The organism is Paenibacillus sp. BK033 (assembly GCF_004345425.1).
Classification (GTDB): domain Bacteria; phylum Bacillota; class Bacilli; order Paenibacillales; family Paenibacillaceae; genus Pristimantibacillus.
Genome location: NZ_SLVP01000002.1, coordinates 690,651 through 855,651 on the forward strand (window position 1 = coordinate 690,651; position 165,001 = coordinate 855,651).

The following is a 165,001-nucleotide window of genomic DNA, read 5'->3' on the forward strand; positions in this document are numbered from 1 at the left end:
AAATGAATAATCACCAGAATGACCGTTGTTCGGTCATCGTGATGATTCATGCTTCGTAAGCATTAGCTTAATGAATAATCACCAGAATGACCGTTGACCGGTCATCGTGATGATTCATGCTTCGTAAGCATTAGCTTAATGAATAATCACCAGAATGACCGTTGTTCGGTCATCGTGATGATTCATGCTTCGTAAGCATTAGCTGAATTAAAAACCAAGCTTGTGAACAATACGTAAAGCCATGTAAATGGTTTCATGATTTCTTAATGGAATATAAAGGTAAAAAGAAACAGCCCGATTCATTTCAGCCGGGCTGTTTCTTTTCGCTGCCTATGGATCACCAATTATTTCCTGAACCCGTTGCGGTAAAGCTGCTTGACGTATTGGAAAACTTACCGGACGGCGCGCCGCTGACCGTATTATTGTTAAAGACGGAGCTGCCGGTTGCCGTTCCCCGGATATACACCCCGTAAGTCCCCGAATTGGTTATGGCGTTTGAAGCATACGTGACCGAAATGCTTGGAGCCGGCTCCTCAATAAAAATGCCGCTGTAGACGCTGTCCTGTATGGTATTGCCGGATACGGTAACCGTCAGGTTTTGGGCTTTGCCCGTGTTATTCAGCCAATATGCCCAGATCGCACCGATTTGATAGCCGTAATCCTTATGATAGGAACCCGTCCGAATGAGTACGTTATTCTGCACAGTCAACGTTCCCGTCATCGAAGGAGGATTAAAGTTGGTTCCAAACGATATGCCCGAACCGTTAACCACCGTATCGGTCAGCAGGTTGCCGATCACCTTGTTGTCCTTGCCGCCGTAAATGGCAATGTTATTCGCGAGAGTAGGAATTTGAACCGTATTGTAGCTAAACGTATTATTCGTATCCAAATACGTATCCGACCACATCGCCAGACCGTCGTCACCGCTGTTGCGGACCGAGTTATTGGTCACCGTTGTATTGGATGTTCCGTAATGAAGATTCAGTCCGTCCGCCCATACGTCACGGATTCTGGAATTCGAGATTGTTGCGTTATTCGTCTGGTTCGTCAGCCAGAAGCCTACCTTCGTATGCTCGATCCAGAGGTTCGTCAAAGTGGAATTCGTTCCGTTGCCTTCTACGCCGGATACGCCGTTATAATCGTCGCGAATGATATCGTTCGCGCTGATTTTAAAGTCGGAGATCGTGACGTTGCCGCCGCGAAGGTACAGCCCCGCATAGTTGCCGGACAAAGTCGAGTACCAGATACCCGCGCCTTTCATCGAGACGCCGCTGTCCAGGTAAAGCCTCGTACCGCTGCCGTTATACCCCGCGCCTTTATTCCCGTTATTCAAGGTAAAAGCACCAGCTGGAAGCCATACGCCTTTATAGGTTCCGCCGGAATTTTTCACCGCATTGATCGCATTGTTAATGGCTGTTGTATCATCCGCACCGTCATTGGCTACGGCGCCATAGCTGGTAATGGATACGTAATTGGACGGCATCGTAAGCGCGGCCGGAATGGCTTCCGTTTCGAACAGATCGATGGTGACATTGGCCGTCGAGGTGAAGTTCAGGTTTGTTGCATTCCGCTGCAGCTTGATAACCGTACCCGCAGGGTATTCCTGGTTCAGCACAACCGACACTTCGTCATACAAATGATGCGGAGTAGTTGGCGTGGCATTCGGGTTATTCGACCAGCGGATCTCCCCGCCCTCGGTTCCCCAAGCCCCATAGTTCCAGCTGTATCTGGACGTCAGATTGATATCTTTGAACAATGCGCCGCCAATGTACATGCTGATGGCCGAGTCAATGCCTGTTCCTGCCGCGTTATCCGGGATGGAGTAGCGGATCGTTACGCCTTTTGCCGCCTTCGCCAATGTGAACTGCACGTATTGACCGGCTGCCGTAAGCTGCACGGCTTTGCGGCCGGAAGCTTCCGATGCTAGGCTGCCAAAGGTCGTGTTTGGTCCTATGACCGTTCCCGTATACGATACGGATTCAGCCTCATACGCGTCATAAGGCATGGTTGCCCCATACGTTCCGGATGGCGGAGGAGTGACCGGAGGCGTCTCTACAATCGCAACGTCGATTTTGTCGATATTCACATTGCCCGTGTCGGTTGTATCGTATTTGTACATAATGGTGTTGGTGCCCGCATTTAAATTTACGGTATCGGCTTTTGTGCTCCAGGAATCCCAATTCGCCGTTGCCGGAAGGGAAGTCTGCGTCGCTTTGATTCCATTCGCGTAGAGGCTAAGCGTTTGCGCTGCCGTTGAACCGTTTGCATATTTTAAAGCAACCGTATAGCTGCCTGCTTTGGTAACGTTTACATGAAAGGTTGCCGAAGCATTGCCTTTATTGCTATCGATAAACCCGCCTGCAAAGCCGGTTCCGCTGTACCCCGCGTGATCCGTTGCAACGGATGCACCGCCGGACAATACGGCAGCCTCTGCTTCATAGGTCCCGGCCGGAGAATCGGGCGGAGTTACGGTTCCTCCGCTTCCATACACCTCAAGCTCAGAAATCTGCCCGCCGGCAGCGCCGGAATTCGCCGTAAAGTTGACTCTGACAGATCTGGCGGATGACGCTGCAAAAGAAACCGTAACCGTATTGCCGGAAGACGGATTAAACGTGTACGTTTCGGAAGCTGCAACGGTAGTAAAGGTATTGTTATCGGTGCTTGCCGCAACGGAAAAAGTCTGTGTTCTCGTACCCCACGAAGCCGGAAGCTTGAGGACAACGGAATTCACGCTTTGCGCGCTTCCGAGATCTACGGTAAGCGTGTTTGGATACGAATTCGCTGCGCCCTCGTAATAGGTGGATGCGTTACCGTCAACGGCATTGGCGGCCCCAAAGCCGGTATAGTTGTTGTTAGAGGAAATTGACTTGTTCAGAGCCAAGTTTGTTCCGGATGGCGCGGTGCCCGAGGTAGTATCGCTTAGGACGATGTTGTCCAGATTCACGTTGCCGGAATCCGTTGTCTCGAATTTATACGCAATCGTGTTGCTGCCCGAATTCAAAGACACCGTTTCGGACTGCGTAGACCAGCTGCTCCAGTCAGATGTTGCCGGCAGAGAGATTTGCTTCAGCTTCGTGCCGTTAACATACAAGCTTAAGGTTTTCGCCGAGCCTGTTCCGTTTGAATATCTTGCGGTAGTCGTATAGCTGCCTGCCGCGCTGGCATTTACCGTAAATGTCGTAGCCGCGTTGCCTTTATTGGCATCGGTATAACCGCCAACAAAGCCGGAACCTGTATACCCTGTATGGTCGGTTGCGATAACCACGCCTCCGGCACGGGCCGCCGATTCGGCTTCATAGGTGGCGGATGCAGCGGACACAAACGCGGAGAAAGGCAACTGACTGATCAATAATGCCAGAGTGAATACGTAAATGAACAACCTGCTGCTTCTTGTCTTTCCGGGCATGAGAATACCTCCAATAGTTTAGGGTCTGAACCGTTAACGAACGCCTCCTCCTTCCCTTGTAGGCTGACTCCATAAGCCATTGTAGAAATCTCCCCTTGTCCCGGACTACCACGCCAGTGACTTCTAAGGTAAAAATTGTGACCTGGAGAACCGAAAAATACCATCCATACGCCAATTCTGCGTGTAGATGGTATTTAGGTTTTCGCTATTTCCGAAAAGGGTTCTATTCCCGTCCGTTTAGATCCAGATAAACCTGGCTTTCGCCCGCGAATTATTTTCCATTTGTAATCAAGCTTACCGCATGTTATTTTCCATTATGGAACATTCGGGCATACGAGCCTCAGACAGAAAGGAAAATTAGCTCTTGTCAAAACCTATGCGTTATTGCTTCATCATTTTTATTATTCTAGTAGTCGTCGGTACTTTTTCTTATAATCATTTAAATAATAAATGGGAAGATAAGTACAACCATCTAAAAACGCTATATCAACAAAAAAATGACTCCGGTTACATCTACATCGTGACCCATGCATCATCTGCAATCCCGCTTGCCGAAACGTTAGAGAAAATAAGCGCTTCTAAGGAAGACGAGGATCCGGCTAAAATCCAGAACTTAATTTACCAGGCGCAAGACCAGGCTGAAGCTATTAACGAGCAGCTGCTTACCATCATTGAATTTAGCGACGGTTTTTCTAAGGATTCCGTACCCGAAATTTCCATTAATCAGACGGTTATGACGACGGAAACACAAAAAGACATGTTTATCCTAGCCTTTCAGGCGGATGTATGGATTCCCCTTCACAACATTAGCTATAATTATTGGAAAACAAAACCGAAATTAATTAATGACGAAACACGCAAGACTTTATCTGCATTAGCGACAGAGCTTCGCGCATTGGACCAGACCATAACTGCGTATAAAGACGTTGCAGCCGAGATGGCATTTCGAGAGCAGACGCCATATCCGAAAAGCCCGTTATTAAACCAATTAAAGCCCCACCTAGAGAAGTTGAAGTCCATTCAAAATAACATGTACAAGCAAAAATGAGGCAGGGGGTTACGACCCCTTGCCTCATTCTTTAAATAATCAAGCTGCTCACCGCAAAGCTTGTTCCTATAAATACGAAGCATAGAAGCGCTCCAATCGCGATATTCCCCTTTTGCAGATGCTCCGAGATTTTGAGCCCCGGCGTTACTAGCTCGAAGATCCAATAAGAAGCCACTAGAATGAAGTAACCCACCAGAAACCACAACATCATATTCCATATGGACGTATTCGTGTAAGCCGCAACGCCAATAATGAATGCCGTGGACAAAAACTTCCCGCCAAACGCGAGTCCAACGGCCATATTCCCTTTCTTTAATTCCTCCAGGTCATTAAACGGCGTCATTAAACTAAAGAACAGCATGCCGGCCAATTGCAAAACAATGATGACGACTACGCTTACAACGAGATTAATTACAACGGTCATTGCGCCCACCCCCGAAATTTCGAATATACCTGATCATAGTCATCATACAAATGAACCTGCTCGATATTTACTTTAACCTTGGATTTCGTTTTTAGAGCCGCATACTTCTCGTCACTGATCGGCTGCTTCACGACATTGCCGGACGGCAGCGTGATTACGGCGAACTCGCGCGTTTTACCGGCGTTCTCCGTCTTGTATACGCCAATCAAATCGACTTCCGTTTGAATCGATTCCTTTAAGCTGGCCAAGTCAGCAAGAGCGCTCTTCTCGTCCTTAAAAGATTTCAGCGTATCCCAGGAGGACAGCTTGATCTGGCTGCGTCTGTCATCGTCCGTCGTTAACATCGCGTCCATGTATTGCAGAATCCACACTTTATCTCCCGTTGCATAATTATTATCATTAGGAAGGAGCGTATTGTCCGGAATGATAGTCATGTCGCTCCCGACAAGATCGCCAACCTCCTCTTCAACGACCCGATAATCCCACGGCACATTTCTTACAGGATTAACCGGGGCCGAAGAAGCAACGGCCGTATTCTGCGAATTCGTAAAGGAACTGGTGCTATACACGTAATCCGGATTGTTCGTGCATGAGCCGAGAATAGAGCATAGCATGAGCGCGCTAGCGACGATCGTGAATTTCTTCATTGGTTTTCCAACACTCCAATCGGGATAAAATGACTTGAATTGCCGGTAATCGGCCCACCTGCGCGTCCGAGGAGTCCGGCTGTCTCTCCGTTGATCATAAACATGCCAACCAACAGGTGCAGCTCCCCGGCGGCGGTATGAATGCGGGACAGCCGTGTTCTTTTTTGATACACGACGGGAAATAACTCGCTAGTATCAAACGCCTCTTGGTCCTCCAGCTCCAGTTCGCCCGATTGATCAAACATCTTGACGGAACCGCCTTCGCGCCCAAACATCGATTTGGATACGAAATCCCCGTCGAATACGGGTTTATTGTAGGTCGGCAGCATATACCGCTCGATGGTTTCGCGTTCTTGACTATCAAATAATACGCCCAGTTCGTATAATCCCCATGCGGCTGCCTGCAGGCCTTTCGATTGAAGAAGGATGCTATGAACGGAATTGAACAGGTGCAGGTAACCTTTCTCTGCCGCGTAAGCCAACGCTTCTCCTCCGTCGTCATGCGCCATCCATTCCTTCGGATAAAGAGCGAACATTCTATGAATCGGTTTTCCTTGCCCGTTTTTCAAAATGCCGTCATCCACCCACAGGTTTAAGCAGTCCTCCAGCTGGAGTTCCAGCCCGCTATGCTTGGCTAATGCCTCTATTGTCCCTGAATCCTCCAAATGCGATCCGTACGCGACGCACGCAACCGTATCCGGCTGCTCAATCCCCCAAGCGGAAGCGACCAATTCCTTCATTCTCCCGTTAACGTTCGCGATCCCGGCCTGTTCGCACAACCACGGCGTTGCAATGGACGCTTCCACATAGCCGGTAGGCGTATCCGCGTTTAACTCCAGCATCTTTATGCTCCCGTCAGGCGAAACGGCATAATCAAATCTAGCGTATCGGCTGATTACCCCCTTATCGGGCATCGGCAGCAGATCGATTAAATCCCATAATATCGTCGGGATGCCGATCAGCTGATATAAATCATGTTTGCCGTGTATGTAGCGCGCGGTTTTGTCCAGAATCAGCCAAAGCTCCCTTGAAGCCCGATCAAGTTCTTCGTAAATTTCCCGGTCCATCCCCACTACCTGATCAATCCAGTAGGTTTCCGACTCCAGATCCGCCCAGGCAAATCCCATTTCCTTCAGGATCTCAACCTTGCGAGCCCGGTCAGCATCCGGTTCTCCGATAACCGTGAATACCTCCGTTGTTGTTGTCATCCTCCGAATCCTCCCGAAGAAATCGAGCTGGAGTGCGAGCTGGAGGAGCTTGAAGAGGAACTGAATCCGCTGGATTTGCCGCCAATGCCGCCAGGGGTGGACGAAGTCGAACGACGCGTTACCGAGCCCGTGGAATTGGAGGTCTTAGGCGGTGATACCGTTGAACCCACAACCGGTTTATTCTGGAATTTCCCGTTGGAATAGCTTTTGGGCTCATAAGGACGGGTGCTGCCATAATAATATGAACGATGGGAAGATGCCCAGGTTTGCGATGAATAAGAACTGCCGTTGTTGAACAGCAGGTGATACAGCATCAGGTCATCCCAGCCAAAGCCCGACGATTGATGAACAATCGTTGTAGTGCCGCCGGAACTTCCGCCGGCCGTCACTTGCGGACTCTCTTGCGCGGCTGCTTTGTCCAGCTCTTTATCCGACGGCAGCGGCAGATTCCAGTCAACGGCTGGGTCATAATAACGCTTCACGGCCTCGCTTGACCATTCCACCAGCTTGGGACCGGATGTTGCGCTGGTTACCGTTGGGCTTGGGGTTGGGGATTCAGCCGAGCTTGTTGTTCCGGCATGAGCCGGTACCGCGGCCAAATTCGCCAGCAAAGCGATACCAAGCGAAGTGGAGAGAACCTTCAGAGGAATCCCTTCTTTAATGGCTTTTAACGAATCCGTTTTTTTTCTTTCTTGCATATCAAATCCCCTCTTCCCTTCTATTTGTTATTCATCTTGACAACCAGGAGCTCCAGCTGGCCGGCGTCCAGGTTCAGCTTGCCTTCCAGTGTCTGGTACTCCTCGCCATGGACGGTCAAATAGTTGACATGTTCAAGCGTGGCAATCATGGCGGCATCCCACTCCCGCTCATCCATTTGCCTTAACCCCTGCTCCGAATCTTTTACAAACAGGACTACCCTCATCCGTTTTTGTGCCCCTTTCAGTTGGATGTTCAATGTATACGACGATCGCAAATGGACGTTTCAATTTTTTGGAAGCAAAATATTTACCTCTAAAACAAAAAAAGCACGATCACTTTAAACATGATCGTCCTCTACTAGCCGTGTCCGCTTAAAATAGGAATGACTTCCGCATTGTATCATGAAATATTTGGGAAAATAATAGTCCGATTTTACTATTTCCTCTATTTGGAATTGTTGTTTAGTTCTAAATCATCCTAAAAAATCCGAAACATCTCCAGATGAAAAAACGTTAATAGGGTATGAGAGATTGCTTAGAGACGGAGGGCGTTTAATGATGAAGGAACAAGCACAGGCCTGTTGTGATTTTACAATCGAGGTTACGGGAGAAGGAGCGGCAACAGCCGTACCCGACCAAACGATCGTAACTCTTGGGGTATCCGGTGAAAGCGATAGCCTGGGAACGCTTCAAACCGATCAGGCCAAGATCATTGATGCCGTTATTCAAGCCATGCTAGCTCTTGGCGTGCCGCGGGAGAGCATCTCCACCGCCCAATATTCGATTGAACCGCAATATGATTTCGTAGACGGAAAACAAATTTTTCGGGGCTATCGAGCGGTGCATCTGCTGCGGATTACCATAGACGGGGCGAAGGATGCGGGGCGTATCATTGACGCTGCGGTTGCTCAAGGAGCCAATATGGTATCCGATGTAACCTTCCAATCCACCCACGCAGACGAAGCCCGGCGTAAGGCATTAACGCAGGCCGTTCGCGATGCCGAGGCGAAGGCGCTTGCGATTGCCGCTACGCTTGGCGTCTCCCTCTCTTCCGTCCCTTGCAAGGTTACGGAGTCGCCCGTTAACCGATTCGAGCCGATTATGTTCAAAGCCGCTTCGGTTCCCGCCGGCGATGCCGGCACCACCATCGAACCCGGAACCTTAACGTTCAAAGCATCCGTAAGAGTCTGGTACGTGTACGGCTGAGAAAAAACGGCGGCGCGCACTTTGTACGCACCGCCGTGATTATCGTATTTAATAAATCTTCTTCATCCGCTCACACGCTTCATCTAGCGAAGGACTTTCCTACCCCTTCATTCCGCCCTGCATGCTGAACCCTTTGGACATAAAGCGCTGGGACAAAATATACAGAACGACCGACGGGATGGCATACATAACCGAGAAAGCGGCTAATTTACCGTAATCCGCCATGCCGTACTGCCCGAAGAACTGGTAGATCTTGAGCGAGGCCGGGAAATTCTCCGGCGATTGAAGCAGGATATACGGCACGAAGAAATTGCCCCAGCTGCCGGAAAAGGTAAAGATCGCAACCGTGCAGATGCCGGGAATCATCAGCGGGGCAACGACCCTCCTAATGCCGACAAACACGGAGGCTCCATCGATCCATGCCGCTTCTTCCAGCTCGGAGGGCACGGAATCCATGAAGTTTTTGAGCATCCATATGCCGTAAGGCATCGCCGAAGCAACAAAGAAAAGAATGACGCCAAAAATATTGTTGTACAGCTTCAAGGTTAGAAACAACTGATACACCGGTACCATTACGGCCGTAATCGGCAAGGAAGTCATAAACAGGATCGTCAGCATAAAAGGCTTCTTGTATCTAAGTTGATAACGCGACAACGGATAAGCCGCCAGAAGTCCGAGTATAACAACCAATACCGCTTGGCTGCCGGACATTAAGAGGCCGATCAGAAAGGCACGCTGATTTTCCTTGTTGGTGAGCACATCGATATAGTTATTCCCCGTCAGATGGGTAGGCGTCTTAAGAGACTGCAGCGCGTTTGTGTCCACGGAGGCTACAAGCACCCATAAGAGCGGAAGCAGAAAGCAAATCCCAATGACCGTCAATATGGTGTAGGGCAGCAGCTGATAGATCCATTTGCGTTGTTTTGCACTCATACAATTGTTCTCCTTGTCCGTTTACTCTTTCATTGAGCGGATATAGAACAAGCTTAGGATAATGCCGATGAACAGCAGCAATAAGGAAATAGCCGTGCCGTAACCAAGCTGGTAATTGACGAAAGCCTGATTATACATGAAGATCGGCAGCGTGGTTGTCGACGTACCCGGTCCCCCGCCCGTCATCGCGTAGATCAGACCAAATACGCCTAACGTCTGCAGCGTAACAAGCATCGCGTTTGTTGTGATCGAGTCCTTGATATACGGGATCGTGACTCTCGTCAGCACCTGCCATTTCGAAGCGCCGTCCACAATGGCAGCCTCTTCGATTTCGCTCGGCACATCATCGAGCGCAGCCTGGAATACGAGCATCGAGAAGGCTGTCCCATGCCAAATATTCGCCAGAATAATCGTAATCATAGGTACCGTGTACAGCCATGTGACTTCGGTGAAGCCGAATGAGGTTATAATCGCGTTAAGCGTTCCTTCATCGGCGAAAAAGCTGTACAAGCATAACGCGCACACGATTTCAGGCGTAACCCAGCCTGCCAATACGATGGTGCCAATAATTCTCCGAAACCATTTATTCTTGTTTTTCATCAGCAGCGCAATCAGGAACCCCAAGACCTGCTGGCCGATTACGGCCGAGCCAATCAGGAATACGAGCGTATTCCATATACTCGTCCGAACCGTAGGATCCTCGAACATGCGCGAATAGTTATCCAGGCCGACAAAATTCAGATTCTTGGCCGCCTCTCCGGTTAAAGCCAGGTTGGTGAAGGAATAGAATACGGTCAGCAGAATCGGATAAATAAAAAACACAAGCATAATGGCCACGGAGGGCAGCAAAAAATACAGCCACGTCCATGTCCGCTTTCGCTTAACCATGCCATTTAAGGCCATACTGCTCATTCTCGTCTACCTCCTCCGCCTTCAGAAAAGAAGACTTGCTCAAGCAGCTGCATCTTGTGGAAGTGCTTGAGCAAGCCGTTTTCTATTATTTTTCTAACGTCTTATCCGCGCCTACGATACGAGTCACATCCTGCGCGTATTTGCTTGCGGCATCCTGCGGCGATGTACCGGATGCAACGGATTCAACCATTGTCTGAATTTGCGTCGATACTTCCGGATACTTATCCTGCGCCGGGCGGAACTCGGCGTTTTTCAGATAATCGGTTGCGATTTGGTTAAACGGCATTTGGGTATATTCCGGATCCGAACCCACGTCCGCGCGAACGGTAATATTGCCCGATGCGATTACCAGCTTTTTCGAATTTTCTTTGTTAAGAGCGAATTTAATAACATCCCATGCCTCGTCTTTATGCTGCGCGTTCGCCGGGATCGATAAGGCCCAGCCGCCCGCAAGCGTGATGGAGCCTGGTGCCTGGCCTTTGCTGGTCGGCATTGGCGCGAAGCCGAGGACATCCTTGTATTCCGGCCACGGAGCGGCGCCGCCTTCCAGATAGTTGCCGGTAATCCAGGAGCCGTCGAGCGAGATCGCAAGCTTCCCTTGCGGCAAGTATTCACGGGTAGCCGTATTGCCCGCTTGACCGTTCAATACCTTCGAAAGCGGCGGTCCAAGCTTTTCTTTGTTTATCGTTTGGATAAACGTAAGCGCATCGTTAATGCCTTGGCTCTTCGTAATCCATTTGCCGGTGTCGTTATCGTAAAGTCTCTCGCCTGTGCCGTAGAGAAGCATTTCGTAAGTCTGCATGGACGTTGCTTCGCCGGTTGCTTTGCCCATGTTCATCCAGATTGGCACGACATCAGGCAGCTTGCTCTTAATGGTTCTGGCCGCGTCAAGAACTTCATCCCAGTTCTTAGGAGCCCATTCTTCCGGCAAGCCCGCTTTCTTGAAGAGCTCTTTGTTATACCAGAGACCCCTGGAATCCGTATTGTAAGGAACCCCGTACACCTTGCCGTCGCTCGCCGTTACGCCTTTTTTCAGCGCTTCGATGAAGGAGCCGTTCGTCCAGTCTTCCCATGCGCTTACCTTATCGTCCAGCGGCGTCAGATATCCCGCGCTGGCATCGGAATTCAGAATAAACGTATCCTCCGTTACGATATCCGGCGCGGTATCCTTCGACTTGAGCGCGAGAGCAATCTTGGCGAAATAGTCCCCTTCGGACGCCTGAATCGGAGTAGCCTTAATCTCTATGCTTTTGTCCGGAAAATTCGCCGCGAGCTCTTGAATCCATTTGTACATGACGCCTTGCTCGCCAATGCCGTCATCGCGATAAGTAATCGTAATGACCTTTTTCTCCGTATTTCCCGTTGTGCCCCCGTCGTTTGTTGAACCGGCATTCGTCTCTTTCGTGCCTGTGTCAGCCGAAGTGCTTGGACTGTTGCTTGGCGTGTTTGTGTTGTTCGCGTTATTCGAACAGGCAAACAGCAAGGTTGAACACAGAACAAGCGATGTGGAAATCGACCAGAATCTTTTACCGCGAGCCATCGTAATCCCTCCCTATTAGTCAACCACCCGGGTTAAGCGCTTCCATGCGGTTATAGTTCATAGATATTTATCTACCTCCTCCTTTATTCGATGAAAATCGGAAGATTTGACTATAAGATTGCGACAGAAAACTCTATTTAAATGACTTCTAAAAATCGCTTCAATTAATGGCGCGCCTTGGCACGAAAAAAAGAACTCCGGTACGTGTCGCCCGGAACTCTGGATTAATTATAGTATTTAAGAATATAGCTCAATAAATGCGGATCTCCGCTGCCTGATCGATTGCTGCCTGCCTTCGGACGCTCTCACCTCGTTATCCAAGCCAACAAGCAGGCCTGTAGCTTCCGATAACTGGGACTCGACTTCGCTAATGGAAGATTTGATTTGGCCTTGAACGATCCAGTCCGTAATGAAACTGTCAAAGAAAAAGTCAGCGAATTTGTCCATAGCGCCTACTCCGACGTATAGATCCGCCGTACGTTTCAGATCCTTCAGCTCCGTCTGAAGCTGGCGAAGATGGTACTGGGCTTCATGAATATAATCCTGCGCGTCGTCTATTCGTGAATGCTTGATGGAGGTGCTGATTAATCCTCCGCCAAACATGTCGTGCGTTCCCCAATCCTTGGCGGAATCCAGCTTCTCGCTTGCGCTGCTTAAGGCCTCAACCAATTTTCTGCAGGCAGATGCCGCTTCGCGCAGCTCCTTCGCTTCCGCCTGCTCCCGGAACAATTGCTCATCCAGCTTGGATAGCTCGGAAGAAGCCTCCGGCGCGGAGCTGCGCATATATTGCTCCTTTTGCAGAAGAGTCCGGTTATAAAGATCCGATGCATCCTGCACCGCAGCCAGCTTTGCCGTTACCTCATCCAACTCCCGCTCCAGCTTTTCGCTTGCCGTACAGGCCTCCTGCAGCTTAAGAGCAGCAGCAAGGGCTTCCTGCTTCTCCTTCTCGAGCCGTTCTTCCTTATTCCCCATTATACTGGTTATTAAATTCATCCAGGATTTTCGTTCGAGCTTGTTAACGTCCTCTTGTTCTCTTTTGAATTCGGCAGATAGATTCGTAATTTGATTGGCTGCGTTCCGAAGCAACCGCTGCAATTGTTCATGCCTGCGGTCCAAATACGCTTTCTCGGAAGCCTTTTCTCTTCGCTCCTCTAACTCTTCATTCCATTCCTTCATTGAACTCGGCACTCCGCTTCACCCTCTCTATCATCCTAATAACGGTTCATCCATTCCGCCTCTCACCCTACTCTACCATAAATTTCTAACAGGATAAAAAAACACCGTGCAGCATCCCTTAGGATGCTCACGGATTTCTATTAAGCGGCCAGTTTCACTGAATGTTTAGCAACGTACTTGCCGAACAGGAAACGCACCAGCGGTCCCATGACAATCAATTGAAGCGGGAAGGCCAGAATATAATTGTGAAAAACAATCGTCAAATAATGCACGATTAAGGATCCGTCTCCCAAGCTGCCGGACAAAGATGAGCTGATCAAGCCGTACAACGACATGCTCAGCACCATGCCCGTTACCATACAGAAAGCAAGCGCCAAAATCACGTACAATTTCTTCGATTTATCGTAAGGCATCGCGAATGCGGCTTTTTTGGCAAGAGGTCCTACAACAAACATCTCGACCGCAAACGCAACGATAAACCCTAAAACATATTGCAGGATCAATTCTCCCGGAGAAAGCGTTCCGAACAAGTGATTACGCATCAGATTATACGTAATCATGACCAGCGCCATCCCCGTCACCATCATTACTCCAAAATAAAACTCGTCTCTCTTATTCGTCGGCACCATCATCATCCTTTCTGTTCTCCTGTCATTATAGAGATTTGGATACCCTCTTCATAAGTGACAAGTTTGTGAACATTTACGGATGAAAAAAGCCCCCGCATAGCCCTACTTCCCTTTTCTATAATGCAGGGGAGGATGTCCGGTAACCGATTTAAACACTCGTCCGAAATGCGTCACGCTGCCGAATCCGACCCGCTTCGCAATCAGATTAACCTTCATGGAGGATTGCTCCAGCAGCTTTTTCGCTTCCTTGATTCTGACGCTGTTCAGGTATTCCACAAACGTAAAGCCCGTAGCTTCCTTGAAAAATCGGCTCAAATAATAAGGGCTTACGTAGAACCTCTCCGCCAGCATATGAAGCGACAGCTCATTCCTGTAATGGCTGTTTATGTACCGCGCAACCTCCGAAATACGCTCATGCATCGGGCTTGGCGATTCAAGGATCTCCACGCTGCTCGACTTCACATGCCGGCAGCAAATCATTAGCATCTGCAAGGTGAGCGTCAACGCGTACAACTCAAAGCCGGGCTTTTTCTCCGACATTTCCGCAATCATCGTTTGCAGAATAGTTTCAATGGCTAACCGGTCCTGGAGCGGGCATTTAACAATCAGATACTCCTTCTCGAATAACGGATGCAGGACATCCATATAGCTCCCCGCAGCCATATGCTTTTCGTGAATATTGACAATAAGCCGTTCATGCTCCGGCGTTTCCGTATTCGTTGTCCGATGCAGGATATTCGGCGAGATGATAACCATATCCCCTTCTTGAACAACCAGGGTCCGGTCTTTAATAAAAAACTCCCGCTTCCCGGACATGAGGCAGAAGATTTCATACGTGCTGTGGAAATGGCTGGCGGGCATATTATGGCTCCGGGCTTTGCGGTATGAAACCGAGATGGATCCCTCTCCGTTATCGTATTGGAAATCTCCCATCGTCCGCCTCCCCTCCAGCTTCCTTTTCTATCATTATACGCCTCGGTCAATTTACAGCAAGATATAAGAAGAATTCATTCATTTCTGCAAAAAATGTACATTTCCTCGTGCTAGCATAAACCTATGAACAAGAAGGAGGCTTATGCAAATGATCAAAACCGTACTTTCCCCCATCCAATGGGCAGAGAAAGCCTGCGAGGCATTAATGGCCAGATTCGAGCCGGAGCAGCTGCCGCCGGACCGGTTCCATTATCATCAGGGCGTCTTTTTATCGGGGATGGAGAAATGCTGGAAGGAAACGCAAAATCCGAAGTACTATGAGTATCTGAAACGCTGGGTCGACAGCCAGGTGCTGGAGGATGGCCGCATCAAGAAGCATAAGCCGGATGAGCTTGACGACATTCAGCCGGGCGTTCTCCTATACAATCTGTATGAGCAGACCGGAGACGAGCGGTACAAGAAAGCTTTGCAATATCTTGTGCCGCTGATCAAATCGTGGAAAACAAATCCTTCCGGCGGCTTCTGGCATAAGGAGCATTATCCGAATCAGATGTGGCTTGACGGATTGTACATGGCCGGGCCGATTGCCGTCCAGTACGGCAAGACGTTTGGGGACAGCGATTATTTTGATTTGATGACCTACCAGGCAATCCTGATGGAAAAGCATACAAAGGACCCGGTTACCGGACTCCTGTATCATGGCTGGGACGAGACCAAGGAAGCATCCTGGGCCGATCCGGAGACCGGTCTTGCTCCCGAATTCTGGGGACGCGCGATTGGCTGGTATCCGGTTGCCCTGCTTGAAATGTTCGAGCACCTGCCGGAGGATCACAAGGATAAAGAAGCGCTTGTCGCTATTCTGCAGGATCTGCTAATCTCGCTCATCAAATACCAGGATACGGCTACCGGCTTATGGTATCAGGTGGTGGATAAAGGCGATTTGCCGGACAACTGGCTTGAAAGTTCCTGCACGGCCCTTTACGTGCATGCCATTGCCAAAGCCGTGCGATTCGGCTATCTGGATCCTAAATATTTGGAATACGCATGGAAAGGCTACCAAGGAGTCATTGACACGCTGAAGCTTGACGACAACGGCCATGTCGTTATCGGCCAAATCTGCATCGGCACGGGTATTGGCGATTACGCCCACTACATCGCCCGGCCAACAAGCGAGAACGATCTGCACGGCGCAGGCGCTTTTATCCTGATGTGCGTAGAGATGAGCTTGGCTCGTCAAGCAAACGAGTAAAAAAAAAGCTGAAGCCCTCCAAAGAGGCTTCAGCTTTTTTTATTCACAGCCTAAGGTATCGTCTGCACTTCCGGCGTGGTCACTTCCGAGGAAGCGGCGGCTTCGCCTTGCGAGTGCCGGTACAGCTCCTCGTACACGCCTTGCTTCTCTATCAGCTCGGCATGAGTGCCCGACTCAACAATGGTTCCGCGACTGAGCACGATAATCCGGTCCGCGTGCATAATGGTGGACAAGCGATGGGCGATCACGATCGTCGTCCGTCCCTCGGACACAACCTGCAGCGCGCGTTGAATGAGCTGCTCGGTCTGGGAATCGAGGTTAGCCGTCGCTTCGTCGAGAATCAGAATCTTTGGACGGAACACGATAATCCGGGCAAAAGAGATCAGCTGCCGCTCGCCGGCGGATAATCCGCTGCCCCGTTCGGACAGCTTCGTCTCGTAGCCGCCCGGCATACGGTTAATCAGCTGATCCGCTCCGACAAATTCGCAGGCGCGGATGACGTCCTCCCGGGAGATCGACTCGTCGAACATCCGGACGTTGTCGATAATGCTTCCGGCGTACAGATAAGGCTCCTGCTGAACCAAGCCAACAATCCGGTGAAGCTCCGCCTGCGGGATATCCCGGACATCGTTCCCGTCAATCTGAACGCTGCCTTCGTTCACGTCATAGAACCGGCATAACAGGCTCATGAGCGAGCTTTTGCCCGCGCCGGTCGTCCCGACGATTCCGACCATTTCGCCGGGATGGATATGAAGATCAAGTCCGCGGAAGATCGGAGTGCCGTTCCCGTAGCTGAACGAGATGTTATTATAATCCACGCGTCCCTGCACGGCGTCATGGTTTATTTTGACCGGCTTGGCCGTGTCTTTAATATCGGGCTCGACGTCAAGAACGCCCCATATCCGGTTGACCGCTACCGTAGCGGACTGCAGCGTATTCCACTGCTGGGTGATGGCGTTGATCGGCTGGAAGAACTGCCGGATATACGTGATAAAAGCGTACAATACGCCAAATTCCATCGTATGCCCAAGCACGGCCTTCCCTCCGGTCCAGACCACAAAAGCAATGGTAAGGTTGCCGAGTAAATCAAAGGTCCGGTTAAAGGTAACCGCCGTGCGGATCTCGCGGACATTCGCCTTGAAATAATCCTCGTTCCGCTCCTTGTACAAGTCGCCTTGCGCCTTTTGCTGATGGAAGACTTGAATGAGGCTCATGCCCGCCAGATTCTCCGCAACAAACGCTACAAGGCGGGATAAGCGCGTCCTTGCCATCTGATACGTCGTGCGCATGAAGGACCGGAAACCAATGGCGATAAGCGCGATAATCGGCAGCAAAAGCAGACAGTACAGCCCTAGCGTCGTATCCAGATAAAACATCATCACCAGAATGGACACCAGCGTTAATCCATCTCTCAGCAGGGTCAGCAATACCTGGTTGAAAAACTGGTTAACCGCCTCGGTATCGCTCGAAACATGCGTAATGAGGCTGCCGCCGGACGTTTTATCGAAGTAGGACATCGACAGCTTGGTAATATGCTCAAACAGCTGTTTCCGGATGCGGGCTACGATGCTCTGGCCGGCATCCTGCAGCAGGTTATTTTGCAAATACGTAAACAACAAGCTTGACAGGGACAGGCCGAGATAAATCGCGCAAATCGCAATCAAGCTGCCGTAATCGTTCTTGCCCACCATCAGGTTATCGTCGATCGCGATTTTTACCAGGTAAGGCTGGAACAGCTCGGAGGCAATCGCGATAATCGTACAGATGGCCACCAGCGTAAACGTCTTCCGGTGCGGGCTGATATAAGACTTCAGTATGCGAAAAGCGGACTTGTACTGCGGCTTAGGCTGCTTGCCATTGCCGGCCTTCTGGTCCATCTGCCAGTTGTTAACGGCTGTCGGCATATTGGCTTCCCTCCTCTTGAATCGCATGGAGCTCGGCGTAAGGTCCAGGTTTCGCAAGCAGCTCCTCGTGCTTGCCCCGCTGAACAATCTTCCCTTCATCCAACACGATGATGAGATCCGCATGCTTCAAAGCGCTGAGCCGGTGCGCGATAATAATGGTTGTTTTTCCTTGACGCTCCTGCTGGATCGTGTGCACAATCTCGGATTCGGTTACCGCGTCAACGGCGCTGACGCTGTCATCTAGTATCATGAGAGGCGCCCGCATGATAAAGCCGCGCGCCAGGCTTGTTCGCTGGCGCTGCCCGCCGGATAACGTGACGCCCCTCTCTCCCAGCTTCGTCCCGAAGCCTTCGGGGAACTCGGCAATATTGTCGTAAATCCGCGCTTGCTTGGCAGCCGCATGAATCTCGCCCTGACCGGCCTGCCGCCGCGCAAAAGCAATATTCTCGCCAATCGTGGTGCTGAACAGGAAGCCGTCCTGCGGGACATAAGCAATCTGCGTGCGCAGGCTCTCAAGCGTGACCTCCCGTATATCCGCAGAACCGATGCGGATCGCATCCGCCGGCGGATCATACACCCGGAGCAGCTGCTTGACGAGCGTTGTTTTGCCGCTGCCCGTACGCCCTACAATGCCAAGCGTCATCCCGGGTTGAATAACAAGATCGATATGCTGCAGCGAAGGCTGTGAAGCTCCGGGATAAGTAAAGGTCAGATCCTGTATTCGAATCGGACTTGCCGAGAGATCAATCGTTGTCGCATGATCGGTCTCCACAATATCCGGCTGAACCGCGATTAATTCGTTAAGCCGCTGCAAGGATGCGCGCGACCGCTGAACCGTATTGATAACGTTGCCAATTTGCTGCAGCGGGTTCATCAGCATCCGTACGTACAGCGTCAGCGCAACGAAATTACCAATCGATATATCGCCTTTTATCGTTAAGTAACCGCCGTAGGCTAGGGATACAATGAGTGACAGATTGCCAAGAAAAGGGACCGTTGCCTGGAACAGCGAGCTGATCCGTACAAGCGACAGCTGGTTAGTCTTGATCCGATCGACCTTGGCGCCAAACCGCTCAACCATAATCGGCTCCACCGCGAACTTCTTCGTTACGCGAATGCCGCCAAACTGTTCCTCCGCCGACTCCGTCATTGTGCCAAGCGCCTCCTGCACTTTGCGGGAACGTTGACGGATAACCGGGCCAATCTTGATGACGATCCAAGGAATGAAGATAAGCGGCCCCACGGAAGCAGCGATGAGATAGAGCGGAATGTCGCTAAGAATCATCGCCCCGACGCAGGAGACGAGCAGCATGGAGGCCATAGCCGTCTGGTTGATGCCCATGGAGATGGATTCCCGGACGCCGGTTACGTCGTTCATGAAGTAGTTGAGCATTTTGCCGACGCCGTTCTTCGAATAGTAATGCTCGCTAAGACCGGAAAAATGAGTAAATAGACGACGACGGGTCATGTATTCGAACAACCGTCCGACATACATGACCAGGTATTGACCGTATCCTCCCAGCAGGGCGTATCCCGCTCCAATCAGAACAAGCAACAAGCTGAAATGCGCAACATCCTGGGTACCAAGCGCTCCCCCCTTCAGCTTATCCGTAAAGTCCCCAAGCACCTTCGGAAAATAAGCGAATACGATACTGGCTGCCGCATGAAGGGTGAACGATCCGAGATAAATGGGCCAGGTCTGCCTGAAATACGGTTTTAACACGCCTTCTGATTTCAAGACTCATCACTTCCATTAGTGGATTCGGAGCTGCTCTCTTCCCCAGCCGTTGCTTCTACGGAAGGAATGTCTTCCTCGGGCAGCTCGTGCAGCTGAAATACGTGAATAAACTCTTCCATAATGGCTTCCGTCGCCTTCAATTCGCCGCTGATCACCGGTTTAATCGCTTCGAAAGCCGGATCATCCAGCTGACGCTGCAGTGTTGCGCGGGTAATCGTAAGCTTCTCCAGAAAAGCAAGCGCTCTTCCCCGCCGGAACGTTTGCGCCTTGCCCCCGTCCCGATTCTTGCACTCCTCCTTGAAGGGATGCCTGCCTCGGTGACCTTGCCCGTTACGCATATGTCTATGCCTCCTTTATTTAATGTATACGTTCGTATACACATCTCTTTATGTATACAAATGTATACGCATCCCAAAAGACTGTCAAGTTATAATTTTCAAATAATTAACAATCGATTCGCTGCAAGCGCAAAAAAAGCGCCATCCAGGTTTGAAATCCCGGATGGCGCTTAGCCGTTTATTTCCTTAAGCGATTAACCGCAAGAACAGTATGCCGCCAAACGCGCATGCCATCCCGGTTATTTCAAGCCGCGTGAAGCTCTCTTTCACCACAAACCGGGTATAGAGAAGAACGATGAGCACATTCAAAGCGGTGACTGCGGACACAAGCCCTGCTTTGCCATGATCAAAGGCCGTTACAATCATCATCATGCCTGCCGCGTTGGTAGTGCCAACCAGCATCCCGGTCAAGAAGGTACGGCGTTCGCTCCACCTTATGCCCGGATCCCGGCCATCCTCGGCGGCAGCTGACACGGTTGCTTCGGCTGTTGCCGCAGCCAGGCTGTATCTCCTGCCGGCCAGCCGGTCCTTCAGCCACCAAATGCCGTAGCAAAGGGAGCCGGAGGCAAACATAAAGAACAGCGTAGGAAACAACGGCGCCTCAAGCTTGGTAGACCAGGAGCCGGACAGGTCATTGCAGGCGAACATGACGAGAGACAGAAGCCCCCACTGCGCGCCTTGAAGATTTTTCAGCGACAAATCATTCGAATAACGCACAAGCAATATCCCCGCCACAATAACAACAAAAGCAGCCAGCTGGGTATACTTCAGCGCCTCTCCCCACATCACGTACGCGCCTATCACAACCAGTACGGCCGGAAGTGCCGTAATGATCGCGACGAGCGAGGCTTTGCCGACGGCAAAGCCCTTGAACATGCTGGCATTCGCCACAAACGAGAACACGCCCATCTGAATGCCGACAAGAGCGGCGGACGTCCAAGGCTGACCGGACAACAGTGCCGTTACGCCGCAAATGATAGCCCCCATCGAGAACGCGCCGCATAGCAGCACGGTCCGGCTTAACGGAAGCTGGCTCGTATAGTGGTATAATATCCCCCTCAATCCGAAACATAGGGCAGCAAGCCCTGCAAATACAATCCACATGACGTAAACGATCCCCTTCCCATTCTTCTAATCTTAGTCAGGAATCCGCGGCGTGGCAATGCTCTCGCAGGATAAAATTTCGCAAGCAAAAAGCTGTTGCCAGACCTAACGTATCATGTTAATATGTGGAAAACGTTTTTCGGAAGGGCTTCTAGGGATCCGACTCCATCAGGATGGCGAACCAAGCGAAGCCGGCTTGCGCGGGTAGACGCCAAGCTACACCGTGAGGAATAAAAGACCTTCGGAAAGTTCCGCCTGCAAGACTAGGGCGAGACTTTGCGGAGGTCTTTCCTTTTTTTGCAGGAAACAAACAAAGGGGTGTGTAACGTGAGGTCGATTGAGGTTGAACAATTGGAGAAGACATTTCAAGTCAAGAAAAAGCAAGCCGGATTTGCGGGCAGTCTCAAGTCGTTGATTAAGCCGCATTATACGGATAAAGCCGCGGTTGAAGGCATTACGTTCTCCGCCGAGCAAGGAGAGACGGTCGCTTTCCTCGGGCCCAACGGAGCGGGCAAATCAACAACGATCAAAATGTTGACCGGCATTCTTCATCCAACCTCCGGAAAAGCGGAAGTGCTGGGCTGTTGTCCGTGGACGGAACGGGCAAAGCTGGCTTACCGCATCGGCTCCGTATTCGGACAGAAGTCGCAGCTGTGGTACCATCTCCCGCCGCTGGATACGTTCGAGCTGATGAGCCGGATTTACGAGCTCCGCCGGGAGGAATACAAGGCGCGTCGCGACGATCTGATCGAGCGCTTCGAGCTTGGCCCTTACTTGCATACGCCCGTTAGGAAGTTGTCCCTCGGTGAACGGATGCGCTGCGAGATAGCCGCTTCTCTCCTTCACCGTCCGCAAGCCTTGTTCCTCGACGAGCCGACGATTGGGCTGGACGCAGTCGTCAAGCAACGGATCCGGGAGCTGATTCTGGAGATGAACCGCGAAGAAGGCACGACGATCTTTCTTACTTCGCATGACGCCGGCGATGTCGAGAAGCTATGCGACCGCGCGATTGTGATTAATCATGGAGGACTCGTATTTGACGGACGGGTCGACTTCATGAAGCAGCAGTTCCTGACGCATAAGACGGTTCAGCTCCTGCTGGAGGACGATCCGGGGCCTATGGCGCTGGAAGGCGTTGAGGTGCTGAGCCGGGATGGATCGCGCTTGACGCTTAGCGTGGACACCGGACTTACAACGATCGAATCCGTTCTGTCCGCCTTGATGGCGGGCCACCGCATCGTCGATATGACCGTTCAGGATCCGCCGATGGAGGATATTATTACAAGGATGTACGGGACGTTTCAGGCAAAGGAGGCGGCGGGATGATCAGCTTAACGAAGCCGGCGAAATATGTGTTTATCGGTAAAATTACGCTGCGCAGCCAGCTGGCCTACGTGGTTGATTTTCTGATCCGATCCGTGTTTTTGCTGCTGATCTTATATATTTTCATGCAGTTATGGCAAACGACGTTTGCGGGAGAAGGAACCGCAACGATTAACGGCTATAGCTTTAAGCAGATGATGTGGTATCTCGTCTTTACCGAATCCATGGTGCTCGCAACTCCAAGCCTCAGCACACGGATCGAAGAGGAAGTGAAAAGCGGCGACGTTGCCTTTAAGCTCATCCGGCCGATCAGCTTCCTTGCTTTCCATTATGCCGAATATATGAGCGAGGTAGCTATCCGTTATGTCATCAATCTGATACTAGGCTCTGCGATTGGCTTGCTGCTTGTCGGTCCTTTGCCTGCAGGCATTGGCCTCGCCTGGCTTCCGATCATGGCGCTTGGCGGCTTCACCGTAAACTTTATGCTCGGCATGCTTGTTGCCCTTAGCGCTTTTTGGGTGGAGGAAACTCGCGGGCTCGAATTCGTGTATAACAAAATTTTGTTTACCATAGGCGGGATGCTGATGCCGTTAGAGCTGTTTCCGGAGAGCCTGCAGCGAATCGGTCACTGGCTGCCTTTTCAGACCGTCGTTTATTTTCCGGCCCGTACGGCGGTTGGCATGCATCTTGATCAGATCTCTCGAGCCCTTGCCGTGCAGTGGCTGTGGGTTGTCCTTATTGGAGTGATGGTATGGCTGTTATACCGGATGGGGGTGCGGAAGCTCAATGTTAATGGCGGATGACAAGTCGTATACGGGCATATCCGAACATGACCAGCCGGGCAGGCTTAAGCGCCTGCTTCGGTTCACGTCGGCAAGCTGGAGGCTTAACCTGGCAGGTGCCATGGAATTCCGGTTCAGCTTCCTTCTGACGGTTGGATCCATGATCGTAAATAATATCGTCTGGATTATATTCTGGGGCATGTACTTCAAACGCTTCCCGGTCCTCAATGGCTGGACGCTTCAGGATGTGATGATGATGTGGGCGGCAGCGTCGGGCGGATTCGGAATCATGTCCGTTTTCTTCGGCAACGCAACCCGGCTTGCCAATCTGATTGCTACCGGGCAGCTGGACGTCTACCTGGCTCAGCCTAAGCCGGTGCTTCTGAACGTCCTCATCAGCCGAATGTCGGTGAGCGCGATCGGCGATCTGCTATTTGCCGTATTCATCTTTATAGGGTTTGGCGACGTCTCGCCGGTTGGAATCGTTAAATTTACGGCAGCCCTGCTAATTTCCGGCATGATCTTTATTTTCTTCTGCGTGATTGCCGGCTGTCTTTCGTTCTGGCTTGGCAATACGGAAGGATTAAGCTTTCAGCTGTTTAACGCGCTGCTCGTCTTTGCCACTTACCCCACGGCTATATTCAAAGGATTCGGCCGGCTTGTCTTGTTCACCGTTATTCCTGCCGGCTTCATCAGCAGCATGCCGGTATCGTTCATTCGCGAGATGGACCTCCCCTTCTTGTACGGAGCATTAGGCATGACAGCCTTATTGACCGCCGGAGGGATCCTGCTCTTTTACCGAGGCTTACGAAGATATACATCCGGCAATATGATGGGGTTACGGCGGTAACCTAGTTAAAGCAAAAAGATCGAACCCCAGAACAAGCGGGGTTCGATCTTTTTGCTTTAAGCTGCCACGTCTCTTCGCGTGAACATCAGCCAGGATACCAGATTAAACGCCAGGAAGTAGACAACAAGCACGCCAATGGAGAAGGACAGCGTCATTCCGTCCTGAAACGGTCTTCCCTCCAAATACTGCGTCAGATCCGTATTGGCGAATAACAAGTATTTGCTCCACTGATAACGTTGCAGCACCTCTAGCAATATATTGCCCGCAAACAGAATTCCGATGGAAAATCCGATAGACATCGCGCTGCTGCGGAAAGCCGACGAGATCATAAACGCTATCGTGACGTACATAATTGTGGACACGCCATTGAGCATGTACGTTTCCCAGAGATGAAGAAACATATTTTTTTCGGCGGTATGTCCATCCTTTATGCTTACCAAGGGCAAATCCATATCGTGAAAGCCATACAGAATGCCGTTCAGCACGACGGATAGGACGAACAAAGTAAGCAGCAGGACCATGCTGAACAGCAGGATAGAGATATACTTGGAGACGAGGATTCTAATTCGGCTGGCCGGGCGTATGAGCAATAGCTTAATGGTTCCGGTTGCGAATTCGCTGGCTACGATATCTCCTGCAATGATGATGGTGAATAGAGTGATCAATATCCCTAGATTCGCCGACTCATTAATCCCATCCCAAATCGTTCCTTTTGTCGTCCGGATATTATGCTCAAGATGATAGTCGATGACGGCAATCCTATCCTCATAATAAGTACGGTTCCCTTCATTCAGGTCAGAGCTTTTTAAATGATCGCTCCACATTTGCTTCTCTTGCTTCAGCTCGGCTCTCCAGCCTTCGCCTTGCGCGTCCTTCCCGTCATGCCACATCATGATGTTGCCGAATAGGACAAAGGCAGCCATAAGCCCGATAAGGATCCAGGTTCGCGTCCTTCTGTAGATTTTCATATTTTCGTTAAGCACTAGGTTAAACAGCCTGCCCACCTCCCGTTAATTCCAGGAAACCATCCTCCAAGGAACGGCGAACCTTATTGACGCCATAAATGCGGATTTGATTCCGGACAAGCTCTTCCAAAATATCCGGTACGCGTTCCCGCTCCACCGTCAACTCGATAAGTCCTTCTTCCGTGACGGAGAGCTCCTGCACTCCGGAAACCCGCCTTATAACAGCCATAGCCTGATCCGGCAGATGCGCTTCAATCTGATAGGTTTGGAGCGGAGCGTTCCCTTGGGTAAAATAATCAATCGGCTTCACGTCAACCAGCTTGCCTCTCTGCAGGATAGCCACGCGGTCGCACATCAGCTCCATCTCCGAGAGCAGATGGCTGGAGACAACGACCGTAATGCCTTCCGTGCGTGTCAAATGCCGCAAATAATCGCGCAGCTCGCGAATGCCCTCAGGATCGAGACCGTTTGTAGGCTCATCCAGAATCAATAAAGCCGGTCTATGCAGCAAAGCTTGCGCTACGCCAAGCCGCTGACGCATGCCCAGCGAGTACTTTCGGACCTTTTCATGGATGCGGCTTTCCAGCTTTACAAGCGAGACAACCTCGTCGATCCTCTCCTTGGTCACGCCAGGGATCATGCGGGCATAATGGACAAGGTTGCGGTAGCCGCTCAAATACTTGTACATCTCCGGATTTTCCACGATGGCGCCGACATGACGGATGGCCTGTTCGAATTCGGTCTTTATATTTTTCCCCTTGATCAGAATTTGGCCCTTCGTAATCGACATCAAGCCCACGATCATGCGGATGGTCGTTGTCTTGCCGGCACCGTTTGGTCCAAGGAAACCGAATATTTCGCCTTCCGGCACGTCAAACGTAAGATCGTCGATAACGTTTTTTCTTCCGATCCGCTTTGTTACATTCTGCAGACGGATAACAGGTTCGCTGCTCATTGATTTAATAGCCTCCCAAACAATAAATATCGCATCGATAATCGTTTTGATAATATCACGGTATTTATCGTTTTGCAATAAATTATTATTTCATTTAAATACGTTTTTGTTGTTAGAAACAATTCATCCCTCTAAATGCGAAAAGCCCGGACTCTCTCCGACAAGCTTGGAAAGAACCCGGGCTTTTCTCACGCCATGCTAAGCATTAGCTTTTAATCTTCGTTCCAGAACAAACGGACCAAACGGCAAAAAGGCGGCCAGAACCGCTCCCGCAATGCGGATAATCTTCCACTTGAACAGAACCGCCATCACCGCAATCGCTACCAAATAAACAGAGAATAAGAACCCGTGAATACCGCCCGTTACCGCAACGGCCTCCGGACTATCGAACATGTATTTCAAAGGCATCGCTATTCCCAATAGGACTAGAAACGAGATTGCTTCCAAATAGCTGATCCAGCGAAACCATGTCCGGACGGATTGCTCCATTCGCACACTTCCTTTCTCCTTTTCGATAGAATCTATTACGTATCACGCCTACTCTTCGTTTCTCTCGTTTATCGCAAATTCGTGTCCATTCGATGACCAAAGAAAAAAGACGGCTCCCAAAGCGAAAGACTTTGAGAACCGCCTTCTCCTTACACGATGCCTGTCTGTCGTTCATTCACCCGTTTGATACCCTTTCTATCCGACCGTTTGATAAGGTTCGCCGATAACAGCATTCCTGCGATAACGATAACTCCGCCAACGATTTGGGAGACCAGCAGCTGCTGGCCCGTCAGTACGGAGAGGATAGCCGTAAAGATCGGCATCAAATTCATCGTAATGCTGGCTTTGCCGGCTCCAAGCTGTTTGACGCCTTGGTTCCAGAACAGGAACGAGCCGATGGAAGGGAAAAGCCCCAGATAAATAACTCCCGTTACGCCAAGGGCTGTAAGATGTTCGGTTTCCAACGGCTGGATAAACAACAGCGGAATCATGCAAATGACGCCTATTAAAGCCGTAAAGGCCACAAACGTTATCGGAGGAAGATGCTGCGCGCGTTTGCTGATAATGGAGTAAATGGCCCACAAGAACACCGCGATCAGCAAAATGCCGTCTCCTTCATTATAAGTGGTGCGGAATGCGCCAAGCAGATGCCCCTTCGTTAATACCGTCAGCACGCCGAGGAAGGATAATACCAATCCCGATCCTTGCCACACCGTTATTTTTTCCTTCAGGAACAGCAGCGACAACACGATCATCACAGCCGGAGTCAAGCTATTAATCAGGCTGCCGTTTGTTGACGAGGTATGCTGCAAAGCCGTATAGGTAAGCAGCGTGTAGAATACGACGCCTACCAGAGACAGGAATAACAAGATCCCCCAGTTCGCATTCCACACCTTCCTCCAGTTTGGTTTTTCAATAAGCTGAGCCATCGGGATCAAGGCCATAGCCGCAATTGCCCAACGTAAGAAGGCTGCCCAGATCGGCGGAAAATCGGCCGTAACCGACTTGCCGAAAATCAAATTGCCCGCCCAAAACAGATTCGCTAATACTAGAAAAAGCCATGCTTTTGTTTTCATGCTCAAACACTCCTCTCCCTGGTTAACTCCAGGTCTCTCTTTCTCTTGGTCTATAATCATGTTACAATAAACCTGATCATAAATAAAATGAATATAAGTAATGAAGGAGATACCAAATCTGTTATGAACAAATCACTTCTTCAATTGATTGTTGCGATTTCGGAGACCCGCAGCTTTACGACCGCCGGGGAGAAAATGAATATGACGCAGCCGGCCGTCAGCCGTGCCGTCACGACCTTGGAACGCGAGCTTGGGGTTACGCTGCTGATCAGGGACCGGCGTCAAGGAGTTGCCCTCACTCCCGTGGGGGAGCGGATTGTCCGGACGTTCAGGGAAATTCTTCAGGGGTACGATAAGATCGACCAGGAAATCGCGAGCGAAAAAGGAATGGAGACCGGCAGCGTCCGTATCGGAGCATTCCCGGTTGCCGCTACTTATTTCGTGCCCCAACTGATCCGTCATATGAAGCAGCAATATCCCAACCTGGAATTCAGCATCGTTGAAGGCACGATCGCCGATGTGCAGGAATGGCTGGATAATCGCGAAATTGACGTCGGCCTTCTTATCCCCTCCGACAAAACGGCTTTTTCTTATCCGCTTTACCGCGAGGGAATTTATGCGGTTATGCGCGAAGATCATCCGCTGAACGAAAGGGAGATCATTAGCCCGGAAGATTTGCGGAATGAGCCCATGCTCATCTGCAAAGCCGGCTATGAGCCCCCGGTCTTGAAGTGGTTTGAAAGCGCCGGAGAATCGCCAACCATTAAATACATTCTCTACAACTACAGAACCGCGCTTCAGATGATTCTGGCGGGTGAAGGAGTAGCCGTCATGTCCGAGCTGTCCCTTCTGGATCTTCCCCCCGGAATCGTCTTGAAGCAGATCTCTCCGGCGGCTTACCGCGATATTCACATCGCTTCGGGCCCACTGGAGGACTGCACCATCGCGGTAAAAGCTTTTATGGAGGCGGCACAGAAGCTTTTCCCTTTTGCAGCGGAACCTAAAAAGGCATGAATCGTCCGGGTTCAAGCCTTTTATCTCTTGCTATGCTCCTATCGTCCGACGGTCGGGAGCTCGAGCAAGTGAGATATTTTGCAATCTTTACGAAAGATTCGGGCAAACTTGAAGAGAAATAAATTTAATCGCATCCGCTGTTGACATCAAGTCAACTTTACGTTGTAACCTTGATTTCGCGAGGTGAGAATCACTTGTATCAAATTTCAGAGGTATCCAAGCTGATTGGCCTGCCGATTCCAACCATTCGGTATTACGAGCAATTGGGATTAATTGAAGAGCCGGCAAAAAATGCCCGGGGATATAAAATCTACGATCAATTGACGATTGATTATCTGCAATTTATCGTCAATTTGAAGGACACGGATATGTCCTTGGAGCAGATCAAAAGCTATGTTGACGCTTATCGGGCCAAGGACTATACGCGGTGCCACGAGATTCTGCGGGAGCACGCCGTCAAGATGGAGCTTGAGCTTGAGAAACGCCAAAGGATCCTGGAGAAGGTGCAATACAAGGTGACTCACTTCAGTAAACTTCGAGGTGGCGGTATTTAATGCAACAACCTATTCCATCCGGTTATTCGGCTAGAACAACGGCTAACCATATCGTGAAAGACGCTGATTTGACGGGTAAAATCATCATCGTTACCGGAGGTTCCGCCGGTCTAGGCTTGGAATCGGCCAGAACGCTCGCGGCGGCGGGCGCCAAGGTGGTCGTGCCTGCCAGAAACGTCAACAAAGCAAGCCAAGCTCTCACCGGCCTATCCAACGTGGAATTGTATCCGGAAGAGATGGATCTGAGCAAACGGGAAACGGTTGAAGCCTTCGGCAGATGGTTCCAGTCGCGGTACGACAAGCTGGACATCCTGATTAACAGCGCCGGAATAATGGCTATTCCGCTCTCCAGGGATGAACGGGGGAATGAAATGCAAATCTCGGCCAATTATTTGGGGCATTATCATTTAATCCATCATCTTCTGCCTCAGCTGAAGAAGGCGAACGGGGCCAGGGTTGTCACCTTATCCTCCCGAGCCCATTGGTATTCGGCCTTTAACTTCGAGGATCCTAACTTTAATCATTCGTCATACGACAAATGGATCGCTTACGGTCAAGCGAAGACGGCCGCTGCCTTGCTCAGCGTAGCGGTAGACGAGCTTTTCAAAGAAGATAATATCCGCGCTTTTACCGTTCATCCGGGCAGCATCGTGACCGGTCTCTCCGATGCGCTGTCGGAGGAAGAGCTTACGGCGTTTGGGGCGATCAAAGCAAACGGTGAACGCGGCTACGAACAATACGACAACGAGAGAAAAACGATTTCCGAAGGGGCGGCAACCATCGTATGGTGTGCGGTCAGCCCTCAATTAGACGGACATGGAGGTGTCTATTGCGAGAATTGCGATATTGCGCCTCTCCATACGGACGATGGTATGACCGTGGGTGTTAAAGCATGGGCGATCGATAAAGCAATTGCACTCCGATTATGGGAGGAAACTCCGCGATTGTTTAACTAATATTCCCGAAAATAAAAACAAGCGGTCCTATGTATTGTTTTAAATTTTGCACACAAAAAGCCCCAGCTAGGGGCTTTTTGTATAATAATCGTTTAAAATGTTAACTGAATGAAATGAGAGGTTAACTCGTCTGGATGTGAAAAAAATGGCGAGTGGTCTGAATCCAATGTAATAATCCGATTATTCGGATACTCGTTATACATATCTCTTTGTAAAGCAATGGAAATAGCTTTATCTCTCAAAGTTTCTATATAAACGCGAGGAATCCTTCCGAATCTAGCGTCCGTGAGCTGCACGGGTGTAAAAAATGGGGCCAGCGGCTCTAGACAAAGTTTTTCCTTTGCTTTAATTATGTCATCTTCCACGCAATCGCCGTAAAATGAATCCTTTATCCGTTCGTCCCTTAGATTCATGCACGTTTCATCCTCGCTTATGATAACAATAGAAGGAGATTTTTTTTCTTTTTTCTCGTTTTGAGCAATCTGAATCAACGTCTGATTATTTTTTGGAAGATAAGCGCATAAATAAACAAGCTTCTCAATTTTTTCAGGCAGGTACTCGGCTGTCTGGCTGATGACAAGCCCCGCCATACTGTGACCTACCAAAATGACCTTCCCTGACTCCTTTTCCAGAATAGCGCTTAATTTGTCCGTATAACTTTTTAAATTCACCTGTGATACGGGCGTATGATCTTGACCATGCCCAGGCAGGTCCAAAGCGATTACCCGGTGCCCCGCTTCTTCTAATCCGGGAATTATTTTCTCCCAGCACCAGGCTCCATGCCACGATCCATGTACTAGCACGAACGTACTCATCATCATCACTCCAATATGCATGTATTAAATCATTACCCTAATGAGCGTTGGTTGTTTAGCTTTATGTCATGTTCAACGATGTACTGTAATTAGCCGATGTCTTTCACAAACTCGGGATCGTTGTAAGGAGAAGCTACCCATCCTTCCGTCTCGATGAAGAGGCGAACTGCTACAATTTTTCGGTTGTCCATCAGCGTAAAGAAATGGGGCTTCGACTCCGGAACGGAGATGACGTCGCCAGCCTCGAGTTCAACGTCAAAATAGCCGATATCATCCGTGCCTTTAATGATAAAAATTCCTTTACCCGCCGTAATGGCCCGGATTTCATCTTCGGAATGCGTGTGTACTGCTTCGAATTTTTGCAGCAGCTCCTCCAAGTTTGGCGTGGCCTCGGACAAGGTAATAACGTCCCAGATCCTGTAGCCGCGTCGAGCTGCCAGATCTTTAATCTCGGAATCGTAGATCGCGAGAATTTGCTGCTTCTCTTCGTCGTTCAGTAAGAATTTCTCCTTAAGCTCTTCCGGGAGTTTAGCAGAATCCCAATGCTCATACAAGATTTCCTGCTTGTCTAGAAAGTCAAGCACTTGATCTTCAGCTTCAATGCGCTCGTCCGTATTGCGAATTCGAATTTGTGCCATAAGTATTCCTTCCTTCTTCTACAGATTTCTGGTACTGCATAAGGCGAATGCTTTCTGGACGTGCTTGACTCATTTGCAACATCCTCTTCAAGTGCTTCAACTGCCTCGGAGTCCACTATAGCAGTTCTTTATTTTTTTCATAAGGAGGCTATTTTTTTAAATATACTTTAGAAAATTAAAGTCACGTTACATAGTAAGGCGCCATCGAGGGAAGTACTCCGGCCCCGATGGCGTCTATACTCATGCTTACGATTCCGATCAAATCTTGGCCAAATACTCGATCGAGGTCACTTGATCGTTCTCGATGACGAACCGTAATTGGGACTTGCCTTGGTCATAGACGTACAAATTCAAGTTGTTGGTGAACTTGTCGCCATAGGCTTTGATCACGTCGCTTTTCTTGTTGAACAAGGTGACGCCTTCCTTGGTGGCCACCGTATCGTCGAACAGAATGACGGACGCGATATAATCGACCCCGTCCTTCTCGTAGGCATACACGTCGAAGCTGCTGTATTGGTAAATTTTATTGAGTCCCGGGAAAGCGCAGGCTTGCGATTCGAAATAACTTTGCGGTTTTCCCAGTTGCTTCAAGATCGGCGCCGCTTCGGCATGCATCGGAATCGGGATTCCATTCGCCTCAAACACGTAGCCTTCGCTGCTTGCTTGTTCAGGCGTCCCGGAAGCCTGGGTCGAAGCTGGCGAAGCAGCGGCTCCTTCCGTCTGCGTCAACGCGCTAGGCGACGCGGATCCCTCCTCCGTCATTTTGTTCCCGCAACCGGATAGTACCATTAGGAGGGCGATCAGCCCTATACTTGCTTTTTTCAACGTAAACACTCCTTCATCCATTCTTATCACGTTTCGACTTTATAGCGTTTCAGGTATCCGTATTTGGCGAGCTCGTCCAATTGATCCTGCTTCATCCGATCGTAAAAGTCGATTTTCTTTTGCCAGATCCCGCTCCACGTCTTGTCAGTACGATGATCTTGCAGACGGTAAGTATCCGCCAGGAATGCTCCGAAGTACGCAGCTAGCTTTTCCGCTCCGTATACGTTCAGATGCAGGCCCGCGTCATAGGTATCCGTCTGCAGGTCGATTCCGGCATCGTCCATGTGCTTCAGAAAATTGATGTAGGTTAAATCGTGGGCCGCAGCGTACTGCTCCATCTGGGTATCCCACTCGTCGTGCCAATGCGGGTAGATCGTCGGCGCTTTGACCAATACGAGTTGGATACCATTTTCTTTGCACAATTCCGTCAATCGATCCAAGTAGCTATAGGCGTTGGAACCGAATCGGTAATCGGGAAGCCTCGGAGCTCTCGGAACTCTTCCCGCCGGCTTCACGTCTACTCTCATATAATACCCATTGTGGAATAACTTCTCCTTGCCGAACAAATTCGTGAAGTCGTCTTTGCTTAATTGATCCCATCTGGAATGAAAACGCAATAAGGGCGCTAGGTAATCGACGAGATGCTCGCTGTTCATCATGGACGCTTGAATGCTCTTCAGCTTGGTTGCCGAGAGTTGCATCCCATCGAGCGTCATGCGGTTATATTCTTCTTTTTGCGGTTCGTTGTACTGCATGGCGAGAACGTTAAAGACGACGACTTTCGGCTTCTCGTATTTCAGCGTCTCTTCCAGCAAATAGTACGACTGCCAGATCAACTGTTGCGCGCTGCCGCGGATATAGCTCGTAATCCCGTATTTCTCCCACAGCGTTACCGGCGAGAAATTCTCGTACACTTCGCAGTCCCCGAGGAATATAACGTCGAAATCCTTGCGTTTCTCTTTGTAATATTCGCCGATAAGCGAACCCTCGACGATGCCGGATACGTATTTGGGCATAAGCAGGCGTTGCAGCACATACAACGAGCCGAGCAGCAGAACGATCGCGACGGCTCCGATTATAAGCTTCTTCCGTACCAATGTCCCCTCATCCCTCCTTTGAAATCAGAACTGATTATAGATAAATTGCTTCGCGTCATAACCGACGCCGTAAGCCCCGAAGACCAGAATCGAGAGGATCAGCATGCCGTAAAGCGAATACCTTACGCCAATCGGCTGCGCCTCTATCTTCTCCCTCACGCTCCCGCTTCTTTGAAGCAAGCTGACGATTCCGACAACCGCTAGGCTCAACAGGATTAAGACATAGTGACTAAAAGAGATGCCCAGATGAAGCAGCGAACCGTCGAATAAGACTCGATAATTGAAGGTCGTGAACATGGACCCGAACATCTTGAACGTCAGCGGCACGTCCATGTAACAGTCGAACAGCCGGATCGAGCTCATCAGCAGCAGCGTCCGCACGACTTGGAAAGAGCGGAATCCGAACGTATGCTTCACATTAAACTTTCCATGGAACCAATCGTAGAACGGTTCCAGTTCTTGCGAGATAAGAATGATGATACCGTTCGCCAGTCCCCATGCGATGAAGTTCCAGCTGGAACCGTGCCAAATGCCGGTGGCGAACCAGGTCGTTAAAGTCGCTAGATACACGGGAGCGCGTTTGCCGATCGCGTTGCCGAACCGCCGGCGGGAGAACTTCGACAGGGCAAGCATCGGCTTCGAGACGGACATCGGGAAGAAGACGTAATCCCGGAACCAAGCGCCCATCGAAATATGCCATCTGCGCCAGTAATCCGTGATCGACTTGGCGAAATACGGTCTCAGGAAATTTTCCTGAACCTTGACGCCGAGCACCTGGGCAATCCCGATCGTAATATCGATACCGCCTGAAAAGTCGGCCAACAGCTGATACGCGTATAACAACATGCCAACCAGCACGAACGCACCGTTATAGTGATCGGGATCGTCGAAAATCGTCCGAACGCCCACCGTGAGTTGATCGGCGATGACCAGCTTTTTGAAAAATCCCCATGCGATTCGCTGCAAGCCGAACTTTACGTTGCGGCCGTCGAAGTCGTGCGGGCCGTACAACGTCTTGCCCAATTGATCGAATCGGCTAATCGGTCCTTGTATGACTTCGGGGAAAAAGGAAACGAACAGCGCGAACTTGAACAGATTGCGCTCCGGCGGAAATTTCCCCCTGTAAATATCGATCAGGTAAGCCGCGCTCTTGAACGTATAGAAGGAAATGCCGAGCGGAACGGCGATTGTCCAGAAGGAAATGCCGCCTTCGCTTCCGAAAGCCCGGGCGATGAGATTGATGTTCGCGATCGCGAAATCGGTATATTTGACGAAAGCAAGAATGCCTAAGGCCACGAACAAGGCCAGCAGCATCGGGATCCGTTTTCTTCCTTTCATCTTGGATTTATATTCATTGATCTCGGGCTTGGTTAATTCTTGCTTATATTCCCGCAAATACGCGGATTCGGTCTGCACCAAGTCGCCGATTCGGCGTCCGGCATAATAAACGCAAACCGTCGTCGCCGCGATATAAGCAAGAAATTGAAGCCCGGATAACGCATAGAACAAATAGCTCGCGATGAGAAGCAATACCCACTGGTATTTTCTCGGAATGAGGTAATAGAAGACGAACAAGACAACGAGAAAGAGAATGAAACCGTATGAGGTGAAAAGCATGATCTCCCCCTATAAATCGTCGGATAGTCTGATGATTAACGCGTACAGCGCCTGAGCGGAATTGAAGTTATCGGGCGTGATTTCCTCCACGGGAATCGTCACGCCGAATTCGCCGTCGATTTCCGCAAGCAGCGTGACGATGTCGAAAGAATCCAACACTTTATCCTTGATTAGCGTATCGCATTGACGAAAATCGACGTCAGGGTGCATATCTTCCAATATTTTCAATAATTCATCCATGTGCTTAACTCCCCTTCTTCATGCAAGCTTCTTTGAGGTAAACGCGATCGATTTTTCCGTTCGTCGTGAGCGGCATTGCGTCTAATGGCTCAATCCGATTGGGAATCATATACTTCGGCAGCTGCAGCTTCAGTTCTTTGACGATCGATCTGGCGTCCGTTTCGCCTACGAAGAATAAGACGATCTTCTCCGTGGTTTTGTCGTAAACGCAGCAAGCGCTCCTGACGCCTTCCAGCCGACTGACGTTCGCCTCGATTTCTCCGAGCTCGATGCGATACCCCATATGCTTGATCTGGTAATCTTTGCGCGAGACGAACATCAGCTCGCCGCGCTCGTTGTATTTGCCCAAATCCCCCGTCCGGTAGATCAGTTCGGGATATAGAGCGTTTAACGGATTTTGTACGAAAACTTCGTTCGTCTTAGCGAAATCCCCATAATAACCCAGCGTCAGGCAAGTGCCTCGAATGCAAATTTCTCCGGTTTCCCCGGGAGCGGCTTCGCGATCGCCTGCACCAAGCAAGAGGATTTCGGTATTCCGAAACGGCCTGCCGATCGGTAAAATCTCGTGTTCCTCGAACGCCCGTTCCACCTTGTAGTAACAAGACATGCCTGTCGCTTCGGTAGGGCCGTATAAGTTAACGAATTTCGCGTTAGGCAACGCGCTTCTCCACAGATTGAATTGTTTCACCGGGAATGCTTCGCTGCCGAACGCGACGGTATGCAGAAATTGCGGAACCAGCTTGTCCAGCACTTTGAAGGAAGAGATCATCGTTAACGCCGATACGACCCAGCATACGGTGTTTATGCGATACTCGTTCAGGAACTCCACCAATTTGAGCGGGAACATAAACAGGCTTTTCGGGATGATATACGTCGTCGCTCCGAACTTCAGGGTCGGGAATAGCTCTTTAAAGCAAGCATCGAGATACAGCGGCGTCTGATTCCCGAATATCGTGTCTTCGCTCAGCGAAAGCACGTCGGATAAGTTTTCGATATAATCGATAACCGATCTATGGTTGGCGATGACGCCCTTCGGAACGCCCGTTGAGCCGGACGTGAAGACGACGTACACAGGATCCGTATCCAAGGCGGAAAGACGTATTCGGGTTAATGCCTCGTCGTCGACAGGACCTTGAATCAGGTCGTCGAACAGATGCACATTCCCTTGAAAGTCGATGGCATCGGCGCTTTCCTTCGTCGACTCGTCGCAGATGATCGCGCCGGGATTTATCTTCCTAACGATCGTCTCGATGCGGGTGCGTGGCATCTCGTCGTCTAGCGGTACGTAGAAATTGCCGCTGTAGATAACGCCGTAATAAGCCGCGATCGCTTTCGGACTCCTGTTCATAAATACGACGATCGGTTGCTTTTGCAAATTGTGCTTGTTCAGAAACGTGCCGATCGCTCTGGACTGCCCGTACACTGCTTGGAACGTAAGGCCGAATTCTTCGTTCGCGTAAGCTGTTTTGTCCGGCACTCTTCGTACCGTATGCTCTAAATACTCCATGACATTGAACTGCATAGGCAAACCTTGCCTTTCTTATTTTAGATACTTGCTTCTTTCTTTGAGCGGTTTGGTCGGCGTTGCCGGATGTTTAGTCTTATCGAATAGGTAGTAGTTCTTAAATTGCTTATTGAATAATGCCAGTTCTGCGTCCGTAAGCAGGAAAGTCGTATTCTTTTTGATCGTGGGAGTGGTATCGAAGTGATACCAGGCGCCATCGACTTTGACTAAGCTCCAGAAATGTTTCGTTTTTCTGCCCTTGTCCCGAATCACGGTTTGCGTTTCGAAGCCGCTTCTCTCCAACAGTATCTTTGCAGTGGCGTAATACACGAAGCAGTCACCCGTACCTTGTTTAAACCCTTGAAGGGCGCCTTTTCGCCAATCGGTGTGGCTGGAACTGTCGACATAGCCGATGTTGTACTTGGTCCATTTGAAGATTGCCCATAATTTGTCGACTTCCGTCATGTTTTCCGTCAAGATCTTGGCGAGTACGGTATCCGCCAGTTTATTCAATTCTTCTTCGTTGAGGGGGCTCGCAGGCTTTACCTTGACCGTTACGGTAGCTTCCGCTTGGGCAGCATTGCCTGCGGCGTCCTGGGCCCTATACGTAATGTTGTAAACGCCGGCTTTCTTTAGGTTGACGCCGCTCGTATCTACGGCCAAAGCGACGTTCGTATCGTGATTATCCTTAACGGTTACGCCGGTCTTGTAAGAAACGCGGTCTCCGATAAAAACGGTTAAATTTTGGACTCCCGTGATTGCGGGCGGCTCCGTATCAGCCTTGGTGTCCGGCGTGGCAGCAGACGCTGCGGCCGGTGTGGCAGTCGGCGTGGCTGAGGGCTTGTTATCCGCCGATATGCTGTCCATCGAAGTCCAAATAACCAACGCGGCAATAAGAACGAAGGCAACTCCTAAGATGACCTTGCTTCGTCTAGTGCGTCTAGTTCGTCTTGTGCGCATGCGGCAACTCCATTCCTGTCGAATCTTTACGAATAATTTCAATTCATTTCAATATACTATAGCCAAAACCGGATTACGGAATTCAAGAATTTTCATTTCATTGAAAAGCTTTAATAGCATTTCAGTCGAAATTTTACGAAAAAGATGATAATACAAAATAAGGTAGAGATGATGAAACGACCTCAATTAGGCGTAATAGGCGGGATGGGACCGAAGGCGACATCCGTCTTCTACGACAGAGTTATTGAATTCACCGAAGCGGACGCGGATCAAGACCATATCGACATGATTATTCTGAATCATGCGTCATTGCCGGACCGAACGAGCTCGATCCTTGAACGGAAAGATCGGCAATTCCTGCGGCTCATCCAAGCGGACATCGCGCTGCTTGAGCATGCGAAAGTGTCTAACATCGTGATGCCTTGCAATACGGCGCACCGTTTCTTCGACGACATTCAAGGCATGACGGCTATTCCGATCGTCAACATGGTAAAAGAAACGGTCGAGGAACTGCTCGCGAAGCATAAAGCGAATCGTAAAATCGGCATTCTCGCGACCGACGCCACCCTTCAAACCGATATCTATTCGAATGTCCTGCGGCAATACGGCCTTGAGCCGGTTATCCCGAGCCCGGGCATGCAACAAAGCATTATGAGCATCATCTATGAAGATATCAAAAAAACCGGACACTCGGATGCTCGTGTGCTCGAAGGTATCATGACGGAAATGCTCCAGCGGGAAAAATGCGACGGCCTCGTTCTCGCGTGCACGGAATTATCGTGCATCGAATTAGGCGAATCCGTGCGGCCTTACTTTATCGACGCCTTGGACGTGCTCGTGCATCGGTCCATTACGTTGTCCGGCGGTACGATCAAGTCAGCGTGCTCCGAACGGCTGTTCATAGAGAAATCATGAAGACGAATCGCACGCCTAATTCTTTGGTAATAAACTTGGACAATGCTCGATCACGCATCCAGCTGTCTTTCCGGTGTAACAGGCGGATAAGGTCGGCAGATTGCCGAAGGCTATCCAGTTAGATTTGTTATTCTAGAAATATGGGAATCACCTCATCATCTTGGAATTGTACGAAACTGTGGTGAAGCCGTATTGAAAGAAAAACCTTCATTCCTACACGAATGCTCGTGCTTGAATGAAGGTTTTTATGAAAACCGGCTCATTGAACAGCTACATCGTATTTTTTCAAGTACTGTATGAAGACAGAAATGTCCTTGTCTTGCTCTTGCTGCCAGTCGGAAATGATATGGCGGGGATGAAATCTAATTTAGCCACCTGATCTCTCCTTTCCCTTGATATAACCTGCAAAACCGCGCACATTAGATTTCATCTCTAAATGAAACTTTTGGGGTCCTAATACAGTTCTCAGCACCCATCATTCATTATCTAGTGTTACAGGAATAATTTTATAACCAATTCCGTTAATCGTTTGAATGAGCCCTTGCCATCTTCCAAGCTTCTTGCGGAGCCTTTGGATATGAATATCTACCGTTCTGGTTCCCCCGGCATAATTAATATCCCATACCTTCTTCAGCAGCACCTTTCTGGAATATACCCGATCAGGATTACATGCAAGCTCAACGAGAAGGTCAAACTCTTTTAGCGTCAAGTCTAGTTCATGACCATCCATCCTCACCGTCCGACTATATAACTGAATCGATAAACCACCCATCTCAATATTTACTTTCTCAAGCTCATTACTATTGTCATATGCAAAATTTCTCCTACGGTATAATGCCTTTACTCGGACCAGCACCTCCCGGATATCAAAAGGTTTGGTCATGTAATCATCCGCACCTAATTCCAGGCCAAGCACCTTGTCTACGATATCGTTTTTCACAGTCAGCAAAAGCACGCCTGGCCGTTCTTTCTGATTAAGCTTACGGAAAACCTCATATCCGTTCATTTTAGGCATCATAATGTCAAGAATAATTACGTCGGGTTTAAATGCTTCCGCTTTTTCTAGAGCTTCCTCCCCGTCAGCAGCGGTTCTGACCGTGTAGCCTTCTCGCTCAAGCGCATAAGTTATGGCACTAGAAATGCTGAAGTCGTCTTCTACAACAAGTACTTTCATCATAATAAACCCCTTTTGAACCAGCTCTTGACTCCATTAAATCATTGAAGAAGTTATATCTTTCCGTCATGCATGTATTATGTAAAATCAGAAGTTATAACTCTTTTACCTGAACGAAGAATTGATTGCTCTACGAGTACATCCATAGCATCAATACAATATCTTTTAATATTTTGCCGCAATGGTATACTTGATAATTCCGTGCAAGCAATTACGACGCAGTCACAACCGAAGTCGCTCAGTAGCTTCTCTATTATCTCCTCGATTTCTGCTGGCTTAACCTGTTGATTTTTCTTCAGTTTCTCATAAATGATACTCATGATACGTTTCTGTATTTCTTCATTCGGCTTGAATAGTTTAAGGTTCAAATTTTCACATTCTTTGCTATATACCCCGTTATGCAAGGTTCCATCAGTCGCTAAAATCCCTATTTTACTGCCTGATCCAAACTTATCCGTCACGAGCTTAAGTGTCTCGTTAACCATGTTTATAATGGGAATGGGGGTCATTTCCTGCATCTCATCATAAAAGCAATGTGCGGTGTTGCAGGGTATTGCAATATTGGACACACCGGCATTATGAAGGAGAGCCATGTCTTTAGATATTTTATTTAAAAATAGATCCCCTTCCTTCTTTCGAAGAACATCGGTCCGGTCAGGAAGACTTGTATGATTAAGAATAATGATATTAATGTGGTTCTGATCCAGATCCGCATTCGTTTTATTTATTATTTTTTCAAAAAAAACCGAGGTCGCTTTGGGACCCATTCCTCCAATAATACCTAAGCTCCCATGTTCCATCTTCGTTCACCTACTTAGCCTGCATATTAAAAATTCGAACCACTGGCTATTCCGTAATGTATTATCCATATCACCTTGTAAACTTTGGTTCAGTTAATAGCACTAAACTAATCATGCAAAAAACATATCTCAAAAATACATACAAGATGTAACTTCTTTGTAACATTTTAATTAATGGATGAATGAATCCGAATACTTCGAATTTATTCTTAGCTCCATCACGTGCAGCGTCATTAGAGGGAATAAAACGTTACGGGCCAACTATAACAGCTATTATCCCCATCCGTAAGAAGGCTGTTTTTTTATATATGCTTTATAAAAGTAAAGCCATGCTCCTAGCAACGCATAAGATCTCTATTCCAAAATCAACCAGATATTTGTCTAGTGAATAAGCGAAGCGAATCATTCCCGCAATGATCATAGAAACAGCCTGCTGAGCATTCAGCAGGCTGTTTCTTATATTTTGAAATATGAAATATATACGATGGCCTTAGTTTTCAAATTTTATGCCAATTAATTGCTCACTTAATTTCCATAGTCTTTCCGCTTCTTTGGGATCAACCGCCCACTCAAATACGCCGGGAGTGTAAGGCGTGTCCGTCATGCCTGCAATATCTCCGTTTTCGCAATAGACCCCGCCCTTTCCGTCCAGCTGAGGATGAACGGCGCACCAAATCAAAGTGGCCGCCCCTTCTTCAATCGTTTTGATTTCATCGTTATACTCGGTAAAAACACGCTCACCTTGTTCGTTTAAAGCGCCCATTGCACGCAATTCGTCATCCGTTAAATGACGGGCCAAATCTGTGGCGATCGTGCCTGGATGAACCGAAAATGCTCGCACTCCGTGAGGCTTTCCGCGCTTGTCCATTGCAACGGCAAACAAAGCGTTGGCTGTTTTGGATCTGGCGTAAGCAAGCCATTTGTCATATTCGCCCGAGTTAAAATTCGGATCCACAAAATCAAAAGCGCTGAGTTGTAAGGCACGCGATGAGACTGAAACAATTCTTGCGCCTTTTGCCTTCTCAAGCGCCGGCCATAACCTTAACGCCAGTTGAAAATGTCCCAAATGATTGGTTGCAAGCTGAGACTCAAACCCCCGGGAATCACGAACAAGCGGAGCTGCCATTATTCCCCCGGCATTAAGAAGAATGTGTAAAGGCCTGCCAGAAGCAAGAAAACGCGTTGCAAACGCATCAATCGAGGCTGGATCCATAAGATCTAAACGTTCGAGTTCCACACCGGACACTCCCTCAAGTGCTGTTTGTGCTTTTTCCAACGCGCGAGCGGGAACAATAACCCGTGCCCCGGCAGAAGCAAGGGCTTTGACGGCTTCGAGTCCGAGTCCGGAATAACCACCTGTCACGATAGCCATTTTTCCGCGAAGGTCCTGTTCCCCAATTATCGTCTGTGCAGTCGTTCTTGGACCAAACCCGGATGCTATGGGGGTTTGAAGGCCAAAGTCGTTTTGAATTGTCATAGGTGTAACCTCCATGCTTGTTTAAAGTGACGGGCTATGTCGTACCTCGAGGACAACTATAACAGGTATTGATTTATTTCATAAGGAGGCACTTTTTTTAAATATGCTTTATAAATCTAAAGTGCCTGCACTGTCTTAATCATTTATTACCGCTTTTTATGGGCTTGAATTTCGAATAAGGAAACAGACATGGACTCATAATACTAGGACAATTGGTCATGCATGTAATCATGTCCTTTTATAATTGGCATATTTCTTCCAGTGACATCGCATTTTTTTGCACTATACTTTAAATTAGATACTTTAAATATTAGGCTAACATTATAATTGATTGTGAGATGATAAAATTGGAGTCCTCGAAGTTTGATCTTGATTGCATTACATCAATTTCTGAGGTGTTGCAATTCCTTTCAGGAAAATGGACATTTCTTGTCATAACGGAGTTATTAAAAGAACCTCAGCGGTTCAACCATTTACGAAGAAGTTTAGGGAACATTAATACAAAGGGATTAACGGATACCTTGCGCAATTTAGAAGAACATCAAATGATAAAAAGAGAAGTATTTTCTACCGTACCGGTCACAGTGGAGTATTCCATTACTGAAAAGGGAAAAGCTTTTACAGACGTGTTTAATGAAATACATCGATGGAAAAACGAATGGGAAGCGCCGGTTTTAAAATAATATAACGTCAATGGTCTTCAAACGCCCACCGGTACTAAATCGGTGCGCGTTATTTTTGTTTGGCCGCTTAAAATGATGGTTCCAAAGAAGAAGGTTTCCTAAGGGCCAAAATGGTTGACCTTTAAGAAACCCCCTCATTATTTTTACGGTATTATACGAATTGAACGAGTTGCTGCATTGGGCGTCTTGTTTTGGCACGAACCGGCTCCTTTGATCTATAGCCGAAAGCCACCATAACACTCAAACCAAATTCGTTGTTGCCGAGCAGTCCTTTTTTCTCGAGTAATTCATTCACTGCATCTAAATCGAAACCTTCAATTGGACACGAATCGATGTTAATATGTGCAGCGGCAGTCATCATGTTACCCATAGCCAAGTAGGTTTGCTTCGATGACCAGTCTAGCAGCGCCCTTTCCGTATCGAGCTTAAGATCCCCGTAGAATTGCGCATATGCGTCCCGCATGCTGTTATACACATGAACAGGCATCTTTTTCACTTTCGTTTGCTGTTCCACGACGTATGGAGAATCGAAGGTAAGTCCCTTCCTCGCCAAGATGATCACAAAGTGACTAGCTGTAGGCAACGAACGGACAGCACCGGTAACGTGTGGGGCTAGCTCTTTTCTAAATTCCGGCGTCTGAACAACCAGGAATTTCCATGGCTCGTTACCTCCGGAGCTTGGTGAAAGCCGGCCAGCCTCTAAAATAAACTCAAAATCCTCATTCGTAATTTTTCTTGTCAAATCGAATTCTTTAGTCGCATGTCTGAAATGAAATGTAGACATTAATTCCGTTTTTTTTGCCTCGATATTCATTAATTAAAACATCCTCTCATTTTATGCTGTATTTTTAAGGCTACTGAAGCTTCTGCGCGATACCGGCAGATTAAATATGCATTTCTTGTGAAACGGAAACCGTATGCTTACTTTTTCCTCCGCTTATTAATGCGAGGATCACTGCAATGACAGCAAATGCACCACTTACGATTAGTGCCGTTCGAAAGCCCAACAATAACGCATCGCTCGCCATTTCATGATGCGCTGACGTGGTAACGGTAGTTGCAACTGTGGCAAGAATGGATAAACCCAGGCTTCCTCCTAATTGCAAGAAAGTATTTACAATCCCTCCGGCAATACCATGTTCCTCGGGTTTTACATCCTGTACGGATCCGACTATTACCGCCGTGTAGGATGCGCCCACCGACAAACCGAGAATGATGAAGGCCGGAAGAATAAATGTTGCATAGCCCTTAGTCATGTCCATATCACTTAACCAGAACATGCCAAGCGCGTTGATAAGCTGCGTAATAACCAGAACTTTTTTGGCACCAAATTTACGCATGAAGAACGGCGTGATTTGTGTGACTACGATAGCAGTCATTCCTAGTGGCAAGAAAGCTAAACCAACCTTTAAAGAGGAATAGCCAAGTTCATGAAAATATAAAGTCGAAAAGTAATTGAAACCACTAACGTATGAAAACATTAGAAAACCAATGAAATTTGATGTAAGAAGCGACCTGAATTTAAAGAGGCGAAGCGGCATAAGCGGATTTTTGGCATATTTCTCGATCGCTACGAACAACAGGAGTACGAATACCCCCACAATCAGCATGATGATTTTAGATATTGGCCAGCTTCCGTTCACATCAGGCATTGAAATGCTGTAGACGAGGATAAAAATCCCCGCCAATACAGATATTAATCCCATAAAATCAATGGATTGCTTTTCAGCTTTGACAGAAGGACTTACATTAACAAATATCAATCCAACGATAAGCAGCAATGCCAATGGAACATTTAGATAAAACAACGATCTCCAGCCTGCAGAATCAGTCAGCAAACCGCCGACGATCGATCCTGCCGCCGCTCCCCCGGAACCTAATGCGCCGAATATACCAAACGCTTTGTTACGTTGTGCTCCTGCGGGGAAATTATTACTAATGAGCGACATTGCCGCCGGAATAGACAGCGCCGCCCCTACTCCTTGTATGGCTCTGCTTGCGATTAACCAAACCGGATTCATTGACAGAGCGCCTGTCAAAGAGGCAAGCGCAAATATGCCCAGACCTACCAGCAAAACGCGTTTTCTGCCAAGTAAATCACTGGCGCGTCCTCCAATCATCAGAAAACACGCGAAGGTAAGCACATACGAAGTGACGATCCATTGTAAGTCATTTGCTTGCATATGAAGTGCCGTTTGAATGGACGGTAACGCGACGACGACCGTAGAACTGTTCATTACTTCGATGAATTGCGCAAAACATACTATTATAAGCAAAAGCATATTCGCTTTTGAAATACGATCACTCACTTTATTCACTCCTATTTTATCTATATTGAAATTTGTTAATAAAGACTTTCAAACATTCAATACCATCGGACTGTGATCCAATTAAGATACTTTCGCTACATGACTAACAACCTCTCTTCTTTTGCCTTCTAGTCAAGTTTTATTGCCTTGGCCACAACTATAACAGGGATTCTTAACTTTCATAAGGAGGTTATTTTTTTAAATATACTTTAGAAAAATAAAGCTATTCTCTTCCCTTGGACCACAATCTCAAGCTTGCGAGCGACTTTATTCAAATAAAGCATGTTTACAAAAATAGCCTTCTTATGGTGGAAAATAAGACCTGCTATAGTAGACCTCGAGGAAAACCGGAGGAAAACCGAATCCTTAATAAATTGGTGAGAAGAGGTTGTCTGCAATGTTGGTACAGAGTTTCAATCCATAGCTAACTTTAAAATGAATGAAAAAGAATTCGTTTGAAGAAAATACGTCTGATTAGGAAAACAAAACTGCCCTCGGGACTCCGAGGATCATGGCGAAGTTATTACCAATACACACAAAGGTAGTGATCATATGTTGAAAATGAACAAATCCTATTTACCCGTCATTCTAATACTGGGCACGATCATGCTAACTGCTGTACTATCAGGCTGCGCGAATCAAAAAGGCGTGGAAAAGCAAAGTACTCAATCAGAACAAGTTATAAAGGCGCAACAACAAACGGCAAATGTCAATGTACAGGCACAATTAGCTAAATTAGCCGAGCTTGATAGCAAATATCAACGATTGCAAGATATGGAACAAATTAAGCAATTAAAGGCCCGCTACTTCCGCTTTATTGATGAGAAAAAATGGAAGGAATTTGGAGAGTTATTTACGGCTGATGCAAAAATCATTTCAGATGGCGTGGATTATTCAAAGGGCGGCGGAACGGCTTACGGCAAAATGATCGGAGATCTAGTGGGTAAAGCGCCGACGGTTCATCACGGGTATATGCCTGAAATAGAGATCATCGATAAAAATCATGCTAAGGGTATTTGGGCAATGGAGGATTTATTAACCTTTCCCGATAAGAAAGGAGCATACCCAGGGCATCATGGGTACGGCCAATACAGAGAAACCTATAGAAAAGAAAATGGTGTCTGGAAAATCAGCAGTACGGAACTTAAGCGATTCCGTGTGGATCCTCTTAAGAACTGGAACCCGAATACAGATCCTGTAACAGGCAAACCTACAAAATAAAATCTAATATCCATTACCAATCGAAACTCCTTCAAACACTCGAGAAGAGCGTCTGCTGGGGTTTCTTTTTATTCATGATGCCTATGCACCACTTTATCTTTGTAAAGCATGTTTAAAAAAACTGCCTTCTTACGACAGCAATGGATACCTGTTATAGTTGATCTCGAGGCAATTGAATCTCAATTACCATCCTAAATGAGAGGTTGTTCCAATATGCGGTACAAAATAACATTCACTTTCTTGTAGTCGATTTTGACCCATTAACGACTCGTTTCGGAGTATCGTCACGAAAAGATGTAGATACCACAAATATAAATTAATCGATTAAGGACGTGATCATATGTCAGTAAATACAGATCAACAGCTATTAGATAAAATTACGGAACTTGAAGAGAAGTATCAGCGCCTAGAAGATATCGAGCAAATCAAACAGTTAAGAGCTCGTTATTTCCGGTTTGTTGATGAAAAAAAATGGACGGAGTTTGGGGAGCTATTTACGTCGGATGCTAAAATCATTGCCCAAGGGCAGGACTTCTCTGACATGGGCGGTATGGCTTACGGAAAAATGATTGGGGACCTTGTGGGCCGTGCACCTACGGTTCACCATGGGCATATGCCGGAAATCGAGATAATCGATAAGGATAACGCAAAGGGTATTTGGTCCATGGAGGATTTATTGACTTTCCCTGATGCGGAAAATGCATATCCCGGACATAATGGATATGGACAATATCGCGAAACCTATCGTCGTGTAGATGGTGTATGGAAAATAAGCAGCACAGTACTAACCCGTTTCCGCATGGATCCTCTGAACAATTGGAATCCTAACACGGACCCTGTAACAGGCAAGTAATTAAAACGTAAGGGCTGACTGTAGGAACGGCCTGCATACTAAATAAAAAGGTGATTCTTCACAAAAATAGCGTTGCAGAGGGCTATCCCTGCACCGCTATTTTTGTTTTTCCTTGCTGCAGGAACCGGCACAATCCCCGGCTATTCCTTATTTGGCCAAATCTCACTCTCGGGCTTATGCATTCTCCGAATTTGCAACATATGTCCATCATCTTCGCTCATTCATTGCTCCCCAGCTTGTCGTTTGAGGCGAAGATACTCCATTCTGTCCTTTATATCCTTCCATCCAAGAAATGTATTATCGAGCGGAACGCTTGGATTTACGTCATTTTCGTCAGTCTTACTTCGCAACCATCGGAGGACCGATAATCACTGTGTCATTATCTGCCGCGATTTGAACAATTTCCTCGAGAGAATGACGCCCAATCTCAGGGAAAAAATCGTCGATGCCGCCAGGTGTGAAAATGAACAAGATCCGCCCCAAGTCAGGACCTGCGTTGACCCATGCATGAGGTGTACCGCGGGGAACTAGGACGCTTGTTCCGGGAGTCGCATCAAACTCCTTATCGCCAACTTGGAAACGGAATGTTCCTTCCAAGATTTCGAACGTTTCTTCTCGTTCGTTATGGATATGTTTTGGCGGGCCCATCCGAGATGGTACACGCGCTTCCACTACAGATATTGCTCCGCCAACTTGATTGCTGTGAAGACGCACAGCCATTTGCTCACCTGGCATTGTATCGAACCATACGAGATCCTCTGCGAAATTTACGACTGGTTTACTCATGTTGTCATTCTCCTTTAATCACTTGGATTCATTTTTCAAACTACTTTTATGGATCCGATCCTTATCAATCGATTGCCATGGAGTCACTATATCAGATATGAATTACCTTCATAAGAAGGCACTTTTTTTAAATATGCTTTATAAATATAAAGCTTCGCGGAGAGGCTAATGTTTTCGAAACGTTTAACATTTTGTAAACGTAAATCTGATCAGCAACCTAGTCCCGTGACCACGTTCACTTCCTACTCTAAGGCTGTTAAGCAGATCACCGTATTATCTTGCTTAGCCTTGATTATTGTGCATAGCTCATAACCGTGTCCGTGGAAGCGGCGTCAAAACTTCTGAATCTCGATAACTGGAAATAAGGCCATGAGAAATAATCTCTCGGCCTTCTGATCGACTGTGACAACTACCATTTGCTTGTTTCTAAAAGATCCCGCATTACTTTCTAGCCGGTATCTGGCAATACCATTGGCGGTCGTTATTGTTGATATATCCTTTGAATTCGTACACAGGCTGGTAATACCCTTTCGTATCGTAGACATAGGTCAGAGCATATTCATTCACGACAAGCTTATCACCTTTTTGAAATGGCGAGTACATATAGAAATTACCTGCTTGAATTTGTTCAAACGCCTGTTTAGAGGAGATAAGCTCCAGCTTGCGGTCAAACTTGTTCCATATTGTTTGATTGAAGAGATCGCTCAGGGTCCCATCCTTAGCAAACTGCACCATGATTATACTGGAAACAAAATCATTATCCTGATGGGCCAGATCCTCAGGTTCTTTTGCATCCCATCGCAAAATATTGTTGTCCTGTATGCTGAATACAGCATTGTCAGGCAACAGGCCGCTTTGCGAAAGCCATTGCTCCATCTCTGCCCTCAATGTGGCTGCCTGGTGATCCGAGAGACTTCCCCCCGCATCCCCAGCGCTGAAGTGCCAGCTTCCATCCTTATATTGATAATACAAGTCGGCTTCATGACCATCCGGTGCCGCACCCATAAAAATGCGATTGTCATCGCCTTCCCGGCGAATGATATCGGAAAAATTCACTGCGTACTTCCGGGATAGCTGATCAGCAATATCTCTGCCTCGTTGCATATCCTTTGCATAGATATTTCGGTAAATCGAAGCCCTATCAGCGTCCTCGTGCAAGAGTAGTTTATTTTCAACCGTCACCTCATCCATATCCTGCTTCATTGCAGGAAGGATAGGCATATTCCCAAACTCCTTCGCTTGGTACGTAATCATTGCACTGCCAATCAACGCACCGAACAACGCTGGAATCATTACACCCCGTAGAACAAATTGGATCGCAAAGCGTTTTTGCCGAGCACACACCAGGATCGCCATAACGAAGAAGTATCCTGCCAGACCTCCGATCAAGTTATGAAAAATATCGTCCAGCTCAAAAATCCCTTTCCCTGTTACGAGCTGAATGATTTCTATAAAGCCCGTCGTTAACAATGTAACAAGGAAGGTTAGCCAAAAGGTTTCTGCTCTGCGCATGAGCAGTGGCAACAGAAAGCCCAATGGAACGAACATTAGCATGTTAAATAGGATCAACTGCAGCTCACTGAAGGACCATTTATTCCATGCATTCACATAACCGCTGAATAAATGGAGATTGATATCACCCGTAAAGTTTGCAACCCTGCTGATTGTAGTTAGTCCTAGTACAACTAAAAACCAGGCAACAAGCAGACTGAGCACAACCCATTGTTTTTTGGACATGTTTCTTTTTCCGCGAAAAATTTTTTTATATATAAGATAGCCGCCGCCCAGCAGCGTAATGACGCCAAGGCATCCGACCAGTGCGGCGAGCGCCCATTTGATCAGTGCAGTAGAAACAGTAATTAAATCCATATATCCATCCTTCTCCCCAGCCTTTTTCGCTTGCATCCAATCCATGTCATAACTGAAAACTATAAGTGGTGAGAGTGACTATCGTCATGAAGTTTCTGTACCTATCTCGTAATCGATAACCATACCCTGTGCGGCTTCCTTTTTCCAACGACGATCCTCGAAATCATCATGCAGCGGATGCGCCACATACGTTTGATAATCCTCTTCGCTGTCGAAAACCATAGAAATACCGTAATCCAAAAGGTTATTTGGTTTTAGCCGAAACGCGCGGAACTGCTTTACGACCGGTATCTTTGTCAATTGGCTCTCCGCATCGCGCATGAAGGCTTTAGCCTCCTCCGAACCCGTTGCATGCTTCAGACTAAAAATGACCATATGATGAATGCTTTTATGTCCCACTTTCACTCCTCCTTCCTGACTCATTTTTTTCAGCTCAGCACCTGGACAAAATGGCCATTAACAAATGCCGCCATCGCAAATGTCCGAATCTAATTGATTTTGGGAAGCTTTAGCTTCTTTCCAAGCAGAATCAAGCACTTGAGTCATTGTGCTGGCGGGTTGGGCGCCGGAGATGGCATGCCTGCCATCTATCAGGAAGTACGGAACGCCTTGAATGCCTAATCTGGCGGCCAGCAGCTGATCATTTCGAACAGCTTCCCCATTTTGCGTGCCATCGAGCATCGCTGATGCTTGCTGGCGATCCAGCCCAACTTGTTCGGCCAGCGACACAAGCGATTCGTGTTGTCCGATGGGCAGAGATTCCGTGAAATAAGCTTTATATAACAATTCGAGCAATTCTTGTTCCTTGCCGAATTCTCTTGCGAAATAAAGCAGACGGTGTGCGTCATGTGTATTCGCGTTTTTCACGGTATTGTAATTAAAAATCAAGCCTTCTTGTTTTGCCCGTTCCGTGACGGATCGGCTTTGCTTAGCCAAGGTTTCCGCCGAAATGCCGTACTTTGCGGCTGTATATTCGAAGTAATTTTTATCGGTTTGCAATGGAGAAGTAGGGTCCAGTTCAAAACTGCGATGAATGACCTCGACTTGATCGCGGTGTGCGAACTCCTGCAATGCCGCTTCGAAACGGCGCTTGCCGATGTAACAGAAAGGACACATAATATCCGACCATATTTCCACTTTCATAATTCCACTCCTTTATGCTGCGCTGTTATAAGAACCCTTACTGAAGTAATCCAGCTATGATTTGAAAATTGCGAAGCCGATCTTCTTGACGGTACATTTGAGTTGTTATAATGATCTCATCAGCGGAAGTGGACTTTGCTCATGTGACTGTCGTAGATTTAATTTACGTTAAAGCATTTATTTCGATCGCCTAGGTAAATATATCAGTTCTTCACATTATTCATAAGAAGGCATTTTTTTTATATATGCTTTATAAAAGTAAAGCTATGTTTTTGTCTATCATGATGTGTAGCGGTGACGATATTTCGATAAATTGCTTTCGCTTTTAGGTTTTCAACTCAGCATAACAACATAAGAAACTGACAAAATAATAGATATAAAAGCAGCAGCTCCTTTTTTAAAAGTAATCTAACATACAGACCTCTCCGAAAGTACGATGTATAATTCCTGATGTGCTACCAATAAAAATAACGGAAAAGAGGTTTTTAAATATGAATCAATCGAACCAGACTGTAATTATTGCACGTTTTCAATTGAAGCCAGATTCGGACAAGCAGGCTTTTTTTGATAATCTAAAGCCCTTGTTTGACACAATGTCAAAAGAGCCGACATTTGTAAACGGAATCGTTCATGAGAATGTCGATAATCCTGATGAGATTATTTTCTATGAAATTTGGAACTGTTCTAAAGAGACTTGGCTGGCAGAAGAAGAGTCCAAAGCTTACCGTCAAGGTCCCTACACCAGAGCTGCAGAGTTTTTACTGGGAAGAGAGCTTAGTTTCTATACACCGATAGGTGAATGGGGAACTACGATTACAGCAGGCAACCATTATTCTTAAATTGAACCAAGAAACCCGGCTGTCCTATTAAGGATAGCCGGGTTTCTTGAAAGTCCTACAACAGAGGCTATGATAATTTATAAAAAGAAACCCCAATGCAACCAGTGCATTGGGGCTGTGGAACAGTTTTAAAAAAACATAAAAGCTGGGCTTGTTTTCGTGCTGCCATTTTTGGGTCTGAGCTAAGAGTAATTTTCGGGGTAGCGTAACAAAAAAGCCAATCCCCCGTTTATGGGCATATGCAAGTTATCTGACGGAAAATAAAGAACATTCCAGCGTAAAACTCGCCTTACGTTTGCTGGGAGTTTAATAATTGATCGTTGAAAAACGCAGTCAGTTAATTTGGGAATGAACTTTTTTGGATAGAGTCCTTTATTAAGACTAACAGGAATGTTTAGGTTAATGAGGACCCAAATCTGCCTCCCAGGTTGTAGGGGGATTACTACGACGCTCCTCAATCCCCGCAATTACCTCTCGCATGGCTCGCACATGCCGAACTTGTTTAGAAACGGTAGCATCCGCTGAGTGCGCGTGAAGACTGCACATCGATACACCACTGAAGCGTTCATGGCCCTTCACATCCGAAGCCGAAATCACTTCGTTGTAATTGAATAATACTTCCCTCGTCAGGCGAATCACTCTTCATCCTCCTTCCATCGATTTGTGCGAGATGATTTCATTGAAATTCGCCACGTTCAATCGATATATCGGCAATATTTTACATAATTCTGGATGGTGCTGGTCAAGCTAGAGGATAGGTGATGGGGAATGATTATAAAAAAGGAAAATTCACAACGAAAACAGATCGTTGAGCAACTAGGGAATGCATTGGATTTCCATATTCAGCCTCTTCAAATATGCGGAATCCATCTGGAAATAATCGCGTTGTCCAGTCTTGTGGACGTTGCGGCAACCGCCCGGCGTCTGTCGGAAGCCGGGCGGGAGCCTGCAGAGAATTGGCAAGCGCTGCTCGGTGAGCTTGGCGCAGAGGAAGCGCGCGATGGTTTGGTTCGCGGCCTCCTTGACGGCCGGACCATCATTTTACAGCCTGGCGGAACCGGAGCGGCTTGGGTGCAGTCGGAGGATCGGCATCTTTACCGTCCGGTCGGCACGCCGAATAATCAGAACATCCTCGTCTCTTCGCAAGCGGGATTCATCGAAGATCTGTCAACCAATCTCGGACTGATCCGGAGTGAGCTTCGCTCTCAAGACCTGAAGTTTACGCATGTCGATATCGGCACCCGTGAGAAACGGCGGATTATAGTGCTTTCACTTGATCACGTAACGGATCCAGCTTTCGCGGCCGATATCGAGAAAGCGCTGAGCGCGCAGACGCACACTCCTTTCGTCTCTCTCCAGCAAGTTTCAAACTGGCTGTGCAGACGGCCCAAATGGAATCCGATTCCGTCCTTTTTCAAAACGGAGTCTCCGCACGAGGTCACCTACTTCCTGAAGAAAGGCCGGGTCGTTTTGTTAGTCGATGGTTATCCGGAAGCCATCGTCCTCCCTGTGGAGCTGCCCGACCTGTTCATTGCGGATACCGACCTGGAGTATACCCCCGTCATCGCGTTCATGATCGTCGCTTTCCGCATTCTTGGCGTCATTATCGCCATATCCGCTCCGGCGGCTTATGTCGCTTTGATATCGGTGAATCCGGACGTCATGAAGGTCGAGCTCATTTATTCCATTTCGTTGAGCCGAGTAGGCGTTCCTTATCCTTCACTGACCGAAGCGCTACTGCTCTTGTTCATTATCGAAATGCTGTTCGAAGCGCTTATTCGGCTGCCCAAGAGCGTCGGTCCGGCGATGACGATGGTCGGCGGCATCATTCTCGGACAAGCGGTCGTCGAGGCGAATCTGGTCAGCAGCTTGTTGATTATCATCCTCGCGGCTTCCACCATCGCCAATTTCACCGTCATCGGGTATAACTTTGCGCTCGTTATCCGGCTATGGCGGTATATAATGCTTCTCTTTGCCGCTATATTCGGGCCGCTCGGCATTGTGTGCGGGTTCTATATCCTCCTCTCGTTCATCAGCTCGGCTACGATTATGCGGCAGCCGATGATTCCATTCAGGCTAAGTATGAAAAAGGAGTGAACAGAATGAGCCGCGGAATCAGCGTTGGAGCCTTCTTTCTTGTACTACAATACGGACTATTTATGTTCGTGTACCCGCAGAGCATCATTCAGTCCCAGTCATCCGGCCATTGGCTTGTCATCGTCATCGGCTGGCTGATACAAGGAGCGCTGCTGCGTCTGCTGGTTGGAGGCTTGCGTGAGGACAAGACGGATCTGCTCGCCAAATTCCAGCATGCGGGAACATGGATACGTCTCTGTTTTGTTTGGCCGCTGATCATCTTCAACCTGATGGCCATCGGGGTCATGATCCGGGGGCATGCCCAAACGTTAAGCATGTTGTATCTGCCCTCCACGCCGCTTTGGGTTTTATTCGCGTTGCTGCTCGTCACCGCGCTGAGCACCGCTTATGCGGACAGCGATTCTCTGCTGCGGCTGGCGCTGGTGATTGGATGCTTCGGCATCCCCTTAATGCTGTTCTCCTTCCTTGCTGCCTTGAGGTACGGGAATTACCTTATGATTTTTCCGCTACGTCCGACGTTGGCTTTCCTGCATGAACCGAAAATCCTGCCTTCGATTATTGCCTTCGTCAACGTCTGCGGCTTGATTGGATTTTTCGGGCCGTATTCCGCATCCGCCAAACGCTGGCTTTGGGGAGCGTGGTTAGTTTCACTCTTTCTGTTCCTCGCAAACGTATATCTTCCCCTAAGCGTGCTCGGCCAGGAAGTTGTGGAAGATCTCCGGTTTCCTTTGATCGTGCTGCTAGACACGGTACGGGTAAAATGGTTTTTTTTCGACCGGATCTCATTATTCTATATCATGACGATCATGTTCAGCACGCTCATAAACCTAAGCGGCCTGCTATGGCTGACGAGACAGCTTGCCCTGAATTCGTCGTTCGTTCCAAGACTAATCACGAATCCGGCCGTCATGGCTTCGCTTGCAATCGTCGTCGCCTATTCCATTCCGACTTTGGAAGCGCTGGAACACCAATTGCGCTGGGGAGGACCCCTTCGTTTAGGGATGTTGCTGATCCTTGCGTTGATCGCGGGCTACTACCGCAATCGAACTAAGGTTGGGGGACTGCCGCGTGCCTAAACGATCGTTAAAATGGATTTGTTCCCTTTTCGTCTGGCTTTGTTGCGGCTTGCTGACCGGCGGCTGCTGGGACAGTCATGACATAAATCACCGCTCCATTCCGGTCATCATAGGCATATCCAAAGGGCAGGAAAAGGCTTATAAAGTTTCGCTGCAGATTCCCATCCCGGCAGAACGGAAGCTGACAGTCAAGGTCGTCTCGAGAGAAGCTTCCACGGTCAGCGCAGCGATTAACGCCATTCGAGTCGACGTCGAGAATTACATCGACCTGCTCAGCGTGCAACTCATTGTCTTCAGTCAAGAGCTCGCCCAAGCGGGACTTCATGAAGAACTGACCAACGTGATCCGGTCAAGGAATTTTTCCCCAAAAGCGCTGCTTGCCATCACGGACGGAGATATGGAAGAATTACTGACCAATTCCAATAATGCCATTTCGAACGATGTCACGACTTTCTATAAATTCTCGAACAAACGCGCCGGATGGACGCCTAGAACGACGAAAACCAGCTTGCTGGACGCATTCGCCGCGACAAGATCGTACACGCAGGACACCATGATCCCCATCATTAAGCCAGGCCGAAGAACGGTGCTCGAATTCGACGGCTCCGCCCTGCTGAAAAAAGGGAAGATGGTCGGCCGGCTGAACGAAGAAGAGATTGTGGCGATAAACGTGGTAAGTAATAACTATTACGGCGCCGATGTCGAAGTAATGCAAAATGCGAGCGTCACCATTCGATCAGCCCATATCGACTGGCAAAGTAAGATGACCGGTAGCGGCCCGGAACTGCTCGGAAAGCTCTCCATTCAGGCTTCGCTTACGGAGTCGGAGGCCGTAAAATCGGCAAGCGAGCATGAGAAAGAACTACAAGTAGAATTCACGAAGAAGCTGGAGAACGTCACGAACAAGCTGGTAAAGTCCGGCTGCGATCCGATGGGGCTCGGCAACCACTTCAGAAGCAAAATCCCGTTCAACAAGCTCACCAACTGGCGGACTGAGTATTACCCTAAGCTGAAGATCAAATACAGCGTCCATGTCGTGATCAACAATCTAGGCGAACTGGTTCAAGAGGATTAGCTTCCATTGGCAGGCGGGGCCCTTGGCAAAAAGCACTTCACGAGGAGCAGCGGGAACGCTTTGGCAATAAATTGCCGCTATCGAGGTAGCGTGTAGACACCTGCATGCGCATATCCGTTACAAAGCGATTAATGCGTTTTCTCAGCACCTCTCTTAACTGGCTCCCGTCTGCATGAACCAAAAGCATAATTTGTTTTTTAATAGAAGGTTTTAGACTTCTTTATTAAATAACAAGGGGCAAGAGCCGTTAGTCCAGTAACTTACCCACATGCTCGAAGACAGACTGTTGATTTTTCATGTGTGTTTGTCGATCCCATAAGGAGGCCACAATTTCATCTTGAATTGGCGCCACAGGTAAACTACTCCCGAACTAATATCGGTCAGATCGACATCGAGCCCTAGTATGCTAGTCTGTTGTACTATGGCACTTGGCCCGTCCGCTACTGCCGTTCCGTCTTCTGACCACCTACATATTGTGGCAACTAGGAGGTGCGTAAGTGCCAATACACAAGTTACGGAAGCCGAATAGGTGCTTGAGGAAGTGCGATTGTGTCGTACGAAGGAAGAGACGTTGCCGGAAGAGGATTAGTCAGAAACAGTTCGAGCGTCTAACGAATATATTGCAAGGAGTTCAAGAAACACTGTCCGCTTCGCTTCAGAGCGACGATCTGGTACAAAGCCGCCCGCTTCTTCTGCAATTGATGAGATTAGAACACTTTCTGTCTACTGCCCATTTATACCGTCAGTTCATTTTGCTTAAGCTGCTGCGCAAGACGATTCGGTTGCTGGCGAATTTCAATGTCGTGAAAATCGATAAAATTAACCTGCTATTACAGATCTTCAACCAGCTGTTCATTACCCTTTCACTTAACCTAAGTGTGGCCCAGATTGAGATCATCAACAACATCATTACCAACGTGACCATCTTACTTGAGGGTTCGGAAGGACCGACAGGGGCAGCAGGGCCAGCAGGGCCAGTAGGCCCGCAAGGACCAATTGGACCGACTGGACCAGAAGGTCCGCAAGGACCAATTGGATTGGCTGGACCAGAAGGGCCGCAAGGACCAATTGGATCGACTGGACCGGAAGGGCCACAAGGACCAATTGGATCGACTGGACCGGAAGGGCCGCAAGGACCCACCGGACCTTTAGCTACCCAAACAAATGGTTTTATCGTTAACTTTACGACGACCGGACTTATTCCTCAAGGAACGGGAATTCCTTTAGATACCAATTTTTTATTGTCTCCGGGCATTACCCATACACCGGGTTCATCTGTCATTAATCTTGAAAGCGGTATTTACTGGATTGAGTACACCACTAAATCCTCAGCTCCCACAGCAGTTTTTGTATCGACGAGAGCGGTTCTTAACGGTACTTCGATCCCTGGGGCTACTGTCGTAAGCCCCACAACGACTTCCGGCAACTTCCAAACTTTAAGCTCGGGCTTTATTGTTGATGCACCTAATCCTACCAACACATTGGAGATTGCTGCAGATTCCTTGGGAGGGAATATTTATAATTCCCAGTTCCCTAACATCCCGAACATATCTGTGAGAATTGTGAGAGTCGCTTAGCTTCAAAAGATTAGTATAACGAAGATCTTCTGGGTAATCCGTAACATTGAATATCTAGGCAGTGCGGTCTAATCAATGTAGACAAACATTACAATACAAGTGCCTAACAGAGGCCTTGTAAATAGCACTTTCTGTCGTAGTGTGACTAAGTCGGAATCTCAATAAAACAAATCGGTTGAGAAATCCAAGGGGAACTACCTACTTTTGGATTTCTCATCCGATATTATACAGCGTCAGCTTGCACAATTGAGTATGAGCTTCGAATCATTCTTGCGCGTATTCCATATGCACTTGAAATGGCATTCATGTAACAAATCTAGCTGGAGTTGTCCTGCAAATCTACATCATCCGTCATATCGATCAGCCATTGATACGTGGCGCATGCTTTCTCTTCAGCGGCGATATCTTTATAGAGGTCCGCGATAACGGATTAAAGATCCGTTCTATTTTCATTGGTTTTGTTAAAGGTTTTTATATATCAATACTTATTATTATCTTTAGGTTTTAAACGAGACCTAATAGACCAACTAAAATATTTTCAGAAAACGCCGTGTACAATCCAAGTGCTAAAAAACCGATCAAACGAATTGCCTCGATAATTTTTTTATATTTGAGCATGTTGTCTCTCCATTTTTCATTTGAATTATTACTAATTATAACAATTTTTTCAACTTATTCCTAAAAACAAATTTAATTTAAAAAGACTGAAGTAAAGGACATGCTCGCCATGTCGATGACAGGAAGCATGTCCTTTTTTCACATCAAGCTCCGCATGTTTAGGTTACAACTCTCGGGTCATAAAAGTGCTGTAAGGATCGAGTGAATAATCTGCAAATGGGCCGCACTCCTCAAATCCGAAGGCCGTGTACAGCCGTCTGGCCGGCTCGAACGACGCCATCGAGCCCGTCTCCAGGCTCAGTCGCCGGTATCCCCGCCGCCGGGCCTCCTCAATGATGTGGGACAAGATGGATCGGGCCACGCCTTTACGCAAGTGGGCGGATGCGGTCCGCATCGATTTGATCTCGCCGTGGCCAGGATCGAGCTCCTTCAATGCCCCACAGCCAAGCAGCTCTCCCTGCTCCCATGCGCTCCAGAACGTCACATCCAACCGCCGCAGCCCGTCCAAGTCTAGGGCGTGCACGCTCTCCGCCGGCGATTCCTCCGCCATGCCTTGAAGATGCTCGTGGATCAATGCGGCTATTTCCGGCCCGCTTAAATCGTCCAGCCTAATTTCCATACCCTTCACCTTCACTCCGTTGTAAGTTTCATCTCTTGTGCTGTGATCATTGTACAGCCGGACGAGCTTGAGAAAAAGGTAATCTTCTCGGGAAACATTTCCCCTTTCGTCAGATGTCATGTTTTCTCGTTCCGCAATCGCGATGGATCAGCCGCTGTTAACCTCCGTGCGATGTATAAAAATCACATCGTCTTCAGGTTCGAAAATTGTATGATAAATGGCACTCACGCGACGAAGACTTTCGTTCCGATACGCCTCTTCCGTCAAGCTTTCGAGTCCTAATTCAAAACGGATATAAGGACCTTGAGCTTTAATTTCTTTTACAATATTCATTGAAGTTTTCCCTTTGCTTTTAATCACCATTTTACCATGTCGCATTGACCAATATCCTTAATGTTTGGATTTGGCTCTCCAGCCCATTATTTTAACAAAAATGGCAACTGATCAGCTAGTCAGTCACCATTACGTTGTTCTCAGCTAACGTCTCCCGTCCCTCGGTTTTAAGGGTTTATCTCACATATACTCACTCATTCGCAGGATTTCTACATCTTGATTCAGGTTTATCTTAAGTATGAATTGGTATAGTACTGTTTGGGCTTTCGGTCGGGCATGCTGAAACAGAGGAACCATTAGGAAATATCCCCCAATTAGTTACTACTGCATGCATACTCCACTTCTCCCCTGGAGGTTCACCCTCCCAAATCTCAACGGGTCACTGCCCTTACATTCCTTCGTTATACCTGTCCAAGGTGTGGAGACCGATAGCGTTTAGCGGATGGGTCTGGCCCTTATGGGAAACGAACTCGGTCCTCCGTGCTTTCTTTGTGAAATCCTGCGAATGAGTCAATATACGTGAATACTAATAAAACTTAAGCTGCTTCTCCCCAGGCTAGGATGGTTTTCTCGGGCGTAAACTTTTCTCCTCGCTGAACCATACCAACTAAAATGCGTGCTAACTTCCCGATTAATTTAAAGATGGATTGCTGCTTCTTCATCTTCTTTACTTGCAAATTATGCTCATGCAGGTAACGGAAAACGGGATTATTCCAAACGAGCCGAACCGTTGCAAGGTAGAGATATTTCCGTAAAGCAGAGTCACCTCGTTTTGAAAGAACAGTCCTATTATACAAAAAAGCCCGAATCCACAAGGGATTCGGGCTTTGACATCATAATCAATTTTAGTGACATTTTATATTACAAGATGTGACATATGATATTACAGCGGACATTCATTCATCGTGTTGTATTCCACAAATAATTAGAAAATGGATCCTGCAAACCTGCGTAGCACCGTCATTATTATTTCAAAATTGATTAGAATTTTGAACGCACCTAGGCTTTAGATTATCGATTTGTTGCAAAAATCGTTAGAAAAAAATTTTTAACCTTTTTACTGAATATGCATAATTATTCATTCTAATTCAAGATCTCGAAAAGCCCTTGTTTTGGAACACAGTCTCACCTCACAAAATGATCAGTGGTAAAGAAGAAAATTTCTAGCAACTTAAATAAGCCACTCATTTGAGTGGCTTTCAGATTTCCTGTTACGTTAATTCTTTTTCAATAAAACTAATCAACTTATGAAACTCCTCTATAGTCCCGCCTGCATTTGAAATAGCAGCAAGTTCATCGTCTCCATTGTAGGGATCCTTAAAATACTTCGTGATAAAGTCATTAAACACGAGCCATGCTTTATCAATTGTTTCTATTTCAGTATCATCGAAATACTCAGCTAATTGTTCATTTGTTAATCCGTGCCCCCGCGGAGCTTTGCGTATTTCTACAATGCTATTCGATGTTCCATCAATTCTAACCGAGTAAGCTTGCAATAATCCAAAGTGACAAGATCTAGCATTATTTAAAACAATGCGTAAATAACGTCTCCTTAATGCTTCCCAGCTTCGTTGCTCCTTTTTGATCTGCCTTTCAAACATTTGTTTACTAAGCTCATATGTAAGTTTTGCGGACTCGGCACTGTCTCTAGCTGCAGCTGCGTTTTGTTCATTAATTCTTGATCCTTTTGAAGTTAAGACAATAATGATAATTGTCAAAACCGTGCTCATAAAAATATTAATTGCCGTCAACCAATCAGAACTACTCATAATCAATCCTCCTGTTAGCTAACCAAAAAATGTTTTTATGTAGAATTCTGTTACCTATAAGGTTTTCCTTCCGAATGAGATAATTAATTTCAAATGCGTAATTGAAACAAACCACCTTAAAGAACATATCTTTAGAAGGTTTATAAAATATTTTGAACAAGAACGAATGTTCCTGTATAATTGGATTAAAATGTATGATGATTGGAGTCTTAAAAATGGATATCAATCAATACCCAAATTTTATTGAGGCAGCATTCGAATTGGACGAGCTTTCACTAGAAGGTTTATTTGGAGACAGTACAAAAAGGCTAGTTGAGCACCGCAATTTAATGGATCAGGCCGAATACTTTATAAAAATCCTCGATGATTGGCTTTTAGATCATGATCAATATGGTAAGCCAAATGTCAAAGCTCTTATGATGTTGTTCATAAAACTATACCTTGATGCAATACAGTCCAATCCTAAAATCGCTGTTGAAATTCTGGCCGCATACTGGAGAGGAACTCGGGAGAATCCGGAGCTTGAAGGAATTTCTGGTTATACTGAGACGATTCGATTTATCCAAGAAGCCAAAAGGAAAATGTACGAAATTCAAATTAAATCTGCTTCTGAAAGAAAAATGAGCGATCTAAAGAGCGTGATGGGGGCTTTTATTACTGCTTATTCTAAGTCCGTAGAATACATAGGACAAATACTTGTACCGTGTATTCAACTAGTTAAGTTAGTTAATGGTCAAGAAATTGAGACAGTTAAAGTAATGAAGCATACACTTTATGAGAAAGTAGACATATTCAATAAAGAATCCAACAATAAATACAGAGCTCTTACTGAGGTATTAAACCGTGATATTCGAAATGCTGATTCTCACCTTAGTATCAGGTACATTGCAAATAAGCAAATTATTGAGTATAAGAAACGAGTCGGAGCAAAAATTAATACTCATAACGTCACTCCTACGGAATGGTTTCTTAGCATTTATCCTAAAGTTGGTTGGGTAATTCAAGCCTTTATTTATTCCGGTGTGCTAATGTGTATTGGCTTTTCGGATAAGCCCAACTTTATTCAGAAGTACAATCAAATATTCAAAAATGAGTAATCGTGTTGAGACTTTATTTACGCGTGATAAATTCCATTTCAGTATAATACCTACAGATACTATACTCTTCTTCACAGTTAGAACAAGTAATAGTCCACTGCTTAATCATCTCTTTAATAATTTTATCATTGAGTACAATAGGTTGGTCACAATGCTCGCAAGACAAACACGGCGCAATTTGACTCCCACTAATAATACTTAGTATTTCGTCCTGATAATTTTTCAGTTCATCAACAACCGTTAAATGAGGAAGGATTTGACCGTACTTGGCCATTCGAATTGTTCGATTTAAAGCTAATTCAACCTCATTTACACTAGTCATTTTTATAAAAAGCGCCTCACATATCTCTAATGCATATGCCAATAGTTGTGGCATAACAATGTAATAGTAATCCCAGTATTCATTCCATATCTCTTTATCAGCAAAAACAAAATTTAAATTACCTTTATCTGTAGGATAGTTGGGAGAAGTCGTGACCAGGTGCATTGATTGGTTCCAAATTCGTTGTAATCCAATTTCTTCTTTGTTATCAAATCTGAGTGTATAAATAAAGTTATTATAATTAAGGTGTTCCCCCATATAAGAATTCTGCCCCGCATCCCGAACTATTCCCTGAATTCTGGATTTTGTAAACACTTTGAAATTAGCTACGTCGCATTGATCCACTGTTCCCTGCATAAAGATATGATAAAATTCTTCACTATTGCTTAATAGCCATTCTAAATATAATAAATTATCTCGAATTGGCTTTCTCAATAGACTATATGCAACCGTTACTTTTCCCCTTTCAGCACAACTTAACGATTCATATATGTAATAACAAAAATCTGAAAGAAGACTAAAAAATACGTGACTTTGAAACATTTGCTTTGAGGTATCATGATACCCGTTATTATCCATCCATTCAAACATATCTTCCGCACTCTCAAACGAATCTGCGATTTCTTCATTTTTAAAGTTTAGTGTAAAACTAGACAAATTCCTTCTATCTGCCTGCCTCGCCATATCAGCGATAACATCGTATACATAAAGTAAATAATCATGTTTCAACCAATGTTTTTTCGGTAAGTATAGATATTGCATACTTATCCCTCCGATATATTTTAAGTAAGCTGTGATAGTAATAATTTGCATATTAGGTCTAATATTTTGGACGACATCTTAACAGATTTGCAAGTAATTCATGAACTGCTGTTATCTCTATAGCTTGGCAGTACATAAGTAGGGCAACTCTTAAAGAACTTATATTTTTTGTATTCTTCTCTATATTGATCCTGCATTTAAGTAATCCCCCTTCAAAGAAGTATGTTATAATCCACTACTAGTTCCACTTATCTTTTAGTCAAGTCAAGCTCATTCTGCTATGAGTAAATTATCCTTGAATAAGTTACTAAGGAACATGGTAAAAGTATGGCGATTGTTAAAAAATAACTAATCATTTTTATATGCTCTATTTAACGACTCGAAAGCTCCTAAGTGTTTCATACCACAAAAAATGCCATTTGTCAGTTCAAACAGGAAAAATGGCGTCAGAAACGAGTTTTATGAACTTTCTGTATCTCTCGGCCTTACTTTAACAGAGGTATTGCAATGTCCCCGCCCCACCGCATCGCACAAATCTACTTTTCTTAACTGATTAATCCTCTCTTTCTCAAAAAAGTATCTCTTCCTTCCATCCTTCATAATTAACACAAAACTCGGTTCCATAACTTTAGTGTCCATTAATTTTCTCATAGTCTTTTCCCCTACAGCCAAGAGCTTCATGACATCTTTCATATAGTAGCCCCGCTGCTCCTTAGATTTTTGTCTGTAGACCATCATGCAACTTTCAAGTTCAGTTTCGTCAAGATAAAGATCAGCGAGTGTGTGTTTTTCTATCTTTCTTATTGGTCTAATTTCGCCAGATCTTATTAATTCAATTAATTTAACGATTGTTAGGCCAGTAGTATTGTACTTAGTTAAAGCATTATAAAATTTCACTCCTGAAGTTTCATCAATAATTAATTCGCCCCTGCATGCATGAAGCAATTCTTCAATCTCTGATAGACTATAATTTGCATATTTCTTTAAATGGGATTGCTTTATAGTCAATAGCTTTGCCGAAACTAATTTATCAATTGAATTATAATGAATACCCAGTACAATGCTTGCTTGTCTTTTAGTTACAAGCTTTTCCCTTGAGAGTTTATTCAATGATTTTTTCTCAACTAAGTATTTACCACTGCTAAACTCTACATTTAGACGATTATTATTAGCTAAACTTTCTACTTTGTCTTTACTCATCTTTGTATTTCTAATTACTTCCTCCTTGCGCACATACTTACGTCTATCAAGTAAATTCGGATTTTGTTTGAAAACTGAACAATCTTTTCTGATTAACCCTTTATCAACCTTGAACAAGCAATAACTTTCATATGTTTTTCTAATCTCACTGAAGCATTCATATTTAAACAGGTCCTCAAATCTTGATTTCCTCTCATACCATTTTGCCTCCTTTTTCATTGTAAAAAATTGTTCCATTACAATATGAAAATTCTTGGTGCAGCTGTACATCCAGTGGATATTGGCGAAAGTATGAGTGAGTTCACAATCAGAGAGATTTTCATTTTTTTGAGGAAAAGCTTTTATGATTCTTCCAACATTCAGAAAACTAGGTTGTTCTTCAAGAAGAAAGAAAGTTTGATAAGCCAACCTCAAATATTGATTTAAATTTAAATCCCTGATTTGGTTTTGATCGGTGTAAAATAATTTATACAGCTCTTGTTGAGACAAATAATAAACATCTTCTCGACTCCACTTTTGCGTTATCCCTTGCGAATATGGGAAGCTACACTGGCTGCAATGGCCTTTCATCAAATAAAATATTGTAATTGAAGCGTTGCATTTGCTGCAATTACTTAGCAACTCAATCCCATGCTCCATACAAAGATTTAATGGTCTCATACCCCAGGTGTACTTATATACTTGTTTTTCTTGATAACATGCTGGACAATATTTCACATTGTTTTTCTTAACAAATTTATAAAGCAGTTGCTCGTCTACACTTTTGTTAATCAAAGCAGTTCTGTTTTCGATCTCCCTTACACACTTATTCAATAACTCGCTAATTCTTATTAATTCATCACTATCAAATCTATTGTTGTTCATATCCCTAATACTAATTCCTAAATGATTGCTTAATGTCAAAATACTAGGATAGTAATTTAAGCTTGTTAGACGATACAGATAGCTAATCAAACTCTCCTCTTTCTCAAAAGAAGGTCTTATTAGAATGCTCATAATTAGTACTTTTTCCTGGCATCAATTTTCCACTTTGGTTTGCCAGTTCTCTGCTTTCTTCTTTGATACTTTAGCTTTTTATATTCAATCTTTAATTTTTCCATCTCTAAAAAATAAAGCTCTTTCTCTTCTTGCGTTATTTCAACTGGAGAAATTACAAGAAGTTTAGTGAAATTAGAATTTAGTTTTATATAGATGAAATCAGCTCTAAACTCAGTGTATGTAACTTCAACATACCACCCTCCGGAAACTGAGCCAGCCTCAAACCACTTTTCACGAATTAATAAAGAATTTGTGTAGAAATGATTATTAAAAAAAACTCCATTAACAGTTACTTTAGCAATCGAAGTCTCCCAATATTTTTTTTCCATCACTGATCTCTCCCTTAGAAACTATTAGTCAGACATGTAATCTATCAAAAGTATCCCCTTATGCACCAAAAATAATACATATATCTCTCATTTTATATTTTGAGATATACATACAGATGTTTATTTGAATTATCCTTGTCTACACTCGTTTTAGAGGTGTAGCTATGACTGAAATTTTAAAATTAGTCGGTGCCAGGTTACGTGACTTAAGGAAACTTAGAGGATTGTCGCAGGAGCAACTTGGGGAGTTGGCGGGGTTCCATTTTTCGTATATTGGAACAGTGGAGCGTGGTCAAGCAAACATTACTTTGTTGAATCTTGAAAAACTTGCAAAAGCACTGGACGTAGATGAGTATCAATTCTTTTCATACACCGAATCATTGCCTAATTTTGAGTTAGAAGGTAGAGAACCTATAGTTGGTGAGTTAATTGATTTGATATTCAGCTTGCGCCAAGATGAATTAGTTAAAGCTAAAGTAATACTCAAAAGCTTGTTTGACTAAAAAGACCGGTCCTATTTTGCCGGTCTTTTTTTTCTAATTCTTTTTGCAATTCTGCTAAAGCAGCTGATAAGATTAATGCTTTTCCGTTAAAAGGATTTTTCATTGGCCGAGTATTAATGATTATTTTCTCAAAACCATGCTGTAAATGACTTTCATCAATAGTATCCTTCCCTTCTCTTAACGCAAGTATAATGGAGTGATATAAGAGATGATTTAATATGCGTGGAGAACCACCTGTAACATAAAATATCTTCTCTGCCATATACGGATCGTATATGTTTGTACTCTCTGGTAATGGTAATTGGCGATCTATATTTTTCAAAAAAGCTCTAAACTCCCTAATTTCATCTTCACTATTATACGAAAACGGTAGAAATTTAATTTTATCCGGAAATCGACTATCCAATTGCTCATTCGCTTTAAAGATCCTGTCTGCTTTATCAATAATACCACCGAACACGATAGGCAAATTTATATCATTTAACAACTGTTTTAACCAATCCGCAGCCTTGCTGATTACATTACGTGTATCAGTATCTATAAGATGTTGCAATTCATCAATGATTACAAGTTCAACTTCACATTCTATAATGTAATTTTTGAGTCTGCCCGTAAGTACCTTCTCAGTTCCACTCCAATAAAGGGGATCTCCCAACATTTCAAGCATCTTTGAGGCTACATTCAGAGGTTTAGAATTTGAAGCTAATTCCACTCTTAGAATTGGAATTTTTTTATACTCGCAGAAATGGTTTTGAATGTACTTTTCCCCACTTGTTCTCGGGTAAGATGCCTCATATATTTTAAAAATAGTTGATTTACCAACCCCTGTTTCACCTAAAATACAAAATCCTTTCTTGTTTGGGCTTTTCTGTTGCAATAGATGACAATCCTTTATAGATCCTAAAATATCATTAAAGCGCTTGTGATGAATTACAATCGCCTCTAGAGAAGCAATACGATTAGTTAATTCATTATCGTCAATTGGATCTCCATTCAATCTCTTCAGATTCTCTTTGTTCATCATATTTTTTCACCCTAAAAATGAAACATCATAGTCCGGCAAATCGTCATCTGGTACCACGATGTCTCGAATGTTTACTTCTATTGCTGGTAATTCATCCACTTTATCTAATCTATTCTTTTTATTCTTTGACTTTTTTAAATCATTTGCAGAAATCTCTCCTATGTATTTAAATGTATCAGGAGCCTCTAAAGATATAACATCATCATCCAAACCTGCACTACTAAGTGCTAGACCATCAAGAATGGCAATTTCCTCAGCAAGATTTTCTTGGTAGTTATTTTTTTTATCTTTCTCATCCTTATTCTGTAATTCAGCAATTCTCTTCTTTGCTTTAGCAATGTGAGAATCATCAAAATTTCTTGCTTCTCTTCCTTGTTGTAAACATATTGCTTTTATTTGTTGGAAAGGTAATGGGATGGAAGGTTCAACAGAAAAATGCTTCTCAAAATCGTTAATCTGATTGGGATCCATCTCTGCTTCAATAAAGCTATAATCATATGGATTTTCCACATATACTTTTCTGATATCTGCATAATCAAAACGAACAATGATCTCCATATCTTCTTGATTATCTGATCGTAACTTACTACGTAATTCTAATAATTCAGAACTATAATATTGCACTCCCTCTAAAACGACACCTCGATTTGTAATTTTCCTCTTTTCCCTGCCTCCACATAAAGCAATGGTTATATCACGTTTTGAGAATGGAAGCTCGTATTGTAACTGGGGATGTTCCGCTAATCCTGCTTCCCAAATCTCATGTGGTGTACCACCTCGACTACGGCTATAATTATGGCTAATTATATCTACCATTATTTTATGAGCAATATAATAAAAAGTCTGAAGTGTAATGCATGCTTCGCCTTCGGAATCGTACTGTTTTCTTTTATACATATTGGAAAAAGTAGTTCCTTTTAAGGTGTGAACAATATCGTTAAATGTTCTAAAACCCCTCTCAACAGTACCTTTCTTATGGCCAGCAGCAACTTCCGGATACAGTGGATCTATACCAAAAAAATTGAATATTTCTTCAAGTTCATATGAATTATTAACGGAAGCATTATCCATTACGATTTCTCGTGGTATACCGTAAGCATTCCATTCTTTCTCAACATCCGGATATAACTTTTTCAAATACACCTTTGGCAAAAAACAATGAAGCAAACACTGTTTAATAGCGAATGTATCGGGATAATCAAATGTAATGTAGAAGCCAAGGGGATTCCCAGAAAAAACATCAAGCATATAAACTAACCAAGGCTTTATCCGTTTTAAAGTTTTAGGATCGACTAAGTATATATCAACTGGTGTCCAATCTAACTCAGCTCGTTGTAAGGGGCGCGTCGGTCTCTCCGTAAAACTTCTAGCACCATACTTATCTAAGTTCGCAGCAACATGTCCTTCCCTGGCAGCTTGTTGTTTATACAAGTCTCGTTTTTCTTTAACTATTCTCCAAATTGTTTGGAATGAGCGTAACACGACTTTATCGTTAACTTCACGCAATTCATTAACTTTTAAAATACTTTCTTTATACTCCCCATAAATCTCCCTGTAAGTAGTATCTCTGCCAGTATATAATTTTTCGTCCATAATTTTTTGCAAGTAATCTAAAACTTCTTTATCTGTACGCCTATTTTTAGGGCCAGGTCGTAGATTCTGTAATAATCTTGCATCTCCGTACTGATCCCATATCTTTTTCCAATTATAGAAAGTTGCTTTGCTTATAGATATTCCTCTTTCCTTACGTAATCCATTTAAGTATTCTTCCAGATTTATTCTATGGAAATAACCTTTAATTACTGGTTCTAAAACTAATAATTTTTTATGGATTTTCTCTTTTTCTGCAGGTAATAGTTGATCAATTGACTGCTTAACTTGTGATATGCGCTGATTGGGATCTTCAAAAACAAGACGTTGTTCATCATATGCAATCAAAAGATCGTTTAATGAAAATTGCTTTTTTTGCTTATATTTTATAAGCTCAACTACCACTTCATTTTTCTCACTTCGTAAAACTATATGTTCCAATCCATCCATCAGAAATTTTGTACCAAACGAAAAACTAAAGCGACTCATGGTTATCCTCCCTAAGAGTAAGAATAGACTCGTTAGTTACCTTTGTCTTTATTAGATCCGTGACAATACAACCAGAATAAATCAATTTATATAGATTTATTAATAATAGTGAGGGATTTATAGATCTACTTAATTCAAACAAATCTCCTACTTTCATTCGCCCCTTTTGTTTTATAATAGTAAGAAGAAATTGAGTTACAAGCGGTACTTCTTTATGAACTTTAACTTCCAATAGCATTTTTAAATTATATTGCAGATAACCTGGGCGAATCTGGTCCTCTGTTACAACATTGAATTTCCACCCTTTAGTTTTGCAAAACTCTGCGGCTGCTAAGAATTTTGCTTTATTTTTATCCTTACCAGCAAATTCTTTAAGCTTTACTTCCACCAGAACAAAGGTATCATCTATTGTTTTCAATAAATAATCTGGAAAATATTTGCGTTCTCGTCCTTGATAAAAGAATCTAATCCCAACTGGTTGGAAGTATATGTTTGTAATAGCTTTATCAAAATTACACAGCCTTACAAAATCACGCTCCAATAAGCTCTCTGCATGAACAATTTGGAGATTTTTTGAGCGGCTAATTTTACTTCTGTAGTTTCTTCCTTTTGTTGGCCTTATCTTTCTTATAGGAATCACTATATTTGTTCTCCCCCTATCAAAGAATATTAATCAGTTTTACCATTCAAAGTTAAGTACAAACATATATCAACTGTGAACTGATACTTAGATTACTTACTCTAAATGGAAATTAACATAGAAAAAGAATATCGTTGGCTCAGATTTCAGAGGAGATTTATTAGATATATAGAATATCAGTCAACGTAAACCATATTAAATATTGAAAATATTTTTAATACACTATTTAGTAAAATCTGCAATTCAAAAAGTGTAATAGTTCTTCTAAATTTATTAAGGTATTCCCTTATTTGAACAACTGTAGCTAGGTTCATCATATCGTCACAATCAATTAAAGTGATCTTCCCGTTTCAACAAAAAGCCATCATTCAAAATTGAATGATGGCTTTTTGTTTTTGAGGTTTAATGCACAACCTTATATTGAATTACTTCCTGAGCAGATGCAACTGCAGCCTCGCGATTATTGGCAGCTAGTAAATTCAGATAAATTGCAAAGAATGTGTCAACATCCTGGAATTCTCGACTAAAACAAAGTCTTCAAAATAGCATTATTAATTTCTTCTGCAGATGTTTTTTCAGGATCTAACTCTCGCATATATATGTGGATTTGCTTAGCTGCAAGCTGGCTTGTTTTGCTCAGATACCATTCATTTTTAACGTATTTTTTTAGCGGTGGACACACCACGTCATACGTGGCTGACGAAATACGCATTGATGAAGAATTTTCTCATAGTCGACACAACTGCTTGAAGCTACCGAAACACAGTAGTCACAACCTAATTTAAGTTCTATGTTCGGTTAATGCAGCTTTTAGAAATGCGATTTCTCGCCTTATGTCTTTCGGCTTAATCACGCTGAGAACTCTGTGTCCGACCTCTGGTGTCCAGTAAATTTTGAGCTTTTCTCGAGCTCGAGTAATGGCTGTGTAAAAAATATTATGAGTTATGTGGTCTTCGATTTCATCCGTGATAATAATTTTCACAGAATTGAATTCCAATCCCTGTGCTTTATGAATTGATACCGCATAAGCAACTTGAAATGGCACAACGGCTGTTATAGGAACTTCACGGTTTTCATCAACTTTTCTGTGATCATCAACTGTAAAGCGGATCACTGACCGTCCCGACGCTGAATTCGGTAGAAGTTCAAAATCACAGTTCCGAGCCTCCAGTCCGTTAATCGACTTGTCCACTTCGATGTCAAACTGGATTTTGTCTTCAACAAGTTTGATGCCCGCTATCCAACCTTTTATATTGTTATAAATCACGGGCGTGAAACGATCAGTTTCGTTGAACAGTATCGGATCTCCGATTTTGTACAGTTGAAGTCCCCACGGTACAGCAGGGTTAGGGTTAGCTTGCTGAAGGAAACGATTAATGTTATTTATCCCATAGAGACCGTCATAGTTCAGACATAAAATAATCTCATCCGGTTCTGCGGGTATAAATATCGAAGCATCAAGCGATGCTGAATACTGATTTCTAGCTATTGTTTCGACTATTCTGTCATCCATACCGCGAACTCTATCCCATAACATTTGCAACTCCTCATTGTGGCTTCGATATGGTTTTGTAAGCTCATTGATTGATGATGTCGGCAAAAAGCCTCTTGCCGCACTAAACCAGTTTCCAAACTGGATAGCTTCAATTTGATAAATATCACCTACTAAAACAAGCAGCTCAAACTCAGCTTTTACTAAGATATTTTTCATATCACTGTTGTTGACCGTACTGCATTCGTCGATGATCACGATATCATACTTCGTGCGAATGCTCTTTTTCTTAATAAATTTTGTGACAGTCATGAAATCCGTATTGTCTGTTTGAACTGTAACTCTGCGTTTCATGTTATCAACGGCAGGATTTGTATTTGCTAAATATAGCTTACTCTGATTCATAAATAGATTTGAAATATGATTGATAAGTGTGGATTTCCCTGTACCAGCTGAACCGTAGATTAATGCAACAGATGACTCAGTAAACATCTGGCGTAAAGAGACACTTTTCTCTTCACAGTCCACCGGGTGAACCGCCGAAGCAAGCCAATCGTCCACATAGTTAATATAGTTCTGAACGCCACTAGATGACAGTTCGATGAGTCTCTGAATAATTCCTACCGTGTCATTTTCATAACCAACTATGTAAAAATGACCGTTACGTTCTTTTAAGCGGCGAGCCTGATGTCGCTGATTTTTATATAGTTTTCTGTTGAAGGTGCTTACAAGCGTATCTATATCGCCAAACCGTTCAAGATCTGCTCGTGGAGTGTAAAGCTGGCCGTTCCGCTCTGTATTTTTGAGTACATATCGGGCAAGCATCTCGTGCATCCTATTCGTCGTATCAAGACAGTCAAACAAATCAACGAGCCTCGGATTGTGATGCAAAAGCGAAGTACTAAACGGCATCTGATCAAAGGGAATACAGCCATAAGCCAAACAGAGCTGTGACAGATATGTGTTGGTATTACCAAGCTGATCCTCAATCACCTTGTTATTCATATGGTAAAGTAAATACCGCAGAACATTGCAACCGGGGCGATTGCTTCTGATAATCTCGCGGCTACGGTCGAACAAGTCAAAAAGATGGCTGACCTTCGCATTGAAGGCCGCTAGAACACTAGAACGGATTTGCCGATAATACGCATCTTCAAAACAAAGCAGTTCCACAAGGTTAAACCCAGTCTGTGTCAAGAACTGCATCAATCCTCGCCCCTCGGCAGAGCCCGCATAACCTGGCAAATTCTCTCCGAGAATATTAGAGAACTTCTCTATTTCAATCGGCCGAATTGCCACTTCCCAACTCACAATGATGAAAATGGGCATCGTCTTTCCGAGAATAGAGATATTGTCTGCGACAGTCCCTAGCTTTACGGCGTAGTATTTCGAGATGTCCCATTTAGTGAAAGCTATTATGCGGTCAAATTTGCTCGCTTTTCCGATTGCAGGGATGAAGGTGACTTCGTAGTAAATTTGTTGATTCACAAAGAACGGCTTAACCTTGTGGATATAATATCGCACATTAGTGGATGCGGCCTTATCCGCTTTATGATTTCTGCTGTTTAACCTCTCAGCTATTCTCTCGTAATACTCCTGTAAGTTTCTATCTGTATTCAGTGGAAATTTATCCAGATTCGCAAGCACATCAAGCCCATGCTGAGTTCTCAGGAGGACTTTGATTTTCAGCATAAATTCATAGTATTTCAGCATCACACGCTCTGAATCTTCGGGGTCAAGTGTATAGTGAGAAGCAACAATTTGCAAATAGGCGTGAAACCTCCAAAGGAATTTTAGCTGTCCTTTTGTCTTCACAAAGCTGATAGCCTGCTCTATGTGCTGATAATTGTATGTAGTAACATTGGCATGGGCATAGATTTTAAACATCGCATGCTCGACAAACGTCCGTAGATTGGACAGGATGTCCTGCGAAACCGCTCCTCTACCCAAGGCGTCGAGGTTCTCAATATGACGGCATATTGCGGCATCGCTTCTGAGAATTTGCTCATCAATTCTACGAATTGTTTCGGGATTGGTCATCATTTGCTTCCCCCATTTCTTTAGATTCGCTTTTCTCTACCGGAGATTTGTTCGCCCGTTATGAGCGGAAGCACAAAATCACGGAGCGCTGTACATTCTTGGTTCTATGTTCGATATCTCCAAGAACTCTATGAATATTGTACTAGAAGTTATAGTTCAGTAGTTCGACATATAATTACAATTTCCCTGAATTTACTTATACTTCCCATATATTACTTTTAGTGCTTTGTTGGATATAATAACAAATTAAAACTCTAAAAGAAATGGAGGGTTAATTTATTATTATGACGGAGAATAGTGGGCTCGATCCCATGACCTCTTCGCTGCAAGACATTGAACGCCTCCATCTATCTTTAATAGAATAGGCTTTCATATTTATAGGCTCATCATAATAATAAATTGATAAGATTAACAGGGTAAAAGTATTACGATGACTATTCTACTGCTCGCGACGTTGTCCTGTTAAAATAACTAACGCCGGTGTCATAACAGCATATGACTACTGGCATTTGGCATCTACAGAATATTTATATGGGTTCCGCTTCAATCGCCAAAATTCAACCAAGGGCTCAAAATGATGAACTGACGACCTAATATTCCTAAATTAATCATTTTTTCACTCCATTATTTTGCCAGGAAAGCCGATATCCACCGAGGAAACGTTTTGAAGGGCTTTTGATTATTTTCTTAACGGTGAAAATAACACTCAATTCAAAAACCTGCCAATGATATCATTTAAAAATGATTTGATTACAGATATATCTATGATATATGCCTTTCCAGCTTTCGGATCCCCGTTTGATGTAATCCCTAAAAATCGTACATTCCAAGCATTGAGTGTCTCATAAGAGTGGACGAAAGCGGGTCCCCCGCTCATCCCTTGTAAAGAATGAAAGAATGCACGAGTTTCTTCAGTTCCTTCACCGAATTGAGTTTGTTCAGGATCTATGAAGACGGCGTGAATATCATTTTCGACTCCACCGTATTGAGTAAAATAAGTTATGTGGTTGTACATAATTGTATGTACATTCTTAAAATAATCATTTCCAGGATAAAGATACTCTAGCCTATCTTCAGGAACCCCTACTAGGATAACTTGTGAATGCTCATCTATCCTCGTGAAACTACCTGGAAATAAATCTGTAAACGATCGTTTTGTATCTTTCAATGCATCACTTTCCACTCTAAAGGCAGCTAAATCATTGAATTTATCTGCATGCAAGAACTGAAGTTTTAATTGAACAGTCTCATTATCATTTTTAATATCAGTTTTTTTTGAGGGAACTAGTACTGTATAGTTCTCTTTATCAGTTTCTCTTACACAGTGTTCATTTGTCACCACAAAGCAAGCCCCTTTATACTTAATAAAGGAAACGGAACCTTTAGGCTCAGGATGATTATTATTTATGTAGAACAATCTCGCCTGTTTGGATAAGACTGTATTCCCAACGTTTTTTCGATATTCGCTGATATTTTTAGAATATTTAAATGCATAATTAAATTGAAATTCTTTGATCAATTTATCAAATAACTCATTGGCGTTTTTATCATTTAATTTCTTCAATTTGTCACCTACAATTTATTTGAAATGTGGAGAAAGAGTTATTTAAAGGAATTCCTGCAAATAAAGTGTTTTATGCAGACCGTAGAGATGTCTTCATTTGTATTTTAAATCTATGTTACTATTATCGGTTTTTATAATTGCAAATTATAGGTCTAAATACCCAACAAATAGAGCAACCGATTGTTTTTTCGGCTGCTTGGTGTCTTATTGAGTTATCGTTTCCCGTCAAAATTTCTTTTAAACGAATAATTTGGAGTTTGAACAAAAACGAGCCTCTCTGTACGATCTGGTTACGCACGAGGTCAAAAGCATCAAAAAGCCCAACAGGAGGTCGCTCTACTATGAAGTTTAAGGCACAAGACAAGCAAAGAAAAGCCGCAGGGATGCTTTCCCATACGGCTCTTCTTAATACTATCAATATTATCCTACGGGGTCAACAACTTACTCACATGCTATCCCATCTTCATTTTTTTACTATCAACACTGGCCTTTGCTTGTTTCACGATACTATCAATTGAGATTATTTTATCGGCTCAATCCTCACCGATTCAGCTGCAGTTAATCAAATTCATCATTAGTAGATATGTTTTACTCGCAGGTTTCTGAAATACTTACTTACAACAGTTCAATCACGGCACCAAGGCTCTTAACATAAATTTCATTTCACCCTTGAGTCGATCTAAGTTCGAGTATAATTACAGAGTCTCATAATTAGAACGGACAAAAGAGGGATACCTAAGCATCCCTCTTCCTGATTGTTGATCGTTGAAAATGAAACTACAAGTTAAACCTCGATTTCGTCACTGAAAACATGGACTTCTACATTGTTTTTCAACAGTATCTCGAACATTGCCTTGTATGGTTTTCTCTGCTTCCCAGCGCAAGACTTTAAATCTCATACCGTAGTACTCTTGTAGTCGCTGCCATACTAGAGCAAACGCGGATAATGATATCCCCTGTGAACATTTGCTTCGAATTTCTTCACAATAGTAACGAGTAACGCGACGTTACCAGTCACTTAATCCCCAATTTATCACGATATTCTAAATTAATATGCCAAAGTTCTTCGATTGGGACAATATTTCTTGCTCGATTGGATATTGAATCTCCCTTTGCCCACAAATAAGGATAAATTAAAATCCCCTTATCACTATTGAGCTTTTGTACATCTTCAACCCAATCATTCCAACGAAAAGTTTCATAAAATTGTGTTAAATCACCATAAAATGCCCAATTAATAAAATCAGAGTATTGCATTTCTAGCCCTTCCCATTCTAAAGTATCAGGGGCAAGATAAAAAATTTCTCCCTTTTCGCCTTGAAATGCTCCTCCATTCAATGCATAAAAACCACCCACTGCGTCGTCAGCTACTAAAATCGCTGAAGATAATCTACCTGTTTTACCACTTGAGTCAATTTTATTCCAATCAATCAAATCTCGAGAGAACAATTTACTTCCGGAGCCAATTATCCGTAGCCAACCATTCTCAACCAAAATACCTCCAGTGTGATAAGCAACTGTACCTAACAAGGATTTTGTTGTGATTTGTAATTTATGAATTACATTAGACGATAACTGTTTATTTACAGAAAGAATCTCAACTTTATTTGTTGATGTAGAAGCCCATTCATTCAATAATAACCAAGTAGAATCTGATTCAAGAATTAATTCATTTATAGATCTCATATATATCTCCTTTGTAAAATTTAACTGGATTCTCAGTAGCTTAATCTACAATTTTAATTTTTATTTTGGTTCCATTAGAATACTTTCTTAACTGATGTCCCATTGAAGAACCCGCTCCTCTATTATGAGGTTGAGAAATAGCTCTAATACTTGCACCATGCCCACCTTCCTTAAACATAGCAGGAGGATATTCATCTAAATCTTTACCTGGAACTTTTTTATGTCCTTTCAACGAAGCCTTCCTATTCTCTTTTGCCCCATTACGGTCAATTGTTAAAGTGTCAGGATGGCCTTTCTTGATAGCATCTTCAATATGTTTTGCCGCTTCAGGATGCTTACTCCTAGAAACAGTGCACACAGGACAATTGGCATTATTTTTAGTTAAAGGCCTAAGCATTGAACCGATATTATCACCGGCCATAGCTCTATCCATATACTTAGGTGTAGAGGCCTTCTTTGTAACTTTCTTTTTAACAGCCGATGCGACCTTTTTAATTACATTTGTTACTTTTTTAGTTGCACTAGCTGCTTTTTTAGTTGTTTTAACTGCCTTCACAACTTTACCAGCAGCTCTAGCTCCATGAATTGCAGCAGATGCTGCACCAGTAGGATCAGCGAAAGAAGCTACACTCAGAGCTACCATACCTGCATTCGCTAATGATGGTTTCTTAGCAAATGCTGCTATATCTGCCGCTAAGAAAATAGCATCCACAATCCAATGACCCGTAGGATCAGTATAACGGATTGGATTGTTATGTCCATACGTATACAGATTCAAACTTAGTGGATCGTTTTGTTCACCATCATACGTATCCTCAGACATAAAGCGAGCAATCTTTGGATCATAGTACCGTGCATTTAAGTAATACAAACCGCTCTCATCATCATACTGATATCCAGCGTAACGAATTGAGTTATTGACTGTACCAGTCTGGCTAGTTAAATTACCAAATACATCATAGGTATACGTTGCGGCGATAGTCCCATTATCCTGTACAAGTGCAGTTACATCAGCATGTCCATTATACAGGTAACTATAAATTATACCGTTTGTTTTTCGAGATATCAGGTTAATACCATAAAGATTACGAGCAGATTCCTGGCCTGTTTCATTTAACTCTAATACAACTTTATCATCATCATTGTATAAATACGAGGTCGTGATGCGATTAGCTGTTTTCACTACACGCTGACCATCACCATTATACGTATAAGTTGCACTACCGCTACCTGATGTTACTTTAACTAATTGGTTAAACACATCATATTCGTAATGTGCAATGCCATTTGCAATATCCGAGATATTAGGATTCTCATTTTCTTGACCGCTAATAACCATTCCAAACGATGGGTCTGGTGGGTTTAAAGGATCGATTAAATTACGAATCTCCGTAGTCTTCGTGAGCATATTGCCATTGTTATCATAGGTGTATTTATATTGTTGAGTTTCACCAGAGGTCTTAACCTCTGTCGTTGACAACAGACGGTTACGTTCATCGTACTTATAGCTAGTGACTTTTAAGTTGCCGCTTGCTGTTAATTTTTCCTGCGATCGATTACCTGCATGATCATAGGTATACTCTGTTTTCTTACCATCCGGCTCCTGTATGGTCCGTACACGGTTTAATTTATCATATTGGAATGTAGTTGTCCCTTTATTTGAATTGTTGACAACTTCATTCTTTGTTAGTTGATTATTACCGGCATCATAGGTATACGAGTAGGAGTCAATTAACGCGCTCGCTTTATAGTTATTTAAAATTTTCAGTTGCTTGTCAGCAAAATAAATATACTCTTCCTTAATACCATTTGGATAATAAATGTAATGCTGACTGCCATCCGCATAGTATTCATAAGTCGTCGGTTGGGCGCTTCCATCTTTAACTTGTACCAATCGATCTGTCTTATCAAGTACTTTTGTTGTGATGTTTCCCTTCGGGTCTGTAATGACGTCTGCAACAAATCCTGTTGAATAGCCAGTTGTAACATCATGCAAGAAAGTAGTTGTTCCTATTCCTGGAACTGTCTTAACGATGACCCTTCCCAATTCATCATACACTTGCCGTGTTACCCCTGTGCCATCAGTCATCGTAAGCTGACGACCAACATTATCATAGGTATATTTGATTTGGCGTTGATTTTCTGGGACATCTACCTCTGTTCCAGTTACTGTCTTAGTCAGCAAGTTATCATGAATATCATAAACGTATGTTGTAACATTTCCATTACGATCAGTGGACGTCATGAGCTGCCCATTTGGTAAATAGGTTTTAGACTCTACTCTTGCCGAGATGTAAGAATAATTACCTGGTTGACCAATTCGTCCACCATCATCTATTCTTTTTATCTCTTTGTCACTTACATTGTATTCATAAGTAAGCGTATGCCCATTTCCATCTTTTTGGGTTAACAAGTTTCCATTCAGATCATAAGTATACGATGTTACCTCACCAAGAGCGTTAGTTACTGAAGATATCTTACCAAGTTCATTATACGAATACCTAACAGTACTTCCATTGGCATCAGTCTTACTTGCAAGTTGACCAGCATTGTTATACGACTGGTAATCTGTATCCCCTTCTTGATTAGTGGTAGTAATCTGACGATTATTCTTATCAAAACTGAATTTGGTAATACGATTCAAAGCATCGTAGGATGCAATCTGTGAATCACTCGAATTATATTCTAACTTCTCCGTAATCACACCATTAGCATCTACCGTAGCAATTTTCCTGTTACGTTCATCGTATACGGTTGTACTGCGGTTCCCAATCCAGTCCTGTTCCCAAGTGCGATTTCCATTTAGATCATAGCCGTAAGTAGTCGATTGCGTTGTTTTCTTTCCATTAAGATCCGTTACTTCTGTCTTTGTTTCAACGAGTTGATTTAATTTATCGTATATCTTCTCTGTTGTACTGCCATTTGCATCCGTTACAAAACGGATATTTCCATTCTTATCATAGCTTGTGCTTTCGGTGTTAGCCTCTGATCCATCAATACGCTGTTCCGTTTTACTTCTTTGATTACCTAATTCATCATAAGTGTAAAGTTGTACAAGACCATCAGAGAATTGGCTCTCTACCAACCTGCCCATGACATCGTACTGATTGTTTTGAATATAAGTATCAATGGTTTCGTCGCCTGGTTCAACCTGCGTGCGGATCTGACCATATGCATTATAAGATTTGGTCGAGACATTACCATTTCCGTCGGTTTCACTTATCTCTCTACCACTTAAATCATATAAGAACGATTGAATGATTCGTTCTTGAGCTGACGCTGATGAACGAATTGTCTTTGCAATAATATGACCTTCATCATCATATTTGGTGCCATTAATAATTCCCTTAGCATCCGTAGTTTTAATCAGGTTGCCAATCGCATCATACTCAAACTTTTGTGTCCAAGAAAGTCCACGTTCTTTTCCAACGGCATCTAAACTTGTCACTGGCAGATTAGCTGCATTATAGGTCTTAATTGTACCGTATCCACTTTTTATTTTTGCATCGATGGTGTCCCCTGTACCAGCTAAGATCCCTTCTCCATCTAACTCTTTAATCACATTTCCGTTAGCATCATAGAGATATGCTTTAGTTACAACTTCTTTAGGAACATTGATCCATCCAAAAGTGGAAAGATTGATACGTTGCTCATTGAAGATTTCTTTAATAAACTTTATACGCCCCATTGAATCATAATTGTATTCGGTACGGCTAAGTTTATTAATTGGTTTGTTTGAATAGCTATTTGGTAATACCGCAGCAATTTTTCTACTCGCATAATCATATGCGAAAAATTCTGTTCCTCCCATTGCATCAATTTGCTTAATGAGATTCCCTCTGCCGTCATATTCAAACTTCGTGACGTTACCATTTCCATCTGTTGTTGTTAACGGTTTGTCATCCCAATCATAAGTAGTGGAGTTTATGATTACAGTTGGTTGTCCATAATCATCAATTCCTGTCTTGGTAACGGCTAAAACATTACCATCCTCATCGTATTTAGATTCTGTTGTCTTTCCATCTGGGGTCGTCAGTACGGTGTTACGGCCTTCCAGATCATACTCGTAGGTTGTAACTATATTTGTAATGCTGTTATCATCAAATGAATTTCCTGTCAAATCTCCACTACGAACCTGCTGTATCATTTTTACTGGCTTGCCAAGGTCATTGTTTTCAAACTGAGTTACAATCTCCTCTTCAAGACCAACAGCTACAGCCTTACGGGTTACGACCCCATCCTCATTGTATTCGAATGTAGTCTTCTCTCCTGAACTCGATTCTGTCTTTGCCACAGTTCCATCAGAATTATAGGATGTGCTATCCCATATCACTCTATCGTCGGAAGGAACTACCTCTGGTTCAACAGGATCTTTACCTGTCTTGGTTTTAAGTAACTTGCCATTACGATCATATTCGTAACCCGTATACTTATATTTATCTGACGAGAAAGGAGTCCACATTTTAGACAACAGATTTTGACCGTTATATGCATAGATTGTTTTATTACCTTTTGCATCAGCTTTAGACTTTACAAGATCATTCGGGTAATACTCAGTCGTAAGAATCGTACCATCTGGCTGTTTTTTTGATATTTCCTGTTCATTGTCGTCATATATCCAGGTTGTCACCGCGGTTTCTTTCGCATTTAGATAAACCGTTTGGACCTTCTGGGAACGACCACCAGTTAGTACTGAATAAGTATAAGATTCAATTGGAATCGCAACACTTCCAAGTTTCTCTTGGAATGTCTTCTTCTTAGGCCGATTCATTACATCATATTGATAGGTATATATACTACCATTAGGTTTTGTTTCCGTTAGCACATTTCCATAAAAATCATAAGTATAAGAGGTAACGTATCCTCTAGCATCCGTCACTGAGGAAACTAATCCATTGGACTCGTAAACTGTTCGGATACCAACATTATTATTTTTGTAAATGTACGTAGGTGTAGTATCTAATGTACCATCTTCAGATGATTTATAAAGATTTGGCGATACTTGTTGTACTGGTCGACCATTAATGTCGTATTCCGTGAATGTCGTTTCACCATTATCACCAATGGTTTTGATAAGTCTTCCGATATTGTCGTATACATAGGTTGTTACAAAACCTTCTGGTGATTTTTCCGACTTCTTCCAACCGATGTCATTGTATGTGTTTGTAGTCACATGGCCATATTCATTCTCGGTAAGACGGTTTCCAAACTTATCATAGGTGTAACTTTTTACTCCACCCTCTGGATCCGTTTCGGACTTTAATAAGCCTTTAGCTCGGTAACCTAACTTCGCTGCTTCTGCATCACTGTAATATTCATAGCCAGTAATCGCAAATTTAGTTTGATAGGCTTCATTGCTATAAACATCTGTTCCATTAAGAGGGATAGCCTTTTTTACAAGATTTACTTTGTTATCATCGTAAACATAGTACGTATAATGTCCAAGCTCATCACTTTCACTTATGAGATTGTTCTTATCATCATATACAAAATTACTCGTACTATTGTCTGGATTGATGATTTGAGTAATATTTCCATTCACATCACGAGTATAAGTTGTCTTATTTCCGTAACGGTCTGTAATAGATTTCTCTTCACCAAATTTGTTATAGCCACTTTCATCATTGTAGTATTCAACAAGTGTGACTAAACCATCTGGATCTTGCGACTTAATAACATAACCTGCAGCGTCATACCATTTCGTTGTTGTACGACCAGCCAAATCCTTCATTGCTGCGCTTTTATTTGTTTCATCATATGTGTACTTCGTTACGTTGTGGTTTGTATCCGTATACTTGATGACCTTGTTTTGATCAATACCCCCTGAGCGATCATACTCAAGTGATTCTAGTGTATTTCCTGACCCATCTTTAATAGCAGTAATATAGTTTTGCGAATCATAGACATAACTAGCAGTTAATTGACCATTCGTATCATATACTTTTTCAAGTCTATTGGAAGCATCATATTCATATCTTACAACTCTACCAATAGGATCTGTAATGGATGTAATATACCCGGCAGCGTTATAGGAAATGTTAAAGATTCTACCAACTGTATCTGTTATTTTTGTAACTTTACCCGAAGAATTGACAACAATATTTAGCCTATTTCCTTGTCTATCCTGCATCCAAGTCAAATACCCGTTATAGTCAAAACCATACGTATATTGATCCTGAGTTGTTAATAAATGCGTACCATCCGATTTCTTGACTAATACACTATGAGAATCATTTGCAGTATAGGTCCCATCACTATTTTTAATAAAAACTTGAACCCCACCGGTTGGGAGCTTAACAACTTTCAACGTTGATGGACTCGTAGAATCATCTCTTACAGAGCCTTCAAATCCGAAAGTCCACCCTCTACCAAAACCAGAGGTTGTTTTATCATCTTTAGAATTGTAAGAACGGCTGATGTTTACAGTGAAACCAGGAGCTTCTACACTCATATCGTTTACTGTTTTACCATATCCACCTGATGCGATACTTACCCCTTCTTCACCGAAGTGAATAGCTTCCCATAGTTGTTTGGATATGGACGCAGCTAACGTAACAAACATTGAATCTTTAGTTGAACTTTCAATTGAAGTTACTGGGACGAGATCTTTCTTAATCGGAGATTCTGTTTCTATACCTAATAAAGCTTTCTCCGCATTTACCCATCCATTTGTTAATACTTTTTCAGCTAACTCACTTTGTTTGCTAACATTTGAACTAATTCTATGAGCAACATCTGATGCAGATAGATCAGGGTATTTACTCATAACAAGAGCAGCTGTACCTGTAACAAAAGGAGCAGCTATACTTGTCCCACTAACAGATTCGTACTTACCATCAGGTAATGTTGTTAATACATCTACACCTGGAGCTGCTACATCAACTGTATTGCCAAAGTTAGAGAATGATGCAAGTTCCCCTTTGTTGTTAATTGCAGCTACAGAAAGAAGATTAGGCAGGTTATACGCTGCCGGATAAATAGGTTTAGTATTTAAATCATTGCTATCATTACCTGCAGCTGCAACAAATAAGATACCGCTCGAAGCAATTGCATCTTTGAGCGCCGGATTATTATCCGGTCCTCCAAAACTTGCGTTTATGATGCTAACTCCCATTTGCTTAGCATACTCAATTGCTGCAATTGCATCGGAAGTATAACCAGTACCTTTATTTATAAATTTCAAAGGTAAAATTTTCACCTGAGGAGCTACACCAATGATGCCCACATCATTACCCTCTGCTGCAATAACACCAGCAACCTCTGTGCCGTGTTTATCACTTGAAGAGGAATCAAATAGGGTTGCATCATTATTGACAAAGTCAAACCCATTAACATCGTCGATAAATCCATTACCATCATCATCAATACCGTTGTCAGGTATTTCATTCTCATTAATGAATATGTTATTCTTCAAATCCGGATGATTAATATCAATACCTGTATCAAGTACCCCTACTAATACGGAAGAGGCTTCCATGGTATCTTTCCATGCTTGTTCAGCTCCGATATCTACTCCAGTTTTACCTGATTTTTGACCCGAATTATTTAGGCCCCACTCGTCTTTATAACGTGGATCATTAGGTAGACTAGAAACCGTTAATTTATAATTGGGTTGGACAAATTCTACATTTGTATCTTTCTTCAGCTCTGAAATGGTTTTATTTAAATCATCGGATTCCCCGATTTCCATTACAGAAACTCTAGACTTCTTATAATATAATTTCTCATTAAATTTAGTTAATTTTAGCTTTTCTTTTAATTTTGATTGAACGCTCGACACATCTTTAATACCTTTATATTTGACTAAAATCTCACTTTTATGAACCGGCTCTGCCGTTTGAGCCTTGGAGGAATTCAAAACTCGTGATGATGCTGTTGAAGCTTCAGCATGTAAATCTACTAGACCTACGTTTAAAAGCATGACTAAAACCAGGAACTGTATTCCGGTTTTATATATAAGTTTTTTCATATAAACCTCCTATTAAATTATTCGAATATGTTTGATCTTGCTGGACTTTCAATAACGCTATAGGTTATTGGCGAACCACCTGAAACTTTTGCTTTCATGGCAATACTATTAATTACCCCTGACCAGGATTCGTTTGATGCAATGACTTGGTCGGATGTAAAGACAATATTACCAGGCGTAAACTCTGTAACCGTAATGCTGGAGTTTGGAATTCTACCAACGGTCAATTCTTTCGAGCTTGTCCAATTAGAAAGATCAGTTATTTCAATAGCATTAGGATCATAGTTTACTTTGAGTGTATATCTAGAGAAATCCATAACATCCTTACCAATAAGGCTAAGGTCGACACTTGTAGACTTAACTAGCCTTGCTGTCATGGTATTGTTTAGAATATATCCACTCCAAGAACCTGTACCACTTAAGTTAATTGTGCGTATACGGTACTTACGTTCGGTGCCTTTAGCTACCCCTCGATGAATAAATTCGGATTTTTTACCTGTACTTTTGATGACACCATCAACCTCAATGTCATATCGAATCGCAGTCGGATCCGCTTTCCATTGGATTTTTACAATCCCTGTACTTGCAGAAGACACGTTAATGTCCTTTGGAATTTCCGGTTTATCAGGCAAGGTAACCTTAATTGCACTACTCCAATCCCCCACTACAGCATCCGTTCGTGCACGAACACGATAACGGTGGTAAGTAAACGGATCTAATAAACTATCTACATAAGAAGTGGATGTGAAATTATCTACAATGACTGAGCCATCAAGCTCCACATCGTATCCCGTTGCCCCTGTGACAGGATCCCAACTAATCGCCACATTTTTATTAATGGCTATTGCTTTAATATTCGTTGGAACCGCTGGTTTTGCAGGTAGGGTTTGATAAGTCAAATCAGATGTCCAAGAGCTTGTACCACTCTGATTCATCGCACGGATACGGAAAGAATAAATGGTATCAGGACTTAAGTTTGTCTGGCTGTATTGCGGTTCCGTAACCGTATAAAGCTGTCCATTAACCTGCACTTCATACTTAGTGGCGCCTGTCACAGCATCCCATTTCAATAGGATACTCTTATCCGTCAACTCATCTTGAAAATTATCTGGCGTACTTAAGAGATAAGTGGTTACATTGATGGTATTACTCCAATTACTTGCACCTATTTCATTAACGGCTCGAATCAGGTACTCATGCGATGAACTTTCTTTCAATCCGTAGAACGTAACCGTTGTAATATCAGATAGAACAGTGACTACCCCATCTGCCTTTACTTCGTAATAAGACGCATCGAGCAATTCATCCCATCTTAAGGTTGCTGTGGTATTATCCAAAGAGGCAAGAGAAATAGTTGGTGCTGAAGGTGTAGTACTCTTGGTATTAATATACTGAATTGGACTCCACGCACTCGTACCGCCGGCATTCATAGCTCTTACTCGATAAGCATGTTGAGACGATACTTGTAATTTCTTCTTGATAAATGATGTAAGCATACCCGTAGAAACGACTTGACCATCCCATTCCACTTCATAACCAAAAGCATTGGGAACCGCACCCCATGATAACGTTATAGACTTCGTGGTAGCTGTTGCAGTAATGCTTGTAGGTGTTGCAGGAGCTACTAGCAGGGTACGAGTAGTGATTGGTTCGCTCCAGTCACCAGCAATATCTTGTTTCAGGGCCCTTACCCGATAGAAATGGACAGTATTTGATGACAGGCCTTTATGAACGTATGATAACTTCTGCCCATTTTTCACGAGGCTTTCTTGTCCATCAATTTCAATCTCATAACTCGTAGCTTCCGATACAGGAGCCCAGCTAAGTGTAACTTGGCTGCTTGTTGGCTTTACTTTCAGGTTCTTTGGTGCATCTGGCGGAATAAGGATTGTCCCCACCTGTTCAACATTTGACCAATTCGAACTCACACCATCCCCATTAATGGCTCTAACTTTAATGGCATAATGCTTATGAAGATCAAGTTTGGATAACTCTAGAGTCTTTGAGTCAATTAAAAAACTAGTAGGCTCATCAATCCATTGCCCTTCTGAACTCAGATACTTAGAACCTGAGCTTATTTGATACCTGGTACCTTGGGCATTTCGATCTGTAACCGTTAGTTTAGGTACTTTGACTCCATCCGTTTGCACACTAATTATTGGAGTCTCAGCAAGTGTGAATACCTTTTTATTGACCGTATCAATTTGACCGTTTGCTTTCTTTACATCTAAAGAAATCGGGTATTGCGTATTTGGTGTTAAATTCGACGCCGTAAACTCCGCGCCTGACTGCAGTGAGCCTTGCATTGCTGTTTTGTTACGTTGCAAATCCCGATAGAAGAAAACAGGGCGATCTTTAGCAATTGCGTCTGTTTGATTCTGAAGAACAACGGGTATTTCTGCATTACCTGCAGTCTGATTTGTTATGGTTGTTGGTGCTGACCAGGTTGTACCGTCAAAGGTTAATTGTTTAATATTGGTCGATGTTGTACTGATAGTTGGATCAACACCTGAATATAAAACATACAACCTTCCATTAGCATCGCCAGTTATGACAGGGTTAATTTGGCTATAAGTGTTTCCTGTTGTAAGTTTATCCTCAACTATACTCCAACTAGCCCCACCATCAATAGATTTATTTATCCGGATATTCGAAGCATTTCTTTCATTGGGGTCAGTAGAACTCCATACTACATATTCAGTGTTTCCATTTACATAAACTTGATGGTTACCAATTGAATAGCTAGAGGATGTTCCAAAAATGTTTTTACTAGACCAGCTAGTACCATCCCAAGAATATTGATATAAATAATTATTACTAATATAACTATTCGAGTGCTTAGCAATTATAGCTGGTTTACCATTAACAATAATTACTATCGGATTAGTTTCAGTCTCGGTAGAAGAGCTTCTCGTAATTTTAGTGTTTTGTGACCAATTCAAGCCTCTATCAGTACTACTCGCGAAATATATATCGGTATAAGATATTGTACTAGTCCATGCAGCATAGACATTCCCACTGATATCAGCTTCAATACTAACATTTGACACTTGCGGACTATCGTATAAAGCACTGTTGTCAAGAGTAATTGTATTGCTTAGAATATTTTCGTTAGTTTGAAGAGTTGAATCAAATGAGAAAGCTCGGATAGTTTTTCCATAACGAATAATTCCAATAATTTGATTTCCAACTGAAGTTATAGCTGGAGCTGATACTATATTATCTATATCAGAGAGGTAAGCTAGCTGAGACCAGTTCTTACCTTTATCTTTTGAAACTTCAAATATTACTCCTGTATATGGATCTCCTGAATATGCAGCTATGACCCACCATCCATTCGCTAATTGAACGATCTTCTTACCACCTGAAGTTCCAACATTAAGTGGAATTGAATAGTTTACCGTTGAATTAAGATCCTCATAGGTGGTTAGCCAGTCACTAGATAGATTTCCAATTGTAAATCGATAAGGCTGAACTGCAAGTTCACTTGGATTTACGGCATTTTGCGTTCGTAGATTGATACTCGTTTCCGTAATATTTGTCGACAAAGGATACTCAAAGGCACCATCCGTGACACTAAAATTCACGGTACTTGTACTCGTTTGACTTGAAGTACTTACTACGACTTTTATGGAGTGTTGGCCATTAGAAAGACTTGTTTTCGGTATTCCTTGGAATACTACTTCTTTTATAGCCTCATTCAATACAATATCGTTTTGTTCCAATGGTTCTGAATTGTTATCCAAATAGGATTTGACAAGAACACTTTCATTAAGCGATCCTCTAACTACTGCTTTATATGTAACATAATCTTTTGGCACATTTGTTACACTAGAGTTCAGTACCACTGGTGTTGTTCTGTTCGTTTTATCTCCAATTCCTAATTGACCATTAGAATTATGGCCCCATACCTTTATAGAACCATCATTAAGGGTTGTTAATACATGACCATTGCCCATAGTTAAAGACTCCAGATCTTCAAACCCGTTGATAAAAGTTGGAGTATTTCGTGTAACTAGGTCACCTACACCTAGTTGCCCTGATGTGTTAATCCCCCATGTATAAATACTTTTACTAGCAGTAATGGCGCTGGAATTTGAAACACCAGCAAAGATTTTCACTACATTACTAAGGTTAGTAATTGGTGTAGGCGATAATTTGGAGGTCGAATTTCCCAAACCAAGTTGACCTGAACTATTCAGTCCCCACGCTTGAACTCCTCCATTTTTCGTTAAAGCTAAAGAATATGACTCACCTGCTTCTACCTGAACCACATTTTGTAGTCCTGGCACTTTAATAGGTCGCAATTGTGAGGTTGTGTTTCCTTGCCCTAATTGTCCACTTTCATTAGCCCCCCAAGCTAACACAGTTCCATCATCCATGAGGGCTAGAGAGTGATTCGTTCCAACTGAAAGGTTAGATACTTTGCCGGCAAAACTTGAAAAATCAACTTTGGTCGGTGAAGTTCTATTTGTAGTATCTCCTAACCCTAATTGCCCTGCGCTATTACTTCCCCAAGCAGATATACTTCCATCACTTACAATTGCAAAAGATGCATTCTTACCTGTAAAGATATCTTTAGCATCTTTTAAAGTGGGAACAACAATTGGCGAATAATGAGGATTAGTCTCTCCTGCCCCTAATTCACCTGCACTGTTTTGACCCCAAGCATAGACTGTACCATCTTGTGAAAAAGCGAAGACTTGCGTTCCCCCAACAACTAGTTTTGTTATATTATTCAAATTTGGAATCAGTGTGGGGGTTGTTCTATCGACAGTATCTCCTAAACCTAACGTTCCAGAACTATTACTCCCCCAACTATAGACTTGACCATTTAATATCATATAAGAGCTTTTAGATTGCGGCCCTGAATAAACTTTAACCGAATTGTTATTAACCTGGGAATCCACTCCAAAAGGGTAGGTTCCAACTTGTATATCAGTCATATTGGTGAAGACCTTTACATTGGTGCCACTTCCAATAGTTCCACCTAATTTTCCGTAGATGTTGTTTCCCGCAGCATACAATTTTTCATCCGCTGTTTGTAAGAATATAGAATTCTCTCCGCCGCCAACAATATGCGAAATGTTTGCATTAATGGAAAGAGTAGTAGGCGAATATCGATCAGTTAGATCATTTAGTCCTAGTTGTCCCTTATCATTTCTGCCCCACACTTTAATGGTGTTATCGTTTAACAAAGCAATGGAACTCATATATGCAGTAGATATTTCTTTAACATTTGATAATCCTGGTATAATTGTTGGCGTGCTTACACTATAGACTGTACTACTATTAATACCTAACTGGCCTACCACGTTAGATCCCCATGACATAACAGTGCCGTTGTCCATTAAAGCTAATACTTGGCCGCCCCCATTTGTTTCTATTCTCGAGACACTAGCCAGATTTGGAATTATTGTAGGTGCTGAAAGTTTAGTAACAGCACCTCCCATACCTAAGGCTCCAGAATCATTACTTCCCCATGCCTTGACCGTACCATCATTTAATAATGCATATGCACTATACGATCCTGCAGCAATTTGTTTTACGTTTGATAATCCCGGTACTAGAGTAGGAGTATACGTACCCATGTCAGTATTATTCCCCCACACCATTACGGTACCATTATTGAGCAAGGCCAATGCAAATTGAGCACCTGCAGCAACCTGCTTTACATTGGTTAGTCCATTCCCTCTTGCATAATCTCCCCAAGATCTAAGTGAACCATCTTTTAATATTGCATAAGATTGGAGTGACGATCCTGCTATACTTTTTACATCAGTAAGATTGGGAATTAGCTGATTTCTACTATAACTGGAAGATATATAACCAAGTCCCATAGTACTGTAACCACCATCATTTCCTATTGCTTGCACACCGCCTTCTTTGGTTAAGAACAATGAGTAGTTCCCCCATGCAATAACCTTTTGCGGGAATGAAGATGTAGACAGATCACTGCCATATGCTTGTACAACTTTTTCTTCATTGGTAACAATGTCACACAATTGTATTAATAATGAAGAAATCAAGATATACAATAGTAGTCTCCTACCTTTTTTCATCTTAATAACCCTGCCTCTCTCTGTGAAGTTATGAAATATATTTCTAGTACCTATTACCGAGACCTTTCTAATAATCAGCATAAGCGGATACCTATTTAAATTCCTCATCAACATCGTTCGTAATGTCAACCGGTAGGGGACACCGCTAACTTTTACTTTGAGTCTGTTAAATTGCTTGTTGCAATTATCCTTCGTTTGCATACCACCCGATGCCCCTACGGTTCTTCCAGGTTTTGTTAAAAAGTGTTTCTTAAGTAAACCCATTTAAAGTTATTCAAATACAATTGATTTTGCGGGACTTTCAATAACACTGTAGGTTATTGGTGATCCACCTGAAACTTTTGCTTTCATCGCAATACTATTAATTACCCCTGACCAAGATTCGTTTGATGCAATAACTTGGTCGGATGTGAAGACAATATTACCAGGTGTAAACTCTGTAACCGTAATGCTGGAGTTTGGAATTCTACCAACAGTCAATTCTTTCGAGCTTGTCCAATTAGAAAGGTCAGTTATTTCAATAGCATTTGGATCATAGGTTACTTTAAGTGTATATTTAGAGAAATCCATAACATCCTTACCAATAAGGCTAAGGTCAACACTTGTAGACTTTACTAGTCTTGCTGTCATGGTATTGTTTAGAATATATCCACTCCATGAGCCTGTACCACTTAAGTTAATGGTGCGTATCCGATACTTATGTTCTGTACCTTTAGTTACTCCCCGATGAATAAATTCCGATTCACTACCCGCATTTTGAACGGTACCATCAACTTCAACTTCATATCTAATTGCAGTAGGGTCTGCTTTCCACTGTATCTTTACTATCCCAGTACTTGTAGAGGAAACGTTAATGTCTTTTGGAATCTCAGGTTTATCAGGTAAAGTAACTTTTATGGCACTACTCCAATCCCCTTCAACAGCATCCGTTCGTGCACGAACACGATAACGATGGTAAGTAAACGGATCTAATAAACTATCTACATAAGAAGTGGACGTGAAATTATCTACAATTACTGTCCCATCTAGTTCTACATCGTATCCAGTTGCGCCTATTACAGGATCCCAACTGATGGCCACATTTCTATTAATAGCAATTGCTTTAATATTAGCCGGTACAGCTGGTTTTGCAGGTAGAGTTCTGTATGTTAAATCAGATGTCCAAGAACTTGTACCACTCTGATTAACCGCACGTATACGGTAAGTGTAGATGGAGTCCGAGCTTAAGTTTGTTTGATTGTATTGTGGTTCCGTAACCGTATAAAGTTGTCCATTTGCCTGCACTTCATACTTACTGGCGCCGGTCACCGCATCCCACTTCAATAGAATACTTTTATCCGTCAACTCTTTTTGAAAATTGACTGGGGTACTTAAAAGATAAGTTGTTACATTGATGGCATTACTCCAACTACTTGCACCTACTTCATTAACGGCTCGAATCAGGTACTCGTGCGGAGAATTTTCTTTCAGCCCATAGAAAGTAACTGTTGTAATATCGGATAGAACAGTTACTACCCCATCTGCCTTTACTTCGTAATAAGATGCATCAAGCGATTCATCCCATCTTAAGGTTGCTGTGGTATTATCCAATGAAGCAAGGGAAATCGTAGGTGCTGCCGGCGCAATGTTCTTTGTATTGATATACTGAATTGGACTCCACGCACTTGTTCCACCTGCATTCATGGCTCTTACCCGATAAGCATGCTGAGAAGATACTTGTAATTTCTTCTTGATAAATGATGTAAGCATACCAGTAGAAACAACTTGACCATCCCATTCCACTTCATAACCAAAAGCATTGGGAACCGCACCCCATGATAACGTTACAGACTTCGTGGTAGCTGTTGCTGTAATGCTTGTAGGTGTGGCAGGAGCCACTAACAGGGTACGTGTAGTGATTGGTTCGCTCCAATCACCAGCAATATCCTGTTTCAGGGCCCTTACCCGATAGAAATGGACAGTATTAGATGATAGACCTTTATGAACGTATGACAACTTCTGCCCGTTTTTCACGAGGCTTTCTTGCCCATCAATTTCAATCTCATAACTAGTCGCTTCCGATACTGGAGCCCAGCTAAGTGTAACTTGGCTGCTTGTTGGCTTTACTTTTAAATTCTTCGGTGCATCAGGCGGAGTTAGAATCGTACCCACCTGTTCAACATTCGACCAGTTCGAACTTACACCATCCCCATTTATGGCTCTTACTTTGATGGCATAGTGCTTATGAAGATCAAGCTTCGATAATTCTAGCGTCTTTGAATCAATGAGTAATCCCGTTGGCTCTTCAATCCAATTTCCTTCTGAACTCAGATACTTAGAACCAGAGCTTATTTGATACCTGGTACCTTGGGCGTTTCGATCTGTAAACGTTAATTTAGGTACTTTGCCTCCATCCGTTTGAACACTAATAATTGGAGTCTCAGCAAGTGTGAATACTTTTTTATTGACCGTATCAATTTGACCGTTTGCTTTTTTCACATCTAAAGAAATCGGGTATTGCGTATTTGGCGTTAAATTCGAAGCCGTAAACTCCGCGCCTGACTGCAGTGAGCCTTGCATTGCTGTTTTGTTACGTTGTAAATCCCGATAGAAGAAGACAGGACGATCTTTTGCAATTGCATCCGTTTGATTTTGAAGAACAACAGGCATTTCTGCGTTGCCTGAGGTTTGATTAGTTAATGTTGTTGGTGCTGACCACGTTGCTGACCAAATTGGGCCATCCAAAGTCATTTGCTTTATATTGGTTGATGTTGTACTAATTGCTGGATCGACACCGGAATATAAAACAAATAACTTACCATTAGCATCACTAGTTATGACTGGGTTAGATTGATTGTATGTGTTTCCAGTCGTTATTTTATCCTCTATATTCCAAGTAGCCCCTGCAGTAGAAGATTTAATAAATCGAATGTTTGTAGCATTTTTTTCACTCGGATCACTAGAACTCCATACCACATATATATTACTGCCATCTACATAAACATAGTGGTTACCTATTGGGTTGGACTGCGCTGTAGCTGTAATATAGGAAGTGGGGCGTGTCCAACTAGTTCCAGTTAATGAATATTGATAAAGATAATTAGTATTATTATTATAAGAAGCCACAAGTTTAACTATTATTACTGGTTTTTGATTGATAAATATTAAAACAGGATTAGAGAAACTCTCTGAAGGATTTTGAGCGGTTACAGCAGAGACTGCAGACCAATTTTTACCATAATCTGTGCTGCTAGCATAATAAACGTCAGGAGAACTTAATCTTTTACCAATCCACGCGGCATGTATAATCCCTTTACTATCCGTTTCTATGCTAAGGTTAGATGTTTGAATGCTATCCTGAAGTCCTGAATCAATAGTCGTTGTAAGATTGAGAATATTATTGTTATCTTGAAGAAGGGCATCAAAAGAAAAAGCTCTAATAGTACTACCATAGCGAATTATCCCACTAATTTGGTTCCCTACAGCTGTAATTGCTGGAGCAGACTTGATATTATCAATATCAACTAAATATGCTAGCTGAGACCAGTTTTTCCCCTTATCTTTAGAAACTTGAAAAATAGCACCTGTATATGGATCACCTGAATAAGCAGCAATTACCCACCATCCGTTAGCTAATTGAACTATCTTCTTGCCACCTGATGTATCAATATTAAGTGGGATTGAATAATTTACTGCTGAATTAAGGTCTTCGGATGTTGTCAACCATTCACTAGATGTATTGTTTATTACAAAACGATAAGGCTGTGCAGCAAGTTCGTTTAAAGTTGTAGCATTCTGTGTGCGAAGCGTAATGCTATCTTCAGTGATATTAGTCAACAATGGATAATCAAATGTACCATCCGTGACATTGAAGCTTACTGTACTATCACTGGTCTGACTCGAAGAACTTACTATGATTTTTATGGTGTGTTGACCATTAGAAAGACTTGTTTTTGGTATTCCTTGAAAAACTACTTCTTTCATTCCACCGTTCAACACAATTTCATTTTGCTCCAATGGTTCCGAACTGTTATCCAAAAAAGATTTCACGAGAACACTTTCGTTATTCGATCCTCTAACTAATGCTTTATATGTAACGTAATCCTTCGGCACATTTGTTACACTAGAATTTATTGATTCCGGTAATGTTCTGTTCGCTTTATCTCCAAGTCCTAATTGACCATTGGAGTTACTTCCCCACGATTTCAATGCACCATCTTTGAATGCTGTTAATACGTGTCCATTACCTAACATCAACGAATCCAAATCATCAAATCCGTTGAGGAGGGTAGGAGTATTTCTTGTTGTTAAATCACCAGTACCTAGTTGCCCCGAAGCGTTATTACCCCACGTATAAATACTTTTATTAGCTGTAATTGCAATGGAAGTTGCAGCGCCGGCGGAAATATTTATTATGTTATTAAGAGTAGTAACTGTTGTTGGCGTTAATTGAGAAGTAGTATTTCCTAATCCAAGTTGACCTGAGCTGTTTAATCCCCATGATTGAACTCCCCCATTTTTCGTTAGTGCCAAGGAGTATGACTCGCCTGCTTCTAATTGAACAACATTCTGTAAACCAGTTACTTTAATTGGTTTCAATTGCGATGTTGTATTCCCTAATCCCAATTGGCCACTTTCATTGCCACCCCAAGCTAAGACTGTTCCATCGTTCATAAGGGCTAGTGAGTGATTTGTACCAACTGAAATTTTAGATACTTTAGCAGAAAAGCTTGAAAAATCCACTTTAGACGGTGATGTTCTATTAACAGTATCATTTAAACCTAATTGACCTGCATTATTGTATCCCCATGCCGATATACTTCCATCACTCATTATTGCAAAAGAAGTATTTTTACCTGTAAATATATCCTTAGCATCTTTTAATAAAGGAAGAACCATCGGTGAAGATTGAGGAGTGGTATTGCCTGTCCCAAGTTCGCCTAGACTATTTCCTCCCCATCCGTAAACCGTACCGTCCTGCGCAAGCGCGAATATTTGGTTTCCTCCAACAACTAATTTAGTTATATTATTTAGACTCGAAATTAAAGTTGGACTGGTTCTATCAACGTTATCGCCTAACCCTAGAATTCCAGAACTATTATTACCCCAACTATATACTTGACCGTTCATAACCATGAATGAACTTTTTGATTGAGGCCCGGTATAAACTTTTACGGAATTGTTATTAACTTGTGAATCGACTCCAAAAGGATAAGTTCCAACTTGTACGTCCGGTACATAAGTAAAGACTTTCGCTATACTACCGGGTCCGCTTCCCCCGAGTTGATTAAGGTTATTAGACCCAGCTGCATACAGTTTCTCATCTGCTGTTTGTAGAAATATAGCATTGGGCCCTACTTCAACTATATGATTAATATTTTCACTTAAAGATACAGTAGTTGGTGCGATTCTATTCGTTTGATCGTTTAATCCTAACTGACCGTTAGAATTATATCCCCAAACTTTAATCGTATTATCATTTAGCAATGCAACAGAACTCATAAACCCTGTATCTAACTCTTTAACGTTTGAGAGCCCTGGGACAGCTACAGGAGCATTTTTACTAGAATCTGTAGAATTAATTCCTAACTGTCCTACATTATTTGCCCCCCATGACATAACGGTGCCATCATTTAATAATGCTAAGGCATGCGTGTATCCTGCTACTATTTTTTTAACATTAGACAAATTAGGAATAGTTGTGGGAGTTGTTAGAGTATTAGTATTACCCATGCCATTTGCACCACTACCCCATGCTTTTACCGTACCATCGTTTAATAAAGCATAAGCACTATACCATCCTGCTGCTATTTGTTTTACATTTGTTAAGCTAGGAACTAAGGTAGGGGTATTTACCATTGATTGTCCGCCTAATACATAGGAATTGGCTCCCCATACCATTACATTTCCATCGTTTAACAAAGCCATTGTATACTGATCCCCTACAGCTATCTGTTTTACATTTGATAATCCAGGAATTAGACTTGGACTAGATCCGGAGCCAGCACCTCCCATCTGATAGAAGTTATTATTTCCCCAGACTTTAACTGTCCCGTCATTTAATACTGCATATGTAGCATATGTTCCGCCTACTATACTTTTTACGTTAGAAATACTTGGAACTGGTTTGTTATAAACGTATCCTGAAGACATATTACCCAGGCCCATAGTGTAATATCCAGAATCATTACCTACTGCTTGAACATGACCATCTTTACTTAAAAACAATGAATATCCTGATCCTGCAATAATCATTTCAGGAGACTGTGAGAATTCACTACCATAATATGCTTTTACAACATTTTTATCGTTAGTCACAAAGTCAAACCCTTGAAAAACTAATGATAAAATTACTATGTACACTAGTAACTTCCTGCCCTTTTTCAAACCAACTTTCCTCCCTTTCTCTCTTTGAGAATTCAACATAGTAGTACATTATACTCTTTATTCCTACGTTTTCCATGTCTTTTAATGTCGTATAAAGTCGAATAACAAATAACTTTACGACAAATTATGTCGAATTATTTATTGTACATTTGATTTATTTCATTCACTAGCAAAGAATTTTCAGAGCTATTAAAAAAAGCCTAGTTCCTGTGATCAGGAACTAGGCTTTTTTTATCTAAATGATACCACCCTTACAAATACATGGACATCCACAAAAATAATATCTCTGTCTTTTTATCGACTCAATTTAATCCACCTTTTCAGCTACTTCAAAATAATCGAACTTCGTTTTGGTTTGAACAAATATTGGAATGACTTTTTGGGTATTTGATAAGTTGGGCAGATATTCAATTTATTCTGTCTATAAGTTATAAGGTAACGCTTGTTTGGAGAAAATTATAATACGTAATGAAAAGGAGCCTAGCAATGTCCCTTACCATTGGAAACAAATTATACAGGACAGCAGTAATCCAACATATACAATCAGTAAAAGAAATCTCTGAAATTGAAGCTATAAAAATATTCTTACGATACTATCAACATGTTAAACGACACTGGGGACATGGACCAAACGTAGAAGACTTTGCTGAGAAGATTATTAAACTAGATGAACTCGTGAACAAATTAAAGAGAGAACAAACCAAAGATAGTTCATTATCCCCCTAACTTAATAAAACTCCATGATTTTATAGGCACTCGAAATCAAGTTTCTTCTTATTCGAAATTCAAAGACTTCTATATTTATTTATTTCTTTAAATTCCCTTGATAAGTAATTAAACACGTGCATCTTTCCATGGTGAGTTGTTTCAAAAAATAAAGTTTCAAAACCTTTCTTCTCCGAGTTCGTTAGATTATTATCAAGATAATTTAATAGATTAATGGGCCAATCTAATAATAATGCTTCTGTAAATAAAATGAAATTCTTTATTTTATCTAAGTCACTCTCCCAAACTATCACCATATTCGATAGTTTTTTATATGTTAGGTCAATATTAAACTCGTCATTATCAACTAACGAACAATTTTTTAATAGTGAAAACATAAGCCACTTTTTTAATCTATAAACCTTCTGAGAGTGATTTAAATAAACACTTTTACCTTCCTCCATAAAACTATTCTCTACTATATTTGGATTTAAGCTAATAAATGTTAAATCTAGTTTAAGAACCTCTTTATTACATATGCTCCTGCTACATTCAGAACAGTGACCGCTAACTAAAGTGATAAAACTTATCTCTGCCTTACAGCTTGGACAGTTATGTAGTAGGAAGCAGTTATGCTTTTTACATATTATCTCTGGAATGATAGACCAACCTATACGATGATATTTACTTTCCAAAAGACAATAAGGACAATACCTTGTGACAGGATAATATTTTTTTCCATGACCTATCAATAGCTCTTTATTGCTTAGAACCTTTCTATTATTGTTTCTGTTAACAATTGGAGATTCAATCAACATCTCTGCCAAGTCATAAGGTAAATAACTTAGGTAACCATAATTCAATCGTTTTCTTATTTCTTCAATATATGATTTGAAATAATAATTAATTTTGAACATGCTGTCTATTTCTTTGTAGCCATTCATTTGTACTAATCTGATCAAGTATCCTTCAATTGACTCATCATCATAAATTAATGGTTGTATTAGCAATTTCTTTTTCAATACAGTTGGACTCCCTCTAAAAATAAGACAGGCGCCTAATCAGGTGCCTGTCTTCGTTCTTTATACACATTATTACATAAATATTCATTTATAAACCTTTATGGAACAAATCATCCAATCAATTTTGAAACGATTCTAAATAATTAAGGAATATCATGTCTGCTGTAACATGAAATGTCTACAAAACAGCCCTGTAGAAGGGCTTTTTGTATGTTCAAAATGTCATCTACTGCCTCATACAATGTCAATTTATACAATTTCTGTATATTAAAATGTCAAAAATGGATATTGTGGATATGTCTTGCAAGAAGAATTCGAGTTTAACAAAGATGCAGGAATGTATGTATGCAAGGCTGGTCATATGGCCATTCGAAAAGCCCGGCATGGGTTTTCTAGAAAGTGAGTACTTTAAAGAAAAATCCAAAGAGGGGTACAAAATTGCAGCCAAGAATAGTGAACTTAAAACACAGACACGGGTATGATGTAGCCACAGCCCCGGGTCTATAAGGCATGGAGCTGCAAGGCGCAATGGCGATATTTGCTGTTAATCTAAAACGAATTCTAAAATAAACAGACTAAAAAATGAAATAGCATAAAAAAATGGGTCAGTTACTCTCAATCTCTTAAGAGTGACTGACCCATTTATTATTGCTACTTAACCTATGAATTTGACAGTCCGCGGATTATTTGAATAAACGTTTTCGATGGAGTTTAGGTTAACCGCTTCCCTAAACCACAGCGAATGAAGCATTTCGTGCACTGAATTTTTCGTTCCAGGAGGTGGACATCTGAATATTAGTTCCTTTTTTCTGCAGATATGAGACATTTCCCTTACTCAGACTTCTCAAATAATACGCGTTTATTCAAACTGTCCGGGATTTCATAAAGTTTTTATGTCCTTGACCAAAATCTAATGCAACTTTCCCAGTCCTTAGAGCTATCTTTGGTGCTAGAATAACAGCATTCACGCCTGCCGAAATGAGAACTATATCAAATTTATTTTTCAACATCTCAACTTCCTTTAATACCCGATTAGTCTGTCTATAATCCGAAAATAATATGGTTCCTGTTACATTTAAACTATATTTATTAACGAGTACTCGTTTCATTTCATTAGCGTGTTGTGAAATGAGAAGAACTCTTCTGTTTTTTAGAACGTCCCAAAAAGCTTTGTATTTAGGAATATAGCGATTAATACAGGCATCACATGTAAAACGTGGTGAGAGATTAAAATGAGTAAAAATTTTGTTTGTTAATATTCTTTTAAGTCTCTTTGGAGCTTGAATTCGGGTATCGTTAAGAAGTAGAATGCCTACAACATTTGCATTCCTAATCCCTTGAACAAGCTCATTTCTTAGACGAATATTAGGTAAATGCACACCTCTCTCTCCATGATTCGCTTTTATTGTCCAAGGCTCTTTCAGAACATCGCGTATAGGCCATACAGAATTTTGCGCCAAGCAAATATTTTCCCCATCGCCGATTCTAACTAATGAAAAAGGTTTTCTATGGTCCAAAGCATATTCCACCTTTTTCAACACTTGTTTCCATGTTAGATGTTTTTTCGTATATATCCCTCACTCTAAATAATTAAAGTTATACTACTCTGATATAACTAATGTATGTTTAATTAAGTGAAAATGAGATAAACCAGAGCACATTTTAGAGTGACGAATATGTTCCTGTTAATCTTGTTGAATACGTTGTACCTTAGCTCGACGTTTTACATCATTTGTTATGCCAAATCTAACACATGATGTCATGATGGAACAATTAAAAAAGCAGATGATTGGCTAAAGAATAACATGGCAGGTTGAATGGGCATATAAACATAATAGTAATTTTATCGTTTTTGCAATTTCCAAGAGCAGACGAACCGACCAAGGTATTCCCACAAGCAGCATAAAACTAAACGATTCTCACCAACTCAAGTATTCACAAATAATAAAAATATTTAAGCGGCCTTATTCCTGAATTCTATTGGACTAAGGCCGCCATCGTCGGCAAATTTCATTCCTATTTTATTTTTTCTCATCTAATTCAAACTTTGTCTGTGTATGATCCTAAGTTCCAATAGCCGGGAGCCTTGTCCTCTTAGCTGGGAATATTACCTCAGTGTTGTACGAGAGTTTCTGCCTCACTCTCGGTTACTGACTTGTGGCGGTCATTACACCAAATTCAGTTTGGTCCTCAAATGAGAAAGACATGAGTCAGAAACTTGAAAAATAATAAATCTTTTTAAGGAACAAAAATTAAGAGATTTTTAAGTTATTTTTGATATCATTATCGAGTTGAAATTTGAAGGGAGGAAACATCATTGAACGAACAACTGTTCCATATCATCAATAACTTTGCCGGCCGTTTTGATTGGATAGATGATCTCATGGAAATATTTGCGCAAGATATCGTGTGGCTGATGCTAGCCATACTCGTTTTCCTGTGGTGCAGCGGAAGTAAAGAGAATCAACGGGCTGTATTCTTTGCATGCCTAACCGCAGCAGTCTCTCTCTTACTGGCTGCTTGGGTCATATCGCCGCTTGTGAATCATCCTCGTCCGTTCGTCGATCATACCGTGCATCAATTAATCTCGCATGCAGCGGATGCCTCGTTCCCGAGTGATCATGCGACATTGGCGTTTTCGTTTGCATTTGTAATACTGCTTATGAAGCGACAAACAGGCGTACTCATGTTGGTTTTTGCCGTCTTGACGGGGATCTCGCGTATCTATGTGGGCGTACACTACCCTGCTGATATTTTAGGAGCCGTCGTGCTTTCATTCTTAATAGCCTTGACGGTATTTGCCTTGAGAAAGCAGATCGACCCAATTTCCAGGCTATTTATCTCTCTCTATAATCAAATCCTGCGCGTCATTCCCGTATTGTCCCGCTTTAGTAAAAGTTAGACACAGCAAAAACTCCGGCCAATTTTTAGAGCCGGAGTTTTTGTATAATAGCAGTCAGGTTTTGCTTTGAACACGGGCAAGCTTTTCGAATACTTGCTCAGTCCCGCATATTCGAGCCCATAAAAATCTTCAATCGTTCGAAGAACGGAATAATGATTAGACCGCTGTGTCACGGTTGTATTCTTTATCATCTGTTCCACAACGATTACAATATGGTCAGGCTCATTTGATACTCGGATTACGAGTCTTATCGGTAGCATAGAATCTGCTCCTTAAATGAAGATAATGATGTTTTTTTAAAAGTGATCGGCTCGGAGTGGCCTGTTGCCATTATTACACTAGGCATCGTGACCTTTGATATACACATTTTTGAAATAGTGGTTACAAGTTAATTCATTTGTCCGTTTCAACGATTTCGATCACAACGTATTTTAGAACTATCTGGGGGTGAGAAATATGCAAATCACAAAACAGCTGCTGGCCAAGAGCAGCGAGCACGAGACGCCATATTATATTGTCGATGGAGTTTCTCAGGGGAGTACAGTTATGGTAACGGCGGGTATTCACGGGACAGAACGGGCAGGGTTTCTTTCAGCAAAAAAACTAGTTGAATTGCTTCAAAGGGATATTATTCATGTCCACAGCGGAAGGTTAATAATTATTCCTATAGTCAATCAGATTGCGGTTAGAAAAAAAATAAGAGGGGTTCCAGATCTGAATCGAACGTTCCCAAAACACATTTTCAAATCAGCTTGTCACCCCCTTTCAAGAGCAGTATTCGAGCTTGCCAGGGAACACCAACCGGTATGGTACGTGGATCTGCATGAGGCGAATGGATTATCCGGTATCCATCCAAGGTCACTGGGACAAACCTTGATCGTTAACCCTAGAAGCAAGGCTATCCCTGCTGCAAAAAGGATGATTCGACGATTGAATACATCTATCAAGAAGGCTTCGATACATTTTTCGCTCCTTCAGCGAGAATTACCTGGATCGGGACGTTCAGCCGCTTACCATCTGCTGCATTCCAATGCAATAACAGTAGAAACGGGAATCGGTTTACCACTTAAATTGCGAATAAGTTATCAGATGAATATATTACGAAGCATTTTAAGAGAAGCAGGATTATTAAAAAGAAGACGCGAATCCCAAAATAGTGACCAACTAAAATAAGCTTCTAAGCATATCTACCCGTCAGAAAGAAAATCTTATCCTCTATTTTTATTGATTTGCTCCGCTCATGATATTAAGCGAGTCATTAAGCGCAGTGACGCATTGGCTGGCAATAGGTTTGCCTTTACGAACGTTAGCCAATACAACGTCAATCGTACCATCGATCTTGGTCCAAGTGGAACCGTCGATTTTCCTAAGCTTAGGCTCGGAATTGTCCCATTGATGTTCCAAATTGTCAGCGCCTTTTTTGGCTGCAGCAAAATCCTTTGTGTTTACTGCATTCAACATCTCGTTTTCAATATTTACAAAATCCGTTAATCGTCCGGCCAATTTCGCATGTGGCGTAGCTGTTCCGGCTTCCGGAGACGCTGCCGGGGATTGAGAAGTCTCAGATTGCGACGACGCAGGAGCTTGTGAAGCCGCTGTTTTGTTGGCTTCGTTCAATACCTTCAGCGACTCTTGAAGGGCGTTATTGCATTGATTCACATCGGGTTTTCCATTGCGGACTGCGGCCAATACCACGTCGATCGTTCCATCGATTTGAGTCCATGTGGAGCCGTCTATTTTTCTAAGCTTTGGCTCCGACGTATCCCATTTATGTTCCAAATTGTCAGCACCCTTTTTCGCGGCAGCAAAGTCTTTTACGTTCACGGCTTTCGACATATCATTTTCTATATTCACGAAATCCGTCAACTGTCCGGCTAGTGATGCCGAATTGGACGTTGAAGACGATCCGGAAGAATCGATTTGCGATGCGATTTTATTGCTCAACTGAACATATCCGCCGATGCCGACAGCTAAGAAAACACAAAGTACGGATACGGTTTGAATGAGGACGTTTCTTTTTCTTTCTTTTGCATGCTCCGACTCTGCGGTTCCGCTGTTCGGAACTGTATCAATTTGGGTAACAGCCAAGAAAATGATGACAGCCAAAATCGCAACTAGAAAAATGACGCTTGTTATCGTTGTACCTAAGCCTAATCCGCCATTTACTTTGGTTTGGGACAAGTAGTCACCTAAGGACGCCCCAAGCGGACGAGTCAGAATATAAACGACCCAGAAAGCTAATACCGCATCTAGACGAAGCCATTTCCAAGCCAAATACATAATCGCGATGATAATAACGACCGTGAGACCTGTGTTAAAGTATCCAAGTCCGAGTTGTTCGGAATACAGATCGCCGACAGCTGTTCCAAGGGCGAACGTGAATAGAATGGTTAGCCAATAATAAACTTCGCGTTTCCTTGTGTAGATCGAGTGAATAGAAAGCGTCTTTTCGCTTAAGTACCAAACCAGGAAAGTCAGTCCCAGCAGTATGCTGAATACAGTCGTGCTTTTCTCCAGCGGAACTCCGATCCCGTCCGTCAAATTATCTGTAACCAACGTTCCGAAAACGCTTATTAATACGACGGTCAGCCAATATATAGCGGGTACATATTTCGTTGTCCTGAATTGAAGAAACAATAAAATGAAAAAAGCGACTCCCATAATAATTGTTGTGTTCGTTAAACCGAATCCCAAGTTGAAATTGAGAAAATCCGCAAATGTTTCCCCGACCGTTGTGCATAGGACTTTGATGATCCAGAAGTAAATCGTAACTTCAGGTACCTTGCTAAGCAATATTTTCGGTTTGTTTGGTTGTTCCGACATGAAATCGCATCCTCCTTGTACAAGTATAGAAGATATCGAAAATGCTTTCGCTCTTTGCTCGACAATATCATAGACGTTAAATCTTAAAATTTTAATAAGTTCATATTATTTACTTATTAACGATTCATCTCAGCGGCAAATGACCAATGTTCTTGTCACTAGATAAATCCATGAAAAGTTATGCATGCGGGAAAATCAAGGTCACCGTAGTTCCGATACCCATTTCGCTTATGATCCGGATTTCCCCCCCATATTTCTCCGTGATTTTTTTCGCGATCGACAATCCGAGGCCATTTCCTCCTTCCTTCCGTCCCCTTCCCTTATCTACACGGAAGAAGCGGTCAAAAATGTAAGGTATGTCCTTCTTATGAATGCCGATTCCTTTATCTTCGACAGATATATGGATATTCTCTCCAACAACTTGAAGGCTTATTCGCAACACAGGATTCTGACTGGAATACCGAACGGCGTTATCTAACAGGATGATCAAGACCTGATGTAACCGATGCTCGTCTATTCGAATGCGCTTCCCTTCTTTCAAATCGCTTACGATCGTGAAATGCGGATAAAGCAATCGGTAGTTTTGTATTAATTCCATCACGACATTCGAAGGATCGATTGGATCGGAAATTTCCTCTGCAGGATGATGCAGGTCGCCAGATAAATCTAATAATTGATTAGTTAATTGGCGTAAACGTACGATCTCTTCGATTACTGCGGCTATGGATTCCTCTTGAATCGCCGGATTATTCTTTCCCCATCGCTTTAATAATTTCATATGTCCTTCTATGATGGCGATGGGAGTTCGGATTTCATGCGAAGCATCTTCAATGAATTGGCGCTGTCGATTGAAGGAACGTTCCAACTCCTCCATCATCTCATTGAAGATAGAAGAAAGTCGGGAAATTTCATCCCCATTGTTTCGATATCTTACTCGTCCGCTCACCCCTGTTCGCTTGATGTCATTCATAGCGGAAGCCATGCGGTTCAACGGTTTCAGCAACCGCCAAGCGACAACTAAACCTCCAATCGTGCTAAAGATTATCCCAAGTGCCCCAAGCTCCAGCATGAGACTTCTCAATCGATCCTTCATCGCATCTTCGTTTTCCAAGTTTGCCGCTAACTCCAAAGTGCCTTTGAATGAAGTCGTATTGATCGGAGCACGAACCACCATCAATCGGTCCTGTCCATGGCGCAGGGATACGATCGATTCGCTTTCCGCCGTTTGAACTGGAACCCATTCGGAAGGAAGCTCACGGGTGAGAATCATCACTTCCCGGCCGGCGGGGTCCAACAGCCTGAGCAACTGATTGTTTTGAACGAACCGCTGCAGAAACCCTCTGCTCTCTTCCAATCCTTCCTTATCCAGTGGTTCCTCTTGTTCTGAGAAATATCCGATGATTTCGGCAGCCGTCCTTCTCATCGAGTCTTTCTGGGAATTCATCATCCATTGCGTTACTGCGTTGTATTGAGCAATGGTATACACGATAAACAATATTAGAATCAGCGATGTTGTCCATAAAGCCAATTTGTACTTGATGGGCATGTGCTCACCCTTTCATCACGTAACCTACGCCGCGTACGGTCTGAATGTATTTATCTCCGCCGCCCAATTTTTGCCGAATATATCGGACATAAACATCGACTACGTTAGTCTCCGCTCCGGACTCAAATCCCCATACCAGGTCGAGCAGTTGATCTCTGCTAAGCACGTTGTTCGCATTTCGAAGAAGGACGACCAACAGATCGAATTCCCGTTTGGTGAGGGACAGTTCCTCTCCATCGCGCTTGACCGTTCGCGAACTGACATATACTTGAAGGTCATGGAACTCTATCTTTTCGTTTTCTTCATCCTCCGACGGATCCACTCTTCTAAACAACGCCCGTATTCGGGCAAGCAATTCTTCGATTTCGAAAGGCTTGGGCAAATAATCGTCAGCGCCGCTGTCGAGGCCCGAAACTCGATCCATCACGCTATTGCGAGCCGTGAGCATGATGATCGGGGTCTTGTTTCTCTGACTTCGAAGCCGTCTGCAAATTTCGATTCCGCTAAGACCCGGGAGCATAAGATCCAACAGGATCAGATCCCATTCCTGTCCACTGGCTAACAAGAATCCCTCCCGCCCGTTATGAACAACTGTGACTTCGAAGCCCTCATGCTCTAACTCGAGTTCAACAAAACGGGCAAAGTTCGGTTCATCTTCAATAAGGAGCAATTTTCTCATGCGGATTCCTTTCCGAATATATTCAAAAGGGCAAGAACCCCTGTAATAGGATTCCTGCCCGTTGATCTTTTATGCCCGAATTGGATTAATCCTCATTCGTTTCGCCATCGTCTTGATGGTCTACGCCATTCGCGCTGTCTTTATCGGATTGCTCTTGATCGTCGGCAACCTCGCCGTCCCCGTCGGACTTCTCTTGGTTGGCCGCTTTAACAGAGCTGGATTTCACTTGATCGTCGGCAACCTCGCCATCGCCATCGGACTTCTCTTGAGTAGACGAGACAGCGGTGTTGTCGGAATTCGTTGTCATTGGGGTTAGTTCCACCGACGACTTATTGTTACCCGAAGCCGCATACGTTGAATGCAGCAAAGATCCCGATCCAGTAGCTACCACCGCAAAAAGAGCTGCGGCAATAATCCATGTCTTCTTCTTCATTTTGTTACCTCCAATTTTGGGTTTGTCTTATGACATTTACAACTATAGCAAGTCAACATGAGAATGCCTTGAGATCAAGATTAGAATTTGATGAGAATTTTTGAAACCAATTCAAGAGCAGTTTCCATGGAATATTCCTTTAATCATCAGGCGCAGCAACGGGTGCGACTCGCCTTTGGAATAATCGGAATTTTATGATGTGATACAGTGGTGTTGTCGGGCGATTACGTCACCGGCAATATTGATGGGCTCACAGTCTTTCCGTCGCTTTCTCCGACAGCATGATCGTTGGACCGCATGCAGCGAGGGTCTCGTTAGATTATCCCTTTCCTCATCCAACACCTCATAAGCGGATCTCATTATGCTTAGCGGTGTTCGGAGCTCGCGCGATGCATCACCAGTGAACTGCTCCTGCCTTTGGAAAGCATTCGCGATCGGTTTCATCGCCCGGCCAGCTATCAAATAACCTGCAACTCCGCCAGATATAGCAGGACTAGTGCAAGCCCTGCAAACGCCCATCTTAAACCCTCCAATTCGAAATGTACGTCCATCCGCTCGAACATTATGGTAGTCATGAGCTGGCTTTTCGAGAACACTTGGCAATAGCGCATTCATAGAAAAAACCTCTTCTGCCACTTCATCATTTAAACCAGTTGGAGAGCCCAGCAGCTTTTGCAATTCTGACTTGTACTGACCGCTTAACGTCGTAAGCTGATTGTCCTCTGCCGTCGTCAGCATATTTTGTACCATCCATAGAGAAAAAACCGCAGTTATCATTAAGATAATACCTACGGTTAGAGAGAATTCGCGCGTTAGTCGTATTCACGTTTGTTTAAACATGCGTGCCCCCGTCCACTATCAGCCGATAACCCTACCCAATCTACGACAAGGTATCTTCGCTTAAGTTGATACTCGGTTAACTCACCAGCGTTTCATCGTCTTCTGCAAGCAAGACGCGCATGTTATCTTACCTCCTGCTATTTCATAGATCTTAAATATACCAATAAACTATGAAATGAGCATGAAAATAAGAAGATCCCCCATTACTGATTAACAGCGACCTGCTGACTCTCCTCCATCTTTGCAGGGGTACCGCCTCGAAAGACAACGAGAAGCACAATCACAATCAAGAGTACTAGACTAACGAGTCCTTTGCTGTAACCAACACCGCCATGGCCTGGTGCCGCGGAAAGCCAATCCGCGAAGGACGCTCCCACAGGACGAGTCAAAACATAAGCTATCCAGAAAGCTGTAATTTCTTTCAGATGAAACAGCCGATAACATAATGCGGGTATGAATAGCAAAGCAAAGAACATTATTCCGGAAGCTAAATATCCCAAATGCATGCTGGAGGCTGTTAAGTCGCCTGCAGAAGTGCCGAGAGCGAATGTGGTCAGGACCGTCATCCAATAAAACACTTCTCTCCGGCGCGTGTTAATGCTATGAATCGATAAACTCTTCTCTTTCACATACCAAGTTCTGAAAATGACTGCAAGCGAGGCAATAAAAAATAGAGTTGAAGCCGTATTTCCCAAACCAGCTCGTATAACATCAGCTGCTGTAGTGCCAAATATGCTTACCATTATGACAACCAGCCAATACAGACTGGCGATATACTTTTTCGACTTGAACTGGAGAACCATAGCTGCAACAAAAATCGCTACACTTATCGGCACGGAGAGGAATGGATTTAATTTTTCAAATAAAAAATCTGATGCCACTTCTCCAAGACCAGTTGTAATTAGCTTCGTTATCCAGAAATACACCGTAATTTCAGGTACTTTTGCTAGCATCGTTGTAGCTTTTGGGTTAAATTCCGTTTTATAAGTGTACATGCCTATCCCCTTATTTCTCAGATTGAGTACGACTCTTTATGAGCGTAATAATAGCCCCTGCAATTAATAGAGAGATGATTGCCCACTTAAGATTCCTAAACGGGCTAAAAAGGCTGCCCTTAGGAGAACTGGGATCTTTCGCACTCCGTTGAACTAAATCCGATTGCTTTATTGTAAAATCAATCCGATCCTCCTTATCTTCGGTTAAATAACTAAACTGGATATCCGCTCTGTAATCGCCAACGCTTAGTTTAGGAGCTTTCATGAATTCGAGATTGTGTTCCTTTCCCGGCCCAATAATAACATTATGCAAGGCAATGGAATGGCCGACATGCTTGTATCCATATTCATCTTGACTGGTATTATAAGCTCGATCCAATTGGACAGAAAGATCACCGATCAATACCTTGGAGCTCGTATTCAATACCTTGATATAAATAACTGGTTCTCCACTGGGCGAGTAGTCATACTCATAATGCTCCATGATCAGATTAGAGGCTGATGCATGTATCGCCGGCGTATCCATCAAACTCTCTTCCGTTTCTTAATAAGGAGCCAATACGCAAGTAGTCCAACAACTACTATCGCAACAGCATAACTGATCGGATGCATGTAACTCTCCAATACATCCGCATTCGCTCCCCATTTATAACCCGCATAGGCCAATGCAATATTCCATGGAATACAGCCTAAAAAAGTATATAGCAGAAAAGTAGAGAACCTCATCTTTGCTATGCCCGCTGGCAAGGATATGAAAGTTCGGATAAAAGGAAGGTTTCTGGTAAAGAATACGCTCATTGCACCATATCGGGTAAACCACTTCTCGGCTTGATCAAGATGCGAGTTTCTAAAGAGCACATATTTCCCGTACTTATTAAGTATTTTCCTTCCGCCAAGAGATCCAACATGGTAAGCAATTATTGATCCAAGAACATTTCCGAGTACACCTGCGACGACCACCTCCTGCCATGATATCGTACCGTTAGCAGCAGAGAGACCCCCGCTTAATAAAATGACTTCACTCGGAATAGGTATACAAGCACTTTCCAGGACCATACCGATAAATATGCCGTAGAGGCCAATCGCATCAATTAGTTGGACCGCTATATTTGAGATCCAATCAATAATACTCTGCATATCTCTTATAACTCCTTTCCAAGCTATAAATGAAGCATCAGTTCCCTGTGACCACTAGATATACCAGGAATACCGCTGCGAGCACAAATCGGTAATAAGCAAAAGGAGCAAGCTTGAAGCGTTCAAGAAGCTTTAAAAAAGTAATTACTGCAAGCAAGGCCACTACAAAGGCTACAATAAAACCGGTGATAAAGAACACGGCATCCGATGCCGTTAATGTATCGTAGCTTTTCAATAACTCGAATCCGCTTGCTGCTACCATCATTGGAATCGCAATAAGAAAAGAAAAATTTGTTGCCGCTCTATACCCCACTCCGGACAGTAAACCTCCCGCTATCGTTGCTCCCGAACGAGAGAAGCCCGGCCACAGCGCTAGACATTGAAATAATCCGATATATACAGCTTGCCTATAAGTAATCTGATCAACGCCTTCTGATTGAACGGCAGCTTGTCTACGCTCTCCAAACAACATAAAAATGCCGCCAAGTACTAGCCCTATAAGTACCGTGTATGAGGAGAATAAATAGGAGGTAATAAAAGAATGCAGGAGCAAACCTAATATCATCGCAGGCAGACACGCAAGAATAACGTGAATAAGATTTAGTTTACCTGATGCTTGAGTCTGACTTTCTCCATAGGAGAATCGGCTAACGCCAAGTAAGCTTAAAATCCTGCGCCAATAAATAACAGCAACCGCCAGGATAGCGCCCAGCTGTATAATAATTTCAAAGGTATCTGCCTTGTCTCCCGTAAAATCCAACAACTTCCCAGTCAATATCAAATGCCCCGTTGAAGACACCGGAAGAAATTCAGTTAGTCCTTCTATGATTCCCTGAACAACGGCTGTTAGTATATTTTGCATAATGCTGGCAACTTCCCCTCTTCCAATTTTCTATTTATCCTTAAGTGGACGTACCTTACTTTAAAATTCAATTCTCAACGAGCTGTGAAAATCCGATTAAATTTTTATTAATTATTATGAAGTAAAATAAAAAAGTCTGATCATTGGATCAGACTTTTCATCCTTTGCAGCGGTAACCTGCTCCCCATAATGTCTCGATATATTCGGGATTTGCAGAATCTTTTTCAATTTTCTCGCGAATTTTACGGATATGCACGGTCACCGTCTGTATATCACCAAGAGCATCTACTCCCCATATCCGCTCAAAAAGATGCTCTTTGCTGAAAACCTTATTCGGATGGGTCGCAAGGAAATACAACAAGTCAAATTCCTTGGTCGTTAGTACGGCTTCCTCATTATTAACGAAAACCTTTCGGGTATCCGCATCAATGGCTAAATCCCGGATCTGAATGATATTATTAATATCTTTAAGACCAACTAGCCGCTTATATCTCTCAAGGTGTGCCTTTACCCTAGCAACTAATTCAGCAGGTTTGAACGGTTTCGTAATATAATCATCAGCGCCGATTCCGAGTCCTCTAATCACATCGATATCTTCATGGCGTGAAGTTACAATCAGAATGGGGATGTCCAGTTTCTCTCGAATTTTCTTGCACACCTCAAACCCGTTTATCTTTGGGAGCATCAAATCAAGGATGACCAAGTCATAAATACCCGAGAGGCACATCGCTAAACCGGCTTCGCCATCCGCAGCTATCTGGACTTCGTACCCGTTAATCTCCAAATAATCCCGCTGTAGTTCTGAGATAGTCGTATCGTCCTCAATAACAAGAATGCTTTTCATTCGTTATTCCTCATTCCCATAGTGGATAGGCATACCATGTAAATCTCCTTATGAACTTTTAGGAATACTTATGGTCATCTTCGTGCCTACACCTTCCGTGCTTTCTGCAGAAATACTCCCATTATGCTCAAGGACAATACGTTTGGCAATGGCTAAGCCCAATCCATTCCCTGTTATTTCGGAATTACGAGAAAGATCAGCTCGGTAAAAGCGATCAAAAATATAGGGCAAGGCTGAATCAGGAATTCCACTTCCATTATCCTCTATCGTCAAGTTCAAATTGGATTGGCTAATCGATGCAACCAATTGAATGATTTTCTCTTCTTTGTTCATATACTTCAAGCTGTTCTGGATAATATTCTCTAATACTCTACGAAAGGACTTGCGGTCTACTTTCATTTCAATGGAATCGATGATTTGAATATTGAAAAGCAGACTAATCCCCTCTTTTTCCAGTTCAAATGCCAACTCCTCAATCCAATCTGCCAAAAAGGCCTTCACATTCACCGTCTCAAATACAAAGGTCATTCGATTAAGATCAAGCTTTGAATATAAAAAGAGCTCATCAATTAACCTGTCCATTTCAGCTGCTTTGTTAGAAATTGTCCGAAGATACTTCTCCGTTTTTTCCAAAGACAAGGCAACCCCCTCTATCAGTCCATCCACATATCCTCTAATAGACGTAATCGGAGTTTTCAAGTCATGAGATATATTAATGATTAGTTCCTTACGATTATTTTCAAACTGCTCTTGCACACGAAACGAATGTAAAAGCTGTGTTCTTAATTTTTCAAAGACCACGCCTAATTGCCCGATTTCATCCTTGCCATGGACGATGACAGGATCGTTAAGATTGCCTTCCGTAAAAGAGAGTGCTGAGCGTCGCAGTGACATTATTGGCCTGATAATGCGTCTAGACATGTACAAAGTCAGTAGAACATTAGTTAACACTAATACGACAATGACTGCTCCCAGAAGATAGGGGGCATATTTTTTAGAAAAATAAACGATGGGGTCTACCTTTGTGATTATATATAAATCTATAGCTTTGTTCTGGATATGGAACGCATAACCAACATAATGATAATAATCATTGTTTCCATATGACTTAGTACGCGAAACCGATCTTAGGTCATTATTATGAATGGATGTTAGTTTGGATAAAAGAATGGCTTTCGTACGGAGTTCATCCGAAACATAAATCATTTGTTCATCTGTTCGAATCAATAAATAGGTCTGCTTAGATGAAAGCTGAGAAGACAATCGATTCACATAATTCCGGTCGAGCAACAAATCAGGATTTTGTTCGATGGACTGTTTAATAAGGCGATGGTAGTCCTCTTCTTCAAAACCTTCTATATTAGTTTCATAAATCATCCGAATATCATGCAAATCGCCTTTAAAAATAATGACGAGCAGAATAGAAGTAACTATTAACGTTAGCAAAGGTACAACTAACATAATCAAATACGAAAATAATAATTTTAGACGTATGGACATGGGCGATTCTCCTTATAGTCCGGTTTATCGCTTACTTACCTTTTCATGCATTTTGAGACGTATACCTAAATACTTTAGAAGGCATAAAAAAATACATGATGCTGATCATTCCAAACATTACAGCACTAACAATAAACGGCGTATCTATACTCCCGTAAACATACAAAAAGCTGCCTATTAACGGTCCTACCACTACACCGAAGCCTTCAATGGTTGACAGCAATCCCCATCCCGTTCCGGAAGCATCCATAGGTACATGTCTGGACATTAGTGCATTCCAAGCGGGCAACAGCATTGCATAGGAGGCACCCATCACTATGACAACAACCAACGACATATAAAAGGAGTCTACTCCTGTAAATGCATAAAGAGATATAGCAAACAATCCGAATCCACTAATCAGAAACCACCGGCTTCCCGATGCATCGAACCATTTCCCCATTGGGACTAATAAGAGAATTACACTCGCCCCTCCAAGTATCATAATAATGGATAGTTCCGTGTGAGTCAGGGAAAGTCGGTTTGCAGCAAAAACATTCAGAAAAGGGACAACCATGCCAGCACCAGTCGTTTGTAATATAATGGCCGGCAAGATAAAGGGATTCACTCTAATATATGCCGTTACCTGTTTAAGATAAGGGACTATGGACTGCGGGGATGCTCCCTTACTCTCGACCCTTTTATGCAGATGATTGAAAGCACCGGCTAACCATCCCAGAACTAATGCAAGGATAAGCACCAGGACACTGTAGTTCCATCCCAAGTCTAGAACTAAATTAAATAACACTGGTCCTAATCCCAGTCCTGCCATCCAGAATACATAAATAAATCCGGCTTGTTTTGCTCTGTTCTCCCCTTTTACTTGCTTCATGCTAATCAGCCAAATCGGTGATAAGCCTATCCCAAGTAGAGCGGAAGATAAAAATATCTGCATTTCTGATTTTGCGAGTATTATCAGAAACATACCAACTGCGGCAAGTAAGAAACCAAGATGTAAAATAGCCCGGTATCCGTATCGATCAATCATGTAACCGATATAAATTTTACATAAGCTATCTACAAGATAGTGGACCGAAACAGCTATCCCTACTACGGATATTGAAATGCCCAGCCTCTCTTCTACCAGATTGGGAAGAAAAGCAACCAAATACGCTCCCCTTAGAAATTCTGTAAACAAAAGCAATAATGCTATTGAAAATAGGGAATCCCCAGACTTATGCATGGATTTGCGCTGCCTTTCTTTCGTTTACCGTCCATTCCGACCCCTTTTCCACTAAGCCAGTTAGCTTTAAAGCTTCTTCTACAATACGCATGGAGGATTGTTTAAAGCATACGGATGCAGACGCTTGTTTCATGTTCCTGTTCCTATTAAGATTTAATGCACTATATAACTCTCTTGTTAAGGAATATTTGTCATTGGCAATACCTAATACACCTAGACCTGATAAAAATTGTGCGTTTCCTTCTTCTTGTCCAGGTATAGGTTGAAAAACAATGGTTGGAAGATTCTTAACTAATGCTTCCGTTAACGTAATTCCGCCTGCTTTAGAGATTAAGCAGTCGGATATGGTCATGAGCTCATGTACTTTATCTGTATAACCGATAACATGGATTCTTTTCTCATTATAGTACTCTCTCTCTAATCGTTTTCTTAGCTTTTTGTTTTTACCACAAACAACAATGAGGTCACTAGTTGTCACTTCCCGCACAGTACTTATCATTAATTTTAAAGATCGCTGAACCCCATATGCTCCTGCCATAAGAAGTACGCGAGATCGGTCTGGTTCAAATCCCCATATATCGCAAATAGCAGCTTTATCCTCTTTGTCAAAAAATTTTGAATGAACAGGAATTCCTGTAACAGAAATCTTATGTTCAGGGACGCCTGCTGCCAGCATTTGCGCTTTAATTGTATCGCTCCCCACGCAGTAATGACTTGTATTCTCATGCAACCAGCGACTGTGCAGTACATAGTCCGTTATAACCGTAAGGGTTGGAACACCTTGACCAGATTGAAATTTTAGTTCGTCTGCAGTCAGATAAGGAAAAGTATGAATGATTAATTCCGGTTTTTCTGAATTCCATTCTTCGAGCATCTTCTTCTTACCGAAGGAATGATAAATATGATTTGAAACTCGACTTTGCTTCGTGCTATTGGTTAGAGTATAAAACCATCCATATCCTTTAGGTGCATAGCTGCTGCTTTTTAAGTAAAGCCACCTTGAAGCAGAATTAATACGAGGATGCGTTAATTCTAACAAGTCAATCAGTTGTATATTGTTATACCCTAAAGCTGTAAATGACTCTAACAACGCTCTTGCCGCTTTGATATGACCATCACCAAATGAAGCATAAATAATCATAATTTTCGAGTTTGGTTTCATATCTCCGACTCCTTCTTTTAGATCAAATATAAGGACTAAATCTAAAGTGACTGTGAAGGCCTTATTAACAGTTTCTTAATTAATATTTCCTAGAAGTGTCCTCACAGATAAAGAGAACAACAAAAGCCCAAGGAATACTAGATCCCTCAGGCTGTATGTTCAATACCTTATTGATTAGATGAATTTAATACATTCAATGAATCAGTTAGTACCGAATTACACTTTACAGGATCAGGGTTTTTACTGCGAACGGCAGCTAGAACACTATCAATGGTCCCATCAATTTGGGTCCATGTTTTTCGATCCATTTTTCTTAGCATAGGCTCTGACTTGTCCCAGTTATGTTCCAGATCGTCGGCTCCAGACTTTGCAGACTTCCAGTCCTTGCTACTGATACTATTCTGAATGTTATTTTCAGTCTGTATGAAATCATTTAATTGTCCGCTCAAGGTTGTTTGAGACGAATTCACTTTCGGTACAAGATTATGATTTGACCAACTATACCCTCCAATTCCTACAGCTAATAATACAACGATTGTCGTGATGGACTGCATCCACACCCTTTTTACTCCCGCATGTTGATCATTACTTTTAACTCCATCGGTTCTTGGGATTAAATCAAGCTTGGTTACAGATAATAAAAGGATAACCGCCAATATAGCTATAAGAAAAATGACGCTTGTTATTGTAGCGCCTAACTCCAAGCCGCCATTTTTCTTCGACTGGGACAAATAATCTCCTAACGAAGCCCCAAGCGGTCTAGTCAAAATATAGGCAATCCAAAATGCCAAAATCTCATTCAGCTTTAATTTCCATGCTACGAAAATACAAGCAATGATGACGATAACGATAATGCCTGTTTTTAGATACCCGAGGCCGAGCTGCTCCGAATAAAGATCTCCTACCGCCGTGCCTAATGCAAATGTAAAAAGAATGGTTAGCCAATAAAAAATTTCTCTTTTAAACGTATAAATCGAGTGGATCGATAATGTTTTTTCGCTAGCGTACCAGGATAGAAATGTTACTGCCAATAAAAGAGTGAAGATGATTGTACTTTGTTCAAGCGGCACTCCCCATCCGTCTGTCATATTGTCGGTTATTAAAGTACCGAATACACTGATGAGAACAACGGTAAGCCAATAAATAAACGGGTTGTATTTCGATGATTTAAACTGAATATACAACACAATTACAAATGCAACACCCATAACTAAAGTAGTGACCGGAAGACCCAAGCCTACATTAATGCTTAGAAAGTCCGAAAATGTTTCTCCTACTGTGGTGCATAATACCTTGATTAACCAGAAAAAAATGGTAACTTGCGGTACCTTGCTTAAAAGCTCATTATGTTCTTTTTGTAACACAGCCATTCACATACCCCTCTCAAGTGATAACGAAAATTTATCAATTATTTTGCTTCTGTAGGATAGCGTAAAAAAATGAAAATTTTATTAACTGGATATTAATATCAAAATAACAGGTAAAAATATGATGCACCGTAGGATCGAGTTAATATTTATTTAAGATTTATTTCACATCGGCTTAATGGGATGTGAACTATAATAGTTCATTAAATGAGAGATTAATTAGAGAGGGCTAAAAATGAAAATTGGAATAGTGAGCGTTATATTTGTTGTACTTGTACTCTGTTTAACAATGGGTCTATTTACAAAACAAAACCCTAAAACGGTTCAAGCTTCTACCTTCACATCGCAAACCAGACTAGCACCAATTCATATCGTCATTGTTGTAGAAGAGAACCACTCTTACAAAGAGATTATAGGGAATAAAAATGCCCCCTATATTAATCAACTTGTAAAAACCGGTGCCAATCTAACTAACCATTATTCAATTGAACACCCGAGCCAGCCGAACTACATTGACCTTTTCTCCGGTTCAAATCAAGGTGTCACCGATGATAAACCATCCCATACTTTTAAGACGGACAATTTAGCTAATGAACTTGTAAAGCACGGCTATTCATTTGGAGGTTATTCTGAAGGATTGCCTAGTGTAGGGTTTACCGGGCCGTATGACCTAAAAACTTTGTATGCTCGTAAACATAACCCTTGGGTTGATTTCACAAACGTTCCCGCGAAAGTAAATATGCCGTTTACATCTTTTCCAAAAGATTATAGTAAGCTGCCAACTGTTTCCTTTGTTATTCCAAATCTAAAACACGACATTCATGATGGGACAATTAAAGAAGCAGACGATTGGTTAAAGACTAACATGGCAGGTTATGTAGAATGGGCTAAAAAGAATAATAGTATCTTTATTCTGACTTGGGACGAAGACGATATGAGTGCTAAGAACAAAATTCCCACTATTATGGTTGGGCAAAAAATTAAAAATCAAGCCTACATGAACAAAACAAACCATTATAATATGCTGCGAACTATCGAAGACTTCTATGGATTACCGGCTCTTGGTAATAGTAAAAACGTTAAGCCCATAAATGTATGGAAATAAACATAGATTTAGAAAATCTATTAGCTATTTGATAGTCTTTCTGCATCTCGAAATCACAATCAACAAAAAGATTACTATTAAAAACATCGGGTAATTATCGCATAATGGTGAGAAGATAATGTGATTTATAGTTCCGCACCGTATCGATGTAGCATATCCCACAAAACGGAATTGTATAGAAGTGAGCAAGAACACACCAAATTCCGCTTGAGGCTGTGTAACGCTTGCTCACTTGGGTAGTTAGTTCACATCGTATTAGATAGTCTTAGCTTTTGTGATCCAACTGCTCGAACAGTGCTCCCAAATAATTAAAGGGGCAGCATTTAATGCTGCCCCCTTTCTAATTATTATCAAGCACTAATTCATAGGAACGACTTAAGCAATTTCTATTAGTGTGAAAGAGAACTAAGGCAAATACTCCTCCCTCTTGCCATAAAACTATCCCAATTACCGAGGGGAGCATTGCCGCAAGGGAATATAGGTAAATACCTTATGAATCTCGTTCCTCTAAAGTTTCTACTATCCTTTTTGTAAAGCCAAGGAGAAAAAGGCCATTGCAATTCCTTGTACAATGCGAAGATATACATAAAGATTTAAGTTAAGAGCAGAAAACAAGAGTAGTTATGAGGAACATCGCGATTAGCAACGAGCGAATTGCAGTTTTGGATCCAACCTTAAAAACAACGCAGCCTGCCTAGAACCTAAAGATCATGCTCGTCATTGTATAAGCCTCTTCATATAACCAATACCCGAGATGCTCACTCCCTCTGCTTCCCCACGTAACGGCGCTACACTCTGAACAATTGAATACGCGGAGAAAAAGAGAAAAGTAAGAGTGTACAAGTGTTCTAACAACAAAATCTAATATAAGCCTCTAGTTAATCCACTATCCCAATTTCATTTTCAGTGTTATCTTGATAGTCAGGATCATTGGTGTTTGTCGCACTTACAGCGTTGTTTGAATTCACAAGACTACCTGTGAGGAATGAACCTGCACCTGCGTAGGTCTTAGTTGAGTTTGTTGATTTAATTTGAATAGAATCCCCGACTTGAATAACCGACCCTGAACCAACACTAACGATCTCAGTCATTCCAACTATAGTGGGCATGTGACTCGCTCCTCATATTTACCTTATTACTCCATGATATGAGTGTATGATTGTTTTGTGCCCAATTAATTTCAAATTCCACATTTAGCTTCTAAAAACGGTCAAATACAGAATTTTTCATTTTTTTATACAAACATAAATTTATTAACGGTTATAGTCTGTATATCACCTTCCCTTGGGCATCTACTCCCCATATTCGCTCAAAAAGATACTGTTTGCTAATTAGATATCTGGAAGTATATTAAATCAAAATTCTTTAGTAGTCGTTAGTACTGTTTCCTCATTATTGACTTAGACCTTTAAGGTATCTGCATTTTGTATTACGGTTTCACAGTAACATTACCAGGGCAACAAATCAGATGTTAATTAAAGATTGAAATATAACTGCGATTACAATGGATTATGGAAACCGGAAAAAGTCTTGGAATATCGAATCAATGAAAAACACCCAATGATGGATAATTGCATATCATACAAAAGAACATTGTGTTTTTATGTAAAAAAGGAGGAGCATACTTTGAGGAGAAACAATTCTGACCAATCATCAGATTCTACAGAAATATACGCTGCTAAATTAGCTTATATTGGGGCAACTATTTCAACAATAGGTGATGGTCTACAAGCAATCTCTGCAGGAATAGCATTAGAGATATTAGAAAAATCAAAAAATCAAGATTCACAAAACCAGCAGATTCAATCCAAAGATTCAGAAAATTTGCAAAAGCAGATTGACTATCTAATGAAAGAATTAAATAAATTTAAACGTATTATTAGGTGAGTTATAGTTTATGCTATATTGCTTTTAAGTTAATAGGTTAGGAGTGTAGTATATGAAAAATAAAAATCCAATACCTAATACCAAAAACCTAAATATAAACGACCTAAATGATGCAATTAAATTACTTAGTGAAGAAGTATCTACAATCGTTGAAGAACTCTTAATATGTGATTTCGGAGATGAAGGATTGAAACATAATATTAATAATTTGCAGAAAAATTTAGAATACCTAAAAAGTGAAATTACTAGACTCTAATTCGTTTAATATTCAAACATTGGAGGTTGCTTAATTCATTTTCTAAACATCTAATCTATAAGGAACCTTTATATTCTATTTCCAAGACTGAGCATTTTAATACCCTTGAAACCCTCCATATAGGAAACTTGTAGACCGGCTCTTCAAGAAGAGCTGTCAGTTAAGCATCACTCCTTTCGTTAGGTCAAAGAGGAATAAATGCTTTCCTCCACTTAACAAAACACTAACAACAAAAAATGGCATTAATATCGTCTTTTTGTTGTTAGTGTTTCTAATTTATAATAGGTTATATAATAGATGTTATTTGCTAAAAAAAATGAGAAGTCATTAAATTAAGTTAATTTCGCTTCCATTAATAAGTACTGCAATATTTGCTTCTGATATTGAATACGAGTAGATATTGATAATTCCAAACTGGTTTCAACTGTAATCGCCTTGGCTTTAATAAGCTGCTTCGCAGCATTCTTCCTGAACCTGGTAAAGAGCTCAATCGTATCTTAAAATGTCTGGTTTTCATAGGAATTGTACGGTTAATACGACGTATAACACGATTTACAGGAGGAACTGCTTTACTTTCAGGGTGAGCGATATGGGTCTGACCTAACATTTTGGGATTTAGCATAGCTATGCCATTCGCTTCATGTAGATCAATGTACCATAGCGGCTTCATCTCTTTTGCTAATTAAGATAATGCTGACAGAGTGGATGTTTGGCCTCTTGGTTAACTCCTCGGGGAAATGTTCGATTTAAATCTGGGACACCTCGGATCCTGCGTTCATACGCCATCTGATTGACTACTGGCACGATAATTAGATGGCCACAACGCACAATAATGCAACCAAAAAGCTGCACGTATACTTGCACGTTCATTACCATGTACCCCCGCAGTGATAATAACCGTGTCGCCTTTCTCTTTTCCACTAATCAAGTAATATGGGGTTTTATAAGGTGTATTTTTAGCTACAATTTTTTTTGATTTGCATCTCAAACAATCACCTCTATAACGATCGTGGCAGTGAGTCATGCATTAGATTAATAAAGGATGACTATATTAACCACACCTCGTAAGGCATAGTAAAGGCGAGTTCCTATATATATTCAGATCGTATCCAAGTGCACTTGCAATAATGTAGCTGAGCTTCTTTATGGTTTATGAAGTCCTCTTTTTCTTAGATTAGATGCATGCTTATATATGGCCATTAGCTTATAGGCCATTTGTTTCCAGCTGAACCGCTCGACCGCATCTTTTCTTGCTTGTTTGCCCAATTTCGAAGCTAGACTTTTGTCACCCGCTAGCTTCCCTATCCACTCGGCATGTGAATTAGGACTTTTGTATTTTTTAACGAGATACCCGTTCGACCCATGTCTCACTATTTCTTTAATCCCTCCGATACTGGATGCTACGACGGGAAGTCCAGAGGCCATAGCTTCCACATTGACAAGCCCAAATGCCTCGTGTCGTTGTGAAGGACACACGAAGCAATCTGCGTTCCAGTATAGCTGGTGGACCCTATTATGAGGAATCATTCCAGTAAAGCGCGCATTTATACGATATTTTCGTGCTAATAATCTAAGGCTATCGATATAATTCGCTTTACCTCCCCCGACGATGATCAATCTTACTTTGGGATATTTTCTTTTCATAATTCCAATTGCTTGGATAATAACCGGCACACCTTTACGTGGAATAATTCGTCCTGCAAACAGGACCTGGAAGGTATCAGACTTCTTTTTTGAGTAATTAGGTTTGAACCGGATCGTGTCCACACCTAGATATACTGTTCTTATCTTAGAGGATTGCGTTGGAAACAAGCGGGATAAATTACTTTTTAATGAGACACTGTTCGCAATAATCAAATCGGCCTTATCCAAGCTGGTTGCCACAGCTTTAGTACGTGGAACAAAAGTCAGAGAATGAAGGAAAAGCGAAACCGGGGTTAACGGGAAGGCATCCTTCACTTTAGCCATATAGTGGGGACGATTATCCACTTGTATAATATCATAATACTTTCCTCCGATATAACGCAGGACCGATGCGATGTATTTCTGTGAACTTCCCGTAGGCACTCGAACAATAGTTAAGTTTCCATGGTTACTAACATTTGGTAATCCTGAACTTTGTCTGCTGACAATCGTAACCTTATGACTTACAGCAAGCTGCTTAGCAATTGCCAGTATACATATTTCAACCGATCCATTGCCCGGAACCGGTAATTGCTCCGGAGCAACCATAAGGATCTTCACCTAACCTCCCCCAGTTCATCTTAGTATTTTTTGCAATAGTTCTCTGTTTCTATTCTCCTGTCGATATGATTATTTTGTAGTTGGCGAACTCAAGCTGAAATTGTTAAATTATCTTAATCGATTCAGAGTGATATGATCCATATTTAGATAATACCTGTTTGGAAAAATAATTATCTGAGTATGGCTTTGGCTCTTCAATAATCGCTTAAAACAAAGAAAGACAGAACTCAACTCTTCTGCCTTTTACCAAAATGGAGTTGAGATATTCTATTCATATGATCTTTAAACGACCTTGTATAATGCCTAGTTAATTAAAATTTAGGAACAATGACTATTAGCCACCTGCACGCAACTAGGTGGAGTGGTATGTAGTGGTGACAATGAACATCGGCCGCAGATAGATGAATACCTGTGACTTCGCATTTCCCCATTTTCATGCTATAGCGACTGATTCGGTTATCCATGTATTCTACATTTCGATTTGGGAGGTTGGATTTCATTAATAATGCTACTTCATACTGAATATCCGGTCTCAGCTTTTGGTGAATTTTTTCTCTTCCTGCTACTGTGTAGAGGGTAAGTTGTTGGCTGAAGCTCATCGTATTTCTGGTCTTTACATCAGCAAGAGGATAGAGATACACGTTAGCGAGTTTGAATGTCCTGAAACCGCGGCAGTAGAATTTCTTGTACGTTGGCGGAGGATTTTCAGGGTGTTCGTATTCCCCAATCTGTTTGAGACGATTGAACATGAAGGCACGAAGATCGTAGGCAAGACGTGCGAACTCGAGGTTAACATGGGTTGCCCATTTGAAATAGTTGTGAATCCCTAAGATAAAGCTATTGAACAGCAGCGCATTCTGCGCGGTTGGTGAAGCTCTGAGTTTCTTGATTCGTGCTTTGGCTTCTTCCTTGATCTTCCGCTTGTTTTTGGCTTTGATGCCGGTATGCGCTACTCTTTTATTACCCTTTTGGTTTGCACGGATGGTAAAGACAAGAAACTCAGACTCCCGTTTGCGCAGATTCACGATTTGCGATTTTTCCGGGGAAATGTCTAATTTCAAGCGTTCCTTTAGGTATTGTCTAACGGCATGACACCACTTCTGAGCGGTCTTCCAATCTCGACAGAGAATCTTGAGGTAAGTAGCCGAGGGAATTTCACCCTCAGGCTCTCTCAGAACCGGACGTGAACCTCTCGGCTCATCCGGCTCCCATTATCCAGTCGCTGGCACTATGCCTAATCTCCAGTGCGCAAATAGTTCGGGAACGTTCTTCGCCAATCGTCCTAGCCGCCGAATGGCTCGTATTTTATGTCTCGCTAGTTTCTTGTACTTCCTTCGAGCCCACACAACGAGTGCATCATTCATATGACGCAGCACGGGGTACAGTTGCGACTTATAGAAATGACCATAGTAGTTGATCCATCCTCTGATCGAGGCATTGAACATCCGAGACAAATCATCAATTTCAATGTCCGGTTTCAAATGCATTCTCCAACCTCGTATCGTCTGTCTCATCGCCTTACACGCTTTGTTGCTAACCGCTGGTGTAAAGTTGATGAAGTACTTCCCATATCGATTCTTAGATCGTCTCGGTCGAAAAGTATATCCCAAGAAATCGAATTTCACTTCAGGATGAGATCCTTTGCGGTCCTCATCTTTACAGTAGACAATTCGGGTTTTCTCCGGATGCAGTTCGAGTTTACACTGTCTAAATCGCTCATTTAGCTTCCTAAGCAGTTGTTCTGCCTCTTCTCTCGTATGGCAGTGAATCACTACATCATCCGCGTATCTTGCCCACGGATTTCGCGGTTGTTCGATTCCCATCCACTTGTCGAAAGTATAATGCATGAACAGATTTGCTAGCACTGGACTGATGACTCCACCATGTGGTGTGCCGGAGGTTCTTCCTACGATGTCCCCATTCTTCATTTGAAATGGAGCCTTTAACCATCTCTCGATGTATAGAATAACCCACGTGCAATCCGTATGCTTTCTCACTGCTTTCAGGAGAAGTTCATGGTCGATGTTGTCAAATAGCCCCTTGATGTCAAATTCCAAGACCCAGTCGTATCTCCAACATCGGGTCCTTGTTACTCGAACGGCATCAATCGCGGATTTTCCCGGCCTATATCCGTATGAATCGGTATGAAAGATTGGTTCCACCAACGGTTCAAAGTAAAGTTTTGCCGTCATTTGTGCAATGCGGTCAGAGACAGTCGGTATCCCCAGTATCCGAACTCCGCCATTCTTCTTCGGTATTTCTACCGCTTTGACTGGCGGGGGAAAGTAACTGCCGGAGGACATGTTAATAAAGGTTGTCTTTCAGATTTTGCTCAAACTTTTGGATCGATTCCGAGTCGACCCCAGCCGCTCCTTGGTTCGCTTTGACTAACTTGTAAGCTTCCCAGACGACATGCTTTGAAATTTCATACGACTTTGCTTTGTCCATTTGTTCCTCCCACTTGCGCGGTTGACGCATTTTTAAAACAGGATAATACAGCCCCTTGGCTCCGCCACATTTTCAGTGGGTTCATTGCTACTACGGGCTATTCCGCCCCTATACTCCGCATCTGTACTTTCATCCTTGCGGGATTTCCGCTTGGATTTTTCCTTTCGCATCGGAGTCGTAGGTTCCCACGTTCCGAACAAAAGCCTGTGCTATGTTCACGACGCCTTTATGCCGGTCACCATCTGGACAGTAAACAGGTTGCCTCCAGACTCATCCCAGTCCAACGACTCCCTCCTGGTTTTGATGACGTCCCAACGCTTTCGACACTTTAACAGCGATTGACTTGTGTTCGTCTCCATAGCACTTACCTGACAAAGTCTAGCTCTGCCTTTTCCTTAACGCTCACCACCACGGCTTTTGACCGTAGCAGCTTAAGGTGGTTTGAAGCCTCCGCCTGTACAGCGGCTCCGTGGAGCCCTCCCTCATCTTTTGTTCAGCATTGTTTGACGCTTAAGCGCCGCGCATTCGTGGCGTACAGTCGTCCGCATAGCGGACGATGTACCCTTCCTTCAAGGTAGATCGCTTTTTAGCATACAACTCGCCTGATCTCGTCTTGTAGGGTTCATTCATAGGGAATAATTCCCATTGTCCAGCCACCCATTGATCCAGCTCGTTCAGGACAATGTTGGATAGCAGTGGAGATAGTATTCCGCCTTGCGGAACAACTTTTGCAGGTATGCCTTCGCCATCAATTTCGGCCTTTAGCATCTTAGAGATGCATGCTAATGCGTGTCTGTCTTGAATGCCGATGTTCCACAACTGCTTGATGAGCCGTGCATGGTTCACATTGTCAAAGAAGCCTTGGATGTCGATGTCCACTACGTAATGCAATTGCGAGTGATTCACGAGAAACTGCACTCTAGCCATGGCATGATGGGTTGACCGTAAGGGTCTGAAACCGTAGCTATGATTGTAGAAATGAGCTTCTGAGATTGGTTCGAACACCTGCTTGAAGCACTGCTGGATGATACGTTCAAGGATACAAGGGATTCCGAGAGGTCTCCATTTCCCGTTGTCTTTCTCAATACGTTTCCGTCTAACTTTGTTCGGGCGGTAGTTCTTCAGCTTGCTTTGGATGTCATAGACTAATTCATCTTCGGACAACTTCTGAATATCTGCGATTGTTTTCCCATCGGTTCCAGGTGTCCGTGATCCTTTATTCGATTTCATCGTTCGATAAGCGAGTAATATATTTTCTCTGGATGTAATGATTTCATATAGCCGTGAGAAAACTTCCTTTTTCAAGGCTCTATCGTATAACGAAGTGAAAGTGTCCGTCATGTTGTAGTAATCCCAGTATCGTAGAGCTTGCACTGTGGCATCCCTCCTTATCGAGGTGATGTCCCCACGTTCCTACCCGATCGGTGCAATTCACGTTGGAGAATGATCTTTTGTTCTATTAGACTTGGGGCTGTTCCTCCGCTCCCGTTACAGGAGTTTCACTGGTCGTGCCCCTGCTCTCACAAGGATAAATGCATTTCAGCCGTAGCCTTATAGCAACCGTCTCGGGTGACAGCCCTTGATGCAACGTTCCTTGTTTTCCAAGTCCCTTACAACCTAGCTATTCATTCAGAATGTAGGTGCTTCCTCTAGGCCTGTGAGCAGGATGCCGCCATTGTTCAACATAGCGTATTTCATAGGAGAAATTCTTACTTTACGCCACCCACACCATCGTTTGATGGCCCGCATGTTTCCATACGTTCTAACTTTAGACCCGTACATTCGGAAGTTCGTCAGTTCCAAAAAAAAAAATTTATGAACATTCTCACCGTATCCTGTTTTTCAGCCACGCGGCATATCTGTTGGCATACCTTCCCGAGAGGGTGGCTGCAGCCTCCATTCTGCCGAATCTACCTGTACTTCATACCCCATACCCTGTCAGGTATGACGCATGCAGGAGTGTTGGTGGGATGGTTTCGGGAAACATGGTTCCGTCATTCCCATCCTCAGTTGTAAAGTTGAGATTATCCATTAATCTCCTGCCTTTCACGCCAACTGGCGCTTATAGCAGAACTTGTCGTACTTCTCCGTTAGTTCACTAGGAAGTGGCTGTCAGCAATATATACCATGGTCCTTAGTATATCTGTACATTGCATAGTACTGAATCTATGAATCTAATATATGAAAAGGCAAGTTCTATTGAACCTCCGTCTGCTAGAAAGCCAACATCTCCCCGTTGCACTAAGGTTATCTCCCCAAAAATATTCAAAAGCTAACTTCCGTTATTGGACCAAATCCGCTTCTTCAATCCTTATCACAATTTTTAACATGTGGAATCCCCCGGACTGAAAATCACCGAATTATACAAGTCCTATATCCTCTATCTGTCGGTTGAAACAGCTGGAATCGATACGGCTACCGTAATTGGTCCGTTATGAAAGGAGGTGATAGTATGTCTGTTAATATTGTAGATCACCAATATCAAGATGTTGCTGCAGGAACGGGTTCGCTTCCGTTTTTAATCTCACCGGGAGCAGAATACCTGTTGACTTCAGTCTTTCTCCAAATCAGCAACATCAACAACCGGATTGAACTAAAAGCAACAATTGGCTGGGAAGCACAACTGCTGCTGCTCACAATTGTTCCAAAGCTGCTCTTTCGCATTCGGAGAGGCGGAACCGCTGCTCCTGCTCCTATTGTGTTCCAGACAACAGATTCTGCTTTTATTGGAACAAGAGATGAGGGCCCTTGGGTAACGCTTGATTTCACGACAGCCTTCCAGCATACGGAATCGGCAACAGCTGGTCTAGTTGGTACATTCCAGCAATATTCTCTGACCGTAGAACATGTAGGCCAAAATGCAGTTACCATAACCGGTCCCGTGCATCTTGTCGGAAAGGTCTATCTGTAATTAGTCTCTAAATAGGTGGTTGGTTAGTGGTAACTAACCGCCTTTTTTTTGTGTTGCCATTCAACAAAAAATCTCATCATTCATAATATGATATTGCTGATTTGCCATCTGACCCTTGTAAATTGAGGCCTTACAAGGGTCTTTATTTTTGTTTACACCACAATAGAACAGAAAATAACTTAGAAGCCCATGTAGGGAGATCTACATGGGCTTGGAGTGATAGCTATGGGTAAGATAGCTCTCGTCTCATATTATGCTTTGCAAGCTCAAAGGTGTAACAAATCCTACAACTCGATGATCAGGAAGTGACTGGCTTGGAAGGCTACTAACTCTATTGATCGGACTCTCGTCTCCCTTAGAATTCCTGTAAAACGAATAATTTGGAGTTTGAACAAAAACGAGCGCCTCTGTACGATGGGGTTACGCACGAGGTCAAATGCCTCAAAAAGCCCATCAGGAGGTCGCTCTATCATAAAGTTTAAGTCACAAGACAAGCAAAATCAACTCATAGAAAACATTACCGTTGTCATTGGTGTAGATATCGCGCAGGAAACACATGTAGCCCGCGCCGTTAGCTTTCGAGGAATTGCTTTAGGAATGCCTCTCGAATTCGGTAATCATCGTGAAGGATTCGATCTACTCGAACGCTGGATCCAAGATCTGCTCAAAACCTACAAACTTAGCAGCATCATCGTGGGCATGGAACCTAGCGGCCACTACTGGTTTAGCCTTGCACATTGGCTCCTCGATCAAGGTATAGAGCCCGTTTTGGTGAATCCTCATCTTGTCAAAAAGAACAAAGAAAACCGGGATAACACACCATCCAAGAGCGATCATAAGGATGCATTAGTCATTGCAGACATGGTTAAAAACGGGTATTATTCCCCTGTTCGTTTCCATCCTGAAGAATATGAGGAATTGCGTATTCTAATGACAAATCGAGAGACGGTTACTTGTCTGTAGAAAATAAAGTATTAGACTGAATGCCTTGAATCCATGCGGTTTTTAGAAATTCCATGCGGCAGCCATCAGAAAATAAGTATTAGACTGACCCTTAAAATTGAAGAAGCGACAGCCATGGACAGAAAATAAAGTCCTAGACTGTCGCTTGTTCATTGAACTAACGTTCTCCGTCCCTCAATCTTCATTAGTACTTTATTTAGATGTTTACTGCCAGCTGATCGTTATGCATACGCCGCCTATTAGACCATATAACAACCCAGGCGATGAGGGAAAGCGTTGCACAGCATTGAAACATAATGACGTAAGAAAAGCCTTCAACGATCAGACCCATGACCAGTCCTCCTAAAGAATAGCCAAGATCGTATGAACACATGAACAATCCCATCCATGCGTACTTGGAGTGGACTGGCAAAATAAAAGATAGGTAAGTCGTTAATGTAGGATATAACAATGCCATCGCAAAACCGTTAAAAACTGCAGAAAGATAAAGCACACTGCTAAATTGTTGCGTAAAAGACAGCAGCAGAGATCCAATTAAGGAAGACAACAAGGTTGCCGTAATAAAACCGGAATGCCACTGCCCGTCCGAAGGTATTCTTTTTCGAAGGATCATTCGGCTGCCAATGACGACAATTCCTTGAAGCATTAAATAGAGTCCTGCATGGCCTGAACCTTCATTGACAATAAACAGGGGAACAAATGTCGCTGTTGCGCCGAATACGCACGAAACGCATAGCATAACCGTCATGCTCACAAGCAATGGACGATTTCGCTTTATGCCGGTCATTGACTTAAAGAGTTCGGACAACGCAATCGATTTACTGGTACTGGCTCCTCTTCCTCTAGCAAGGGGAGCATTGAAACCAATCAAAATAGGTACTGCTGCCAACCCAATTAATACAGCAACATATAACTTCGAAGACTCAGTAGCCCATATTTGCATAGCTGCGATCGGACCGAATAAAGAAGGTATCATTGAGGATAAGCTGTAAAGTGTCATCCCTTGCCCACGATCACGCTCAGCTAACCCTTCCACAATCCCTGCTTGCAATGACATTGAGAAAAATGCCGTAACAGCGCCCTGCCACGCACGAAGCAGCGTATATGCGTCGGAATCGGCAAACGTATAAAGAATCATGCAAGCAGCATGCGCGATTAACAATAGTCGCATTATTAGCAGCGGACCAAATCTCCCAATCAGTTGTCCAGCAAATGGACGAAACAGCATACAGACAAACATATAAGCGCCCATCATGATGCCAATCTCCGCATGATCCATTCCCGACTTTTCACTTTGCAGCGGCAGCAGCACAGTTAAGATCGAATTGGCGGAAAAAAAGAGAACCGTTAGCACGAATAATGGAAACATTTTAGATAATCTCAGACTTTCGCTCAAACTGGTAAAGCTCCCTTCAACTTATTTACTACCCGTTATGCCGTTTATACAAAAATAAAGTCTAGCACAAGCTCGCTTATCCGTACATCCAACACTCGTTAGAAGCCTTTCATAGCCTCACTCGTTGCTCTTATTACATTACGATTATCTATAATTCTTTGTTATTGACAGCTTAATGGGATAAATATATACTGCTATAAGAAATTGATAATCATTATCAATCATAAAAATGAGACAGGGTCGAGAGGAGTACCACAGTATGTTTAACTCAAAATCGAAAATAATGCTGCTAATGCTGCTTTTATTTTCCATAGCACTTGCAGCTTGTTCCGGCACAAGTACAAATAATAATAATAATAATGCTGGCAGCAAAGAACAAAATTCGGAAACGGCCGCACCTGCCAATAAAACTATCACAGTATCGTGGCCGCGGGATGTTGGCCCGATGAATCCTCACGTTTATAACCCTTCCCAGCTTATCGCGCAGTCGATGATTTACGAGCCGCTGGTCAACTATACCGAGGGTGGCGAAGTTGTGCCTTTCCTGGCCGAATCGTGGACGATTTCGGAGGACGGTAAAACCTATTCGTTTAAAATTCGACAAAATGTTAAGTTCTCGGACGGCACTTTGTTTAACGCGAATGTTGCCAAGAAAAATTTCGATGCTGTTATGAAACACGTTGAAAATCACAGCTGGCTCGGTTTCATCAGCTTGCTGGACAAAACTGAAGCGGTTGACGAATATACCTTCAACATCGTATTGAAACAAGCCTATTATCCAACATTGCAGGAGCTGTCGGTCATTCGTCCGGTACGTTTTCTCGGTGAAGCAGGTTTTCCGGATGACGGCGACACCTCCAAAGGTGTGAAGAAGCCTGTCGGGACCGGTCCGTGGATGCTAACGGATTATAAAACAGATGAATATGCAGAGTTTACTCGCAATCCTAATTATTGGGGCGAGCAGCCGAAAATCGATAAAGTCGTATTTAAAATCATTCCTGACGGCGACACTCGTGTTCTTGCCTTTGAAAAAGGCGAACTGGATATGATCTATGGTGAAGGCGCCATCAGCGTGGATGCATTTATGCAGCTTCAGGCTAATGACGAGTATGCAACGCAAATTTCCAGCCCGGTTGCAACGAGACAGCTGGTTATGAACACGACGAACCCAGCACTTTCGGATAAGAAAGTTCGTCTTGCGCTGCAGTATGGTTTCAATAAAGAAGCAATGGTACAAGGTGTCACTTCCAGATTGGAAGAGAAAGCGGACAGCTTGTTATCCTCCAACTTCCCGTTTGCGCAAACAAACCCTTCCCCAATCGGCTATGACGTTGAAAAAGCCAAAGCTTATTTGGACGAAGCTGGCTGGAAGCTGCCGGAAGGCAAGTCGGTACGCGAGAAGGACGGTCAACCGCTAGAAGTGGAATTAATCTACGAGAAATCAGACCAGATTATTAAACCAATGGCGGAAACGCTTCAAGCAGAATGGGCGGCCATCGGTGTCAAATTGAATATCACAGGCCTTGAGCTTACAGAGCAAGTTAAACGGTTCCGTGCTGGGCAATTCGATTTGTACTTCTTCAGCAACTACGGCGCACCGTACGACCCGAGTTCTTTCTTTCATATCGTTGCGGAAAAGAGCTTTGGCATTGCCGAGGCGCTCGCAAACCTGCCGATGAAAAATGAACTCGACCAGCAAGTACAAGAAGCACTTGCCACGACGGATGAGAATAAACGTAAGGAATTGTTTAATGCCATTCAGACGACGTTGCATGAAGAAGGAGCACTTGTTCCAATCTCCTACATTAAGAAGACTGTCGTCTACAACAAAAAAATTAGCAACTTCGTGTTTCCTGGAAGCCGGGATGACAACCCGTTCTCCAGCATTGAGCTAAATCAGTAATTTAGGGAGGCGTATCATGGGCAGCTTTATAGGTAAACGGCTTCTGGCCGTCATCCCAATATTCCTTTTTGCCACGCTTCTCACGTTTTTACTGATCTATCTCTCACCCGTCGATCCCGCCGAAGCCTATTTGACGGCGGCGCATATTCATCCGACGGAGGAGCTGCTCGAACAGAAAAGACATGAGTTCGGCTTGGATCAGCCGCTGCTCGTTCAATACGCCCAATCCTTACATAAGATCTGCCGACTCGATTTCGGCACATCTTATGTTTCGAACGAGCCTGTTTGGCAAGAGATTATCCTACGGATGCCGGCAACGCTTCAGCTCGCTTTTAGCAGCATCGTGCTTGCAATTATAGTTAGCATCCCCATCGGTTTTTTGGCCGCTGTATACAAAAACAGCGTGTTTGATTATTTGAGCCGACTGCTCGCCTATTTCGGTGCATCGATTCCACAGTTTTGGCTCGGATATCTATTAATCTTCTTCTTCTCGGTTAAACTTGACTTATTACCGGTGCAAGGGAAAGGCTCGTTTGAGCATCTTATTCTTCCGTCGATTACGCTCGCACTTGGGCTTATCGCCATTTATTCCCGATTGCTGCGTACCGGCGTTCTGGAACAATTGCAAGAACCGTACGTACTGTACGCGCGGACCAGAGGGATCAAGGAAAAGATCATCCTGAGCAAGCATGTTTTGAAAATCGCTATATCCCCCATGCTAACCGGTCTTGGCATGAATTTAGGAAAGCTGCTCGCAGGAACGATCATCGCGGAAGAAGTTTTCTCGTGGCCAGGGTTTGGCCGTTATTTTGTTGAAGCGATATTTAATCGGGACATACCGGTTATCCAGGCTTATGTACTCATTTCCGCTTGCCTGTTCATCGTATGCAATCTGATTGTCGATCTTCTACAAATGTATTTGGATCCTAGAATCTCTTGGAAAGGACGGACCGACCATTGATATCGAGCATACGTACCGGACTTAGAAGCCAGAAGACCGCAGCAGTGTGCTCAGTTATTCTGGCCGTCCTTTTTATTCTTTCCATATTGGCTCCGTGGATCGCGCCGCATGACCCGATTCAGGTCAACTTGGCGATTAAGCTGCATTCCCCTTCATGGGATTATCCGCTTGGCACCGATCAACTCGGACGATGCAACCTGTCCCGTTTACTCTATGGATCGCGAATTTCACTCGGTTTCGCGTCAATTATTTTTATCTCCTCGCTCCTGATTGGTTTGTTGATCGGGACGTTTTCCGGATATAAAGGCGGAATAATTGACCAAGTGCTGATGCGTTTTTGCGAAGGTGTCATGGCTTTTCCGACACTTGTGCTTGTGTTGGGGCTTGTCGGAATTCTCGGTCCAGGATTACCACAGGTAATCTTAGCAATGGTTATGGTGCAATGGGTCTATTACGCACGAATGTTTCGAGGTATGGTGCTCAGTTTAAGAGAGCGGAATTTCATTACGGCAGCGAAAATAAGCGGCTCCTCGCAGTGGACGATCATTAGACGGCATATGATTCCGAATGTGCTCCCTCCTATTGTCGTTATGGGGACACTTGAGATCGGATGGGCGATTATGGACATCGCTGCAATGTCGTTTCTCGGACTCGGCATTCAGCCGCCTTTTCCGGAGTGGGGATCGATGATTCATGAAGGTAAATCGTACATTCGCAGCAATCCTGAGCTAATGTTATATCCGGGCATGATGATTTTAATCATTGTCATAACGTTCAATATTTTAGGAGAAGCTCTGTCGGAGCGCTTCGGTGTAAAACGTCGTTTTTGAATGGAGGAACCTTAGTGACAGCACATCATAACCCTGTATTGCAGGTAAGTGGCCTGCGGGTATCGGCGAAAATGGCCCAAGGTGAGAAGCCGCTCGTTCATGCCGTCGATTTGGAGCTTAAACCCGGACGCGTGCTTGGTCTGATTGGAGAAAGCGGATGCGGCAAAACGATCACAAGCATGTCTGTGCTGCAGCTGCTGGATCGTAAAACGACAAAAATCGAAGGTAGTATCCAGTTGAATGGACGCGAGTTGAACGGAATTCATTCGGAATCGATGCGAGCCATCCGCGGCAAAGAAATTTCGCTTATTATGCAAAATCCGATGAATGCCTTTAGTCCTGTGTTGACCATCGGCAATCAATTTATCGAAACGATCCGCACGCATACGTCTCTTTCGAAAAAACAAGCCTATGAGCTGGCCGTATCTTCCCTTCAAGACGTAAACTTGCCGGATCCGGTCGGTATTATGAAGCAATACCCTTTTCAGCTGAGCGGCGGTATGCTGCAACGGGTCATGATTGCAATGGCCATTTGCCTCCGCCCCTCGGTTTTAATTGCAGACGAGCCCACCACCGCACTTGATGTAGATAATCAGCTGCGGGTATTGCGACAACTCGATCGTATTCGCTCTGAGTACGGTACATCCATTTTGTTAATTACTCATGACTTGGGAGTGATTGCGGAAATGGCCGACGAAGTTGCCGTCATGCAGCATGGGCGTATTGTCGAGAAAGCGGAGGTTTTTCAGTTATTCGATCACCCGCAGCATGAATATACGCAAAAACTGCTGAACGCTAGACCTTCCTTCTCTATTAATCAGCAATCCAAGGAATTTCTACTGGCATGAGTGTATCAACTGATTCCGAGAAATCGGAAACTTCGGCCGCATTGGCGAGGAACCATCCCTTCGGGCTAAAAGCGATACAAATTTACAGCATGGCGGTTTTGTTCTATACGACCAGCCACATCCTGCTTATTCTTCTACCGCTTAGCTCACAAAAACTTGGGGCAAGTCCGGCGCAGATTGGCTTTATCATGGGAGCATATATGTTCACATCGATGTTTTTACGACCGGTTGCCGGCAAAATTGTCGACACGCTGGGAACGAAACGGATTTTCATTGCTACGTTAATCATGAATGCAGTTGTTTTATCGTTATATTCGATTCAAGAACTATGGCTATTCGCTGGGCTTCGTATTCTGCAAGGCGTAATACTTTCATTCTTCTCAATGATATCACATCTGATGATAATAGAAGCTTTACCTGAAGACGCGCGTGGCCAAGGCCTGTCCCTGTTTTCGCTTTCGTCTATGCTGCCATACACTTACGGTCCTTTTCTCGTTCTCTATTTCATCGATAAAATACCAACGATATTCCTATTTGTCGCACTAATTCCTCTTGGTCTGATAACACTCCTGATTGGCGCAAACGCCCGAATGCCTGAACTGCGAAAGAATGACCATCCACAGGCCGCAAAGGCCACAAATGAGAAATATTCCGGATGGAGCGACCGGAAACTGCTGTTTCCTTCATTCATCATGCTTTTAGCATCGGCTGTTATTGGCACCATATCCGCGTTTCTCCCGATCTACTTGGAGATTCGCGGATTGCCTTATGCCAGCTTGTATTTTCTGACGGAAACCGCTGTTCTCGTCTTTCTTCGTTTTTTTGGGCGGAAATTCATTCCAACGGGGAAACGTTTCCCTTACAAATTGGTCGTTCTGCTCATCTGTATGATGACAGCTGCAGTTGGTTTGCTGCGAATCGCAGACTCGCTGACGGTCGTTTTATTCGCCGCTGTCTGCAACGGAATTGCGCTTTCCATGCTTTATCCGACACTGCTAACTTATGTCTCGTTCACTGTGCCGGAACGGTTCAAAGGTCAAGGAATCGGACTGTTTATTGCAGCGGCTGACTTTGGGACGTCTGTCGGTATTTGGGCTTTAAGTCTATTGGCGAATGCATTCACTTACGAAATGATGTTTTCCAGCTGTGTCGGAATTGGCGGAGCAGCCCTATTGCTGCTCATATGTTATCGAAGATGGGGGGGTAGAATATGAGTCTGCTGCAGGTTAGTCATGTTACGCACGGATACTCCGCATTCAGTCTGTTTAGAGGAACAAAGCGATCAAATGTGCTTATCGACATCTCCCTCTCTATCGAACCAGGCCAATGCCTAGGCCTCCTGGGGACGAGCGGAGCTGGTAAAAGCACACTAGGCAAAGTAATTCTTGGTTTGGAAAAACCGCAGCAAGGGCAAGTACTGTTTCAAGGCGTCAATCTGTATGCTGCTCATGCATCCGACCGCAATAAGATCCGCCGTGATTTGCAAGTTGTTTTTCAAGATTGCTATTCATCCGTTAACCCAAAATTGAATGCGGAGCAAATAATCGGAGAGCCGCTGTTGAACTATGAAAAGCTCTCGAAGCAGGAACACATACGCCGGGTTGAAAAACTGCTGGAAATCGTCGGCCTTCATCTGGAAGACCGGAAAAAGTACCCGCATCAATTCAGCGGCGGACAACTTCAACGGATCAATATTGCTCGAGCGATTGCGTTGAAACCGAAAATGATCGTATTAGACGAAGCAGTAAGCAGTCTGGATATGGTGACGCAAGCTGCCATTCTCGATTTATTAAGCGATTTAAAGAAGAATTTTGGCTTGTCTTATTTGTTTATTACACATGATATTAAGGCCGCCTATCACATTTCCGATGCGTTAGCCGTCATGGAACAAGGTAAGCTGGCTGTTTATTGCGAGGATAAAGAGCAATTTATGCGGCTGCAGCATCCAAGTGTACAAAAGCTCGTTCAATCGATGCTACCCGAACATCCCCGCTTACGTTCTGGAAGGGAAACTTAACAGCCAAACATTGAAAGGCCATGTTCAAGCAACATGGCCTTTTTCGATCTTGTTTTCTGCTTAATTGGAAAATTTAGCTGGGAATCCAACACTTGTTCAAGTGTGAAAAGAAAATAAAGTATTAGACTAGGCATGCTGATCCGGGAGGCTTTTCAAATTATAAAACCGTCAGATTTAATGAAATAAGTATTAGACTGGCCCCAGCTTATAAAAACAGCGGTAGCCTTGGACTAGAAAATAGTAGAATGAAGGGCCGGGCATCCAGCCCCTCCTCATCTAACCGTACGTGAGGTTTTCCCTCTTACGGCTTTCCGACGTTCTTCACCTCGAGCATTACGGTGTCCCCAGGAGGAAACGGTTGTGAAGCCACTCTTAAGCAAAGCATGGCTAACTTCTGATCCCCATCTCTGAAATTTCCGTTTGTGCTTGTTACGTAGGAAGATAAACAGTCTTCTGCGTATATGCCAATCAATCTTCTACAGGATAAGGAAAAGGTACTACATAACTGTTAGAGATACAATGAAATTCCCCTTTTAATCACCTTACCTTTTCTGCAGGAGGCATTAGCGTAATCTGCCCTTTAGCCATCCATGCAGCGCAAAAACAGCGCTGCACCACAGAGGATGAAAATGTTTAGAATCTGTCAATACTTCTAACGAGGCTGGGAGAAGAAGGTCTATGAACTATGGTGCCATTAGAGCCCAACCTTCACGGTGCATCACAGAATGTCGCACCCAATACGGGTAGCACTTATGGGAGATTAATCCTTTTTGACTGGTTGCACCAGCCTTACCTTTGTTTTTCTATGAAAGATGCTAAACTACCACACAACTCCATAAGCATCAACTTCAGAGGCTCAGCCTTTTTTTTAAAAGTGTTATTCTGGGTCTGTTTTATTATGCTCTTTTTCAGGTTTTGAGCTAAGTTTATTTTCATGGGAGTTCAACGACGAGCGGCGGCCGAACGAATGGCCGGCCGCTGCTGTGACATGATTGAGCTATCGTTCATCGATAGCTTAACTATATCACCTTATGAGTGCACTTTTAAAAGACCCGTAAATCCCAAGTTCCCTATATCCCGATCTTCAACTAAAATACAGGTGCTGAAAATCGGGGGAAGTTTAACTTATTTCCGCTATCTGTTTTATTTTATTTATAGCTTTTAAGACAGCATCACGATTTTTAGCTGTTTTCATCCAAATTGGAAGCCTGCTTTCCACACTTAAATAGTAAGGAGATGGTCCTCTTAATTCAGCTTCTACGTACTTTTCTAGATAAGATAAATGTTCAATATTATACGCCCAAAGAGTATGTCCACAACAAGGTGCTTGTAAGTACAGTGGATAACCAAAATACCAGTCATAATTCCCGCCTATATTAATAACCCCATCACGCCAGGAATTTCCATAAGAAATAACGTTTTCGTTAAAACAATTTTTACCTGGAATCAATTCCTTGACCAGCCCGCAAGACGTACAAATGAACCTTTTTATTGCATCTCTATAATAAGGTGCTTCAGGTGATATACCTTAGATTTATCGTTACAATTAGGGCAGTGTACAATAAATTCATATCCAAAACTCTCTAACATAAGGTGTCCATTCTTAAATTGTTTTTTCATAACAACCCTACATTAATCGTTTTTTGGCCTTTCATCTCCAGAACTTGTTTTTATATATTATACAAAGACTCCACGCTATCCTGCCCGTTAACGTAATAAAGCTGCCGATCGGCGCCGACAGCTTTTTCATGGTCTTCATTTAACTAACGTCTCCCGTTAGCGCAATGCGCTGCTTATCTCCATGATCTCACTAACAGTATAGTCGGCGAGTGTTAAATCCTGCTGACCCGAGTTCAGGTTAATAAATCCAATACAGGTCATACCTGCTGCCTTTGCAGCAACTACGCCATTCCTTGAGTCCTCTAGTACAACGCAATGCTCGGGTCTTACCCCGAGTAGACGGGCAGCTTCCAAATAGATATCTGGTGAAGGCTTACCCTGTTTCATCTCCTCTCCACTAATGGTGATTTTGAAGAAATTCTCAATACTTAAACGAGTAAGAACCCCTTCTATAAACCAGCGTGGTGATGAAGACGCCACCGCCATAGGAATGCGGGCAGCCTGCAATAATACAAGAAGATCCTTAATTCCTTGAATTGGCTCCCAAGTCTCACTTAAGAGCCTCTCAAGCTTGATGTTTTTTTGAAAAGCGAGAATTTCCCTTAACCCAGCTTCTATACCATATGTTTGCCGTATAACACGCCACATCTCAGGGTTAGTCATACCAACAAATGATTCTAGATCTTCTTGTTCGACATGATGTCCAAATTGTGCCATTGTCAACCTGTCTGCCTCGAAATGCAGTGGCTCGCTATCAAGGATAACACCGTCCATATCAAATATAAATGCCCCTATAACCTTCTTGTCTGTCAGTCCCTGATCGAAAAGCACTTCACACATTTTAGTCTTCATAGGACACTTTCCTCTCATTATCAATTTTCTACTTGCTTTCCTAAAATTGTATCACAAGCCGGAAGTTTTCCGACCTTTATTTCAATGAAAAAGGCAGCCGATCATAGCCGGCTGCCGCGGTGTTAACTCAGCTATAGTTCCCCGTTAACTTAATAAGAAGTCTAAAGAATCTCAGGAGTTTCCTTACCCTCACATAGAGCTTCAATTGCTTCTTTTGGGTTATTACCGAGAAAAGTCAGATATTCGTCGAGTGCTCCATAAATCCCCCCAGAAGGAGTCATCATTAAAATTAAGTGTTCATTATAAGCCTCACCAATAACCACCAATGAAGTATTAATACGCTCCTCATAGGTTTCAACTCTTTCTTTATTAATATGATTTATCGCTTTAATAGGATTAAAATGAAAATTAGCGGTTTTTTTCGGAACTCTATATGCTGGATGTTCGATCGTCAGCCCACCAAACTGAGATAGAAAGTTAATGACTAGTTCATTCACAAAATAATCCTCTTCCATAAATACCTTTATATACTCGCTCACACCTGCCTTGTAAGTTGCAGACCATCCTGAAGACTGCAGTATTTCCATAGTTTTAGCACTAAATAGCATTCCTTCTTCATCCCCTTGGATATCATCCCTTGTCTGCAATACTATACCGGTAATTCGATTATATCTTTATATATCAAACGATTATTATTTATTAGGTTAATATCATAATGAAAATGCCCGAAAAACCATCTATTATATTTAAGTTGATTTTGAATAGTTTGAAAATAATTATGCATAATGTCTTCTTCATAATTAAAGCTATAATGATTATTTAACCAATTTAATATTTCTATTGAGCAGGTGTGTGTCAATACATAATCAACTGCCCAGCTGTTATTAACTAGATTTTTTAAACCTTCTTCATATTCTTCTTGTGAAGGCATCTCTCTCCTCCACCATGACTTGCCTTCAACGCGATATTCCTTATCATGTGAGGCAGCTCCACCAAAAGTAAAGAACTTTAATCCATCAATGTTAAAAACTTGTCCTCTTGTCATATGAAACACACTGTCGTTAATCTTATGAATCTTCCCGCCATTCCAAAATTCAGTTGGATACTTTTCTAGTAAATCAAAATTCTCATGATTACCGTCAATAAATAAGGTAGTAAAATTTTTCTGTTTTTTTAACCACTTTAACCAGTATTGGTCCTCAGCATCAAGCTTCCATATAAGACCAAAATCACCTGTAACAATAACGTAGTCCTTCTTGGTTAACTCTCGTTGTTTAGGGAAATTCCTTGTATTTAAACGCTTCCCTATTTCGATAGTTCCATGTATATCACCAGTAATAAAAATCATTTGACCCCTCACTTTCAGAAATATATTGCCATTCATTATATTTGAACTAAAGTTCTTCGATAGCGTAACGGCTCATCTGAACTGATCAGCTTTATTTCGAGATAGCCAGTCCACCATAAAATCAAACAACTCGATTGAGTAAGTATGCTTATTTTGGGTACTCGGAATCGATGTAATGATTTCCACAATATTTCTATCAACGCTCACGGAATCTATAAAATGGACTAGACCGGGAACCTCTTTATTAAGCGCTTCGAAGTAATGTTTTTGTGGCTTGATGAACTGTAAATTCATATCAAAGCCCCCTCGTTTCCTCGAAGAATCCGATTCTTTCCGTTTAATTAGTTCATCCTCACTGCAGCTGAGTAGATAATATCTGTCAGGGAATCCGATTTTTTGGTCTAGAATCAGATTCCGATAGTAATCGGCTATAAACTCTAACGACTGATTATCAAATAAAGTAAAATCATACGCCCAGTTATACCAAAAGGGTTGAAATAAATCGATGTCTATAACAACAAAAGAGTGCTTATTCCTGTTTTTCAAGGCTATTCTCCATCGATCTGCCTGACGTTCAAACCACCATTCTCTATATTCAGGGTTAGGTCGTTCTTTCCACCAGGTATTAATTTCGGGGATATGAAAAGCCCCATGAATGGCAGCCAGTTCAGAGGATGTGCTTGTTTTTCCTACAGCACTAGCACCTTCGATACTTATAATGGTCATACCTTCTCCTCCATAATTTGTTGCGTTAACCTCTTTTACTCCATAAAAAACGGCAGCGGATCTCTAATCAGCAGCCGTATTATGCTTTGAAACTAATGTTCCCCGTAATGAACTTGCCGAATGCCCCGAACCCATGAAAATGTTGTTATCTAAAGGGGACGACTTCTTGAGTTAGCTCATATTCCCTTTAATATTCTTTGATATATCTGATAATTATCATCATCAAAACAAATGAACTGAATTCGCTTTATTGTTTGATTCTTCTCTACAAATTCCAATACAGAATGAATGGCTATATCTGCAGCCATCTCTTTTGGAAATCGATAAATCCCCGTACTGATATTCGGAAATGCAATACTTTCAATTTGATTTTGAACTGCCAATGTTAGTGATTTTATGTAACAGTTCTTTAATTTCTCCTCTTCATTTGTCTTACCCTCGTTCCATACAGGTCCTACTGTATGTATAACAAACTTTGCTTTTAGTTTTCCTGCGGTTGTAATAACTGCCTCGCCAATTTGGCAACCACCTTGTTTAGCTCTGATCTTATTGCATTCTTCTAAGATTGCACTCCCGCCTGCACGGTGAATAGCACCATCAACTCCACCACCACCAAGCAAACTTGTGTTTGCTGCATTAACTATGCAGTCTAATGAAGATTGTGTGATATCTCCTTTGATAACTTCTATATAGACATCTTTTAATTGGACTTCCATCTTTTTCATTCCCCCGATCTTTCGTCACTTTCAGATAACGTCTTATTTACTAACTTCGCAAAAATTCATACTCGATGAAATATTCGTGAAGCGATTGCGCTATCCTGCCCATTAGTTCAACAAAAAGCAGCCGAGCTTTATATGCCGGCTGCTGACGTGTTGTTAATTTATAGTTTCCCGTAATTCAAGATGCATGCATTGAGCCTCTTCCCAGTACTTATGCGTATCAATTAAATTTCCCCATATCCCTATCGCTTTTCGGATAAAGCAGGGATATCTACATATAACTAATGAGAATTCTTAAGAAAGGAGTACTGGACGATGACTGATGTGATTAAACCTAACGGCTCACAGCATGCGGCCCCGCCCTCGGATGATCCGAAGAAGCAAGGCAGATCCGCAGCTAAGAAAAAATCGAAGTAATTCCGAATGAATAAAAGCCGCCGATTGGCGGCTTTGTTACCGTTATAAAGGAAGGCACATACAGCGCTTTGCTATAAAGGCTAGAACAGCTGCTCAAAACAAGCTCGAGTCCTTTTCAATGCAATTCCCCTGCAAATGTTATGCAGATAACTTGGTGGAATTAGTTATATTAAACTGCCCGTTACTTCAACGAAATAAGGAGCAGCTGCCGCCGGCAAACTGCTCCTTATTTGTTCAGTTATCGTATCCCGTTACTTTAAAAGATCTTGGTAATTTGGAGGGAAATCTTTCTTATTCGGTCCTTTAAGATGTTCAAGATTTTTTAGTTCAACTCCAGTAGACGAGATCCTATATGTAAAAACATCTTCACCAACTGGGATATGAGGGCCAACAGTTGGACGCACATGGAGTGTGATTAATAAATCAAAACCACGGAAACCATTGGTTCTTTCAGTATGCGTTACTTCAACAAAATAAGGATATATATCTGGTGATCCCGGTACTGTAAATACATCTGAATATACTTCAGCTAACTTCTCTTGCATATGCGGTACTAAAAGTAATACAAGCATATCTTGAAGTTGTAGTTCCCTCGAGTCCTCAAGTGGCTTCTTACCGACTGCATTAGAAAATGTGGCTTTGTGAAGATCCAATCCATCCGATTTCCCTTATAAACCAGCGCTTCATTCAGTGCAGTTCCTTCAAGTTACACTATTGGATGCGTATCCATCAAAATCCACGTTTACAGCAGCAGTGGAAGAGTGAAATTGGACGTTATAATCACCAGAGCGCATACCTTGCGGATATTGAGTACTGCTTCTCCACGTATACTCTGCTCCTGGAGCTATATTTACTGCTACATATTCTAAGCCTGTAGCAACGTGTTGTACCGTAACAGTTACCGCGCCTTTACCTAAGTTGTGAAAGTGAAGTTTTCCATAGCCGAAACCACCTGGCACTACAAAAGCAGAGCCAGCGCTAGTATCAGTACTGCTATAGTTTGTCAGTGGAACAATAACAATGAAATCGTTAGGTGATTCTGTCGACATGACTGGTGTTACAATTGGAAGATTGGATTCTGTCTGTGTTACCTCGGCAGAATCAGCGTTAATTATTGCTGGAATCGTTAAAGCTGCGGCTAGTGTTAGAGTTAGCACAATGAATTTAGTTTGCTTCATCATTTAATACAATCTTCCTATCTACTAAATTTTTTACTAACGGGTAATTGCATGGAGCAGCTGCCGCGGCGGAAACTGCTTCTAGATTGTTGAATTAATGTTCCCAGTTAGTTCAAACGACCGATTTCGTAAGCTTTCTCAATTGCCGCTTTGTAGTTATCCCACTTAAAGTAGAAAGGTCCAATATCGAGTGGTTGATTATTACGTTCTAAGTAAAAATTACTCCACTCTACAATATCAGATTCTTTATCAATAGCCACAGAGATATATCCGCATTCTAGATCACCGCACAGCGGACAAATCAATATTGGATACCTATGATACTTGAATTCAAAAGGGAACTTAAATAAGAAGTAGTCAATTGTAAGCTGTTGTTGCTCATCATTTCCCCAACCAAAGGCAGGTACGAAGTCGTGCTCTTTCAGCCTTTGATACAAGGATATCGAATCAATGATTAAGTCAACAAATACAGTGTTGTTACCTTCATTTGAAAACACTTCTCCATACCTGCTGGCTAATCTTGTCTCTAGAAAGTGTATGTTAGTCATGGCTTAAATCCCCCTGTATAAGCTCTTAATGCCACCTATCCATTTTAGCACATATTGGAAGTATCCTGCCCGTTACTTCAACAAAAGCTACAGAAGATCCTCCGATCCGCTGCAGCTTTTTTATTTGATCTATAGATCCCAGTTAGTTGAACTCCTATGAGCCAGTAAGCATGAAAGATAAGTGGGATAGCCCACTCTATCATATTATCTTGCGCCAAGCTTCATTCACTTTGGTCTCCAGCTTAATGAAGGCTGCGAATTAATGATTCGGCCGCCTGTTGTTTGTGTCCCTTTAGTATCACCCTTCCGATTTATCAATAACAACGCTTCTATCTTTTTCCTAGAAGCTCGGCCTTTCGACGGTTCCACAACGTATTATTCCTGATTTTGTACAATTTGTTGTCGAGAACCTTTTGGTACAGCTTCAGAACCGAGTCCGTCAAGATGATATCGGAGTACCGTGTTCTTACATAACGCCGGAGCTTTCGGGCCGCCGGCAGTCTCTTGCGGTTCTTGACCTTCGCCGCCATGTCTGAGGTCGTGCGGCACAGCAGCTGTGGCATGCCCCGAAGCACCTCAGTGACGCCGCCTTTCCGGAAGCCAAGCACGGGTGTGCCACTCGCCATCGATTCTACGAGGACTAGACCGAAAGGTTCATCCCACGTCGAGGTGAACAAGACGAAGCTGGCGTTTGCGAGCAGCTGGCGTTTGCGTTCACCGCCGACGATGCCGACATAGCGGATATTTTTACCCAGATGCGGCTTGATTTTGGAGTTGTAATATTTCTTGTCGTTCAGCGTCCCGGCGATGATGAGCCTCTTTCCCGTTTTCTTGGCGACCTTGATGGCCAGGTGAACGCCCTTTTTTTTGATCACTCTCCCCAGGAAGAGCATGTAGTTCTGCTTGGTGGTCCTGAACGTGTAATCATCCATGCGAATGCCGTTGTAGACGGCGTAGCCTCTTCGTTTCCCAAATTTACGCAGGATGAATTTGCTGACATAGACCGGAATCTGAATACGGCTATCGCTTCCTTGGGAATGCGACTGGCCGATGGTAGGAATCGGCGGATTCGCCTTGGCGACGATGCCGTAATGATCATGTATGATGTCCACGTCGGGCGGGAGGTTTTTAATGATGAAGTCGAGCTGTTCTTTTCGATCGTTTGATTCATATTCGAACGTTTGGGTCGCGTTCGAGCTCGACCCTTTCTTGGCAAACAGAAACACCTCGTGTCCCCGTTTGACCAATTCTTCAGTCAAATAATGAACCTCGCGCTGCGTGCCCCCGTAACCCTTCGGCGGGACAGGAATCGTATTCGTCGAGATTAGAGCAATTCTCAATTATCCCCCAGCTCCTTAGGTAAGTGTCTTTCCATAGGCATTCTTTATAGGATATGAACTGACTCCAGAGCATGGCACGGCTAATTCAATCTGTATTCATTTTTAAACGCTTCTTAACTATCATACCCGTTCGTATTATGAGGTCACCAGATCTTTCTGGTCGACCTCTTTTTTTTTCATTGTGTTATCACTAGCATTAGAAAGTAAACTATGTATACGATCTACTTCCTCCTTGGTCTCTATATTTAAGGCTAAAATGAACTCAGGAGAGAGAGGCTTAAGTGACCGTAGGGAACGAGGCGTCAGACTTAGCCTCGCAGGGTTGCCCGGCTGCCACGCTTCCCCGAAATCACTCTGCCGGACCGATACCCTTATTTCCTCATGCTCATTCGCCAATTTCCTAGCCACCGGCAAGAACTTTATCCCATAACAAAAAAGTCCGCGAATTTCACGGACTTGAATGTGCATAATGTTCATCCGACAGTTTTTGTCGTAGTAAAATGTCCGTTGTGGTTTTCCGGTTTCAGCGGAATTCACTACGTTCAGCATAATTCTCTCCTTGCTATCGCTGATTTCCATAAGCTGTGGTTCCACCACCGAACTTTTCGTGGTTTACGTTCTAGGCTTCTTTTGCTGTCTTTTTTCACCCATTCCTCTTTAGAAAGGTCTTGCTTGCAAGCATTACTTTGGAATTGCGGCTACTATTAAATCCTGATCTGTTTCTAAGATCGAGCGACTAAAACTTATCTCATCTTGGCCGGCTACTCTAATTTGCTGAACTACCAAAAACTTTAATTGTGCAACTGATTTATCCTTACCTAAAACAAGTACTTCATCAAGTTTCATTGAAGATTGAAACATTTATCTGCCCCTCCAATTAAACCATCATTATCGCTTTATTATAACGAACATATGATCGGGATGACAACCGGGTAGTATTGGCCGCCAATGCTCCTCACTACAAGAACTTCCATACGAATTCTTTGAGATTAACTATGTTCTTTTCATGAATTCAGCGCTTTTATCTATAGTGTAGATCAATTTGTTATCGTGAAGCTAAGAAAAAGCCACGTGGAAAAGCCACACTCATGCGTGAGTGAATCCGTTAAAATTTAGTATCTACAGCCGGTAATTTCAACAGCGAGCTTTCACTACTATCTTTCGTCCAACTGCTTACCACCTATAGGATCTCCTCCGCCTAGTAGCTTTCTTGGCTGTTTACTTTCAGGAGACGTTAAGCTCTCCATTGATTACGTCAACCGACTTCTTCTCGGAATCAAGTCCTCCCCACCTTCAGAGCAATATGTTGTATTGGAATTCCCAAGTTGCATGCTTATCCTACTCTACTTGTCAATTTGGTTATCCCTACTGATCCGGGCTTTCCTTCACATCCCTCCGACCCTGACTCGCGAAAAGTACGTCGATTAGTGCTTCCGTAAACTCCCAAGTCGTTTGCGCTGTCAAGCGCACAAACAGCCGGTGTACTCTCACCGACTGTTTGTGCGTTAAATCCTATAAGGATCTCTCATTCTTTCTTTTAGTGAATTCAGTGCCTGATAATAGCTTTCTAAGATTTCAGCAGGTATATCTTTAGGAGTTTCAACTGAGATAGCAATTTCAAACCCACCAGTATCTAATAATATAAGGTGCTCTGGATCTTCAGGGCAATGAAGAACTGGTATGGTCCAGTCACCACTTCGACGTGCTAGTTCAAACCATTGGTGTTTAATCATTTGACCATTAGTGAAAATTTTACCATTGAATTCAATTCCCTTACTTGTAACTAAAGCCATATTAACATTGATATCCCTAATAATCATTTCAACATCTCCCCAAGAATTTAATCGGCTATAAATCGATAAATTTGATGTCACTACCCAAGGATTTTCTAATAACTTCGATTTTATGGACCTTGTAATAGTATCTTTTCCTACCATCTTTCATAATCATCGTGAAATCAGGATCAATATGATGTTCGCTTAGAATTTTCTTTAATCTTCTTTCACCAACTCGAAATACCTTTATGATGTCAGCCTGTGTATAGCCAACATGCTGTTGCTGTTCTTTCTTAATCTCTTCAAGACATTTAAGTAACTCATCTTCTCTATAATAGTTGTCTCGTAGAGTTCCAGCATTAGTTAAACATTTAGGATGCAACATATCTCTAATCGTGAACTCGATTAAATGCGCAATGCTCAGCCCATTAACGGAATACTTTATTAAAGCCTTGTTCAGTGGTAAACATCCTTTTATTGAAGTTGCCTCCTTACCTCTACATTTTCCCAATAGAATTAGAACATCTTGGCGATATACTTTACCGTAGCTCTCTGATTCTTTCTGTTCCATTGGTAACAAACCAACATTAATTATTTTTTGAACGGATGTCTTAGTAACACCTAACATTAATGCAACCTCTCCTCTAGAAATCCTCGATTTTTGATCTTCGAGATAGCTTTGAAACATTGTCGAGTCTATCCAATATTGTGATTTTGCATCTTTGGTACTAATATCTAAACTTATTTCACCTATATTATTTAGTTGACTGAGTTTCTCATAACTAGTTCCGATGTCTTTTCTAATTTCTTCTCGTCGCACACGAGTCCGCTTTGAAAGTAGTTTGGGATCCCCTTTAAATACTGAGAAATCTTTTCTTACCTCACCACAGTCAACCTGTCTCACAAAGAAGTCCTTGTATGCATTCTCTATATCAGTGAATGCTTTATCCTCAAATAAGCGCACAAATCGCTGTAACTTATCATATCTATTTCTCTTAGAAGTCCTCTCGAGAAAATAATCTAAGACAATGTAAAAATTATCCGGGAATCCTAAGTACATCCAATAGACATTAGCTACTGCTAGAGCAGCATTATAGCTGTCCCTTTTTTGATCTCTTCGTTTGTGAAAAATGCTCAAGCTGCTATTACTAGTATTTGTTAAGTCCCGCGCTCCTTCTAGAAGATGAAAGCTATGAAATGCTAAGGTTACAAAATGAGCAGATGTATACTTGCCAAACACCAAATAATCATCCACAGAACAAAAGTTGTATATGGCTCGTTGAGATTCAAGAACGATACCAGAAGTTAAAATTGAAGTGGTTAAACTCATTGGAGAACTTCCAAACAGAAAGTTGCAATTATTACAAATACCTCTCGTGAAGTCCCAAAGATTAATTGATTGCTTGCAATTAGAGCAAGCTTCTATTAATACTTGCTGATGTAACACACAACAATGGAGACAATTTATGCTCCAAGCATATCGATGATATCTCTTTTGCTTAATACATAGAGGACAATATTTTATTTTGTTCTTTATAACCATTTTCAAATAGTTGTCAACTCCGAACTTAGTTTTTAATCGTTTGGCATTATTATTGAAAATAGAAGGCCCTTCAACTACAAGCAGTTTATTTAGGGTTGTCATTTCGGAGTCTGTGAAGTCATTATTATGATTTTTTAAAAGAGGCTTAGTCATGTAGCATGATAACGGAGTTGGAGAACCAAAATAGTTATTTACTAAAGATCGATAAAAGTAACCAGCGACACTTTCATCCCGTTCCATCATGGAACGAATTGGCAACGGATTAACCCTTCCCATATATCATCACTCTCCCTAGTTCTCTATAAATCTATAACTCTAGTAAAAGCATGCCCTAGAAAGATATAAATAATACATATAGATAGTATTTTTATAATAATGCTATCAACAATTATATATCACAGAAATCATGGCTTGTTTACACTTTACTTGAGGTGTATAACTATGTCGGAACAAATTCTTAAGCTACTTGGCAGCCGAATTAGGGAATTACGTAAGAATCTAGGGCTCTCTCAAGAACAATTGGCAGAAAGAGCCGGCTTTCATTATACATATATTGGAAGTGTAGAGCGAGCTGAAAAGAACATATCTACATTGAACTTATCCAAGATAGCCACTGCTCTTGAAGTTGGAGTATATGACCTCTTCTTGTACGATAAAATCACTCATAAAACAGCAAATAAAGGATCAGATTTGAATGATATTTTCAACTTGCTAAGTGAACTTGAAATTAATGATGTTAGAAAAATTCGGAATATCATTTATGAGATGTATGGAAAAAAGAAATAGCGGAGGCTGCCAATTATCAGCCCTCCGCTATTTTTACTATTCTTCGGTCTCTTTACCATGAATGAGTTGTACAAAATCGGCACCAGCCAGCGGCTATCCCAAGATAGCCTTTCTCCAATGCTCAACTGTTGGATTTGTTTTTACGAATTCTTCAATTGTATCAGGTGTCATCTTACTCTGTAACAAAACTTGAATAACGGCATTGATAATCGGGTAGAGACCATGTATACGAATATACTTTCTCTCTATTCCACTCTCTGATGCAATATGTTCCTGTGATAATGTCGTCCCTTCACGATAAAGTTTCACTACAACCGCAATGCATTTATTGAGACGAAGGCTTTCAATATGCTGTATATATAAATCGTTGATTTTAACCTTTTGTTCCATATACCACACTAATAATTCTGGCATATGCCTTGTCAGCCACTTCGCTCCTTTACCCATCTTCTCATAAAAAGAACTATCAGAAATTGTATCCTTGTTTTCTTCACATTCCTTGAGGATACTTTTTGCAAGTCCCCATAATCTTTCTTTTTCATCATGATGTACTTCAGGTTGCTCTCGACTATCTTTAGCCTTAACCGCCTGTTCTTTAGGGGCACTCTCATCACTTATTCGTTCATCAATTAAGCTTGAACTATATGACTCAGAAAATAAAATTTGAACTCCCGGGTGAAAGAAATGATAATAATATTCCCGTTGACTCCAGTTAAAAAGTCGACGGGCAAGTTTGATTTTTGATCCTTTCATATCTATTAGAATACGGAATAATGGAATTGGATCTTTAATTTCATCAAAAGTTTTATATTTCTTTGTAACTCTAGAGTTCAATAAATTATGTCTGAGCAAATACGCTATATACATCGAGGCCAAGAACAAACAATTTGCAAGCGAACCATTGTCTTCTTCATGTAGTACAGTTGCAAATTTGTATAAGCTGTTGCCTGAGTTTAATAATGTTACTCCAAGGTTATAAGCATTTTCAATAATTTTTTCTGATTCAACCCACTCCCCCTCTCCGTTATCTTCAAAACCGTACTTTACAGAACAAAATTTACAGAAATATGGATTCCGTAGCAACTCATAGTTTTTTTTCAAAGCATTACCTTTTATTCTCAATTTAGTTAATCCACTACCATTTCCAAATGAAATACACCATGGAGATAAGCAACGTCTCTCACTCCTACGTTCTTCATCGAGAACACTTAGAATATAATCGTCTGGAACAATCAATTCGTAAAAATGTTTAGATTTTATTCCCCTTTTTAACAACTGCGAACGAATTAGTTGTAAAGTAACAATGTATCTCTTTTTAACATCAGTCTCTCCATTCACATATGCCAACAATCGACAAATCTGATCTCTTGATAACTGAATTCTATCCCGATCCAATAATACCCCGTTATTTTGAGCAATATAAAGCATTTTCAATGCTGTGTTTTGTCCTATTGATAATCCCCATATTTGAGATGGATATTTAGGTCTATGGGCTAGCATATACCTCCACTCTTCATAAACCTTTCTCTGGTCTTCAACTAAATGTTCATCATCACAAGGTCTAAATTTCATACTCAAATCACCTAAGCAATGCGGACATTTACCATAAGCTAATTCTATCTTTAGATATGGTATTGGCTTAGAGCAACAGGGACACATACACTCCAAATAGACTTCATGTTCATCGCATATTTGCAACTCGTTTACTTGCCAGAGAAGTTTAAATCTCGGTTGCTTCTTTAGGCATTTGGGACAATACTTGCGCTTCCTCTTTTCAATTGTATTTCCTATGAATGACCATCCCGATGTATCCTCTTCATCTCTAAATGACTCCATCAAAATAGAAAAAGTGGCGGAACGTATATGTTCTCCACTAATATCCATCTCTTCACATATTTTTTTTATATTCAAAGAGATATTACAATGCACATCAATACTATATGCGTACTTAAAAATTTCATCATTGTACCATCCAAACACTTCTTTTAAATCCGTGTAGTATGCCTTAGCAAGACGCATGAAATAGGAACTTAGAGATTCTTCATCAAACAGTACAGGTCGAATACAACGTTGCTTATGCGGATTCATCGTTGTCTTGATCTCCTTCTTCAATTTCCATAATCTTCGCCATATCCTCTTCAGCAAAACTTCCAATAACATTCAACTGAGCTTCTAAGAGGACAGCACCATCTATATTTTCTAGGATTGAGAAATCTTTAAAATTCTCATCAAAGACTCCCACTAAATCCATCGCTTCTCTTATGATTGGTTTTATCCATCCCACTAGTCCGCGAGTTATTTCAAATAAAGTTGGAGCAAATGCACTATCAGGTGAGGACCAATCCAGTACAATTGGAGCTGGAGGTGCCAATTGTTCTTCTAATGACTTCAAAAAGCTTAAAAATGATTCATCACAAGATTTAAAATGACCAAGTACTGTCCTTGGATACCTCCGTAAATGTTGCGTATTTAAAGTCCTTAGTTCCTCAATAGCATGTGTTCCAACACAGACCAAGCAAACATCCGCAGAGTTTGCAATATCTTTAATGTTTTCCATAACTGCCTTACGCTGGACATATGTAGAGGCTAGCAAATAATCCATTTCATCAATAATAAGCATCTCCACTTCCAACTTTCTCAACAATGAAAAAGCTTGGTGTTTTATTTTGTCAATATCTAAATTTGAGGTTGGGAAATAAGGGTCAATACTCCTCAATATATTGTTGTAGAACCCTTTATAAGTAAATGGTATAGGAAGCGGCATATATAATACTGGCCTAGTATTGTACCAAAGCCCTTCCACTTCGTCATATTTTCTTATTGAAATGGCCCGTTTACGATATTTTTTTGTACATTGCGTCTTACCAGACCCAGGTAATCCTTCAATAAACAAGTTGATTGGTGAATCATCACTCTCATCAATTGATTTTTTATTTTTCCGATTCCGGTCGAGACGATTCCAAATTCTTGTTATCTCTGGGTGTTCAACATACAAGTTTTCAACTCGTTTTTGGAAAGCTCTAAATTCTGATTCTGCTCCCACTATTAGCTCCCCCTTAAATATGAATATACCAATTATATTTATTGCCTTAATAATCATCATATAAACGTAAAAAAGAGAATTAGTTTTGGGAACCAATCCTCCAATTTTAACGATCTAATTCTGTTGTTTCTTTTTAGCCTTCTCCTCATTAAGCCGCGCTGCGAATTGTTGTACTTTTGACATTGGTTTTTGATTAGACTGCTTAGCAGATTGGTTCTTATCCTTGACTTGAAGTTCAAATCCTTGTTTTAATGCACGTTTTCTTGCCGAAATATTAGTACTTACCATCTTGTTGAACTTCTCACGAATAAGCAACTTTCCTTTACTAATTAACGAATAACCAGGGATTTGTTGTTTTGTTAATTCACCAGCCTCGATCAGACACTTTCTCAACATTTCATATTGTTTTCTGTTCATCCCTTTTATTTCATCTGCGGGAGGACTTATTGAAGGTACTTCAATATATTTTGCTTCTTTGGGATCGAGCAAATAGATGTGCGAAATATCATCTAAATCGTATTTTATTTTGCAGTTCTTTTTTTGTTTATTACTGATAAAACGAGTTGTCTCTGGTGATCCATATTTCACGTTTTCTACACGAATGCCATCTCGACGATATGACCTCATATCCGTAGGAAGCAATTGAAGCTTATAATAAGGCTCATCTTCTTTCGGAATAAACGGCAAGCTACCCATCACATCCAATGCCGTATACAACCTCGCAGCTGGTGTGTTGCAATCTAGTGGCAGTCCCGAATGCTCTTGTTGATGATATATGTCCGTAATATATCCAACTAAAAGCTCACGAAGGTTATCAAGGGATAACACCGCTGTTAATCGTGCCTCTTTCTTTGCATCACGATCATGCTCACTCTTTACACGTGTCCCCAATAGTTTTTGCAAAAAATCAGTATTGATGGTTCCAAAATTTCGTTCAATTATCCCGCCGTATCTTGGTGTTGCAATAGGTCGATAACGTGGTTCTGCTTTTAACACATCTTCAATCATATATTTAACGTACGTACTAGTGAAATCCGAACCATTATCCATCAGAATGACGGTAGGAATACCATGCATATCCCAATCGTTTAGAGTCCCATACTTTGCTTTAGCATCTTTAAAACATATACCATTGAACAAAAGCCGCATGACTTTATCTCCAGACGGATGATCGTATGACAGCTCCATACCCCAAACGTTTCGTGAAAATGCACATAGACCCAAACTCAGTATTGGTTCACCTAACTCTACACCGGTCTCTGGATCAATTAATGTAATCGGTAACTGCACATGATCAATTTCAATTACATGGAGTGGAGCCTTTGCAAATTGATTTGAGGCTTTTTCTTGAACCAACTTCGGTTCCACTACATCTCCTTTATTAATTCTCTCGAATACGTACTTATCGATCCGATTAGCAAGTTTGTAAACAGTATCATAATCGAGTGGAGGTAAATTATTAGCCGTACAGGATATTTCAAGTTCATCCTTCAGGATGTTAAATTTTCTTCGTTTCCTAATAATGAACTTATCTAATTCCCTTTTAATGACCGGTGCATACCCTTCAGGGAGACGAATGTAGATAGTGTCCAAAATTATCTCAGGATTCTTGGGATGAGCTATAGGTATTGCTATCTCATCTTTTCTATTATGAATTTTTAGATGAGCCTTGGAAACGAGGCCTTCAATTCCGTGATTATCACGTATTGCCTCAGCTGTCTTATACTTATCCAACATTCGATATATTTGTCTTGATGTGTAGTCATACTTTTCAGCTACACGCTTAATTAACTCCACTTTCTTGATACTATCCAAGGACTCCGATTCCAATAAGAACTCCATATATTTCTCCTTGAATAATTGAGCAGCATATAAATTTCCCTCACGTACTTCATTAAATGTCAAGATAGGGTCAATAATCGACATTTTTAATTTTGCAGTTTGTTGTTGTGCTTCAGATAAGGTATCTATCAGCGCTCTTCTGTTCGATTCATCTTTTTCTTCTCGTGCTTTCGCTAAACTCATCTCACGATTTACGATTCTGAACGTAGGATCAGTGATGATTGATAAATACTGAACTTTGACTATTTTTCTATCTCCATCTTCTTTAAATATCAGAACATTAGGATGTTCAAAATCGTGAACATGAAACTTAGAACCGCACCATTCAAATTCATCATCGATCCTCAACATGCTACCTCTCATTAGTCGTCACTCCCCATCTCAATGTATTGTTTCAACTCTTGCGCTAAGTCTCCAAGTACTACCACGCTTAGTTCGTTCAATGGTTCACAAATATTGAATTTAAGTTTACCTAGAAAAATCAAGTGATATATTACAGGGAGAATATCTCGGTAGTCCGCTTTTGATATAAAACTTTTTGCTAAGTTTATAATCGTTGTATCGCGGAAAAATTCAGATTTTTTTAGTACTTCAGGAATCCACATATTGAAGCCAGGTCTAGGATTTCTGTAGTGCATAATTAGCAAAATGTTGTCTTTCACAACTTTGGGCAATACTTTCGGTCTAACAATCGAATACCTCCATTTTTTTTGACGGCAGTACTCCATACATGCCGCATACAAGTGTGGGCTTTGTTCAATGAAGGTATCTCCCCCCTTCACTTGAAAGAGATGCGGCACTGAACCTTGTCTAAAAATCAATGTATCAGGTACATGAGCTGTCTTTTTAATAATAAGATCTTTAGTCACCGAGGTTGTTGGGACCTCTACAGGTTGCGGGTAATATCTTACTACCTGATGATCAAGCTCAAGAATGTAATAGAATAATGCTTCACCCCAAAATGACTCGTATGGAATATGTCGATCCATTTTCTTACTTGGTAATGAACCAATAACGTGCTCAAACGTTCGACTACCTTTGTTATTCACTGTTCTCTTCGGAGCATAAAGCATATCCTCTTTGTCCCAGCTCCTTTTGCTTAACCAGTCCATTACGAAACCTCCCGAATTTGACTTTTGATGCTCTAATTTTTTTATTTTATATTGCAGTTATTTCCACTGAAAGTTGACATTAAACAACCATACTTTACGAATGCCTATTATAAAAAAAAGCCTGAATCCACAAGGGATTCGGGCTTTGACATCATAATCAATTTTAGTGACATTTTATATTACAGGATGTGACAAATGATATTACAGCGGACATATCACAATCGAGAGTTTTCGCTTGTTTTTTATTCAATTGCACTTGCTATAACCGCAATTGCTGCATTGTTTGCAGCCCTCGACATTGATCAGCGATGCTGATCCGCAGGACGGGCATAGGTCGCGAGAGGTAACCTCGCCATGCTTATGCGAGTCTTCGGCTGCCGGCGCTGCGGCAACGGCTAAAGAAGGAGCCGCGCTTACCGGTTCAGAAGCAGCCGCCTGCTCATTCGTGCTCTCGATATGAATCTCCAGCGCCTTCGCAACAGCGTCAGCGATGGATTCTACCCGATTGGCTCCGAAGCCGATAGCGCCTGTGCCGCCAATGCCTTTAAGATGCTTGATCAGCAGCTTCGCTTTGTTGCCGTGATCTCCGTAGCGGAGGAACAAGGAGCATACGCGGCCAAGGGCTTCCGCCATCGCAAACACGTCGGAGCCCGCTTTGCCTACGTTCAGGAAGATTTCGCCCGGAATACCGTTCAGATCGTTAATCGTGATATACGCCATGCCAAACGGCGTATTTACTTTATAGGTTGCCCCGCGAAGAATTTGCGGGCGGCGTTTATACTGCTTGTCGAATTCCTGCTCCGCCTGCGGCGATACCTTCGCGTTAAGCGTCGTATTCAGCGTCTCGAGTTTATCCTCTTCTTTCACTGCTTCCGCTGCCGCAGCTGCTTCGCCAGCCGCATCCGGCTTGGCATCGTCTTTCTTCGTCGACAATACTTGAACGTCGCGGCTGCCGTCGCGGTAGATCGTAACGCCTTTACAGCCCAGGTCAAAGGCCATCTCGTACAGCTCTTTTGTTTCTTCAACCGTAAAGTCGCTAGGACAATTCGCCGTCTTCGAGATCGAGCTGTCTACCCAGCGCTGAATCGCCGCTTGCACGCGGATATGATCCTTCGCGGACAAATTCATCGCCGTTACGAAATAATCCGGCAGCTCTTCGCCCGGATGCGCATCCTTCCATGCCTGCGCGATTGGCACCAGCTGTTTGTCGAAGCCGAGACGGCTTTGACGGAAGTATTCGAAGGCAAAGTAAGGCTCGATGCCTGTCGATGTCCCCACCATCGTACCCGTGCTGCCAGTCGGAGCTTGGGTAATAACGGTAACGTTGCGCATGCCTTTGGCCAGCACCGCTTCGCCTACCTCCGGGAATTCCGCCACCATGTTTTTCATAAAGCCGCTTTGCAGGAACTTCTCCGCGTCAAACGCTTCAAACGAACCTTTCTCCGAAGCGATCTCCGCCGAAGAGAGATAAGCCTCTCTTGCCATAAAGCCGTATATTTTATCGAGGAACAGAAGGGATTCAGGGCTGCCGTAACGGATGCCAAGCTTGATCATAAGCTCGGCAAGCCCCATCGTGCCAAGGCCTACGCGGCGCTCCTTCTTCTGGTTCTTCTCATTTTCTTCAAAGTGATAAGGCGTCGTGTCTATGACGTTGTCGAGGAAACGAACGGACCACTGGGTTACCTTCGCCAGCTCCTCCCAATTCACGTCGTGCTTGCTCTCATCGTAAAATTTGGACAGATTAATCGCGGACAGATTGCAGACGCCCCAGCCCGGCAGCCCTTGCTCGCCGCAAGGATTCGTGCAAATAATCGGGTTGAAATACCAGCTGTTCGACATCTGGTTGTAATACTCCATAAAGACGACGCCGGGTTCAGCCGATTTCCATGCCGATTCGATAATCGTATGCCAGACATCGCGCGCGCGAACCGTTTTATAATGGACAACCTTCTTGCCCAGCTTTCTCCAGGCATCCAGATCGCCGTTCCACAGCTCGTCGTAATCGGTTTCCTTGGTATCCGGGAAGACAAGCTCCCAATCCAGGTCTTCCTTCACGGCTTTCATAAAAGCGTTGCTCACGCATACCGACAGATTCGCATTCGTCACTTGCCCCATCGTCTGCTTGACGGTAATGAAATCAAGCACATCCGGATGCCAGTCGTTAATCATCAGCATAAGCGCGCCTCGGCGGCTTCCGCCCTGCTCAATCAGACCGGTTGTATAGCTGAACAAACCGCCCCAGGATACGGCACCGCTGGAGGAGCCGTTAACGCCCGCAACAATCGCCCGTCGAGGACGCAGCGAAGACAGATTGATTCCCACGCCGCCGCCGCGCGCCATGATTTCGGTCATTTCGGACAGAGTTGTCATAATTCCGCCGCGGCTGTCCTTCGGCGAAGGAATAACGTAGCAGTTGAACAACGTCAATTCTTCGCTGGCGCCGGCACCGGCAGCAATACGGCCGCCCGGAACGAGCTTCCAGTCATCGAGAATATAACGGAACCTTTCCGTCCAGGCGCGCTGCTTTTCTTCGCCTTTCTCGGCGCCAGCCATCGCACCCGCCAGACGGTCCCACATTTCTTCCGGAGTCTTCTCTATAGTAAGCGTGAGCTTCTCCACGCTGGATGTCACGGTATCTCCGCTTCTTAGCTTAACGGTCACCTCATCGCCGCTGCGTCCGATGACTTCCCCAACCTCCTTGGCCGGGAATTTTGGATCATCCTTCGTCAGGACCAGTACGACATCCCCTACTGCCGTATTCTTTGTGTCCGCGTTTTTCCATGCATAACGGTCCAAAAATATTTTTTCGCTAAGGCCTTCCAATTTCTGCGTCATTGCCATCCGATTGGTCCTTCCTCCCATGTCCCTCATCTCGCATACACACCTCTTATCGCATGTGTCGGGCACCATATATTGTGTGTACTGCTTATTATACTATACTACATATCGGTATCCACAGCTGTTTTTACCTATTTCGCCGCTTTTCTCCGCTTACATTGGCTATTCTCTTTCTATTGCTTGTCTTATCGCTAATTTTACTGCTTATTTACTAAGATTTGATGAAAAAGGTCATACTATTGACAACTATCTCTATTCGCAAAAGGAGCTGCCTATCGTGACCTTTACTATGAATGATCAGGCGAATGTGAATCCCGCCTCTACGGAAGCTAATACGGTCCGGCGCAAGCTTCATCCGCTTGTCGACCTGCAATGTGACCGCACCTGGTTCGACGAGCTTCAGAACCGGGTCGCCAAGAACGGTCCATGGGATGATTGGACGCTCTATCAGCTGACCATGGAAGCCGAGCAAGCCAAGCGGGTCGACAGCTTTGAGCAGCTGCAATGCTTGCGCACGCTCCCATCGTTCGAACCGATGCCGCATCAGGTGGATACGGCGCGCAAGGTGGTTCACGAGATGGGCGGCCGCGCTATTCTCGCCGATGAAGTCGGACTTGGCAAAACGATCGAGGCCGGACTGGTCATCAAGGAATACATGGTGCGCGGTCTCGTCCGGAAGGCTCTTATTCTTGTTCCCGCTTCCCTCGTCCTGCAATGGGTGAGAGAGCTGAATTCGAAGTTTGGCATCTCCGCCGTCGCGCAAAAGAAGGAGCATACCTGGCAATACGATGTTGTCGTCGCCTCCATAGACACGGCCAAGCGTGATCCGCACCGCGAGATTATTCTGGGCCAGGATTACGACATGATCATTATCGACGAAGCGCATAAGCTCAAGAACAAAAAGACGACAAACTACCAATTTGCCCTCCAGCTCCGAAAAAAATATTGCCTTCTTCTGACGGCAACTCCGATTCAGAACGATCTGGATGAGTTATATAATCTTATCACGCTTTTGAAGCCAGGCCAGCTAGGCGGTCAAAGCGAGTTTGCAGCGAACTTCGTGGTCGACAAACGCCTGCCGAAAAATGAAGATCAGCTGCAGGATGCGCTGTCCACCGTCATGATCCGCAACCGGCGCGGAGACGGCGGCATATCGTTCACCAAGCGCGTCGTGAAAAATATTCCGCTGGAGCTGTCCTCGGAAGAGAAGGCTCTCTATGACGCGGTTACGGCATTCGTTCGGGACCGTTACAAGGAAGACGGCGTAGATATGATGAGCATGCTCCCGCTAGTTACGCTGCAACGCGAGGTATGCAGCAGCCGGGACGCCGTGTTTATTACGCTTGTTAATCTGTTCAAGAAGACGGCCGAGGATTCCCCGATCCGTCCAAAAATCTGGGAATTGGTTGAATTTATTAAACAGATCAAAGCCAATACAAAAGCCGAAAAAGTAATGGAGCTTATTCAGCAGATTAACGACAAAGTCATCATCTTCACCGAGTACCGGGCATCGCAGGAATACCTGCTGCAGTTCTTCCGCTCGCACAATATATTAGCCGTGCCGTACCGGGGCGGCATGAACCGCGGCAAAAAGGACTGGATGATGGATCTGTTCCGCGGCCGCGCCCAAGTGCTTATCGCTACCGAAGCCGGCGGCGAAGGGATCAATCTGCAGTTCTGCCACAACATGATTAACTTTGACCTCCCATGGAATCCCATGCGCGTCGAGCAGCGGATCGGCCGCGTTCACCGGCTTGGGCAGAAGGAAGACGTCAAGATCTATAATCTGTGCACGCTCGGGACCATCGAAGAGCATATCGTTAACCTGCTGCATGAGAAGATCAATCTGTTTGAGCTTGTCATCGGGGAACTCGACCATATTCTGGAACGGTTCGAATCGGATGCCGGCTCCATCGAGCAGCAGCTGGCACGAATGCTGCTCGAATCCGAGGGAGACGCCGTTCATCTGGAACAAAGGCTGAGTCATCTGGGTTCCACCCTGTCCAAGCTTCGTGATGAGACGGAATCGCCGGAGACGCCCCAAGGGCCAACCATCCTCTCCCAAATGACCGCGCTGGGCCAGAAAGTCGAGGTGAGACCGTGAATTCCAAGCAGGTTCATAAATATGTACAGCGTTTTCTTGAGGCTACCCAATGCTCGATACTGGAGAAGTCGCCTGCTCACTTCACGGTTAAGCTCTCTCCTGCCGCCGACCGTGAACTGACGAACCGCCCCTTCTACTGGAGCTTTGTTGACCGTACCGGCTCCGAACCGGAGACAATGACATATCTGTTCGTCACCGACAAGGATAAATACGAGGAGGAGTTTGCCGCGCCGGCGGCTGCGCCAGCACCGGGCCCGGTTACGAATGCGGTGGATGCGGCGCTAAACCGCTCCCTCGGCTTCGTAAACAACAACTTGGCAGGCGGCATCCGTACGCCAAGGGAAGATCTCTATTTCGGCTCCCGCAAGCTGGAGCAGCTGTTTGGCGCAGCCAAAAACTCGGGCAGCTACGTGAACCTGTTCCAGGAACCGGAAAGGCGGTCCAGCACTCCGTTCCAATCGACACCCTACACCGCCTGGCTCGGGGTTAATATGCGCGTCGAATTCGCGTGCGACAGGAAGCGCGAGGAAATTCACAGCTACGGCGTCTCTCTCGCAACGGGATTGGTGGTCGAGAATTTCTACGACCGGCTTAAAAATTTGAAGCTCACGCCGCGGCTGCCCTCGAATATCCATTTGACCCGCAACGGCCTGTCCTATGCAAAGGCATTGGGCGTTATCGAGACAACGCTGGAACGCAAGCTCAGAAATTACGACTATGCTTGGGCTGCTGATGCTGCGGCAAGGCTGGAGGAAGAGCTCGACAGAATCCGGCATTATTACGATCCGATGATCAAGCATGCCGAAGAAAATGCCAAGGAAGCCATCGAAGAGCAATTCAACCAGCGCCAGACCGAGATCAAATGGCAGTATGAACCGCGGGTGACGGCTTCCGCCATTAACTGCGGTATTTTCCACCTGGAAGGCATTGAATAGAGACAATCAGACGGCATTCGCATCAATACGCCAAAAATAGAACGACCGATTGATCTGCGCCCGCGACAGGTTCCAACAGCCTTCTGCGGGCTTGTCCCATATAATGAGATCATGTCAGAAACGGATGCAAAAGAAAGAAAGGATGTGCCAGGGTGAATAAGTGGATTCGACATACGGTTATTGCCGCATTGGTGGTGTCAACATTCCTTGTCACGGCTCAAAGCCTTCAGGCGGAATCGATTCCGTCCGCGACGGTTCAACAAGAAACGGAGCTTCAATCCACCGTACGCGGCTGGATGGACGAGCTTGCCAAGTTACCGGAGTTCAAAGCGTGGAGTCATGCCGAATTTGCCGTATCGCCTCTTGGACCCGGCATGCACAGCTGGATTGCGATTGTAAAAGATAAAGGACAACCGGCCGGGTACTTGGTTATTCAAGCCAAGGAAAATGGCGGGTTTGCGCTTGGGGAATACGGTAAGGGGGAATACTTGTTTGACCAGACTACGCTGCGCCAATCCCTTGCCCAGCTGGAGCTTCTCTCCTCCTTGCCGGATTCGAACCAAGCTTTGTATATTCATCCGTTGCTCGCCGTCTGGGACGTTAGCGGCTCAACGGAAGACACGTATTTGGACGGTATGAGCGGCGAGTGGCTCCCGTTGCAGCAGGATACTTGGGAAAAAACCGCCAAAGCGGAAGAAGGACTTGCCTCGCGTTACGCCCTTCAAGGCAACACCTTGATTGTGAGAGCCGTTAAAAGCCGTTCTTTTGATCCGTACAATGAAATGCCGTGGCTTACGGAAAAACCGATTACAGCGTCCGCCGAGGATACCGGCATCGTGCTCAAAGCTTTAAGCTCCACAACGCCTCTCCGCTTTACAGTAGAGCGCTTTAATAAGGAGATGCTTTATGTGTGGTCGGTAACCGGCTATCACAACTGGGGCGACGGCAATGTCTATGCCGCCCTGGAAACAGATGAGCTCGGCAGCAGCACAAGGTACATTCCCCTCAAGCTTCTTGCCGAGCTCGGTCACTTCTATCGCTAACGTTCCGTACGGCCTCTCCACCATAACAATACGCTGGCGCCGCCCCATCCAAACCAGCGCGACAGCCAATGCTCCCTTGCAGCCTTGGCTGTCGCCTTCGCCGCTTTGCGTTCATCCCTCGGCGTCTCGATGTAGTTCACAAATTCCACGGTCATATATTTAATCAGATCATGTCCATTTGCCACTTCGATCACCTCTTCGGTTTATTTGTTACTAGAAGTTTGCCCGGAATGTCCAGATCGTAAACATGCATGAGTTTTCCTTCAATAAGCCACGCTATCGATAGCTGCTTTACGCGCAAGTCTTGGCCTATTGAAGGAGGAATTCAAATTGTTTGTCGTGCGTGTTATGGTTTTTGCGTTAATCGGCTTGCTTTGCCTTGCGCCCGAGCTGTCAGCTGCCTTTCCGGAAAACAAACAGCAAATCGCCAATGCGCCCGAGGACGGTTGGACGATGCCTTCGGCTATTGTGTTGATTGATGCCGGACACGGAGGAATTGACGGGGGCGCATCAGCCGGGAATACCTTGGAAAAGGATATCAATCTGGCCATCGCCCAGAAGCTTTACCTACTTCTTAATAGTCAGGGGATCCCGGCCGTACTGAATCGTACCGGCGATTATGCGCTAAGCGAAGACAACCGATGGCATGTGAGCAGATCGCGGCATAAGCGCGATTTGTCGCAACGCCGCCAGTTAACCGACGAGATCGAGACCACCATGCTGGTCAGCCTTCACGTGAACTGGACCAAGGACCGATCCAAGCATGGTCCGCTAGTGCTGCATCAGTCTACCGGGGAAAGCGCGCTTCTTGCATTTTGCATACAGGATACGCTGAACAGACAACAGCAGACCGCCTTTTACCCGAGGGAGGGCAAGCCTTTCTATTTGCTGCGCAAGGTGGACCAGCCAGCCGTCATTGTCGAAATGGGCTTTATCAGCCATGAAGGCGACCGTACAATGCTCACAGATCCTCGGGAGCAGCTGCGCGTAGCGTCGGCAATCGCCTCAGGGATTCGGCAGTATAAATGGATCACCCGATAACGAAGGCACCAGCTGCGACAGCTTAACGAATTGAACCTGGCCGTCCGATTGCATCGTCGGAATGGATGCTTTGAGGACGGCTGCCGTTTTTTTGCCCGGAGGTCCAACATGACCAATAACGATGCAAGTATCATGGGATTCCAGATGCTTCTTCGCAATCGTCATTTGTTTCGACACATGCTGCTCCGTATACACGTCATCAAGGAATACGTTGTTTGCGAGTGCGGGCACGCCAAGCTCCTCGGTTACCTTGGGCACCACGGTTTTAAAGGTTGTACGGCTGTCGAGGAAAAATAATCCTCGCTCCTTGCAGACCGACAGGACAATCCGCATAATCCGTTCATCGGCCGTAATTTTGGAGCCCATATGATTGTTCATGCCTACCGCATAAGGAACGTTATCAATGGCGTCCTCTACCCGTTTCTTAATCTCGGCGTCGCTAAGGTCAGCCGTGATTGCCCCCGGGCCCAGCCAATTTTTTTGCCCTTTATTGGGCTCCATCGGCATATGCACAATGACGTCATGCCCAAGGCGATGCGCTTCCTCGGCATCCTTTTTGGTGGTAGGCATAAACGGCATAATTGCGACCGTAAATTTCACGGGCAGCTGCAGCATCTCTTCCGTGCCGTTCATTCCGTTGCCGAAATCATCAATGACAATCGCAAACTGTCTTCCGGACTCCGGTTGTCCTTCCTCTGCGGCCACCGCTTGCCCCGCTCCGGAAGGAATGATTAACACGAGTGCAATGAGCCAGATGACAGCTGCCCTTTTCGATTTGTTCACATCATACACCCTTTCCCTTTTATCCCCTTCATTGTTTGTCCAACCGAGGAAAAATATGCTGAATTTTGCAACTTTATTAGACGGGTTGACGAACGAAACCCGTACATGCTACCATTAGGGACGTATTAAGGCATGCGGTCGTGGCGGAATTGGCAGACGCGCTAGATTCAGGTTCTAGTGGTGTAACAGCCGTGGAGGTTCGAGTCCTCTCGACCGCACCATACATAAAGGGGTTCCAGCGCATGAGCTGGAGCCCTTTTCTTTGTTTTAACTTTTCCTTAACAAATGACTTGACTCATCTTATCCGTTAATGGTATGATATCTTTCGTTGGCAACAACATATGCGGTCGTGGCGGAATTGGCAGACGCGCTAGATTCAGGTTCTAGTGGTGTAACAGCCGTGGAGGTTCGAGTCCTCTCGACCGCACCATACATAAA

At 43.3% G+C, this 165,001-nt stretch carries 133 protein-coding genes, 2 tRNA genes and 4 pseudogenes; 41 read left to right on the plus strand and 98 right to left on the minus strand.

The genetic code is table 11. The features are described 5' to 3' along the window. Positions 1-337 precede the first annotated feature (337 nt). On the minus strand, positions 338-3,406 hold the full coding sequence (locus tag EV294_RS10175; protein WP_132306383.1) for a galactose-binding domain-containing protein: 3,069 nt from the start codon (positions 3,404-3,406) through the stop codon (positions 338-340). Between the two features lie 364 nt (positions 3,407-3,770). On the opposite strand from EV294_RS10175, the gene EV294_RS10180 reads away from it, so the two are divergent. After that, positions 3,771-4,454 carry a hypothetical protein gene (locus EV294_RS10180; RefSeq protein ID WP_243711609.1) on the plus strand — a complete coding sequence of 228 codons (684 nt, stop codon included), beginning with the start codon at positions 3,771-3,773 and terminating at the stop codon, positions 4,452-4,454. Between the two features lie 31 nt (positions 4,455-4,485). On the opposite strand, the gene EV294_RS10185 is transcribed toward EV294_RS10180, so the two are convergent. From EV294_RS10185 to EV294_RS10205, 5 genes are read right to left on the minus strand one after another with little or no spacing between them, the layout of a single operon-like run. Then, positions 4,486-4,878: a DUF350 domain-containing protein gene (locus tag EV294_RS10185; RefSeq protein WP_132306385.1), complete on the minus strand. Its 393-nt coding sequence runs from the start codon at positions 4,876-4,878 to the stop codon at positions 4,486-4,488. Further along, positions 4,875-5,525 (minus strand): hypothetical protein, encoded by a 651-nt coding sequence (locus tag EV294_RS10190; protein ID WP_132306387.1) that lies wholly within the window; start codon positions 5,523-5,525, stop codon positions 4,875-4,877. Before EV294_RS10190 ends, EV294_RS10185 begins: the two co-directional genes overlap by 4 nt. Beyond that, the gene (locus EV294_RS10195) at positions 5,522-6,733 is read right to left on the minus strand and encodes a glutathionylspermidine synthase family protein (RefSeq protein WP_132306389.1); all 1,212 of its coding nucleotides are present in this window, start codon (positions 6,731-6,733) and stop codon (positions 5,522-5,524) included. Before EV294_RS10195 ends, EV294_RS10190 begins: the two co-directional genes overlap by 4 nt. Continuing rightward, on the minus strand, positions 6,730-7,431 hold the full coding sequence (locus EV294_RS10200) for a hypothetical protein (RefSeq protein WP_132306391.1): 702 nt from the start codon (positions 7,429-7,431) through the stop codon (positions 6,730-6,732). Before EV294_RS10200 ends, EV294_RS10195 begins: the two co-directional genes overlap by 4 nt. A 20-nt stretch (positions 7,432-7,451) precedes the next feature. Beyond that, entirely contained in the window at positions 7,452-7,655 is a 204-nt protein-coding gene (locus EV294_RS10205; RefSeq protein ID WP_243711610.1) for a hypothetical protein, read from the minus strand. A 331-nt stretch (positions 7,656-7,986) separates the two neighbouring features. Here EV294_RS10205 and EV294_RS10210 point away from each other — a divergent pair, with 331 nt between their 5' ends. Continuing rightward, positions 7,987-8,637 carry an SIMPL domain-containing protein gene (locus tag EV294_RS10210; RefSeq protein WP_132306395.1) on the plus strand — a complete coding sequence of 217 codons (651 nt, stop codon included), beginning with the start codon at positions 7,987-7,989 and terminating at the stop codon, positions 8,635-8,637. Positions 8,638-8,736: 99 nt separating this feature from the next. Here EV294_RS10210 and EV294_RS10215 read toward each other — a convergent pair whose 3' ends face one another. From EV294_RS10215 to EV294_RS10240, 6 genes are all read right to left on the minus strand, one after another. Then, a complete protein-coding gene (locus tag EV294_RS10215; RefSeq protein ID WP_132306397.1) occupies positions 8,737-9,570 on the minus strand; it encodes a carbohydrate ABC transporter permease in 834 nt (277 codons plus the stop codon). 21 nt (positions 9,571-9,591) lie between these two features. Then, a complete protein-coding gene (locus EV294_RS10220) occupies positions 9,592-10,482 on the minus strand; it encodes a carbohydrate ABC transporter permease (protein WP_132306399.1) in 891 nt (296 codons plus the stop codon). A gap of 85 nt (positions 10,483-10,567) precedes the next feature. Next, complete coding sequence (locus tag EV294_RS10225) at positions 10,568-12,022, minus strand: ABC transporter substrate-binding protein (protein WP_132306401.1); 1,455 nt, start codon at positions 12,020-12,022, stop codon at positions 10,568-10,570. Positions 12,023-12,259: 237 nt separating this feature from the next. After that, complete coding sequence (locus EV294_RS10230; RefSeq protein WP_132306403.1) at positions 12,260-13,198, minus strand: hypothetical protein; 939 nt, start codon at positions 13,196-13,198, stop codon at positions 12,260-12,262. A 140-nt stretch (positions 13,199-13,338) separates the two neighbouring features. Next, positions 13,339-13,833: a DUF2798 domain-containing protein gene (locus EV294_RS10235; protein WP_207918123.1), complete on the minus strand. Its 495-nt coding sequence runs from the start codon at positions 13,831-13,833 to the stop codon at positions 13,339-13,341. 96 nt (positions 13,834-13,929) lie between these two features. After that, entirely contained in the window at positions 13,930-14,760 is an 831-nt protein-coding gene (locus tag EV294_RS10240) for an AraC family transcriptional regulator (RefSeq protein ID WP_132306405.1), read from the minus strand. A gap of 148 nt (positions 14,761-14,908) precedes the next feature. Between EV294_RS10240 and EV294_RS10245 the strand changes: the two genes are divergently transcribed. Next, entirely contained in the window at positions 14,909-16,009 is a 1,101-nt protein-coding gene (locus EV294_RS10245; protein ID WP_132306407.1) for a glycoside hydrolase family 88/105 protein, read from the plus strand. Positions 16,010-16,059: 50 nt separating this feature from the next. Here the strand turns inward: EV294_RS10245 and EV294_RS10250 are convergent, their stop codons facing one another. The 4 genes from EV294_RS10250 to EV294_RS10265 all read right to left on the minus strand — a co-directional run bounded on the left by EV294_RS10250 (position 16,060) and on the right by EV294_RS10265 (position 21,093). Then, entirely contained in the window at positions 16,060-17,913 is a 1,854-nt protein-coding gene (locus EV294_RS10250; RefSeq protein WP_132306409.1) for an ABC transporter ATP-binding protein, read from the minus strand. Further along, entirely contained in the window at positions 17,897-19,651 is a 1,755-nt protein-coding gene (locus tag EV294_RS10255; protein WP_132306411.1) for an ABC transporter ATP-binding protein, read from the minus strand. The genes EV294_RS10250 and EV294_RS10255 overlap by 17 nt, the downstream gene beginning before the upstream one ends. Beyond that, positions 19,648-19,989, minus strand: coding sequence for a hypothetical protein (locus EV294_RS10260; RefSeq protein ID WP_207918124.1), 342 nt, complete (start codon positions 19,987-19,989; stop codon positions 19,648-19,650). Before EV294_RS10260 ends, EV294_RS10255 begins: the two co-directional genes overlap by 4 nt. A gap of 186 nt (positions 19,990-20,175) precedes the next feature. Continuing rightward, on the minus strand, positions 20,176-21,093 hold the full coding sequence (locus EV294_RS10265; protein ID WP_132306413.1) for an EamA family transporter: 918 nt from the start codon (positions 21,091-21,093) through the stop codon (positions 20,176-20,178). Positions 21,094-21,420: 327 nt separating this feature from the next. Between EV294_RS10265 and EV294_RS10270 the strand changes: the two genes are divergently transcribed. From EV294_RS10270 to EV294_RS10280, 3 genes are read left to right on the plus strand one after another with little or no spacing between them, the layout of a single operon-like run. After that, a complete protein-coding gene (locus EV294_RS10270) occupies positions 21,421-22,419 on the plus strand; it encodes an ABC transporter ATP-binding protein (RefSeq protein ID WP_132306415.1) in 999 nt (332 codons plus the stop codon). Beyond that, entirely contained in the window at positions 22,416-23,219 is an 804-nt protein-coding gene (locus tag EV294_RS10275; RefSeq protein ID WP_132306417.1) for an ABC transporter permease, read from the plus strand. Before EV294_RS10270 ends, EV294_RS10275 begins: the two co-directional genes overlap by 4 nt. Then, the gene (locus EV294_RS10280) at positions 23,203-24,048 is read left to right on the plus strand and encodes an ABC transporter permease (RefSeq protein WP_207918125.1); all 846 of its coding nucleotides are present in this window, start codon (positions 23,203-23,205) and stop codon (positions 24,046-24,048) included. Before EV294_RS10275 ends, EV294_RS10280 begins: the two co-directional genes overlap by 17 nt. Before the next feature lie 56 nt (positions 24,049-24,104). Here EV294_RS10280 and EV294_RS10285 read toward each other — a convergent pair whose 3' ends face one another. From EV294_RS10285 to EV294_RS10300, 4 genes are all read right to left on the minus strand, one after another. Continuing rightward, complete coding sequence (locus EV294_RS10285) at positions 24,105-25,031, minus strand: ABC transporter permease (RefSeq protein ID WP_132306419.1); 927 nt, start codon at positions 25,029-25,031, stop codon at positions 24,105-24,107. A gap of 4 nt (positions 25,032-25,035) precedes the next feature. After that, positions 25,036-25,968, minus strand: coding sequence for an ABC transporter ATP-binding protein (locus EV294_RS10290; protein WP_132306421.1), 933 nt, complete (start codon positions 25,966-25,968; stop codon positions 25,036-25,038). Positions 25,969-26,166: 198 nt separating this feature from the next. Then, positions 26,167-26,457, minus strand: coding sequence for a DUF3817 domain-containing protein (locus tag EV294_RS10295; protein ID WP_132306423.1), 291 nt, complete (start codon positions 26,455-26,457; stop codon positions 26,167-26,169). A 149-nt stretch (positions 26,458-26,606) separates the two neighbouring features. Next, on the minus strand, positions 26,607-27,533 hold the full coding sequence (locus tag EV294_RS10300; RefSeq protein WP_132306425.1) for a DMT family transporter: 927 nt from the start codon (positions 27,531-27,533) through the stop codon (positions 26,607-26,609). Positions 27,534-27,656: 123 nt separating this feature from the next. On the opposite strand from EV294_RS10300, the gene EV294_RS10305 reads away from it, so the two are divergent. The 3 genes from EV294_RS10305 to EV294_RS10315 all read left to right on the plus strand — a co-directional run bounded on the left by EV294_RS10305 (position 27,657) and on the right by EV294_RS10315 (position 30,057). After that, the gene (locus EV294_RS10305) at positions 27,657-28,547 is read left to right on the plus strand and encodes a LysR family transcriptional regulator (RefSeq protein WP_132306427.1); all 891 of its coding nucleotides are present in this window, start codon (positions 27,657-27,659) and stop codon (positions 28,545-28,547) included. Between the two features lie 194 nt (positions 28,548-28,741). Further along, positions 28,742-29,101, plus strand: coding sequence for a MerR family transcriptional regulator (locus tag EV294_RS10310; RefSeq protein WP_132306429.1), 360 nt, complete (start codon positions 28,742-28,744; stop codon positions 29,099-29,101). After that, positions 29,101-30,057 carry an SDR family NAD(P)-dependent oxidoreductase gene (locus EV294_RS10315; RefSeq protein ID WP_132306431.1) on the plus strand — a complete coding sequence of 319 codons (957 nt, stop codon included), beginning with the start codon at positions 29,101-29,103 and terminating at the stop codon, positions 30,055-30,057. The genes EV294_RS10310 and EV294_RS10315 overlap by 1 nt, the downstream gene beginning before the upstream one ends. 92 nt (positions 30,058-30,149) lie before the next feature. Here the strand turns inward: EV294_RS10315 and EV294_RS10320 are convergent, their stop codons facing one another. The 8 genes from EV294_RS10320 to EV294_RS10355 all read right to left on the minus strand — a co-directional run bounded on the left by EV294_RS10320 (position 30,150) and on the right by EV294_RS10355 (position 37,753). Further along, a complete protein-coding gene (locus EV294_RS10320; RefSeq protein WP_132306433.1) occupies positions 30,150-30,872 on the minus strand; it encodes an alpha/beta fold hydrolase in 723 nt (240 codons plus the stop codon). A gap of 89 nt (positions 30,873-30,961) precedes the next feature. After that, positions 30,962-31,510 carry a 1,2-dihydroxy-3-keto-5-methylthiopentene dioxygenase gene (locus EV294_RS10325; RefSeq protein ID WP_132306435.1) on the minus strand — a complete coding sequence of 183 codons (549 nt, stop codon included), beginning with the start codon at positions 31,508-31,510 and terminating at the stop codon, positions 30,962-30,964. A gap of 258 nt (positions 31,511-31,768) precedes the next feature. Next, positions 31,769-32,335: a hypothetical protein gene (locus EV294_RS10330; RefSeq protein ID WP_132306437.1), complete on the minus strand. Its 567-nt coding sequence runs from the start codon at positions 32,333-32,335 to the stop codon at positions 31,769-31,771. 26 nt (positions 32,336-32,361) lie between these two features. Continuing rightward, positions 32,362-33,432, minus strand: a complete 1,071-nt coding sequence (locus EV294_RS10335) for an SGNH/GDSL hydrolase family protein (protein WP_132306439.1) — start codon at positions 33,430-33,432, stop codon at positions 32,362-32,364. A 24-nt stretch (positions 33,433-33,456) separates the two neighbouring features. Beyond that, complete coding sequence (locus tag EV294_RS10340; protein ID WP_132306441.1) at positions 33,457-35,049, minus strand: MBOAT family O-acyltransferase; 1,593 nt, start codon at positions 35,047-35,049, stop codon at positions 33,457-33,459. A 9-nt stretch (positions 35,050-35,058) separates the two neighbouring features. After that, a complete protein-coding gene (locus EV294_RS10345) occupies positions 35,059-35,289 on the minus strand; it encodes a phosphopantetheine-binding protein (RefSeq protein ID WP_132306443.1) in 231 nt (76 codons plus the stop codon). A 4-nt stretch (positions 35,290-35,293) separates the two neighbouring features. Next, positions 35,294-36,796, minus strand: coding sequence for an amino acid adenylation domain-containing protein (locus EV294_RS10350; protein WP_243711611.1), 1,503 nt, complete (start codon positions 36,794-36,796; stop codon positions 35,294-35,296). A 33-nt stretch (positions 36,797-36,829) separates the two neighbouring features. Beyond that, the gene (locus tag EV294_RS10355) at positions 36,830-37,753 is read right to left on the minus strand and encodes a transglutaminase domain-containing protein (RefSeq protein WP_132306447.1); all 924 of its coding nucleotides are present in this window, start codon (positions 37,751-37,753) and stop codon (positions 36,830-36,832) included. Positions 37,754-37,921: 168 nt separating this feature from the next. Between EV294_RS10355 and cuyB (EV294_RS10360) the strand changes: the two genes are divergently transcribed. Next, entirely contained in the window at positions 37,922-38,668 is a 747-nt protein-coding gene (gene cuyB, locus EV294_RS10360) for a cysteate racemase (protein ID WP_243711612.1), read from the plus strand. 475 nt (positions 38,669-39,143) lie between these two features. On the opposite strand, the gene EV294_RS10365 is transcribed toward cuyB (EV294_RS10360), so the two are convergent. From EV294_RS10365 to EV294_RS10375, 3 genes are all read right to left on the minus strand, one after another. Further along, positions 39,144-39,845 carry a response regulator transcription factor gene (locus tag EV294_RS10365; protein ID WP_132306451.1) on the minus strand — a complete coding sequence of 234 codons (702 nt, stop codon included), beginning with the start codon at positions 39,843-39,845 and terminating at the stop codon, positions 39,144-39,146. A gap of 74 nt (positions 39,846-39,919) precedes the next feature. Further along, positions 39,920-40,642: a cysteate racemase gene (gene cuyB / locus EV294_RS10370; RefSeq protein ID WP_132306453.1), complete on the minus strand. Its 723-nt coding sequence runs from the start codon at positions 40,640-40,642 to the stop codon at positions 39,920-39,922. A 490-nt stretch (positions 40,643-41,132) separates the two neighbouring features. Then, positions 41,133-42,119, minus strand: coding sequence for an SDR family NAD(P)-dependent oxidoreductase (locus EV294_RS10375; RefSeq protein WP_132306455.1), 987 nt, complete (start codon positions 42,117-42,119; stop codon positions 41,133-41,135). A 347-nt stretch (positions 42,120-42,466) separates the two neighbouring features. On the opposite strand from EV294_RS10375, the gene EV294_RS10380 reads away from it, so the two are divergent. Then, a complete protein-coding gene (locus EV294_RS10380; protein WP_243711613.1) occupies positions 42,467-42,802 on the plus strand; it encodes a winged helix-turn-helix transcriptional regulator in 336 nt (111 codons plus the stop codon). Positions 42,803-42,953: 151 nt separating this feature from the next. Here EV294_RS10380 and EV294_RS10385 read toward each other — a convergent pair whose 3' ends face one another. Both EV294_RS10385 and EV294_RS10390 read right to left on the minus strand, forming a co-directional pair. Next, positions 42,954-43,616 carry an NAD(P)H-dependent oxidoreductase gene (locus EV294_RS10385; RefSeq protein ID WP_132306459.1) on the minus strand — a complete coding sequence of 221 codons (663 nt, stop codon included), beginning with the start codon at positions 43,614-43,616 and terminating at the stop codon, positions 42,954-42,956. A gap of 70 nt (positions 43,617-43,686) precedes the next feature. Beyond that, positions 43,687-45,111 carry an MFS transporter gene (locus EV294_RS10390; RefSeq protein WP_132306461.1) on the minus strand — a complete coding sequence of 475 codons (1,425 nt, stop codon included), beginning with the start codon at positions 45,109-45,111 and terminating at the stop codon, positions 43,687-43,689. Between the two features lie 552 nt (positions 45,112-45,663). Between EV294_RS10390 and EV294_RS10395 the strand changes: the two genes are divergently transcribed. Beyond that, positions 45,664-46,332 (plus strand): nuclear transport factor 2 family protein, encoded by a 669-nt coding sequence (locus EV294_RS10395; RefSeq protein WP_132306463.1) that lies wholly within the window; start codon positions 45,664-45,666, stop codon positions 46,330-46,332. 340 nt (positions 46,333-46,672) lie between these two features. Then, complete coding sequence (locus EV294_RS10400; protein ID WP_132306465.1) at positions 46,673-47,185, plus strand: nuclear transport factor 2 family protein; 513 nt, start codon at positions 46,673-46,675, stop codon at positions 47,183-47,185. 339 nt (positions 47,186-47,524) lie between these two features. Here the strand turns inward: EV294_RS10400 and EV294_RS10405 are convergent, their stop codons facing one another. The 4 genes from EV294_RS10405 to EV294_RS10420 all read right to left on the minus strand — a co-directional run bounded on the left by EV294_RS10405 (position 47,525) and on the right by EV294_RS10420 (position 50,983). Further along, positions 47,525-47,971 carry a cupin domain-containing protein gene (locus EV294_RS10405; RefSeq protein WP_132306467.1) on the minus strand — a complete coding sequence of 149 codons (447 nt, stop codon included), beginning with the start codon at positions 47,969-47,971 and terminating at the stop codon, positions 47,525-47,527. A gap of 441 nt (positions 47,972-48,412) precedes the next feature. Beyond that, entirely contained in the window at positions 48,413-49,840 is a 1,428-nt protein-coding gene (locus EV294_RS10410; protein WP_165930636.1) for a VanZ family protein, read from the minus strand. Between the two features lie 84 nt (positions 49,841-49,924). Then, a complete protein-coding gene (locus EV294_RS10415) occupies positions 49,925-50,239 on the minus strand; it encodes a Dabb family protein (protein ID WP_165930637.1) in 315 nt (104 codons plus the stop codon). A 57-nt stretch (positions 50,240-50,296) separates the two neighbouring features. Next, on the minus strand, positions 50,297-50,983 hold the full coding sequence (locus tag EV294_RS10420) for a DsbA family oxidoreductase (RefSeq protein ID WP_132306473.1): 687 nt from the start codon (positions 50,981-50,983) through the stop codon (positions 50,297-50,299). 491 nt (positions 50,984-51,474) lie between these two features. On the opposite strand from EV294_RS10420, the gene EV294_RS10425 reads away from it, so the two are divergent. From EV294_RS10425 to EV294_RS30885, 5 genes are all read left to right on the plus strand, one after another. Then, positions 51,475-51,822 carry a putative quinol monooxygenase gene (locus EV294_RS10425; protein WP_132306475.1) on the plus strand — a complete coding sequence of 116 codons (348 nt, stop codon included), beginning with the start codon at positions 51,475-51,477 and terminating at the stop codon, positions 51,820-51,822. 768 nt (positions 51,823-52,590) lie between these two features. Continuing rightward, on the plus strand, positions 52,591-53,919 hold the full coding sequence (locus tag EV294_RS10430; RefSeq protein ID WP_132306477.1) for a spore germination protein: 1,329 nt from the start codon (positions 52,591-52,593) through the stop codon (positions 53,917-53,919). Between the two features lie 5 nt (positions 53,920-53,924). Then, on the plus strand, positions 53,925-54,995 hold the full coding sequence (locus EV294_RS10435; protein WP_165930638.1) for a GerAB/ArcD/ProY family transporter: 1,071 nt from the start codon (positions 53,925-53,927) through the stop codon (positions 54,993-54,995). Next, positions 54,988-56,070: a Ger(x)C family spore germination protein gene (locus EV294_RS10440; RefSeq protein ID WP_165930639.1), complete on the plus strand. Its 1,083-nt coding sequence runs from the start codon at positions 54,988-54,990 to the stop codon at positions 56,068-56,070. Before EV294_RS10435 ends, EV294_RS10440 begins: the two co-directional genes overlap by 8 nt. 620 nt (positions 56,071-56,690) lie before the next feature. Further along, positions 56,691-57,647, plus strand: a complete 957-nt coding sequence (locus EV294_RS30885; protein WP_279513575.1) for a hypothetical protein — start codon at positions 56,691-56,693, stop codon at positions 57,645-57,647. A 328-nt stretch (positions 57,648-57,975) separates the two neighbouring features. Here EV294_RS30885 and EV294_RS10450 read toward each other — a convergent pair. The 5 genes and pseudogenes from EV294_RS10450 to EV294_RS10470 all read right to left on the minus strand — a co-directional run. Beyond that, a pseudogene (locus EV294_RS10450) lies at positions 57,976-58,071 on the minus strand (manganese catalase family protein); the annotation flags it as partial. A 357-nt stretch (positions 58,072-58,428) separates the two neighbouring features. Continuing rightward, on the minus strand, positions 58,429-58,884 hold the full coding sequence (locus tag EV294_RS10455) for a GNAT family N-acetyltransferase (protein ID WP_132307163.1): 456 nt from the start codon (positions 58,882-58,884) through the stop codon (positions 58,429-58,431). A gap of 147 nt (positions 58,885-59,031) precedes the next feature. Then, entirely contained in the window at positions 59,032-59,262 is a 231-nt protein-coding gene (locus tag EV294_RS10460; protein WP_132306483.1) for a DUF3885 domain-containing protein, read from the minus strand. 491 nt (positions 59,263-59,753) lie between these two features. Beyond that, positions 59,754-59,999 (minus strand): annotated as a pseudogene (locus EV294_RS31090) (IS110 family RNA-guided transposase); the annotation flags it as partial. A 429-nt stretch (positions 60,000-60,428) separates the two neighbouring features. Then, positions 60,429-60,986: a hypothetical protein gene (locus EV294_RS10470; protein WP_132306485.1), complete on the minus strand. Its 558-nt coding sequence runs from the start codon at positions 60,984-60,986 to the stop codon at positions 60,429-60,431. Positions 60,987-61,201: 215 nt separating this feature from the next. On the opposite strand from EV294_RS10470, the gene EV294_RS10475 reads away from it, so the two are divergent. Continuing rightward, positions 61,202-62,083, plus strand: a complete 882-nt coding sequence (locus tag EV294_RS10475; RefSeq protein WP_132306487.1) for a hypothetical protein — start codon at positions 61,202-61,204, stop codon at positions 62,081-62,083. A 13-nt stretch (positions 62,084-62,096) separates the two neighbouring features. Here the strand turns inward: EV294_RS10475 and EV294_RS10480 are convergent, their stop codons facing one another. From EV294_RS10480 to EV294_RS10490, 3 genes are all read right to left on the minus strand, one after another. After that, positions 62,097-63,167: a hypothetical protein gene (locus tag EV294_RS10480; protein WP_132306489.1), complete on the minus strand. Its 1,071-nt coding sequence runs from the start codon at positions 63,165-63,167 to the stop codon at positions 62,097-62,099. A gap of 459 nt (positions 63,168-63,626) precedes the next feature. Then, positions 63,627-65,363, minus strand: coding sequence for a TniQ family protein (locus EV294_RS10485; protein WP_132306491.1), 1,737 nt, complete (start codon positions 65,361-65,363; stop codon positions 63,627-63,629). A 2-nt stretch (positions 65,364-65,365) separates the two neighbouring features. Continuing rightward, complete coding sequence (locus tag EV294_RS10490) at positions 65,366-65,734, minus strand: hypothetical protein (protein WP_132306493.1); 369 nt, start codon at positions 65,732-65,734, stop codon at positions 65,366-65,368. Between the two features lie 164 nt (positions 65,735-65,898). Between EV294_RS10490 and EV294_RS10495 the strand changes: the two genes are divergently transcribed. Beyond that, positions 65,899-66,237, plus strand: a complete 339-nt coding sequence (locus EV294_RS10495; RefSeq protein ID WP_132306495.1) for a helix-turn-helix domain-containing protein — start codon at positions 65,899-65,901, stop codon at positions 66,235-66,237. On the opposite strand, the gene EV294_RS10500 is transcribed toward EV294_RS10495, so the two are convergent. The 10 genes from EV294_RS10500 to EV294_RS10545 form a co-directional block, all read right to left on the minus strand. Next, a complete protein-coding gene (locus tag EV294_RS10500; protein WP_132306497.1) occupies positions 66,218-67,261 on the minus strand; it encodes a TniB family NTP-binding protein in 1,044 nt (347 codons plus the stop codon). The two genes, EV294_RS10495 and EV294_RS10500, sit on opposite strands and share 20 nt — an antisense overlap. A gap of 6 nt (positions 67,262-67,267) precedes the next feature. Continuing rightward, complete coding sequence (locus EV294_RS10505) at positions 67,268-69,340, minus strand: Mu transposase C-terminal domain-containing protein (RefSeq protein WP_132306499.1); 2,073 nt, start codon at positions 69,338-69,340, stop codon at positions 67,268-67,270. Next, complete coding sequence (locus tag EV294_RS10510; RefSeq protein WP_165930640.1) at positions 69,327-69,980, minus strand: TnsA endonuclease N-terminal domain-containing protein; 654 nt, start codon at positions 69,978-69,980, stop codon at positions 69,327-69,329. Before EV294_RS10510 ends, EV294_RS10505 begins: the two co-directional genes overlap by 14 nt. 781 nt (positions 69,981-70,761) lie before the next feature. Continuing rightward, positions 70,762-73,515 carry an ATP-dependent DNA helicase gene (locus EV294_RS10515; protein WP_132306503.1) on the minus strand — a complete coding sequence of 918 codons (2,754 nt, stop codon included), beginning with the start codon at positions 73,513-73,515 and terminating at the stop codon, positions 70,762-70,764. A 703-nt stretch (positions 73,516-74,218) separates the two neighbouring features. Continuing rightward, entirely contained in the window at positions 74,219-75,076 is an 858-nt protein-coding gene (locus EV294_RS10520) for a trypsin-like peptidase domain-containing protein (protein ID WP_165930641.1), read from the minus strand. A 1,014-nt stretch (positions 75,077-76,090) separates the two neighbouring features. Further along, the gene (locus tag EV294_RS10525; protein ID WP_132306507.1) at positions 76,091-76,762 is read right to left on the minus strand and encodes a DUF2625 family protein; all 672 of its coding nucleotides are present in this window, start codon (positions 76,760-76,762) and stop codon (positions 76,091-76,093) included. Between the two features lie 40 nt (positions 76,763-76,802). Further along, positions 76,803-84,731 carry a S8 family serine peptidase gene (locus EV294_RS10530; protein ID WP_132306509.1) on the minus strand — a complete coding sequence of 2,643 codons (7,929 nt, stop codon included), beginning with the start codon at positions 84,729-84,731 and terminating at the stop codon, positions 76,803-76,805. A 17-nt stretch (positions 84,732-84,748) separates the two neighbouring features. After that, on the minus strand, positions 84,749-90,769 hold the full coding sequence (locus EV294_RS10535) for an RCC1 domain-containing protein (protein ID WP_165930642.1): 6,021 nt from the start codon (positions 90,767-90,769) through the stop codon (positions 84,749-84,751). A 294-nt stretch (positions 90,770-91,063) separates the two neighbouring features. Then, a complete protein-coding gene (locus EV294_RS10540; RefSeq protein ID WP_165930643.1) occupies positions 91,064-97,159 on the minus strand; it encodes an RCC1 domain-containing protein in 6,096 nt (2,031 codons plus the stop codon). Between the two features lie 785 nt (positions 97,160-97,944). Continuing rightward, positions 97,945-98,886: a TniQ family protein gene (locus EV294_RS10545; RefSeq protein ID WP_165930644.1), complete on the minus strand. Its 942-nt coding sequence runs from the start codon at positions 98,884-98,886 to the stop codon at positions 97,945-97,947. A 304-nt stretch (positions 98,887-99,190) separates the two neighbouring features. On the opposite strand from EV294_RS10545, the pseudogene EV294_RS10550 reads away from it, so the two are divergent. After that, positions 99,191-99,456: pseudogene (locus tag EV294_RS10550) on the plus strand (IS5/IS1182 family transposase); the annotation flags it as partial. Between the two features lie 293 nt (positions 99,457-99,749). Here the strand turns inward: EV294_RS10550 and EV294_RS10555 are convergent. Then, positions 99,750-100,460, minus strand: coding sequence for a GT-D fold domain-containing glycosyltransferase (locus tag EV294_RS10555; protein ID WP_132306517.1), 711 nt, complete (start codon positions 100,458-100,460; stop codon positions 99,750-99,752). A gap of 743 nt (positions 100,461-101,203) precedes the next feature. Here EV294_RS10555 and EV294_RS10560 point away from each other — a divergent pair. Both EV294_RS10560 and EV294_RS10565 read left to right on the plus strand, forming a co-directional pair. After that, positions 101,204-101,788 (plus strand): undecaprenyl-diphosphatase, encoded by a 585-nt coding sequence (locus EV294_RS10560; RefSeq protein ID WP_132306519.1) that lies wholly within the window; start codon positions 101,204-101,206, stop codon positions 101,786-101,788. Between the two features lie 456 nt (positions 101,789-102,244). After that, positions 102,245-102,961 (plus strand): M14 family metallopeptidase, encoded by a 717-nt coding sequence (locus tag EV294_RS10565; protein ID WP_132306521.1) that lies wholly within the window; start codon positions 102,245-102,247, stop codon positions 102,959-102,961. Positions 102,962-103,009: 48 nt separating this feature from the next. On the opposite strand, the gene EV294_RS10570 is transcribed toward EV294_RS10565, so the two are convergent. The 14 genes from EV294_RS10570 to EV294_RS10630 all read right to left on the minus strand — a co-directional run bounded on the left by EV294_RS10570 (position 103,010) and on the right by EV294_RS10630 (position 117,201). Further along, on the minus strand, positions 103,010-104,611 hold the full coding sequence (locus EV294_RS10570; protein ID WP_132306523.1) for a COG4705 family protein: 1,602 nt from the start codon (positions 104,609-104,611) through the stop codon (positions 103,010-103,012). Positions 104,612-104,789: 178 nt separating this feature from the next. Then, positions 104,790-106,157: a sensor histidine kinase gene (locus tag EV294_RS10575; RefSeq protein WP_132306525.1), complete on the minus strand. Its 1,368-nt coding sequence runs from the start codon at positions 106,155-106,157 to the stop codon at positions 104,790-104,792. Between the two features lie 4 nt (positions 106,158-106,161). Next, the gene (locus tag EV294_RS10580; protein ID WP_132306527.1) at positions 106,162-106,836 is read right to left on the minus strand and encodes a response regulator transcription factor; all 675 of its coding nucleotides are present in this window, start codon (positions 106,834-106,836) and stop codon (positions 106,162-106,164) included. Between the two features lie 85 nt (positions 106,837-106,921). Then, the gene (locus EV294_RS10585) at positions 106,922-107,269 is read right to left on the minus strand and encodes a hypothetical protein (protein WP_132306529.1); all 348 of its coding nucleotides are present in this window, start codon (positions 107,267-107,269) and stop codon (positions 106,922-106,924) included. Between the two features lie 192 nt (positions 107,270-107,461). Beyond that, positions 107,462-108,046, minus strand: coding sequence for a histidine kinase dimerization/phospho-acceptor domain-containing protein (locus EV294_RS30995; protein ID WP_347813054.1), 585 nt, complete (start codon positions 108,044-108,046; stop codon positions 107,462-107,464). Between the two features lie 266 nt (positions 108,047-108,312). Continuing rightward, complete coding sequence (locus tag EV294_RS10590) at positions 108,313-109,104, minus strand: COG4705 family protein (RefSeq protein WP_243711615.1); 792 nt, start codon at positions 109,102-109,104, stop codon at positions 108,313-108,315. Between the two features lie 10 nt (positions 109,105-109,114). Then, positions 109,115-109,630, minus strand: coding sequence for a hypothetical protein (locus EV294_RS10595; RefSeq protein WP_132306531.1), 516 nt, complete (start codon positions 109,628-109,630; stop codon positions 109,115-109,117). After that, positions 109,630-110,241: a DedA family protein gene (locus EV294_RS10600; RefSeq protein WP_132306533.1), complete on the minus strand. Its 612-nt coding sequence runs from the start codon at positions 110,239-110,241 to the stop codon at positions 109,630-109,632. The genes EV294_RS10595 and EV294_RS10600 overlap by 1 nt, the downstream gene beginning before the upstream one ends. A 37-nt stretch (positions 110,242-110,278) precedes the next feature. After that, positions 110,279-111,103 carry an undecaprenyl-diphosphate phosphatase gene (bacA, locus tag EV294_RS10605; RefSeq protein ID WP_132306535.1) on the minus strand — a complete coding sequence of 275 codons (825 nt, stop codon included), beginning with the start codon at positions 111,101-111,103 and terminating at the stop codon, positions 110,279-110,281. Between the two features lie 157 nt (positions 111,104-111,260). After that, on the minus strand, positions 111,261-111,947 hold the full coding sequence (locus tag EV294_RS10610) for a response regulator transcription factor (protein ID WP_132306537.1): 687 nt from the start codon (positions 111,945-111,947) through the stop codon (positions 111,261-111,263). A gap of 48 nt (positions 111,948-111,995) precedes the next feature. After that, on the minus strand, positions 111,996-113,447 hold the full coding sequence (locus tag EV294_RS10615) for a sensor histidine kinase (RefSeq protein ID WP_132306539.1): 1,452 nt from the start codon (positions 113,445-113,447) through the stop codon (positions 111,996-111,998). A gap of 43 nt (positions 113,448-113,490) precedes the next feature. Beyond that, positions 113,491-114,669, minus strand: a complete 1,179-nt coding sequence (locus tag EV294_RS10620; RefSeq protein WP_132306541.1) for an MFS transporter — start codon at positions 114,667-114,669, stop codon at positions 113,491-113,493. Beyond that, on the minus strand, positions 114,662-115,831 hold the full coding sequence (locus EV294_RS10625) for an MGDG synthase family glycosyltransferase (RefSeq protein WP_132306543.1): 1,170 nt from the start codon (positions 115,829-115,831) through the stop codon (positions 114,662-114,664). The genes EV294_RS10620 and EV294_RS10625 overlap by 8 nt, the downstream gene beginning before the upstream one ends. A 167-nt stretch (positions 115,832-115,998) precedes the next feature. Then, entirely contained in the window at positions 115,999-117,201 is a 1,203-nt protein-coding gene (locus EV294_RS10630) for a COG4705 family protein (protein WP_132306545.1), read from the minus strand. 232 nt (positions 117,202-117,433) lie between these two features. Here EV294_RS10630 and EV294_RS10635 point away from each other — a divergent pair, with 232 nt between their 5' ends. Further along, positions 117,434-118,303, plus strand: coding sequence for an alkaline phosphatase family protein (locus EV294_RS10635; protein WP_132306547.1), 870 nt, complete (start codon positions 117,434-117,436; stop codon positions 118,301-118,303). 878 nt (positions 118,304-119,181) lie between these two features. Here the strand turns inward: EV294_RS10635 and EV294_RS10640 are convergent. After that, complete coding sequence (locus EV294_RS10640) at positions 119,182-119,412, minus strand: spore germination protein (protein WP_132306549.1); 231 nt, start codon at positions 119,410-119,412, stop codon at positions 119,182-119,184. A 517-nt stretch (positions 119,413-119,929) separates the two neighbouring features. Here EV294_RS10640 and EV294_RS10645 point away from each other — a divergent pair. Continuing rightward, entirely contained in the window at positions 119,930-120,190 is a 261-nt protein-coding gene (locus tag EV294_RS10645) for a translation initiation factor 2 (RefSeq protein WP_132306551.1), read from the plus strand. A gap of 52 nt (positions 120,191-120,242) precedes the next feature. Then, positions 120,243-120,446 (plus strand): hypothetical protein, encoded by a 204-nt coding sequence (locus EV294_RS10650; RefSeq protein ID WP_132306553.1) that lies wholly within the window; start codon positions 120,243-120,245, stop codon positions 120,444-120,446. A 1,143-nt stretch (positions 120,447-121,589) separates the two neighbouring features. Here EV294_RS10650 and EV294_RS10660 read toward each other — a convergent pair. The 5 genes from EV294_RS10660 to EV294_RS10675 form a co-directional block, all read right to left on the minus strand. After that, positions 121,590-122,690, minus strand: a complete 1,101-nt coding sequence (locus EV294_RS10660) for a glycosyltransferase family 4 protein (RefSeq protein WP_132306555.1) — start codon at positions 122,688-122,690, stop codon at positions 121,590-121,592. Positions 122,691-123,001: 311 nt separating this feature from the next. After that, a complete protein-coding gene (locus EV294_RS10665; protein ID WP_347813055.1) occupies positions 123,002-123,751 on the minus strand; it encodes a hypothetical protein in 750 nt (249 codons plus the stop codon). Positions 123,752-123,901: 150 nt separating this feature from the next. Then, positions 123,902-124,993, minus strand: a complete 1,092-nt coding sequence (gene ltrA / locus EV294_RS10670; RefSeq protein ID WP_243711616.1) for a group II intron reverse transcriptase/maturase — start codon at positions 124,991-124,993, stop codon at positions 123,902-123,904. 1 nt (position 124,994) lies between these two features. Continuing rightward, positions 124,995-125,138 (minus strand): hypothetical protein, encoded by a 144-nt coding sequence (locus EV294_RS30630; RefSeq protein ID WP_243711617.1) that lies wholly within the window; start codon positions 125,136-125,138, stop codon positions 124,995-124,997. 510 nt (positions 125,139-125,648) lie between these two features. Further along, positions 125,649-126,512 (minus strand): reverse transcriptase domain-containing protein, encoded by an 864-nt coding sequence (locus EV294_RS10675; RefSeq protein ID WP_132306557.1) that lies wholly within the window; start codon positions 126,510-126,512, stop codon positions 125,649-125,651. Positions 126,513-127,590: 1,078 nt separating this feature from the next. Here EV294_RS10675 and EV294_RS10680 point away from each other — a divergent pair. Continuing rightward, the gene (locus EV294_RS10680) at positions 127,591-128,049 is read left to right on the plus strand and encodes a hypothetical protein (protein WP_132306559.1); all 459 of its coding nucleotides are present in this window, start codon (positions 127,591-127,593) and stop codon (positions 128,047-128,049) included. Between the two features lie 471 nt (positions 128,050-128,520). Next, positions 128,521-129,000 (plus strand): annotated as a pseudogene (locus EV294_RS10685) (IS110 family transposase); the annotation flags it as partial. 208 nt (positions 129,001-129,208) lie between these two features. Here the strand turns inward: EV294_RS10685 and cntE (EV294_RS10690) are convergent. Continuing rightward, on the minus strand, positions 129,209-130,408 hold the full coding sequence (gene cntE / locus EV294_RS10690) for a staphylopine family metallophore export MFS transporter CntE (RefSeq protein ID WP_243711618.1): 1,200 nt from the start codon (positions 130,406-130,408) through the stop codon (positions 129,209-129,211). Positions 130,409-130,667: 259 nt separating this feature from the next. On the opposite strand from cntE (EV294_RS10690), the gene nikA reads away from it, so the two are divergent. From nikA to nikE, 6 genes are all read left to right on the plus strand, one after another. Next, complete coding sequence (gene nikA, locus EV294_RS10695) at positions 130,668-132,311, plus strand: nickel ABC transporter substrate-binding protein (RefSeq protein WP_132306561.1); 1,644 nt, start codon at positions 130,668-130,670, stop codon at positions 132,309-132,311. Between the two features lie 16 nt (positions 132,312-132,327). Beyond that, complete coding sequence (gene nikB, locus EV294_RS10700; RefSeq protein WP_132306563.1) at positions 132,328-133,272, plus strand: nickel ABC transporter permease subunit NikB; 945 nt, start codon at positions 132,328-132,330, stop codon at positions 133,270-133,272. Further along, positions 133,269-134,102, plus strand: coding sequence for a nickel ABC transporter permease subunit NikC (gene nikC, locus EV294_RS10705; protein WP_132306565.1), 834 nt, complete (start codon positions 133,269-133,271; stop codon positions 134,100-134,102). Before nikB ends, nikC begins: the two co-directional genes overlap by 4 nt. 71 nt (positions 134,103-134,173) lie before the next feature. Beyond that, complete coding sequence (gene nikD, locus EV294_RS10710) at positions 134,174-134,950, plus strand: nickel import ATP-binding protein NikD (protein ID WP_132307166.1); 777 nt, start codon at positions 134,174-134,176, stop codon at positions 134,948-134,950. Next, entirely contained in the window at positions 134,947-136,164 is a 1,218-nt protein-coding gene (gene cntE / locus EV294_RS10715; protein WP_132306567.1) for a staphylopine family metallophore export MFS transporter CntE, read from the plus strand. Before nikD ends, cntE (EV294_RS10715) begins: the two co-directional genes overlap by 4 nt. Next, on the plus strand, positions 136,161-136,967 hold the full coding sequence (gene nikE / locus EV294_RS10720) for a nickel import ATP-binding protein NikE (protein WP_132306569.1): 807 nt from the start codon (positions 136,161-136,163) through the stop codon (positions 136,965-136,967). Before cntE (EV294_RS10715) ends, nikE begins: the two co-directional genes overlap by 4 nt. A 1,120-nt stretch (positions 136,968-138,087) precedes the next feature. On the opposite strand, the gene EV294_RS10725 is transcribed toward nikE, so the two are convergent. The 14 genes from EV294_RS10725 to EV294_RS10790 form a co-directional block, all read right to left on the minus strand. Then, a complete protein-coding gene (locus EV294_RS10725) occupies positions 138,088-138,417 on the minus strand; it encodes a hypothetical protein (protein WP_243711619.1) in 330 nt (109 codons plus the stop codon). 326 nt (positions 138,418-138,743) lie between these two features. Then, positions 138,744-139,439 (minus strand): HAD family hydrolase, encoded by a 696-nt coding sequence (locus EV294_RS10730; RefSeq protein ID WP_243711620.1) that lies wholly within the window; start codon positions 139,437-139,439, stop codon positions 138,744-138,746. A 161-nt stretch (positions 139,440-139,600) separates the two neighbouring features. Then, positions 139,601-140,047 carry an SUKH-3 domain-containing protein gene (locus EV294_RS10735; protein ID WP_132306571.1) on the minus strand — a complete coding sequence of 149 codons (447 nt, stop codon included), beginning with the start codon at positions 140,045-140,047 and terminating at the stop codon, positions 139,601-139,603. 41 nt (positions 140,048-140,088) lie between these two features. Next, entirely contained in the window at positions 140,089-140,787 is a 699-nt protein-coding gene (locus tag EV294_RS10740; protein WP_132306573.1) for a metallophosphoesterase family protein, read from the minus strand. A 72-nt stretch (positions 140,788-140,859) separates the two neighbouring features. Beyond that, on the minus strand, positions 140,860-141,513 hold the full coding sequence (locus tag EV294_RS10745; protein WP_132306575.1) for a DEAD/DEAH box helicase family protein: 654 nt from the start codon (positions 141,511-141,513) through the stop codon (positions 140,860-140,862). A gap of 176 nt (positions 141,514-141,689) precedes the next feature. Then, positions 141,690-142,229, minus strand: coding sequence for an O-acetyl-ADP-ribose deacetylase (locus EV294_RS10750; RefSeq protein ID WP_132306577.1), 540 nt, complete (start codon positions 142,227-142,229; stop codon positions 141,690-141,692). A 674-nt stretch (positions 142,230-142,903) separates the two neighbouring features. Beyond that, positions 142,904-143,305 carry a DUF3888 domain-containing protein gene (locus EV294_RS10755; protein ID WP_243711621.1) on the minus strand — a complete coding sequence of 134 codons (402 nt, stop codon included), beginning with the start codon at positions 143,303-143,305 and terminating at the stop codon, positions 142,904-142,906. Positions 143,306-143,353: 48 nt separating this feature from the next. After that, complete coding sequence (locus EV294_RS10760; protein ID WP_132306579.1) at positions 143,354-143,833, minus strand: hypothetical protein; 480 nt, start codon at positions 143,831-143,833, stop codon at positions 143,354-143,356. A gap of 104 nt (positions 143,834-143,937) precedes the next feature. Next, the gene (locus EV294_RS10765; protein WP_132306581.1) at positions 143,938-144,378 is read right to left on the minus strand and encodes an oxidoreductase; all 441 of its coding nucleotides are present in this window, start codon (positions 144,376-144,378) and stop codon (positions 143,938-143,940) included. A 329-nt stretch (positions 144,379-144,707) separates the two neighbouring features. Beyond that, complete coding sequence (locus EV294_RS10770; RefSeq protein WP_132306583.1) at positions 144,708-145,718, minus strand: glycosyltransferase; 1,011 nt, start codon at positions 145,716-145,718, stop codon at positions 144,708-144,710. A 135-nt stretch (positions 145,719-145,853) separates the two neighbouring features. Next, a complete protein-coding gene (locus EV294_RS30635) occupies positions 145,854-146,297 on the minus strand; it encodes a hypothetical protein (protein ID WP_243711622.1) in 444 nt (147 codons plus the stop codon). Between the two features lie 102 nt (positions 146,298-146,399). Continuing rightward, positions 146,400-146,579: a hypothetical protein gene (locus EV294_RS10780; RefSeq protein ID WP_132306585.1), complete on the minus strand. Its 180-nt coding sequence runs from the start codon at positions 146,577-146,579 to the stop codon at positions 146,400-146,402. A 644-nt stretch (positions 146,580-147,223) separates the two neighbouring features. Beyond that, the gene (locus EV294_RS10785) at positions 147,224-147,538 is read right to left on the minus strand and encodes a hypothetical protein (protein ID WP_132306588.1); all 315 of its coding nucleotides are present in this window, start codon (positions 147,536-147,538) and stop codon (positions 147,224-147,226) included. Positions 147,539-147,566: 28 nt separating this feature from the next. After that, positions 147,567-149,312: a TniQ family protein gene (locus EV294_RS10790; protein WP_132306590.1), complete on the minus strand. Its 1,746-nt coding sequence runs from the start codon at positions 149,310-149,312 to the stop codon at positions 147,567-147,569. A 165-nt stretch (positions 149,313-149,477) separates the two neighbouring features. Between EV294_RS10790 and EV294_RS10795 the strand changes: the two genes are divergently transcribed. Next, positions 149,478-149,822 (plus strand): helix-turn-helix domain-containing protein, encoded by a 345-nt coding sequence (locus tag EV294_RS10795; RefSeq protein ID WP_132306592.1) that lies wholly within the window; start codon positions 149,478-149,480, stop codon positions 149,820-149,822. Positions 149,823-149,915: 93 nt separating this feature from the next. On the opposite strand, the gene EV294_RS10800 is transcribed toward EV294_RS10795, so the two are convergent. The 5 genes from EV294_RS10800 to EV294_RS10820 all read right to left on the minus strand — a co-directional run bounded on the left by EV294_RS10800 (position 149,916) and on the right by EV294_RS10820 (position 158,660). Then, positions 149,916-151,910 carry a TniQ family protein gene (locus tag EV294_RS10800; RefSeq protein WP_165930646.1) on the minus strand — a complete coding sequence of 665 codons (1,995 nt, stop codon included), beginning with the start codon at positions 151,908-151,910 and terminating at the stop codon, positions 149,916-149,918. Then, positions 151,897-152,865, minus strand: a complete 969-nt coding sequence (locus EV294_RS10805) for a TniB family NTP-binding protein (RefSeq protein WP_165930647.1) — start codon at positions 152,863-152,865, stop codon at positions 151,897-151,899. Before EV294_RS10805 ends, EV294_RS10800 begins: the two co-directional genes overlap by 14 nt. A gap of 114 nt (positions 152,866-152,979) precedes the next feature. After that, positions 152,980-155,070 carry a Mu transposase C-terminal domain-containing protein gene (locus tag EV294_RS10810; RefSeq protein WP_132306598.1) on the minus strand — a complete coding sequence of 697 codons (2,091 nt, stop codon included), beginning with the start codon at positions 155,068-155,070 and terminating at the stop codon, positions 152,980-152,982. Beyond that, positions 155,070-155,819, minus strand: a complete 750-nt coding sequence (locus EV294_RS10815) for a PDDEXK family nuclease (RefSeq protein WP_132306600.1) — start codon at positions 155,817-155,819, stop codon at positions 155,070-155,072. Before EV294_RS10815 ends, EV294_RS10810 begins: the two co-directional genes overlap by 1 nt. A 246-nt stretch (positions 155,820-156,065) precedes the next feature. Next, positions 156,066-158,660, minus strand: a complete 2,595-nt coding sequence (locus EV294_RS10820; RefSeq protein ID WP_132306602.1) for an adenosylcobalamin-dependent ribonucleoside-diphosphate reductase — start codon at positions 158,658-158,660, stop codon at positions 156,066-156,068. A 286-nt stretch (positions 158,661-158,946) separates the two neighbouring features. Here EV294_RS10820 and EV294_RS10825 point away from each other — a divergent pair, with 286 nt between their 5' ends. From EV294_RS10825 to EV294_RS10835, 3 genes are all read left to right on the plus strand, one after another. Beyond that, entirely contained in the window at positions 158,947-160,761 is a 1,815-nt protein-coding gene (locus EV294_RS10825) for a DEAD/DEAH box helicase (RefSeq protein WP_132307169.1), read from the plus strand. Further along, positions 160,758-161,696 (plus strand): YqhG family protein, encoded by a 939-nt coding sequence (locus tag EV294_RS10830; protein ID WP_132306604.1) that lies wholly within the window; start codon positions 160,758-160,760, stop codon positions 161,694-161,696. The genes EV294_RS10825 and EV294_RS10830 overlap by 4 nt, the downstream gene beginning before the upstream one ends. A gap of 152 nt (positions 161,697-161,848) precedes the next feature. Beyond that, the gene (locus EV294_RS10835) at positions 161,849-162,739 is read left to right on the plus strand and encodes a hypothetical protein (protein WP_132306606.1); all 891 of its coding nucleotides are present in this window, start codon (positions 161,849-161,851) and stop codon (positions 162,737-162,739) included. Here EV294_RS10835 and EV294_RS10840 read toward each other — a convergent pair. Beyond that, on the minus strand, positions 162,736-162,924 hold the full coding sequence (locus EV294_RS10840) for a YqzE family protein (RefSeq protein WP_132306608.1): 189 nt from the start codon (positions 162,922-162,924) through the stop codon (positions 162,736-162,738). The genes EV294_RS10835 and EV294_RS10840 overlap by 4 nt on opposite strands. A gap of 145 nt (positions 162,925-163,069) precedes the next feature. Between EV294_RS10840 and EV294_RS10845 the strand changes: the two genes are divergently transcribed. Then, positions 163,070-163,780: an N-acetylmuramoyl-L-alanine amidase family protein gene (locus EV294_RS10845; RefSeq protein WP_132306610.1), complete on the plus strand. Its 711-nt coding sequence runs from the start codon at positions 163,070-163,072 to the stop codon at positions 163,778-163,780. On the opposite strand, the gene EV294_RS10850 is transcribed toward EV294_RS10845, so the two are convergent. Next, a complete protein-coding gene (locus EV294_RS10850; protein WP_132306612.1) occupies positions 163,745-164,572 on the minus strand; it encodes a divergent polysaccharide deacetylase family protein in 828 nt (275 codons plus the stop codon). The genes EV294_RS10845 and EV294_RS10850 overlap by 36 nt on opposite strands. A 125-nt stretch (positions 164,573-164,697) precedes the next feature. Here EV294_RS10850 and EV294_RS10855 point away from each other — a divergent pair. Both EV294_RS10855 and EV294_RS10860 read left to right on the plus strand, forming a co-directional pair. Beyond that, positions 164,698-164,784, plus strand: a tRNA-Leu gene (locus EV294_RS10855). A gap of 122 nt (positions 164,785-164,906) precedes the next feature. Next, positions 164,907-164,993, plus strand: a tRNA-Leu gene (locus EV294_RS10860). The last annotated feature ends 8 nt before the right edge of the window (positions 164,994-165,001 follow it).

Excerpts from the sequence above, each read along its gene's own strand:
- EV294_RS10210 (WP_132306395.1), top strand. The coding sequence starts at position 7,987 with ATGATGAAGGAACAAGCACAGGCCTGTTGTGATTTTACAATCGAGGTT.
- cntE (WP_132306567.1), top strand. The coding sequence starts at position 134,947 with ATGAGTGTATCAACTGATTCCGAGAAATCGGAAACTTCGGCCGCATTG.
- EV294_RS10230 (WP_132306403.1), bottom strand. The coding sequence starts at position 13,198 with ATGAAGGAATGGAATGAAGAGTTAGAGGAGCGAAGAGAAAAGGCTTCC.
- EV294_RS10765 (WP_132306581.1), bottom strand. The coding sequence starts at position 144,378 with ATGACTAACATACACTTTCTAGAGACAAGATTAGCCAGCAGGTATGGA.
- nikD (WP_132307166.1), top strand. The coding sequence starts at position 134,174 with ATGGCCCAAGGTGAGAAGCCGCTCGTTCATGCCGTCGATTTGGAGCTT.
- EV294_RS10240 (WP_132306405.1), bottom strand. The coding sequence starts at position 14,760 with ATGGGAGATTTCCAATACGATAACGGAGAGGGATCCATCTCGGTTTCA.
- EV294_RS10290 (WP_132306421.1), bottom strand. The coding sequence starts at position 25,968 with ATGAGCAGCGAACCTGTTATCCGTCTGCAGAATGTAACAAAGCGGATC.
- EV294_RS10790 (WP_132306590.1), bottom strand. The coding sequence starts at position 149,312 with ATGGGAAGGGTTAATCCGTTGCCAATTCGTTCCATGATGGAACGGGAT.
- nikA (WP_132306561.1), top strand. The coding sequence starts at position 130,668 with ATGTTTAACTCAAAATCGAAAATAATGCTGCTAATGCTGCTTTTATTT.
- EV294_RS10245 (WP_132306407.1), top strand. The coding sequence starts at position 14,909 with ATGATCAAAACCGTACTTTCCCCCATCCAATGGGCAGAGAAAGCCTGC.
- EV294_RS10635 (WP_132306547.1), top strand. The coding sequence starts at position 117,434 with ATGAAAATTGGAATAGTGAGCGTTATATTTGTTGTACTTGTACTCTGT.
- EV294_RS10595 (WP_132306531.1), bottom strand. The coding sequence starts at position 109,630 with ATGGATACGCCGGCGATACATGCATCAGCCTCTAATCTGATCATGGAG.
- EV294_RS10430 (WP_132306477.1), top strand. The coding sequence starts at position 52,591 with ATGATTATAAAAAAGGAAAATTCACAACGAAAACAGATCGTTGAGCAA.
- EV294_RS10435 (WP_165930638.1), top strand. The coding sequence starts at position 53,925 with ATGAGCCGCGGAATCAGCGTTGGAGCCTTCTTTCTTGTACTACAATAC.
- EV294_RS10750 (WP_132306577.1), bottom strand. The coding sequence starts at position 142,229 with ATGGAAGTCCAATTAAAAGATGTCTATATAGAAGTTATCAAAGGAGAT.
- EV294_RS10480 (WP_132306489.1), bottom strand. The coding sequence starts at position 63,167 with ATGCAATATCTATACTTACCGAAAAAACATTGGTTGAAACATGATTAT.
- EV294_RS10815 (WP_132306600.1), bottom strand. The coding sequence starts at position 155,819 with ATGGACTGGTTAAGCAAAAGGAGCTGGGACAAAGAGGATATGCTTTAT.
- EV294_RS10455 (WP_132307163.1), bottom strand. The coding sequence starts at position 58,884 with ATGGAAATTAGGCTGGACGATTTAAGCGGGCCGGAAATAGCCGCATTG.
- EV294_RS10590 (WP_243711615.1), bottom strand. The coding sequence starts at position 109,104 with ATGTACACTTATAAAACGGAATTTAACCCAAAAGCTACAACGATGCTA.
- EV294_RS10350 (WP_243711611.1), bottom strand. The coding sequence starts at position 36,796 with ATGGAGTATTTAGAGCATACGGTACGAAGAGTGCCGGACAAAACAGCT.
- EV294_RS10175 (WP_132306383.1), bottom strand. The coding sequence starts at position 3,406 with ATGCCCGGAAAGACAAGAAGCAGCAGGTTGTTCATTTACGTATTCACT.
- EV294_RS10825 (WP_132307169.1), top strand. The coding sequence starts at position 158,947 with ATGAATGATCAGGCGAATGTGAATCCCGCCTCTACGGAAGCTAATACG.
- EV294_RS10185 (WP_132306385.1), bottom strand. The coding sequence starts at position 4,878 with ATGACCGTTGTAATTAATCTCGTTGTAAGCGTAGTCGTCATCATTGTT.
- EV294_RS10490 (WP_132306493.1), bottom strand. The coding sequence starts at position 65,734 with ATGGAAAAAAAATATTGGGAGACTTCGATTGCTAAAGTAACTGTTAAT.
- EV294_RS10265 (WP_132306413.1), bottom strand. The coding sequence starts at position 21,093 with ATGTGGATTGTATTTGCAGGGCTTGCTGCCCTATGTTTCGGATTGAGG.
- EV294_RS10385 (WP_132306459.1), bottom strand. The coding sequence starts at position 43,616 with ATGAATATCGAGGCAAAAAAAACGGAATTAATGTCTACATTTCATTTC.
- EV294_RS10460 (WP_132306483.1), bottom strand. The coding sequence starts at position 59,262 with ATGCGACATGGTAAAATGGTGATTAAAAGCAAAGGGAAAACTTCAATG.
- ltrA (WP_243711616.1), bottom strand. The coding sequence starts at position 124,993 with ATGTCCTCCGGCAGTTACTTTCCCCCGCCAGTCAAAGCGGTAGAAATA.
- EV294_RS10565 (WP_132306521.1), top strand. The coding sequence starts at position 102,245 with ATGCAAATCACAAAACAGCTGCTGGCCAAGAGCAGCGAGCACGAGACG.
- EV294_RS10200 (WP_132306391.1), bottom strand. The coding sequence starts at position 7,431 with ATGCAAGAAAGAAAAAAAACGGATTCGTTAAAAGCCATTAAAGAAGGG.
- EV294_RS30630 (WP_243711617.1), bottom strand. The coding sequence starts at position 125,138 with ATGGACAAAGCAAAGTCGTATGAAATTTCAAAGCATGTCGTCTGGGAA.
- EV294_RS10785 (WP_132306588.1), bottom strand. The coding sequence starts at position 147,538 with ATGATTATTAGGGATATCAATGTTAATATGGCTTTAGTTACAAGTAAG.
- EV294_RS10745 (WP_132306575.1), bottom strand. The coding sequence starts at position 141,513 with ATGACCATTATAAGTATCGAAGGTGCTAGTGCTGTAGGAAAAACAAGC.
- bacA (WP_132306535.1), bottom strand. The coding sequence starts at position 111,103 with ATGCAAAATATACTAACAGCCGTTGTTCAGGGAATCATAGAAGGACTA.
- EV294_RS10425 (WP_132306475.1), top strand. The coding sequence starts at position 51,475 with ATGAATCAATCGAACCAGACTGTAATTATTGCACGTTTTCAATTGAAG.
- EV294_RS10395 (WP_132306463.1), top strand. The coding sequence starts at position 45,664 with ATGTTGAAAATGAACAAATCCTATTTACCCGTCATTCTAATACTGGGC.
- EV294_RS10795 (WP_132306592.1), top strand. The coding sequence starts at position 149,478 with ATGTCGGAACAAATTCTTAAGCTACTTGGCAGCCGAATTAGGGAATTA.
- EV294_RS10205 (WP_243711610.1), bottom strand. The coding sequence starts at position 7,655 with ATGAGGGTAGTCCTGTTTGTAAAAGATTCGGAGCAGGGGTTAAGGCAA.
- EV294_RS10410 (WP_165930636.1), bottom strand. The coding sequence starts at position 49,840 with ATGGATTTAATTACTGTTTCTACTGCACTGATCAAATGGGCGCTCGCC.
- EV294_RS10320 (WP_132306433.1), bottom strand. The coding sequence starts at position 30,872 with ATGAGTACGTTCGTGCTAGTACATGGATCGTGGCATGGAGCCTGGTGC.
- EV294_RS10250 (WP_132306409.1), bottom strand. The coding sequence starts at position 17,913 with ATGCCGACAGCCGTTAACAACTGGCAGATGGACCAGAAGGCCGGCAAT.
- EV294_RS10215 (WP_132306397.1), bottom strand. The coding sequence starts at position 9,570 with ATGAGTGCAAAACAACGCAAATGGATCTATCAGCTGCTGCCCTACACC.
- EV294_RS10470 (WP_132306485.1), bottom strand. The coding sequence starts at position 60,986 with ATGAGTAGTTCTGATTGGTTGACGGCAATTAATATTTTTATGAGCACG.
- EV294_RS10405 (WP_132306467.1), bottom strand. The coding sequence starts at position 47,971 with ATGAGTAAACCAGTCGTAAATTTCGCAGAGGATCTCGTATGGTTCGAT.
- EV294_RS10615 (WP_132306539.1), bottom strand. The coding sequence starts at position 113,447 with ATGTCCATACGTCTAAAATTATTATTTTCGTATTTGATTATGTTAGTT.
- EV294_RS30995 (WP_347813054.1), bottom strand. The coding sequence starts at position 108,046 with ATGATAACTGCGGTTTTTTCTCTATGGATGGTACAAAATATGCTGACG.
- EV294_RS10365 (WP_132306451.1), bottom strand. The coding sequence starts at position 39,845 with ATGATGAAAGTACTTGTTGTAGAAGACGACTTCAGCATTTCTAGTGCC.
- EV294_RS10280 (WP_207918125.1), top strand. The coding sequence starts at position 23,203 with ATGTTAATGGCGGATGACAAGTCGTATACGGGCATATCCGAACATGAC.
- EV294_RS10530 (WP_132306509.1), bottom strand. The coding sequence starts at position 84,731 with ATGAAAAAACTTATATATAAAACCGGAATACAGTTCCTGGTTTTAGTC.
- EV294_RS10780 (WP_132306585.1), bottom strand. The coding sequence starts at position 146,579 with ATGTTTCAATCTTCAATGAAACTTGATGAAGTACTTGTTTTAGGTAAG.
- EV294_RS10600 (WP_132306533.1), bottom strand. The coding sequence starts at position 110,241 with ATGCAGAGTATTATTGATTGGATCTCAAATATAGCGGTCCAACTAATT.
- EV294_RS10585 (WP_132306529.1), bottom strand. The coding sequence starts at position 107,269 with ATGAAGAAGAAGACATGGATTATTGCCGCAGCTCTTTTTGCGGTGGTA.
- EV294_RS10735 (WP_132306571.1), bottom strand. The coding sequence starts at position 140,047 with ATGCTATTTAGTGCTAAAACTATGGAAATACTGCAGTCTTCAGGATGG.
- EV294_RS10575 (WP_132306525.1), bottom strand. The coding sequence starts at position 106,157 with ATGCCCATCAAGTACAAATTGGCTTTATGGACAACATCGCTGATTCTA.
- EV294_RS10300 (WP_132306425.1), bottom strand. The coding sequence starts at position 27,533 with ATGAAAACAAAAGCATGGCTTTTTCTAGTATTAGCGAATCTGTTTTGG.
- EV294_RS10220 (WP_132306399.1), bottom strand. The coding sequence starts at position 10,482 with ATGAGCAGTATGGCCTTAAATGGCATGGTTAAGCGAAAGCGGACATGG.
- EV294_RS10525 (WP_132306507.1), bottom strand. The coding sequence starts at position 76,762 with ATGAGATCTATAAATGAATTAATTCTTGAATCAGATTCTACTTGGTTA.
- nikB (WP_132306563.1), top strand. The coding sequence starts at position 132,328 with ATGGGCAGCTTTATAGGTAAACGGCTTCTGGCCGTCATCCCAATATTC.
- EV294_RS10305 (WP_132306427.1), top strand. The coding sequence starts at position 27,657 with ATGAACAAATCACTTCTTCAATTGATTGTTGCGATTTCGGAGACCCGC.
- EV294_RS10420 (WP_132306473.1), bottom strand. The coding sequence starts at position 50,983 with ATGAAAGTGGAAATATGGTCGGATATTATGTGTCCTTTCTGTTACATC.
- EV294_RS10495 (WP_132306495.1), top strand. The coding sequence starts at position 65,899 with ATGACTGAAATTTTAAAATTAGTCGGTGCCAGGTTACGTGACTTAAGG.
- EV294_RS10315 (WP_132306431.1), top strand. The coding sequence starts at position 29,101 with ATGCAACAACCTATTCCATCCGGTTATTCGGCTAGAACAACGGCTAAC.
- EV294_RS10260 (WP_207918124.1), bottom strand. The coding sequence starts at position 19,989 with ATGCGTAACGGGCAAGGTCACCGAGGCAGGCATCCCTTCAAGGAGGAG.
- EV294_RS10355 (WP_132306447.1), bottom strand. The coding sequence starts at position 37,753 with ATGCGCACAAGACGAACTAGACGCACTAGACGAAGCAAGGTCATCTTA.
- EV294_RS10485 (WP_132306491.1), bottom strand. The coding sequence starts at position 65,363 with ATGAGCATTCTAATAAGACCTTCTTTTGAGAAAGAGGAGAGTTTGATT.
- EV294_RS10340 (WP_132306441.1), bottom strand. The coding sequence starts at position 35,049 with ATGCTTTTCACCTCATACGGTTTCATTCTCTTTCTCGTTGTCTTGTTC.
- EV294_RS10505 (WP_132306499.1), bottom strand. The coding sequence starts at position 69,340 with ATGAGTCGCTTTAGTTTTTCGTTTGGTACAAAATTTCTGATGGATGGA.
- EV294_RS10475 (WP_132306487.1), top strand. The coding sequence starts at position 61,202 with ATGGATATCAATCAATACCCAAATTTTATTGAGGCAGCATTCGAATTG.
- EV294_RS10630 (WP_132306545.1), bottom strand. The coding sequence starts at position 117,201 with ATGGCTGTGTTACAAAAAGAACATAATGAGCTTTTAAGCAAGGTACCG.
- EV294_RS10610 (WP_132306537.1), bottom strand. The coding sequence starts at position 111,947 with ATGAAAAGCATTCTTGTTATTGAGGACGATACGACTATCTCAGAACTA.
- EV294_RS10800 (WP_165930646.1), bottom strand. The coding sequence starts at position 151,910 with ATGAATCCGCATAAGCAACGTTGTATTCGACCTGTACTGTTTGATGAA.
- EV294_RS10400 (WP_132306465.1), top strand. The coding sequence starts at position 46,673 with ATGTCAGTAAATACAGATCAACAGCTATTAGATAAAATTACGGAACTT.
- EV294_RS10760 (WP_132306579.1), bottom strand. The coding sequence starts at position 143,833 with ATGATGAAGCAAACTAAATTCATTGTGCTAACTCTAACACTAGCCGCA.
- EV294_RS10740 (WP_132306573.1), bottom strand. The coding sequence starts at position 140,787 with ATGATTTTTATTACTGGTGATATACATGGAACTATCGAAATAGGGAAG.
- EV294_RS10225 (WP_132306401.1), bottom strand. The coding sequence starts at position 12,022 with ATGGCTCGCGGTAAAAGATTCTGGTCGATTTCCACATCGCTTGTTCTG.
- cuyB (WP_132306453.1), bottom strand. The coding sequence starts at position 40,642 with ATGGAACATGGGAGCTTAGGTATTATTGGAGGAATGGGTCCCAAAGCG.
- EV294_RS10275 (WP_132306417.1), top strand. The coding sequence starts at position 22,416 with ATGATCAGCTTAACGAAGCCGGCGAAATATGTGTTTATCGGTAAAATT.
- EV294_RS10820 (WP_132306602.1), bottom strand. The coding sequence starts at position 158,660 with ATGGCAATGACGCAGAAATTGGAAGGCCTTAGCGAAAAAATATTTTTG.
- EV294_RS10650 (WP_132306553.1), top strand. The coding sequence starts at position 120,243 with ATGAAAAATAAAAATCCAATACCTAATACCAAAAACCTAAATATAAAC.
- EV294_RS10195 (WP_132306389.1), bottom strand. The coding sequence starts at position 6,733 with ATGACAACAACAACGGAGGTATTCACGGTTATCGGAGAACCGGATGCT.
- EV294_RS10500 (WP_132306497.1), bottom strand. The coding sequence starts at position 67,261 with ATGATGAACAAAGAGAATCTGAAGAGATTGAATGGAGATCCAATTGAC.
- EV294_RS10580 (WP_132306527.1), bottom strand. The coding sequence starts at position 106,836 with ATGAGAAAATTGCTCCTTATTGAAGATGAACCGAACTTTGCCCGTTTT.
- EV294_RS10730 (WP_243711620.1), bottom strand. The coding sequence starts at position 139,439 with ATGAAGACTAAAATGTGTGAAGTGCTTTTCGATCAGGGACTGACAGAC.
- cuyB (WP_243711612.1), top strand. The coding sequence starts at position 37,922 with ATGATGAAACGACCTCAATTAGGCGTAATAGGCGGGATGGGACCGAAG.
- EV294_RS10190 (WP_132306387.1), bottom strand. The coding sequence starts at position 5,525 with ATGAAGAAATTCACGATCGTCGCTAGCGCGCTCATGCTATGCTCTATT.
- EV294_RS10620 (WP_132306541.1), bottom strand. The coding sequence starts at position 114,669 with ATGCATAAGTCTGGGGATTCCCTATTTTCAATAGCATTATTGCTTTTG.
- nikE (WP_132306569.1), top strand. The coding sequence starts at position 136,161 with ATGAGTCTGCTGCAGGTTAGTCATGTTACGCACGGATACTCCGCATTC.
- EV294_RS10325 (WP_132306435.1), bottom strand. The coding sequence starts at position 31,510 with ATGGCACAAATTCGAATTCGCAATACGGACGAGCGCATTGAAGCTGAA.
- EV294_RS10235 (WP_207918123.1), bottom strand. The coding sequence starts at position 13,833 with ATGATGATGGTGCCGACGAATAAGAGAGACGAGTTTTATTTTGGAGTA.
- EV294_RS10680 (WP_132306559.1), top strand. The coding sequence starts at position 127,591 with ATGTCTGTTAATATTGTAGATCACCAATATCAAGATGTTGCTGCAGGA.
- EV294_RS10375 (WP_132306455.1), bottom strand. The coding sequence starts at position 42,119 with ATGACAATTCAAAACGACTTTGGCCTTCAAACCCCCATAGCATCCGGG.
- EV294_RS10295 (WP_132306423.1), bottom strand. The coding sequence starts at position 26,457 with ATGGAGCAATCCGTCCGGACATGGTTTCGCTGGATCAGCTATTTGGAA.
- EV294_RS10810 (WP_132306598.1), bottom strand. The coding sequence starts at position 155,070 with ATGAGAGGTAGCATGTTGAGGATCGATGATGAATTTGAATGGTGCGGT.
- EV294_RS10640 (WP_132306549.1), bottom strand. The coding sequence starts at position 119,412 with ATGCCCACTATAGTTGGAATGACTGAGATCGTTAGTGTTGGTTCAGGG.
- EV294_RS10515 (WP_132306503.1), bottom strand. The coding sequence starts at position 73,515 with ATGATGACCAATCCCGAAACAATTCGTAGAATTGATGAGCAAATTCTC.
- EV294_RS10570 (WP_132306523.1), bottom strand. The coding sequence starts at position 104,611 with ATGTCGGAACAACCAAACAAACCGAAAATATTGCTTAGCAAGGTACCT.
- EV294_RS10345 (WP_132306443.1), bottom strand. The coding sequence starts at position 35,289 with ATGGATGAATTATTGAAAATATTGGAAGATATGCACCCTGACGTCGAT.
- EV294_RS10625 (WP_132306543.1), bottom strand. The coding sequence starts at position 115,831 with ATGAAACCAAACTCGAAAATTATGATTATTTATGCTTCATTTGGTGAT.
- EV294_RS30635 (WP_243711622.1), bottom strand. The coding sequence starts at position 146,297 with ATGGAAATCAGCGATAGCAAGGAGAGAATTATGCTGAACGTAGTGAAT.